The sequence below is a fragment of the Flavobacterium phycosphaerae genome (assembly GCF_010119235.1).
GTDB lineage: Bacteria > Bacteroidota > Bacteroidia > Flavobacteriales > Flavobacteriaceae > Flavobacterium > Flavobacterium phycosphaerae.
Genome location: NZ_JAAATZ010000001.1, coordinates 611543 through 842228, shown reverse-complemented (window position 1 = coordinate 842228; position 230686 = coordinate 611543). Strand labels below are relative to the sequence as shown.

The window sequence follows — 230686 nt, the reverse complement described above, 5'->3', positions numbered from 1 at the left end:
ACATTGAGCGGGATTCGCTGAAAATATACATTATCAAAAAAGACGAAATCAATGCTTTTGCCTTACCCAATAACTATTTGGTAGTATACAGCGGATTGATTGAAGATTGCAAACGACAAGAAGCGTTACAAGGAGTGCTTGGTCACGAAATTGGTCATATCGAAAAGAACCATGTGATGAAAAAGCTGTCTAAAGAAATAGGCTATTCGGTATTGTTAACGGCTGCCGGTGGGAGCAAAGGAGGGCAAATGGCTCGAGAAATACTCAAAACCTTATCCTCTTCTGCCTATGACCGTAAACTGGAAAAAGAAGCCGATATCACTAGTGTAAAGTATATGATGAAAGCGCATATCAACCCCAAGCCGATGGCGGATTTTATGTACCAAATGGCGCAGGATAACAAAATGCCGGAAGGATTTGGTTGGATTGCCGACCATCCGGAATCAGAGGAAAGAGCCCGCTATATTCTGGATTACATCAAAGGCAAAAAACTGGAAAACAAAACCTCTATTACTGAAAAAGACTGGAAAGCGTTTCAGGAACAAGTGGCGAAAGAATAACATAAAAAAGGCAACTCATTGAGTTGCCTTTTTATTATTTATAATGCTTTTCTTTTCGTTCCAGTTCGGCTTGAAATTCCTCCATAACCGGTTTTACGGTGCTTTCGGGCAAATCAGCGATGCGAATGTACATCAACCCGTCAACGGCATTGTTGAACATAGGGTCTACGTTAAACGCCACCACGCGCGCATTTTGCTTGATGTATTTTTTGATTAACACCGGTAAACGCAAATTCCCCGGCTCCACTTCGTCAATAATTTTATCAAACTTATTCAAGTCCGCCTCCGTTTCATTAAAGACAAAATCCTTATCGGCATCTTTAAGTTTTACTTTGAATTCTTTTTTCGGGTGAATGTATTGCGCTACATACGGGTCGTAGTAGTGCGACTTCATAAACTCAATCATCAACGATTTAGAGAACTCCGTAAATTGATTGCTGATGCTCACTCCGCCAATCAAATACTTGTGCTCCGGATAGCGTAAGGTGGTGTGCACTATCCCTTTCCAAAGCAGGAATAACGGCATTGGCTTTTGCTGGTATTCGTTGACAATAAAAGCCCTTCCCATTTCAATAGAGTGCTGCATCATGTCGTACAACTCGGGTTCAAATCGGAATAAATCCTGCAGATAGAAACCTTCGATACCGTATTTCGGGAAAATCTCCGAACCCAATCCCATGCGGTAGGCTCCGGCAATTTGCTCGGCTTCGTCATCCCACAAAAACATATGATGGTAATACGAATCGCAACGGTCTAAGTCGATAGACTCATTGGTGCCTTCCCCAATTTCCCTAAAGGTAATTTCGCGCAAGCGACCGATTTCATGGAGTATGTTAGGGATGTTGTCCGCCGGAACCAGAAAAACCAAGTAGTTTTTGCTTTGCAGCAAGCGGTAATCACTGTCTTTCAAAGCAGCAATTTCCTCCAGTATCTTATCGTGATTGGCCGGTTTTACAATTTGTTTCGGATTCTTATGCGGTTTTAAATTCAGATTCAGGTTTTGAGGATCAAAAATATTGTTGCCCGTATTAAAGGAGTTGGCCAACATATAGGTCTTCTTTCTTAAAAACTCTGAATACTCTTCTATGCTTTTGTGTTCGTTTTGTTCGGCTACCGAAATAGGTTTTCCGATACGCACTTTAATCACACGGTCTTTTTGCGTCAGCAATTCTGAGGGCAATTTAGCCGTGCGCAAAGTTGGATTTATCTTAGACAAAAGATAAAAAAAGCGGCTGTTCTTGGCATGAAAGTAAATAGGAACCACCGGAACCTGAGCTTTTCGAATCACCTTAATCGCTCCTTCTTCCCAGTCTTTGTCTACTACTAATTGGCCGTCTTTATAGGTGGATACTTCGCCGGCAGGAAACATGCCCAGTGGTTTGCCATCGCTCAAATGACGCAATGTTTCTTTGATTCCGATGACACTTGATTTGGCATCTTTATGGTTTTCAAACGGATTGACCGGCATGATGTACGGCTTCATCGGTTCGATGCGGTGCAGTAAGAAGTTGGCAATAATCTTAAAGTTAGGCTCGCGCTCCAACATTAATTTCAACAACAAAATCCCGTCAATACCTCCCAGCGGATGGTTGGAGATGGTAATATAAGCCCCGTCTTTGGGTAATCGTTTGAAATCTTCTTCGGGAATCTCAAATTTAATTTGAAACTCATCCAAGATGGCATTCAGGAACTCTACTTCGCTTAAATGTTTGTTGCGGTCGTAAATTTTGTTTAAGGTTGAAATCTTTAACGCTTTCATTAGTAACCAGCCGCAAAAAGTTCCGAAAACCCCGTATTTATCAGCATTTATTGCTTTTGCAACTTCTTTGGCAGTGACTAAACCCATTTATACTCTTGATTTTTGACTAAGAAACAAAGATAACAATTCTCCTCAAATAGGGTTCAGAAAAAAGCGAATTCCCTGCCTAATTTTAATTTTTTATTATCACTTATGAGTTTCAAATGTTTATGTTTTTACATACTTTTGAACCCAAGGTCTTTTGGGCCCCATCAACAAAGTAAAAAACTAAAGTCCACCCTGCATGAGAATTATTTCTTATAATGTAAACGGTATCCGCGCCGCCATTTCGAAAGGATTTTTGAACTGGTTGCAACAGGCCAACCCCGATGTGATTTGCCTTCAGGAGATAAAAGCCACTCCCGATCAGATTCCGTTAATCGATGTGGAGATATCGGGTTATCCCTATCACTATTGGTTTCCGGCTACCAAAAAAGGCTACAGTGGTGTGGCTATTTTATCTAAAGTAAAACCCAACAATGTAGTTTTCGGTACCGGCATTCCGCACATGGATTTTGAAGGAAGAAACCTGAGAGTCGATTTTGACGACTTCTCGGTGATGAGTTTGTACCTGCCTTCGGGGACCAACATAGAGCGTTTAGACCACAAGTTTATGTATATGGATGACTTTCAGCAATACATCAACGAGTTGAAAAAAGAAATTCCGAACTTGATTATTTGCGGAGATTACAATATTTGTCACGAAGCTATCGATATTCACGACCCCGTCCGCAACAAAACCGTTTCCGGATTTTTACCTCAAGAACGCGCTTGGTTGGATGGCTTTATGAAAAGCGGCTTTATTGATACCTTCCGCTTTTTTAACAAAGAACCTCACCACTACAGTTGGTGGAGTTACCGCGCCAACGCCCGTGCCAACAACAAAGGATGGAGAATTGATTACTGCTTGGCCAGCGAACCGTTAAGAAACCGACTGACCAGAGCCGTGATATTGCCCGAAGCCAAACATTCAGACCATTGCCCGGTCTTGGTAGAAATTGAGTAAACTAGTAGACATGAAAACTATTTGTACCAATTGCCAAGCAGAAAACAATTCGGAGGCAACGCTTTGCTCAGCTTGTGGTTACGCATTGCCTGTGCCGGAAGTCCCGAAGGCGGAAGCTGAACTGTTCAACTATAAGCCTAAGAAAAAGAAGAATCCGATTGTGATACTGCTTTTTGTGGTTTGTTTTTGGGCGGCTTTGTTTGGTATTCGTACCTTGCTGAAGCCAACGGTTGAAGATGAATTGGCCAAAGTTGCTGAAAACACTAACAGAGGATGCCCTATTCAGGTAGATCAATACACCAGGCTGGTGAGAGTGGTTGCCATGCCCAACAAAACCATTCAGTACAATTATGACTTGAACGAGTTCACCAAAGCGGAAGTCAATATAGACACGTTGAAAAAATATGTTTTTCCGAGTCTTTTGAAAAATGTAAAAGAGAATCCGCAAGCAAAAGTATTCCGGGACAATGAAATCACTATTAAGTATAAATATAAAGATAAAAAAGGAGAAGTAATTGCCGAATATGTGATTACGCCCAAAATGTACCAATAAACAAAACAAACAGATTATATGATTAAAAGACTAATTTTTGGGGTAGCTCTACTGGTTTTGATGAGCTCTTGTGTTTCTAAAAAAATCTATAACGATTTAGAAAACAAGTACACCGATTTAAAGAAAGAAAACCGCAGTTTGCAGGATGAAAATGAAGAACTGCACAAAGTCAATGCCCAATACGACTCGATTAACAAGGCGTTGACGGCAGAACTGAGCCAGCTTAAAGCCGAGAAAGACAAACTCCAGGCAGATTGTACCGCTACGGCCAACAACCTTAAAACCCTACAGGATTCTTATGCTGCCTTAGAAAAAAACAGCAGCGATGCTTTAGAAACCAACCTGAACAAAAACCGCGAGTTATTGGCACAGTTAGAAGCCAAAGAAAAAGCCTTGGCGGCAGAGCAAGACCGTTTGAACAAACTGAAAAACGACTTAGCTTCGAGCACCAAAAGACTCAATGAGTTGGAGAGCATGATTGCGGCCAAAGACGCCAGCATGAAGAAATTGAAAGAAACCTTGTCTAAGGCTCTGAATGCTTTTGAAGGCAAAGGACTAACGGTAGAACAAAAGAACGGCAAGGTATACGTGTCAATGGAAAACAAACTGTTATTCCAAACCGGTAGCTGGGCCGTGGGTACCGAAGGAAGAAAAGCAGTGGTCGAAGTAGGCAAGGTATTGGCACAAAACCCCGATATATCCGTGCTTATAGAAGGGCATACCGACAATGATAAAATCTTTGGAGCCATTGGTGGCGGGGTCGAAAACAACTGGGATTTATCCACCAAAAGAGCCACAGCCATTGTCAATATCCTAGGCGAAAATGCAGGCATTCAAAAGAAAAATCTAACGGCTGCCGGTCGCGGTGAGTTTGCGCCTATCATGAGCAACGACACTCCCGAAGGCAAAGCCAAAAACAGAAGAATCGAAATTATATTAACGCCTAAGTTGGATGAAATTTCCAAGATGTTGAATGAGTTTTAGATGACATGGCACGGATTGTAAATCCGCGCCATCCGTATTTGCAACGACGAATAGCGCGATTCGCAACGACGGATAGCGCGGATTTGCAATCCGTGCTAATGATAGCGGATTTGCAATCCGTGTCTCTACTAAAAAGTACACAAAAAGTGTAATCGCCTTTCTACGACATTCATTATTTTAGCAGAAACCCGATAGCGCGGTTTGCAACCTAATAACGAGGTTTGCAATCCGTGCTATTAAGTTTTTATTATTTATAGTAAAGCAAATAATGAATGTCTACCAAGTATAAAGCTACCACTACAGAAGAAGCCTTTTTTATCACAATAACTACAGTAGGTTGGGTTGATGTTTTTACACGATTAAATCAAAAAAACAGCATTATCAATGCTTTGCAATATTGTCAGCAAAACAAAGGTTTAGAGATTTATGCCTACTGTATTATGAGTAACCATATTCATTTGCTTTGCAAAGCAACAGATGGATTTGTGTTATCTGATGTCATCAGAGATTTTAAAAAATTTACTTCCAAGAAAATTATACAAACTATTATCGAGGAGCCGGAAAGCAGAAGAGAATGGTTGTTGACATATTTTCAAAAAGCATGTCAACATCTAAAAAGAGAACAACAGTATAAAGTGTGGCAAGATGGTTATCATGCAGAATTGGCGAAGTCAAACTGGTTTATAAAACAAAAAATTCATTATATACATAACAATCCCGTGAAGGAAAAAATAGTTGCTTCGCCTGAGGACTATTATTTTAGTTCAGCAAGAAATTATGCTGGTTTAGCAAATGACTTGGAGGTTATTTTGCTGGATTTGTTTTAAGTTGAAGATGTGCACTGGCACGGTTGCAAATCCGCGCCATCTCTCTTTAGCGAGGAACGGAACTGATAGCACGACACTGAAGGATAGCGCGGATTTGCAACGACGGATAGCGCGGATTTGCAATCCGTGCTATGGTACAACCATAAAAAAAAGCCACCCCAAAAAGGACGGCTTTCTCTACTAAACACTTTTAAGAACTAAGCAGCGGCAAGTTCTTCTTTCCTTGCTTTAACAGCAGTAATGAAGGCTTCTACTTCTGCTATTTGCTGGTCTATGATTCCTAAATCCATTTCCTGCTCCAGTAAGGCCACAACTCCGTAGCTTTCCAAACGGTGTTCAAGGACCATCTGTTTGTGCTCCAGATTTTTTTTCTTGTAAACGTGCTCTGCTTTAACACTGCTCTCCGGAAGACCATCGATAATGATGGTTTCTGCTGCAATCTCGGCAATAGTTACCTGTAGCGTTGTCTCAATTTCTTCGGAAGTTTCACCATACTTGGTAGTTAAACTTTCTTCTGAATACCGTTTGTGGTTCAGATCCGCTTTTCTTTTTTGAGCTCGACTTAATAACACATCACAGTCCACTGTCTGTGTTAAATTTTGTACTGTGTAAATCATTTTATTAGTATTTAAAATTTATAATGCTATGCCAAAAAACAAATTCAATACCAAAACAGTGCTATATGTAAATAATTATGAAATATTTAACTATTTCATTGCGATAATAATAATTTATTAAACCCCGTCTTCCTTTAGTTTCTCTAGGGTTTTGACCGCTTTATTGAGTGCAGAGCCCAAAATTAATTTTTCAAGCTCAAGGACTTCCTGTTGCATCTGCAAGGCAGTAACTCTGGCCAATCCTGATTTTCTGATGGCGCACTCAGCATCAGTTGTAATAGCTTCTAAAAGCTCCGTGTCAAGCGGTTGCGGTCTGTTGGACAACGAAGAAATATAATCAACAAATCCAACGGCTGTCAGGTTTCGGGTGTATTTTGCCTCGCTAAGTTCGAGCTCTTTAGCAATGGCATAAAGCTGGTGTTCGTTTGCCCTGATTTGTTTTTCGAGTTGCTTTTTCTTGTCTTCTTCCTGTTCTCTTAGGAGCCGCAGTACCTTTGTTCCTTGGTTTTCAAATTTTAAAAATCCAATCATTTCGGCTAAAAGTTGTCTCGATTCGAGCGGTAATCCTCGTTGGCCCGATTCGTACATCGACCACTGCGACCGGTTTACCTGCAATAGCAGCGCCATTTGTTTCTGTGTAAGGCCCAATAAGGAGGTTAGTGTAGTAGTATCCTTCATCGTAAAATTTTTAACATTTATGTGTCAAACTACTCGTAATCAAAAAGTTTGCCACAATTTTTGTGTCAACATTTAATTTTTACACCAAGTTGACACAGAAATGTTAAAATTTTTTAGGAATTGAGTTGAAAATAATGGAATTCAAAACAGTCCCGCCTCATTATCGGCATTACCATTTTTCTCACATAAGTTGCCCTGATATTTTTTTTGTAATCTTTTTACCGATTAAATCAGCGAAAAATCCCCATAGTTGGGGATTTTTTTGTGGTTTGTAAGGAGTAGCTTTACAAAACTAAGTTTACTTTTTTGGGTGATGAGCGGGATGAAGCATAATTCATGAAAACACAAAATATGTCCTATCACAAAAACAACGCTCACTCCATTTCCTTCCGACAATCACATTACGACTTTATTTTTTTTGGCTTCTTAACTAAGAAAGGAGGTGCTATGGCTTAGCGGTAGTATTTATAATTTTTAGAATATAAGGGAGTTATATTTTAAAACAAACCAAAATTATTTAATGAAAACAAAACAAAACAAAATCAATGAAACAAAAATTAATTCAAAAAATACTTTATGCAGTAGTATTTGGAGTACTTCTTTTCAAAGCCCATTCATCGTTTGGTCAAGCTTCGGGTGTTTCTATTAGTTGGGACAGAGAAGTGGGATGTCAAACCTATTTTACACAAGAAGGGGATAGAAAAATATACTTAGAGAATATTGCTGCAGATCAATGCTTGAACGTTTGCGAAAAAAGCGTGGTTACTTATTCACTCTCCGGTGAGTTAGGTCCTGAACCCAATACACAATGGGTGATAACCGGTGGTACAGTAATAACATCAACCAGCACTAATTGTGTTGTACAATGGGGAGCTGCCGGAAACGGTGGAATTACTATAGTGCTGTCTACTCCAAATGGAGTAATTAACAAAACGCTTTGTATTGAAAGGATTATTATACCAAAAGCTAGCTTTAATGTTAATACGGTTACAGGTTATGTTTTTAATCCTGATATTCCTGATGCACCGCAACCACCCAGACCAAGTGAAATTTATGCTTGTGCTAATCAAACTATTTATTTCGAAAATGCATCAACAGTAAATAACGGTAGTGAGCTGGTGAGTTATTTTTGGGATTTTGGTGATGGATCTTCCTCAACTGCTTTTGAACCAAGTCATTTCTACACCGAAGAAGGAGCTTACGAAGTTTCTTTGACGGTATACAACAAATGTAATTGTAGTGCTAAATTTAGAAGAATGGTTTATGTAAAAAGTGGTGGAGGGTTCGATATTCAATGTCCTGGTGTAGTTTGTGAGGGGGAAACCGTAACTTACTCCTTGCCATTTGATGGCAAAACTATATGTAAAGACAAGTATGTGTGGAATTCAGCCGGAACCATTGACCAACCGATAGTAAATGAACAAAATGGGGATGCTACCGTAACTTGGAACAATATTGGTACTGATGGTTTTGGTTATTTGACCTTTGTACCAACCGAATGTGAACTCAAATGTTTACTACCTACTACTATAAAAATACCGGTGATTACTACACGTGGGACCATACATGGCGATACATCAATTTGCGCTAAGTCTCAGGCAATTTACAGTTTACCCCAATGGCCTTCGACTGAATTTCATTGGAGTATATTGGAAGATCCTACAGAAACCAATGTTACTATGATACTTAATGATCAAAGGAATCAGGTGATTCTATTTCCACAACAGCCCGGCATTTATACTTTACTGGTTACTTACGAAAATACATTGTTGCATTGTGGAGGTACAGCTAGGTTAGAAATCAAAGTGAATGAACCTGTAGAGTTTGAAGGTCCAACTTTACTATGCCAAAATAGTACGGCTTCCTATCACACCTCAAACGGTCAACAGACTACTTGGATATTAAAAAACAGCAATGGAGCCACTGTTGGGGTAAGTAATCCAAGCCCGGCAGAATCATTCTCGTATACCTTTACTACCCCGGGAAATTATTCGCTTTCAGTAGGAGCATCTGGAACTTGCCCGGCGCAACAAAAGAATATTTCTGTTTTGCCATTGCCAGCTCCGCCTACTGCTCCCGCGATAACGGTTTTAGACCCGGAGAGCTTAGCTGATGATCCTTATGTGCCGGCAGCTACTTTGGCAGTATGTCCTAATGCGCCTTATAGCTACAAGGCCTCTGATAATCCTTTGATACAGTATCGTTGGACAGTTACTAATGGTACTATTGAAGGCGCTGTGAACGGAGTTGCCTTTGGTAACGAAGTGATAATTAGCTTTAATGGAGCTACTCCGGCAGTGATAAACGTCAGCACTCAAAGCATAACGCCAATTCCATGTACTTCGGCGCCACTTTCAATCACAGTACCTATCAAAGAAATTAATGCTCAAATTAATGATAACCTCCCGGATACAGTTTGTGCCAATACCTATAAAACCTATTGGGCCAATTTTACCAATACAAATTCAACGTATAACCAAGGAGAAAGTTACAGTTGGAGAATTGAAGATCCGGCTTTGGGGAGCATCACCGAAGGGCAAGATGGCAATACCGGAGCTAAAATACTTTGGAATAATGTTACTGTGGCGACAACAACTAATTTGCTTTTAACCATAACTAAATGTACTTTAAGCGTAACAATTTCTATTCCGGTTACTATCACACCTGTTCCGAAAATTATCCTGTCAGCAAGCCCAACAACTGTTTGTAGTGGAGAGGATATCTATTTCACCGTTAAGGATGAGGCTACTAATCAGCCTATAACCACCGGATCGGCTACTTGGAATTATGGTGGCGGAAATACTTCTGCTAGCCTTAGTAACAACCACTATGCTTATTCTAATACCACAGTTGCCAATGTTGGACATGTCGTTAAGGTGTTTATCACCAATCCTAACGGTTGTGTCGGAACAACTAATACGGCTAGTGTAGCTGTTACAGTTTTACCGGGTCCACCGGCAGCAGCATCTTTGAGTACCGAAGCCAATGCCTTTTGTTTGCAATCCGCTATCGCAGCTACTTTAACCGTGGCGTCTTCTATTGACCCAAGTAATACCTACCAGTGGTATAACGGTTCAACATTGTTAACAGGGCAAACGGGTACAACGTTAACAATTACACCGGCAATGGGATTTGGGAATTACTACTTTACAGTTACTAACAGTTTACAGTGTAAGACCAACTCTAACGCTATAATCATCAGACAACATTGCGATGAGGAAGCGTGTATCTATGAAGGAAGTCATGAAATCACAAATTCTTCTGCCTACGATTGTGGTCAAAACGGAGGCTTTATCAACCTGGTAGGAACCGCTTCAGGTAATTCGGATCACATAGACTGGACTATTGTTGGCCCTCCTAATGTGAATTTAACCGGGTATACCGGCACTACTTTTATCCCTTCGAAACCGGGAGAGTTTCATACGTATTGTGTGGGGTACTATCTTAATGCCGAGGGTGAATTTTGCCCTTTTGCAGAGCCTAAAACAGTACTGGTTCCTTATATACCGGATGTGGCATATAATGCGGTTTGTAATGGCAACAATAGCTTTAATGTGACTTTGGTTGATAAAACCAGTTTTTTTGCCTTGGTAACCAGCCCCACCATTACCTACGAATACCGTCTGGGCAATACCGGTAGTTGGACTACCGTAAGCGGTTCTACTATTAATAATCTTGCGGCAGGCACTTACCAAATAAAAGTAATTGCCAACGGAGAATATCCGGCAAACACTGCACAGCCTACTTGCCAAAGAATAATTAACATGGCGCTGACCACCTTACCCGATCAGAATATAACAGTTACCCCCAATCCGGTGAATTGCCATGATACGGCTGTAACGTTTAAACTTGATTTGCCTTCAATTTCAACTAGTAGTTATCTGTGGACCTTTGAACCGGGTGCCCAAAGCACGCTCTATGAAACCCAGCGTGTTTTTAGCAGTGACGGCAACAAAACGGTTACGGTGGCCATTACCAATGCTATCGGTTGCGTTTTGAATAAAAGTGTAACGGTTACCATACCCAAAAAATGTTTTAACGGTACCGTAACCAGTGCTCCGGAAAATCCAAGAGTTTGTACGGGTACTCCTGTAACGCTGAGCTACCAACCCGGTACTACGGCTCCTAATATTGACGATTGTAATCCGTTAACCTATACTTGGATGAACGGACAAACCCCTGTTCCTTTGGTAGGCAACACTCCTACCATAACAGTAACTAAGCCCGGGTTTTATTGGGTTAAGGTGGCTAAAAATGATTGTAAATACGATACCCCCAACCGCATTATGCCGGTGTTTTATCCGTTGCCAAGCGTTAAACTGGATGGCCCAACAGTAGTATGTGACAGCGATGCCTTTACGGTTCATGCTACGGCCAATACTACGCAGCTAAATTGGAGCATACTATACGACCAAGAAAACAGACCACTTCCCACCTATCAAGACAACCCTTATTTGCAACTGAGTGGGTTGGCTGCCGGGAATTATACCGTGATGGCCACGGCTATTTCAAGTCAGGGGTGTAGGGCTTCGGTATCACAAATGGTAACCGTGAAAAGCTCACCACCGGCACCGGTTATTTCGCAAGAAGTGATATGCCCCGGTCAGGTTGAGTCATTACCGTATTATCATATCAACCTGTCGGCCACGTCTGAAGTTGACGGGCAGTTTACTTGGAGCAATGGTGTGAGTGGTGCCACCCAAACCGTTACCGACGGCGGGCCTTATCAGGTGCGTATTACCGTTGACGGGTGCAGTAGTGTTGAACAGATTGATGTGCCTAAAAAACCCGATGATTTTATGTGGGTCTTCCCTTCGGGTTGTCAAACCACCTGCGTCAGAGAAGGGCAGGGTACCCTTATCGGTCCCAGCCAGCCGGTAGACCAATGGACATGGCTGTTTAATAATGAAGTACTGGGAGAGGGGACCGGTTTTACACCACCAATGCCGGTAAGCGCCAGCGGTACTTATAATTTAGTGTTAAATGCCGGCGGATGTGCTTTTACCAGCAAACCACTGGATTATGTGGCTAATCTTTGTGAAAAATGCGATATTAAGTCGGTAGATATCCTCGAAATAGGAAGAATAGATGGCCCAATATGCTCGTTTAATGTTTATATAAAAATAGATTCTGTTTTGGCTGGGGCAGTAACCCTAACCGCTTCTAATAACGATGTGGTGGTGGTGCCTACTAGTTTTATGCTCAATGCAGGGGCGCACATCTACCCTTTTGTAATGATTCCGGTAGGACCCAATTTTTCAGGGGGAATTATTCACTTACTGCTTTCCACTACTGATGATGATAAACCATGCACTTATGACTTTACCCTTGATTTGCCTACTTGCGAGGGGGTAGGGCAGACTAAACTGGTTTCGGCACCAACTCATGGCAGCTTAGTCATAGTGCCTAACCCTGCCAAAACACAGGTTGCTGTGCAGTATAAAGACTTTGGTAGTGCTGTTGCTATTAGTATTTATGATTTAACCGGTAGAATAGTGGCTACTTACCATACTCAGGAAACCGAAGGGGAATGGAATATTGCCACCGACGGTTACCCAAGCGGGGTATACATAGTAGTGGTGCGTTCTAAAGACGGGCTGGTTAGCCAACAGAAATTGGTTATCGAATAAAATTTTTATCTTTAATGCTTTATTCTTCCCCTTCCGATAGGGAGGGGATTGGAATAAAGTTTAAACTCGCTAATGATTATGAAAAAAACAATACTTTATATAGCCTTGTTCTTAGGTTTAGGGTCTACTATATACGCCCAATGCTTTAGCAGTATCTCCAGTGGCTTTGTTCATGTGCTTGGCAAAAAGACGGATGGCAGCTATTGGGGGTGGGGATACAACCAAGGAGGCTATTTTGGCAACGGCACGGGCGAAGATTCTTATGTGCCATTGCAACTGACCAACACCGCCAACTGGCAGAGCTATAAAGCAGGTGATTCTAATAGTTTTGTCATTAAAACTGATGGTACCCTTTGGGCTACCGGTTTAAATAGTTATGGTCAATTGGGGCTGAGCACCAGTGGTAATGAATATCTGACCTTTACAAAGGTTGGCACTGCCACCAACTGGGAAGCCATTTCGGCTGCCAGCTCATTTACCATAGCCCTGAGACAAAACGGCACCCTGTGGGGTAGCGGGCAAAACGTGTACAACCAGTTAGGGCTAGGAAGTGCTGCGGCTAACTACGTTTACTCTTTTGTACAAATTGGCACTGCTAGTAACTGGAAAACCATGGCTACTTCGGGTTGTAACTCTAGTGTAGGGATTAAAACCGACGGGACCCTTTGGGGCTGGGGCAGCAACAGTTGTTATGTGTTTGGCGGTAGCGATGTTTCTACTTTTAATGTGCCTAAACCATTAACCGTCACTACAGATACCGATTGGGACAAAGTAGCAGGAGGAGGGGGGCATTTTTTAGCCCTTAAAACCAACGGTACTCTTTGGTGTTGGGGAGATGGCGGAGCAGGGCAAACCGGTCATGATCCTGTTTTAGGATTTACATCTTCTGAACTCAATCAAATTCCGGGTAGCTGGAAAGCTATGGCAGGTGGCAGTCGCTATTCAATGGGGATAAAAACCGATGGCACCCTATGGCAATGGGGTAATAATAACATTACCGAAATAAACCCCTCAGCTACTAACTACAGCTATATTCCGGTTCAACTGGGCACTGCCACCAATTGGGAGAGTATCAGTTGTGGGAACTATCATGCTGTTGCTTTGCGCAGTGACGGTTCTTTATGGTCGTGGGGCAGAAATGTTTTTGGCGAACTGGGTAACGGTACCACTACGCCACAAGCCGCCCCTACTCAGCTAGTAATAGCAGGCTGTGCTCTGGGTACTGAGGAGTTTACAGCCGAGCCGCGTTTTACCATCAGCCCGAGTCCGGCACAGCAGGATATAGCGGTTACTTACAATGGTACCCAAAGGGTAGACAATATCATTATTTATGATCTAAGCGGCAAGCAAGTCTACACCCTAGAAGCTATGGGCAACACTAATTTCAGTAGCAGTTTCAACATCGGTCAACTGGCGGCAGGCAGTTATATACTGGCGTTGCAACAGGCCGGCAAAACGGTGGTGAGCAAGCGTTTTGTGAAACAGTAATTTATGAAAAAAACAATACTTTATATAGCCTTGCTCTTAGGTTTAGGTTCTACTATATACGCCCAATGCTTTAGCAGTATTTCCAGTGGTTTTGGTCATGTGCTTGGCAAAAAGACAGACGGCAGCTATTGGGCTTGGGGGTACAACCAGGGAGGTAATTTTGGCAACGGCACGGGCGAAGATTCTTATGTGCCACTACAACTGACCAACACCGCTAACTGGCAGAGTTATAAAGCGGGTTATGCCAACAGTTTTGTGATTAAAACCGATGGCACCCTTTGGGCTACCGGTTTAAATAGTTATGGTCAATTGGGGCTGGGTACCAGCGGTAATGAGTACCTGACCTTTACAAAGGTGGGCACCGCTACCAACTGGGAAGCCATTTCTGCGGCCAGTTCATTTACCATAGCCCTGAGACAAAACGGTACTCTATGGGGTAGCGGGCAAAACGTATACAACCAGTTAGGGCTGGGGAGTGCCGCGGCTAACTACGTTTACTCTTTTGTACAAATTGGCACTGCCGGCAACTGGAAAACCATAGCTACTTCGGGTTGTAACTCCAGTGTAGGAATTAAAACCGACGGTACCCTTTGGGGCTGGGGCAGCAACAGTTGTTATGTGTTTGGCGCTAGCGATGTGTCTACCTTTAATGTGCCCATGCCGCTCACTCTAACTTCCGATACTGATTGGGATAAAGTAGCAGGAGGCGGGGCGCATTTTTTAGCCCTTAAAACCAACGGTACGCTTTGGGCGTGGGGAGATGGCGGAGCAGGGCAAACAGGATATGACCATGATGCAATTCATGGCTATGAACTCAATCAAATTCCGGGTAGTTGGAAAGCGATGGGGGGTGGCAGTCGCTATTCAATGGGTATAAAAACAGATGGCACCCTATGGCAATGGGGTAATAATGACATTACCGAAATAAACCCTTCAGCCACTAACTACAGTTATATCCCGGTTCAACTGGGCACTGCCACCAACTGGGAGAGTATCAGTTGTGGGAACTATCATGCTGTTGCTTTGCGCAGTGACGGTTCTTTATGGTCGTGGGGCAGAAATGTTTTTGGCGAACTGGGTAACGGTACCACTTCGCCACAAGCCGCCCCTACTCAGCTAGTAATTGCAGGCTGTGCTCTGGGCACTGAGGAGTTTACAGCCGAGCCGCGTTTTACCATCAGCCCCAGTCCGGCGCAGCAGGATATAGCGGTTACATACAAAGGCGTTTCAACGGTAGATACCATTACCATTTATGATATAAGCGGCAAGCAAGTCTACACCATAGAAGCTATGGGCAACAATGACTTCAGTAGCAGTTTCAACATCGGTCAACTGGCGGCAGGGAGTTATATACTGGCGTTGCAACAGGCCGGTAAAACGGTGGTGAGCAAGAAGTTTGTGAAACAGTAATTTATGAAAAAAACAATACTATTAATACTAATGGGCTGTATGAATGCTACCATAAAAGGACAGTGTTTGAGTACGATGGATTGCGGATATTATCATACCGTTGCACTAAAATCAAACGGAACTTTTTGGGCTTGGGGTTCAGGAGGCTATGGGCAGTTAGGCAATGGTTCGGAAAATGATAATGTAGTGCAAACCCAAGTGGGTACGGCCACGAATTGGCAAAGTGTCAGCTCGGGAGGGTACTTCACTTTAGGGGTTAAAAACAATGGGACTTTATGGGCAGCAGGAGACAACAGTACCGGCCAATTGGGAATTGGTTCAACTGTTATCAATTCGAATGTTTTTGTTCAAGTAGGAACATCAACAAATTGGGAACAGGTGGCTTGTAGCAGTTATTTTACCTTAGCATTGAAGACTAATGGCACTTTGTGGGGATGGGGTCAGAATGATTCTTTTCAGTTGGGTGATGGGACCTGTTGCAGCAATAGACTTAGCCCTGTACAAGCAGGGACAGCTGCGGACTGGGCTAATGTAGCTGCTGCAAGTTATGGCACAGGTCTGGCTATTAAAACCAATGGAACGCTATGGGGTTGGGGATTAAATGCAGGATTAGTAGGCCCCTCCACGGTAAGTGCTCAGCAATATCCTATACAAATAGGAACAGATACCGACTGGCTCAGTATATATACAGGAGTTGGCCATGCCTTAGCGCTAAAAACCAATCATACTTTATGGTCTTGGGGAACCGGTGGTCAAGGGCAAACAGGCGATAATTTATCACCTTCCTATTTTAGGGATACCCCTCGTCAGATAGGTAACGATAGCTGGCTGACTGTTGCTGCAGGTTCTAGAAGTTCTTATGGCATTAAGACCGATGGTACCTTATGGGCTTGGGGCGAGAATGACATGAGCCAACTGGGCGATGGTACCACCACTAACAGAATGCAACCGGTACAAATAGGTACTGATAATGACTGGACTTCGGTATCGGCAGGATGGAAACATGCCATAGCGTTAAAGAGCAATGGTGCTATGTGGGCTTGGGGTAGTAATGACTATGGGCAGCTAGGCAACGGTACTACTACCGCTACTGCCACTCCTGTTTATGTAACGGTGGCGGGCTGCACGCTGGATACACCTGAGTTTGAAAGACAACAGTTGGTACTAAGTCCCAACCCGGCAACAACAGAAATTAGTTTTGCCTATAACGGGCAAGAGGTAGTTGACGGTCTGGTTATTTATGACATGATGGGAAGAGAGGTATATAAAACGCATCCTATAGCCGGAGTTTCTATACAGGCTACACTACCGGTGCATCAATGGCAAGGAGGGGTATACTTGTTAACCCTTAAATCAAAAGGCAAAACGGTGGTGAGCAAGAAGTTTGTGAAACAGTAAATTTCATAATTACAACATAAGGTTCATAGTATACACTTTGAGCCTTTTTTATTCTCAAACGTTTCCAAAAAATGTGTTAATCCAACCGAATTAACCCAAGCAATATTTTACTTTTGCGGGGCAAAAAGGAGCCGTAATGAATTTCGTCTCTACAAAAATTCAAAATGAACTACACTACTTTACCCAATACCGATATAAAGATTAGCAAAATATGCCTGGGGACTATGACCTTTGGCGAACAAAATACCGAAGCTGAGGCCCATGCCCAATTGGACTATGCTTTTGAAAAAGGTATCAACTTTATTGATACGGCCGAGATGTACCCTATTGCCGCTAAACAAGCTACCCTTGGCTTAACCGAAAAGTATATCGGCACTTGGTTGCAAAAGTCGGGCAAAAGAGAAGAGGTAGTCCTGGCCACCAAAATCGCCGGGCCCAACCGTGGGATGGAATACATTCGCAAACCTTTGAATTTTTCCAAACAAAATATCCACGAAGCGGTAAACAACAGCTTAAAAAACCTCCAGACGGAGTATATTGATTTATACCAAATGCACTGGCCGGAACGCGTGATGAACATGTTCGGGCAACGCGGAGTGACCCAAATCGATGCGCAATGGCAGGACAATTTCTTTGAAGTATTGAGCGTTTATGACGACTTAATCAAAGCCGGAAAGATTAAACACATCGGAGTTTCTAACGAGAATCCTTATGGCGTGATGAAGTTTTTAAACGAAAGCGAAAAGCACAACCTACCCAGAATAGCCACGATTCAAAATCCATATTCCTTATTAAACCGCTTGTTTGAAGTGGGCTTGTCCGAAATTTGTATGCGAGAACAAGTAGGGTTGATGGCGTATTCACCCTTAGCCTTCAGTTTCTTAACCGGCAAGCATTTGAACGGAATGCAACCGGATTCGCGATTGGGGTTGTTTCCGCAATTTACCCGATACAACAACGATAATTGTTATAAAGCCACCAGGTTGTACCAAGACTTGGCCCAAGCACACGGATTGACGTTAACCCAAATGGCCTTGGCGTTTGTGCATCAGCAACCGTTTGTAATGAGCACTATTATTGGGGCTACGACTATGGCGCAACTCCAAGAAAACATTGCTGCTTTTGACGTGGTGTTATCGCCGGCACTTTTGGCGGAAATCAATAAAATACAAGCTACTTATCCTGACCCGGCCCCGTAATTATTCTACGATTAACTTAGACTGGTATCGGTTTCCGGCTGTATCTTCTACCGCGAGCAGGTAAAGCCCTTTTGCCAGGGTTGTAATGCCTACAGTAGATAGGTTTTCGGTTTGGGTAAGCACCACTTTACCGGTCAAATCAAAAATAGTGACTTGAGAAAGTGTGGTGGCTGATTCGTTTTTAATAAAAATCTCCGTCTTAGCCGGATTCGGATAAAAACTCAACCCGTTTTGGTTGAAACTATGCACGCCAAGCGAAGTATCGATTACTTTATAAATAGTACTGCCGCCTCCTACATAGAGTTCGCCATCTTTATCTTCTCCGAAAGTGGTTATTAAAAAGGAGGCATCATAACCCCAAGTAAGTGTCCCCGAACTATCCACAGTGCCAATTTCCCCCGAGCAGTAATCGGCAAAAATGTACTTATTGACAAAATTAGGATAAGCCGTTCCGGTATAAAAATATCCCCCGGTAATAGAACAACGGGAAGCCGTTTGGTTGTATTGCGAAAATGGCGCTACGGTTGATGCATACGAAGGGCAAGTGCCCGAAGAAGTGTCATAAACCGCATTGGCTTCATAACAACGCCAGCCAAAATTCAATCCCGTATTAGGCAAAGGGCTGGTTATTTTATCAATTTCTTCAATGGCATCCTGACCTACATCAGCAATCCACAAATCACCATTCAAGCGGTTAAAAGAAAACTTCCAAGGGTTACGCATCCCTATAGACCAAATTTCATCATTACCGGCTATGCCCACATAAGGGTTGGTGGGAGGAATGCCGTAAGGAGAACCCGAATCTACATCGATGCGGAGTATTTTGCCCAAATTTTCATTGATGTTCTGCGCTCTGTTGCCCGGGTCACCGCCACTGCCGCCGTCTCCCATTCCGATGTAAAGATAGCCGTCAGGACCAAACTTTATAGTACCTCCGTTATGATTAGAATAAGGTTGCGCCACAGTCAGTAATACCGTTCCGCTGGTAGCATCGGCTATATTAGGGTCAGCCGAAACCGAATAGCGGGCAATTACCGTGGCACCATCAACGGCACGGGTATAATTGACATAAAAATAACCGTTGGTAGCATAATTAGGATGAAAAGCCAAACCCAACAAACCGCGTTCACCTCCTGAAAGGATAGTGGTTGAAGTGAGCGTTAAAAAGGGAGTGCTGTTGACGGTTCCGTTAGCGTTTACTATTTTGATAATACCGCCTTGTTGTACCGCAAATAAACGGCTGTCATCAGGAGCATGCGTAATCTCGGTTAATGAAGTAAATCCGCTAGCAAAACTCTGTGTACCGATAACTTGCCCGATACTTTTAGAGGCCAAAAACAAGGAAACGAAAAGAATAATTTTTTTCATAGTCAATAGGTTTTGGGTAAAGTTATAAAATTCAGTGAATTAAAACCAAAAATTAAAATTCAAATTCACCGGTGCTGAGGCTGTCGTTCTCTATAGTGTTCATCGGTTTTTGTTTAAGAAACGACTGTGCCGGACCCGAAATGGACAATGGGAAGTTGCCAATAGTATCATTAGCCGTCAATACATTGCGACGCAACATGAGTTTGGTTAAAAAGGTTTCCTGCTGTTTGGCAAACAATTTGAGTTCCCGGTTGGTGTCAAAGCGATACATAAATCCTTTGGGTTTTGGGATGATGGTGGCCAAAAACAAACATTCATTTAAATTCAAATCCTGTGGACTTTTCTGAAAGTAAAAATGCGAAGCTTCACCAATGCCGTAAATATTTGGTCCCCATTCAATGATGTTGAAATACACTTCGAGCATGCGTTCTTTCGAGCTGATGTGGTTGTTTTCCAAAATGTACACTAACAGTATTTCTTCCAGTTTTCGGGATAAAGTTTTCTCTCGGGTCAGGAATACATTTTTGACCAATTGCATGCTGATGGTACTGGCACCGCGCGAGAATTTCTTGGTTTTGATGTTTTTAGCGATGGATTGTTTGAAGGCTTCGTTGATAAAGCCGCGATGCGTAAAAAACGAAGGGTCCTCACTGGTCAGTACACATTTTTGCAGGTAAGGCGAAATAGCGCTCAGCGGAGTAAAATTGTAATTGGAACTGCCCACCGTAATCGGTCGTTGCAGTACTCCGTTATCCATGGCGCGGTAGATAAATTCAGTGTTGATTTTGTTTAAATCGGCTTCACCATATTTGATGATTTTTAAGTTTTCGGGTTTTAGTTTACTTTCAAAAACCACTTCATTGGGTTTGTGATTGTTGTATTCAAAATTCAGGGCATAGCTGAAATTCCCCTGAGCTTCCATCCCCACAAAATGGCGGAAAAGACCATCGGGCAATGAGGAAATAAAATCCTGCGCTTTCATTTTCGGAATCTGTAATTGGAGGGCATACACCTTATCGGTTTCGTTGGTGTATGAAATATAAGGTCGGCATTTGATGCGGTTCAATTGTAGTGTTGAGGTGCTGTCTAAAGCCATAAAACGAGGACCGACAATCCAATGGTAATCAAATCGGGCGTTCTTGATGGTCACATCTTTTCCGGCAATTTTCGGATGGTTGACGAATAAATCTTCAATTGATGAATAGCCGTCAATGTGCAGCTCACCACTATCCATCGAAAGATTATCCATATTAAAATGAATCGATTTAAAACCAGTTTTCAGGTTCCATTTCTTATCCAGGTATGGAATTTTAATGGTGTCATTGGCTACATTGAAAAAGTCTAAATCGGCTTTTCGGTCTCTGGGGTCGGCAAAGCCATTGATACTCCATTGTTGCGAAAAATCGGCCGCCGTAACCTGAATCAGCGTAGTCAACTTTTTATTTTCCAAGGCCAATTGGTTGAAATCAAAAACTACTTTGTTGCCTTTATCATCTATCTTAAATGCAAAGCCTTTGACACTCATATCGGTGGGCACCAAGTTTAAAAGTCTCGAGGTAATTCGGTTAAGGAGCTTGGCATAATTGACATCATCGTTATCTGATTTGTCTTTTTTAGAATGAAGAAAAGCATCAAAATTACTACCGGTTTTGGTTTTCACCAATTGCACATAGCCTTGGTTGATTTCCAGTTTTCCGAGTTGAATGTCGCCCACCAAAAGCTTCCAAAAACTAACGCTGGTTTTCAATTCATCAATGCGAACCAAAGTATCGGCTTGCTTCGGAACCAAATAAATGTGATTTAATTCTAAATTGGTTAAACCGTGAAATTCGGCTTTTTCAATGGTAAGATGGCATTGATACTCCTTGTCGAGTTTAGTGTCAATCCGGTGAATGATTTTTTCTAAAATGGTATTTCGGAAAGCGAAAGCCAAAGCAATTCCAAGCAGTAACAGTATGCCGCATATCTTGAGAATAAGGAATGCTTTTTGCTTTTTGGTTTTCATTTTTACCAATGGATTATCCAAACAACTGCTCGACTACTTCTTCAATTTTGGAAACCAAAACGATTTTGATTAACGGATTTTTGATAGCAATCTTGTTGTACTTAGAAACAAAGATAGTGGCAAATCCTAATTTTTCAGCTTCCTGAATGCGTTGTTCTACCCGATTCACCGGACGGATTTCGCCCGAAAGCCCCACTTCGCCGGCAAAACATACATCTTTACCCACCGCAATATCTTCGTTGGAAGACAAAATAGCGGCCACCACAGCCAAATCAATAGCCGGGTCATCAACGGAGATGCCACCGGTAACGTTCAGAAAAACATCTTTGGTTCCGAGACGGAAGCCGGCACGTTTTTCCAATACAGCCAAAATCATATTTAAGCGTTTGGCATTATAGCCTGTGGTACTGCGTTGCGGCGTTCCGTAAACGGCGGTTGAAACCAAGGCTTGAATTTCTATCATCAACGGACGCATGCCTTCCAGCGTAGAGGCAATAGCGGTTCCGGAAAGTTCTTCTTCTCGGTGGGAAATTAAAATCTCGGAGGGGTTGGACACTTCGCGCAAGCCCGAGCCTTGCATTTCATAAATGCCCAATTCAGCCGTTGAACCAAAACGGTTTTTGAGCGAACGGAGGATACGGTACACATGATTTCGGTCGCCTTCAAATTGCAAAACGGTATCTACCATGTGTTCCAAAATTTTGGGTCCGGCGATGTTGCCGTCTTTGGTAATATGCCCGATAAGAATAACCGGAATATTGGTTTCTTTGGCAAATTTGATCAGTTCAGCCGTAGTTTCCCGAATTTGAGAAATACTGCCGGCAGTCGATTCAATATAATCGGTATGTAGCGTTTGGATGGAGTCGATGATGACAATATCGGGTTCGGTTTCAACAATGTGTCGAAAGATATTTTGCGTTTTGGTTTCAGTCAGGATTAAACAATTTTCACTGTTGGGATTAATCCGTTCCGCGCGCATTTTGATTTGCTTCTGACTTTCCTCGCCCGAAACATACAACGTTTTATATGGTAATTTTAAAGAAATCTGCAACAGCAAGGTACTTTTTCCAATGCCGGGTTCGCCACCTAAAAGGATTAATGACCCCGGAACGATACCACCGCCAAGGACACGATTCAATTCGCCGTCAGTGGTATCCATTCGCACTTCCTGAGTGGAATCAATTTCTTTTATTTTGAGCGGTTTGGATACTCTTTTAGAATCAGTTGCAGTAGGCTTCCAACTGGCTTTTTCTTCTTTTTGTATTATTTCTTCGGCAATGGTATTCCATTCTTTGCACGAATTACATTGCCCTTGCCATTTGGCGTATTGAGCACCACAATTTTGACAAAAAAAAGTAGTTTTAATTTTGGACATTCTTAAGGTTTTTTCTCTTCGGTTGGGGTTTCTGTTGGAGGAGGTGCATCCGTTGGAGGCGTGTCTGTCGGAGGAGCATCAGTTGTTTCTGCCGGAGGCGTTTCTTCTACCACAGGCTCTTCTTTACCTTTCTTCCCTTTTTTAGGCAAGGAGGCTTTTAAAACATCGGCTCTTTCAATCATCATGTCTTTAGTCAAATCGCCAATTTCCTGTTTTTGAAAAGCGGCTAAATAGGACTTAACGGCTCGGGCATTATCGCCTTTCTTTTCATACATCTGAGCCATTTCATAATCGGCCAACATTGATTTCGGATAATCTTTGCGTGCCAACTGAGACAGTTGGTCAAACTCATTGTATGCTTGATTTTTTATAATAGCGGCTTCAATAGCTTTAAAATCATTTAAACGAATTTGCACTTTTAATCCGATTGACTTTTCAAGGATATCGTATTTGTTTACCAAATAATCCACATAACCCGATGGCAATGTGGCGATTTTTTCCTGAAATTCGGTAATGGAAATCGGCTGGTACACGGCAAAAATTTGGTACAAAGCACTCGGAATCGAGTTTAAAACCATCGAGTAATGCGAAGCGCCTTTGAAATCTTCATAGCGGTAATTCAGTTTTGGATTGACTACTTTTTTAATCTCTTCGTCCATAGCCTGAATACGAGTTCGCATTTTTTTAACATCCCCGTCAGCGGTAGAGTGGTAGTAAAAAATTGGTTTTTGAATGGCGGCTAAGCGTTCGGCAATTTGCTCTTCCATTCCGGCCGGAAGTTCGGGACTCATAGAGATATAAGCATCAAAAACAGGATTGTCTTTGTATAAATAGCAGTTTAAAAAGCCGGCAGTGGTGTCTAAACCGGCTACGATTTTAAACGGTGCGGTTCTGAAGTTTTTCTGGATATACGGAATCAATTCCATGCCGATGAATTCAAAGAATTTCTCCCCTTTCTCATCCGGTAGTCCGGTAGTGGCTTCGGTGGCGCAATCGGCTTCGCGTTCGTTGTTTTTATTTTGGCTGATGCCTACTATAATTACTTCCGGTAAATCATCCCAATAGTAGCCATAACTTAAGGCGCCTTGAAACGGATCAAACAAAAAATCGCCGTCAAGTAAGAGTAAAATAGGATAGCTTTGTTTGCTGTTTTTTTCGTAGGAAGGCGGAAGACCAATCGTGATTTCACGGTCTTCATTTAATTTTTGGGAAGTGATGGTATCGGTGATTCTTTTTTGAGAAAAAATACTATTGGAGCCAATTAGTATAACTAATAAAAGAAGCTTTTTCATGAGTAAGGGTTTGGTTAAACAGCAAATTTGCTAAATTGACTAGCAAGATAACAAAATTATTTATTTCTGTTTAAAATAGGCAGGAATAAAAACGATAATCCGCCCAAGGCAACCATTAGGATGGTTTGTGAAGTCCATACCAACCAACCAAAAGCAATACCGGCGGGTTTATCGACATGGTATAAAACGAAGATTTCGGCTATGACCAATGGATAAAATCCGAAACCACTGTTGGTAAAACCAATGGTAAGACTACCAAAGATGAAAGCAATAACCACAGCGCCAAAACCAATGTTGCTGGTTTCATTTAAAGCAAAAATGGTCACATAAAACATCAAGATATAAGTGAACCAAATGAAGAAGGAATGGAATAAAAACGCCCATTTGTTTTTCATTTTCAGGATGCTGGTCATGCCCTCGATTAAGCCTGAAAACTTTTCTTTTAAGGTGCTGATAATTTTCCAGTTGGAGTAAAGCCAAATCAGTATAAAAACGATAAAGCCCACTATGCCTAAAACGATTAGAAGGATTAGTTTTTCGTAGGGAATTTTTTCCAGCACATAAGCTTTCAGTACATTAAACTGAACAATAAAGCCTATGAAAACGAATAAGAAAAAGATAAGCAAATCAACGACTCTCTCGGCAACGATGGTTCCGAAGGCTTTGTCAAAAGGTATCTTTTCGTATTTTTTTAAGACCAAAGCTCTGGAAATTTCACCCGAACGCGGTACGGTTAAGTTCATCAGATAAGCAATGCAAACGGCCATGAAATTGTTGTGAAATTTTGCTTCATAACCCAAATGCTCTAAGGAGAATTTCCAGCGGTAAGCTCTTGACCAAAAGCCAAACAAAGCAATAACAAGTGACAGGTAGATATAAAAGTAATCTGCGTTTTTGAAATAACTTTTAATCTCATTGATTTGGTCTTCGGTGAAGGAGTTGTATTGGTACCAAATAATGCCCACCCCCAGGAGGAGCGGTACCAAAATTGACAACCATTTTCCGATTTGTTTTTTCAAGAGATTAAGTCAGGGAGTTATCTTTTTCATTCGGAAATACCAACCAAGGTTTGAAGGTTTTAGCTTCTTCAAAATCCATCAGCGCATAGGACATGATAATGATGATATCGCCTTTGTGTACTCTTCGTGCGGCCGGACCGTTGAGTGTAATTTCACCTGAATTTTTAGGGCCTTTGATGGCATAAGTGTCAAAACGTTCGCCATTGTTGACATTGACGATAGATACTTTTTCGCCTTCAATAAGATTGGAAGCTTCCATTAGGGTTTCGTCTATGGTGATGCTGCCGATATAATTTAAGTCGGCACCCGTTACTTTTACACGGTGTATTTTAGATTTTACTACTTCAATTTGCATGGGGCAAAGGTAAATTAATTTAGTGAAATGGTGTCAATCAATCTGACATTGTTGACAAAAACGGCTATAAAAGCACGGTATTTTTTGGTGTTGTTTTTTGTGGTACAAGGCAGTAACGTTTCTTCGTCGGCAATGGTAAAATACTCTAATTCAAAGGGGGTTGTTTTTTGAAAAATTTCGGTTACGAATTCGGTTACTTCTTCCGCTGATTGCACATGAAAGCGTATTTTGGCTTCGGATAATGTTTTGAAAATAATGGCGGCTTCGGCTCTTTCTTCGGTAGTTAATCTTTCGTTTCTAGAGCTCATGGCCAAACCGTTGGGTTCTCTGAAAATAGGACAGCCTATGACTTTAACTGGTAGTTTTAATTTGGCCACCATTTTTTTGACGATTTGCAATTGCTGAAAATCTTTTTCCCCAAAATAGGCGTTGGTGGGTTTTACAATTTCAAACAGTCTTTTTACAATGGTACCTACACCATCAAAATGACCGGGACGAAATTGACCTTCCATCTGATGTTCCAATCCGTCAAAGTCAAAATGCTCGGAAACGGTTTTGCCTTCATAAATATCATCTACACTTGGCGCGTAAACCACAATGGTATCGGAAACGGTTTTTATTTTCGCTACATCGGCCTCAAGCGTTCGCGGGTATTTGGCTAAATCATCGGCGTTGTTAAACTGTGTCGGATTAACAAAAATGCTAATCACCACCACGGGGTTGTGAAGCAGGGCTTCTTTGAGCAAAGAAAGATGGCCTTCGTGAAGAGCACCCATCGTGGGCACAAAACCAATGGAAGTTGCTTCGTTTGAAATAGAAGTCAGGTGAGAAACTAATTCATTTTGAGTGTTAAAAATGAGCATTGGCTTTCAGTAAATGAGTTGCAAACTTACTATTTTCATAAATAACTGCATAAATTTTTGTACTTTTGCCTGTTTTTTATTGCCAATAAATAAAGTAAAATAGATTATGGAAGATAAGAGGATATTGTATGTATCATCTGAAGTGGTGCCTTATCTGGCTGAGAATGAGGTTTCTTTAATGTCTTATGATGTTCCGAAAATGATTAATGATCAGGGCGGACAAATAAGAATTTTTATGCCAAGATATGGAAATATCAACGAGAGAAGACACCAATTGCATGAAGTTATCCGATTGTCGGGAATGAATTTAGTAGTAAATGATTTGGATATGCCGCTGATTATTAAAGTGGCTTCTATTCCCAAAGAACGCATACAGGTTTACTTTATTGATAATGACGAATATTTCAAAAGAAAAGCCACCTTTAGTGATGAAGACGGCGTGTTATACCCTGATAACGACGAGAGAGCTATCTTTTTTGCCAAAGGCGTGGTGGAAACGGTTAAGAAATTAAATTGGGTTCCCGATATTATACACGTTCACGGTTGGATGGCCAGTTTATTGCCTATCTACATGAAACATTACTACAAAGATGAGGCATTGTTTTCAGACACTAAAATTGTAACCTCTATTTACGGACAGTCATTTGATGGCACTTTGGATTCGGAAATGATTAATAAAATTAAGTTTGATAATATTCCGCATGACGCTATAAAAGAGTTGGAAGTTCCAAACTATGAAAACCTGATATTGGCTTCTGTAAACCATTCGGATGGGGTGATTATCGCTTCCGAAAATGTGTCTCCAAGTTTAACAAAATATATAGAATCTTCAGGAAAACCTTTTTTACCTTTCGCCTCGAAAGAAAAATTTGCCGAAGCCTACACCGGGTTTTACAAAAATATGCTTCCTTAAAAAAATTGTATTTACATATGTATAAGAATTTATTTTTACGCCCAATTTTAATCATGGGATTTATCACTGTTCTTTTTGCATCGTGCGATAAAGATTATGACGAATTGGGAACTGATATTGTGGGAGATGATCACTTTGTTTTTGAGTATGGTTACCCAGCTATAAAAGCACATAATCAGGATTTGGGGCCGGTAGCCTCAAGCGGTTTGAATACCAATCCGCTCGGAATTTATGAAAATCCGGCTTTTGGTACTACCAAAGCAGACTTTGTTACGCAACTTACGTTGTCTACCACTTCTCCGACTTTCAACAATACCGACCCAACAAAGTTTGTGGCGCTCCCAAGCATGGATAGTGTTGTTTTAAATATTCCTTATTTTAGTCACGTACCTACAAATGCAGTTATAACAGATGGTGTAAAACCGTATGTGTTGGATTCTATTTATGGTAAAGCAGAGTCGAAATTTAAGTTGAATATTTACCGGTCGAATTACTATTTAAGAGATTTAGATCCGGATCAGGGATTTACCGAAGATCAATTGTTTTACACCGACGATAATGTTATTGGAAACAATATTGATTTCGCTTCAGGAGTATTGAATAACGCTGCAAACACGGTTGAAAACTCTGAATTCTTTTTCAATCCAAAGGAACATAAGACCAAAACGTTGGACGAAAATAACGAACCTGTTTATACCAGATCAGCACCATCAATGCGATTGCATTTAGACAATCAGTTCTTTTTGGATAAAATAATTTCCACGCCAACTGCTAATCTTTCCAGTCAATCCACCTTTAAAAATTATTTCAGAGGATTATATTTTCAGGTGGTTAGTACCGGCAACGAAGGCAATATGGCGATGATGAATTTTGGCTCCGGAGAAATTACATTGTATTACAAAGAAGATAAAATTACAGTAGACAATCCGGCAACAACCGATGTAAATGAATATAAAGTAGAACGTGTTGCTAAAACATATGTTTTGAATTTAAAAGGCAACGCAGTCAGTTTACAGGAAAATTCAAATCTGAATCCGGCCTATGCTTCAGGCATTAATCCGGCAAATAACACTAATCCGCTTGGGGCAGAAAAGCTATATTTAAAAGGTGGCCAAGGGTCTATGGCGGTTATTGATATTTTTAGCACTACCGACTTGAAAGGCTTAGCGCTTAATCCTAATTACAATCCAAATCTTGCGGTTAGTGCCAGCAATCAGAAGTATTTGATTAATCCGGACTACAATCCGAATTTAGCCATTAGCGATACCAATCCAAAGTATGTATTTACCGGGCCGAATGGCGTTTCAGATGAGATTGATAATATTAGAGCTAACGATTGGCTAATCAACGAAGCTAACTTAACTTTTAATGTTGACACTCAGTCCATGCAAAATGCTTTTGAGCCCAACCGTATTTTTTTATACGATTTGAATAACAATAAAATGCTGGTGGATTATACTAATGATTATACTACTAACAGTACTTATTCTAAACTTAGCAAGTATATTTATGGAGGGATACTGCTTGATCAAAACGGTAAAAAATTAGTCCAAAAAAATGCTGACGGCACCATAAACAAAGGCAGCAAATACAAGTTGCGAATTACGAGTCATGTCAGAAATCTGATAACCAAAGATTCGACCAATGTCAAATTGGGATTAGTGGTTACAGAAAATATTAATAGTTTTGGTTTTACCAAAAGAAAACCACCGATTGTTGACGGCACTAATATAAAAACATCCCTAGCATGTCGGTTATGAATCCATTGGGAACTATCCTTTACGGGACAAATATTCCGGAAGGAGATATTAATTATGGCAAAAGATTAAAATTAGAAATCATTTATACAAAACCAAAAACTGGTACTAACTAATTAAGTAACATTATGTGTGGAATTGTTGGATATATTGGCTACAGAGAAGCGTACCCAATCATCATAAAAGGACTAAAAAGATTAGAATACAGAGGTTATGACAGTGCCGGTATCATGTTATGTGATGGCAACCAACTTCAAATAGCCAAAACCAAAGGAAAAGTATCTGATCTTGAAGCAAAATCTTCAGATATTGCCGACTCTAAGGCTACTATTGGAATTGGACATACCCGCTGGGCTACCCACGGTGTTCCGAATGATATTAACTCGCATCCTCATGTTTCTAATTCAGGAAACTTAGTAATTATTCACAACGGAATCATCGAAAATTATGAGCCGTTGAAGAAAGAATTGATCAACAGAGGTTATACTTTTTCATCGGATACTGATACCGAAGTATTGATTAACCTTATTGAAGAAGTTAAGAAAAAAGAAAAACTTAAATTAGGGAAAGCCGTTCAGGTGGCATTAAACCAAGTAGTAGGTGCTTACGCCATTTGTGTTTTCGACAAAGAAAACCCGGATGAAATTGTAGTAGCTCGTCTAGGCAGTCCGTTAGCAATTGGTGTTGGTGAAGGAGAATTTTTCATTGCTTCTGATGCTTCGCCTTTTATCGAATATACTTCTAATGCTATTTATTTAGAAGATGAAGAAATGGCCATCGTAAGATTGCACAAGCCGTTAAAAATCAGAAAAATCAAAGATGACTCTTTGGTAGATCCATATATTCAGGAACTTCAAATGAATTTGGAGCAAATTGAAAAAGGAGGCTATGATCATTTCATGCTTAAAGAAATTTATGAGCAGCCTAATGTTATCAAAGATACTTACAGAGGAAGACTTCACGCCAACAGTGGCATCATTCAAATGGCCGGTGTAGAAGATAATCTCGAAAAATTTCTTCATGCCCAACGCATATTGATCGTAGCCTGCGGAACCTCATGGCACGCCGGATTAGTTGCAGAGTACATCATGGAAGAATTTACCCGAATCCCGGTTGAAGTGGAATATGCTTCTGAATTCCGATACAGAAATCCAATTATAAATCCAACTGATGTAGTTATTGCTATCTCGCAATCCGGAGAAACGGCTGATACTTTGGCGGCTATTAAATTAGCTAAAGAAAAAGGCGCTTTCGTATTCGGAGTTTGTAATGTGGTGGGTTCTTCTATTTCAAGAGAAACTCATGCCGGGGCCTACACTCATGCCGGACCAGAAATTGGAGTGGCTTCTACCAAAGCATTTACCACACAAATTACGGTATTAACCATGATCGCCTTGCGTTTGGCAAAAGCTAAAGGAACCCTTTCTAATTCTGATTTCCACAGGTATTTACAAGAGTTGGAAGTCATTCCTGAAAAAGTTCGTGAAGCATTGGAATGTAACGATAAGGCTAAAGAAATTGCCGCTAAATTTAAAGATGCGCCTAACTGTCTTTACTTGGGCAGAGGCTATAATTTCCCGGTAGCTTTAGAAGGTGCTTTGAAATTAAAAGAGATATCATACATCCATGCTGAGGGTTACCCTGCCGCCGAGATGAAACATGGCCCGATTGCTTTAATTGATGAGCAAATGCCGGTGGTAGTCATTGCTCCAAAACAAGGGCATTATGACAAAGTGGTGAGTAACATTCAGGAAATTAAATCAAGAAGCGGAAAGATTATTGCTGTGGTAACCAAAGGCGATGTTCAAGTAAAAGAACTGGCTGACCACGTAATTGAAATCCCTGAAACTTCAGATGCCTTGTCACCATTGATTACAACTATTCCGCTACAATTGTTATCTTATCACATTGCGGTTATGAGAGAATGTAATGTTGACCAACCCAGAAATTTGGCCAAATCGGTTACAGTAGAATAAATAACTTACCAAATTAAATATAGATAAAGCGAGATTCATTCTCGCTTTTTTTATGGTTGTATTTTTGTGATTTATTCAACGGAAATAACGTTTTTGTATGTGCGCATAGTATTTTTTTTAGCAATAGTATTAAAACGTTAATAATAACTTAAAAAAAGCTCACTATGGCTTTGTTAAAAGAAGGTTTGGTTATTGTATAATCGTCAAAAATAAGATTGGTTTTCTGAGAATCAATAAAAAATATTTGTACATTGGTTCCATAAACCAACAAAATTTATAACCAAATGAAAATTTATTTATTTATCGTTTCATTGTTTTTTTGCAGCATAAGTTTTGCGCAAACTTCAGTATCCGGTTCGGTAAAAGACAGTAAAAACCAACCAGTTCCGGGAGCCAATGTCAAAATTGCAGGAGAAAGTGCCGGAACAATTACCGACAGTGATGGAAATTTCAGTTTGTCAACTTCCAAAAAACCACCTTTTACGCTAGAGGTTTCCAGCGTGGGTTATGAGACAACAAAAACCAGTATCACATCCAACAATCAAAAAGTGACCGTTGCCTTAGCTGACGAAGAAACCAAACTGGAAGAAATAGTAGTTTCTGCTTCCAGAACACCGGAACGAATAAAAGAGTCACCGGTAACCATTGAACGATTTGGAATAAAAGACATCAAGAAAACCGCTTCGCCCACTTTTTATGACGGATTGGAAAATCTGAAAGAAGTACAAATGAATACTAGTAGTATGTCATTCAAATCCATCAATACCAGAGGATTTGCTACAGTATCTAATACCCGTTTCATGCAATTGGTAGACGGAATGGATAATTCCTCTCCATTGTTGAATTTCGTTTTGGGGAATTTAATAGGTGTGTCAGAATTAGATGTGGCCAATGTGGAGTTACTTCCGGGAGCATCATCAGCACTATACGGAGCCAATGCCTTTAATGGAATTTTATTCATGAATAGTAAAAACCCATTCAACAGTGAAGGGATTTCTGCCTATGTAAAATATGGACAAACCAGTCAAAAAGCTGCCGGTGTCAACGATTATGTAGATTATGGTATACGCGTGTCGCACAAATTTGATAATTACTTTGCCGCTAAAGCTAATTTCACTTTTCTCAAAGGGACAGATTGGTACGCAACCGATTACAGAGATAAAGATTTAGTAAACAATGTTGGTTTAGACAGAAGTTATTACAACTACAACGGGATAAATGTTTATGGAGATGAGGCTTCAACTAATCTAAAAGGAGTTGGGCAGACATTAGCTTCTATGGGGCTTATTCCTGCATCAGCCGTAAATTTACTACCAAGTGTTAATGTGAGCAGAACAGGATATAATGAAGTTGATTTAACGGATAATAAAATTAGAAATGCTAAAATTGATTTCTCATTACACCTAAGACCTTTTGGCAATGAAAATTTCGAAGTGATTTGGCAATCTAAGTTTGGATTTGGAAACTCTGTTTATACCGGAGCTAACCGTTACTACTTAAACGGATTTTTCATGCAACAACACAAATTGGAATTTAAAGGTAAAAACTTTTTCTTAAGAGGTTATATGACTACTGAAGACGGAGGAAAATCATACGACATGTTGTTTACCGGACTTAATGTAAACAATGCTTGGAAAGATAATAAAACTTGGTTCGGTCAATATACAGGAGCCTACATTCAATCTACGTTAGCCGGTGCCACTCCGGAACAAGCTCATGCTGCTGCAAGAGGAGTTGCTGATACCGGCAGATTCCTTCCGGGGACACCTGAATTTAAAGCCGCTTTTGCCAATGTTATTGCCGGTGAGGATGTAATAACAGGATCAAAATTGGTGGACAATTCAAAAATCTATCATTCAGATGCTAACTACAATTTCAAAGACCTTATTAAGATAGCCGAAATTCAAGTAGGAGGTTCCTACAGAGAATACCAATTAGATTCTCACGGAAGAATCTATACGGATGCTTCAGGTCCAATTCATTATGATGAGTATGGTGTTTATACACAAGTACAAAAGAAAATAATGGAAGACCGCTTGAAATTAACCGGTTCGATTCGTTATGATAAATCGAAAAACTTTGACGGCAACTATTCGCCTAGAATTTCCGCAGTATATTCTGCTGGAGAACAAAAAAATCATACTTTCAGAGGTTCTTTCCAAACCGGTTTCAGAAACCCAACCACTCAAGACCAATACATTGGATTTAATGTAGGAAGTGCTGCTTTAGTGGGTTCAGCTCCTGATAACTTAACTCGTTTTACAGAAACATTTCCGGTAAATACTGCAGCAGGTCAGCTTTTTGCAGGCGGACCAAATGCCATTATGAATGGAGATAATGCCTATAATAATTCGTATACTTCAGAGTCAGCTAGAGCTTTTGCGGCCTTAGCCAGCACAGACCCTGTTAATGCAGCTAAATTGTTAAAAAAATCAACTGCAGGATATGTAAAACCGGAAACTGTTAAAGCCTTCGATTTAGGCTACAGAGGACAGTTCAAAGGATTCTCTTTTGATATCAATGGGTACTTTAATATCTACAATGATTTTTTAGGGAATACTACAGTTGTAGCGCCATATTATGGTAAAGCAGTAGACGCTCCGGATGCATTAGGAAATCCTCTAACTGATTTAGGAACACAAACATTGCATGCTCTTGCCAACGGAAATACCAGAAACTATCAGTTGTACACTAATACGGATATCGAAATTCATTCGTTAGGATTTGGTGTAGGAGTCGTGAAAAAATTGCCAAGAAACTTTGAAGTATCAGCTAATTATAATTATGCTCAGTTTGATTTTGATCAGGCAAAAGACCCAAGTTTTGAAGCCGGATTTAATACACCAAAACACAAAGTGAAATTAGGAATAGGCAATGATAATTTATTCAAAAATTTCGGTTTCAATGTTAGCGGAAGATGGAATAGCGAATACTTATGGCAGTCTACTTTTGTAGATGGTACTATTGATGCGGCTACTGTAATTGATGCTCAAATTAACTACGGCATTCCAAAACTAAAATCAGTACTTAAAATAGGAGCCTCAAATATTGGAAGCCACGAATACCAACAGGTTTTAGGAACCGGTATGATTGGGCAACAATATTTTGCTTCTTTGACTATCAACCCATAAAAAACAACCAATAACACTACAATATTTAAAGTTATGATAAAAAATTTCAAATGGCTATTATTGGTTTCACTAACCTTTGTAGCGTGTGACAGCAGCGATGATGCTGTGTCTGATCCTAATTCAACCGATGGAACTCCGTTAACGGCAGGTTCGGCTGACTTTTCTAAGTATGTAGCTATAGGTGATTCCTTTGCTGCAGGCTATAGTGACGGTGCTTTGTTTGCTGCCGGTCAGCAAAATGCTTACCCTAATATTTTAGCTTCTCAATTTGCTTTAGTGGGCGGAGGTGAATTTACTACTCCGTTTATGGCTGACAATATTGGTGGGTTTTCTTCAGGAGGCGTTCAGGTTCCGGGATTTGGACCTCGTCTTTTCTTTAATACAGTAACCAGTTTGCCAAACCCGGTTTCGGGAATTTCAGGCACCGATATCAGCACCCACTTAACCGGTTCGTTCAACAATATGGGTATTCCGGGAGCCAAGAGTTTTCACCTTTTATTTGATGGCTATGCTGCCGCAAACCCTTATTTTGGCAGAATAGCTTCATCTTCTACAGCAACAGTTTTAGGAGACGCCTTAGCACAATCGCCTACTTTCTTTTCTTTATGGATAGGTGGTAACGATGAATTGGGCTATGCTACTGCAGGAGGTGATGCGAGTTTAAATATATTGACTCCGACTAACATTTTTGATCAATCCTATAACCTGTTAATTTCACAATTAGTTGCCGGTGGAAGAAAAGGAGTAATTGCCAATTTGCCTTCTGTAACCACTTTGCCTTATTTTCATGTGGTACAATACAATCAATTGACTCAGGCCAATTTAACGGTTAACAATGTAAACCAAGTGAATGCTTTAAATGCTCAACTATATGGGCCGTTGCATAATGCGCTTGCGTTTTTAGGTCAGGGAGATAGAATTAATCTACTTTCTACTACTGGCAACAATCCTATGTTAATGGTTGATGAAAATTTAACTAATTTATCAAGTTCATTAACTGCCGTGTTGATAGGTGGTGGACTTGATGTTCCAACGGCAACTGCTTTGGGGCAGATTTTCGGAAAAGCAAGACAAACTTTACCAACAGATTTAATTTGTTTGAGCGCAGCTACCAGAATCGGACAGGTTCCTTCAGTGGCTCTTGACGGTACTGGAACTCCTAGTCCTTTGTTAAGTCAGTTGGGCGTTACCTTCCCGTTACCGGATCGTTATGTTTTAATGCCTACAGAAGTAACAGAAATAGAAACAGCTACCGCAGCTTATAATGCTACAATTGAGGCAGCGGCAGCGGCAAATACGGAGACCATCGCTTTGGTTGATGCTGAATCAATTATGCATGATTTAACAATAGGCGGCATTGTAAGTAACGGATACACTATGACGGCCACTTATGTGACCGGGAATACGTTCTCTTTAGATGGTATTCACCCAAGTCCGAAAGGTTATGCCTTGATTGCTAACAAGTTTTTGGAGGCTATTAATGAAAAGTTTGGTTCCAATTTCAAAGGAGTTAACTTAGGGAATTACAGAGTGCTTTTCCCTCAGGACCCGGCTAATTTTTAAGGATTCAAAATACATTATATTTAAAACCATCTGTGAAAATAGGTGGTTTTTTGTTTATTATCATTTGTAAAATGATTTCAACAACTAATTAATCAAAAAATAAACAAAAAAACTTTGTTTAAGTATTGATTTTTAAAATAGAAAATTTACCTTTGCACTCGGAAAAAAGAGGTGCTTTTTTCAAACCTAAATAGCTATTTAATAAATACATAAACAATGTCAAAAGCAATAGGAAAAGTTTCGCAAATCATTGGTCCCGTAGTAGACGTAGTCTTTGATAATAAAGACGTTGAATTGCCAAAAATTTATGATTCGTTAGAAATCGTTAATGCAAATGGTTCAAAATTAATACTTGAAGTACAATCTCACATTGGAGAGAATACCGTTCGTACCATCTCTATGGAAGCAACTGACGGTTTGAGCAGAGGTACAGCTGTAACAGCTACCGGTGCTCCAATTCAAATGCCAATCGGTGCGGATGTCTACGGTAGATTATTTAATGTAGTAGGAGATGCTATTGATGGTTTGGGAGATTTACCAAAAGAAGGCGCTAACGGGATGCCAATCCACAAACAAGCACCTAAATTCGAAGATTTATCAACATCAACGGAAGTTTTATTTACAGGGATTAAAGTAATCGATTTGATTGAGCCTTACGCAAAAGGAGGTAAAATTGGATTGTTCGGTGGTGCCGGAGTAGGTAAAACAGTATTGATTCAAGAGTTGATTAACAATATTGCCAAAGGTCACGGTGGTCTTTCTGTATTCGCTGGAGTAGGAGAAAGAACTCGTGAAGGAAATGACTTGCTTCGTGAGATGTTAGAGTCAGGCATTATCAAATATGGTGAAGATTTCATGCACTCTATGGAAAATGGAGGATGGGATTTATCCAAAGTAGACAAACCGGGAATGAGAGAGTCAAAAGCTACTTTCGTATTCGGACAAATGAATGAGCCACCTGGAGCTAGAGCACGTGTTGCTTTATCAGGTTTATCTATTGCGGAATATTTCCGTGACGGAGCCGGTTCTGACCAAGGAAAAGACGTATTGTTCTTCGTTGATAACATCTTCCGTTTTACACAAGCGGGTTCTGAGGTATCGGCGTTATTAGGACGTATGCCTTCTGCGGTAGGATACCAACCAACTTTGGCAACAGAGATGGGGGCAATGCAAGAGCGTATTACTTCTACTAAAAAAGGATCTATTACTTCAGTACAAGCGGTATACGTACCTGCGGATGACTTAACCGACCCGGCACCGGCAACTACCTTTGCCCACTTGGATGCTACAACGGTATTGTCTCGTAAAATTGCTGAGTTAGGTATTTATCCTGCAGTAGATCCATTGGATTCTACTTCAAGAATCTTGACTCCACTTATCTTAGGTAACGAGCATTATGATTGTGCTCAAAGAGTAAAAGAGATTCTTCAAAAATACAAACAATTACAAGACATCATCGCCATCTTAGGTATGGAAGAGTTGTCTGAAGAAGATAAATTAGCCGTATCAAGAGCGCGTCGTGTTCAACGTTTCTTGTCTCAACCATTCCACGTAGCGGAGCAATTTACCGGTATTCCTGGAGTTTTGGTTGATATCAAAGACACCATCAAAGGATTCAACATGATTATTGATGGAGAATTAGACCACTTACCTGAAGCAGCCTTCAACCTTAAAGGAACTATTGAAGATGCTATCGAGGCTGGTCAAAAAATGTTAGCTGAAGCTTAATATAGTTATAAGTTATGAGTTATGAGTCATGAGTTTTTACTCTAATTCATAACTCATAATTCATAATTCATAACTCAAAAAATTATGATTTTAGAAATAGTATCACCGGAAGCTACATTATTCAAAGGCGAAGTTACTTCGGTTTCTTTACCGGGTGTAGACGGTTCGTTCCAAATTTTGAACAACCACGCACCTATAGTTTCTATCTTAAAACAAGGTACCGTGAAAATAGCGGCCAACAGTTTTAAATTTGATAAAGAAGTGGCAGAGAAGTTTACCAAAATAAACGACCAAAACTACACTTTGGACATCCAATCAGGAACTATTGAAATGAAAGACAATAGAGTAATTGTGTTAGCCGACTAATACGATTCAAAATAAAAGAGAAAGCCTGACAGTTATGTTGGGCTTTTTTATTTGTATAGATTTTGCTAAAACAAAAGTACCTGACAGCCACTGGCTGTCCTCCTTTTAATTTCAAATGGGCTAGTTTTATTTCACTTTTTTAAGTGCTTTTATGACTAACGAGCCCAACGCATAAGCTTCTGCCGCAAGACCAACAATCAAGACATAGTTAGCAAATTCAGAATGATAAATTTTCAATAGGGCTCCAATAATAACCAGTACCATTCCAAGTACCATAATGGTGAGTTCTTTTTTCATAAGTGTTTTTATTTAGTTTCGTTTACATATTCTAAAATATCTCCGGGCTGACATTCCAGTATCTCGCAAATGGCCTCCAGAGTTGAGAAGCGCACCGCTTTAGCCTTTCCGGTTTTCAGGATAGAAAGATTTGCTGTGGTAATGCCAATCCTTTCCGCCAGCTCATTAGACCGCATTTTGCGCTTGGCCAACATCACATCCAAATTTAAAATGATAGGCATGATTTATATCGTTAATTCGTTTTCTTCTTTCATGTTTTTAGCAATGGTAAATACTTCCGAGAGTACTTTGAAAAACAATCCCAAAGCCAATAAGTATAAAAATGGACCAAAACCAATTTCAATTCCTACTTTGTTATGCATTTTTTTGGTCAGTAAGTCGGCCAACAAATAAAGTGCAGAACCACCAATGATATAGGTGCCTATTTTACTCAACAACAGTATGGTTTGCTCCTCAAAAATTAATCGCTTCGAGAAGTCGGTCAATAGCTTTCGGAAATAATACAAAGCTACCAGCAATACTCCAAAGTTAATCAGGTCAATTACCAATACGGCTTTGCCCATCGGCTGGGTAAGGTCAACTGTATCGCCAATCAAAGTTACCGGTACATCAAACGTGTCTTTGTCAATTACGATCATGCCGGCAAACAGTATGGCTAAGGGATAACAGATAAGAGATAGCACCCAAACATAGTCAACAATAGTTTTTAAAATTTGTAATTTTCTCATGGTTATTAGCGTTTTAGTTTCAGCAAATATAAAAAATTATTGATAAACAATAATAAATAAATAAAAAACAATAATTATTTTAAGAACGAATCCTAAATCGTTCCTTATATTTGTAGTGATGAAACTCCCAAAAACACTTCAGGAAAAACTCCATCAACGCGAAGCCAATAACGCTTTGCGTAAGTTACCGCTTGCCAATACTTGGATCGATTTTGCTTCGAATGATTACATTGGGTTTGCCCATAACACATCAATTTTCGAGGCGACGCATCAGTACCTTTTAGATCAAAATATAAAGATAAACGGCGCCACCGGTTCCCGTTTGATTTCAGGAAACCATGAATTGTATAGCAAAGCTGAATCGTTTATTGCAACATTTCATCAAAGCGAAGAAGCCCTGATTTTCAACTCCGGCTACGATGCTAATGTAGGTTTCTTTAGCTCTGTGCCGCAACGGAAGGATGTGATTTTGTATGACGAACTTTGCCACGCTTCCATTCGTGACGGTATTCAAATGAGCAATGCTAAAGCCTATAAATTTGGACACAATGATTTGGAAGATTTGGAACGCTTGTTACAACGATGTCAAGCCGAGTTTGTTGAAGTTTATATTGTTACCGAGAGTGTTTTTTCAATGGACGGCGATTGCCCCAACTTGGAACAACTCGTTCAATTAACCCAAAAATATAACGTTTACTTAGTGATCGATGAAGCACATGCACTGGGTGTTTTCGGAGCGCAAGGTGAAGGATTAGTGCAAAGTTTAGGGTTGCAAGACCAAGTTTTTGCTCGCATCATGACTTTCGGCAAAGGTTTAGGTTGTCACGGGGCCGCCATTATAGGAAGTAAGGAATTAAAAAATTATTTAATCAACTTCGCCCGAAGTTTTATATACACCACCGGCTTATCACCTCATGCTGTAGCAACAATTTTTACCGCTTACAAGCATTTGGGCAATGAGGTAGAAACCCTTCAATCGTTAAAAGATAACATCGTTTTCTTCAATCAGGAAAAGTTGCGATTGGGATTAAAACCGTTGTTTGTTTACAGCAAATCGGCCATACAATGTGCTATCATTCCCGGAAATGATAAAGTAAAAAGCATCGCCGCTCAACTCCAACATAAAGGGTTTGACGTCAAACCTATCTTATCCCCACAGTGCCCGAAGGACAAGAACGCCTCCGCTTTTGTTTACACAGTTACAATTCCGAAAAAGAAATTAGTGAGGTCTTAGAATTGTTGAGTACTTTTGTTTTTGGAACACAGATGAGGCAGATTTGACGGATTTACACCAATGACCGCAAAGATTTAAATAATCTGTGAAAATCAGTCCAATCAGTGTCATTCGTGTTCAGACTAAACTAACTTTTGACGTCAAACCTATCTTATCCCCCACAGTGCCCGAAGGACAAGAATGCCTCCGCTTTTGCTTACACAGTTACAATTCCGAAAAAGAAATTAGTGAGGTCTTAGAATTGTTGAGTACTTTTGTTTTTGGAACACAGATGAGGCAGATTTGACGGATTTACACCAATTTAAGATGACAAATTTTTTACATAAAAAACTAAGTGATTCAATATTGAAAAGTTATTATGAGGTGTATAATAATTTAGGGTATGGTTTTCTTGAAAAAGTGTATCAAAATGCGATGTATTTGGAGTTGAAGAATCAAGGATATGAGGTTGAAGCGCAAAAGCAAATCAAGGTTTGTTATAAAGAAATAGTGGTTGGGGAATATTATGCAGATTTACTAATAGAGAACAGCATAATTTTAGAACTCAAAGCTTGTGAATGTTTAATGGATGCGCACAAAGCACAACTCATCAATTACTTGAAAGCAACAGATATAGAAGTTGGATTGTTATTAAATTTTGGCGAAACACCTGAATTCAAAAGATTTATTTACACCAATGACCGCAAAAAATTAAAATAATCAGTGAAAATCAGTCTAATCCATGTCGTCTGTGTTCCTGCTTTACGAACTTAACGGTTAAATTAATATCATGAAACTATTCATCACAGGCATAGGCACCGATGTTGGCAAAACAGTCGCCTCAGCCATTGTTACCCAAGCCTTAGAAGCCGATTACTGGAAACCCATACAAGCCGGCGATTTGGACCATTCCGACAGCCATAAAGTTAAAAAGTATATAGCTAATACGAAGTCGGTTTTTCACCCCAACGCCTATGCTTTGAATACTCCCGCAAGTCCTCATTTGGCAGCGGAGATAGACGGTATTAGTATTGATTTAAAAAAAATAGCCGAACCCAAGACCGACAATCATTTAGTCATTGAAGGAGCCGGTGGCGTATTGGTGCCGCTCAATGATAACGATTGTGTTATCGATTTAATCCAAAAAGACTATAAGGTTGTTGTGGTTTCCCGACATTATTTAGGCAGTATCAACCATACGTTGCTGGCTATTGAAGCCCTGCAAAACCGAAAAATAAAAGTAGCCGGCATCATTTTTTCGGGTGACGAAAACCAAGCTACCGAAACCATTATACTTAACAAAACCGGTATCAACTGCATTGGCCGAATTGATAACGAACCTTATTTTGACGCCAATGTGATTGCCTATTACGCTGATAAATTCAGAGACAATCTCTTAAAATTATAAGTATGAATCTATCTGAAAGAGACCAACAATACAACTGGCATCCCTATACACAACACAAAACTATCGGACTGCTTCCGGCCATTGTGAAAGGCGAAGGGGCTTTGCTTTGGGATGAAACCGGTAAAGAATATATTGATGCCATTGCCTCGTGGTGGGTCAACCCCTACGGGCATTCCAACAAAGTGATTGCCGAGGCGATTTATGCTCAGTTAACGACTTTAGAGCACGTGCTTTTTGGCGGCTTTACCCACGATAAAGCGGTGCAGTTGTCAGAAAAGCTGATGACTATTTTGCCCAACAACCAAAAGAAATTATTTTACTCCGATAACGGTTCGACTGCGGTTGAAATTGCACTGAAAGGCGCCTTACAATATTTTTACAACAAAGGGGAAAAACGCACCAAGGTTATCGCTTTTGAAGACGCTTTTCACGGTGATACTTTTGGAGCTATGGCTGCCAGTGGCATATCTTTTTTTACCGAAGCTTTCAAAGGGTCATTGTTAGAAGTTGTGCGTATTCCGGTGCCTACTGTGGGGAATGAAGCCCGTAGTTTGCAGGTTTTACAGGATTTGATTGCTACTCAAGACTTTGCGGCTTTTATTTTTGAGCCTTTGGTACAAGGTGCTGCGGGGATGGTGATGTATGACGCTAAGGTGTTAGACGAAATGATTTCGCTTTGCCAAAAACATCAGGTGTTTACCATAGCCGATGAAGTGATGACAGGCTTCGGGAAAACAGGAAAGACGTTTGCTACCGATTATTTAGTTACTAAACCGGATATGATGTGCTTGTCAAAAGCGCTGACCGGCGGTACCATTCCGATGGCGATTACCACTTTTACTCAGGAACTTTTTGACGGATTTTATAATGATGATGTCAACAAAGCCTTGTTTCACGGTCATACTTTTACAGCCAATCCAACGGGTTGTGCGGCAGCTTTGGCCAGTATAGCACTTTTGGAAACGGCTGAAATGCAAAACAATATCGCTCGAATACACAACCAACATTTGGCCTTTGCAACCAAAATTAAAACGCATCCTAAAGTAAAAACTACTCGCGTTTTGGGCGTTATTTTTGCCTTAGAAATTAAGACCGAAACCAATGAAAGTTACTATGGCTCGATGCGAAATAAACTCTACAACTTCTTTATTGAGCAAGGCGTAATCCTGCGTCCGGTTGGGAATATTGTTTATATTTTGCCGCCTTATGTAATGACCGATAAGCAATTAGAAAAAGTCTATGCGATTGTCGAAAAAGCCATTGATATGGTTTAATTTTGCATCATAAGAACAGTCTGCTTTGAAAACCAAAATTGCCATAACTTCTCTCGCTTCTCTTTCGCCATTGGGACATACTCCCGATGAAATTTGGAACGAATACCTTTCGCCCAAAACCTTGATAGCTGCTAAAGCATTTGATGGGAAAGAGCAATTGGTGGCAACCCTACCGGAGCGTATTAGAACTGAGATTCAAGCGTTGCGAAATGAAGACAGCAAATACAAAGCCTTAGACGAAACGGTCTTGATGGCTATCCTTACTTCGCGCAAAGCTATAGCTGATGCAGGTTGGCAACGGGGCGATGATTTCGGAATTAATATTGGCTCCTCGCGAGGCGCTACCCGGTTGTTTGAAAAGCATCACCTTGAATTTATTGAAACCGGAAAAACGGCCACCTTGTCTTCGCCCACTACTACTTTGGGCAATATATCTTCATGGGTGGCACACGATTTAAAGTCTCAAGGACCCGAAATATCCCATTCGATTACGTGTTCAACGGCGTTGCATGCTGTTTTGAATGCGGCGGCTTGGCTGCAATCGGGTATGGCGAGTAAGTTTTTGGTGGGTGGGAGTGAAGCCCCTTTGACACCTTTTACTTTGGCCCAAATGAATGCTTTAAAAATATACGCCAAAGAAAATCAGGCTTATCCTTGTCGCGCTTTTGATTTGACTAAAACCAAAAATTCAATGGTGCTGGGCGAAGGGGCAGCAATGGCTTGTTTAGAATTGGGCGAAAAGCAAAATGCCCTAGGCTACATCAGCGGAATTGGTTTTGCTACGGATGAATTAGAGCACAATATTTCTATTTCGGAAGAAGCACAATGTTTTCAAAAATCAATGCAGATGGCCTTGAAAGATACACCGTTAGAAACGGTTGATGCCATTGTGATGCACGCACCGGGAACGGTAAAAGGCGATACTTCGGAATATAAAGCCATACAAAAAGTCTTTGGTCAACCACTTCCTATGCTTACCACCAACAAATGGAAAATCGGACACACTTTCGGCGCTTCCGGAATCCTTAGTATGGAGTTGGCGCTTTTGATGATGCAGCACAATACCTTTATTGGCGTGCCTTTTGGCGAAACTCAATTGCCAAGAAAAGACATCAAAAAAGTCCTGATTAATGCCGTAGGGTTTGGGGGCAATGCAGTGAGTGTTTTACTGACTAAATAGTAGTTACCGTTCACCGGCACTTCGACAGGCTCAGTGTGACATTTTCTTTCTTATTGTATTTCGGTTTTAGTTTTAGGCACTTCGACTCCCGATAGTTATTGGGACAGTGTGATATTTTCTTTCTTATTGTATTTGGGTTTGCTTTGAGGCACTTCGACAGGCTCAGTGTGACATTTTCTTTCTTATTGTATTTCGGTTTTAGTTTTAGGCACTTCGACTCCCGATAGTGGGACAGTGTGATATTTTCTTTCTTATTGTATTTGGGTTTGCTTTGAGGTACTTCGACAGGCTCAGTGTGACATTTTCTTTCTTATTGTATTTTGCTTTTAGTTTTAGGCACTTTGACTCCCGATAGTTGGGACAGTGTGATATTTTTATTTCTTACTGCTTCTTTTTCATTCCGGTATTGAATCTAGTTATACGAGTAGCAAGTCAAGTTACACGAGTAGCAGGTACAATAACAAAGTGAGGAGTAGCAATTACATCTTCAGTAGGTGTAGTTACAAGATGATGAGGTACAGTTACGTCTTCAGGAGGTGTAGTTACAAGGTGAGGAGATGCAGTTACAAAGTAAGGAAGCATAGTTACAAAGTGAGGAGGTACAGTTACAAGGTGATGAGGTGCAGTTACAAGGTGAGGAGGTGTAGTTACAAAACAGTGTCTAGCCCTTATAGGTTGAGACTTAAGCTTCTTTTTTAGGTGATATTTATCGCTTAATTTACCAAATGACTTCAAGCTATTAAAAATATAAATTGTGTTACCTTATTTTCTACTAACAGACTTCAAATGGTGTATAGAAATTTAGGCTTCAAATTTTAGAAAAAGTTCTTGAATTATAGAGGGTAAACGCTTGCGCCTAACAAGAAAAGAAGGCTTACATAGCACCTGCAGCCGATTCTAAAGCTTTGACTTTTTCGTATACCCAATCACTTTCCCAGCCTTTGCGCAGTAGGTAGTCACAAAACTTCTTGCGCTTTTTGAGTTGGTTTTTTTCCAAAATACCGTCCCAAGCTCTTTCGGCTAATTTTTCAAAGGTTTCTATGTATTCTTCTTCGGTGATTTCGGTAAGGGCCAGCTTGATATTGGGAGCAGTAATTTGCCGTTGCTTTAATTCGTTTACGATTCGGTTTTTACCCCAACACTTGATGCGGTGTTTCCCTCGGGCAAAGCTGCGGGCAAAGCGCTCTTCGTTAAGAAAATTGTTTTCAATGAGGGACACGATTACTACATCATCGTAGGGTTTTTGAACACCTAACTGTTTTATTTTCAGGGCTACTTCCTGATGACAGCGTTCCTGATAGGCACAGTATTGTTCTAACTTTTTGAGGGCTTCGGCTAAGGATAGTTTTTCGGGCATTTTTATGGGTAGTGCTTGCAGTTACAAATGTACTAAATTAGGATTTATAGGGTTACAGTATAAAAAAGAAATGTAATTCTTATAAAAATAAAAATAAAATCGAAGCCAAAAAGACCAAAAACGTAAATAAAAACCTTATTTTGGTGCTCAGGGGCGAAAATGTTAAAAAACACCCCGATTTATTAATAACTTCTTAACATGAAGCGCTTGTAATTTAGTAATTTAGGTGTAGTTTTGTTGTCCCCTTTTCTACCTATTGTGTCTTGACCTTTTTTTGTGCGCCAAAATTTGGTGCTTTGTCATGGAAATCAACGAAATAAATAATTCATTGTACAATGAAAATAAAGATACTTTTTATAGCGCTTTTAATGAGTGGACTTTCATGGGGGCAGGCTTTTACAGGAACATATGATTTTGCATCAGTAACAACGGGTTCTGGACTTACTGATCCGTCAACGGTGCCTACTGCAACCGGAGTTACCTTTGGGTCTTTTGTTTCCAATGTTGGAACTAATTCTTCCGCTGCAGGACGATTTTCATTTACTGGTTGGGACACAGGTGCAACTAATGGAAACGATGTTACCTTTTCGGGAGCAATAAACACTGGAAAGTATTATCAAGTGACCATCACACCAGCAGCCGGTTATACTCTAGATATTAATACTATTACATTTACTTCGCAAAGATCTGGAACAGGAATAAGACATTATGCGGTTCGTTCTTCTGTAGATACTTATGGAGCCAATTTGCCAGCAAGTATTTCACCTGCAAATGCGGCATTGTCTGTGGTTGCAACCAATGTTTTTAGAATAGTGCAAGATTCCAATACAGGTGCAAATACAGGAAGTACAATAACTCTTGATGCAAGTTATGATGCTCTTTCGAGTGCAACTACCTTTCGTTTTTATGGTTGGGATGCTGAAGGTTCGGGAGGAACGTTTAGTATTGATAACGTAGTTTTTACCGGAGTTGCTAGTTCATGTCCGGCCACAGTAGCTGGTTCTATCACCTTGTTTTCATCAACTTGTGGTTCGTCTACGTTGACTTATGGAGGAGCAGATGCGGCTCAATGTTATTGGCAAACGAGTTCAACAGGAACCACAATGGGTCCGGGCAATATTGCTACGTCTAATTACACCACAGGCACTTCAGGAACATATTATGTGAGAAATTATAATGGAACTTGTTGGTCTTCAACTTATGCTTCATCAACCATTACCATAAGCAATAACCCGTCTCTTACGAGTAGTCCGTCTAATTCATCTATATCCGAAACCAGTAACACCAGTTTTAGTGTAACCAACACCAATTCGGCCACTTACCAATGGCAGGTGGATTATGATGGAGATGGTAATTTTGATGCTACAGTAGTTAATGGTGGCGTTTATACCGGGGCTACAACTGCTACTTTAACCTTGACCAATGTGCCGCTTACCATGAATGGGTATAAATACAAATGCATCATAACGGCTTTGGCGCCTTGTGCCGGGTTTGACATTTCAACTGTAGCCACCTTAACCGTAACGCCTTTATACAGCAGTGCTTCTGATTTGTTGTATGTAGCAGGTTCTTCGGCAGTTACTATTTCGAGTACTATGAATGATGCTGCTCCATTAACTTCAAGCACCGGTGTGCAGGCCATGCAGTTTTTATTGCGTGACGGAGGAGCTACTACTGATTCAGATACTTTACCAACGACTTTGACCGGTTTTACTATAGCACAAGTTTCTAATACCGCTACCGATTGGTCTGCCGCTATTAAAACCATCGCTTTATTTGACGGAACTACCTATGTGGCTGATGGCGTAGTGTCAGCTTCCAACATAGTATTTTCAGGATTAAATATTGTTGCTGCTGATGGCGGTAGCAAAACCTTATCGTTAAGAATGTCATTAAAATGTCCGTTAGGGTCAGTTGTAGACGGTGAATATTTTGGATTCTCAATAAGCAATGTTACCACTACTGTTTTAGCCACGGGTTCTCACATGACTACCTTCACGGCTGTTAAAAATGCACCGGCTACCGGAGGCACACTCAAAATAGATGTGGCGGCTACTAAATTAGCTTTCACTACACAACCTGCGAATACCGGAGTAAATACTGCTATGTCAAACGTAGTGGTTAAAGCTACTGATGCTTGTGGTAATGTAGATAAAGATTTTACGGGTACAGTTTCATTAGCCAGCTCAGGAACGATGACTGCAGTAACGCCGGTGGCCGCAGTGGCCGGGGTGGTTACTTTTTCTAATATTACTCATACGGCTACAGGTACCGGATTGCAACTGACGGCAACAGCTTCGGGGGTAACAGCCGGGACCAGTACTACTTTTGAAATAGGTGTGGTTACCGTTTTACAACCGGGAGATATAGCTATTTTAGCTTTTAACACAGCATTAGCCAGTGGAGATGATGAAATTAGTTTTGTAGCATTTGTTGATATTACACCGGGAACTCGCATTGATATGACGGATAATGCTTATCAGAAATGTGGTACTCCAAACGGATGGGGTATATCAGAAGGTTGGATACGCATTGAAAGAGCTAATACAACCTTAACCAAAGGTACTATTGTTACGGTTAACGTAAACAATTCGGGTGTAGCCTCTGTTGTTTCTCCTGACCCGTCTAATTGGGTATGCAGTAAACCACAACCCGCTTCACAAGGAACATTTAATCTAAACAATACAGGAGAACAAATATTTTTCTTGAGTGGTGGAACGGTTGGAGGTACAAATGCTTCGACTGCTACTTCGGACGGTGGAACTTATTCGGGCAATTTCTTATACGGATTTAATACCAAAGGAAATGTTTGGACACCTATTTGTGGCAATTCAGCTGCCGGAGGAACTCAAAACTCAGATAAGCCAACCAATTTTGATTGTTTTTTAACTTGGCCAACTGCTCAAGCAGATTTAAATAAATATACAGGTCCTATGACAGTGGCAACACAGCGCGACTGGGTTTCAAGAATTAGTAACTCCTCAAACTGGACAGGCTATGCCGACAATACTGCCTATAATGCAGGGCCAAATTTTTATGGTGCTTCAATATCAATTTCAATTGGTGGGTATTCAAATGGTGTTTGGATTGGTGATAATAATACCAATTGGTTTGACTGTTCCAATTGGCAATCACGCAAAGTACCGGATGAGACCGTTAACGTTGTTGTTGGTACGAGTGCTATGCAAGGAGTTGTGATAGATGCTACAGCAGCTAGTGCCAGTTCTTTCAATTATCTTGCCAAATCCAAAGACCTTACGGTTTCAAATTATAACCTTAAATTAGAAGGTAGCACCAGCAATATATTAGAAGTTCATGGTAATGTTCTTATCAATTCTACCGGTGCCATTGATATGGACGACAGCACTTCAGCCGATGACGGTATCATCAAACTATATGGTGACTGGAATAACAGTGTTAGCAATGCCGCCTTTTCGGAAGGAAACGGAACGGTACAATTTGTTGGGACACTACCACAAACTATCAGTAGTGTAGCTGCCGAGGGAACAGAGGTTTTCTATAACGTGGTTTTGGATAATAATTTTGATACAGCTGTATCCAATGATTTAATTGCTTCGGGCGATTTGACCGTAAAAACAGGACGAACAGTGAGTATTGATTCTAATGGGTTTATCAAAGCTTACAAAAAACTAGATCACAGCGGTACATTTACTATTGAAGATAATGGACAGTTTATTCAGGTGGATGATACCGATGCTAATGTGGGAACGTATAACAGTACTACTTTCAAAGTAAAACGAATTGCCAATGTTAATCAAAATGACTATGTGTATTGGTCATCGCCAACCAATGCTTTTGACCAAACCAACATCTTGTCTAACGGGATGCGTTTGATTTGGAATACAACATACGCTAATGCAGATACTCAAGGAAATTGGAATTGGGCTTCAACCGAAATAGGTTATCCGGCTATGACCAAAGGAAAAGGCTATGCGATTGCTGTGCCAAATACTTCACCGGCCAGACCAACGGCTGCTGCGCAACAACTGACTACTTTTACAGGTAAGCCTAATAATGGGTCGTTTACTTTCCCAATAACCAAAGGAACTATCACGGCCGATTTTACCAATGCCGCCGGAGTACCAACTACCAAGTATGATGATAACTGGAATTTAGTTGGAAATCCTTATCCGTCAGCTATTGATGCGGAGAAGTTTTTACAATTAAATACTGCAGCCATTGAAGGAACAGTATGGATTTGGAAACACGGTCAGGCCCCTACTTCGACTACTAATCCGTTCTATCAAAACTTCAGTTATAATTATTATACTTCTGATTATTGCAAGTACAATAAACTGGGAGCTTCAGATACTGATTTTGCCGGAAAAATTGCTTCCGGACAAGGCTTTATGGTTAATATGTTGGAAAGCTTTGTTGGCTCAAATACTACCATAACGTTCAATAACAGTTTACGAAGTGACGCTGCTTCGGTTACCAATCCTTATGCTCCTTACGACAATACGGATTTCTACAGAACAGCCAATAACAATACAGATAATCTAGGCGTTGTTGAAGAGAAAAGCAGAATTTGGATGGATATTTTTAACAACACTTCCAATGAAACCGATACTACGTTGTTAGGTTATTCTACTAATTCAACACTGGAAAAAGATCATTTTTATGATGCTATATTTGTGCCTCGCGGTTCAGTAAGTTTCTACTCGCTTATCAATGATGAAACCTTTATCATACAAGGGCGTCCGCTTCCGTTTGATAAAGAAGATAAGGTGCCAATGGGAGTCAATATTACTACAGCCGGAAATCATACTATTGCCATCAAAAAAACGGACGGTATTTTTGCTGAAGACACTCCTATTTATTTAGAAGATAAATTGCTGAATATCATTCATGATTTAAAACAAGCTCCTTATGTTTTCAATAGCCCGAAAGGAACTTTTAATAATCGTTTCGTAGTGCGTTATACCAATGAATCATTAGGTAACGATGATTTTGATGCTATCGATCACAATGTAGTAGTGTCAACCCGTAACGGTGAATTGACCATCAACTCTTATATAGAGAACTTGGCTGAGGTAACGGTTTACGATATTTTAGGCAGACAACTACTGGAAGCTAAAAACATTGCCAACAATGTGTTTGTTACTTCTAACATATCAGCAAGCCAACAAGCTTTATTGGTAAAAATCAAATTGGCTAACGGAACTGTAGTTACCCGAAAAATTATACTTTAATAAGTAAGGAATGAAATAAAAAAAAGGCTGATTGATTCAGCCTTTTTTTATTGGTATTTGTTGGTGTTTTCTATGGCCTTTTGGTTTTTATATTCAATCCATTGCTGGCCTTTCCATTTTCGCATAACGGTGTCAAAGTGACGCATTATAAAAACATTATAGGCGGCTTTAGATAAATTGGTAATGCTGGTTGGAAAAGCCCTCAAACTCATCGAAAAACCCGGAGTAACATAGTTCATATAATGCCAATATCCTTCGGGCATGTAGAGCATTTCGCCATGCTTTAGTTCGGCAACCAAGCCTTTTGCTTTTTTTAGTGCCGGCCATTTATCAAAGTCGGGATTGTCAAAATCAATATCTTCCCGTGAGATTAAGGCGTGTGGGACTTTATATAAATACGGTGTTTGGTCGGGAGCAAAAAGCATACATCTTTTAGTGCCATGAAAATGAAAATGCAGGATATTGGAGTAATCGATATCGTAGTGCATAAAAACTTTAGCGTTTTCTCCGCCAAAAAACAACATAGGCAACTGCTTTACCAGTTTAAGGCCAATGTCGGGCCATTTAAAATCCTCTTGTAAGGAAGGCACTTCTTTGATTAGATTGTAGAGAAAGATGCGGTAATTGGTAGGTTTTGATTGCAGCAAATCAATATAGTCTGCCATTTTCATTTGAGCATGGGCTTCGTTAAAACCATCTTTGTGCGAAACCGGTCTGTCATCATAGAGTGGCACCATTTTATCGCCGGCCACTGTTTTAATATAGTTCAAATACCACTTGTCATAAGCCGGCCAGTCCGTAGTTAATTGTTCGATAACCACCGGTTTTTGTTTTTTAACATAGTGGTTGTAGAAGTCTTCTTTGCTAATTGTTTTTATGCGTTCAATTTCTGACAGTGCTAACGCCATAGATAGTTGAATAAAGTGAATTACAAAAAAAATGCTCTCAGCTTGAGAGCTAAGAGCAAAGTTAAAAAAGGTTTACCAAAAAGTAAAAAGAGTTATGTTAAAATCCTATTTCCCTTTGGTTGAGGCTTCTAAGTTTCTTTCAATACTATGGCCCGGTCTGGTCCATTTTGGTTTTTCGCCTAATGATTGGAAAGCTGAATCTTCAGCTTCAACGGTTTTAGGCTGCATTATTTTGATGAAAGGTTTTTGTGCTACCAGTCCAAGTGTTTCAAACATTTTCATGTCTTCGTTTACGTCCGGATTTGGCGTAGTCAATAATTTGTCGCCGGCAAAAATAGAGTTGGCTCCGGCAAAGAAGCACATAGCTTGTCCTTCGCGTGACATTTCGGTTCTTCCTGCGGAAAGGCGTACTTGGGTTTCGGGCATTATGATACGGGTAGTGGCTACCATACGAATCATTTCCCAGATTTCAACCGGTTTTTCGCTTTCCATAGGAGTGCCTTCTACAGCCACTAAGGCATTGATAGGCACCGATTCTGGTTGTGGATTTAAAGTTGAAAGTGCTACCAACATTCCGGCGCGGTCTTCAATGCTTTCTCCCATCCCAATGATCCCTCCGCTGCAAACCGTTACATTGGTTTTACGAACGTTTTCAATGGTGTTTAATCGGTCTTCAAAACCGCGGGTAGAAATTACTTCTTTATAATAATCTTCAGAGGTGTCTAAGTTGTGGTTGTAAGCATATAATCCGGCTTCGGCTAAACGTTGCGCTTGATTTTCGGTTAACATACCCAAGGTGCAACATACTTCCATGTCTAGTTTGTTGATGGTTCTTACCATTTCCAAAACTTGATCAAACTCTTCGCCATCTCTAACATTTCGCCAGGCAGCACCCATACAAACACGTGAGGAACCATTTGATTTGGCACGAAGCGCTTGTGCTTTTACCTGACTTACCGTCATCAAATCGTTTCCTTCTATTTTAGTTTGGTAACGGGCTGCTTGTGGGCAATAGCCACAGTCTTCGGGACAGCCGCCGGTTTTTATAGATAATAAAGTAGATACTTGAACTACGTTAGGATCGTGGTGTTCTCTATGGATAGAAGCTGCTTCGTAAAGCAAATCCATTAGCGGTTTGTTGTATATCGCGATGATTTCTTCTTTAGTCCAATTGTGTTTGGTAATACTCATAGTGCCATTTTTGATGCACCAAAAGTAGTTAATTTGTTATTAAGTTACAATATTATGGACTGTTAAAGGGAAGTATTAATTTGCGGTTGACATTTTTTTTCTCCAGAACTGCATGGCAACAAAAACTAGTATCAGTGCCGAGGCTATTCCTTCAAAAAGTACCCCAATACAGTATTCGTTGGCTGTTGGTTTGCCTCCGAATAACATTTCGCCTGATAAGTTGTTGGTGATGTACTGGTCACCCCCTCGGAGGTAAATGTAGGTTAGTAGTCCGCCAATGCTGAGCAATACTCCGATAATGGCTGTTGTTCCGGCAGAAAGTAAATTGGTTACATAGCCTGATTTTCCTTCTTTAATGTTAGAATCTAAAGTTCTGGCAATTCCATAAAAAACAAAAGCCGCATTGAAGGCTCTTAGAAATAGGATGTTTGATAAACCGAAAAACTCCATGATAAAAAAGTAGAGGGCAATTCCGGCGAAGATTATGATTCCGTTTGCAAATTCTTTTGGCAATTTCATCTTAATAGGTTTTTGTGTGAGTAAATAAAAATATCCTGTCAAATTTAAGAAAATATCTTTGATAGTTTGATTACTTTAACAAATAAGAAAGAGATAGTGTAAGTAAAATGGGTGAAAATTGAATTATTTCAATTGGTCAAAATAACTTTGAGCAGTGGCTTTGTCTATACCCAACTGATTTTTGAGTGCGTCAAGGGATTCGAATTTTTGTTCGGCACGCATTCGTTTTAAAAGAGAAACGGTAATTTTTTGGTTGTAAAGATCTTTGTTGAAATCAAAAAAATGAATTTCTATAGTTTGAGTGGTACCGTCTACAGTTGGGCGATTGCCGATATTCATCATTCCAAAAACTGTTTTCCCGTCAATATTGCTTTGGGCAATGTAAACTCCGTTGGAAGGAATCAGTTTATAATCTTCCTCAATTTTTATGTTGGCGGTGGGATAGCCAATGGTTCGGCCCAACTGTTTGCCTTTAGATACTGTTCCTGTCAAAGAGTAGTTGTAGCCTAAATAGTCGTTGGCCAGTTCAACCTCACCTTCTTCCAGTGCTTTTCTGATTTTGGTAGAGCTGACAGAAACTTCATTGATTTCTTTAACCGAAATTTGTTCAACTTCAAAACCATAGGTTTCGCCAAACTGAATTAAGTCGTCAATATTGGCGGTTCGGTTCCGGCCAAAGCGGTGATCGTGGCCAATGATGATTTTCTTTAGTTTGAAGGTTTCTACTAAAACTTCTTTAACAAATTCTTCAGCGGTGAGTCTTGAAAATTCTTTGTCAAAAGGATGCACTACCAGATGGTCTATGCCTAAGTTTTCGAGTAAAGTTATTTTTTCCTCCAGCGTATTGAGCTGTTTCATTTCGGTGCTCTCCTGCAGAATGGTTCTCGGATGCGGAAAAAAGTAAGTACCAAACTCTCACAATCAAGGTCATGTGCATTAGTTATAATTTGGTCCAGTATTTTTTTGTGACCCAAATGCACACCGTCAAAAGTACCGATAGTCACTATGGTAGGTTTTGAACCTTTGAAGGATGATATGGAATGGACTATTTTCAAGGAAACTAAAATTCGTGGCGAAGTTAAACTAATGCATTTACATTTCAAATTAAATGAGCGGGCTTATTCTACACTTGTAGTTTTGATTTTTTGTGGCACACTATCCTGATGAAAATTTATTGCTAAGGTCACTTTCCCTGATTGGCGGGATATGTTCAGGCTTCCGTTTGTTATTTTGAAAACGCCATTTTGTCCTCGGCAATAGCAATAACGGCCAAACAGCATTTTGGTTTTTTGCAGTTCATTATTGGTAAGGTTGAATTCAAAATCACCTTGCGGAATTTCAAAAAGCAGTTCTTCTCTTAAACCACCGTCATAAGCAGCTTGGTCCATATCGATTTCGTAACTGTACTGAATAACATCAGTTGTGGTGTTGGTTTTTAGTTCGTAGGCCAGACTGTTGTTTTTGGTGGTAGTGTCGATGCTTTTGTTTTTTAAAAGCGAGAGGGTTTCGTTTCCGTTTTTAAAAAGAGTGGTTTTTAAAATGATATTTCCATTTGTTGCTTTTTTTTGACTGCAACAAGAAGAAAGACATATGCCTAAAGAAAGGATTAGAATTGATAAAGAAAGTTTCATGAGAGTAAAGTTTAGCGTAATAAGGTAATTTTCTTATCAAGAAAAACAAAGATAAAAAAAGGAAAGTTACGCAAGGTATAGCCGGTAAGTTTATTCTAAAACAATAAATAATTTATAACTGTAATATTGGTTGAAAAGAGTATCAGTGCCCTAAATGACTGAAAGACGACTAGTAGGTAGGGTAATCCTGGTTTGGTTTGTTATCATTTGTCATTGATAGTTTGAACACAGCAAAGGCTTAATGGTTTTCCTAAAAAATTATGAATTTTCGACTATATGTTAAATTTAGTTAGAAACCATTCAAAAAAGTGGGTTACGATTTGTAATATGTTGAAAGATAATTATCTTTGGCTTCTTTTATTAACCAAAAAATACCATGAAAAAACACTACGTATTATTGATTTTTATGTTTTCTCTTAGCCAGGTTTTTGCGCAAAGAAATAACCCTTGGCAAGTTTTAGACAACGAAACTTCAATTACATCAGAAAAGGTTAAGGAAACACCTTACTCCGAAAATCAAAAACTATTACAATTTAATACTGCCGTTTTCCAAACGGTTTTGGCGACAGTAGCTGACAGAGCTTCAGGACAACCCGGAACAGAGTTTTTATTGCCAAATGTAGAGGGTCAATTAGAAAAATTTCTAGTTTGGGAATCTTCTAACTTTGAGCCTGAATTGCAGACAAAATACCCAAATATCAGAGCCTATGTCGGAAGAGGTGTTACTGATCCAACAGCACGATTAAATTTTAGTTTTTCACCGTTAGGTATTCAAACTATGGTGTTCAGAGCTGATTCAGGAGCTGAATATATTGAGCCTTATACAAAAGACAGATCAGTTTATGTGATTTTTGATGCTAAAACCAGAATCAGCAACGGGTCAAAATTTGCCTGTACAACAGATGATGATGCTTTGACACAACAATTGAAAAATAGTGTGTCAGTACAATCAAGTGCCCAAATCTATAAAACAATGCGTTTGGCGTTGTCTTGTACGGCTGAATACACTACTTATTTTGGAGGTACTGTAGCCGGAGCTTTAGCCGGAATGAACAATACCATGACCCGTGTTAATGCTGTAATGGAAAATGATTTGGCTGTGAAATTATTGATTATTGCCAACAATGATTTAGTGATTTATACTAATGCGGCGACTGACCCTTATTCTACAGTGACCGGAAATCAAGCGCCTGCTGCTTGGAATACACAAGTTCAAAATGCACTAACTAATGTGTTAGGAAATGCCGCTTATGATATTGGGCACTTATTTGGAGCCAGTGGTGGTGGTGGAAATGCAGGCTGTGTAGGTTGTGTGTGTGTTGATGATACTGCCAGCACAACCGATAAAAACAAAGGAAGCGGATATACTTCTCCTTATGACGGGATTCCTGCTGGGGATAATTTTGATATTGACTATGTAGCTCATGAAATGGGACACCAACTGGGAGCTAACCATACTTTTTCTTATGGTGGAGTTGGGTGTAGCAGTGGTCAATGTGAAGATTCAAGTGTAAATGTGGAGCCGGGAAGTGGTTCAACTATCATGGGATATGCCGGGATTACGGGGTCTACTGATGTTCAAGCCCATTCCGATGCGTATTATGCTTTCAAGAGTATTTCTCAAATCCAATCTAACTTACAATCAAAAACCTGTCCTATATCTTATAACACTACTACAACACCGGCTTATACCAATACAAAACCTACAGTTAGTAGTGGTGGTAATATAAGCATTCCAATAGGTACAGCTTTTAAATTAGTAGGGTCAGGTACCGGAACTTCAGGAGAAGTTTTGACTTACTGTTGGGAAGATAACAATGATGCTACTATAATTAGTGCAGCGGATTCGATGCCATCACCAACTAAAACGGATGGACCGAACTTCAGATCAAGAGTACCAAGCGCCTCACCGGTAAGATACATGCCTGCTTTAGCCAGTGTATTGGCGGGGACTTTAACAACCACTTGGGAAACCGTTTCTACTGTTGGCAGAACTTTGAGTTTTGGATTAACGGTTAGAGATAACGTCTTGAATGGTGGACAAACAAACAGTATTGCTAAAATAGTAACAGTGAATGCAAATGCAGGACCTTTTGTAGTAACCTCTCAAAGTACTACCGGAGTAAACTGGACACCGGCTACCACAGAAACCATCACTTGGGATGTGGCTAACACTACCATTTTAGCAGGTTCTACCAATGTAAATATTAAATTGTCTACTGACGGAGGTTTAAATTTTGACACTGTTTTAGCTACTGATACACCTAATGACGGTTCAGAAACCATTACTGTTCCTAATGTTAGTGCATTAAATTGTAGAATCATGATTGAACCAACGGCTAATTTCTATTGGGCTGTTAACTCAAAAGCATTTTCTATCGGTGCAACTTGTCATGCTTATTCTATTTCACCTAATGCCGCTATTGCTGATGCTACCGTTGCTAATACAGCCGGTGTAGTTACCACTTCTGTTTTAAATGTACAGGATGATGTGACCATCAGTAATTTGAAAGTAAATCTTAAAATTAATCATACCAAAACAGGAGATTTAGTAGTGAAAATTCTTCACCCAGACGGAACTATAAGAACCTTATGGAACAAGAACTGTAACACCGGAACTTACTCAGGAATTGATATCACTTTCGCAGATGGTTCAGGTGCTATCAGTTGTGCCAGTCCATCCACCGGAACACACAATGCAGCGCAGTCATCACTTGCTTTGGCCGGTTATAATGGTAAATCTTCTTTAGGAAACTGGACATTAACTGTTACCGATAATAATCCTACCAATACCGGAACTTTAGTTTCTTGGGGAATTGATTTGGGATGTACATTGGCAACCAATTCTTATGAAATTTCAGATTTAACAATTTACCCAAATCCTAACAAAGGAAATTTCAATATACAGTTTAGTAATGCTGCTTCGAATGAAATAAAAGTTAATGTATTTGATATGAGCGGAAGAAAAATATTTGAAAATAACTATACCGGACAAGGGACTTTCAACGAAAACATTCAATTAAACCATGCTCAGGCAGGAGTTTATTTGGTTAATGTTTCTGACGGTAACCGAAAAATGGTAAAACGTATAATTATCGAATAATATAATTGATAATTAAATGATTACAAATGATGAGGCTCTATATTGATTTCCTCATTATTTGTAATAAAAATTATGAATTGACAAACAATTGTTTAAATTTGGCTCTTTAAAAAAATAAAAATACCTTAAAAATGAAATTAAAAGTACTTTTCGTGTTACTCGTTTTTCAAATGAGTTTTGCACAGCATAGAACTTGCGGTACGCAAGCCTTAATGCAACAAATCATGGCAAACCCTGTGTCAAGACAAATTCACCTTGATAATCAGGCAAAATTTGAATTAGAGTTGCAAAATGAAACACTAAACAAAAACAGCAATGCTACTAATAGTACAGCGGCTGCACTAATTACAATTCCGGTAGCTGTTCACTTTCCTTCAGCAGGTGCTGCTTCAGCCACGGTTAAAACTTGTTTGAGAAACTTTGCTCAAACTCAAATTAATATTTTAAATGCGGATTATAACGCAGCCAATGCCGACATTTCAAATTGGGCGGCTGATGCTCCTTATTATCCAATGGTTACCAGTGTTGGTAATTTAAATGTTAAGTTTGTTTTAGCTACTGTCAACCACCCGGCAGGATCAGGTATAGCGGAAGGAACCGTTGCGGTAACTTTTGGAACCGATTTCCTTTCTAACGCTGACTCTGATAGTACTTGGGCTGGATATTTGAATTTAGTATGTAGAAATATATCAGGTGGAATTCTTGGTTATTCTCCTCTTGGAGGTTCGCCTTCAGCCGGTGAAACGGTTGTTATTGATAACAATGCGTTTGGTTCAGGAAGTGGTTGTACCGGTTATGTACCAGGTGCTCCATACAATTTAGGAAGAACTCTTACTCACGAATTAGGTCACTTTTTTAATTTAGATCACACCTTTAATGGTTGTGGTACTAACTGTAGCACTCAAGGAGACAAAGTATGTGATACACCAGCTTTAGGAACTGAAAATTATGATTGTCCGGCTGCAGGTGATGTAGCAGGATGTGTGCCTGATCAATATGCCTTAACTATGAACTACATGGATTATGTTAATGATGCTTGTATGTATATGTTCACTCTTGGTCAAGAAAATAGAATGAGAACTTATTATAATGCTATTGCTCTTGAATTTAAAACTGATGTTTTAGCCAACACTAAATTTGTAGAAAACACCTTTAGCTTGTATCCAAATCCAAATAAAGGAAGCTTTACGATTGAATTTAAAGAATTAACAGGAAGCTATTCTGTTGAAGTATTTGATGTTGCCGGTCAAACTATTTATGAAAATAATTATGATCAATCAGCTGGTTTAACTCAGACCATCAATTTACAAAACACTAGTACAGGTGTTTACTTTATCAACATTAAAACAGAGAATGGATTGGTAACTAAAAAATTACTTATTCAGTAATTATTTCACCAACAGTATAAAATAAAAAGCGCCATCTGATTCAGATGGCGCTTTTTTTATGATTAGAAAGCTTGTTGTTATGCTGTCAGTCTTTTGGTTCTTCTGTCTCTTAACCAGTATTTCATTCTTTTCACTAAGTAGAACATTACCGGTACCATTACTAAAGTTAAGATGGTGGCATAAGTTAATCCGAAGATAATTGTCCAAGCCAAAGGCGACCAGAAAATTACGTTATCTCCACCCATGTACAAGTGCGGATTCAAATCGGTTACCAATCCAAAGAAGTCAAAGTTCAACCCTATGGCTAACGGGATTAATCCTAATACGGCTGTCAACGCGGTTAACAATACCGGACGCAAACGTGACTTCCCGCTTTCGATGATTACCTCTTTGATTTCGTTCAGGTCTAAATCGTCGTGACTTTCAACTCCTTTTTCGGCTACTTTTTTATCTAAGAGCAACACGAAGAAGTCCATCAATACAATTCCGTTCTTCACTACAATTCCCGCCAAGGAAATAATACCCATCATCGTCATTAAGACCACAAAGTCCATTCCGGCAATAATATAACCATAGAAAACACCACTGAAACTCAACAATACCGTAAACAAAATGACCATGGTTTTAGAAATCGAGTTAAACTGCAGTACAATAATAATCGTAATACCAGCCAAAGCTAAGAACAACGCATACATTAAGAAACTTTGGTTTTTGCCTTGTTCTTCCTGTACCCCGAGAAGGAGTAGCTAATGCCTTTTGGCAATTCGTATCCTTTTAATTCGGCTGCAATTTGTTTGGTTATTTCATCACCATTATACCCCGTCAGTACGTTAGAATAAATGGTCATGATGCGTTTGTACCCTTTACGTTTGATTTGGTTATAAGTATACGTTTTCTCCGTTTTAGAAACCGCCGATATAGGAACTTGTACAATTTGTCCATTATTCTGGTTGCGGAACGTTAACGACTGATTGAAAAGCACGTTTTCATCTTTACGTTGATCATCCTGCATACGCATTACAATGTTATAATCGTCATCTCCTTCTTTATAAGTCGAAATCTCCTGACCATAAACCGAACGGCGCAAATTATACCCTAATTGTCCTGTTGAAACTCCGGCACTACCGGCATTTACACGGTCAACCATCACTTCTAATTCCGGACTTTCTTTATTCACATCCACACTAAGCTTTTCAATACCGGGAATGTTTTTACTGTCAACAAAAGCAATCATTTTGCTGGCTTCTTTCAACATCACATCATAATCTGCTCCCGCAGCTCCGGTTAATTGAATACTGATAGGATAACCGGCCGGTGGCCCGTTAGCATCTTTTTCAACGGTAACTTTGGCACCTGCAATTCCTTTTACTTTGGCACGAATTTCTTCTAAAACATCCGAAGTGTTAATTCCTCTTCTGAATTTAAACTCTGAGAAATTCACGGTAACCTTACCTTTAAATGGTGTCTCCGAAGCGGAACCGGCATCTACATTAGGGTTTCCGGCACCAACACCTACTTGCGAAACAATACTTTCGGCTAAGAAATTTTTATTGGTTGTCGGATCGATATATTTTTTCAAAATAGAAATCACCTGTTTTTCTACAAAAAGCGTAGCCTTATTGGTTTTTTCAATATCGGTTCCTTGTGGATATTCAATATAAGTAATTACCTGTTTGGGTATATTATCCGGGAAGAACAATACTTTTCTAGGGAAAACTCCTAACAGTATGAACGATAAAAATAACATTCCGATGATACTTCCAAGGGCAATCCAAGCATTTCTTCCGGTTAATATTTTGGCCAAAAAGCGTTTGTATTTTTCTTCCATTCTAGGAAAGAAGCTGTGTTGAAAATCTTGTGTCCATTGGTACAATTTCAATTTATACAACCACATTAATCCCAATGAAATGATAGCCAAGTGACCAATAGCTCTGGCAAATTTTGAATCACCAACATTACCGATTACTACGAAGAGCACCCCAACGATAACAAAAATAATAGTGTACATTTTGGCCGATTTCGAAGTTACGTTTCTGTCTTCAATATCCATCGAACCTCCTGTCATGGCAGCGTTGACAATCATCGCTACAAATAACGAAGCGCCAAGAGTAACCGAAAGAGTCATCGGGAAATAAATCATGAATTTACCCATAGTTCCAGGCCATAAAGCAAAAGGTAAGAACGCCATCAAGGTGGTGGCAGTAGATGAAATTACCGGCCAGGCGATTTCGCCAATACCAATCTTAGAAGCTTGAAGTCGCGGCATCCCTTTTTTCATGTTGGCAAACACATTGTCCACCACTACGATTCCGTCATCCACTAACATCCCCAATCCCATTACCAATCCAAACAATACCATGGTGTTCAAGGTCAATCCAAAAGCGGAAAGGATAGTAAACGCCATCAACATAGACAGCGGAATAGCAGCTCCTACGAATAAAGAGTTTCGCAATCCCATGGTAAACATCAATACAATCATTACCAGCACAATTCCGAAGATAATGTGGTTGGATAATTCATCTACTTGGTGTTCAACACGAGAAGATTGGTCGTTGGTTAATTCTAATTTTAAGTCTTTTGGCAAATAATCAGCTTTCGCCAATTCTATTTTTTCTTTGACTTGCTCAATGGCAGAAATCATGTTTTGACCCGAACGTTTTTTTACGTTCAACATCACCACTTCGGTTCCTTTTTCACGGGCATAAGTTGTTTTTTCTTTTTCCTTAAACGAAACCGTAGCGATGTCTTTTAAGTAGACTGAACCACCATGCGATTTGACAATCACATTTTCCAGTTCTTTCGGATCTTTGATTTCTCCTACGATTCGGATGTTGTTTCGAGAACCTTGTGAGATTAAATTTCCTCCCGAAAGTGTCATGTTTTCATATTTCACGGCATTTTGAATGTCGTCAAACGAAACCTGAGCGGCTGTCATTTTGAAAATATCTACGGCAATTTCAACTTCTTTATCATCTACACCTAAAATGTCGACTTTCTTTACTTCGGGAATTTCTTCAATGTCATCTTGCAGTTTTTCGCCATATTTTTTAAGCTGTTGCGTGGTGTAATTTCCTTGCAGATTAATATTCAAAATAGGCACTTCTTCCGAAATGTTTAATTCAAAAACACTGGGTTCTACTTTACTTCCGTTATCCAGATTGGGCCAATCGGTATCGGCTTTAACCACATCCACTTTGTCTTTGATTTTGGTTTTGGCTTCTTCAATTCCCACTTTATCGCCGAACTCAACGATAATCATTCCGTAATCCTGAAATGAACTGGCGGTTACTTTTTCAACACCACTGATGTTTTTAATTTCTTTTTCGAGTGGTTTGACAATTAATTTTTCTACATCTTCGGCTGAATTCCCAGGGAATACAGAAGAAATGTAAACTTTATTTTCGATGATTTCCGGGAAATCTTCACGTGGCATTGTCACATAGGCAATCAAACCCGTAACGACAATCAAAAAGGTGAAGATGTAAACCGTGACTCTGTTGTCTACGGCCCAGCTCGATATGCTGAATTCTTTACTTTGGTGACTCATATTTTTATTTGGTTAATGGGTTTAGAAATTTAGTTTCATTCCTTCCGAAATGTTGTTAACGCCTTCGGTAACTATGATTTCATTAGCAGTTAAACCGCTTAGGATTTCAGTCACATTGTCTGAAGATTTTCCAACGGTAACAATTACTTTTTTAGCGGTTCCGGTTTTTCCGTTGCTGCCTTCTACGGTGTAAACAAAATGGTCGCCGTTTCCGTCTTCCTGAACTACATTGGTTGGCACTACAATAGCATTTTTATTCACATAATCAGTGATTTTTAGCTTAGCCACTTGGTTAGGACGCAACAAGTTTTCTGGATTGGGAACACTTACTTCAATACCAAAACTTCTGTTGCTTGGATTGATGAAGCTACCCACCTGACGCACTTTGCCTTTATAGGTTTTGTTCAAAGAAGTTAAATACACATCTACTAACGTACCCACTTTTAATTTGCCGATATAGGTTTCTGGAACTGTAGTGGAAACATACATATTGCCCAAATTCACTATACGCATTAAACCCTGAGCACTTGGCGCTACCACTTGTCCTTTTTCTACAAAAACTTCATCAATTGTTCCGGTGAACGGAGCACGAATAACTGTTTTTGTCAATTGTGCTTTGATTTGTGCTACTCCTTTTTGAGCCGAAATCATTTGGGTTTGTGCTTGTAAATACTGAATTTCAGATCCAATTTTTTTGTCCCAAAGATTTTTCTGTCTTTCAAAAGTGGTTTTGGCTAAAGCATATTGGTTTTCAGCATTGGCCAATTGTTGGCTCATACCGCCATCATCCACACGACCTAAAATTTGTCCTTTAGCAACGCGGTCTCCGGCTTTTACCGTTAGCGATGTTAATGTTCCACTAAATTCCGGTTGTACCAAAATATTTTCTTTGGTATTCACGCTTCCCTGAATGTCAAGATAATGATTGAAAACCGTATCTTTTACTGTTGTTACCGAAACCAAAGCTTCTTCTTTTTTAACATCCAATGTTGCTAAAGCCGCTTCAATTTTGGTAATGTCGCCTTGCAAAGCCGTTTTTTTATCCTGCAAAGCTTTTACATTTTTAGCAGAGATTAAATCATCAATGCTATCCTTCTTTACTCCGTTTGAACAGGACAGTAAAAAAATGGAAAATGCCGATAGGTATAGTATTTTTTTCATTTGTAATAGGTTAGTTTTTATTTAATATTTTTTCTAAAGTTGCTTTTTTGTTGATGACATCTACCATTGATTGCAGATAATCTTGCTGTTTGCTGTACAATTGTTGTTGAGCTTCTGTAAAATCAAAACTGGAAGAAAGACCTTCACGAAATTTGATTTGTTGTTTGCCTTCGATTCTTTCGGCTAAGCTTAAATTGTTTTTGGCAGTCGCAAATTGTTCCAAACTGTATTCATAATCGCTTTTGGCTTTTTCAAATTGCAGTTTCAGTTTTTGTTCGGTTTCAATCAATTGTGTTTTTGATTGTTCCAAAGCAATTTTGGCTTGTTGTGTTCGGGCACTTCTACCAAAGCTACTGAAGATTGGCACGTTTAAACCAACTCCTAAGTTGGAATAATTGAACCATTTTTGATCTGTGTTAAACATGGTAAAACGACTTCCAAAAGTATTTGAACCAAAATTTACGGCCGCTCCCAGCGTTGGCAAGGCTTTGCTTTTTTCCAGTTTCACTAGTAAACGGTTACTTTCTTCAACATTTTTGCCAATTTGGTAATCAATGTTGTTTTCCACACTGAATTCTTCTTTCAAAATGGCCAAATCCAGATTGTTTTGTGTAAGCGCCGTAAGATTGTCCGTTAGGATTAATTCTTCGTTCAAGTCGATGCCTAAAACTAACTTCAGCATATTGCTTGCAATAGATTTCATTCTCTTAGAATATTCTAATGAACTTTCAACCGTAGCCAATGTAAGCTGTAATTGCTCTACGTTTTCTTCCTCGATTAATCCGTTTTTGAATACTTCACGGGTGTCGTTGAGGGTTTTGGTCAAAATGGTTTTGTTTTTTTCTAAAATCAAAACACTTTCTTGGGCCAACAATACATTGCCATAGGAATTAACCACAATTTCTCTTAACTCGTTGTTGGTTTTTATTTTGGCATTTTGTGAAATCTTCAAATAGGTTTTTGCCGATTGCAACCCTACTAAATAGGAACCATCAAAAATCAGTTGGCTCAACTTCAACCCGGCATCCATCGAATTATAATTTCCAAATTCTAATGTATTGGTTACGCCATTAACCGTAAATTGATTTTGTTGAATCTTAAAGTTGTTTTGATAATTCACACTCCCGTCTAAATGAGGCAAACCAATGGTGGTGGTTTCCCATTTTTTTTGCTTGGCGGCTTCAATATCTCTATTGGCATTGATGGCTGAATAATTGTGCTCGAGCGCATGAGCAATGGCTTGCTGCAAACTAAACGAATAGTTTTGCTTTTTTTCCTGAGCCTGCATGATGCCTGCCATCAGGAGAAAGAGTAGTATAACTTTGTTTTTCATAGATTGATGATTATTGATTATTGTTTTTAATTATTTCTTCTAAAACGGCGATACCTTTTGCGGTGCTAATCCCTCTTACATGGTATTCTAAATAGGTTTCTTGTACTAATTTTGAACTGAATTGTATTGGATTAAAAAGCTCTGCATCTTTAATGCTGGTCATGCCGGCAAAATAAAAACGACCAATTAATTCCAGATTAATATCGTCACGAAACAAGCCTTGTTCAATTCCTTTTCGAAGGTTTTCGATAACACAATCTCCCATTTTTTCAAACTGACGCGACATTAGTGTCTTGTGAATTTGCGGATAGTATTTTTGCAATTGATAAATTGGCGAGGTGCTTTCGTTTTTTAAATTTTTCAAAACAAAATCCTTAATGGCATAAAGCTCCTCAATTGGATTTTTATCCATAGCTTGAATGTTATCTATCCCGCAAGAAATGGTTTCAAATAAATGCATCGTCACCGCTTCTACTAAATCGGTTTTATTTTCAAAATGTTGGTAAATCGTTTTTTTGGAAATCCCCATTTTCGAAGCAATATCATCCATAGTTACACTCTTAAACCCGAAGGATAGGTACATTTCCGTTGCTTTGTCTATAATTTTAGTATTCATGGTATTTATAAATTATGGTGCAAATGTAATACGGAAACTTTTAACACAAAAATAGTTTCCTAAGTTTTTACATTTTTTTAACATTTACTTCACGCTTTGATAAAAGCATTATTTGGATTACTTTAGCCAAAAAAAGCCATGCACGCGATATCGCAGTATCAGGACATAGTCACAACCCATTTCAATTCCTTATCTTTTCAAAAAGAACCCAATTCTCTTTATGAACCCATACGGTATATCCTTTCGCTTGGGGGCAAAAGATTGCGTCCGGTTTTAACGTTAATGGCCACCGAAGTCTTTGATGCCGATTGTCATGAAGCATTAGCCGCAGCAACGGCGGTTGAGGTTTTTCACAACTTTTCGCTGATACACGATGATATTATGGACGATGCACCACTTAGACGAGGGAAAGAAACGGTACACGAAAAATGGAACGTGAATACCGGAATTTTATCCGGCGATGCGATGCTGATTTTGGCGTATCAATATTTTGAAAGTTATGAGCCGACAGTTTTTCGCGAATTGGCCAAATTATTCAGTAAAACAGCATTAGAGGTTTGTGAAGGTCAGCAATACGATGTTGATTTTGAAACTCGAGACGATGTTACGATTCCCGAATACCTGAAAATGATAGAATACAAAACAGCCGTTTTGGTTGGAGCTGCTATGAAAATGGGGGCTATTGTAGCGCAAACTTCGGATGAAAACGCCTCTGCGATTTATGATTTCGGATTGAATTTGGGCATAGCCTTTCAGTTGCAAGACGATTATTTAGATGCGTTCGGTAACCCGGAAACTTTCGGGAAACAGGTTGGTGGCGACATTATTGAAAATAAAAAGACCTATTTATACCTCAAAGCAATTGAGTTTGCCAAACCCAATGAAAAGGAACAATTACTGCATTTGTTTTCTATTCAACCCAATGATAATACGGATAAAATCAATTCGGTGAAAGAAATTTTCAATCAAACCGGCGCTTCGGAAGCCACACAAAAAGCCATTCAAGATTATACTTTTACCGCTTTTGCCATGTTGGAAAAAATAAATATCAATGCTGATAAAAAAGCAATTTTGAAAGCTTTTGGCGAAAATTTAATGAATCGAAATGTCTAGTTATTTAGCCCCTATAAACACTGATCAATTACTTTCGGAAGCCGAGAAAGAAAACCTGTACGCTAAACTTTTGGAGCAAATCAACAAGGACTTCAATTTTGCCAACGAGCCGATTGACTTTCCGCAAAGCACTTCGCCTTATGAGTTGAAAGTACAGCTACATGAAAAAATTTACCGCTTGATTCAATACAAATACTCAGAACTACTCAATCTGCTTTACATTATTGATGTTCCAGAAGAAAATGTCAAACAATTAGACGGAAGCGATACAGTGGAACTTTCCGAACAAATTGCTTTTTTGGTTTTGAGAAGAGAATGGATGAAAGTTTGGTTTAGAAACCGTCTTTAGGTCCTGAAAGCAGTAAGTTAATTAGCCCGGAAACAATAGTGCCACCTATATCTGAGGTGCCATATGGGTTGAACGAGTCCATTTTAATTCCGTCAAAACCATAATTCGGAAACGACTTGATGTTACTCATATAATAAGTATCATTAACCTTTACAAAAGTATCATTCAACTGTGTTGTAGGATTGTAAACTTCTAAGGCATAGCCGGAAGCGAAATTCTTTTGACTCAGATAATTGGGTTTAAAAGACAGCGGACTGACATTAACATTCAAAAATCCGGACTGGTATTTACTTTTCGGAATTTTATTGTTCCCAAACGAGATGGGGTTTTGCGAAAATCCCACAAAACTCAAAAGCAATGCTGTGGAGTAAAAAATAGTTTTCATACTTAAAAAAATACTCTTACAAACGGCATAAATGCACTGCCGTAGATATCTTTGTTTTTATCAAATAATACGTTGAATCTGGCGCCAATCGTAACATTATCTGCCCGATAACCACCACCTACATACAAACCGGTGTTCCAAAAACTTTTTTTGATGTTGTTGTATAAATCGGAGTAGGTATTGTTTACATGAATTTCTTCCACTTCCAATGAAAACTGTATCTCTTCAATTGGACTAAAAAGACCAATTACACTTCCGCCAACAATATTGGAGTTGTAAAAATTGCGCTGCTTCAAATGACTGTACTGCAATCCGAGACCTAAAGCAAAATTGTCATCAAAATTGTAAATCGCACTGGGCGCTATGGTAATATCAGTATAATCATTTCCGGCACTGATACCAAAACCACCGCCAAATTGAACATGGTCCCAAAACTCACCGGTTTTAGCTTTTGGCAAAGGTTTTTCCTGAGATAAAACCGTCATAGGAATTCCAAATAAAAAATAAAAAGCATTACACGGGTTGCCATTTGAAAGGTATTCTTTTGCATAGCGATATATATATTTAATTAGCGTTATAAATGTACTAAAAACATTGAAAGATTATTACAAATGTCATACTTTTGCAACTGATTTTCTAATACTAAGATTATTTACTTATAAGATCATGGATAGGTTTTCCTTTTTAAACGCAGCACACACCGAATTTTTTGCCGATTTATACGAACAATACCTTCAAAATCCCGATAGCGTAGAACCAAGCTGGAGAGCCTTTTTTCAAGGGTTCGACTTTGGAATGACGACCTACAACGAGGAAAATGCAGGGGAGCAAATAGTGGCCACACTAAACAGCAATCAGGATTGTAGTATTGTTTCCGATAAATTGCAAAAAGAATTTAATGTATTAAGTTTAATTGACGGCTACAGAACACGCGGTCATTTATTTACCCAAACCAATCCGGTGCGTGACCGTAGAGTGTACGAGCCGAACTTAGATATCGAAAATTTCGGTTTATCTGCCGCCGATTTAGATACAGTTTTTGATGCCGCTAAAATTTTAGGAAAACAACCTTTAACTTTAAAACAAATCCTCGAAGTTTTGAAGCGTATGTATTGCCAACATATTGGTATCGAATACATGCACATGGAAAATCCGATTTTTGTGAATTGGGTTCAGGAAAGATTAAATAAAAACGACAACCAACCGAGTTTTGATGCCGAACAAAAAAAGCACATTTTAGGAAAACTGAATGAAGCCGTTTCGTTTGAAAACTTTTTGCATACCAAATATGTAGGTCAAAAACGTTTCTCGTTAGAAGGTGGTGAAAGTATCATCCCGGCTTTAGATGCGTTGATTGAAACCGCAGCCGAAAAAGGCGTAGAACATTTCGTTATGGGAATGGCACACCGTGGTCGTTTAAATACTTTAGCCAATATTTTTGGCAAAGCAACTCAAGACATTTTCTCCGAATTTGACGGAAAAGATTACGACAAAGAATATTTCGATGGTGACGTGAAGTACCACTTAGGGTTAACCTCGGAAAGAAAAACCAAATCGGGTAAAAAAATCAATATCAATTTAGCACCAAACCCTTCGCACTTGGAAACAGTAGGCGCTGTAATTGAAGGAATCACCCGTGCCAAGCAAGACAAATATTTCCCGGAAGATTTCTCTAAAGTATTGCCCATAGCCGTTCACGGGGATGCCGCAGTAGCAGGACAAGGAATCGTATACGAAATCGTGCAAATGGCACAATTAGACGGATACAAAACCGGTGGAACTATTCATATTGTAATTAACAACCAAGTTGGATTTACAACCAATTATTTAGATGCGCGTTCGTCAACGTACTGTACCGATGTGGCCAAAGTAACGTTGTCGCCGATTCTTCACGTGAATTCGGATGATGCCGAAGCGGTAGTGCACGCGATGTTGTTTGCGTTAGATTTCAGAATGGCTTTCGGAAGAGACGTCTTTATTGATTTGTTAGGTTACAGAAAATATGGTCACAACGAAGGTGATGAACCTCGTTTTACCCAACCGCTATTGTACAAATTAATAGCGCGTCATAAAAACCCGAGAGATATTTATTCAGAGCAATTAATTACAGCCGGAATCGTTGATGCGGCCTATGTAACCAAAATAGAAAACGAATACAAAGCGAAGTTGGATGAAAATCTGCAAGCTTCCCGTAAAAAAGATTTGACCATTATTAAGCCTTTTTTACAAGATGCTTGGGAAGGGTTTGTACAGGTTTCGGACGATGAAATGTTGAAAAAAGTAGACACCAAATTCGACCAAAAGAAACTGGATGCTATCCTGGAAACTATTTCGACTTTACCATCCGATAAAAAATTCATCAGCAAGATTTCTAAAATCGTAACCGATAGAAAAACGATGTATGACAATGATGTTATCGATTGGGGAACGGCTGAAACCTTAGCTTACGGTTCGTTATTAACTGAAGGTTACGACGTTCGTTTATCCGGGCAAGACGTAGAAAGAGGAACCTTCTCACACCGTCATGCCGTGGTAAAAGTGGAAGACAGCGAAGAAGAAGTAATCTTGTTGAATGCTGTAAAAGACAAAAAAGGGAAGTTCAATGTGTTTAACTCCTTCCTTTCAGAATATGGCGTTTTGGGATTTGACTACGGGTACGCCTTAGCCAATCCGAATGCCTTAACGATTTGGGAAGCCCAATTCGGGGATTTCTCTAACGGTGCCCAAATCATGATCGACCAATATATTTCGTGTGGCGAAGACAAATGGAACAATCAAAACGGAATCGTTCTATTATTGCCTCACGGATACGAAGGACAAGGAGCAGAGCACTCGTCAGCGCGTATGGAACGTTACTTACAACTGTGTGCTAAACACAATATGTACGTAGCCGATTGTACCACGCCGGCCAACTTCTTCCACTTGTTGCGTCGCCAAATGAAAACCAAATTCCGCAAACCATTAGTGGTATTCTCGCCAAAAAGTTTGTTACGCCACCCGTTGTGCGTTTCGACTCGTGAGGAATTGTACAAAGGCAGCTTCCAGGAGGTAATCAATGACAATTCGGTGGATAAGAAAAAAGTAAAAACTGTTGTTTTCTGTACCGGAAAATTCTATTACGATATCTTAGCCGAAAGAGAAAACTTAGGCAGAAATGATGTAGCTTTGGTACGCATCGAGCAGTTGTTCCCGTTACCGACAGAACAATTGAAAGCCGTGATTGACAGTTATCCGAATGCCGACGATTTCGTTTGGGCACAAGAAGAACCGAAAAACATGGGCGCTTACAGTTATATGCTAATGAATTTCGACTTAGTGCCATGGCGTTTAGCTTCATTAAAAGCGTATGCTGCACCGGCTGCCGGAAGTCACACCAGAGACAGAAGACGTCATGCTGATGCTATTAGAATGGTATTCGACAAGAATTTATTCAGATAAGAATTAGGAGCTATTTCCCGCTTTCCGCGCTACATGGTAGCTTGCTGCAATAGGGGCTAGAAAAATATAAAACAAGAACAACACATAAAATTATAAACCATGATTTTAGAAATGAAAGTCCCTTCACCGGGAGAATCGATTAAAGAAGTAGAAATCGCAACTTGGTTAGTACAAGACGGTGATTATGTAGAAAAAGACCAAGCCATTGCTGAGGTTGATTCTGATAAAGCTACCTTAGAGTTACCGGCAGAAGCCAGCGGAATCATCACCCTAAAAGCCGAAGAAGGCGATGCAGTAGCCGTTGGTGCTGTAGTTTGTTTAATCGATACTAGTGCAGCAAAACCAAGTGGAAGTGCTCCGGCCGCAGAAGTAAAACCTGCAGCAGTGGAAGCACCAAAACCAGAAGCGCCTAAAAAAGAAGAAGTTAAAGCAGCTCCGGCTCCGGTAGCAACATATGCTGCCAAAACGCCTTCACCGGCCGCTAAGAAAATACTAGACGAAAAAAACATCCAACCCTCTGATGTTGTGGGTACTGGTAAAGACAGCAGAATCACCAAAGAAGATGCGGTAAATGCTGTACCATCTATGGGAACACCTACCGGAGGTACTCGTGGTTCAGAAAGAACGAAACTTTCTATGTTGCGTCGTAAAGTTGCGGAAAGACTAGTGTCTGCCAAAAACGAAACGGCCATGTTGACTACATTTAACGAAGTAGACATGACCAATATCTACGCGTTACGTGACCAATACAAAGAAGAATTCAAAGCCAAACACGGTTTAGGATTGGGCTTTATGTCGTTCTTTACCAAAGCCGTAACCCGTGCTTTACAATTATACCCTGACGTAAACTCAATGATCGATGGTCAAGAGAAAATCTCTTATGACTTCTGCGATATTTCCGTAGCGGTTTCAGGGCCAAAAGGCTTAATGGTTCCGGTAATGAGAAATGCAGAAACTTTATCTTTCAGAGGAGTGGAAGCTGAAATTAAAAGATTGGCTTTACGTGCTCGTGACGGTCAAATCACTGTAGATGAAATGACAGGCGGAACTTTTACTATTTCTAATGGTGGTGTTTTCGGAAGTATGTTGTCTACGCCAATTATCAACCCACCACAATCCGGTATTTTAGGAATGCACAATGTAGTGGAAAGAGCTATCGTAAGAAACGGACAAATCGTGATTGCTCCGGTAATGTACGTAGCGTTATCCTATGACCACCGAATTATCGACGGACGTGAGTCGGTTGGATTCTTAGTTGCTGTAAAAGAAGCACTGGAAAATCCGGTAGAAATTTTGATGAATAACAACCCTAAGAAAGCTTTAGAGCTATAGGGTTTATACCTGCCTCGGATGAGGCGCCTATATATTTAAATCCCGTTTGTTTTTCGAGCGGGATTTTTCTTTTCTTTGTGATTCATTTTTAGGATATGAAGCAAACTAAAAAACAAGCGGCGATAGGATTTATTTTTATCACCATGCTGATTGATATTACGGGTTGGGGAATTATCATTCCGGTGATTCCCAAATTAATCAAAGAACTCATTCATGGCGACATTAGTGAAGCCGCCAAATATGGAGGTTGGTTGACCTTTGCTTATGCCATAACACAGTTTGTTTGTGCACCTCTAATTGGTAATCTAAGCGATAAATACGGACGGCGTCCCATTATACTGATTTCGCTTTTTGCTTTTGCTATGGATTATTTGTTATTGGCCTTTTCGCCAACAATTGCTTGGTTGTTTGTGGGAAGAATTATTGCCGGAGTGACCGGTGCCAGCATTACTACGGCATCGGCTTATATTGCGGATGTCAGCACGCCCGAAAATAGAGCCAAAAACTTCGGAATGATTGGTGCTGCTTTTGGTTTAGGCTTTATCATTGGACCTGTTATTGGAGGTTTGTTGGGACAATATGGCTCACGAGTTCCGTTTTATGCCGCGGCCATTTTGTGTATGTTGAATTTCTTATACGGTTACTTTATTTTACCGGAATCCTTATCGAAAATGAACAGCAGAGCCTTTGAATGGAAACGTGCCAATCCTGTTGGAGCCTTACTTAATTTAAAAAAATATCCGTCTTTGATAGGTTTGGTTTTAGCCGTTTTTCTGTTGTATGTTGGTTCCCATGCCGTGCACAGTAATTGGAGTTTTTATACTATGTACCGTTTTCACTGGGATGAAAAAATGGTTGGGATTTCCCTTGGGGTTGTCGGACTCTTAGTAGGGATTGTACAAGGAGGATTAATTCGGTGGACTAATCCTAAATTAGGGAATGAGAAAAGTATCTACATTGGTTTGGCACTTTATACGATAGGGATGTTGCTTTTTGCTGTAGCTACCGAAAGCTGGATGATGTTTACATTTTTAATACCGTACTGTTTGGGCGGTATAGCCGGACCGGCATTGCAGAGCGTCATTTCAGGAAAAGTACCGCCTAATGAGCAAGGAGAGATTCAAGGAACCTTAGCCAGTTTGATGAGTGCTTCGGCTATTGTTGGCCCTCCCATGATGACTAATACTTTTTACTTTTTCACCCACAAGGAAGCCCCTTTTCAATTACCGGGAGCACCATTTATTTTGGGTGGTTTTTTAATGTTGGTGAGCACGTTTATTGCTTACTTCGCTTTACATAAGAGCAAAAAAATCCTGCTGATGGTGACTAGGCAGGACTCTTTAATCATTTCGTTATTTTAATAAGCCTACCAATTACCGTAAAATAATGGCAGGCTTTTAATGGAGAAAAGAAATTTATTTCTTAATGATCTTTACTGTTTTTTCTTGTCCGCCGCTGGTAATTTTTACGAAGTAGATACCATTAGAAAGTTCAGAAATGTTGAGTTCAGTTTGTAATTCATTTACTTTTTTGGACAGGATTTTTTGTCCCAATACTGAGCTGATTTCTATTTCATCAATAGTAGTTGCGTTGGAAAGCATCAACGTGTTTTTAACCGGGTTAGGGTAATAGTTGAAGTTCGTAAATGCAAAATCATCATTTCCTAAAGCAACAACAGTTGTCGAAACGGTATTGGTTTGAATCGGAGCATTGTAATCAAAATAGATATTGGCGGTATTGCTAATTACATTCCCAAGGGCAATAGACGAAATTGGTTTTACTTTATAGCTGATATAACCATGACTTTCCGGTTCGTTTAAATTCCCCGGCAAGTTTATGCCTTCGAACAGAAATTCATTATGCCCGTTTTTATTTTTCACTCGGCAATTATGACTTGTTGATACCAACTGAAATGTACTCCAATCTAATTTGGCATCTAAATCATTTAAGACTCTTATGTTGATGGCATCAGAGTCCCCGATGTTTTGAAAACGAATGGTGTAATGCAGATAATCCTGTTGGGCTTGCGCCAAAGTTATAGTACTTCCTTCATGAACGGCAATGTCATTTGGGTCTTGAGAGTTTACCACCGTTTGAGAGGTACTATTGGTGTTGTTCGTTGGCGTAGCATCAGCAACCGTTGGTGTAACGGAAGCGCTAAAGGCAGCAATATCTCCTGAGTCTACTGTTGGAGGAGTGGCTACCTGAAACTTAACATTTTTAACCAATCGGCTTTCAAAAGGAGTTAGATTTGAAAAGGTATACGTTAAGGTGTTTGTTGCTAAGTTAGTTGGGGAAGGCGAACTGCTTAGAAACGACATTTTAGAATTGTCAAATTGGAAGGTAACCTGACCGCTTAGCGTAGTACTTCCGTTGTTTTTATACCAAATATTGTAGAATACCGGAAGTCCCGGTACGACATTGAATAAGGGAATCAATACGACTTCCAAATCATTCACATTCGAATTGATTGAAACACAAAAATCGCCAAAACTGGCCACTACACCGGCTGTTGCAAAATTGATGGTTTGAGTGGGAGGTGTAACGGTAAAATAGCTGGGTAAGTCAGTTACTGAAACGGTATTGTTTCCAACATCAGCGATTAGATAATAATTACTTGCTCCATCGTAATTGGTATAGCTTGTATATGTACTGGAACCGTTTACATTCTTTACTTTAATGTTGTTTAAATAGGCATCTCCCGGATCACAACCATTACTATTGGCATCAAATTTCACTTTTCCAGTAATCCTATTTTTGAAAACAACAATATAAGCATAGTTTACATAGCAATCGTTGGTGTTACTGATGCTGCAAATCTTATAAGGCAACACATAAGTTCCTTCAATTACCGTTGAGGCAATGGTTATGCTTCCGTTGCTATTTAAGGTAAAACCGGTAGGAGGAGTACTCAAAGGCGAAATGAGAACACTTGAAGAGTCTGTAATTGGGTTTCCATTTAGGGTGTCATTATTAAGAACACTTGCAGTAGTGGTGTTCGGGTAATTGGTATAACTGTCATAATTGGCCACCAGATTTGAAACGCCTACAACGGCAAAATAAGCAGCTGCTTGTGCACAGGAATTGTTAAATTCACAAACGGTGTAGGGTACATAATAGGAACCGGGGGCAGTTCCCGAATCTACGGTGATGGTTCCATCAAAATTTAATGTTACGCCAGGCGATACGGTATATGGTGTAATATAGGAATTTGAAGTATTGAGGTTTCCACCGGAACAAGGAGAAAAATCATTATCAAGGACACTAGGGGTGATTCCACCGGTAGCATTATCAATCTCCATAAAATAATCATCTATGGCATAAGGCGGAGGATAAAAAAGGGTTAGGTTCACATAGCCGGTACTGCAATTGGTTGGATGGGCTATTTCGCATATTTCATAAGTCAAAACATAACTTCCGGTAAAAGATGGATTCATTACAAAAATATCTCCGTTAGATTGAATTAGAATCTCAGGATAGATGGCATTATAGTTTAATGTAACAGTAGCCGGATGATAAACGTTATCAGGTTGACTGTAATAGGAAACGAGTACTGCCGGCTCACCATTTAAAGTGTCAATATAATTTAAATCAGGACCTGAGCCCAAGACGTTTCCAACAAAAAAACCACATACCGGCGCAAAAAAACTATCCGGATTGGCTAAAATTTTGGTGTTAATGGTTACAATGCCGGTGTCGCATACCGAGGCATTTGCGGCATCACATATCTTGTAGGTTAGCGAATAAGTCCCTTGTGGCGTTCCACCTGCTACAATGACATTGCTGCCCGATAATGAAATTCCCGGGTTTGTGGAAGAAACCATTGAAATGATAACGTTGCTGGCTTGCGCTTGGCTCGCGTTTACGGTATCATTAAGCAAACAATTACCTGCGGTCACTTGGCTGGCTCCATATACAACGGCAAAGATGTCATCATTAGCATTAACCTGCCCAAACGAAATAGTGCTGAAGAATCCGAAAACTAATAAAAATAAAGAAAGGTAGTTTTTTATCATGGCTTATTATTTTGATAATCAAATGTAAACAGAAAATGAGTAAAAATAACTATCTCATTTAGTATTAAATGGTTTTCATCGACTATTTGGGCTATTTTAAATACAAACAATGATTGTAATAATCAATAATAGCTTTCCCTTCCAGTAAAACATCAGCACCAATAATACCATGCACCGGTTTGGCTTTGTATTGTAGTAAGGCTTCATTAACATGCACCATATCAAAAATCACTAAGTGAAATTCCGCTGTTTTCCATCGACCAATTTGCAAGGTGTTGTTTTTGGCAATTTGGGTCAACATGCCCGTTGCTCCGGCCCCGGAAGCTTTGGTTTTTGATTTTCCGGCTTTCAGATGAAAAAGTTCGATACCGTCAAAACCAACACAACTGTTGCTGGCTCCGGTATCCAGGATAAAATTTCCGGAAACACCATTAATCGTGGCTTTAACCAACAAATGCTGCGTCTTGGAAACTTTAAAAGCAATCTTTTTATACTTTTCGTGTTTGAGTATGTCGTGTAGGTTTTTCATAATAAGGGAATGAAATTCAAATGTAAACTAAAATCTAACACCATAAAAATCTGTAGAAACTTAGTACCTTTGCGCCTTAGAAACTTAGTTGCTTTTCATCCCAATGATTTTAACAGACACGCATACCCATTTATATTCCGAAGAATTTGAAAACGACAGAACCGAAATGATACAACGGGCAATAGATACCGGAGTTTCTCGTTTTTTTGTCCCGTCAATTGATTCGAATTATACGCAGAAAATGTATGCGCTGGAAGCCCAGTTTCCTGAAAATGTTTTCTTGATGATGGGCTTGCATCCTACCTATGTCAAAGAAAATTATCTGGAAGAACTAGCCCATGTGGAGGCTGAACTGACTAACAAAAGATTCTATGCTGTGGGCGAAATAGGGATTGATTTGTTTTGGGACAAAACGTTTTTGAAACAACAGCAACATGCCTTTCAACATCAAATTCAATTGGCCAAAAAACACCAGCTAGCCATCAACATTCATTGTCGCGATGCCTTTGACGAAGTTTTTGAAGTGTTGGAAAGCGAAAAAGCAACTGATTTGTTCGGCATTTTCCATTGTTTTACCGGTGATTTTGAACAAGCCAAAAGAGCTATCGGCTTAAACATGAAGCTTGGTATTGGCGGTGTGGCGACATTCAAAAACGGAAAGATTGACCAATTTCTAAATGAAATAGATTTGCAACATATCGTGTTAGAAACCGATTCGCCTTATTTAGCACCGGCCCCTTTTCGCGGAAAACGAAATGAAAGCAGTTACACCAAACTCGTTGCCGAAAAGCTGGCGACTATTTACCAACTTCCCATCGAAGAAATTGCCCGAATTACAACCGAAAATTCGAAAGCTGTTTTTGGGATTTAATACAGAAATTACTAGAAATTGACTTTTTTTTTGTTCTTTTGTTCATCTTAAATTGTGAATTAAAATGCAGAAATTTGATTCTATTCGTCCGTTTTATGATGCTGAAGTAAATGAAGCCATTCATACTGCAGTTAATCATCCGATGATGAAAGCTTTAATGAGTTTTACATTCCCCGATGTGGACGAAGAAGTTTGGAAAAACCAACTCAAAAAAACGCACTCCATTCGCGATTTCCAATGTAATTTTATTTATCAGTCGGTTCAAAAGGTGTTGGCCAAAAGTTCAGATGGGTTAACGACTTCGGGGTTTGAAAAACTGGAGCCTAATACGTCTTATCTTTTTATTTCCAACCACAGAGATATTATTCTTGACACTTCCTTGCTCAATGTGGCCTTGTTTGATCATGGCTTAGTGATGACGGCTTCGGCTATCGGAGATAATTTGGTCAAAAAATCTTTCCTGAAAACCTTATCCAAACTCAACAGAAACTTTTTAGTACAACGCGGTTTACCCCCAAGAGAATTGCTGGAAAGTTCTAAAGTAATGTCGGAGTACATTGGTCGTTTATTGCTGCGCGAAAACCGTTCTGTATGGATTGCTCAGCGCGAAGGCAGAACGAAAGACGGCAATGATGCTACCCATTCGGGCGTTTTGAAAATGTTGGCTATGGGTTCTGACGAACCTAAAATGCTCGATTATTTTAAGAAAATAAAGATAGTTCCGGTGTCTATTTCGTATGAATACGATCCTACGGATGCCTTGAAAATGCCACAGCTTATCGCAGAAGCCAAAAACGAAATTTACATCAAAGAAAAGAATGAAGATTTTGTGACCTTATTAAGCGGAATCATTGGGCAAAAGAAACGCATTCACATTCATATCGGTGATGTGCTGAACCAAGAATTGGAGGAAATTGCCGCTGAATTTGACAACAATAACAAACAAATACAAGCTTTGGCGCAAGTTATTGATGATTCTATTTTGCAGAGTTATATGCTTTGGCCTACCAACTATATTGCTTACGATTTGTTGCACAAAACCGATAAATACAAAGGGTGTTATACCGAAAACGAAAAGTCTTTGTTTGAGCGTCGACTTGAAATGAAAATTGACGAAAACAATCCGCAAATGGTGGAGAGTTTCTTAGCCATGTATGCCAATCCGGTGGTCAATAAAACAAAATACCAGCATGTTGTCTAAGCCAAACATACTGCTGCTTTATACCGGCGGAACTATTGGTATGATGAAAGATTTTGAGACTGGTGCGTTGAAAGCTTTCAACTTTAAAAAGCTGTTGCAAAAAATTCCCGAGCTCAAACAATTGGATTGTAATATCGAAACCATTTCGTTTGAAAAGCCCATCGATTCTTCTAATATGAGCCCTGACAAATGGGATTTGATAGCCACCATTATTGAAGATAATTACGCCAAGTTTGATGGTTTTGTAGTGCTTCACGGTTCGGATACGATGTCGTACTCTGCGTCGGCCTTGAGCTTTATGTTAGAACATTTGCATAAGCCGGTAGTATTTACCGGTTCACAATTACCTATAGGCGATTTACGCACAGATGCTAAAGAAAACTTGATTACCGCCATACAAATTGCTTCGTTGCAACATAAAGGAAAACCGGTAATTCACGAAGTTTGTTTGTATTTTGAGTACAAATTATACCGTGGCAACCGCACCACCAAAATTAATGCCGAACATTTTAATGCTTTTGCCTCGCCAAATTATCCGCCTTTGGCTGAGTCGGGCGTGCATTTAAAAATTAATGCCAATGCCACCTTGCAAAAGCAATCCAACAAGAACTTAGTAGTACATAAATCGCTAAACGATAATGTTGTGGTCGTAAAAATATTTCCGGGCATGAATGAAACCGTCTTGTCTTCTATCCTAGCCATTCCAAATCTGAAAGGGATTGTTTTGGAAACTTATGGTTCGGGGAATGCACCTTCTGAAGATTGGTTTATACAGGTTTTGAAGAAAGCCATCAAAAATGGTTTGCACATTGTAAACGTAACCCAATGTTCGGGTGGCAGTGTTAGTATGGGACAATATGAAACCAGTACACAACTTAAGAAAATCGGTGTCATTTCGGGGAAAGATATCACTACAGAAGCGGCCATTACTAAGTTAATGTACCTGCTGGGACAAAATGTGGCACCGGCAGTTTTCAAAACCATTTTTGAAACGTCACTGCGTGGTGAAATGCAGTAATAAATTGCCAAACTAACTTTTTTTACTGAAAAAATTTGTTGTTCTTTGCAACACAAAAAGAGAGGTGTCCGAGTGGTTGAAGGAGCAAGCCTGGAAAGTTTGTATATGGGTAACTGTATCGTGGGTTCGAATCCCATCCTCTCTGCTAAAATAAATGTTATGCGAATCTATTTAGTCTTAATCGCTTTCTTCATGACATTTGGCGTAACGGCTCAAAATGTGGAAACTGATTTTGATGCCCCTGATTCGCTTTATCGGGAAGACCAATTTTACCTCAATATCACTTATAACATTCTTCAAAAAGGTCCTTCCGGCTTGAGACAAAATAAATTTTCTACCGGACTGTCAGGGGGTTCTTGCGCGACATGCCTTTTAGTAAAAAAAGAACATGGTCTGTGGCTGCAGGCTTAGGCTATACTTTAGCCATTTATAACCAGAATATGGGGATTACAGATGTCAACGATGTACTGACCTATCAAATTCTGAATTCAGAGAGCGTTACGTATTCCAAAGACAAACTAGCGTTGCATTTTGTTGACTTGCCAATTGAACTAAGATGGCGTGATTCGACACCGGAAAGTCATAAGTTTTGGCGCGTTCATTTTGGAGTAAAACTCAGTTATCTGTTTTATGACCAATATAAATTGATTGCTTCCAATGGGACTTCTAAGATTACCAATAATAAAGACTTAAACGATTTTCATTATGGCGTGTATCTGACTACCGGTTGGAACACTTGGAATATCTACGCTTACTACGGCTTGAATCCGTTGTTTAAATCTTCTGCCAAAATAGATGGTCAGGCCATTGACATGAATACGGCCAATTTTGGACTCATGTTTTACATTTTATAGCCAAAAATAAAGCAGAACTACTTGTGGTAACACGCCACACAAAACGCCAATCCACAACTCTTTATTAGTATGGGCTTTCATAGCCAATCGCGAGGAAGCGACCAAACCATTCATAATCACTAAAAAGGTCACTAGATTAGTGGTGTTGATTTCGTTTTTAAGACTTAAACCAATGATGAAAACGGTTAAAGCACTTAGTCCAATCATGTGGATGCTGGCTTTTATTTTGGCATACAACAATATAAACGCAAAAAAGGTACTGAACAATCCGCCCAAGAAGAAGAAATACAACGAGGGAAACCGATCAAAGGTGATGCTTTTTTCGATTAAGATGGTGAACAATACCATTTGCAGCAACAACGGAATTTTGCGGTGGGCAAGCTCCGAAAGCATAATGGTATCGGCCTTTCCAAAGGCTCGCAGCAAATAAAAAAAAGCAATCGGCATTAAGAAAGTAATGATGATTATTTGCAGAAAAAGAAGCAAATACTGCGGCATTGAAAAATACGGTCCATCCAACAACACATAAAAAACAGTACCTAATAACGGAATGAAAATGGGGTGGAAGAGATAGGAAAAAAAGGGAAGGATTTTTTTCAAAGTCATAGATTTACAGCAAATATAGTAAATAGGAGGTATTGTTCGGCAAAGTAAAGAAACGGGCGGGACTAGAGTACTTTTTCGTTTGAAGCAAAGGAATTTTTATAGCGGTGCGGTTGATAAAATAAAGACTTCAGTAGCTTTCCTCCAAATGATGTACATGTTTTACCCCAAAGATGTACATCTTTTACCCCAAAGATGTACATCTTTTAAGCAACTGATACGGACAAAAATAATGTATCGTCCTGAAGAACTCAAAAAGAGGATAGGAGTTATTAAATTTTCTTTCTCATTCGGGCCACAGGAATATCCAGTAACTCACGGTATTTGGCGATGGTTCTTCGGGCAATAGGATAGCCTTTTTCTTTTAAGATTTCAGCCAATTGATCATCCGGTAATGGTCTTTGTTTGTCCTCTTCTTCCACAACGGTTTTCAGGATTTTCTTGATTTCCAAAGTCGAAACGTCTTCGCCTTGGTCGTTTTTCATCGCTTCCGAAAAGAACTCTTTGATTAGCTTGGTGCCATAAGGCGTGTCCACATATTTGCTGTTAGCTACGCGCGAAACGGTAGAAATATCCAATCCAACCATATCGGCGATGTCTTTCAAAATCATCGGCTTTAGCTTGGTTTCTTCTCCGTCTAAAAAGTACTCTTGCTGAAAATGCATGATAGCATTCATCGTTACAAAAAGGGTTTCCTGACGTTGTCTGATGGCATCAATAAACCATTTGGCAGAATCTAATTTTTGTTTGATGAACTGCACGGCATCTTTTTGTGAATTCGATTTATCGCGTGAGTCTTTATAGGTTTGCATCATTTCCTGATAATCTTTGGAAACGTGTAAGGTAGGCGCATTTCTGCCGTTTAGGGTCAGCTCTAATTCGCCATCAATAATGCGAATGGCAAAATCGGGCACAATTTGTTCTACCACCCTGTTGCTGCTGTCGTAGGCTCCTCCCGGTTTGGGGTTTAGTTTTTCAATTTCTTCAATGGCTTTTTTAAGGCGATCTTGCGAAATCTCATATCTCAGCAATAGTTTTTCATAGTGCTTTCTGGTGAAAGCATCGAATTGGTTTTCGATGATATCAATAGCCAACTCAATATATTCGGTTGGGGTTTTGTGTTTTAGTTGCAACAACAAACATTCCTGCAAGTCTCTGGCACCAACGCCCGAAGGATCTAATTCGTGTACAATGTGCAGTATTTTTTCGACGGCTTTTTCATCGGTGTAAATCCCTTGCGTAAAAGCCATATCATCAACAATGTCCTGAATGCTTCGGCGCAAATACCCGTCATCATCAATACTGCCGACCAAAAATTCGGCAATACTGCGTTGCTCTTCGGTTAGGATAAAAGTATTGAGCTGATTGATTAAATCCTGATGAAAACTTACCGCTTCCGCAAAAGGCATATCGAGGTCGCTGTCATCATCACTGTAATTATTGGCCTGGAGCTTATAATCGGGAGTTTCGTCGTTGCTTAAGTACTCGTCAATGTTGATTTCGGTATCAATGTTTTCGCTGCCTTCGTAGTCATCAAACTCATCAACGTTGTCAAACTCGTCTTTTTCAAACGACAGTTCTTCTTCCTCTTTACCACTTTCCAAAGCCGGATTTTCCATAATCTCTTCTTTCAGTCGTTGTTCAAAAGCCTGCGTAGGCAATTGAATTAACTTCATCAGCTGAATTTGCTGAGGAGATAATTTTTGTGATAATTTTAGATTTAGGAACTGCTTTAACATGCCGAGGGTTTTTAAAATTCTGCGTTTTGAGGCGTTCTCGGGAACGGAATAACGTCGCGGATGTTAGTCATACCGGTAACAAAAAGGACCAATCTTTCAAAGCCTAATCCGAAACCGGAGTGAACGGCCGAACCAAATCGACGCGTGTCTAAGTACCACCATAGTTCTTCTTCATCAATGCCGATAGCTTTCATTTTTTCTACCAAAACATCATAACGCTCTTCTCTTTGCGAACCGCCTACAATTTCACCAATGCCCGGGAACAGGATGTCCATAGCGCGAACGGTTTCTTTACCTGGTTCGGTGTTGTCATTCAAACGCATGTAGAAGGCCTTGATTTTGGCCGGATAGTCGAATAAGATTACCGGACATTTAAAGTGCTTTTCTACCAAGAAACGTTCATGCTCACTTTGCAAATCAGCACCCCATTCCTCGATTAAATATTGGAACTTCTTCTTTTTATTTGGTGTAGAGTCTCTTAAAATGTCAATAGCTTCAGTGTAAGAAACGCGTTTGAAATCGTTGTTCAGTACAAAGTTTAATTTTTCCAACAAAGCCATTTCGCTGCGTTCGGCTTGTGGTTTTTGTTTTTCTTCGTCTAACAATCTTCCTTCTAAGAACTTTAAATCATCGGCACATTTGTCAACCGTATATTTGATCACATACTTGATAAAGTCTTCGGCCAAGTCCATGTTGTCAATCAAATCATTGAAGGCCACTTCAGGCTCAATCATCCAAAACTCAGCCAAGTGACGGGACGTGTTGGAGTTCTCCGCACGGAAGGTTGGCCCGAAAGTATAAATCTGTCCCAAAGCCATGGCAAAGGTTTCGCCTTCCAATTGTCCGGAAACCGTCAGGTTAGTATGTTTTCCGAAGAAATCTTTTTTGTAATCGATTTGTCCGTCTTCTGTTCTTGGCAAGCTGTCTAATGGTAAAGAGGTCACTTGGAACATTTCTCCGGCGCCTTCAGCATCAGCACCCGTAATTACCGGTGTGTTTACATAAAAAAAGCCTTTTTCCTGAAAATATGAATGCACCGCAAAAGCCAATACCGAACGGACACGCATGATGGCTCCGAAAGCATTGGTTCTGACACGCAAATGCGCATTTTCTCTAAGGAATTCCAACGAGTGTTTCTTAGGTTGCATTGGGAATTTCTCCGCATCGCAATCTCCCAAAATCTCTAATTGGGCTACCTGGATTTCATATTTTTGTCCGGCTCCTTGGCTTTCCACTAACTTTCCTGTCAAGGCCACAGCGGTTCCGGTATTGATTCTTTTCAGGGTTTCTTCGGGTGTGTTTTCAAAATCAACCACACACTGTAAATTATGAATAGTCGAACCATCGTTCAACGCGATAAACTGATTATTTCTAAAAGTTCTTACCCAACCTTTTACGGTTACTTCATAGTTCGTTTGGTCACTGCTTAGTAAGTCTTTAACTTTTGAATGTTTCATTTTAGAATAAGGATTAAAAATTAGGATTTAGGAATGTAAAACTTAGGGTTTTATCTCTTAAATCTCATTGCAAATATAATTTTTTTTATGGTTCGTTTTCTTCGGAATTATCTCTGTAAATATTGAGGCTAGGCTCATCGGTTTCGTCTTTTATTTCCTTCTTGCCGCCCCATTTTTCGGTAGTTAATACCAAAGCCGGAAGAACAACCAAGTTAGCAAACATAGCAAAGGTAAGCGTTACCGAAATCAATCCGCCCAAAGCAATCGTTCCACCAAAGCTTGACAAGGTAAAGATAGCAAATCCGAAAATCAAAACCACCGAAGTATAAAACGTACTAACTCCGGTTTCGTGTAGCGCACTTGTTACTGCTTTCTTAATCTTACCGCCGTTCTGAATCAAGTCATGACGGTATTTGGCCATAAACTGAATAGCATTATCCACCGAGATACCGAAGGCAATACTGAAGACCAAAATAGTAGAAGGTTTCAACGGAATACCAAAGTAACCCATCAATCCTGAAGTAATACAAAGCGGCAGTATGTTGGTAACGACCGAAGCAAAAATCATTTTCCACGAGCGGAACATGTAGGCCATTAATCCGGCAATAAGCAATATGGCAAAGATTAGCGATTCGATGAGGTTGTCAACCAAATAGGCGGTTCCTTTTTGAAACACTAAGGCTTTTCCGGTAACGGTTACTTCGTATCTGTCGCTTGGGAAAATCGCGTCTATTTTGGCGTGCAATTTCTGCTCAATTTTCGCCATTTCTTCGGTGCCGATGTCTTTCATGAACGTAGTGATTCGGGCGTATTGACCGGTTTTATCCACGTAACTTTTCATCAAATTTTCTTTAGACCCTTTGGTAGCGTTTTTGGCATACGACAAAATGAAAGCTTGTTCTTGTGAATTGGGTAAATCGTAATATTCAGGATTGCCGTTGTAAAAAGCCTGCTTGGAGTATTTCACCAAATTAACAATCGAAACCGGTTTGGACAGTTCAGGAATGCTGTCGATGGTGTTTTGCAGTTCCTCCATTTTTCGCAACGTGGAAGCTTTCATCACGCCTTTTTTGCGTTTGGTGTTAATCATAATTTCCAAAGGCATAACTCCGTTAAACTCTTTTTCAAAGAAGACGATGTCTTTGAAGAAGGAAGCCGATTTGGGCATTTCACCAATTAAACTGCCGGACACTTTCATTTGAGAAACCCCAATTACACTTAAAGCCAGCAACAATCCGTAGATGGTGTAAATTAAGGTTCGCTTGTTTCTAACCAAATTTTCTACCGAATTCAGTATCGTCGAAAGATAATTTTTGCTCAAATGGTTCAGGTGTTTTTCTTTAGGCAACGGCATAAAGCTGTATACTATCGGCACCACCATCAGCGTCAATAAATAAACCGTGATTACATTGATGGAAGTGACCAAACCAAATTCATACAACAAATCATTTCCGGTAATCATGAACGTGGCAAAGCCGATGGCTGTAGTCAAATTGGTCATCAAAGTAGAAACCCCGATTTTGGAAATGACCCTTTGCAAAGCCTTGGCCTGATTGCGATGCGTTTTGATTTCCTGTTGGTATTTATTAATCAGGAAAATACAGTTGGTGATCCCGATAACGATGATTAACGGCGGAATAATAGCTGTTAGTATTGTGATTTTGTAATGAAACAATCCTAAGGTTCCGAAGGACCACATCACACCTACGATTAAGATGCAAATAGAGATAAATGTGGCGCGGTGCGAACGGAAAAACAAAAAGAAAATCAAGGAAGTGATAAACAAAGCAGCGCCGATGAACAAACCGATTTCGCCTTTCATGTTCTCGGTATTGATGGTTCGGATATAAGGCATGCCCGATACTTTCAAATCAATTTTGGTGGCTTTTTCAAACTTTTCTACCTCGGGAACCACCACGTTTAAGATGAATTCTTTTCGAATGGGTGAGTTAACCACTTTCTTGTTGATGTAAATGGCTGAACGAATGCTGCCCGATTTTTTATTGAAAAGCAACCCTTCATAAAACGGCAAGTCGTTAAAAAGTTGCCTTTTGATTTCGGTTAAATAAGCCGGGTCAACCGTTCTTTTTTGGTCGATTAACGGAACTAATTCAAATTTTTCTAAAGCGTCGTTTTTCTGCAGTTTCTTCAAGTCATTCAACGACACTACTAACTCAACCTCCTTGTGGGACTTCAAATTGGTCATCATTTCATTCCAAGCTTTATAAGCTTTTGGGGTGAAAAAAGTATTGTCTTTAATGCCGATAACGATGAGGTTTCCTTCTTCGCCAAAAGTATTCAGGAACTGGGTGTAATCTTTATTGGCTTTGTGATTTTTAGGCAATAAGTTGGCTTCGTTGTAGGTCATGCCCACATTTTTCCATTGCATGGCCAGGAAGATGGTTAGTACCACAATTCCGATGCTGATGGCAATTCGGTTTCTCAGAATAATTCCGGCGAGAAATTCCCAAAATCCGGCAGTTAATTTCTTTTTCATTCTCATTTTTAAAACGGTTGCAAAGGTAATGAAAACGGACAAAAATGGGTAAGAATTCTCAAAAGTTTTATTGAATTTAACATGCGACAAAAGGCAAGGATTAAATTATTGTTAACGGCCAAAAAAAATCTAAAAAATTACATTGCTTTTTAGCATCTTTGTAGGCAGAACGTCATAATTAGTTGGATGAGAAATTTAAAAAATACGTTATTCTACTTAACCGTTACCGGAGGGTTTACCGCCTTGATGTACTGGATAGTAGAACAAGGGAAATTGTTAGAAGTAGGCCGAAAAATTATTTCACCTTCCTCATCTGACACGCAATGGGCGCAATTTCTCTCCTCATTATTTCACAACCTGCAACATCCGCTGGCGTTATTGCTTTTTCAAATCATTACCATTGTATTGGTGGCTCGTGTTTTCGGGTGGATCTTCAGAAAGATTGGACAACCTACGGTAATTGGGGAAATCATTGCTGGTATTGTTTTGGGACCTTCGCTTTTTGGCTTGTATTTTCCGGATATGAAAGAAGCCTTGTTCCCGGTTGATTCTTTGGGGAATTTACAATTGTTAAGTCAGGTGGGTTTAATCCTCTTCATGTTTGTCATTGGAATGGAGCTCGACTTGAAAGTACTGAAGAACAAAGCCAATGAAGCGGTCGTTATCAGTCATGCCAGTATTGTAATTCCGTTTGCTTTAGGTATCGGATTATCTTATTATATCTACCATCAGTTTGCTCCGGCCGGCGTTGAGTTTTTGTCGTTCAGTTTGTTTATGGGCATTGCGATGAGCATCACGGCTTTTCCGGTTTTGGCCCGAATAGTGCAGGAGCGAGGTATTCACAAAACCCGTTTGGGAACGATTGTTATTACTTGTGCCGCTGCCGATGATATCACTGCTTGGTGTATACTAGCGGTGGTTATTGCCATTGTAAAAGCCGGAAGTTTTGTGAGTTCGTTATACGTAATCGGATTGGCCATCGTTTATGTTTTGTTGATGTTGTTTGTGGTAAAGCCGTTCTTAAAACGTGTCGGCGATTTGTATGCCAAAAAAGACAATATTAAAAAACCGGTCGTGGCTATTTTTCTTTTGACCTTGATTGTTTCGGCTTATGTGACAGAAGTTATCGGAATCCATGCTTTGTTTGGGGCCTTTATGATGGGCTCGATTATGCCGGATATTTCCCGTTTCAGAAATATTTTCATCGAAAAAGTAGAAGATGTATCGGTGATTTTATTGCTGCCCTTGTTCTTTGTATTCACCGGATTGCGAACTGAAATAGGATTGATTAATGAACCCTATTTATGGAAAGTTACGGGTTGTATTATTGCGGTTGCCGTAGCCGGTAAGTTTTTCGGAAGTGCTTTGGCGGCTAAGTTTGTTGGTCAGAACTGGCGTGATAGTTTGACTATTGGAGCCTTGATGAACACCAGAGGATTGATGGAATTAGTGGTTTTAAACATTGGGTACGAATTAGGCGTGCTTTCCCCAAAAATATTTACTATGATGGTGATTATGGCATTAGTTACCACCTTCATGACGGGGCCGGCACTGGACATCATCAATTTTATATTTAAAACCAAAGACGTTATTATTCCTTCAGAGGTTAAGAAGAAAGCGGAGTTTAAAATTCTGATTTCTTTTGGCAACAATGAAAAAGGAAAATCATTGCTTCGTTTGGCCAACAGTTTGGTAAAGAAACAAACTGAAACCGCCAATGTTACGGCGATGCATTTATCTAACAGCGACGAAATGCATTCGTATAATTTAACGTCTTACGAAGCGGAAGTTTTTGAGCCTATTTATAAAGAATCCAAGAAATTGAATCAGGAAATCACCACTATCTTCAAAGCCACCGGTGATATGGAATCGGATATAGCCGACATTGCCTTAGAAGGAAAGTTTGATTTTGTGCTGGTAGGTTTAGGAAAATCTATTTTCGAGGGAACGTTGTTGGGTAAAGTGCTTGGCTTTACTTCGCGTATCATCAATCCGGACCGATTGTTAGACAAATTCAAAGGAAAAGAAGGCTTGTTTGAAAACTCTCCTTTTGATGACAGAACGCGTTTAATCATCTCCAAAACCAAAACCCCGTTAGGCATTTTAATCGACAAAGATTTGCATAAGGTTGATAAGGTTTTTGTGGGTGTTTATGCCATTGGCGATGTGTTCCTGATTGATTATGCGCAAAAATTAATCTTCAACAATGACTCACATGTCACCATTTTAGAAAATCACGGGCAAACCAAAAACAACTTTATTGTTGAAAATGCGTTGGCGGCTTTAGAGCAAAAATACCCGGATAATATCGAGGTAATCAATCCGGAAAAACTAAACAAACCACTATTGTCGCAACAAGATTTGGTGATTTTCAGTATGGAAACCTGGAAAAAAATGGTAGATGACGAAGTGAGCTGGTTAACAGATATCCCTTCTGTTTTGATTATTAAGCCATAAGTTACAATCCTAAGTCTAAAACAAAACTTAACTTCACAGCTAAGTTATCTTCCAATCGACTTAGCTGATTGGGACCGTAGCGATAGAAACCGGTTAAGCCGAAACCTTTGTAAATTTGGTTAAGCTCAATGCCCGATTCGAATAAACCTTGGTCCAACGTTTTATAATCAAGACCAATATGACGCTCCGGATTTTTGATATTTCCCCACACCATTCGGGTAACTAAAACTAAGGAAGGTTTTACTTTTGAGAATAATTCCACTCGTTTGAACCCGTGTTTGAGTTGCAACATTACAAATTCGCTTGAAAAAAACTCATTGAAATACATGGTTTCAAAACTGTTTTTACCGGCGATGGTAATACGCTGCATGATGTTGTCTTTGGTCAGGTTGTTGGGAGAAGTGTTATATAAATGCGTCAACGGAACAGCGCCCAACGAATACCCGGCTTGTACCAATACTTCCGATTTTTGTCCGTTCAGGTATTTTTTTTCATACTCGATACGGGCATCAATTTTACTGAAATCAAAATCATTGTTTAAGAAATGCGGAATGGATTTGGTGAACTGCAAAGCAAACCTCGGGAACCTTTTTTCATATTCAATCCGACCGTTCGGCGTTTGCATATAATTGCTTAACGGGTTCCATTGTATCGAAAATAGGGCTGTGGTCATAGTAAAATCGCGGTACATCTTTCCGTTATAATCAAATGTGTAATTAAACAACGGACTGATTTCGCTGTAGGTTAGTTGCCAAACGCTTTCTGTTTTCGGAATAATTTTGGTTTCAATATAACCGCGCCAAGTTATGTGACTGTAGAACGTACTGATGTTAATGGGTCTGGGGTCATAGAGTTTGAATACCCGTTTGTCAGTAGCGAAATTAGTACTCGCTATCTCCCGCACATCATCTGTGTATGAACCACCAACCCAAGTGCTGGAAGCATTGCCTATTCTGATGGCAGTGCCTAAATTGTACTTGAATGCTTCATCTTTCAAACCATAAGCCGTGTAGCCTTCGATACGGAAAACCTTCGAAAATTGCTCATTGGTAATTCCGCCAAGACCCAAGCGAAACCCTTCATAATTATTGTAACTCAGCAAGGAACGCAAATCAATATCAAAAGGGCCGAAAAGCAAATAACCATTGATGATTTTCCGACCAAATTTGATTTTCTTTTCAATTTTTTGTTTGGTGACCAAGCTGTCTAATACCACATACGTTCGCTCACTTCGCGTGTCCAGACTGTCGATACGGTTTTGTCGCCAAAAGCTGTTTTCTCTGTTGTTGGCGTTGCTTTTCACATCAATGGTGATGGATGATTTTTTGATTTTCACATCGTTGTTGACCTCTAAATTGACCACTTGCATTTCTGAAGAAAGATAGGTGAAATCAGAAGCGTTTCTTTTATTGGTGCCGGTATCATCGTCCTCGGCGGCAAACTCAATTCTTCCTCCTAAAATGGTTGTGGGCTCTTTGCTTTTTCCTTTTACGATTTTAAAATTTTTACGAATGGGAAACCAAACATTTTCAGTGGGCAAATAACGAAACTCGTGAATTCCGGTAATGTCTAAAACACCACGAATGCGCATCACGGCTTTGGCAACCGCATAGTTTTGGGTGTCAATATACAGTAAGCCTTCCAGTCCTTTGGTGCTGATTTTGTTTTTGAAGTAAATCACCACCACCGGGCGATTATTGATGGAAGTCGTGTCCAAAATTTTATACCGGTATTCCTTCAGGGCTCTATAGGCAATCGGACTTTTATATTTGGTTTCCGACAGCTCATATTTTTCGTCATAAACAGAAAACGACTGCAAACTAAAGCCCAGCAACTCGTAGATGGGCTCTTTGAATCCGGCCATTTTGGTGCCGATTATGGTTTCTTTCAGTAGTGGTTTTTCAAATTGAAACAGCGATACTTTTTCCGTCAGAAACAAATGCTGTTTGGTAATTATTTTTTTGAACTTATAATCGGAGGAATCAATTTTGGCAATCTTATCTTTGGTGACGGCATCGGTATAAAGGGTGTCAATTTTCCCCACGATAGAGTCGGGATGGGCGGTTACCAGTAATTTATTGTACGATTTGAATTGAAAAGTACTTAGCTTTTTTTGTGGATTATTGGCTTCTTTCTGCTGAATCACTTTAGCAATAATGGCGTTGGCCGGATTTTCATTTGTGACCACTACTTCTTTTAGCACATCGGTTTTGGGCGAAAGTAAAACGGTAAAAAATGATTTGGTTTCAAACAGCGAAATGGTTTTTGCTTCATAGCCTACATAGGTAATGGTCAGTGTTTCCGGTTGTGAAGGCAACGAGAAATAAAATTTTCCATCTACATCGGCTACAGTAGAGAAACCAATTTCAGTAGAAATCGTAGCAAAAGGAAGTGGTTTTTTTGAGTCTCCATCCTTTATAATTCCATTGACCTGAATTTGTGCGTGAAGCGACAGCGAGGAGAGTAAAAACCAAAGAAATAGTTGCTTCATTTGAAAGGGATTGGCACAAAATCTTTTGCAAAAATAGGAATAAAAAAATCCGCACAGAGCGGATTTTAATATCGAATTAACAAAGTTACACTTTCATGATTTCAGCTTCTTTGTGAAGCAAATGCTCGTCAATTTTTTTGATGAACGCATCCGTCAGTTTTTGCACGTCATCTTCAGCCGTTTTGCAAATATCTTCCGAAGTGCCCTCTTTTTCCAGTTTTTTGATGTCGGTGTTAGCTTCTTTACGGGCATTTCGAATCCCGATTTTAGCATCTTCCGCTTCTGCTTTGGCTTGTTTTACCAAGTCGCGTCTTCTTTCTTCTGTCAATGCCGGCACATTAATAATAATGTTATCACCGTTATTCATAGGATTAAATCCCAGATTGGCAATCATAATGGCTTTTTCAATAGGATGCAACATCGCTTTTTCCCATGGTGTGATGGTGATGGTTCTGGCATCCGGCACATTGATGTTGGCTACTTGAGACAATGGGGTTTGCGAACCATAATAATCTACGAATACGCCTCCTAACATTTGCGGTGTAGCTTTTCCGGCACGGATGTTTAAAAATTCTTTTTCTAAATGCGCAATCGAACCGTTCATAGATTCTTTGGTGCTGTCTAAAATAAATTCAATTTCTTCCATTTTAATTATTTTCAGAGTAGTAAATTATATTTTAACTACGGTTCCTATATTTTCGCCTTCGCAAATTTTGATTAGATTTCCTTTTTTGTTCATGTCAAAAACTACTATCGGTAATTCATTTTCCTGACTTAAAGTAAAGGCAGTCGAATCCATAACATTTAATCCTTTTTTGATAACATCTTCAAAAGAAATGCTGTCAAATTTCACGGCATTTGGATTTTTCTCCGGATCAGCATCATAAATACCGTCTACACGGGTTCCTTTCAAAATCACATCGGCATCAACTTCTACACCACGCAAAACGGCAGCTGTATCAGTAGTGAAATACGGATTTCCGGTTCCGGCTCCAAAAATAACAATTCTTCCTTTTTCCAAATGACGAACGGCTCTTCTTTTGATATAAGGTTCGGCTATAGCTTCTATTTTTAAAGCGGTTTGCAAGCGCGTCAACATGCCTTTATCTTCCAGGGCTCCTTGTAATGCCATTCCGTTAATCACGGTAGCTAACATTCCCATATAATCCCCTTGCACACGGTCCATACCGTTACTGGCTCCGGCTACTCCTCTAAAAATATTTCCGCCACCAATCACAATGGCAATTTCAACGCCTTTGTCATGAATTTGTTTGATTTCATCAGCGTATTCGGCTAGTATTTTGGGGTCGATTCCATATTGTCTTTCGCCCATCAATGCTTCGCCGCTTAGTTTTAGAAGAATTCTTTTGTATTTCATAAGTTGGTTTGTTTGGGTGCAAATATAAACATATTCTGTTTTTGTACCCTATTCGATAAAAATATTGTTGGGTAACAATTATCATGTTTTTGCGCTTTTTGGTTTTGTACCTTCGCATCCGAAAAAATCATAATTTATGAAAGCTATTATCGAGCAAAGTTTACTCAAAAGCATTACATATACCGAATACAGAAACCGCGTCACTACTTTGTTTGCAGAAGGGAAAGTAACCGGAAATGAGCAATCGGAAGCTTTGTTGCACTATACCGAATTGAATGAAACGCGCATGAACCGTTTAGAGAAAACCATAAAAATTTCTGAAGACATTGCAGCCAAACTGGAGTACTTAAATCGCGACTATATTTGGTTGCTTATCTCCGAAGGTTGGTGTGGCGACTCAGCACAAATTGTTCCGGTTATTCATAAAATGGCGGAGCTTTCGACCCACATCGATTTAAGAATTGTTTTTCGGGATGAAAACGAAGTGCTGATGAATTTATTTTTAACCAACGGCACCAAGTCTGTTCCGAAACTAATTGTTTTAGATAAAAATACTTTGGAAGTTTTGGGTGATTTTGGGCCAAGACCTCAAGGAGCCATACAACTCATTCTAGACTATAAAGCACAACATGGGGTAGTAGATGAAAAAGGAAAATCTGAATTGCACCTATGGTATTTTCACGACAAAGGATTGTCAATCCAACAGGAAATTATGGACTTGATGCTTAGTCTTGAGTAAGTTGTTTTTCAAATTCAGCAGGAGTAGTACCATCAGCAACGGAGTAATCCCGATTTTAGTTCTTCTTAAAACAGATAAGTACCCACCAGAATGCAATGCTTTTCCAAAGTCAAAAGCTAAAGAACGAATATAAGTGCCTTTGCTGCATTTGACTCTGAAGTCAATTTCGGGTAAAGCAATTCGCGTAATTTCAAATTCGTGTATGGTGGTTTTGCGCGCCTGAATTTCAACTTCTTCTCCGGCACGAGCATGTTCGTATAACCGTATGCCGTCTTTCTTTATAGCCGAAAACACGGGCGGTTTTTGATCGATTTCGCCTAAAAACTGCTTGACCGTTTCTAAAAGTAAAGCTTCCGTAATATGTTCCGTTGGGAAGGTGGCATCCACTTCCGTTTCCATATCATAGGAAGGCGTTGTTGCTCCCACCGTAATGGTTCCGGTATATTCTTTGGCTTGGCCCTGAATTTCTGTGATTTTTTTGGTAAACTTTCCGGTGCAAACAATCAGTAAACCGGTAGCCAATGGGTCTAAAGTGCCCGCATGACCAATCTTAAATTTCTTCGGAAGATCGTACTTTCGTTTCAGGATGTATTTCAACTTATTAACCGCCTGAAAGGAAGACCAGGTTAGCGGCTTGTCAATCAAAAGCACTTGCCCTTCTAAGAAATCTTCGGCAGTCATTAGATGGTGGTTAGTTGTAATACGAAGAAATGAATAATAAGAATGGCCAAACCAGCCACAATTCGGTAATACCCAAACATTTTAAAGCCGTGTTTAGACAAGTACCCGATGAACGATTTGATGGCCAACATCGCCACTATAAAAGCCACGACATTACCCACTATCAAAAAGTTGATTTGATCGTGTGACAATACAAAACCGTCTTTGTAGTAATCATAACATTTTTTAACGGTGGCTCCCAACATAGTAGGTACAGCTAAGAAAAATGAAAATTCCGCTGCTGTTGTTCGCGATAGTTTTTGTGACATACCGCCAATGATACTAGCACCACTTCGGGAAACACCGGGAATCATGGCCAAACATTGAAACAATCCAATTTTTAAAGCGGTAGCATAACTTATTTTTTCAGTTTCCTGTGTTTCCTCTTTATCAGTAAACCAATCATCTACTTTAAGTAAAATGATACCGCCCAGCAAAAGCGATACCGCTACTGTTACCGGATTTTCCAACAAAGCGTCAATCTTTTTGCTGAATAGCAACCCGAAAACCACCGCCGGTATAAAAGCGACCAGCAATTTGAAATAAAAATCAAGGGTTTGAAAAAAGCGCTTGAAATACAAAACCACTACCGATAGAATGGCACCCAACTGAATGACCACGGTAAATAATTTGGTAAAATCGTCATGAGCAATCCCAAAAAACGAAGAAGCAATAATCATGTGCCCCGTAGAAGAAATCGGTAAAAACTCGGTGATGCCTTCAATAATAGCCAGTACAACGGCTTGAATGTAATCCATTAGGCTGTTTTAGATTTTTTGAAAATGGCATAAATCGTAATTCCAAACCCAATCAAAACTACGGTTGGAGCCAAGCGAATCCTTCTGAAGTTGAAAACCGCATCGTTCCACACTTTCGGGTCATCACTGCCGCCGCCACTCATCAAAATGAAGCCAACGCCAATCACGGCAATCCCTATTAATAATATTTTGTAGTTTACCTTGTCAAAAAGGAAATCCGGTTTTTGCTCGTTATCTTTCATGGTCTATGGTCTTTCAGTTTAATACAAATCGTCGGTTCTCAAATTCAAAAAGCGTTGGGTGGCAAAATAAGTACTGATCCAAGTAATCACGATACCCAAAACCAAAACGCCCAAAAGCACTGCAGTAATAGCCAGTTGGTTTTCCATTATGCCCAAATTCGGGAAAGTAGCTTGAATATAAATCAGTACGCCAATCAACGCCAAAATCGCCAACACCGCACCTATAAAACCTAGAATAACATTGGTCTTGATAAACGGTTTTCGGATAAACGATTTGGTAGCGCCCACCATTTGCATCGTTTTAATGATAAAGCGGTTGGAATAAATGGATAAACGCAGCGAACTGTTAATCAACAAGACCGAAACCAAAGCGAACACACAACTTACAATCAAAATCCACATACTGATATTTTTGATGTTGTCGTTGACTAAGGTCACCAATTGCTTGTCGTATACAATATCGGCTACCATTTCATTTTTGCGCAAACGATTCTCAATTTTGGCAATTTCAGGATTGGTTACATAATCCGCTTTGAGGTGAATGTCAAACGAATTCTGCAACGGATTCACACCCAAAAACTGCATAAAATCTTCTCCGATTACTTTTTTATGTTGCGCGGCCGCTTTTTCTTTCGAAACGTATTCAAAAGATTTGGCAAATTTGGCCGTTTTCAATTCACTGTTGAAGGCCGTAGTTACCGAGTCGGTCGCTTCGTTTTTAAAGAAAACCGTCATCACAATCTCTTCCTTGAAATTGTCTGATAATCGTTTGGAATTGATGACAAAAAGTCCCAATATCCCAATAAAAACAACACCAAAAAGATACTCAACACTACCGAAAAATAAGAGGTAATTACTCTGCGCTTCTGAAACTTTTCAAATGAGTCTGACATAAACAGTGATTTAAGCCGTAAAAATAATAAAGAAAATTGTTTTTCCCCTTTATAACGTACAAACTTTTAACTTTATTATAATAAACGTAAATTTGCCGCTTAAATTGTGTAGGCTTTCCCAAATTTAGCTTGGGAAGCGAGTGGTTTGGGCAGTTTCAGTAAACCATTTTCCCGCTGTCCGCGCTACACGGTAGCCAGCTCCCATCGGGGCTAAAAAGTAAATGTATTGATGTAAATTAGTAATGACTCGAGCCCGCAGGGCGACAGCATTCGACCAATAAAAACAGTATAAACGACGAATGACTTGAGCGTAAGCAACAGCATTACACCATTGAAAAGCAATAAAAGCGAGTAATGAAATATTTCCACGAACAAATCGAAGCCAAATGGCAACAGTATTGGGCACAAAACCAAACCTTTGCCGCCAGTAATAATTCTGATAAACCTAAGTACTATGTCCTCGACATGTTTCCTTATCCTTCGGGAGCGGGTCTGCACGTTGGGCATCCGCTGGGCTATATCGCTTCCGATATCGTGGCACGTTTCAAACGTCACAAAGGTTTTAATGTGTTGCATCCGCAAGGGTATGATTCTTTCGGTTTACCGGCGGAACAATATGCTATTCAAACGGGGCAACATCCTGAGAAAACCACCCGCGAAAACATTGCCCGCTACCGTGAGCAATTGGATAAAATCGGGTTCTCATTCGATTGGAGCCGTGAAGTACGCACTTCCAACCCCGATTATTACAAACACACGCAATGGATTTTCATTCAACTCTTCAACTCGTGGTACAACTTAGCCACCGATAAAGCGGAAGACATCTCTGAGTTGGTAGCCATTTTTGAAAAAGCCGGTAATGCTACCATTCATGCTGTTTGTGATGACAATACTGAAATCTTTTTCCCTTCCGATTGGAATTCCTATTCCGAAGAGAAAAAACAACAAATACTATTGCAATACCGCTTAACCTATTTGGCCGAAACCGAAGTCAACTGGTGTCCGGCATTAGGAACTGTTTTGGCGAACGACGAAATTGTAAACGGCGTTTCCGAACGCGGCGGGCATCCGGTGATTCGCAAAAAAATGACCCAATGGTCGATGCGCATTTCTGCCTATGCCGAAAGATTATTGCAAGGCTTAGAAACCATCGACTGGAGCGAATCCATCAAAGAATCACAAAGAAACTGGATTGGAAAAAGCATTGGTGCCGAAGTTCGATTCAACATTCAACATTCAACATCCAACATTTCAGTTTTCACCACTCGTCCCGACACGATATTCGGAGTAACGTTTATGACCTTGGCTCCTGAGCACGAATTGGTAGCTGAAATCACTACACCCGAGCAAAAAGAAGCGGTTGATGCCTATATAGAAGCTACCGCCAAACGTTCCGAAAGAGAGCGTATGGCTGATGTGAAAACCATTTCCGGAGTATTCACAGGGGCGTATGCCATACATCCTTTTACTCATGACCTTATTCCGGTTTGGATAGGCGATTATGTATTGGCGGGTTACGGAACCGGAGCCGTTATGGCCGTACCGTGTGGCGACGAAAGAGATTATGCGTTTGCTAATTTCTTTAAAGGACAAAACGGCATGCCTGAAATCAAAAACATTTTCAATCAAGATATTTCACAAGAAGCCTATGCTGCTAAAGACGGATTTGAGTTGGTAAACTCTGATTTCTTAAACGGATTAGGCTATAAAGAAGGCACGAAAAAAATTATAGCCGAATTAGAACGAATTCACCAAGGCAAAGGCAAAACCAACTATCGTTTGCGCGATGCGGTGTTCTCCCGTCAACGCTATTGGGGCGAACCGTTCCCGGTATACTATGTAAACGGCTTGCCACAGATGATTGCCGCAGAACATTTGCCAATTGTTCTTCCTGAAGTAGAAAAATATTTACCTACTGAAGACGGGCAGCCGCCATTAGGAAACTCCACCAAATGGGCTTGGTCAACCGTTGAAAATAAAGTTGTAGAGAATGACACTATTGACCACGAAACGGTATTCCCGTTAGAGCTCAACACCATGCCGGGTTGGGCAGGTAGCTCGTGGTATTGGATGCGTTATATGGATGCGCAAAACGAAGGCGAATTTGCCTCGGCAGATGCCCTGAAATACTGGGAAAACGTAGACTTGTATATTGGTGGAAGCGAACACGCTACCGGGCACTTATTGTACTCCCGTTTTTGGAACAAATTCTTAAAAGACAAAGGCTACGCCCCAACCGAAGAACCATTCAAAAAGTTGATTAACCAAGGGATGATTTTAGGGATGAGTGCGATTGTTTACAGAATATCTGGGACAAATAAATACGTTTCTAAAAATCTTAAAAAAGATTATGAAACAGAAGAATTGAGAGTTGATGTAAATATTGTAAATGCTTCTGATGAGATTGATTTAAATAAATTAAGAGAGTGGTTGCCAGAATTTAAAAATGCAGAATTTATTTTAGAAAATGGTAAATACATTGTAGGTCGTGAAGTTGAGAAGATGTCTAAACGTTGGTACAATGTCGTTAATCCAGATGACATCTGTAACGATTATGGTGCCGATACGTTGCGTTTATACGAAATGTTCTTGGGTCCGTTAGAGCAGGCCAAACCTTGGAACACCGCCGGAATTACCGGAGTGTCGGGCTTCCTGAAAAAGTTATGGCGCTTGTATTTTGACGACAACGGACTAATCGTGACCAACGACGAGCCAACGGCTGATATGTACAAAACCCTACACAAAACCATCAAAAAAGTGACCGAGGATATCGAGAATTTCTCGTTCAATACTTCGGTGTCGCAGTTTATGATTTGTGTAAACGAATTGGCTTCGCAAAAATGCAACCACCGTAAAATCCTTGAACCTTTGGCCGTGGTCATTTCGCCTTATGCCCCGCATATCGCTGAGGAACTTTGGGCACAATTAGGACACCAAGTGTCAATTTCAACCGTGGCGTTCCCTATTTGTGAAGAAAAATACTTGGTCGAATCGGAAAAAGAATACCCGGTTTCGTTTAACGGTAAAATGCGTTTCACCATCAAATTGCCGTTGGATTTAACCGTAGCGCAAATACAGGAAATTGTATTGGCCGACGAGCGCACCATCAAGCAATTGGAAGGCAGAACCCCGAATAAAGTCATCATCGTACCGGGCAAAGTGATTAACTTGGTAGGATAAATAATTTGACCTAAATAACAACAATCCCGAACTTCAAAAGAGTTTGGGATTTTTTATTTCCCACCCCACCGCAACGCCCCCAAAATGGTTTTTTAAAGCAGCAATCGGTTCATTTGAACCGATTAGCCTTTCAGATGCGGTTTCCGTCGCCTAGGACTAAGCTACTGAACGTTTAACTTAAGCTACTGAGGGTTTAGCTGAGGCTTCGGAGCCTTTAGCAGAGGTTACGGACGGTTAAGATTGAGCTTCGGACAATTGATTTTAAGCTTCGGACGGTGCTTTTACGGTTGCTGTCGATGCGTTTAAAATTGCTGAGCGGAAAAATCCCCTTTCCGAATGGTTTTTGGGGCCAAATGACAAGCTGTCACCCGTTTAGGTTTGGCTTGCAATTTGATGCACCCTAAGAAACAAAAAATAAAAAATCATGTTAGGATACTATTTATTAATCGGACTTATAGCTTTGGTAAGCTTTGCGGTTAGCTCAAAACTAAAGAGCAAATTTGAGGAGTACTCACACATTAGCCTGCGCAACGGCCTAAGTGGTGCCGAAATTGCCACTCAAATGTTACACGACAACGGTATTTATGATGTCAAAGTCATCTCGGTTGAAGGCCAATTAACCGATCATTACAACCCTGCCGACAAAACGGTCAACCTTAGTGAAGCGGTATACAATCAACGAAATGCGGCGGCGGCTGCCGTGGCGGCTCACGAATGCGGTCATGCCGTGCAACACGCCCAAGCTTATAATATGCTGCAATTGCGCTCCCAGTTGGTGCCTTTGGTTAACATATCCTCCTCCTTATCGCAATGGTTAATTTTTGGTGGATTGATTTTGGGGGCCGCTGCTCACATTGGTTTTGGGTTTTATATAGCCGTAGCCGGTTTGATTTTGATGGCCATTGCCACCGCTTTCAGTTTCATTACCCTGCCGGTAGAATATGACGCCAGCAACCGGGCTTTGGCTTGGTTAAAAAATAAAAACATGCTGAGCCAACAAGAATATGCCGGTGCCGAGGATGCTTTGAAATGGGCCGCTCGTACTTATGTAGTGGCTGCTATCGGGGCTTTGGCTTCGCTCTTGTATTGGGCGTTGCAAGTGTTTGGCGACCGAAGATAAAAAACAAGAAACCGTTACCAGTGTAGCGGTTTTTTTATAGTTTCAATTGGCTATAAGGGCTGGTTTAGTAAACCTTTTCGTGCTATAAGGTGAATATGGCGTTAAAGCTTGTAAAACTTGAGCTTTTGCAATATTTTTTTTGTAGATTCGAGCATCATAAAATACCACAATAATGATAAGACTTTACGGAAATGAAGAATTTCGGGAAATCGAAACCGATATCGTCATGAAATACAGGTACGCGGTTTCCAACAGAGGAAGACTGATTAGTTTTACCAATGAATTTAGAGACGGGAATGAGTTAAAAGGCTCTTTGGCTGACGGCTACAAGATTTTTCGTTACGGGAAAACGGTAAACAAAAAAAGAGTCTACAAGACGCTTTTTATTTACAAACTGGTAGCGGAATTATTTATTCCGAGAACCTCCGAAGACCAAAAGCATGTGATTCATTTAGACTATGTTCGCAACAACGATACCGTTCAAAACTTGCGATGGGTAACCCGGGAGGAAATGATGGCACACCATAAAAAGAGTCCCCATGTAATTGAATCCAAACGCAAGCTGGTAGAACACAACATCAAAGCTGACGGTAAAAAACTAACTTCTACCAGTGTCATCCGCCTGAAAAAAATGCTGAATAACCCTGAAAGAAAGACTCGCATTAAAATGATAGCCAAGCAATTTGGGATAAGCGAAATGCAGGTACACCGTATTAAGAGCGGCGAGAATTGGGGGCATATTAAGGTATAGTCGCTATAATTGAATTTGTCGTTCTAATTGTTGTTCGAGAGAAATAAAGGTTTCGGTACGCGATACCCCTTCGATAGGCTGTATTTTTTTGTTGAGTAACTGCATTAAGTGCTCGTTATCGCGGCAAATAATTTTGATAAGGATACTCCAATTTCCGGTAGTGTAATGGCATTCCAGCACTTCCGGAATTTTTTTTAATTCTCTTACAGCTTCTGAGTTGCTGGCGGCTTTCTCCAGGTAGATGCCTATGAAAGCCATGGTTCGATACCCCAGGACTTTGTTGTTTACGGTAAACTTAGAGCCCGAAATTACGCCGGCTTCTTCGAGTTTTCGGAGGCGTTGGTGAATGGCTGCTCCTGAAACCCCAATTTTATTGGCAATTTGTAGAATAGGTTTTCGAGCATCTTCCATAAGGTCGCGGAGGATTTCTTTGTCGATACCATCTATCTCTATTTGTAACTGGTTTATTTTCATAATCAGAATATTTGAAAGTAAAAATAGCGATTTACTTCTTATCTATAAACAAAAAACCGAAATCGATTAGGATTTCGGTTTTTTTATAGTCGTTTACTGAAGGGCAAATGGATTTTCTTCTAGCCCCGATGGGAGCGGCACCTTGTAGAGCGGACAGCGGGAAAATGGTTTCCAAACAAGCCCAAGCCTTTCGCTCCTGAAGCAATTAATTGCCCATCAACTTATCAGGGTTATATCCCACATAAGGCATTTCGATTTCATTGAAAACGATACCGTGGGCGGCCAATTCATTTAAAATAGGTTCGTATACTTCTTTTTTGATAGGCAATTGCACACCCGGGGTTTTAATGTCGCCGTTCAGGATGTGTAAGGTAGCCATAGCCACCGGTAATCCTACAGTTTTGGCCATTGCGGTATAAATTTGGTCATCACCAATGCACACCATTTTAGAATCGATTTGCTTGCGCTCGCCATTGAGTTCGTAGCCAAACTTGTGGTACATTACAATCATGTCTTTGTCATCCGGTTGTAAGGTCCAGCTGTCGTTTAAGATGCGTTCTAATATTTGTGCGGGTGTGGCGTTTTTGAGGCCAACTATTTTCTTGGCGTTAAAGATGTCGAGTTCCATTAATTTGTCCCACATGATGTCGTCTTGTTCAATGCCCAAGGCCATACGGGTTTTTAATTCGACCGAGTCAGAGGCGTGAAACGGTAAAAAGGAATTGATGAAATCGCGGTAGCTCATGGTGTCTGAATTCTCCATTACATAAGAATCATCAGTCATGCCCAATTGTACAAACATGTTCCAAGCTTTAGAAAAACCAACTCTTCGGATGGTTCCTCGGTACAACGTCAGGATGTCATCTAAGCCGTAAATGCTTCTGTATTTTAATGAATCGCGGTTGGCATAGCCTTCAAATTTTCCGTAACCTTCAACATGAAAGAACTCCGTTCTGCGGAATAATTTGTGGTAAGGAATATATTTGTATTTGCCTTCTTGTATGAATTTTGCAGCACCGCCTTGACCGGCTAATACCACATTTCGGGGAGCCCAGGTAAATTTGTAATTCCAAAGATTATCATCAGATTCCGGAGCAATCAAACCGCCGCAAAACGACTCGAATAAAATCATTTTACCGCCTTTGGCGTGAATTTCGTCAATCACTTTCATGGCACTCATGTGGTCAATGCCCGGGTCGAGTCCGACTTCATTCATAAAAATAAGTCCGTTTGCTTTTACCGCTTCATCCAAACTTTGCATTTCATCTGAAATATAAGAAGCTGTAACCATATTTTTTTTGAAGGTTATACAGTCTTTGGCCACTTCAATGTGCATGTAGGCCGGCAACATGGAAATTACGATATCCGCTTTTTGAATTTCGGCTTGACGTTGTTCAACATTATTGATGTCTAAAGCAATTGGGGTGGCGTTAGGATGGTTGTATGTTTTTCTTTTGGCTAATTCGATGGACAAATCGCCAATGGTTATGTTTAAGTTCTCTTGAGTTGATTTTCTTAAAAGATGCTTTATTAGGGAAGATGCGGAGCGCCCGGCTCCTATGATTAAAATGTTTCTCATGCGTTTGTTTATTCTAGGCAACAAATGTATGAATTTGAAACAAAAAAGCGCATCGTTTCCGGTGCGCATTTTAGTGAATTATTCTAAACCTTCTATTTCTTCGAGTTCTTTTTTGGCTTCTACCTTGGTCTCGATTTTTTCTTTTTCGAATTGGGTGTCTTGGGCGACTTCGTCTTTTATCAGCAGTGTCTTGCCCAACACAAAAACAGAGCAGAGAACACTAATAGTTAATAGAATTTTAGGGAGTTTTTTTTGTTGGTCATTTGATTTTTTCAACAGCAGCAAACTAAAGGCTATAGCTAAACCAATAGGTAAAAAAGCCAAAGTGTCAAAAGGCAAAACAGTTAGCAGTAGGGCAAAGACCGTTAAAACGCAAGCTAAAATTAAAAACAGTTTTCTCATAATGTACTCAAATTAAATGCCGCTGGCTGAGGTTAGTGCCAGTTGTCCGGTTCCGACAGGAATACTGAATTTTAGTAAAGTCGGGATTTTTTTGTCATCGGCAGTGAGCCAAAACAAATTTTTGTCTTTACCGCGCAAAGCATCGGTTCGGGCACCAATAGAAATTTTGTAGCATTCTTTTTTGCCTAAATTCCCGGCGTTTACCGTTTCTTTTCCCATATATTTTAGAGTTACCGGAATTTGTTTTTCATCAAAAACAATCATTAAGGTTTGTGTTTGTCCTTCTTTGAATTTGCTGAAATCTACGGTTCTTACTTTGTAAAACATGGAAATCACATCTTGAGTAGCGGCTCCAATGGTAAAGGTTTTATGGGTTTCTGGCTTGTTTCTTTTTTTAGCGGTACTGTTTACGGTGTTGCCTTTGAAAGCGTATTTCTCTTTTTTGGTCCAACCGCCTTCGTCTATGCTTCTTTTGTATAAGCTTGGTTTCAGCGTTTGCGGATTTACATACGACTCATAAATGTCTCTTATTTTAAAAAAAGAATCCCATTTGCTGTAGGTTGATAATTCACAACTCAGATGCAGGTAGGAGTTTTTGGCGGTAGACAACGTTTCGGTACTCATGGTTACCTGTGCTAATTGTGTCATCAATCCACTCATATTATAAGAGCCGGCAAAAACCAGTTTTTCTCCTGATTTTATGGCTTGACTATTTGCGGTGAAGGAGTTCACCAAGAAAACAGTACAAAGGATAAAAAGTATTTTTTTCATGTTGCTTATTTGAAGGTGCAAATATAAAATATTTAAAACTGTTAAATTTCTAAAAGAAAAGCGAAATTTTCTTTCGGATGAGTAGATAACGGATAAATTTGTGTTTTAGTATAGAAATAGAACCATGGAAAGAAAAATGACAAGCGTTGCTGCTTTGATGGGAATGACAGCAATAATTTTGGGTGCGTTTGGCGCTCATGCGTTGAAAAAATATTTGACCATTGAGCAGTTGGGTACTTTTGAAACGGGCGTTAAATACCAATTGTATCATGCTTTGTTTTTGCTGTTTTTAGGCGGGAACTCTTTTCTGGCTGACAAAGCCAAAAAAACACTATTTCAACTTGTGGTTTTTGGAGTATTTTTCTTCTCGGGTTCGATTTATTTGTTAGCCACCCAATCGCTAACCCATGTCAACTTTAAACCTATCGGAATTATAACACCTATTGGCGGTGCTTTATTAATAGGGGCTTGGGCGTTTTTGTTTTGGAGTTTTGCCAAAAAGAAGCAATAATATTTTCAACAAAAAAATAGTTTCTATAATTTAATTTTTACCTTTGTAGCCTGATTAATAAAACAACACAAACTAATTTCTATGGAGAACTACGCTCAAATTACGAAATCGATTTCGTTAGAAAAATACGGAATCAAAAACGTTACCGAAATTATCCACAATCCTTCCTTTGAAAAGTTATACAATGATGAATTAACCCCAAGTTTAGTAGGCTATGAAAAAGGCCAGCTTTCTGAATTGGGAGCGGTGAATGTAATGACAGGAGTTTTTACCGGTAGATCACCAAAAGATAAGTATATTGTTAAAGACAACGTTACTGAAAATACTATTTGGTGGACATCGGATAAAGCCGTAAACGACAATAAACCGATTACTCAAAATACTTGGGAAGCCTTAAAAGAAACTACACTTTCTCAATTAACCGGAAAGAAATTATATGTAGTTGATGCTTTTTGCGGAGCTAATGAAAATACGAGATTAAAAGTACGTTTCATTATGGAAGTAGCTTGGCAAGCGCATTTTGTAACCAATATGTTCATTCGTCCAACCGAAGCGGAATTGGAGAATTTTGGAGAACCAGATTTTATTGTAATGAATGGTTCTAAAACTTCTTTCAAAGATTACGAAGCACACGGATTGAATTCGGATGTTTACATTGCTTTTAACTTAACTGAAAAAATGCAGTTGATTGGCGGTACTTGGTACGGTGGCGAAATGAAAAAAGGAATGTTCTCGATGATGAACTACTATTTGCCATTACAAGGAATTGCCTCTATGCACTGTTCGGCCAATAAAGGGAAAGATGGCGATGTTGCCGTGTTCTTTGGTTTGTCAGGAACAGGAAAAACTACTTTATCTACTGATCCTAAACGTGAATTAATCGGTGACGATGAGCACGGTTGGGATGATGAAGGAGTATTCAATTTTGAAGGAGGTTGTTATGCTAAAACCATTGACTTAAGCAAAGAAAACGAACCGGATATTTATGCTGCTATCAAAAGAGATGCGTTATTAGAAAATGTAACGGTTGATGCAGAGGGTGTAATCGATTTTAAAGATGGTTCGGTTACTCAAAACACCCGAGTTTCTTATCCGATTTATCATATTCACAATATTGTAAAGCCGGTTTCCAAAGCGGGACATGCTACTAAAGTAATCTTCTTAACGGCAGATGCTTTTGGAGTAATGCCGCCGGTGTCAAAACTAACTCCGGAGCAAACCAAATATTATTTCCTTTCAGGATTTACGGCAAAATTAGCCGGAACGGAAAGAGGGGTTACACAGCCTGAGCCAACTTTCTCAGCGTGTTTCGGAAAAGCATTTTTGTCATTGCACCCTACAAAATATGGTGAAGAGTTAGTGAAGAAAATGGAACAACACAACGCTACCGCTTATATGGTAAACACAGGTTGGAACGGAACCGGAAAACGTATTTCAATTAAAGATACTCGTGCTATTATTGATGCTATTTTAGATGGTTCGATTGAAAAAGCGGGAACAAAAACAGTTCCGGTATTTAACCTAACCATCCCAACAGCATTACACGATGTCAATTCGGCTATTTTAGACCCAAGAGATACTTATGAAAATGTTGCTGACTGGAATGGCAAAGCAGAAGATTTAGCTTCTCGTTTTATTAAGAATTTTGCACAATATACAGATAATGCCGAAGGTCAAAGCTTAGTAAAAGCAGGACCGCAATTATAATAAATAACCAAGCTAACCAAAGAAAAAAGCCATTCAAATTATGAATGGCTTTTTTTTATTTAGAGTAAAGTAACTGTTTATTTTCCTTTGTTGGCGTCGGCAATGTATCGTTCCAAGGCCATGGTCATAGAGGGTGTTTCCGGTGTTGGAGCCAAAATGTCAATTCGCAATCCGTGTTCCAAAGCTTCTTTTTGTGTAGTGCTTCCAAAAACGGCAATACGAGTATTGTTTTGTTGGAAGTCAGGGAAGTTTTTGAATAACGATTTAATTCCGGTTGGACTGAAGAAAGCCAAAACATCATAATACACATCGGCTAAATCAGACAGGTCGCTCATTACGGTTTTGTAAAAAGTTGCCTGCGTCCAATCCACTTTTAGGTTGTTCAATGTTTGAGGCACGTCATAGTTTAACTGATCCGAAGCCGGTAACAAGAATTTCTCTTCTTTGTATTTTTTAATTAGCGGAGATAAATCAACAAAGTCTTTCTGACCCACATAGATTTTGCGTTTTCGGTAAACTACATACTTCTGCAAGTAAAAAGCAATCGCTTCTGACTGACAAAAATACTTCAAGTCTTCGGGAACCTTATAGCGCATTTCTTCAGCTACTCTGAAAAAATGGTCGACAGAGTTTCTGCTAGTCAAAATAATCGCCGTGAAATTATTCAAGTCAATTTTTTGAGCTCTGACATCTTTTGCGCTTACACCTTCGACATGTATAAATGATCGGAAATCAATTTTTACCTTGTGTTTTTGCTGCAATTCAAAATAAGGTGAATTTTCGACCTTGGGTTCTGGCTGTGACACCAAAATTGTTTTCACTTTCAAATTTGACATTTTAATGTGCTAAATTTTTTGTAATCAAATAATATATAAAATAGTAGGGCGCTATTTCGAGTGCGCAAAGATACAAAATAAAATAAAACAACTTACCGATGAATAAGTTTTGATAAATCTTCAGCGAAATCAAGTAAGTATATAAATTAATTGCCAAAATCACAGCGATTGTGCAAATAATGAAAACATTTGATAGAGAATTGTTATAAAACAAGTAGATGTTTACCGGAAGCAACAATAAGCCGATAAAGGTTCGATAACTTACTTTCTGTAAATTGAATTGCTCGGTAAATTCTTCAATATTAAAGGTAGCGGCAATAATCTTCTCAATCAGGAATTTGGATAAAACAAAGATGCCGAAAAAGGTGAAAATTCTAAGGAAGAGAATCCAGTCTGTTTTAGCAACATAACCAAAATGACTGAGGACTAATTGGATAAAAAAGGAAAAAGAAATGACCTGAACAATAAAGAGCAAAATGGTAAAACCACTCATCAAATGCGACGTGTCTTTGTATACTTTGATGTATTTGTCCGAAACCAAAATCCTGAGAAAATCATTGAACCTCGTTTCAAATGCTGTCTTGGTAATGGCTATCAAAACGAATGAAAAAAGGAATAGATAAGTGGCCCAATCTTTGGGTTCCAAAACTCTCGGCTGTAAAACAGTTTCTATCATAATCCCGACAAAATTACTAATTTTTTATTTGTTAAATTATTATAAAATTATTAAGATAGTAGAGTGATAAAAAGTTTATTTTTGCAACGAAGTTTGACACCATTTTATGAGCGACGGCATTGTAATTATTCCTACCTACAACGAAATTGAAAATATCGAAAGTATCCTTCGGGCTGTTTTTTCATTGCAAAAACCTTTTCATGTTTTAGTAGTTGATGATAATTCTCCTGATAAAACGGCAGAAAAAGTCATAGCATTGCAACGCGAATTTGGGGGACAATTATTTTTATCCGTCAGAAAGAAGAAATCAGGTTTAGGAACTGCCTATGTGCACGGATTTAAATGGGCTTTGAAGCACGGATATCAGTATATTTTTGAAATGGATGCTGATTTCTCTCATAATCCAAACGACTTGGAAAAGCTCTATGATTGTTGTGCCAAAAACGGAGCGGATTTAACTATCGGTTCCCGTTATGTTACCGGAGTAAACGTAGTGAATTGGCCATTGAGCAGGGTTTTGCTGTCTTATTTTGCTTCGGTCTATGTGCGAATGATTACCGGTATGAAAATCATGGATGCCACCGCCGGATTTATTTGTTACCGCCGAGAAGTCTTGGAAAAAATAAATTTAGACCGAATAAAATTCATCGGCTATGCGTTTCAGATAGAGATGAAATACAGAGCTTTTGCCAAAAATTTCAACATACAGGAAGTCCCGGTCATCTTTACCGACAGAACCAAAGGACAATCTAAAATGAGTGGCGCCATAATTAAGGAAGCCGTATTTGGAGTCATCTCCTTGCGGTTCAGAAAGTTTTTAAATCGATTATAAACAGCTACCAATGAATACCGTTTTAATTAAGAATGCCAAAATTGTAAATGAAGGAACTATTTTTGAAGGCGATGTTTTGATTGAAAACGAATTTATAGTCGAAATTGCTGAAAGTATAAGTCCCAAATCACCCAATTGTAAAATTATTGATGCCGAAGGAAGCTACTTAATTCCGGGAGCTATTGATGACCAAGTCCATTTTCGTGAACCCGGTTTAACGCACAAAGGCGATATCGCTTCTGAAAGCAGGGCCGCAGTTGCCGGAGGAATTACTTCTTTTATTGAACAACCCAACACCGTACCAAATGCCGTTACTCAGGAGCTGCTGGAAGAAAAATATCAAATTGCAGCTAAGACGTCGTATGCGAATTACTCGTTTATGATGGGCGGTACCAATGATAATTTGGAGGAAGTGCTGAAAACCAATCCTAAAAATGTAGCCGGAATTAAATTATTTCTCGGTTCGTCAACGGGGAATATGTTGGTGGATAATCAGGAAGTTTTGGAGAAAATATTTTCATCTACCAAAATGCTGATTGCAGTGCATTGTGAAGATGAAGCAACGATAAAAACTAATTTAGAAAAATACAAAGTACAGTTTGGCGATGACATTCCGGTCGAATACCATCCTTTGATTCGAAGTGAAGAAGCCTGTTATTTGTCTTCCTCAAAAGCGATTGCACTGGCCCAAAAAACGGGAGCCCGATTGCATGTTTTTCATCTTTCAACTGCGAAAGAAATGGAATTGTTTACCAATAAAATTCCGTTAGAAGAAAAGCAAATTACGGCCGAAGTTTGTGTACACCATCTTTGGTTTTCGGATGAAGATTATAAAACCAAAGGCAATTTTATTAAATGGAATCCGGCAGTGAAATCAGCCAACGACCGAAATGCTCTTTGGGAAGCTTTACTTGATGACCTAATTGATGTTATTGCTACTGACCATGCTCCACATACATTAGAAGAAAAACAACAATCCTATTTGAAAGCACCATCGGGCGGACCTTTAGTGCAACATGCTGTTGTGGCTATGTTTGAAGCCCATCATCAGGGAAAAATTTCGATTGAGAAGATAGTAGAAAAAATGTGTCACAACCCGGCTAAGATTTTCAAAATTGAAAAACGCGGTTTCATCAAAGAAGGATTTTACGCTGATTTGGTCATTGTTAACACCGGTTTGCCTTGGAATGTGAAGAAAGAAAACATACTGTACAAGTGTGGTTGGTCACCCTTTGAAGGCTATAATTTTAAATCCAGAATTACGCATACTTTTGTTAATGGGGAATTGGTGTATCAAAATTTTAAAGTAAAAGAAACTCCGGTTGGAAAGCGTTTGCTTTTTGACAGATAAAAAATAGAAAGATGAAAAGAAGTCTGGTCATGGTTTGTTTGTTGTTTTCGCTCCTCAGTTGCAGTAATGGGGTTGAGAAGCCTAAAAATCTTATTGATAAAGATAAAATGGTTGACGTATTATATGACTTGTCTTTGTTGGAAGCTATCAAAACGCAGCACATTGGAGGAGGCATCAGCAACAAAAATGCGAATGAGTATATCTACAAAAAATATAAGATTGACAGTGTTCAATTAGCTCAAAGCAATAAATATTATGCTTCTGATGTTGAAGAGTATAAAAAAATATTTGAAAAAGTGAAGGCAAAGTTAGACGAGCAAAATAAAAAACTGGGGAATAGCGCTAACGGTGAAATTATTCCCTCTAATCCGGATATTCCTCAAGTGCAGTAGCTATTTTTCTTGTAACTGAATCACTTCTTTTATAACCGAATCGATGCTTTGAAATTCATAATTCAAGGCATTTTTTATTTTATCGTTGGAGATGGAATTCGATGAACTTAAAGCGTTGGCGCTGTATTTTGATAATTTTCTTTTGGTGTTGAAAAACGTTGAAGTCAGCCAGTCAAAACGCCAGGCAAGGGCCAGCATCCAGGGTTTGGCTTCTCTTTTTGGTTTTTTTACGTTTAAATTTTCGGCTATGGTAAAAATTACTTTTTGAAAGGTAAGGTTTTCGGCCACGACTGTATATCGTTCTCCGGTCACTATACTATTCATTAAGCGCATCATGATTTTTACCACATCGGTAACACTTACAAAGGCTGTGGTTCCTGTAGTGTAGAACGGAAATCCTTTTTTTACTTCAGTAAAGAATTTTCCGCTTCCTTGCTCCCAAAAACCGGCACCAAAAATTACACCCGGGTTTACAATAACCACATCTAAACCTTCCTGTTTGGCACGCCAAATTTCCATTTCGGCACCATATTTTGAAATAGCATAATCACTGTGAGGTGCTTCCGGATTCCATTCGGTTTCCTCGGTAATTTGTTTTTCGTGGGCCGCTAAATCACCCAAGGCCGCTATTGAACTTACATAACAAAGTTTCTCGATGTTGTGTGCTAAACAAAGATTAACAATATTGGCTGTGCCTTCGATGTTTGTTTTTCGCAACTTATGTTCATCTTTGGGGTCATACGAAATCAATGCCGCACAATGGTAAACATAATAGATTTCTTCAAAAGCAATTTCGAGCGAAGGAATGTCGGTGATGTCAGCCTTAATCCATTCAATTTTAGGGAATAAATGGTCTTTTTGATACAATGAAAACAGGTCCATCGTTCTTTTAATCGTATAGGCTTGGCGATAAATGGCACGAACATCTACTTCATTTTCTGCTAAATGTAACAGTAAATGTGCTCCTACTAAACCTGTACCGCCGGTGACTAATATCATAGTGCGAATTTACGAATTACGAATTACGAATTAGGAATTATTTTATGTTTTCAAGTGGGCGAAACGATTCTTTTTTAGCCCTGATAGGAGCGGCTACCGTGTAGCGCGGATAGCAGGAATAGGGATAACTGATAAATCCCAAGCCATTCGCTTCAAAAAATCTTAAATCCTTAAACCTAATTCCTAATTCTGTTTATCTTTGCGCACACCAGAAAACAGATTTCAAAATGAAGAATTTAGTAGCAGAATTGCAATGGCGTGGCTTGGTTCACGATATTATGCCCGGAACGGAGGAGCAACTTTTAAAGGAGATGACCACGACGTATATTGGGTTTGACCCTACGAGTGATTCGTTGCATATTGGGAGTTTGGTGCCGATTATTTTGTTGGTTCATTTAGAAAAGTTTGGTCACAAGCCTATTGCTTTAGTGGGTGGAGCTACCGGTATGATTGGGGATCCTTCGGGGAAATCGGATGAGAGAAATCTTTTGGATGAGGCTACTTTGGAGAAAAATGTGGCGGGAATCAAAGCGGTTCTATCTCGTTTTTTAGACTTTAATTCGACTGCTGCCAATGCTCCGATTTTGGTAAACAATTACGATTGGATGAAGGACTTTTCGTTTATCAATTTTGCTCGTGATGTGGGGAAAAGAATTACTGTAAACTACATGATGGCGAAAGATTCGGTGAAGAAAAGATTGAGTGCAGAAGGCGAAGGAATGAGTTTTACCGAGTTTACATATCAATTAATTCAAGGATACGATTTTCACCATTTGTATAAAGCACACAACTGTTTGTTGCAAATGGGCGGCTCTGATCAGTGGGGGAATATTACCACCGGAACCGAATTGGTGCGAAGAATGAATGGAGAAGGTGCCAAGGCTTTTGCGATGACTTGTCCATTAATTACCAAAGCTGATGGGTCTAAGTTTGGGAAGTCAGAAGGCGGTAATGTTTGGTTGACAGCGGATAAGACTTCGGTTTATAAGTTTTACCAATTTTGGTTGAATACCACGGATGTAGATGCGGAAAAGTACATTAAGATTTTTACGTTCTTGGATCAAAATACGATTGATGCTTTGATAACAGAGCATCAAACGGCACCTCATTTGCGGGTGTTGCAGAAAAGATTAGCCGAAGAAGTAACTACGTTTGTTCATGGAAGAGAAGAATTGGAGAAAGCGGTTTTTGCTTCGGGAGCTTTTTTTAGTCCAACGATGGAGGATTTGAAAAAACTGGATACTAAGACTTTTTTAGAAGTTTTTGAAGGGGTTCCGCAGGCTGAGGTTGCAAAGGCAGATATAGAAAATGGGTTGGATATGATAGCGGCGCTTTCGGCTAAGACTAACTTCCTAGCTTCGAATAGTGATGCGCGTCGAGAGTTGCAGCAAAATTCGATTTCACTTAATAAAGAAAAAGTGACGGCGGATTATTTGATAACAGAAAAAGACTTAATCAACAATCAGTTTGTGATGTTGCAAAAAGGAAAGAAGAATTACTATTTAATCAAAGTAATATAATAGAAAGGAGCCGCAAGGTTCCTTTTTTTATTCGCCCAAATTGAGCTCAACTTTGTTGGAGCTAAACCAGCCTTTGGTGAGGTGTTTGTCTTTCAGTATTTCTTGTATTTCTTCTTTGGTAAAATCCATCAATAGTTCTTCTGTCATTAGATTGATGTGGAGTTCTATATAATGTTTTTCTTTTTCTTCGAGATAGTATTCGATGGTGTCATTTCTGTGGTATCTATTTTTATCCCAAACAAAAACAGCTTCATAATTTTTGGTTTCTTTTGGCTCCATTTTTTGAATGTTGTTCAAGAATGTTTCTTTCTTTTCTTGGTGCAGTTGTTCCAAGGTTTTGTTTTTGATGCTCGCCATTATAGAATCCTGATATCGATTCAGCTCAGCTTCATTTTTGAAATAACTGATTGTTTTGTCACCTGTGAAGAGGGTGCTAATATCAATAGGAGTTTCGTTTTCATATACTTTATAGTATGGAAACGGCCGGAGGGAGCCGCTACCAATAGGGATGATAGTATTATTATTTAAAACAAAGGAAATTGGTTTGTCAGTCAGGTTGGAGATGTTGTAATACAACACAAATTTTCTTCTGCCGTCATCAGTATTTGTAGTTTGAATGGAGTCGATTTTTAATTCGATGGGTTTTGACTGAGCGAAAAAAGTAATCGAGAACAGTAAAAAGAATAAATTTTTCAAAGCAGAGGTTTTAATAGAAACGCAAAAAATGGGATTTTATTATAATACCATCAAGTTGCAGCCGCGTATATCAGAATTATCAAAACGGCCTAATATTTCGAAAGAATTGTTAGAGTGTTTTTTGCCTAAATCTTGCGTAGCAATAAACGAACAGGAATTGATATTTGCTAAATCAATCACGTTTACACCGCCGGTTTTCCCATAGTCAACATAAGTTAAGGCGTCTTCAGGATCACGTATCAAAACTTGCATCCATGCCGGACATTCAAATATACCTTCGCCCAGAGAGTAGGCTTGTGATAACAGTTCGGTCATGCCATATTCTGAATGAATACTAGAGACACCAAAACCTTTACAAAGGATGTTGTGTAATTCTTCGCGGATAATTTCTTTGCGCTTGCCTTTCATTCCGCCGGTTTCCATAATAATGGTATTCTTGAGTTGAAAGTTTTGTTTTTCTAGTAAGTCCAACAAGGCGTAGGTGACCCCAATCAGAATTACATTTTGACCGGAATTATCCAATTCAATAAGTTTCGAAATTAACTCGTCATGGTTGTGCAAATAAAAGCCGCTGTGTTCGTTATTGGAGAGTTCTATTAAATCTTTAACCATATAAATCAAAGAAGAACCGGTGCGCTCTAAATAGGATGGAAGCAAAGCCAAGACCGCGTAGTCTTCTATGTTTCCATAAAATGTTGAAAATGCTATTTGGTAACTTTGCTCATATAAGGAGATATCGGTTACAAGGTGCTTACTGGTAATCATTCCGGTGGTGCCACTACTGGTAAACGTTTCCTGAATTACATCTTGGTTAGCAACCACTTCATGGCTTTTGAAAAACTGAATGGGTAGGAATGGGATTTGTGCTAACGATTTGACCGTATGCTTTTCTACTTTCAGAAAATCGCAAAACTCTCGATACACCGAATTATTTTCGTATTGATAACGAAAAGTTTTCAGAGCAATTTTTTCAAATTGTTTTTGAGAAGAAATGGTAAATATGTCTTGCGAATGAATCAACGAATAGTTTTTGGCAAAAGTAATGAAAATAAAAAAGCCCTAACTTTCGTTAGAGCTTTTTGATATACTAATAAATTGATTATTTGATAACCAATTTTTTGGTAGCTGTTTTACCTTCTTCTGTGATTTTAACCACATAAACACCACCATTCAAAGCGCTAACATTGATAGCGTTGTCAGCAGTAGTTGTGTTTATAACTTGTTTTCCTAATACGTCATAAATAGTAACTGTTTTAGTTGCATTAACGGCAGTCTCGATGAATAAAACTCCATTAGAAACCGGGTTAGGGTATACTTTTAAACCAGAGATGTTGTTTTGAGCCACAGCTAATAATGTAGTAAGTGAATCAGCAACTCTTAATTCGTCGAAAATAATAGTTGGTGTAGTTGTATTACCATCTTGTCTTAAGATAAAACCTCCTAAATCAGTAATTGCAGCAGCAGGAACATTTGTTAATGTAGCAGGAGTTGCTGTTGTTAAAGTAGCTAAGTCAGGGTTAATCCATGCACTTAATGTGTTTGATGTAAAGTCATAGCCCATAACTACAAATACAACATCACCAGGATTTCTCAAAGTAGCATCGTAGTTAGTAGTTGTAGAAGCAGCGTCAAGACCTAATTGATATTGACCAGCAGTTACTTTTGAAAAAAGTCTTGCTTTATATCCTTTAGCAGGGTCTGTTAATCCGGCAAAATAAGTTTCTCCAGTTGGAGAAGTAGTTACATCAGAGATGTTAAGGATGAAAGAAGCATAGATTGCTCCTGAAGTTGTGCTTGTAAATGGAGTAAAACAGTCAATACCTGAACCTACAAATGTAACTGAGTTACCTGATGAAGTAAATCCTGGATAGGTTAAACTTCCAGCAGCACCTACGATATCATCTCCTGAATTTACATTAGTCCATTTTTGTTGTACCCCTAATGAAGCTCCAACTGCATAAGGGAAAGTTTCGCTGTATGGTAATGGATTAACTGATTTACATTCCGGTGAATTGGCACTGGCGTTTAAACTACAAGTTCCTCCTGTTACAGTAGCTGTAAAGTTGGTTGCTTCTGTAACACCAGAAATAGTAATGTTTCCGGCAGCAACAGTAGTAGGGTTGTCTCCACCAACAGTTCCTGATGAAGGAGTTACAGTGTAAGCGGCATTTCCACCACCTGTGTAAGGAATGGTTACTGTATAAGTATCAAGACCGGTAGTAAAAGCATCACACAAAGTTGTTGCTGTTCCTAAAGCTAAAGTACAAGAAGCTGAAACGCTGCTTAACTTAACATCATCTAATCTCATACCACCACTAGTTACAGGACCTGTAAATTTCAAAGAAAGTGTTGCTGAAGCGGGAATAACCCCGCCGGCAATGGTTACTAAAGTCCATGAAGTTGTTGTGTTATTTGTAAATGTTAATGGATTCCAAGTGCTTCCATCAGTAGAATATTCTACAGTCATTTGTGCGGTTGTAGTCGTGGTTAAGTAACCAAAAGACAATTGCAAATTAGCAGCAGAATAAGCAGAAGTATTCAGACCGTCAATTTGAAAATACTTTGCACCGGCTGCAGCGAAAAATACGTTACGACCGCCAGAGGCATTAGCATATCCTGTTGAAACAGTAGTTGCTCTCGTATCTGCATCACCAGTATAAACAATAGGGCTTGAATTCTGAAACGTATTAAGCGCAATAGAAAGTGTTCCAGTTGCGGTTCCCATGTTTTCAGAGTAAAACGTCTGTCCAAAAGTCACAGAAGAGATTACTAAAAGTAATAAAGAGTAGATTTTTTTCATTTTTTTAAATTTAATTAGCCTACAAATATAATCACAAATTTTCTTTGCAGAAAAAAAGAATGTAAAAAAATGATTAAATAAAAGTTAAAAACCGAAACTTTAACTATCTAACTATTAGTTTTCTAGTGGCAGTGGTATCGCCTTCGGTAATTTTGATGATATATACTCCCGGTGGAATGGAAGCAATATTGAGTTCTCTTGAAGAAGTAGTGGTTTGCCACACTTTTTTGCCTAATACATCAAAAATTATAATTTCTTTGTCTAAACTGGTTTTTGAGGTAATGTATATTTTACCATTAGTAACCGGATTTGGATAAAAACCTAACGCATCATTCCCTTGTTGTTTTCCGTCTTGGGCAAAGCCGGCAAGAGAAAACAAACAGAAAAGGAAAGTGATATAAAAGTATTTTTTAGCCATGATGTATATTTGGTTATTACAAATGTATAAAATTATTTCAAATACTGTACCAAAAAAATCCCTCAATTGTGGTTGAGGGATTAATTTAACATTTTTTAAAAAATCTAAGGTACTAAGTTAGTTCCGCTTACGGTTGCCCAAGCACCCGGAGAAAGGGTTGCCCCAGTGGCAGTAGTGTTTGCGGAATATTTCCCTTCTGGAAAAGTCACGATTATAGATGAAGTTGCTCCGGCAATATTTTGTGATGTATTGGTGATTTTTAGGTTTGTCAGTTTTATTTTTCCACCGGTTACTTGGTTTGTATTGGTGTCAACATCCTGAATTTTTACTGCTGCTCCAAGAAAAGTAGTTGCGCCTTCAGTATACGATCCATAGCCATCAATAACTACATTGTTGAAATCGCCGTTACCATTCTTCTTAAATTGAATAGCATCTACTTGTACGTCTCCTGCTGCTTCTGGTGTACAACCTGCCGCTCTTTTTAAAGTAATATTAGTGAATTTAGGATAGAAATCGTTGTTGTTGGCAGAAGCTTCAATTTCAATTCCAAAATTTCCTTTAGTTTCCTGATAAGCATACCAGTTCGTGTTGTTTTGACCTTGCCAACCATCTTGCCAGTCAAAAGCATCGTCATAATTTCCATAAGAAATAGCATTGGTTAAACTTACGGTCCCTCCATAAAATTCAAATCCGTCATCAGCTCCTTTATAAGAAACCAAATGATCTAAAACTGTTCCTGAACCTACAGAATAAAATGAAAATCCGTTTAGTTCTTTGGTTCCGTCAGCCAATTTTTTCCGGCATATTCCACTCGAACATAGTTCAAACTTCCTCCGTTGTGTGTCGCGTTGGTTCCGCCATAGGGTAATGACATACCGTCTTCAGAAGTAGCTGTTGATACTCCGCCTAAAGCTTTGATAGGAGCATCACCATACATGATGATACCTCCCCAAGAGCCGGGAATTTTAGAAACTTCAGTAAATACTACCGGAGCAGATTCTGTTCCGTTAATGATTAATTTTCCGCCGTTTTCTACCAATAAAGCATTATCGCCGTTTATTTTATCACATGTAATGGTACTTCCGGCATCAAAAGTTAAAGTAACTCCGGCTTTTACTTTCACAATTCCTTTTAAAGTATAGTTACCGTACTCGAAAGTTTTGTTTGCGGTAATGTCTCCCGAAATTTCTCCCGTTTGTGGTATGATTACAGTGTCACTTTCATTATCACTTGAACATCCTGTGAAAATCGTGCTTAGAATGGCTAAGCTTAAGATTAATTTTTTCATTGTTTTTTGTTTTAAGTTGTACTTAGTTATATTGTTGAGCAAATATCTTTTTTAATCTTTTTTTTGGGGTTAAATGAACGTCATCAAATGGTTATTCCAAATTCATTTTTAGGTAAAGAAAAAGTAATCAAAGTAACTTCTAGTGTTAACAAAAAAGCAACGAATACCGCTGCTTTTACTTATAATCTGATTAGAAGGTATAACCCAAGCTAAACGAAAATCCTACTCCTTTTTTATAATCCTGTATGATTCTTGAGTTTTCAATAAAAGTGTCTTTACTGTTCTTGCCCAATTCTAATTTTGTAGCTGGATTTAAGATATTATCTGCAGATAGTTTCAAATCAAAATGTTCCGAAATTTTACTGGTCCAAACAATATCCAGTTTGCTTACCGGTAATTCGTAAATGTGGTCAATTCGGGCTGTTCCGACACTGTAAATTCGTTTGCCGAAAACGGAATACACTGCTGATATAGTATTCGACCAGTTTTTATTGAGATCAAATTGGTATTTCAAATCCGAGTTAATTAACCATTTTGAGGCTCCCTGCAATTCTCGGTTCTTATGCGTTTCCAAACTTTGACTTGGTCCCGAAGGTCCCACAGCTATATCCGGAACACTTACCTTAGTTTGCATAATCGAAGTGTTGAAGCCCCATGAAAAATCTTTTAAGGATGATGAAACTCTCGATAAATCTAAAATCACTTCGGCCTCAACTCCATATAAAGTAGCTTTATCCGAATTCAAAAAAGATAAAATTGTCGCTCCCGGATTGGCAATAAAAGTACGTTCAATAGGTTTGTCAATACTTTTTCCGAATAAACCAACGGCAAACATTTCCTTAGCCGTCGGGAACACTTCATATTTAACATCCACATTGATGTTTTTACTGTTTTCCAAATTTTGATTTCCTTGGTAAACAGTGCCGTCAGGATTTACAATTGAAATCGGGAAAGCTTCCATCACTACAGGCTTAGTATAGGTTAAGGACGAGGCAAAACGAAGATTAGATTTGTCGTTCAGGCTGTATTTCGCATTAACTGATGGCAAAAAGTAAGTTTCTTTGCTTTTTACTTTCTTATAGTTTTGATCCCAACTGCCAATTCCTTTAAACTTGGTCAAACGGTCGTAGTTTTCAAAACGGATTCCGGCATTGATGTCAAACTTCTCAGAAAATTTATAAAACAAATTAGCATATCCGGCATTAATGGTTTCTTCTAATTTGGCCTTCCAGTTGGCATTACTCGATTCCTGAAAAGAAATTTCATAATCCAATAAATCAGCTGTGATTTGGCTGTCAACCTCAAACGGATTAATGACAATATTCGAATTGCCACTGAAGTTTTTAATGGTTTGTATAAAGCGATATTTAGACACCGTAAAATTGTGATTGCCATTATACCCAACCGACACTTTATGGTCTTTTCCAAATTTGAAATTGTATTCTAAAAAGGCCGAAGTAAATATTTTGCTGTTGATGTCAAGGTATTGTCTCAAGAAGTTATTCCCGCCGTAACTGGTGTTGATTTCGGTTTCAGAAACTTGTGAACCGGTATAAGAATTTCTATCGGGTTGGTTGTACGCTGTTTTGGCCAAAGATACTCCGCCTTTTACACTGTGGTTTTTGTCAGAAGTCAATTGATACTCCCCAAACAATTGTCCGTTCAAATAATCTGATTCGTCTAACTGATTGGTTCGGATTAAGAAATTAGTAACATCCTTTTGATTGTTCTGATAACCCAATTGATCCTGAATCTGACTATCAGTCGATTTCAAATACAATAAAGTTGAGGATAAGTTCAATCGGTCCGTGCTATAATTTAAACCAATGATAGTGGAAATATTGGTCTTATAATCGTAAGTGGTTTTCTGAAAATTATTGGAGTATTCAATAGAGTTTCCGGGTTGCAGGGTTCTGTCTGCTCCGGTTCTGAACTGATAGGAATTGTCAAAATTCAATGAAAGCAAATAACTGAATTTAGCGTCTTTGATAGTGAACTTCTCGGCATGCAAAAATCCAATGCTGGTATTCAACGGACTTGTACTTTTCTCAATTTCAAAACCATTTTTAAAAGCATTAACCGCAGCGTTAGTACTCAAAGTTACCGGCGGATAAGGTTTAGTGCCAAAAGCCGAGGGCAAATCACGGTCGCTACCATTAAATCCAAAGAACCCTTTGGTAGTGTTGGTACTGGTTGACGAATAAAAATCGCTTAGGTTGTTGTTGGTGGTAAAACCTGCGCCAATAGTTACTTTAGTAATGCTCTTCGTTGGTTTAGTCAAAGTCACTAAGTTGAAAGTAGCTCCGGCAAAGTCGCCATAAATGTTGGGATTAAATGTTTTGTAGGTTTCAATAATACTCACCACATCGGTCGGTATCAAATCCAACGGAATGATCTTCTTAAACGGATTGTTGGAAGGTACCGCCAAATTGTTAATCAATAAATTATTATAACGGTCTTCCAAACCTCGGACGAATAAACCACGTGAACCTACTTTGGTAATACCGGTAATTTTGGTCAATCCTTCTTCCACATCGCTAACCCCTTTTCGCGACATTTCCTGAGCCCCAATGCTTTGTTTCATTTCTACTGCTTTTTTCTGGTCCAAAAGCAAGGCGGTTTCTTTTTCGCGGCTGGTGGTGTTTTGAATCACTACATCTTGTAACTGATAGCTTCCCGAACCCAATGCTTTATTTAGCGTAATGGTTTCTCCGGCTTTTACTTCTATTTTTTCTTCGATATTTTCATAACCCAAAAAACTGAATTGGATAGTATAGGTTCCGGCTTCAACGCTTATCGAATACTTTCCGGTTTCATTGGTCACAACTGCTATCGGCGTTCCTTTTATAACCACATTGGCAAACGGCAACGGTTCATTATTGAGTTCTTTATCGGTTAATGTTCCGGTAACAGTGCCTTTACTTTGGGCAAAACCAATAACATTCAGGAATAAAAAAGTAACAATTAATTTAAATTTCATTTCAGTGTTGTTTAATTTTGGTGCAAAGAAACCACCACTGTGTAAAGGTCATGTTACTCCATTATTACCATTTTGTTCGATAACTATTACCAAATTGTTAACATATTAAATTACCGTTAACTCGGGTTTCGTTTTGTACAAGCATTTTGTATTATCTTTACATTTACATCCACAAAAACAAGTGTGTCCGTTATGAAAAAAAAAGACATTAAGATTTTATTGGTAGATGATGAACAGGATATCCTGGAAATTGTGGGGTATAATCTTTCCCAAGAAGGCTATCAGATTGTGACCGCCACCAATGGTAAAGAAGCCATTGTCAAAGCCAAAAAAGAACTGCCACAACTCATTATTATGGATGTAATGATGCCCGAAATGGACGGCATGGAAGCCTGCGAAAACATTAGAAAATTACCCGAATTGAGTAATGTTATCATAACGTTTCTAACGGCAAGAAGCGAAGACTATTCCCAAGTGGCCGGTTTTGACGCCGGTGCTGATGATTATATCACAAAACCCATCAAACCCAAATTATTGGTAAGCAAAGTAAAAGCCTTATTGCGTCGTTTAAAGAGTGACGAAAGTACTTCAGAAACACTAAACGTGGGGGGCATAGAAATCAACAGAGAAGAATATAAAATCATCAAGGAAGGCGTAGAAATTGTACTTCCGAGAAAAGAATTTGAGTTGTTCTATCTCTTGGCTTCCAAACCGGGAAAAGTATTCAAACGCGAAGAAATTTTAGATAAAGTCTGGGGCAACGAAGTTATCGTTGGCGGAAGAACGATTGATGTACATATTCGTAAATTGCGCGAAAAAATAGGCGAAGATTTATTTAAAACCATCAAAGGTGTTGGTTACAAACTGGAAGTATAAATGAAAATTAAATTCAAGAAAACATATACGTTTGCGGTAGTTTCGACTTCTTATATTACCCTTTTTGCTACCGGTTTTCTTGGATTATTGCTTTGGTTTTTTCATGAATTTTCATGGCCAATCCTATTGGTTTTCGCCCTATCCATGGCAGTATTTTCTTTTTTTGTGATTCAATACCGGGTAGAACGATTCATTTACCGTAGGGTGAAAAAGATTTATGATGACGTTTCTCTCCTGGAATCTACTTCTTTCAGAAACCAACCCATAACCACTGACATGGCAACGTTAACCAAACAAGTTAAAAAGTTTGCTACGGATAAGAAAATGGAAATCGAAACCCTCAAAGTGCGTGAAGAATACCGCCGGGAGTTTTTGGGCAATGTTTCCCACGAATTGAAAACCCCTTTGTTTACGGTTCAAGGTTACCTTTCTACTTTGCTTGATGGGGCGATGAATGATAAAAATGTCCGCAAAAAGTATTTAGAGCGTGCCGAAAAAGGCGTAGAACGATTAATCTACATAGTGGAAGATTTGGACATGATTTCAAAATTGGAAATCGGCGACGTAAACCTCGAATTGTCTAAGTTCAATATCGTGGAATTGATTCAGAATGTCTTTGATTTATTGGAAATGAAAGCCGATAAAAAGAATATCATTCTTATGTTCGACCGTAAGTATAACAAACCGATAAAGGTATTTGCCGATCAGGAAAAGATTCAGCAGGTACTGACCAATTTGGTGATGAACTCCATCAAATACGGCAAAGAAAACGGCACGACCGAAGTGACGATTGAAGATTTAGTTAACGACAAAATTATCGTCCGATTCCGCGATAACGGCGAAGGCATCGAGAAGCAATACATTCCTCGTTTGTTTGAACGCTTTTTCAGAGTGGATAAAAGCGGGGCGCGAAGTGAAGGAGGGTCAGGTTTAGGATTGTCCATTGTTAAGCACATCATAGAGGCGCACGGCGAAAAAATTTATGTAGAAAGTGAATTCGGGAAAGGGTCTGAGTTTTCATTCACGCTCGAAAAGTATAAATAACTCCTCCCAGTTTACATCTTTTCGGAGTTGCGGTAAACCATTAAACAGTTCTACCTGAAGCAAGTTTTCAATTTTAAAATCATCTTGTTTGGCATAAGGCACAAACCCATCTTGCTTTAATTTTTTAGCCAAATATTCTTGTTCAAATTGTCCCGGCGTTGGGATAAAAAAGGCTTTTTTCTTTAGTTTAGCCAAATCCATCACGGTAGTATAACCCGAGCGGCACAGTACCACTTTACTTTTGTTAAAAGTTCTTTCCACTTCTTCAGAAGTCATAAAATTGTAGTAAACCACATTGCGCTTTCGTTCCTTTTTTTGATTCGCTTCAATAATCCCCTGAATGAAAACTACTTTGCCTTTGAACGTTTTGATCTCGGTCTTTAATTTTTGTTCCAAAATGGTACGCTGAGGTTCGGGCCCCGAAAGGATAATCATCAAATCATAGATTTCTTTCAGTTCTTTTTTCTCCAAGCGACTCAAAGGACCTATGTACTTTACGGTTTGTTTTTTGTTTTTCCAATGCCCCATTTTGCCAGTTAAGTTAGGCTCTTCTTCAATGTCAGGAACCCAACATTCTTTGAATTTCTTGATAAAGTGTTGGTGCAGTTTACTCGAAATCCAAGTAGTATCTCCCGAAAGCACATTCAATTGATGGGTAATAATTACGCTTGGAATTTTTTTGTTGTGAACCCCCAACCGATTATCCGAAATGATGCCTTGGAGGTTGTGTTCGCCAATCAAATTTTTGACTACCTTTTTTTCGGTGAAGATGGCCGTAATCATTTTGGGACTGTTTTTAATCAGTTTCCATTTAAAGTCATCTTCGTTCTGGGCATATTCAATATCGTAAGACGGTAATTCTAAAGAAAGCAAATGAGGAAACTCTTTTTGCAGCATTCGCAACGCACCGCCATCGGAAGCAATTATCGGAGTAAAACCATTTTTTTCCAACTCCCTTATAATAGGAATACAACGGGTGGCATGGCCTAACCCCCAGTTCAAAGGCGCAACGAGTATGTTTCTGTTTACAGTTTCCAAGTGTTGAAGTTACTCATTATTTGTTCAGCAAGATAAAAAAGATTTCTGATAGTTTATAATTCGTTAATTTTGCCACAAAAATTAAGTTTGTGGGAAGTAAGAATAAATTAAAACGATTTAAGGAAAACGAGACTTTTGAAAACGTTTTCCAACCAACAAGAGAAGAAGTAGTAGGTGGGCAGTTTCCGCTTAAAGGCAAATGGAGCAGTGATTTTTTTAAGAACAACAATCCCATCATTATTGAGCTGGGTTGCGGTAAAGGCGAATATTCAGTAGGTTTGGCCGAACGCTATCCGGATAAAAACTTTGTGGGTATCGATATCAAAGGAGCCCGTTTTTGGCGTGGTGCTAAGACCGCGGTCGATTCAGGAATGCACAATGTGGCGTTTGTTCGTACCCAAATCGAATTGATTCACTTCATTTTTGCCGAAAACGAAGTGGATGAAATCTGGATTACGTTTCCCGACCCGCAAATCAAATACAAACGCACCAAACACCGCATGACCAACTCAGAGTTCCTGCAGTTGTACAAAAAAATCCTAAAACCGGACGGCGTGGTCAACCTAAAAACCGACAGCGAATTCATGCACGGCTATACCTTAGGTTTATTACACGGCGAAGGACACGAAGTGCTCTATGCCAATCACAATGTCTACAAAAACGAAGGCGCTCCGGAGGTGGTAACCGCTATCCAAACCTTCTACGAAAAACAATATTTGGAAATCAACAAAGCAATTACGTATATTCGTTTCAAAATCAAATAGATGACCTACTTTTTGCCACTTGTACTGGGCTTTTGCATTGCTTTTTTGGCGGTTATCCTTCCGGGGTTAATCAACATGACAGCAGCCAAAATCAGTTTGCAGGAAGGCAAAAGCCAGGCGTTGAGTTTTGCCATAGGCGCTTCGGTAGTCGTGTTTTTTCAAACGTTTATTGCTGTACTTTTTGCTCGGTTTATCAGCAACCATCAGGAAATCGTAACCACCCTGCAAGAAATTGGCATCTTAGTTTTTTCGTTGCTCAGTGTTTACTTCTTCTGGGTAGCCAAAAAGCCCAAAAAGCCCAAAACCAACTTAAAGATAAAAGGAAAATCCAATCGTTTCTTTTTCGGAATGCTATTGTCAACACTCAACTTGCTGCCCATTCCATTCTACGTTTTTGCCAGCATGGGATTATCGGCGGCAGGGTACTTCAGTTTTGACACTCTTCCCGTTTCTTTTTTTGTTACCGGAGTGGTACTGGGCTCGTTTACTGTTTTCTACATCTACATCGTGGCCTTTAAAAAGATTGAAAAGAAAACCGAATTCATGATGAAAAACATCAACACCATTATCGGTTCGGTAACAACTTTTATGGCGGTGGTGACTTTACTCAAATTGCTTTACAAGTAAATACCATGGAAGCTAATTTCTTTGAAAGAGTCTACGCCATAGCCCGACAAATTCCCGAAGGCAAAGTAACTTCCTACGGCGCTATTGCCAAAGCACTCGGCACGGCTCGTTCTGCCCGAATGGTCGGTTGGGCCATGAATGCCTGTCACGGTAGGGATGATGTTCCGGCTCACCGAGTAGTCAATCGCATTGGCGTGCTTTCCGGGAAACATCATTTTGACGGCACCAACTTAATGCAGCAATTACTCGAAAACGAAGGCATTGAAGTGGTCGATAATCAAATCGTCAATTTCGATAAACACTTTTGGACTCCTGAGGTGAGCCAATAGCAACCTTTTTTGGGGTTGTCCTTATCTTTTTTTAAATACTTCCTGCTCACTTTTTGTACTGATGCTGATGAGTTTCTCAAAAGATGTACATCTTTTGTGTAAAACATGTACATCTTTTAGGCGAAACATGTACATCTTTTGCCAAGGTCGTCCTGACAATTTTTTTTAAGCAACAGGATGACTTCTTTTTTCGATATGGAGAAACCGTTTTTACACTCAAGAAAACCCCTTATTTGATTATCAATATTTTCAATCCAATATCGATTATTTCTTTGTAAATCGTATTATCTTTGCAATCTAAAATCAGTTTAAATAAACATAACAAAATAACCACAGTTAGTTAGTGGTCAACCCATAAGATGAAATTAGATAGAAAAGAAATCCTTTCCGCTCTGGAAACGATTACCATAGCCGGCGAAGGAAAAAATATGGTAGAAAGCGGTGCCGTGAAAAACGTACTGACTTTTGGCAACGAAGTAGTAGTAGATTTACTCATCTCTACTCCGGCCATGCACATTAAAAAACGTGCCGAAGACGATATCAAAAAGTTAATCCACGAAAAATTCTCCCCAGATGCTGTGGTGAAAGTAAATATCAAAGTGGAAGCTCCGGCTAATAATCCAAACGAAATTAAAGGCAAAGCCATTCCGGGCATCAGCAATATTATTGCCGTAGCTTCAGGAAAAGGAGGGGTTGGAAAGTCAACCGTTACGGCTAATTTAGCAGTGACTTTGGCCAAAATGGGATTTAAAGTAGGGGTGCTTGATGCCGATATTTACGGTCCTTCGATGCCGATTATGTTTGATGTAGAAAATGAAAAACCCATCTCGATTGAAGTAGACGGCAAGTCAAAGATGAAGCCTATCGAAAGCTACGAAATCAAATTGCTTTCCATCGGGTTCTTTACTTCTCCGAGTCAGGCTGTGATTTGGCGTGGTCCTATGGCTTCCAAAGCGTTAAACCAAATGATATTTGATGCCGATTGGGGTCAGTTAGATTTTATGTTAATCGACTTACCTCCGGGAACTGGGGATATTCATCTTTCTATCATGCAGTCGTTACCTATCACGGGAGCGGTAGTGGTAAGTACACCACAAGCTGTAGCCTTGGCCGATGCTAAAAAAGGAGTATCCATGTTTATGTCGGATAGCATCAATGTTCCGGTATTAGGAATCATCGAAAATATGGCTTACTTCACCCCTGAAGAATTGCCTAACAATAAATATTACATCTTCGGAAAAGAAGGAGCTAAGAACCTGGCAGCCGATTTACAAGTGCCGTTTTTGGGCGAAGTACCTTTAGTACAAAGCATTCGTGAAGCTGGTGATTACGGTCGCCCGGCAGCCTTACAAACCGCCTCAGTCATTGAAACGGTTTTTGAAGAAATCACCCGAAACGTTGTACAGGAAACGGTAAACCGAAACGAAAGTTTACCCCCAACCGAAGCTATCAAAATAACCACCATGGCAGGATGTTCTGCTGTTAAAGGTAAATAATCATGACAAACGAAGAATTGACTTTAAATATCGAAAGAGCCTTAGACGAAATCAGACCCTTTCTGAATTCAGACGGCGGTGATATCAGTTTGGTTGCCATTGAAGATGCAAAGCATGTCAAAGTACGCCTTCAGGGAGCTTGTACATCGTGCAGTTTGAGTATCAGTACCATGAAAGCCGGAGTGGAGACTACTATTAAAAAGTATGCACCACAAATAGAAACTGTAGAGAACATCGCTTAGTTTTAATGATAAAAATCATATTATTTGATTCGAGGTTTGCCAATCTTTGCGGCTTAGAAACTTCGATATTATGCCACGAAAAAAGATGATTGAAACAGATATACTGATAATAGGTGCCGGACCTACAGGGCTTTTTGCCGTTTTCGAAGCCGGATTATTAAAGTTAAAATGCCACCTTATTGATGCTTTGCCACAAATTGGCGGACAATTGGCAGAGTTGTATCCTAAGAAACCTATTTACGATATACCGGGCTATCCCGAAGTATTGGCCGGTGATTTGGTAACCAACTTAATGGAGCAAATCAAACAATTCCAACCCGGATTTACCTTAGGAGAAACCGCTGAAACCATTGAAAAGTTGGAAGACGGTACTTTTATAGTAACGACCAATGAAGGTACAAAACACCATGCTAAGGCCATTGCCATTGCAGGAGGATTAGGCACGTTTGAACCCAGAAAACCTATACTAAAAGACTTAGAGTTTTACGAAAAAGAAGACCGAGGCGTTGACTATTTTATCAAAGACCCTGAAAAGTACCGAGGTAAAAATGTAGTGATATCAGGCGGGGGAGACTCAGCCTTAGACTGGAGCGTATTCCTGACAGATGTAGCCGCTTCAGTAACGTTGGTACACCGACGTAATGAATTCCGTGGCGCTTTAGACTCTGTTGAAAAAGTACAGGAACTAAAATCCTTAGGGAAAATAAAACTAATCACACCGGGAGAAGTTGTAGGCTTCAAAGGGTCAGAACGAATCGAATCGGTAGACATTGAAGTTAACGGTGCTCGCATGAATGTGGTGACGGATTACTTCATTCCGCTTTTCGGACTGACGCCAAAACTGGGAGCTATCGCCAATTGGGGACTAGAAATAGAAAAGAATGCTATCAAAGTGAATAACGCGCTAGATTATCAAACTAATATTGACGGGATTTATGCCATAGGTGACGTGAATATTTATCCTGGTAAATTGAAATTAATTCTGTGCGGTTTCCACGAAGCTACTTTAATGTGTCAGAGTGTCTATAACCGAATCAACCCGGGTAAAAAGTATGTGTTAAAGTACACCACGGTTTCCGGTATTGATGGTTTTGACGGCACGCGCAAAGAAGCCGAGAAAGCTGTTGTAAAATCAATCGACTAACTATGGCACAGGATATTACAATAACGATTACCGACCGAGAAGGAGTTACGCACGAAGTACAAGCACCAACGGATATGAACATGAGCATCATGGAACTGGTTCGGGCTTATGAACTGGCTCCCGAAGGAACTATAGGCATTTGTGGCGGCATGGCCATGTGCGCGTCTTGCCAATGCTATGTTTTAAATGAGGTACCACTTCCTGAAAAAGGTCCCGATGAGGAAGCCATGCTTTGGGAAGCTTTTAATGTAAAAGAGAACAGCCGCTTGGGTTGTCAAATCCATATCACCGAAGCCATAGATGGCTTAGCCATTGAACTGGCCCCGGAAGCATAACAAAAAAGGCGAGATTACTTCTCGCTTTTTTTATGTTTTCAAAATTGTAACAATTTGAAGTATTATTCGTAAAATTGTAACAATATTCTTTTCGCCATAAATGACTACAGCTATCAATCCTTTAGGATTACACAAATTATTGACTTTAAAAGTTGATGATTTAGTGCTTTTAACCCACCAAGAACTATTTCGGAAATTTACGGACAATTTGCTCTTGCAATATGACTTGGAGCAGGTTGGGTTTTCCTCTTTTGAATTTGAAAACAATAGTTATACTGCTGCTTACTGTCTGAAAGAATCTCACATTTGTATTCATACCTGGCCCGAAAGTAACCAACTTACTTTAGATGTCTATTTGTGTAATTATTCACAAGATAATTCCGGAAAGGTTAAAGCCATTGCCAAGGAGTACATTGCTTTTTTTAAAGCCGAAATTATAAATGAGTTCGAAATTAATCGATAATAGGCTATGAGTTTTTCTTGTTTTAATTGTGATACGGTTACCGATTTTGAAGTCGCTTTTGAAGTAAAAACATTCACTTGTCCTTCTTGTCAAACGGTTTACCTGCAAAATGAAGGACAGTTTAAGTTTGCGAATCGATATCAAGAAGCATTTCGTTCCACTATCCTTGCGTTGGGTAGTAAGGCTACTCTAAAAGGAAAAGAATACACTTTGAGCGGCATCATTCAGAAAAAGGCTTATGGTAGTTTTTATTGGAGGGAATATATTTTGCACAATGAGGCGCTGGAGTTTTTGTTTTTGTCGGAAGCGGATGGGCATTGGATACTTTTAGAAGAAATAGAGGAGGAGTTTGAAGTTGACCATCATCCAATGACCGTTACTTACAACGGGACATATTTTGATATTTATGATTATACTACCACAGAGATTGTCTCTGCTTCGGGTTATTTTGATTTCGATGTAACCCAAAAAAAGATATTTACAACCGAGTTTATTAATCCTCCTTTTATGATTTCTGTTGAAAAAGTAGACGGAGTGCAAACCGCTTTTTATGGGGAACACATAACCAAGAGGGAGATCAAGAAGGCTTTTAAGGTAACTAATTTGCCCTATAAAAATGGGGTTGGACTGGTACAGCCGTTTATTTTTAATTTAAAATACCTGGCACTGACATTTTGTGCCGTAGCCATGTTGATTTTGCTTTCCGATTGGGCATTAAATAGTGAAAGAGTGGAAAAGGAAGTGCTCGATGTTACGATTCCTTTTGATAGTTACAACAACAAAGATTTTATTTCGCCGGCATTTGAATTGAAAGGGAGTTCTGCCCCAATGAACATTACGGTCTCCTCTAATGTTGATAATTCTTGGGCCAATCTTCAAATAGCATTAGTAAACGAAAAAACCGGGGAAGAGACTTATGCGAATAAAGATGTAGAGTATTACCACGGCTATACCGATGGCGAAAACTGGACGGAAGGATCAACCTCCGAAGACTTTAACCTGTGTGGAGTAAGCCAAGGAAAGTATCATTTGGTATTGACCCCAATGAAAGCCCCCGAAGATGTGACCAATACTGATATTTATGTTAAAGCGTCGTGGAATAAACCTTCCTCCAGAAATGTTTGGATGACCATTATTTTCATGGGTGCTTTTATGGCTTTGATGTATTTTATAAATAAATATTTTGAAACCAGTCGTTGGGAAGACAGTAATTATTCACCGTATAACGAATAAGAAAGAAATGCAAAACGTTAGCTCTTTTTTTAAAAACAATTATTTATCACTTTTAGTAGGTTTGTTTTTTTACTTGCTTTTTATGTACTACAATAGTGCAGGAAACAGCTTGTGTGATTGTGAACGAACCGAAAATTACAAACCGACACAATCAGGAAGATACCATTCCGTGAATCATTTTTATCACAAATAATTAAACAAAATCAATATGGATACACTATCAATGACACCAATTCTGAATTCGGTTATTTTTTCAATTCTGGGGATTATTATCCTTTTGTTGACGTATTTTTTAATCGAAAAAATCACACCCGAGAACACTTGGAAGGAAATTGTACAAAAGAACAATCTGGCTGTAGCCGTTGTTTTTGCAGCATTTATTATCGGGATTTCCATGATTATTAGTGCTGCCATTCATGGGTAAAAAACTTTTAAAATTCGAGTTTTTACTGCTTTTTGCCGTTTTCACTATCGCTACCTGCGGCTTAGTTTACGAGTTGGTAGCGGGTACTTTGGCGAGTTATTTATTGGGCGATTCGGTTAAGCAGTTTTCATTTATCATCGGGGTGTATCTCTTTTCGATGGGTGTTGGCTCGTATTTTTCAAAGTTCATTACTAAAAACCTACTCAATACTTTTGTTGAAATCGAGATTCTGGTCGGACTCATTGGCGGCTTGAGTTCGGTGGTGCTTTTCTTGTTGTTTGAAAGCGTTTATTCGTTTCAGTTGATACTCTATTTTTTGGTTTTCATCACAGGCTGCCTGGTTGGTCTAGAAATCCCGTTACTGATGAACATTCTCAAAGACCGAATCGAATTCAGGGATTTGGTTTCCAATGTGTTTACTTTTGACTATATCGGTGCTTTATTGGCTTCCATACTTTTTCCGCTTATTTTAGTGCCTAAGCTCGGGATTATGGGAACCTCATTATTCTTTGGCATGATTAATATCAGTATTGCCATCGCCTTGTGTTTTATACTTAAAAAAGAACTTAAAAAAAGTTTTGTATTGCGGTTCAAAGCTATTTTTTCTTTTCTGTTATTACTGATAGTGTTCTTGTTTTCGGATACTATTCTGTCTTACTCAGAAGGTAAAATGTATGGCGAAAATATAATTTATACCAATTCAACTCAATACCAACGCATTGTATTAACACACAATAAAAGTGACTACCGTTTGTATTTAAATAATAACCTGCAATTCAGTTCTTCGGATGAATACCGTTATCATGAAGCCCTGATTCATCCGGCCATGTCAATTGCCAAAAAGATTGACAACATACTGGTGCTTGGCGGGGGTGATGGTTTGGCTGTTAGAGAAATATTGAAGTATAAAGCGGTAAAAAAAATCACTTTGGTTGACTTAGATGAAGGCATGACAAAGATGTTCAAAACCAATGCTGTTTTAACCGGTTTCAATCAAAATTCGCTAAACAATCCTAAAGTTACGGTCTATAATAAAGACGCTTATATTTGGGCCAAGGCAGCTAAAGAAAAGTACGATGTAGTTATCATTGATTTTCCCGATCCGTCTAATTATAGTTTGGGCAAATTGTACTCCCTTAATTTTTATGCAACGGTTCAAAAGGTACTAACCAAAGATGCTGTTGTGGTAATTCAAACCACCTCACCTTATTTTGCGCCAAAATCGTTTTGGTGTATTAACAAAACGGTGATGCAGGTTTTTCCTCAGGTAGATGCCTATCATGCTTACGTTCCTTCGTTTGGTGAATGGGGCTACACCATTGCTATTAATGGTTTTGGTACCAATTTCAATCAGGTGAATCGTCAAGTACCCGGTTTGCGCTTTTACAATTATCAGTTTGATAAATTCAATTATTTTTCCCAGGACATGATTTCAAAAGACATTGAAATTAATCGATTGGACAATCAAATTTTAGTACGCTATTTCGATGAAGAATGGGGAAAATTACAATAATTCCAGGCGCACATTTCTAAAAGGGATATTGGCAACCACTGTGCTGATTTCTGTTGGTGCTTTGTTGCATTCCTGCAAAGAAAAAACGATTGCCTTACTGATACGCCTATCGGGAACAAATCATATTTTGGGACATCGATTGCGTGTTCAAAATTTTCCGAAACCAACCCAGCAAATTCATATTCCTTACTTAATTGTGGGCGGAGGGATAACCGGCCTAAGTGCAGCACGTCAATTGGTCAGAAAAGGTGTTTCTGATTTTTTAATGGTAGAATTGGAAAATCATTTAGGAGGTAATTCATCCCATGGAGAAAACCAATATTCCAAGTATCCGTTAGGAGCTCATTATTTACCGTTGCCCAATTTTGAGGATAAGGAACTATTGTACTTTTTAGAAGAAACCAAAATAATTTTAGGGTATGATAACAAAGGGTTTCCTGTTTTTGATGAAGAACAACTAACGATAGCCCGGATGAACGATTGTTTTATAAAAATAATTGGCAAGAAGGCGTAGTGCCCAAAACAGGAAATACACCGGATGACGATGCTGAGTTTAACTTGTTTTTCAAGAAGATGGATTATTACAGAGTAGCAAAAGACGCCACGGGGAAATTCTGGTTTAACATCCCGCTAAGCCTTTCTTCTCAGGAGGAAGAAGTCAAAAAACTCGACAATATAACGATGAAACAATGGTTGGTGAGTCATAATTTTAAATCAAAACCGCTTTATGATTATTTGGATTATTGTTGTCGGGATGATTTTGGTTTAGGCATTGAGTATGTTTCTGCTTGGGCAGGTATTCATTATTTTGCCGGAAGAAAACAAGATGCTACGGCAGACAAGAGAGATAGTGTAATAACTTGGCCCGAAGGAAATGCACGTCTGGCTCATCATTTGGAACCTTTTACAAAAGGGAAAACACTGAAAAATCATTTGGTTTTTGAAATTACCACCACCTCAGACAAGGTAATAGCCAAAGCTTTTGATGCTGCTACTAAAACGACAATTGAAATTATAGCCAACAAAGTCATTATGGCCACTCCACAATTTGTCAATCAATATATCATCAAAAACAGAAAAGAGATAGCCGCTCAATTTCATTACACCCCCTGGCTTTTAGCAACTTTGGTGGTTACTGATTTGACCGATAATTTCAGTTTTCCACTGTGTTGGGATAATGTTATTTATGGTTCTAAAGGATTGGGTTATGTATATGACCAACACCAATCACTGCAACAAATTCAAGATAAAAAGGTAATTACTTATTATTATAGTTTTTCGTCATCCGATTTAGGAAAAACAAGAAGAAGTATCTATAAAAAGAATAAAGAGTATTGGAAACAATTGGTTTTTGAAGATTTAAAAATAGCGCATCCAACTATTGAAGAAGCCACAGAAACTATTGATATCCATCTTTTAGGTCACGGAATGATAAGTCCTGTGCCCGGTTTTATTTTTGGAGAAGCCAAACAAAATGCAGCTGAAAGTCTTGAAAATAAAATCTTTTTTGCCCATAGCGACTTGTCAGGAATTTCTATTTTTGAAGAAGCTTTTCATCAAGGAATTAATGTGGTAAACGATATGTTGAAATGACACAATCTTGGATACATAAACCCAAAACCGACAGCCTTTTTATCTTATTGCCATCATTCTTAGTGTTGGCCATTGTGCTCTTGTTTCAAAAACAATTATTGCAAATTGAAACAGAGTATTCCTTTTATACCTGGCTTTTTTTGATTGTTTTTATAGATGTTGCGCATGTGTATGCCACGCTGTTTAAAACCTATTTTGTCACTTCCGAATTCCGGAAGAAAAAGAAACTTTTGATTCGTTTACCTATAGTCTGTTTTCTGATTGGACTGGTTTTATTTGCTTTTGGCAGTGCTGTTTTTTGGTCGGTTTTGGCTTATGTGGCGGTGTTTCATTTCATACGGCAACAGTATGGATTTATGCGATTGTATGCCCGAAATGAGCCTAAGACTAGGGCCAATGTATGGATGGATAATCTTGTGATTTATAGCGCTACGGGTTATCCTATGGTCTATTGGTTTTTATCCTCGCCAAGAAAGTTTAACTGGTTTGTGGAACATGAGTTTTTCAGCTATGAAAACCAATCCGTATTGACTTTTTTGGGATGGGTTTACTGGGGTGTTATGATTATTTATGTTTTGCGAACCTTTTATAAAGCCTATAAAGAGCAATTTTTTAATATTCCAAAAAATGCCATTATAGTTGGGACGGCTTTGTCTTGGTATTTTGGGATTGTTTATTTTAATGATGATTTGATTTTTACGATGCTTAATGTTGTTTCGCACGGAATCCCCTATATGGCTTTAATATATTTAAAAGAAATAGAGAAAAAACCAAAAGAAGAATTAGGCTATTTATATCGTTTCAAAGCAAATGGCGGTTTATTCATTTTCATTGCTTTTTTATTAATTGTTGCTTTCTCTGAAGAATATTTATGGGAAATACTGGTTTGGAAGGAGCAATTTTCTTTTTCCGCTTTGGACTTTTCTTCGTGGCAATTTTTAGTAGTACCATTACTTACGGTGCCCCAATTTACTCATTATCTTTTAGATGGATTTATTTGGAAAACAGATAAAAAAACATAAAAGGCGGAAATAATTTTCCGCCTTTCTTTCAATTAATCACAACAATTACAATAAACACTCGTACTATTTTTTGATGAACGGCAACGTCTTCGTCGCAGTTTCTTTATTTATTTTTATAAAGTAAACGCCTTTGGATAAACCGGAAGTGTTTGCTGTTAAATCAGTTGAACTTCCTACTTTAGTATGGTTTACCAACTGCCCCATAGCATTGTAGATGTCAAAAGAATCCGGTAACTCTAATCCTTCTGAAATATTAATCGTTACAAAATCGTTGGCCGGGTTAGGGTATAGTTTAACATTGTCAAACAAATCAAATCGCTGCGCTAACAAAGGAGCCTGAAGCGCTGGAGATGTTGGCAGTGTATTTCTTCTCGGTGAGTTTTGAATAACGGCTAAAACCCTTCCTTTTTGATTTAGCGTGAACGTGTTCATACAGATGTCATTGGTGTAATCCATATAATTTTCGGTCATATCGTTTCCGGCTGCAGCTGAGCAGGAGTCATAAGTGGCATTACAATCATAATTTTCATTGGCGGCTGCCGGAGTATCCGGACAATAATCCTTATAACTGTCCGTGGCATTTACAGTGCAAGATGAAGTGTCTCCCCAAATATGACGCAATCCGAAGCAGTGACCAATTTCGTGTGTGGCTGTTCTTCCCTGATCATAATCGGTAAAATAGGTACCGGTATTAGCAATAGCTTTTGACCCAAAGCAACGGTAATCAATGATTACGCCATCCGTGTTAGCAGCTCCGCCCACAGCATCTAATCCACCTAGTCCTGAGCTGTCCGGAAATTGCGCATAGCCCAAAACCCCATTCAATTCGGCACTGGAGCTGGTACTAAAGGCACAAACCCAAATATTAAAGTATTGTGTTGGATCCCAGCTGGTATTCGGTTTCAAGTTGGTTTCTACGCTACTTTCGGTAGCCCAACTGGCAACATTAAGATTAACGCGATCAATTCCGGTGGTGGCCGTTCCATCCGGTTTTCTTTTGGCCAATACAAATTCAACTTCCATATCTGCACCAACCGGATTCTCATTGTAACCATTAGTATTCAGCATTCTTCTGAAATCTTGGTTTAAAACTGTAATTTGAGAAATCACTCGAGCATCTGAAATATTTTCATTGCTGCCAAGTGCATCGCCATTGTGAATCACGTGTACTACCACCGGAATGGATATAACCGTATTCACGCTTTTTTGGGTTAGCATGTTGTTTTTTATAGCGGCTACTTTGGGTGCAATCCATTGTTCAAATGCTTCAGTAGTAGCTCTTGAGGGGTTTTTCTCTTGTAAAGATTGTTCGTATTCGGTTGAAATACATTTAATTAATCCATTATGCGGATTAATACTTTGAATCGATTTTCCGAATACTTTTCGCCCTGTGTCATTTTGGGCCTGACCAGTAGTCGCCACCAAAGACATCAAAAGCAAGGTAAAGGCTTTTAAAATAGAATTTGTTTTCATTATTGATTTTCAATTGTTTAAAATAGAACGCTAAATTACTATTTGTAAAAAATGAAAATAATTAATGAGATAAACCGATAAAAAACTGCGGTGAATATTTTAGTTTGTGCTACTTTTCATAATAGCAAATGGCCAAGTTGGGTTGTTGTGCAAATTCAAGAATGCTAAATCCATTGTCTTTTTCGAGTTCTGTGGAAACCAAATAGCGGTTGTTAATTATGTCTAAAAGCAATAGCATTGGAGAATAAAAAGTAATACCGATTTTGTGTTTCTTACTATCAGTGATATCAGTATTTATGATGTCTAATTCATAATTGGTAAATGGGAAAAAGTGATTTCCTAATACATCAGTTACTCTATGAAAATGACCTTTTAATTGTGCTACATAATCGTTAGCAGCCATACCGGTCAGAAAGTGTAATTGATAGGCCTTTTCGTTTTCGCTCAGCAATTCTCGAAATGTTGTTTTTGGGTTTTCTTTCGAATTGAAAAGTTGTTGTTGTATCAAGTACTCTTTATAAGTGTCTTCAAAAACATATTTATCCCACACAAAAGTAGAAGAGTTGTCTATTACGATTCGATATGCCAATCTGATTTTTGTCATAAGAGTAGGGCTTAACCATAACAAAAATAGAGAGAATTATACAATGTCTCTCTATTTTAAAAACACAAAACAGGTATTATTTATTCTACTAAAAACTTTTTACTTTGTTCAAAAGTACCTTTTTCATTAACCACTTTTACCTTGTAAATATAATGACCACTACTCAAACCGTTTCGGTCTAATACTAGTGAATTAGCGCCATAAGAAAAGTTTTTGTCAATGGGAGTGGCAATTAATCTTCCCGTCAGATCAAATAGTTGAACGGTAACTTTTGAATCCGTATTTAAAGACAGCGGAATTGTGGTGCTGCTTTTCATTGGGTTTGGATAATTTTGACCTAACCCAAATGCTTGTTGACTATTTTCATTTATACCCAATGTTGGTCCGGCCACATATATAGTATGATTTAAAACAAAGCCATCCGCTACACTACCGGTTACGGATGATAGTTCATTGGTAACACCATCTGAAAACACATTGTCAGACGAGTTATAAGTATAGCCGGTCATCCCTTTGGTATAGCCATAAGCTGTGGCATTATTGGCTTGAACTACCGCACTGGTTGCTCCTTCCGGGAATGCAATTTGGGTAATCAACAAAGAAGTTCCGGAAGCATTATAAATGTGTACATGAATATGAGTCGCTCGGCTGGTATACCATCCCGGGAAGATAGAGGTGAAACTCACTAATCCATTAGCATCGGTAGTTTGTCTTCCTCTTAGGAAAGTATTGGTAGTATAATTGACAGTTTGCATAGCCGTTCCGCCGTATTGCGAGTAATAACCATCCTTGTCACAATGCCAAATATCTACTATGGCTCCTTGTAAAGCGGCACAATTGGCGTTAATGTTATTGATGTTGATATTAATGGTAAAAGGAATTCCGGTTCGGTCGCCGATCATATTGGTTCTTATTAAAGAAGCCGGAGTGATGGTAGGAAAGGGTCCTGCGGTTTCACTGTTAGTAACCGAACAAGCTAAAGCGTTTTCAGAATTTGCCTCTTTGGCTTTTAGCATACTTGGAGCAGCCACTGCCAATCCAAGAAATCCGATACTGTTTTTTAAAAAGTCTTTTCTTTCCATAGTTTTATTATTTTACCAAATCAAAGTTAGGGTAATTGGCTGAAGGTCAAAATAAATGAGGTGAACGCGTTTTAATTTGCGGTAAATTTTTACTCTTGTAAGGCGGTTTCCAATAGTAATAAAATAGCATTTTCAGTTAAGGATTCATATTCAATTTCCGCAATTTCCCATAATGTTAAACTGTCGCGCGATTCTAACAACCGGTTTTGAAATTCGAAAGCCCCGTGAATAACAAACACAAAAGCCCCTTTTGTATTTTTGTCTAAATGATACAAACCTTCACTTCGGGAGTCAAAAATTCCAATAGAAACCTTGGTAGTTTCATTTTCATGAATTATAAATAGTTCATTCCGAATTGAAAAAGAGAAGTGTTTTTTGACAACGTCATTTTTAATTACTTTGGAAGATTGTAACCGGATTTGAAGGTAATTAATCAATTCGGTTTCAAACGGGTTTTGGAGTTGAAACACAGTGTCTTTTTCTGCAGAAAAGAGTAGCATTTCTTCCGTATTGATATAGTTTTTGTTGTCAAAATCAATTGTTCCTACCAACGGAATAAGGAGTACTTCCGAGGCATAGTCTACTGAAAATGTTTTTACTTTTTTGGGTGCTAATGTTTCATCATTAAATACGGTTATCGCTCCGAATGGTCTTCGGCTTTCTTCAAAATAAGCGCCAAAATTTAAAGTGGATAAACAGCGATAGGTTTCATCCTCTTCGTGTCCTCTGGATTGCGCTTTGTATATTTGTGCCGGACTTTGAGATAACATTTTATTGCAAGATTTTCAGAATTTCTTCTTTATAGGTTTCTCCAATAGGTACCGAAAATTCATCCACCTGAATGACTTTGTTTTGAACGGTTTTAACTTTGTTTATAGGAATGATAAACGAACGATGTACCCTTATGAATTTGGTCTCGGGTAGTTTCCCTAAAATATTTTTCATCGAAAGCCGGGCTACGATTTTGGTTTTGTTTTTTAAATGAATCTGAATATAATCATCCAACCCTTCAATGAGCAAAATATCTTCAAACTCGATGCGGTTCAGTTTATAATCGGCCCGAATCATCAAATGGGTTTGTACCGAAGTGTTGTTTCGGAATTGAAATTCGTTCCGCACTTTTTGTACTGCTATTTCAAATCGTTCAAACGAAAAAGGTTTTAGTAAATAATCGGTGGCATTGACATTAAAACCTTCTACGGCATATTCGCTAAAGGCGGTAGTAAAGATTACCATCACATCATTCTCAAGTAATTTATAAAAATCAATACCATTTTTGTTGGGCATTTGAATGTCAAGAAAAATCAAATCTACCGGAAATTTTTTCAAATGCTTCAAGGCTTCACTTTGCACAGTAAAGGTTTTGTCGAGCGTGATAAAATCGATTTGCTCACAAAAATGAGCAATAACTTGTAAAGCCAAAGGCTCATCATCTATAGCAATAGCATGAATCATTGGAGTTCGATTTTTAAATTTACTTCATAAGTTTTGCTGTCTTCGGTCACTTTCAAAGTATGCTTGTCAGGATAAATGAAATCTAATCGCTTAATCGTGTTTTTGAGACCTTCTTCTGTTTTCAGTTCTTCCGAAATCTCAGTAGCCACAATAGCATTTTTTACCGTCATCTGCAGTGTTTGCCCCTCAATTAGGATGTCTATTTTGATAAACGAATTCTCATCAGGATTGATGCCGTATTTGAAAGCATTTTCGATAAACGGAATCAAAATAAGTGGTGTAATTACTTTTCCTAAAACATCGCCATTGATGTCAAACGAAAGCGGGAAGTTCTTATCTATCCTCAATTTTTGTAAATCGATGTAGTCTTTGATGTAATTGAGTTCTTTCTCTAGCGATACATAATCCTGAGCACTTTCGGTTACTACATAACGCATAATGCCTGATAATTTTAAAACCGCATTGGGTGCTTCGTTTGATTTTTGCAGCGTTAAAGCATATAAGCTATTGAGCGTATTAAATAAGAAATGCGGATTGATTTGCGCTTTTAAATAAGACACTTCAGCATTGAGTTTTTCGTCATGAATTTCAAGTAGGCGATTGTTTAGTTTGATAAGAAAGGCTAAAGCAACTACCAAGAAAAACGGTATCAGTATTTGTGAATCAAAAAACTCGGAATGTTCAGGAGGCTCACGGAAATTAGAAGGGAAATGGTGTTTTTGGAAATGATGTCTCTGACCGAAAACAACTTCAGTCAAGCCAATTAAGATAGAGTATGAAGCCACCACCGCAATGGTAAAAAGTATTTTTTTATTGTTGAAATACAACTTAGGGATTAAGTAATAATAAGAAGCATAAAACAATCCCAATAGTAAAACAAAACGAACAAAATTCTTTTGAAATGGGGTAATGTAAACCAAGTTCCATCCTTCCCCAAAATCGGGCGAAGAGAAGACCGGGAGACTCAAAAAGGCCAAGCATCCCAAAAAATGAATCAAAAAAGTGCGCGTTGAATAGCTCATGAGCTTTTACTACTGTTCAAAAGTAAAAGTACTCAGAATATTTTTTAATTGAATAGGAAATGCGATGAATGCTAGTTATTTGTAGGTCAATAAAGTTGAAACAAATTAAACCAACTCGGGAGTATGCGTTATTTTTTCTTCAATGGCATTCCATAGACCGATTCGTTTTTCTAAAGCCATGATAGAAACATCTTCCACATCTTTCCATTTTTGGGCATCGTCCTGACACAATTCGGTTATCATTTGCATCGCCATCGGACCGTGTTCATCGGCATCCAATTCGATATGTCTTTCGAAATAATAAATCAGTTTAGCTAAGTCAACATCAGGGAAATGCTGTTGGAAATTTTTCAGGATTTCGGTAAACATAGTCGGAATCAAATCTTCTCTGCCAAAAGTAAAAGCAGCGGCAATTTTATGAGTTTTGCCTTCATCAATGATTCGGAAAGTAAAATCGAGGAAGTCTTTAATTTTAGGATGTAAACTACTTTGTTTGATGGCCACAAAAATATTGTTGGTAGCAATAACATTTTGCAAAAACTGATTCAACTCAGTAATATCGGCTCCACAACTTTGCATGGCTTCCACATACATTTCAAAATGACTTAGTCTTTTACCGTCTAAGGTCAAATCACTTTCTTCGGCTAAAACAATTTCATTAATTAAATACCGAGTCTCCGCGTTAGCACTCGCAAACCAAGGCGTTGTGGTGCAAGTCAGTTTGCTTTGCAAGGCTTTTAACAAAGACATAAAATCCCAAACGGCATATACATGACTTTCGAGAAATTGCTGCAAATCGTCAATGGTTTTTACTTTTTCATACAACGAATGTTGCAATAAAATAGCTTTTTGCGGAGTGATTTTGGTATTGATGGCTGAGATAGTCATAGCTTTTTTTAAATATATACGTAGGACAATTTGATTGCGGTTTTACCCTAGGCACAAATGTAAAAATGCTTCCCAAAACAGAGAAGCATTTTATATCAATTTTATTTATTGTTTAATCTTATTTAAACGCAGCAATTCCGGTAATGTCCATTCCGGTGATTAGTAAATGGATATCGTGCGTACCTTCGTAAGTGATTACACTTTCTAAGTTCATCATATGACGCATGATCGAATATTCACCGGTGATTCCCATTCCGCCTAAAATTTGACGGGCTTCACGGGCAATTTCGATAGCCATGTTTACGTTGTTTCTTTTCGCCATAGAGATTTGTGCCGAAGTTGCTCTGCCTTCATTTCTCAAAACGCCTAATCGCCAAGTTAATAATTGAGCTTTGGTGATTTCGGTAATCATTTCGGCCAATTTCTTTTGTTGTAATTGTGTTCCGGCAATAGGTTTGTCAAACTGAATTCTCTCTTTTGCATAACGCAAAGCGGTATCGTAACAATCCATAGCAGCACCAATAGCACCCCAAGCAATTCCGTAACGAGCCGAATCTAAACAACCCAGCGGAGCACCTAAGCCTGATTTGTTAGGTAATAAATTTTCTTTCGGAACTTTAACATTGTCAAAAATCAATTCCCCAGTTGCCGAAGCACGAAGTGACCATTTGTTGTGTGTTTCCGGAGTAGTAAATCCTTCCATACCACGTTCCACAATCAAACCATGAATTCTGCCGCTTTCGTCTTTGGCCCAAACCACAGCAATATCTGCAAACGGGGCATTCGAAATCCACATTTTGGCACCATTCAACAAATAATGGTCACCCATATCTTTGAAGTTGGTCGTCATCCCGCCCGGATTGGAACCGTGATCAGGTTCTGTCAAACCAAAACAACCGATGAATTCTCCGGTAGCCAGTTTTGGCAAATATTTCATGCGTTGTTCTTCGTTTCCGTATTTCCAAATCGGATACATAACCAAGGATGATTGTACCGATGAGGTAGAACGCACACCCGAGTCGCCTCTTTCAATTTCTTGCATGATTAAACCATATGAAATTTGGTCTAAACCGGCACCACCATATTCTTCAGGAATATAAGGACCAAAACCGCCAATTTCGCCCAAACCTTTAATGATTTGCTTTGGAAATTCAGCACGTTGTGCATAGTCTTCTATAATGGGAGAAACTTCGCGTTTTACCCACGCACGGGCCGAATCACGAACTAATTTGTGTTCTTCCGTTAATAAATCATCTAACAAATAGTAATCGGGAGCTTGAAATAAATCTGGTTTCATATGTCGCTTCTGTTGTTTTTTTATAATCGTGTGAATGGCCTTTGGCTCTTTCTTTTTTCGGTTTACGAAAACGTTTGCAAATTTAGACAAACTATATTTAGAAACAAATGAACAAATGTTATTTATTCCTATGAGAGGTTAGAATAAACCGGTTTCCTACTAAAGTATTTTTGGCACTCCGAAGTCCTTACTTTATACTCCGAAGCCCTTTTGAGGCATTCCGCAAATCGTGGATTGCTATACGAAGTTTGTTTTTTCAGTCCGAAGATTTCCCCATGCATTCCGAAAACAGTTCTATGCATTCCGAAGCCTGTTTCAGTCACTCCGAAGACCGTTTCACGCGCTCCGAAGACCGTTTCACGGCAATGTTCAAGGCTCAGGAAGGCCCTGTTTTGTTGAGAAAACACGATTTTCGAAGGGAGGAGGGTTAGAGCTTTTTAAAAGCGTCTTTTTTAGTGAGTAAAAAATCCAGCAGCGCCAATTCATTCTGTTGTTCTACCAGTGTGATGGCTTTTGGATCGGCTTCGCAAAAAGAAATAAACAGATTGATTTCTTCGGGTTTAAGGTTGAGCTTTTTGGTGTAAAAATCGGTGTCATAATTCGCCGCGAGATACTCTTTAAAAGTGATGGCCGGAATTATTTTTTTAGGTTCCTTGTCTTTGTTTTTGAACAAACGGATAAGTCTTTGGCCCAAATTTATGAAATCAACTCCGTTTACAATAGTGCCGTCATACACTCCCAAAACCTTAGGGGCTCTTGATTGCCGGTTGATTTTTATTTCATCTATTTCATCCTGCGTCAGTTTTAGTTTTATGTTTTGAACCCTGACAACGTCTACATTATCCAATTCAATTGGTTTCTTTTCTAAAAGAATGAGCAGATTTTTTTGGTCAAAATCAACTTGAGTTAGCGTGATTTTTTGATCGACATAGTCTTTTGAAATGATGAAAAGCACATCACCCACTTGGGCCAAAATACTGAAGTTTCCCTGGCTGTCAGTAGTGACATTTTTTTTCGAATTCAGGTTTACAAGGTCAACCTCATTTACGGGTGTGGTGCCCGATTTGACTATACCATGCAACCATTTTTCATTTTGTGAAAAGCCAAAAAAGAAACTGAAAAAGAAGGATAAAAAGAGTAGTGTTTGTTTCAAAAGTGTCGACGATTAAGATATAATGTTCTAAATTATAGCTTTCGTTTACCTTTAGTAATAAAGAATTGTTAATTGTGATTTTTTTAAATCAAGGAAGATTACATCTTTAAGTAGAAATCTTTTGTCAGCGCAATGTAGTCTTCGGTGTACTGGTGGCGAGCGGTTTCGATGATGAGCTCGTCTGTATTTACAGTCTCGTTTTGCGCAAACGAAAAGGCCAGCAAACTTCTTTTGATTTCGGTAGAGGGTGTTCCTTTTACACGGGTAATTTTGAAAGGATACAAAAGACATTCTTTGGCCAAGCCAATAAATTTTTCTTCCTCTTTATACGGAATGATGACAGCCAAGATGCCGTTTTCTGAAAGCAATAAAGAAGCCGCTTCGATTAAATCCTCAAAAGGCAAAGCGTCCTGAAAGCGGGCTAAATCGCGTTGATCATTTTCAGTTTTATAATCTTCGGAATAAAAGGGCGGATTGGAAACAATTAAATCATATTCGTCTTCGGGCTCTTCCATGAATTCATCTAAACCGGCGTGGTAGCAATACAAGCGGTCTGACCAAGGTGAATTTTCGAAGTTTTCTACACATTGTTCAAAAGCTTCTTCGTCAATTTCAAGGGCATCAATTTGTTCGGCTGCGCTTCTTTGGGCTATCATTAATGACAAGATTCCGGTTCCGGCACCAATATCTAAAACCGAAAAAGGAGTATTGGTAATGGGAGTCCAAGCGCCAAGCAAAACACCATCGGTGCCTACTTTCATAGCGCAACGGTCTTGGTTTACGGAGAATTTTTTGAATTTAAACATGTAAGATGAAAGTCAAAAGTTAGAGATACCCCTAGCCCCGATTGGAGCAAGCTACCATGTAGCGCGGAAAGCGGGAATAGCTCCTAAAGATACATTTCGATTAAGCCTTCCGGTAAATCCATTACCACTTTTTTGTTCTTGCGGTCAATTTCAACTAAAAAATGGTCAATCATCGGAATTAGGATTTCCACTTCGCCATTCAATACTTCAAAAAGAGGCTGAGCGGAAGTATCATTAATGGATTGGATTACACCAACAACACCAAGGCGCTTGTCTTCGACTTCAAAACCAACAACTTCGTGGAAATAAAATTTATTGCCTTCGAGTTTGGGCAACATGGATAAAGGAAGGTAGATATCACAACCGATAAGTTTGTCGGCTTCATCTTCGGAGTCAACATCTTCAAATTGAACTCGGAGGAAATCATTTTTGTGCAGGGCACTGTTTTCAATAAAATATGGAATCAGATTTTTGTTGAATTCAACAAATACTGATTCCATATCTTCATATAATTCGGGCTCGTCTGTATCTAAATAGATAAGAACTTCCCCTTTGAAACTAAATTTTTTTGCAATTTTACCTAAATAGAAACAATCGTCTTTACGCATAATTGCTCTAAAATATTAAGCTTCTGTTTCTTCGCTGGTTTCTTCAGCAGCAGGAGCCTCTTCAACAGCCGGTGCTTCTTCAGCAGCAGGTGTTTCTTCAACAGCTACTTCAGCTACAACTTCTGCAGTTTCTTCAGCTACAGTTTCTTCAACGGCAACTTCTTCAGCAACTTCTTCAGCTTTTGCAGCTTCAACAGCGGCAGCAGCACGTTTTTCGTTAGCTACTTTTTCAGCTTTTAAAGCTTTTGCTTTTTCAGCTTCTTGCGCTTTAGTTAAACCTTCTTTTTTAGCGGTTACTTTACCTGCTTTTTCTTCTAACCATTTAGCCAATTTAGCATCAGCTTGCTCTTGCGTTAAAGCTCCTTTACGAACTCCACCGTCAAGGTGATGTTTCATTAAGGCACCTTTGTAAGAAAGGATAGCTCTTGCTGTATCAGTTGGTTGAGCTCCATTGTGTAACCATTGAACCGCTTGATCCAAGTTTAAATCAATAGTAGCAGGATTGGTGTTTGGATTGTAGATTCCTAATTTTTCTAAGAATTTACCATCTCTTTTTGAACGAGCATCAGCGGCTACGATCCAATAAAAAGGTTTCCCTTTTTTTCCGTGTCTTTGTAATCTAATTTTTACTGACATAATCTTTTTGATTAATTTGAGGTACTCGACCTCGGTTATTTAAGGGCGCAAAGATAGTTTTTTTTCGTAAACAAACTAATTGATTTTTATATTTTTAATGCTAAGTTCTTGTGTTGTCTAATTTTAACGATATTTTTTTAAAATTTAATTAGCATTTTTGCATTAAAAAACTATTTTTGTGGAGTAATACTATGAAAGTTATGAAAAGATTTTTGTCCCTATTTATTGTGGCTATAGCCTTTGTTTCTTGTCAAGAAGACTTGAAAACAAATGACCCAGGATTTCAAGCACTGAAAGATGATGTAATGTGGAGAGCCACTGATGCAAGAGCTTACCTTTCAGCAAGTGGAAACCTTAGAATTGAAGCCTATACTCAGTATGAATTAGTTACTTTAAATACCAGCAGTGCTACCGAAGGAACTTATATTTTAGGTTCTACTAACACTAGTAATTCAGCTAATTACTCTGCTACTTACAACGATGTTGATCTTGAATATGAGACGGCAGTTGCAGCAGGACCGGTTTATACTCTTGCCTTGGTAGCCGGCGGAAGCGGTTATCTTTCAGATTGCGATCTTCAAACGGATGGTGATTATGTTTGCGATTCATCACATAATACCACAGGTGGTTCAGGTTCAGGATTAACAGTAGCCATTGCAGCAAATGCAGTTGGAGTTGTTACTTCGGTACCAAGAATAACAGCCAGAGGTAATGGGTACATGCCGGGTGATATTATTACGGTTTCGCAAGGAAATGTAAACTGTAAACTGAGAGTGGTGAATGTACAAAACAGCAATGGTGAAATTATAATTTCGGATTATGACAATATTAATATGACTGTTACCGGTGAATTTAAATTCAATGCTATTAGTATTGATACTAATCCATTTGGCGGTCCGGTTATCAATTTCCAATACGGAGACTTTTATAAAATCCCGGTATATCCCGATACTTTATAATACCTCAAAATAGAAAACCTATCAAACCATCTTCGGATGGTTTTTTTGTTAATGTAATAATAAAGTCCAAATTAATAACGGTTTACACTTTATTTAAATTACCTTTGTCTCTGAATTTTAAATATAAAATATGAACATTTTTGTTGGGAGTCTTCCGTTTAGTATAGACGAAGCAGATTTAAAAGAATCTTTCGGGGTTTATGGTACGGTTAATTCCGTAAAAATTATTACTGATAAATTTACCGGTAGAAGTAAAGGATTCGGTTTCGTTGAAATGGAAAATGACACAGAAGCTGAAAAAGCAATTCAAGAATTGAATGGTGCTACAGTAGAAGGTCGTACGATTGTGGTTAATAAATCAGAACCAAAACCGGAAGGCGAAAGAAGAACGTTTAACAACAACCGTTCAGGTGGTGGTTATAACGGTGGTGGAAATAGAGGAAGATACTAGTTTACATCTAAATAGATAGTATAAAAGCCGGCTCAATTGAGTTGGCTTTTTTGTTTTTTGTTGATAACTAAAATTGATTTCCTAATGGCTAAAATGTATTTTTGTTTTTATCATGAAAGTGCTTTTAACTAATGCCTTTTAGCTAATGCCTTTTACCTAATTCCTAACTAAATGTATTTAATTTTCGATACCGAAACCACCGGATTACCAAAACGTTGGGCTGCTCCCGTTTCCGATACGGACAACTGGCCAAGATGTATTCAAATTGCCTGGCAGTTGCACGATGCGATGGGGAATCTTATCGAACACCAGGATTATTTGGTTAAACCCGAAGGATTTAATATTCCGTATGATGCCGAAAGAATTCATGGTATTTCGACCGAATTGGCGCAAGAACAAGGAATTTCGTTAGCCGAAGTTTTAGAAAAATTCAACACCGCTTTGGCCAAGGCTAAATTTATAGTTGGTCAAAACGTTGGGTTTGATGTCAATATTATGGGCTGTGAGTTTTACCGTCTTGGTGTAAACTCTCCCATGGCTACGATGCCGGTTTTAGATACCTGTACCGAAGTAACGGCAGAATTGCTAAAGTTGCCCGGAGGTCGCGGCGGAAAATTTAAATTACCAACCCTAACCGAATTACACAGCTATCTTTTCCAAGTTCCATTTGCCGAAGCCCACAATGCCACGGCCGACGTGGAAGCTACAACTCGTTGTTTCTTAGAATTAATTCGAAGAGCCATTTTTACCAAGGAGGAACTTGATGTTCCTGCCGATTATTTCAGAGAGTTTGGAGAGCATAATCCAAAGGAAATACAACTTATCGGATTAAAGCACATCAATCTAAAGCAAGCTTCGGACGAAATCAGAAAACAATTTCAACAAAAAGAAGCAATTGTTATTCCGTCTGAGGAAAACCAACAAATTCACCATAGTTTAGCCGAAGTCGATTTCGTGCATTTACACAATCACACGCAGTTTTCAGTGTTGCAATCGACTATCAGTGTCAAAGATTTGGTGGCGGCTGCAGTACAACATAAAATGCCGGCTGTTGCTATGACGGATCATGCTAATTTGATGGGTGCTTTCCATTTTGTTAGAGATATTTTATACCACAATAAAACGGCGCAAGCCAAAAACAAACAAGCCGAAGAAAACGGAGAAACTCCAACAGAAACTATCGTAAAACCTATTGTAGGTTGCGAGTTTTATGTATGCGATGATTTAAAAGATAAGTCCAGAAAAGACAACGGTTACCAAATCGTTTTCTTGGCCAAAACCAAAAAAGGATATCATAATTTGGCTAAATTATCCTCTATTGCTTATACCGAAGGCTTTTACTATGTGCCCAGAATTGACAGAAAAGCAATTCAACAATACAAAGAAGACCTCATTGTTTTATCCGGAAACCTTTATGGAGAAATTCCGAGTAAAGTACTGAATATTGGTGAAAACCAAGCGGAAGAAGCCCTAGTTTGGTGGAAACAGGAATTTGGTGAAGATTTCTACATCGAGTTAATGCGTCACAATCAGGAAGATGAAAATCGGGTGAATGCTTCGTTGCTTACGTTGGCCAAAAAACACAATGTAAAAACGGTAGCCACCAATAACGTTTTCTACATCAATAAAGAAGATGCTAATGCCCACGACATTTTGTTGTGTGTGCGTGATGGCGAAAAACAATCAACCCCAATTGGCCGAGGTCGAGGGTATCGTTACGGGTTTAACAATCAGGAATACTATTTCAAATCGGGTGACGAAATGAAAAAGTTATTTCACGATTTGCCCGAAGCCATTATTACTACCGAAGAAATTGTCAATAAAATAGAAATTTTCGATTTGTCGCGCGAAGTGTTGCTTCCTAAATTCGATATTCCGGAAGAGTTTTTAGTCGCCGAAGATGAGCTTGACGGAGGGAAACGAGGTGAAAATAAATACTTGGCCTATCTTACCATTGAAGGGGCAAAAAAACGTTACGGGGAAATCACTCCGGAGATTCAAGAGCGATTGGATTTCGAATTAAAAACCATCGAAAATACAGGTTATCCCGGTTATTTCTTGATTGTGCAGGATTTTATTGCTGCCGCCCGACAAATGGATGTGTCTGTTGGTCCGGGTCGTGGTTCGGCTGCCGGTTCCGTGGTGGCCTATTGTCTCGGAATTACCAATATTGACCCATTACTGTACGATTTGCTTTTTGAGCGTTTCCTAAATCCTGATCGTGTGTCGATGCCCGATATTGATATCGATTTTGATGACGAAGGAAGAAGCCGGGTCATGGATTATGTAATCAACAAATACGGTTCCAAACAAGTAGCACAAATTATTACTTATGGAACGATGGCCGCCAAGTCATCCGTTCGTGATACCGCTCGCGTACTAGATTTGCCGTTGTTTGAAGCTGATAAAATTGCCAAGTTGATTCCGACAACCTTAAATTTGGCCAAAATTTTTACTTTAGATAATGATAAATTAAAAGCCGCTTTAAGAGCTGAAGAATTTGATAAAGTCAAAGAACTTATTGAGTTAGCCAATGCCAATGATTTAGGCGGAGAAACGATTCAACAAGCCAAAATATTAGAAGGAAATCTCAGAAATACGGGTATTCACGCTTGTGGTGTGATTATTACGCCAAGCGATATTACCAATTTCGTTCCGGTGGCTACTGCCAAAGATTCGGATTTATATGTAACCCAATTTGACAACTCGGTGGTTGAAAGTGCCGGACTGTTGAAAATGGACTTCTTGGGTTTGAAGACCCTAACCCTGATAAAAGACACGGTTAAATTAGTGAAATACAGAACCGGTGTTGAGCTCGATCCGGATACTTTTCCTATTGATGATGTGAAAACGTATGAGTTGTTCCAAAGAGGCGAAACGGTTGGGATTTTCCAATACGAGTCGCCCGGAATGCAGAAGTATTTAAAGGATTTGAAACCAACTGTTTTTGGAGATTTAATCGCTATGAATGCGTTATATCGTCCGGGACCATTGGAATATATTCCGTCTTTCGTTCGCAGAAAAAATGGGGAAGAAGAAATCACTTATGACCTTGAAGCGAACGAAGAATATCTAAAAGAAACCTACGGAATCACCGTTTATCAAGAGCAGGTAATGCTATTGTCGCAAAAGTTGGCTAACTTCTCTAAAGGGGATGCCGATGTCTTGCGTAAAGCGATGGGGAAAAAGCAAAAAGATGTATTGGATAAAATGAAGTCCAAATTCATTGAACAAGCCGTTGCTAATGGTCATGCCGAAGATAAACTGGAAAAAATCTGGAAAGACTGGGAAGCATTTGCTCAATATGCCTTCAATAAATCACACTCCACTTGTTATGCCTGGATTGCCTATCAAACAGCCTATTTAAAAGCACATTATCCGGCAGAATATATGGCGGCAGTGTTATCCAATAATATGAACGACATTAAACAGGTTTCGTTCTTTATGGAAGAATGTAAGCGAATGGGCTTGCAGGTTCTCGGGCCTGATGTAAATGAAAGTTATTATAAATTTACAGTAAATGAAAACTACGCCGTTCGTTTCGGAATGGGTGCTGTTAAAGGTGTTGGTATGGGCGCAGTAGAAACCATAGTTGCGAATAGAAAAGAAGGAAATTACAAATCGATTTTTGATTTAGCCAAGCGAATTGATTTGCGAGCCGCTAATAAAAAAGCTTTTGAAAACCTGGCGTTAGCAGGAGGATTTGATTGTTTTACCGATACCCATCGAGCCCAATATTTCCATACTGATGGCGATAATATCACGTTTTATGAAAAAGCGATTCGTTATGGAGCTAAATTTCAGGAAAATGAAAACTCATCACAGGTAAGTTTGTTCGGTGAAGCCAGTGATGTTCAAATTGCCGAACCCACAGTGCCTCCCTGTGAAGATTGGAGTACAATGGAGAAATTAGCCAAAGAAAAAGAGGTGGTTGGAATTTACATTTCCGGACACCCTTTGGATGATTATCGCTTTGAGATGAAATATTTTTGCAACAGCAAATTGGAGAGTTTAAAGAATCTTACTAGTTATGTTGGTAAGACCTTAACCTTTGCCGGTATAGTAACCAATGTGCAGTATAAAACCGCTAAAAACGGGAAAGACTGGGCCATGTTTACTTTGGAAGGCTACGACGAAAGTCATGATTTCAGAATTTTTGACGAAGAGTATTTGAAGTTCCGTCATTTTTTGGTCAACAACCAATTTGTGTATTTTAAAGTTACTGTCAAAGATGGATGGGTAAACCGAGAAACCGGAAAAAAATCAGAACCGAGATTGCAGTTTGTGGATGTAAAACAATTGCAGGATGTATTGCCGCAATTTGCTAAAAAACTGAGCATACAAATGGATATTAATGATTTGCATCAAAATTTTATTCAGCAATTAAATGATATCTTCAGCTCCAACAAAGGCGATAATACGGTTACATTTGAAATTGTCGAATTAGAAAAAGTGAAGATAGCCATACCCGCTGTCCCCAAACTTATAGTGGAAGACACGGCTAATTTCGATACCGATAATTTGGAAGAAATTGAAATTGAAATCCCGGTTGAAGAGGAACAGATCCAAGTGGCTACTAAGATATCTTTACCCAGTCGGAAATTAAAAATCAAAATTTCGAATGAATTATTAGTAGAGTTGGAAAAAATGAACATCAAATTCAGCTTGAATTAGGTATCAGTTCTGCCAATGAATTAATAGCCAAAACTGATTTTTTTAGCACTGAAAACTGAAATAAAATGCCTAATTTTGGCATCAAATAAGTACAATAATTTAAAAGTAAAAAAATATGGCTTTAGCAATTACCGATGCTACTTTTGACGAGGTAGTATTAAAATCAAATAAACCGGTAGTAGTAGATTTTTGGGCAGCTTGGTGTGGTCCATGTAGAATGGTGGGTCCGGTTATCGATGAAATTTCATCAGAATACGAAGGAAAAGCTGTTGTGGGAAAAGTAGATGTAGATGCGAATCAAGAGTTTGCTGCAAAATACGGAGTGCGTAACATCCCGACAGTATTGGTTTTCCAAAACGGAGAAGTAGTAGGTCGTCAAGTAGGCGTAGCTCCTAAAAAGACTTATACAGACGCTATCGACGCTTTGTTATAATCGAAAAATAAACAACATCAAAAGGTTTGGCGAAAGTCAAGCCTTTTTTTATACTTTTAAATTCAAATATTCACTCAAGGCGTAGCCAAATTGTATGAAATAAAATTATCTTTGAGACATGAAGATAGAAGAACAAAAAGAAATAGTCTCCGGTTTTAAACATTTGGAATTGCTTGCCAATCAAGTGGTAGAAGGCTTTATTTCAGGAATGCATAAAAGTCCGTTTCATGGTTTTTCGGCTGAATTTGCCGAACATAAAGTGTATAATGCTGGCGAAAGCACTAAGCATATCGACTGGAAATTATTTGCGAAAACCGACCGACTATACACCAAAAAATTTGAAGAAGAAACCAATCTTCGTTGTCATATTATTATTGACAATTCTTCTTCCATGCATTATCCCAAGTTGAAAAATGACGAACTCTTTTTCCATAATAAAATTGGATTTTCTGTTTTAGCTTCTGCTGTGTTGATGAATTTATTAAAAAAGCAACGTGATGCTGTCGGACTGAGTGTGTATTCGGATACTTATGAGTATTATGCGCCTGAGAAGGGCAGCGATCGTCACCACCGAATGATTTTAAACAAACTGGAGGATTTGTTAGAAAACCCGAAAGAGTCTAAGAGTACAGATACAATTACTTTTTTGCATCAAATTGCCGAAAAAATTCACCGCCGTTCCATGATTATATTGTTTACGGATATGTTTCAGACCGGAAATCAGGAGGCACTTTTTAATGCGTTACAACATTTAAAACACAATAAACATAAGGTAGTCGTTTTTCATGTGATTGATAAAAAGACGGAAATCAACTTTAATTTCGACAATGCGCCACGTAAATTCATCGACTTGGAGACCGGAGAACAGATTAATGTTTTTGCCGACACCATAAAAGAAGCTTACGAAGAAAAGGTAAATGCCTATTTCAAAACGCTTGCTATGACTTGTGCTCAAAACAAAATCAAGTATGTTCCCGTAGCTGTAGAGGAAAGTTTTGAAAAGATTTTGACGACATATTTGGTTGAGAAACAAATGTTTGGTTAATCAACCTAAAAAGACTTGTTATTTTTATTAAAAAAAAGTTGCAGATATCAAAAACGGTTGTATATTTGCAACCGCAATTAAGCGATGGTTTGGTAGTTCAGTTGGTTAGAATACATGCCTGTCACGCATGGGGTCGCGGGTTCGAGTCCCGTCCAGACCGCTAAAATTGGGAAAGGTTTTCAGCAATGAAAACCTTTTTTGCCCAAAATAATAATCTGATGAAGATTGTGTTTTAGGCTTCCAAGAAAGTATCTAAGATTAGTTGTGTTGTTTCGCTACGACTTTGTAACTCGTAGCAGGTTTAGTAGTTAGACCAATGAAAAGCTTTCCCTTCACAGGGATGGCTTTTTTGCTTTTAGGAACATTGGTTTTTTTTCTCTATTTTTGAAACCATCATGAAAAAAATTATACAACTTGCTTTTATTACGGTTTTAATGACTTGCTCCTCAAGTGCCGCTTTTGGGCAAGCGATAGCAGCAAAAGACGGTGATGGTCAAATAAAGGAAGCGTTGTATAAAAAATATAAAAGAGAAGCGCAGGGCTACGATAAAAAAGAGTTTGATGCTTTGTTTTTTGAGTTTTTTCAAAAGCAAAAGGAACAGAAGCTGGTGCTTTCTAAAGAAGAATTTTATACTTATACGGTTAAGATTGCTGCTTATTCTGAAAAACTGGGAATGCTTTATAAAGACCAGAAAGCTGAGGCCCAAAAGACCAAACAAGAGTGGTTGGATAAAAGTTACACCGAGTATTTACAATCTAAAAAACAACAACCTTGAGAAGGTTTTCAGCCATACTATTCCTTTTTTTGTTGCAGTCTTGTCAGTATTTTGAGAAGCAAGTGCCTTCTGAACAAGAATTGCTTGACAAGCAAATGAAAGAAATCAATTGGCAGGAAGTAGATGAATATCCATCGGTTTCCGATTGCGAGAAACTGACTGATGCGGTGCAACGCAAACAATGTTTTTTCGATTTCATGCAGGCTACTATTGAACAAAAGCTGGCTGTAGATACTTTGGCAACGTTATTTCCCAAATTAGATACCATTGAAGTTAAAGTGACTGTATTACCCAATGCCAGCCTAACGTTTGAACCTCAATTCCCGAAAGATTCTGTGGCTTATGATACTATTAAAATTGATAGTATTCTTCGTGCCCGTTTGGTTGATTTCCCTAAAGTTAATCCCGCTATTAAAAGAGGCATTCCTGTTAAGACGCAGTTTGTCTTGCCGGTGATTATTAAGCAGGAATAATTTTGATCTACTTCTTTTACCCTTACTTTATTTCGATTTCGGCTTAGCCGGTTTTGATTTGTGTTTAAACTATTTCGATTTTAGTTTAAATGATTCCGTTTTGAGTTTATCCTATTTCGTATTGTGTTTAGCTGGTTTCGATTTGTGTTTAAACTATTTCAATTTTAGTTTAACGGATTTCGTATTGTGTTTATTCTATTTCGTATTGTGTTCAGCAGGTCTCGATTTGTGTTCAACCCTTTTTGATTATTGCAAAGTAGGGATGTGTTTTTTCGAAGGGTTTCTTTTTTATATTTTAACCGAAAAGAGGTTTGATTAGTTTTTAAAGGTTCTTCCTTTCCAGGTGAAACTTCCGAAAAGGGAATATACGCCTACTAAACTCGAATAAAGAGGATAAAGCAGGCTACTGGCCAATGGGAGCAGGAACTTGCCTTTTAGCAGGTAATTATTCGTTTTATAAAGCAAGATATAATCAATAATATATTTGATTACAAAAACGGTGAGAAGTAGTTTAAAATCAAAATAATCTGCCCACCACAGCCCGAAACCAATAACCAAACTCAGGTTCATCAGCAATACCGTAACGGCTAAGAATTTTGCATAACCGCTTTGATATCCTGTCGTTTTACCGGCCCAGCGCACGCGTTGCATAAAGAATTTAAACAAGTCGTTTTCGGGTTTGGTTTTGACAATGGTTTGGGTGTTTTTTAAGTAATGCACTTTATTGGCATTGTGTTGAACCGCTTTTTGTAATAAAAACACATCATCACCACTAGCTATTTTGTTATTGCCATTGAAACCATCCAGTTCGTGAAAGAGTTTTTTGGTGTAGGCAAAATTGGCGCCATTGCACATAAAGGGTTTACCTATGCCAAAACTGCCTATAGTGGTGCCTTGTAAGCTCAACAAATCGAGTTGTTGAAAGTGATGGAACCAGTTGTTTTTGGTTTTATACACCACAGCACTCGCAATCATTTCGGGATGGTGATGTTGAATGTAATTATCTATCGTGAGCAACCAATTTTTTGGCACAGTACAATCGCCATCGGTGGTAATAATCCAATCGTGTTTGGCTATAGGCATGGCTCTGGCTATAGCATCTTTTTTGGGAGAAGGGGATAAACGAAGATTTTCCAGAAGGGTAGTATCAATATCGTCATGTTGCATGCGCCATTGTATGCAAATGCGTTCTGATTTGTCAGTCGAAAAATCATCCACCATAATAATTTCGATTAAATGGTGAGGATAGTTCAGTTTGGAAATCGACTGTAATAATTTAGGCAAATTCTTTTCTTCATTGCGAAAAGGAACTATAATAGTGAAGGCTGTTTTTGGAGTTAAGGGTTGATTTTCAAACGTTTTTACTTTGTCAAATCCTAATACTAATTGCATGATGCTTATGGCATAAACGAGCAACATCAAAAATAACCCTATAGTAACTATTTCCATTTTGGTTTGAATTTAAGTACATAATAACTTCCTATAACGACCGGCAAGACCACATTTAAAAACCACATTAAGGTGGAAATGAAAACGACTATCCACTCATTGACGCCCAATTTTCCGAAGAAAAAAACCGCTACACTTCCTTTGACGGCAAAGTCTAAAAACTGGAAACTCGGTAACGATGAAGCCAAAAAATAGACTGTGGCGATGGTGGCCATCATGGTTATATAAGGTAAATCTACATCAAAAGCCAGAAATAAAAAATAGTATTGATGTGAAAAAACCAAATAGCGCAGCGTGCCCAATACTATATTTTTTTGGTGAATTCGTTTGGGGATTTCATTGATTTTGTGTGTCAGTTTTTGAATAGAGTAGCCTTTTATTTTGATGTTTTTAGAGACAATCGCTAACAGATAAAAGAGAGCCGAAAGGACGATTAGCGCTGAAGACCATTGCCAATATCCCAAAATAAACAAGCCTATAGTTCCGAAAATAATCGTTAGCAACATTTGAATACCGTTGCAGATGAGGTTTAGGAAAATGATTTTTTTGGTTTTTATTTTTTCGAAATAAAGGGCTTTTCCGGCGTATTCTCCGAGTCCGTTTGGGGTGAAAATTCCGGCGGTTAAGGCACCTAAAACTTGTTTAGTTGATTCGCCCACAGTAATCGGTTTGAAGAAAGATACCAAGTTTTGCCATTTCAGGATTTCGAGATAGCGATTGGCAACACTAAACGAAAGCAAGAATAGAATTCCGCCCACCGACTGCTTTTCTTTGAGTAAAGTGGTGTATTTGGGCCAGTCTAATTGGTCATTATGTACAAGTTGGTTATAAATGAAATAAAATGCCGCAGTTACAATCAAAACTTTGACGATAAAAACGGCGAATTGCTTAGCTTTGTGAGGAATTGAAATCATTGGCACAAAAGTAGTCAATTTGAAAATGTGGTATTTTGAAAATTTGAAAATGAAGGTATCATTTTTTGGCAACCTATAATTTAAACATGGCGAACGAACGCATCATATTAGGAATTGACCCGGGAACCACCATCATGGGATTTGGGTTGATTAAAGTGGTAAACAAAAAAATGGAGTTCCTTCAATTGAACGAATTGATTTTGGGCAAGTATGATGACCATTATACCAAGTTGAAAGTTATTTTTGAACGCACCATTGAACTCATCGAAACCCATCATCCTGACGAAATTGCTATTGAAGCCCCTTTCTTTGGTAAGAATGTACAATCGATGCTGAAGTTGGGAAGAGCGCAAGGAGTTGCTATGGCAGCAGGTCTATCGCGTCAAATTCCGATTACCGAATACGAACCCAAGAAAATAAAAATGGCGATTACCGGTAACGGAAATGCCAGTAAAGAGCAAGTGGCCAAAATGCTCCAACAACTATTAGGTTTAAAAGAATTACCCAAAAATCTCGATTCTACGGATGGTTTGGCCGCGGCGGTTTGTCATTTTTTTAATTCGGGGAAAGTCACGGGAAGCAAGAGTTATTCCGGTTGGGATGCTTTTGTGAAACAGAATGAAGAACGCGTAAAGAAATAATTTTGTCCGGTATCTACATCCATATTCCTTTCTGTAAACAAGCATGTCATTATTGCGATTTTCATTTTTCGACTTCCTTGAAGAAAAAAGAGGAGATGGTTTTGGCTTTGGTCAAAGAAATACAATTGCGCAAAGAGGAATTCAAGGATGAAATGGTGGAAACCATTTACTTTGGCGGCGGAACACCCAGCATACTAGAAGTTTCAGAGCTAAAGTTGTTGATTGATACGGTATTTGCTAATTACAAGGTTATTGAGAATCCTGAAATCACGGTAGAAGCCAATCCGGATGACTTAACCGAAGAACGCATCATCACATTATCCAATAACCGAATTAACCGCTTGAGTATTGGTATTCAATCGTTTTTTGAAGACGATTTGATATTGATGAACCGCGCGCACAATGTGGAAGAAGCTAAAAATTGCCTTGAATTAGCAACAAAATATTTTGATAACATCACTATCGATTTGATTTACGGCATGCCTCATATGAGTAATGAAAAATGGCTTCAGAATATAGAAACCGCGTTGTCGTATAACATTCCGCATGTTTCCAGTTATGCTTTGACAGTCGAGCCTAAAACGGCTTTGCATAATTTTATTCAAAAAGGAGTTATTCCACAACTTGATGATGAATTGGCACAGGAACATTTTCATTTGCTCGTTGATACCTTAGAAGATAAAGGATTCATCCATTATGAATTGTCCAATTTTGGGAAAGAAGGTTATTTTTCTAAAAACAATTCGAGTTATTGGTTGGGGAAAAAATACATTGGCATTGGCCCTTCGGCGCACAGTTATGACGGCGAAAAGCGCGGTTGGAATGTGTCGAATAATTCTCTTTATTTAAAATCAATTCAAGAAAATAAACTGCCAATGGAAACGGAAGCACTAACCGTTACCGATCGTTATAACGAATACATCATGACCGGGTTGCGTACTATTTGGGGCGTTTCTCTGGAGAGAATTGAGAATGAATTTGGCTCAAAATATTTGGATTATCTAAACCAACAAGCCGCGAAATACATAGAAGATCATTTGCTATATGTTGATGACAACATTTTACGCACCACCAAAAGCGGGAAGTTTTTGGGCGATGGGATTGCGAGTGATTTGTTTTTGCTAAATTTGGAGTAAAATCATTCCATTGAAAGCATTTATCAACAACACTTTCGAAATTGACTTGTCAAAACCTATTGATATTTCGATTCCTTTATCTAATACCGATGAAAATCCGATTGCTTGGTATATTGAAAAACCGCAGATTGAGCCTGTGAAGTTTGGCGATTGGGTGGGTAAAGTTTCGGAAGGCAGCTCAACGAATTTTAATAATATTTTTTTTAATCCGCACGGACATGGTACGCACACAGAATGTCTGGGGCATATCACCCGCGAGTTTTACAGTATTAATAAGTCTTTGAAACAGTTTTTCTTTTTGGCCGAATTGATTTCGATTGAACCAAAGAAAACAGATGAGGATTTGGTCATTACTAAAGAGCAAATTCAAGTTGCCTTAAACGGAAAAACTCCTGAAGCTATTGTTATAAGAACTCTTCCTAATGCAGTAATAAAACAACATAAAAACTATTCGCATAGCAATCCGCCTTATTTATTAGAAGAAGCTGCGGCCTTCATTCGCGAAAGCGGTATCAAGCATATGCTGATTGATTTGCCGAGTGTAGACAGGGAAGAAGATGAAGGGAAATTGTTGGCACACAAAGCGTTTTGGAATGTGAAAGATGTCAATAATCTCAATCAAGATGCACGATTGGATTGTACGATAACGGAAATGATTTTTGTGAAAGATGAAATAAAAGATGGGAGCTATGTTTTGAATTTGCAAATAGCTTCTTTTGAAAACGATGCCTCACCCAGTAAACCTATTTTATATAAAATATGATTATTGTTTCAACTGATAAAAGCAAATTGAATGTACCGTTTATTCAAAATTTCTTAAAAGATATTTATTGGGCGGCGGGTAGAACCATAGAAGAAGTACAAACCACTATTGATGCTTCGGTTTGCTTTGGTATTTATTTGGATGATCAACAGTTAGGCTTTGCCCGTGTGATTACGGATTATGTGTTTTTTGCTTATTTGATGGATGTTTTTATTGATGAAAACCATAGAGGTAAAGGCTATTCTTCGATTTTAATTGATGCTATGATGAAGGAGCCTCAATTACAGCAAGTAAAAATTTGGCGTTTGGCCACTTCGGATGCTCATTTTTTATATGAAAAATTTGGATTTACAGCATTGGCACATCCCGAGAAAATGATGGAAAAAGTAATTAAATAAGACTATGAACATTCAACAACTATATGAATTTTGTTTGTCAAAAAAGGCAGTGACCGAGCACTTTCCGTTTGACGAAGATACTTTGGTGTTTAAAGTGGGTGGGAAAATGTTTTGTTTAACCTCTTTAAAAGAATGGGAGAAAGGAACTCCTTCTTTAAACTTAAAAGGAGAACCGGATAAAAATGCAGAGCTCAATGCTCAATATGAAGGCATAAATCCGGGCTATCATATGAGTAAAATTCATTGGGTAACGGTTGATTTTAATAGCGATGTTACAGATAAAATGATACGTCAACTAATTAATGAATCTTACGAATTGGTTTATAAAGGGTTGACTAGAAAGGTTCGGGAAGAAATAGAAAAGGAAGCTGATTAGCTTCCTTTATTTTTACATCGATTTCTTTTGTTTTGCTACGAAACCATCTGCCTGCAGTTTGAGTAATTCGGTGGCTCCTTTTTTCTTGTATTGGTATAATTCTTTGTCTTGCTTGATGTCGGCATAAACTTTATCATAAATGGCAGCATCGGTTTGTTTTTGCAGTTCGCTTTGGTAGCGGTTTTGGGCTATCACATTTTTAATGCCCATTTCTTTGTCTTCCTGTTTGAAATCGTATTCGCCTTTTGGTGACAATAATTTGGCAATAATAGGTGAAGTTTCAATAGCTAAAAATAACAACATAATGAAGAAAGAAGGCAGCCAAGGTAATTTTCCTAAGGCGTTGATGCGTGCCATGAGTCCGTCAAAACTGTCAATGATAGGTTGGGTCTCCGTTACTTTTTTATCTAAATCGGTTTGTAGTGATTTGGCTCTCGTTTCTTTTTCGGCTATGATTTTGGCATTGGTAATTTTTAAGGAATCCAATTGTTTTGCAGCTAAATCATGAGCTTCACGTTTCTCTTTATAGATGGGACCTTTTCCTATTTTCTTGGTTCCGGCGCTTCCTTCGGCTTCGGTAATGTAGGATTGATACAAATCGGAGACTTCTTTTTCTTTTTTTGCAATCCCTGATTTTAAGCTGTCTATTTCGGCTTTGTTTTTGTCTACATCCGTTTTGAAGTAATTGGTCACTTGCGTTTTATTGGCAGCAGCCAATTCATTTTTTTCTTTTAATAAAACGGTATTGATTTCTTTTTCAAAAATTTTGATTTCCAATGGTTTTGAAATCACTATGGCAATGATAACGGCCAAGACAATTCGTGGTGAGGCTTGAATGAGTTCATCAAGAAAACTATCTCTTTTTTTGATAGTGGAAACAATAAACCGGTCTAGATTAAAGATTAAGAAGCCCCAAATTAATCCGAAAAAGACAGCTGTATAGCTGTTGTCAAAAACGGTAAAGAGTGCATAACTGCTGGCGATAAAGGCCATGATGGCTGTGAAGAAAACGGTGGCGCCAATCCCGGCATATTTGTTTTGCTCACCGTTAGAGCAGGAGTTCACGATGTCACTATCGACACCGGAACAAAGGAGGAAAAAACGTTTTAACATGATGATTGATTTTGATTGATAATTGTTAGTACCAATTTGATGCCAAAAGTTTCAAGAAGCGGTTTTTAGACTAATTTTTTTAAAAAAGCTGTAGTAAACTAGTTATTTTATAAATTATTCTCATAGAAACGTAAATAATTTATTATTAACGAGATAGATGTTTTAAAAAACCTTAAATTAGTAGTCCTCAAATAAATAGTTCCCCTCAAGTCATTTTCGCCTCAGATTTCAAATTTGTAATTAATAACCAATTATAACCAACTTTGAAATTATGAAAACAATGAAAGTATGTTTAGTAGTGGCACTTTTTAGTGTACTACTAATGAGCAACAAGAGTTTTGCTCAGGACGACAAAAGTTACATAGTTACGGTAACCAAACTCCATTGGAATATGGATTTAGACAATTTTTCAATGGACGAATGGAAAGCTGTTGAAAAGGAGTATTTAGATAAAGTGGTTAAGAAGAACGATTTTATTTTAGGACAGGAAATTTTACTGCACAGTTTTACGGACGACAACACTGAAATTTTATTGGTAACCACTTATGATAATTGGGGAGCTATTGAAAAAGCCGGTGACAAAGACGATGAACTGATAAAAGCAGCTTGGCCGGACGAGAAAGCCCGAAAAGCTTATTTTGAAAAAAAAGGAGCTTATTATGCTCGTAATCATTCGGATGAAATTTATGCAACCGTGCCGGGAGGTAAAATTCCAAAAGGTAATTTTGACAAAGACATGTTGTATTATGTAAGAGTCAGTCATTTGACTTTCCCTAAAGACGGAACGGAGAAAGAGTATAAAGACTTAAGCAAACAATACTTTGATGCCGTTACGAATAAGAATGATTTTATCAAAGCCTATTACCCTAACCGTCATGCCTGGGGCGCTGATAATACCCAGTTTACGGAAGTGTACTTGGTAGATTCTTTAGCTGATTTGGATAATGCTTTAAATAAAAACAGAGAATTATTCAGAGCCACTTGGAACGATGATGCTAAGCGAAAAGCCTTTAATGATAAAATGGATAAATATTTTACCGGGAAACACAGTGATTATATTTATAAATCGGTACACGAACTGACGAAATAGAAAAATAAAAGGAGGCTCATCGGTCTCCTTTTTTATTCTATTGCTACTTCAGAAATCAGCTCCCCTTTTTCATATTTTTTAATAGCAATTAATTCCTGTTTTTCATTAAAGAATTTCCATTCGCCAAAATAATACCAATGGGTTTCATTGTTTTCATCAACCATTTTTGATTGACCTACAGCAGTGATTTTGCCTTGCTTATTATAGGTGGTGATGTAGCAAATGCCATTTTGATATTTCTCCTTTTTAATCCGCTTGTGATTTTCAAAATAGTTCCAAGTTTTAATTTCGGTGCTCTTTTTATACCTTCCTTTTGATGTGTAAAGAGTACCGTTAACAGTGTCTTTGTAGACCCATTTTCCAACACGCTCATGATTGACCGTTCTGTTTATTCGACATCCGAATAAAAGCAAAAACAGAATCGATAGTGAAAGTGAGAAGAGTAATCGTTGATTCATAGCTGTTTAATAAATAAATCCGTCTATTGCTAAACGGATTTATTTGAACTTTATTATTTGATTATTTTGATAATTCTACAAAATACTTGTAAAACAATGGGATTGTCTCAATTCCTTTCAAGTAATTAAAAATCCCGAAATGCTCGTTGGGCGAGTGAATGGCATCGCTGTCCAACCCGAATCCCATCATGATAGTTTTAGATTTCAATTCTTTTTCAAATAAAGCCACGATTGGAATACTTCCTCCGGAACGCACCGGAATGGCAGGAACACCAAAGGTTTCGGTATAAGCTTTAGATGCGGCTTGATACCCGATACTGTCGATAGGGGTTACATAGCCTTGTCCGCCATGATGTGGCGTTACTTTTACTTTTACAGCTTTGGGGGCAATGCTTTCAAAATGTTTGGTAAAAAATTCGGTGATTTCTTCCCAATCCTGATGCGGAACTAAACGCATTGATATTTTAGCATAAGCCTTACTGGCAATAACCGTTTTAGCCCCTTCGCCGGTATAACCGCCCCATATTCCGTTTACGTCTAAAGTAGGACGAATCGAGTTTCTTTCATTGGTTACATAACCGGTTTCCCCATAAACTTCTTCAATGTCTAAGGCTTTTTTATAATTTTCTAAGGAAAAAGGCGCTTTGGCCATTTCGGCTCTTTCGGCAGCAGTCAGTTCTTCTACTTTGTCATAAAACCCGGGAATAGTAATGTGATTGTTTTCATCGTGAAGCGAAGCAATCATTTTGGTCAAAATATTAATCGGATTAGCCACAGCTCCTCCATACAATCCGGAATGTAAATCACGATTAGGTCCGGTAACTTCTACTTCTACATAACTTAAACCTCGTAACCCGGTAGTAATACTAGGTTGCTGGTTGGAAATCATTCCGGTGTCAGAAATCAAAATCACGTCGTTAGCCAGTTTTTCTTGGTTTCTTTCAACAAACCACCCCAAACTTTTAGAGCCTACTTCTTCTTCACCTTCAATCATGAATTTTACGTTACAAGGCAGGCAATTGTTTTGAATCATATATTCAAAAGCTTTCACATGCATGTACATTTGACCTTTGTCGTCACAAGCGCCACGAGCAAAAATGGCTCCTTCGGGATGGATTTCTGTGGTTTTGATTACCGGTTCAAACGGAGGTGACGTCCACAATTCCATTGGGTCGGGTGGTTGTACATCATAATGACCGTATACTAAAACTGTTGGTAAGTTCTTGTCAATCGTTTTTTCGCCATATACAATTGGGTAACCCGGTGTTTCACAAATTTCAACAAAATCGCAACCGGCTTTTTCTAAAGAAGCTTTCACGGCATTGGCAGTGTCAATAACATCCTGAGCATAAGCACTGTCAGCACTTACAGAAGGAATTTTCAATAGTTCAATTAATTCATTGATAAAACGTTCCTTATTTTGTTGAACGTAATTTTTTATATTGTCCATTATATTGGTAAGATTAGTTGAATCAAAATTACTAAAAAAGAGTTTCAAAAAAATTCATAATTCATAATTTATAATTCATAATTATATTTATATTTGCATTCACAATTTTGCGGGTATGGCGAAATTGGTAGACGTGCCAGACTTAGGATCTGGTGCCGCAAGGCGTGTAGGTTCGAGTCCTATTACCCGCACGAAAAGCTCCAGCGAAAGTTGGAGCTTTTTCATTTTCAACAATTTGGTTAATAAAATGTTTAAAGTTTCTTTTTATTAAACTTCACAACCTCGTGAAATGCTGTTATTTTTACAACATCAATACTATTTGAGGAAAAATCTTTTATTCTAATGAAAGGGAAAAAGCTTATGATGACTGCGTTACTTGCAATTTTTGGATTTGTTTTATTGGCATTATCAGTGTATTTGCTTTATAGAAACAGTCCGGGTTTTGGTACGGCGGAAAAACAAAGGCAATTGGATGAAGCCATCAAGCAAATTGAAGTGCTAAATGCCGAGATTGTTGAAAAGGATAAATATGTAGAAGAAACAGAGCAAAAGCTAAAGAGCCACAAATTCGATGCTTTTACGTTAGCAGAAGGACAAAACATTCCCATCGTAGAAATTGTCGACAATGATTTAAGTGAAGGTGTAACTACTGAAGAAGGCGACAAAAAAGTGCACAAGTTGATGTATAATCATCAATTGAGATTTTCTTTAGTCAATGCCGGTAAGAGTGCGTTGAAGGATGTTATTTTTTCTATAAAAGATGTCTACAACAAAGGGAAGGATAAAAGCAAAATGGTCAAAGCGGCCGCAGGTCTTGATTATTTAGGCAAAAAAGTAGACAATGAAGAAATGGGTCAATATGAAAATTTTGAGATCAATACACTGAACTTAAAATCGAAAAAATTGTTGTACACCAGTAATCTTCCGGCCAGTTTTGGTCTTGGGGATTATGAATACCATTTGATTGTAGAATGGAACCAGGGCTTTTACCAAATGTTACTCAAGATTGATGAAGTTGAGGGCAAGCTAAAATACAATTATGAATTTTTTGATGTCGATGGAAAAACAATCGACTTTAGCAATCTCGAAAAGAGCATAGCAAACTAATAAAAAAGCCTCCCATTATGAGAGGCTTTTTCTTTTAATTATTTACTGGCAATCCAGTTGTTGATTTTCTTTTCTAAAAGGGCTAATGGCATTACACCCGATTCCAGCACTTTTTGGTGGTAGACTTTGATGTCAAATTTGTCTTTGAGTTGGTCTTGTGCTTTATGACGCAATTCCAGTATTTTCATTTGCCCGATTTTATACGACAACGCTTGTCCGGGAATAGCCATATAACGCTCGATTTCAGCTATGATGCTGGCCTCACTTTCGGCTTCATTTTCCAAAGAATATTTGATGGCTTGTTCGCGCGTCCAACCTTTAGAGTGTAAACCGGTGTCAACAACTAAACGAATGGCGCGGTGCATTTCATTGCCCAACATCCCGAAATATTGGTACGGGTCAGTATATAATCCCAGTTCTTTTCCTAAGCTTTCGGTATACAAAGCCCAACCTTCACCATAGGCGCCAAACCAATTGAACTTTCTGAAATCAGGTAAATCTTTGTTCTCTTGTTGGAGTGAAATTTGGAAATGATGTCCCGGAATGGCTTCGTGCAAAAACAAATCCTCATCGCCATAATAATTATAATTGGCAACATCAGGAATAGGTACATAAAAAGTGCCCGGTCTTGTGCCATCGGCTGAACCTTGCATGTATTCTGCACTGGCGGTTTTTTCTCTAAACGCTTCCGTTCTTTTGATTTGGAAAGGTGTTTTTGGTTGTAAGGAGAAAAATTTATCCACATTAGGTTTAATGATTTGATGAATTCTTTCAAAATTAGCCAGCACTTCTTCCGGTTTTTTGAACGGTTTTAGTTTTGGATTGCTTCTGACATGATCAAAGAATTCGATAATAGTTCCTTTGAAACCGGTCTGTTCTTTTACTTTTTCCATTTCGGCTTTGATGCGCGCTACTTCTTTTAATCCTAATTCGTGAATTTCTTCCGGAGTTTTATCGGTAGTGGTCCATTGTTTTACATATACTTTGTATAGTTCGTTTCCGCCTTTTATGCTTCCAATACCGCTTGTCGTACGACAGGCCGGAACGTATTCCGTTTTCATAAAAGCAATTAGTTTCTGAAACTGTGGGGTCAATTTTTCATTGATAATGGTAGCGTACTGTTTGGCTAAATCGCTTTTTTGGGCTTCCGTAAAATCGGCCGGGAATTTTTTACAGCTCGAGTAAAATAAATTGTCTTCTACTTTTGGTGTTATGATGGTTTCAAATTGCGGAATCACTTTCTCAGCCAATGCTTTCGGTAAAGTTACTTTTTGTTGCATTCCTTTTTTCATATAGACCATCGCAGAGTCAATCCAAACCGAATATAAATCGATTCTCTTCAAAAAGTTTTTATAATCTTTTTCGGTTTTGAAAGGTTGAGCACTTTCAGCACTGGCAAATTGTCCCATCGCTAAATGTGTCCCATCAAACTGCTCTATCGGAACCAAGTTGGAATTTTGGTTCAAAAAATCAATCCCGATTTCCGATTCCCATTTGATAATATCATAACTATTCTGTTCTTCAGCAGAAAGTTGGGTCGTATCTATCTGTTTTAATTCTTCTAAGTATTTTTGATAGAACGCTTTTTTCTTACTTCTGTAAGAATCAGTCATTTCAAAAACCAGTTGGTCGTTGTAGTCACTTTGTCCGTTTAGAGTGGCCTCTAACGGATTCAACTCATTTTTTTCTTTGAAGTAGGCATCCGTAATGGCTTTAAAGTCTTGTGTTTTTTGTTCAGACTTACAGTTTACAAATAGCAATGACAAAAAAAGCATCGCCGAAAAGGAATATAAGTTTTTCATATAGAATGGTTTAGTTGGATAAAACTATTGGTTTTTGGGTAATGGATTTGTTAATGAAATGATAAATTATCCGTGATACACTCGCGAAGCAATGATTCTGCCTTCTTTAACTTCAAGGACTTCAGCCACTAACATATCGTCTTCATTCGCCACCGTTCGGATGTATTCCATAAAAACACGGTCGGAGTTTGAAGTTAGCGAAGTCACTTTGTAATGCAAGGTTGGTAAACGGTCAAAAGCATCCTGCCACCAAGTGCGCAAGGCCTCTTTCCCGGTGACTAAGCCTTTGGTTTCGGGATGACGGATTTTAAGTTTCGGACTGAAATGTTCCGCTTCGTCATCATATAACGACAATAATTTTTCTAAGTTGTGATCGTTAAAGGCCTCAAACCAAAGATGTGCAATCGATAAATTTTTTTCTGCTGACATAAGTTCTAAATAAAAAATCCCAAACAATTGGGATTTTTAGGTTTGTAAAAGTATACTTTTTTAAACGTTTTTCAAATTGATAATTTCCTGTTCGGTAAGGAAACGCCAATTGCCACGCGGTAAATTCTTTTTGGTCAATCCGGCAAAAGAAACTCTGTCGATTTTCAACACATCGTATTTGAAACTTTCAAAAATAGCACGAACGACTTTTACGTTTGGCGTTCTTAGTTTCAAACCAATTTCAGTTTTGGGCTCATTTTCAATATAGGAGATTTCATCCACATACAATTTGTGCCCGTCAAGTGTAACACCACCGGCAATTTTTTCTAAGTCTTCAAACTTTAAATTTCTATCCAACGACACTTGATATATCTTGGTTGATTTCTGATTTGGTAAGCTGAATTTACGCACCATGTCGGTATCGTTTGTAAACAACAATAAACCGGTAGTGTTTTTGTCCATACGGCCAACCGGCTGAATATTAGCTCTGGTAGCACTACGCACCAATTCCAATACATTTCGGTGATCAGCATCATCTTCGTTAGAAGTAGTGAAGTTTTTCGGTTTGTTCAGCACTATATATTCCTTACGTTCCGGAGTCAAAACGGCACCATCAAAGTTAACCACATCGCCCGGTTTTACTTTGTATCCCATTTCGGTAATCACAACATTATTCACTTTCACATTCCCCGATTGGATGTAAATATCGGCATCACGACGCGAGCAAACACCCGAGTTTGAGATGTATTTATTCAAACGAATATCGTCTGATTTCAAAGGTTTTGGGATGTTGTTGACCGGTTTTGCTGCTTTTTTTGGGGCAGCACCCTCAGTACTAGGTTTTGCTTTTTTGGGCCCTTGGGCTCTCTTAGCCATGGCAGGTTTTGGCTTGTTCGAACTTGGTCGCGAACTGTTAGGACGTGAACCACCTCTCTTATTATTGCCTTCCTTCTTATTCATAAATTCTGTAATTTGTGCAAAGATAAGCATTTAAGCTACTTTTTCAGGAGCTATTTCCAGCTATCCGTTATATCTTTTGCTTTTTAAAGAAAAAAGCAAAAGGATGCCACTCCTATCTGGGCTAAAGAAATTATAATTTCAGCAACCTTTTTCCGTGAATGAGCACCTCAGGATTTATCAGCATGATACTGAAAACACCGGAAACCACAAGGAATTTCAGCATGTTGTGAAGTCTTAAATAATCGGGTTTCGCATTCGATTTCCAAAGCTTTTGCAGAAAGAAAATCAATATTATTAAACTAATGTAAAAGTAGATGTCCATATACCCCACATCGTAAATTTCGATTAAAAAATAAACAGGAATCACCGAACAAAACGTTAACAGTGTAATTATTTTTTTGGAAAAAGCCTCTCCAAAAAGCACCGGAATCGTTTGGTAATCGTTGGCAATGTCGCCTTTAATGTTCTCCAAATCCTTTATCATTTCCCGAATTAAAATCAACAGAAACAAAAAAGTAGCATGAGCAAAAATTTGCGGATATAGGTTTTTATAATACAATAGTATCGCAAAAAAAGGCAGTACAGCCAAGAAAGAGGCCGTCAAGTTACCAATAACCACTATTTTTTTAAGTTTATGCGAGTAGAACCAAATCAGGAAAATGTATACCGAGAAGAACAAAACGGCACGAAAAGAAACAAAGCAAGCCAACAAGGCTACAATGAAATTCACCGTAAAATAAACCTGCAGCTTTGTTTTTTGACTAACGAGTCGGTCGAGCTGTGATTTGTTAGGACGGTTGATTAAGTCCTTTTTACTGTCGTAAAAATTATTAATGATATAGCCCGAAGCAATGGTCAAACCGGAGACTAAAACGATAATAAATAAATTGAAATCAAGTAAAATGCTTAACGCCCGTTTGTTTTCGGGAGCCAAAATAAAGATAGCCGAAAGGTATTGTGCCAGTGCTATGACCGGAATGTTGTAGCCACGCACCACAGAAAACAAACTGATAATTTTCATTACAAGAAGTTTGTTTTTTCGGCTAAGCATTGTGTGTTTTGGGGTAAATTAAAACTGATAAACGACTTCCAGTTTATAGTCTTTCAGGGATTGTTTAGCTTTTTCTAAATCTTGCGTAAATCCTAAGATGTAACCACCACCACCGGAACCGCAAAGTTTTAAGTAGTAATCATTGGTGTCAATGCCTTTTTGCCAAACTCCGTGAAAAGCTTCAGGAATCATAGGTTTGAAATGGTTCAACACCACTTTTGACAATTGTTTGGTATTTTCAAAAAGCGATTTCATATCGCCTCCCAAGAAGTTTTCCACACAGGCATCGGTGTATTTTACGAATTGGTTTTTCAGCATTTTACGGAAACCTTCTTCTTTTAAGTTTTCCATAAAAATATTAACCATAGGAGCCGTTTCACCGACTATGCCCGAGTCTAACAAAAATACAGCCCCTTTGCCGGTAGCACTTTGTGACGGAATTCCCGTGGCTTCAATATTGTCTTTAGAATTGATCAAAATCGGAATACTCAAATAGCTGTTTAACGGGTCAAGACCGGAACTTTTTCCGTGGAAAAAAGATTCCATTTGCGAAAAAATAGTTTTCAACTGCAGCAATTTTTCACGCGTTAGATTTTCTAACACTGTGATTTTAGCATGGGCATATTTGTCATAAATAGCCGCTACCAAAGCCCCGCTACTCCCCACGCCATACCCTTGCGGAATACTCGAATCAAAGTACATCCCGCGCTCTACACCTGCTTTTAAAGAGTCAATATTGAACGTTACCAATTCAGGTTGGTCTTTTTGCAATTGCTCCAAATAAGTTACAAATCGTCTCAAACTTGCATTGGAGGCTATGGCTTCTTGTGATGGATTTTCATCCACTTTCAAGGCACCGTTGTAAAAGTTATAAGGAATGGATAAACCTTTAGAATCTTTGATGATTCCGTATTCGCCGAAGAGCAGAATTTTTGAGTAAAATAAGGGTCCTTTCATAGATTTTAATTGATAGTTTCTATTGCACCAATTCCAATTGCATCACAAATATAGTTACCATTTTGACAAAAGCCAACTAATTCACTGGTAATAAATTGCAAAACGCTTACTCTAACGTTTTCGGGATACAAAACATGCACATTAGCTCCAGCATCCAGTGTGAAACATATAGGAATTTTCGTTTCGTTTCTGAAAGCCCAAATTTTGTTGATGATTTCGAGTGTGTTAGGTTTCATCAAAATAAAATAGGGTAACGAAGTCATCATCATGGCATGCAACGTCAGGGCTTCACTTTCGGTAATTTGAATAAATTGTTCTAAATCACCGGTTTCCAATACCTTTTTCATGGCAGACAAATTAGTATGCGCTTGTGCAAAACGCTGCTCCGCAAAAGGATGATTGTGCATCAAATCGTGTCCGACAGTGCTGGAAACTTGTTTTTCTCCTTTGTCAACCAACAGAATTGTATCCTGATAATTCTTAAAATTAGCGTGAACTTTTGACGGAAATGCTACGCCAAACAAATCTGAACTTCCTTCAATCTCGTCATGATTGCCCCAAACTACTACACTTCCTTTTACACTACGGCAGGCACTTCCTGAACCTAATCGGGCTAAGAAAGAGGCTTTTTGGTAAAAGAAATCTTCAGTCATTTCAGGATTTAATTGTTTTTCTAAACTCATAATATTCATCGCCAAAGCTGCCATGCCCGAAGCGGAAGATGCTATACCGGAGCTGTGAGGAAAAGTGTTCAGCGTATCGATAGTAAAATGATAGTTTTTTAAATAGGGACAGTAGGGTTCAATACGTTCCAAAAATTTTTTAATTTTGGGTTTGAAATCTTCCTTTGGTTTTCCTTCAAACAACAAATCAAAAGAAAAGTCTCCGTCGTTTTCTTTATGAGAAAAGGCTAACTGCGTTATGGTCTTGCAATTATTTAAAGTAAAACTTATGGAGGGATTGGCCGGGATTTGATTGGTTTTCTTTCCCCAGTATTTCACTAATGCAATGTTACTCGGAGCACTCCACCGGAAACTTCCGTTTTCAACAGTGTTAGTAAAATTTGGAGTAACAAAATCCTTTTCAGTTGTCATAGATTTGAATTTGAGGCAAAGATACTTTTTTTAAAAATAGTAAAAAATTGTGTGGTATCTTTGGATAAAATAATTTGAAATGCAAAAAATACTTCGAATAGCCACTGTAATCATGACTTGTTTGGCGGTGGGTTATTTTTCAAGCTTAGTAACCAGAGAAAATATTCCTACTTGGTATGCCATGATTAATAAACCAAGTTTCAATCCACCGAATTGGGTTTTTGCCCCGGTTTGGACCTTATTATACATCCTGATGGGGTATGCTGCCGGTAGAATTTGGAACAAAATTGACACTGACGAAGCCAATGTGAAAAAAGCTTTTATATTTTTCTTGGTGCAATTGGGGTTGAATACCTTGTGGTCCTTTTTGTTTTTTGGCCTGCACAATCCTATGTTGGCTTTCTTCGAAATATTGCTTTTGTGGGCGATGATTTTTGAAACCTATACTCAGTTTAAAAATATTGATAAAGTTGCAGGTTACCTTTTAGTACCTTATTTAGCATGGGTAAGTTTTGCTACTGTTTTAAACGGAAGTATTTGGTATTTGAACTAATAAAAAAGTCCCGATTTTCTCGGGACTTTTTTATTGTTGTTTATTGAATGATGAGCTTTTTGATTTGTTTTGATTTGTTCTCTGTCTTTATTTCAACAAAGTAAATCCCTTTTTCTAATCCTGAAACATCAATGTCTGACGATAAGGCATCAATAGTTGTCACTCTCTTAGTCAGTTTGCCTGAAATATCATAGAATCGGATTTCATCGATTTTGTCATTTGTATTCAAACTGATTTTTACATTGTGATGAGCCGGATTCGGATATAAATGGAAGGATTCCGATGCTGCAAAAGATGAATTCCCCAAACTGCTGAAAAACTCCGTGTTAAAAGTGTTAGTCACAATTGCCGGATTATAGTCAAAATAAATGGCAGCGGTATTCGGGATGATGTCTCCTGCTGCATAACCCGTTTTAGGTTTTATTTTAAAGAACACATAGCCGTGACTTTGGTCAGGTTGACTTATGGTAGGAGGTAAGTTGATGTTATAAAAATGCCAGGTCAGTTGATTTCCGGAAAGTGAGGTATTTACCGTATGACTGGCACGAATCATTTCAAAAGTGGTTTCGTCTATACGGGCGTCCAACACATCCTCAATTCGTATGAATTCAGCATTGGCAGTACCAGTGTTTTCAAATTGAATCATGTAATACAAGTAATCATTATCGGTAAAAGTATCGAGTCCTATTTTACCGCCGTGGGATTCGCTTTTATCATTAGGGTCGTAGGAACCCACTACAATTTGAGATAAACTGTAATTGTTATTTAAAGGAAACGCATCGGTGTTTAATGAGGCAACAGTTGCTGTATTGGTAAGCATATCTCCTAAGTTTACTGTAGGTATGGTGGGTACCTGCATATTTACCGAAATAAGGAGTTCTTGATTAGGAGCCAGGTTGCTAAACGTATAAGTAAAACCTGTTGGTGTTGTAGTAACGCTACTTTCAGAAACACTTATAATTGAAACTGCTGAGGCTTTCGTGAAAGTTAAAGTGCCCGTACTTACAGTAACTGGCCCATTGTTTTTTATTCTTATGTAATTATAATAGGAGAACCCCAGTCGTGGACTGTTACTTGGGAGTATTGTTACTTCTAAATCGTCATAAGACTGAAGTGGTGTTATCGGGAAATATAAGATTTGAGAACCGCCACCGGATATTATAATATTGTTATAATTTGACGAGGAACTGAAATAAGAAGCATAAGCAGATGCCACATCAAAATGAATAGAATAGCTATTAGTTGGGTTGTCATCAAAAACAAAATAAGTCCCATTATTGGGATAACCGTAAGTTGGTACTCCTGAATTATTAATTTCATACGTAAAATAACCATAATTGAAGTCGATTTCATTCGTGTCTTTAACTCCATTATTATTGCTGTCAACGAAAGCAATTAGATTTAGATTATCATTGCAATTTCCGTTATTGGTGCAATCATAAGTACAAAAGTTACCAGATTCTGACCAATTACTTTTTTCAGTAGAAGAGCATAATGAACGTACATAGTAGGAGTAACAAGTATTAGGCATTAAACCTGTTACAACAAAAGGGTTTGTTGTCGTAATCCAACCACTATTTGAAGGTAATGGAGTTGGATCGCCTTGCGGAATTAATAAAACTTCCCATGAGGTGGCATTTCCTGTTTCAATCCAATTTAATACCGCTGAGGTGGGTGTGATTGAACTTGATACTAATTGGGTAGGCTTTGGACAATTTGAAGTTTCTATCGAAACATTATCCAGTAACCAACGATCCCCGCCCAAAGCTACGGTTGGCTGTGTAAAAACACGAACAAATGCAATATATATAGCTTGTCCGGCAAAGGCAGATAGATTTATAGTTTTTTCTTCATAAGTGTCAAATGTGGTGCTTAATTGATTCTCGGTGTATTGTGCCAAAATACTGTATGAAGCTACATTAGTTTGAGCAGTCGTCATCGGTGCGACTCTTATTTGATATAAAGTTCCTTGATCACCGTTAGTAAAAGTTCTGCTCCAAAATTTTAATTGACCGTTTATCGGGATGTTTACAAGTGGAGTAATAAGATAATCTTCTTCTGTGTTGCCAACTCCTATATTTTCTCTTGAAATATAGGCCGAATTGGTACCTTGATATGGGATGGTATTGTTTGTTTTCCATTGTTCCATTATTCCAAATTCATTGGATAAAAAGGCCCAGTTGCCGCTGGATAGTGTCCAGGCGGAGGTAGGAAGCGGTTCAGGTCCGTTGGTGTTTTCGAAGCCTTCAAAAAATTGTGAAAATCCGGTGATGGAATACAATCCAAGACAGAGTGAAAGTAGCAGCTTCTTCATGTTTTTATCTTAAGGTTTATTGTATAATCAGTTTCTTGATTTGTTTGAGTTTATTTTCAGTGACAATTTCCACAAAATAAATTCCTTTTGCCAATGCTGAAACATCTACGGTGTATTGTGTATTAGTTATGCCATCAACTTGTTTTACAATTTTACCTGAGATATCATAAAGATGAATGCTTTCGAGTTGAGTAGTATCACTTTGGATGTGCACACTAGTCTTTGCGGGGTTTGGATACAATACAATAGTGTTGTTACTAAAGGTAGGATTGCTTAAACTTTGTACAAATTTAGTGTTGAATGTATTCGTAATGATGGCAGGATTGGTGTCAAAATAAATCGAAGCTGTATTCGGAATGATGTCTCCAACGGTAAAGCCAGGTTTAGGTTTGATTTTGAATTTGATATATCCTTTTCCCGTATCAGTATTAGCAATGGCTACTGGCAACATAATGTTTTGAAAATTCCAGATAAGGGTGTTTCCTAATCGGTCAAGAATGTAATTGGCACTTGCATCAAGCATAACCAAAGTATTGGCATCTAACTGACTGTCTAAAACGTCATGTACAGCAACATTCAAGGCCATAGCATTTCCATTGTTTTCAAATCGAATGGTATATTCTAAATAGTCATTAGCCGTAAATGATGAAAAAAGAATTTGTTCTCCATGGGATTCTATTTTATCATTTGGATCATAAGCTCCTATGACAGCTTGTGTTGAGTTGCTGGTATTATTGTTGGCTACAACATCGTCTACAGGTGGGACTATTGAAGCGGTATTGGTGATAAGTTGTCCTAGTGCAACAGTTGGTATCGGTGGTACAGTAATAGTAACTATAATGCTTCTGCTTTCAAATGGCAATAAATTGGTAAAGGCATAAGAGAAACCATTGGATATAGCTGTAGTTCCAGATTGCGATATGCTACTAATGGTAGTAACAGGATCAACAGTAAAAGTTAAATTTCCTGAAGCTATACTTTGCGTTCCATTGTTAGTGTATACAATTTTATTTTTATATGTCGAACCAGCTCTCGGATTACTCATAGGCACAATGGTTATTCCTAAATCATTATAGTTTTGTATAAGAGTAACCGGAAAGTAATTAAATGGGAGCCCTGAATTAGTAATGTTAATATTAGTGTAATTTGCTGTAACATTATAAAGCGAGGTATAGTCAGCATTTATAGTATAGGACAAATTATAGTTGTTTGCCGAGTTGTAATCGTAGATAGTATGAATCCCACTTGGTGAGATTACGCTGTGACTATTTCCATCATTGTTCTTTTCATAATGAAATTGTCCCAGCCCAAAATCAGGTTCACCAACATCTTTTGCTCCATTAGCATTATTGTCCAAAAAGGCATTTAGTTTTATACTGCTACAATCTATGGCACCAGCTCCCGGCTGATTTGAATTGGATTGGCTTACAGTAATATATCCATGGTCATCACTATAATTTGTAATTAGAATGATATAATATTGTCCTACTACCGCATTTTCAATGTTTAGATTTTCAACAGAATTAGGAGAAAAACTACAACCTGTTTGTTGCGTAACCGGTACTCCAATTCCCGGATCTTGTCCTGAGCTGATAGCATCACAGGCAACACTTTGGGATGGGAAAGGCCCCCATGCGGCATAATCCACATCTAAATTTCCAGTGGTTGAGCTACTGAAGGATGATTGTGTTAAGAGTAAGTGTATTGGTCCGGTGCTGCCAACTCTTAATGAAAAGAAACTAGGATTAGGTGTTGTCGTTAAACATCCTTTAGCTCCAATGCTACTTACACCAGTCATGTTTTGATAATTTGTAAGGCCACAAAGCGGTATTGCGCTGGAACAATTTGGAATAGTAGCGACACAAAGATTAAATGTTACATTTTGAGGAGTGCTGGCATTTGAGTAAACCCTCAAGTAATAAGTGTTTCCAATGGTTAAGTTATAGAGACTAATGGATAGAGTATTACTCATACTGCAGGCATATTGCGTTAAAGCTCCACATTGACCGGCATAAACAGCCATATTCAAATTAGTGGTCGTTCCAACAATGTCATGTAAAGAGGCTCTTATTTCCGTATTGCTGGCTACAAATTTAAACCAAACGTCATCATCGGCTACACCAATACATGGGGTTGCCAAATTTGGACCTGACGATGTAGCTCCTGTCAATGCTCCTGAAACAACCTGAGTACAAGTAAACAAATTATTAACTGGGGCTACAACGGCATTAATACAATCATCATTTGAGAGGGTAGTGGTAAAATCTATTTTTAAGGACCAATTACTCAAATCGCTGGCAGAACATATTGATCTTACATAGCAACTGTATGTCGTTTGAGGATTCAATCCTGATATTACCGCAGGATTGGTTGTTACGACCTGGCCGGAATCAGTAGCTAAAGGAGCTGTTGAATTAGATGGTACCACAAATACTTCCCATGAAGTAGCTGTGCCAAGTTCTGTCCAACCCAAAGTTACAGAAGTTTGTGTCACGGCTGTACTTGTTATATTTGTTGGCGCCGGGCAAGTTGGTATATCTTCAATGATAACATTGTCTATAAATATTCTCCAGCCATCTATGCTGCTCGGTGGAACATTCCAAGCAATATTTACAGGTCCTGAATAACCTGCCAGCGAAACAACCTGTTCATTATAGGTTGCATTACTATAAGTTGTCAACGGGACTAATGTAGTTGTGAACCCTGATAGGTTAGGACCGTTAGTAGAAAGCATAACTCTAAAATTATTAGGTTCTGCAGAACTTTGCACTTTATATTGGTATTTCAAAACCTGGTTCCCGGTTAACGTTATTGTTGGTGATACTAACCAATCATTATTGTTACCATTATTATAATCTGTTAATAGTATGGCACATTGGTTTCCTTCAAACGGAGCGGTTGTATAATTCATATTCCAAAGATCTACATCACCATTAAAATTCCATACTCGCCAACACGATTCAGTTGCAGATGTGCTGTTAAAGCCTTCCTGAAAAGGTACCGAAAACGGAAGACAGGGAGTGGTGAATGCAGGAGAGATTCCCCAAGAGCTTTTGTCTGTTGAAGAACAAAGCGATCTAACATAAGCTATGTACGAAGTACTCGGAGTTAAATTATTTGTGGTAGTATAGGAATTTGTTGCCACAATTACCCCTGAACTATCGGCTGTAGGAGCAGGAGATGTTGTAGGCAAAACAAGCACTTCCCAACTCGTTGCAGTTCCCATTTCATACCAACTCAGATTTACCGAATTTGTAAAAATGTCTCCGTAAGTTACTTCTATTGGAGTTAGACAAGATAAGGGCTGAATCTCTAAAGTATATCCTATGGTTTGAGGAGAAGCAAAAGTCGAAATAACGATAATATATTGATGACCGGATTGAACGGTTAAGTTATTAATAGTTCTTAAACCGCTGGTACTATTTGCCACTCCGGCTAAACACGCTACTCCTACATTGCTACAGCCATCATAAACAAAGATACCTGACCAACTTGCAGAAGGTGTCATATTTATTGAAATGACTCCATCAGTCGTTGGCGTATACGCATAAAACACATCGTTACCCGTCATATAGTTTGCTGTTGTGTTGGCACAAATACTCGGTTGACTTACATCGGTCGAATCGGAATAATTGGCTGTGTCGTCAGTTGTGGTGTAGGGCAGCGTTGTAATTTGTATTGGGTCAGCACAAGTTAAACCTTGCGCATAGGTTGAAAAGAATGGTAATACAAAGAGAATTAAAACGAAAAGGAGTAGAGTTTTCTTCATTTTTTTGTTTTTAGAAAAACCAAATTTAACTGATTTCTAATTACCTGCAACAAAAAATATAAGAATTATTTGAATATAGCATTGGCAACAATAAATCCACTCGTCCAGGCATTTTGAAAATTAAATCCGCCCGTTATAGCGTCAATATTTACAATTTCGCCGGCAAAAAATAAGTCGGTATGAAGTTTACTTTCCATCGTTTTGAAGTTGATTTCTTTTAAATCAATGCCGCCTGCCGTGACAAATTCTTCCTTGAAAGTGCTTTTGCCATTTACCTGAAATTGGCCGTTGGTCAGTTGGTTTGCCAAATCGGTTAGTTGTTTTTTAGATACATCGGCCCATTTGGTTTCGATGTCAATAGAAGCAGCAAGCACTAAACTTTCCCATAAACGATTGGGAAAATCAAAAGGCGATTTTTTGCTTACCGCTTTCTTGGCATGTACTTGTTTTAGTTCTTTCAAAGTTGCTACTGCTTCTTCAAAAGAAACTTCGTTAAGCCAATTCACTTCTATGGTAAATTGATAATTTTTGTCAAAAAGTTCTCGAGCACCCCAAGCCGAAAGTCTTAAAATCCCGGGGCCACTCATTCCCCAATGAGTTATTAATAAAGGGCCGACAGCTTCCAGTTTTGTTCCTTTAACCTTTACTTGTGCCCAGGCCGAAACTCCCATCAAATCTTTAATACGAGTATCTTTTATATTAAAAGTAAACAAGGAAGGCACCGGCGGTACTATAGTATGTCCGATTTCTTGCAGCATTTCCCAAATTTTAGGATTGCTGCCTGTGGTCATAATTAGTTTTTGACAGGAAAAGGTTTCGTGATTGGTTTCTACTTTCCAATAGCCCTCTCCTTTAAAGAGTGATTGTACACTTTGACCGGTCAGGACTTCTATTTTCAGTTTTTTGGCAGCCGTTAAAAAGCAATCAATTATGGTTTGCGAGCTGTCAGAAATGGGAAACATGCGACCGTCATCTTCAATTTTTAAAGCTACGCCATGACGTTCAAACCATTCAATAGTATCGCCTGAGCAGAACTGATGAAACGGTCCGCGCAATTCCTTTTCGCCACGCGGATAAAATTTGGCCAAATCATTCGGAACAAAACAAGCATGGGTTACATTACAACGGCCACCACCTGATATACGAACTTTTTCCAGAACGGTTTTGCCGCGTTCCAAGATGGCCACTTTCAGTTGCGGATTGTTTTCCGCGATATTGATAGACGTGAAAAAGCCGGCTGCACCACCGCCTACAATTAGAATGTCATAATTTGTGTTCATAGCCTATTCGGAAAATCAGTAATGATGCCGTCAACGTTTAACGATTGGACAAAGATAATATCTTCGGGTTCATTTACCGTCCAGGGGAAAACTTTAAAATTCTTGGCTTGTATTTGTTTGACATTTTCAGCCGTCAACAAGTGATAATAAGGATGAATTGAATGGGCTTTTATAAATTTGGCAAATGCCATAGCCAAGTCAATATCAGTTTCAGTTAAAACACCAATTCGAACAGTATCGTCATGAAAACGCACTTCCTGCAGCGCATTCCAATCAAAACTGGAAAGGAGGATTTTTTCTTTTATAAAAAGACTAGAATCCAGTAACTTCAGGACGCTTTCAGTGGTAGCAAATGTTTTGATTTCGATATTAATTTCGCATTGATTGTTTACCAAATGAAATACGTCTTCGAGAGTAGGAATGCCAAAATTTTGCAATTCAGAAGCTAAATAATCAGCAACCAAACCGGAACCCGAAGTTGTTCGGTCGATAGTTTTATCATGAATTACTACCGGAATATGATCTTTACTTTGGTACACATCCAACTCAATCATGTCAACGTTTAACGCGATAGCTTTTTGAAAAGAAGCCAAAGTATTTTCGGCTGCATGTCCTTTCGCACCGCGATGACCGATTTTGAGCATGATTATAATTTTTCCAATAATACAATAGGGAAATCTGATTCAATAGTAACTTTTCCATCAATAACAACACCAGTATTGTCTGAATAAGCATCTTTTACCTTTGTTCCATTGGCGAAAATAGTACCCACCGGAATCTCTTTTTTGTCTTTTGGTAAGTTCAAAGCCACCACCACTTTATCACTGTAGTTTCCATTTGAATAAGTTCTGCTGAAGGTATAAGGTGTACCGGCAATTTGTTGGTGAACTCCGGCTCCGACAGCAGGATGATTTTTTCTGAAATTACCCAGTTTTTGCCAATGCGCCAGAGTTTCTTTTGACTTTGGATTATCAATAAGGTCATTCCAATTCATATTAGAACGCAAAGTAGCATCGCCTTGAGCGCCTTCAATAGTTAATGAACGAGCACTTTCATCACCATAATATACTTGCGAAATGCCTGGAGCTAAGAGTAGTTTAGTACCGCTTTCTATTGTTTTTTCTCTTTTTTTATCAAAAGGGTAACTGTCATCATGTGAGGAAACATAGTTCATTACCGTGTTGCCTTTTAAGTTGTTGTTCAAAATATCTGAATATTTAGAGAAGAGTGGTTCATAGTCCATTTTGGCTTCGTTTCTGAAATCAAAATTGATTAAACCATTAAAACCGTTTTCAAAATAATTTACTTGCTTATCGCCAAAATCATAGAATTTTTTGTTGCCGATGTTGTAACCATACACTTCACCAATCATAAAGAAAGGATTGTTATCTAGTACTTTTGTTGGATTGTTTTTTTTGTATTCGACAAAAGCCGTGGTACATACTTTTTTAAAATCGGCCCAAACATCTTCGGTAGTATGCTTAGCAGTATCTACTCGATAGCCATCAATGCCAAACTCTGTAATGTAATCCGACAGCCATTTCATGATGTAATATTTGGGTGCTTTCGGATACCCGGTTTTTTTGAAAAATGCCTCCAGCGAAGCCATTTCTTTTTCGTAACGTCCTTCTTTTTCCCATTTGTAAGCCAGATATTCCGGTACTTGTACTTCGGCAGTGCTTTCGGTTTTTACATCCGGAAGATTGTCCACAAGGGTGCAGTTAATATAAGTATCATACGATTTGTAAGTGCATTTTGGTGTAGTGCGAACCCAGTCTGAAGGGAAAGCAGGGTCTTGTGAAGTCACAGGACCGGTGTGGTTTATCACCGCATCCAGCATGATACGAATACCTCGAGCATGAGCCTTTTGTACCAATTCAGCTAATTCTTTTTTAGTGCCAAAACTTGGGTCAAGAGCACTCCAGTCCTTGGTCCAATAGCCATGAAAGCCGTAGGTGAATCCGGTTCCTTCGTCAACGCCTTCGTGAATTTGCTCCACGATTGGTGTCATCCAAATCACATTGATACCTAATTTATCAAAGTAACCTTCATCGAGTTTTTGAATGATACCGCGTAAATCGCCACCATTAAACCCTCTTAGTACTCCTGTTGGTTTTCTTCTGTCGATGATACGATCGTTGGCTTCGTCGCCGTTTTTAAATCGGTCAGTTACTATAAAATATACGTTGGCAGCCTCCCAAATAAAAGGAGTTTTTGCAGTTACGGGTTTGCTTTTTTGGGCAAAAGTGTTTCCGCTCAAGGTTAGAGCTGCCAATAATAATAAGGTTATTTTTTTCATAGTAATTAATATTCGATTTTTAGTTCCTGAATGGTTCCTTTTTTGCAATCAACGGCAATCTTTAGCGGTTCGCTGAATGTTTTATAAAAACGTTCTTGATTGTTTACAAAGATACGCTTGGCTTTGATATTGTGAATCAAAACGGTAATGGTTTTATCGGTAGCCTCAAAATTTTTCCCGGTTTCGGTGTTTAATTTTAGAATCAAAGTGTCGCTTTTATTGGTGCTGTTGAAATTCAGGATTTCATAAGCTTCTTTTTCAAAATCATTGGGCGTCAGTCCATCATCATGGTATACTTTCCCGGTTGAATTGGCAACAGTTTTATCAAAATAAAAATGCAAATCAAAGTTAGCTAAAGAATATTTTGTTGTGTTCTGAATGGTTGGAATCATCGGAATAAAACTCCCGCCACGTACAAAAACTGGGATGTGGTCTTCGGCTACAACTACTTTTGCAATACTTCCTGCTTCGTGTTTTTCATCGGAATAAAAATCAAACCAATTGCTGCTCTTCGGGAAATAAATTTCAGTTGAAGTAACCCCCGATTTGGTAATAGGTGTTACTAAAAAATCGTTCCCCCAAAGATAAGTTTGACTGACGGTTTGAAGCTTTTCATTCTCGGGTTCTTCAAAAAATAACGGACGCATTAGCGGAGTTCCTTTTTGGTTGTTGTCGAATGCCAAAGTGTAATTATAGGGCATCAATTGGTAACGCAGTTCCACTTGTTTTTTGGCTTTGGCCATAGTAACAATATCTTTTCGGGCTACTTCGGAAGCCACATCTTCCTGAGCATGTGGACGAAATATCGGTTGGAAAACACCGTATTGTAACCAGCGTAAATAGAGTTCGTTATCAAAATAATCGCCGGCAAATCCACCTAAATCCGAGTGCATATAAGCCAGACCTTGCATTCCCATTTGTAAAGAAATTTCCATTTGACTTTGCAATCCGCCCCAAGAACGGCTTACATCGCCACTCCACGGAATCATGCCATAGCGTTGAGAGCCCGAATACCCGGAGCGCATCAGGATAAATGGACGCTGAGTTGGGAAATCTTTTTTGTAACCGTCCGCTACTAATTTGGCCCAATGGTGTCCGTAAATGTTATGCACTTCATCCGCTTTGCCACCAGCCGTAATGGCTTTTGACGGAAAAACTTCCGGTTCGCCCAAATCACCCCAAAGACCTCCAACGCCTTGGTTAATTAATCTTTTATAAACATTCCAAAACCAATCCTTGCCTTCAGGTTTGAAGATATCAACGACACTGGTATTGCCAAAATAAAAATCCCAAGTAGCCGGTTTTCCGGTTTTATCGGTGACCAATATATTTTTGTTAACGGCTTCCTGCCATTTTGATGAGGTGGTCAGAATGAAAGGTTCAGTAATCAAAATTGTTTTGACGCCTTTAGCATTCAAATCGGCTATCATTTTATCCGGATTAGGCCAGTTGTCTTTGTCCCAATCCAAATTACCCATAGTGCCTTTTATGGTTTTTCCGAACCAGTATAAATCGAGAATAATGGCATCAACCGGAATATTGTTTTCTTCAAATTTGCGAATGGTTCCTTCCAGTGACTCTTGCGAACGGTAGCCAAAACGGCTGGAGAAATTTCCGAAAGCCCAACGTGGTGGTAAGGGTTGTTTTCCGGTCAAATCAGTATAATTGGAAACCAAATCAGTCCAGGTGTCGCCAACGATAACTTGGTATGTTTTTCTTCCCGATATAGTTTCGTAACTGAGCGTATTGTCTTTTTTGCTGTCTAAATCCAAATAGCCAATAGCTGAATTGTCAAAATGCACGGCATACATTTTAGAAGAAAGCACCATTGGAATACAGAAATTCATCAATTCAGCCCGGGTTTCGTACCCATAGTGTGCCCGATTGTATAACTGCAAACGATTGCCGCGACGGTTCATGCCAAGCGCTCTGGCTCCACCACCATAAAGCGCTTCTGTTTTATCTAAGTTGAAAGTCAGGACTTCGGTTGAATCTTTTTTGGTGTAGCCTGTTTTTTCAGAAAAGATCGGGTTGCTGTTTTTTAAATACTGTATGCGAAATGGCTTTTTATCAATATGAACGGTCAATGATTTTGTGCCTATTTCAAGGTACTTATCGCTTTCTGTTTTGGAAATTTTGCCCGAAGGTTTGTCAAGTACCACAGCTTCCGAAACCGGATTGTAACTTTGTCCGTTAGGAATAAATGAGGTTTCAGTAATCTTATCCGATAGAACTTTGAATCGGTATTCTCCATCGGTAACTACTACTTTTAAAAAGCCGTTTTCCCATTTATGTGATTTGTATTTTCGATTTACATTTTGAGCCAATGAAACCGAAGTAATGAATAAGAGAAGAAGTAGTTTTTTACCCATGCTTAAATAATTGTTTTTTCTGTATTCGTGAATCTTCGATTTCATGTCGTTATTTTAATTCCAATATCAAAGTAGATTTTCCGTCAATGGTCATCTCATTTTTTAAATCAAACGATTTATCGGTTAGGATGTCTTTCCCTGAAGTGTAATTTTCGATTCTTTCCGTAAAACGATTGGTTTTGAAGGTTTGTTTCTCCGGATTATTATTAATGACCACCATTACAGTTTCCTGTTCGTAATAGCGAAAGTAAACATACACGTTATTTTCCGGAACATAATGCATCATTTTTCCGGTATGGATGACTGATTTTGTTTTTCTCCAATTGAATAACTTGGCTGTGAAATCATAGAATTTGTTTTGTTCTTCGGTTCTTCCGGTTTTCGTATAAGCATTGTTAGTATCGCCATTCCAACCACCAGGAAAATCTCTGCGAATATCCCCGTCACCTTTACCTTTGTCCCCTGCCATACCGATTTCGGAACCATAATACAATTGCGGAATTCCACGAATGGTTGCAATCAAGGTCATAACCATTTGGTATTTTTTAAAATCATTTTTATAGGCTTGATTGAAACGATTCGTATCATGGTTTTCGGCAAAAACCAATATATTGTTGCTATTCGGATACAGAAAATCGTTGGCAAAATTGTCATAAATTTTAATCATCCCTTTATCCCATTCCGCTTTGTCTTCATTGAAAACTTTTTCTAAAGCATCGTGCAAAGTAAAGTCCATCACGCTTGGCAAATGCGAATTGTAACTTTCGATGGCCCCTATTTTACTATCTTTTTGCCAATAGGCCATTTGTGCTTGGCTGTGCATCCACACTTCACCAACGATGTTGAAATTCGGGTATTCATCGGTGATGGCTTTCGTCCACTTGGCGATACCTTCTTTGTCATTATAGGAATAAGTATCCACGCGGAAACCGTCTAAATCAGCATATTCAATCCACCAAATGGCATTTTGCGTCAGGTAATTTAGGACCAATGGATTGGATTGATTTAGGTCGGGCATCGATTTTACAAACCAACCATCAACACAATTTTTATGGTCTATTGCTGAAGCATTGGTGTCAAATTGTGTGGTCATGCGGTAGTTGGATTGCGAATAACCCGGAAATTGATGAATCCAATCATAGGTTGGTAAATCTTTAATCATCCAATGTTGCCAGCCCCAGTGATTGGTCACATAGTCTAATATGTTTTTCATGCCGCGTTGGTGTAGTTCAGCACTTAGTTTGAGGTATTCTTCATTGGTTCCGAAGCGCGGGTCTATTTTATAGACATCGGATTGGCCGTAAGTATGATACGAACCTCTTTCGTCATTATCTTCACAAAGCGGTGTGGGCCAAACGGCTGTTGCACCAAGGGATTGGATATAGTCTAAATTTTTAATGATGCCCTGAATATCGCCGCCATGTCTCCCGTTGGGATTGTTTCGATCGGCTTTTTCGGTTACTGAGGCATCGCTGTCGTTGTTAGGATTTCCATTGGCAAAACGGTCTGACATGATTAAATAAATCATATCGGAACTATCGTATCCTTTGCGGAATTTGGAATCGGCTTTTCTGGCTTTCAGGGAGTACTTTTGAGTAAATGACTTTTTACCGTTTTTAAAGGTAAAATCGAAATCCTGAGCCGGTAAATTTTTAGTGTCGATGGTTACGAAAATGTAGTTAGGATTTTCGGTTTTTTGAATGCCTGTGATGACGATACTATTGGAAACGGTTACCTCATTTTGGGCAATATTTTTCCCGTAGAACATTATTTGAACATTGGAAAGATTCATGTCACTCCACCAAAATGGCGGTTCTGTTTTTTGAACCTGCGCGAATGAAACCGCAGTGACTAAAAGTGATAACAGGGCAATTTTTTTCATAGGATACTAAAATTAAAAACCCGACACATTTTGAAAAACGGTCGGGTTTAAGTGTTATGATTTAAACGGTAACCAAGCTGTTAGGCTCTACCAGAATTGCTTTTCCGTTCACATAAACGGTCAGTTCTTTGTCGCCTTCGAGTGAAAATTTGGTTTCTTTTTGATGTACCGAAACTTTCAGGATTTGGTTTCTGAAATTGATTTTAAACGAGTAGCCATTCCACTCTGCCGGAATTCTCGGTTCGAAATGTAAAGTATCGTTTTTGACACGCATGCCGCCAAAACCTTCCACAATACTCATCCAAGTTCCTGCCATTGACGTGATGTGCAGCCCTTCTTCGACTTCTTTGTTGTAATCGTCTAAGTCTAAGCGGGAAGTTCTTAAATAGAAGGTATAGGCTTGTTCCATTCGGCCAAGAGTTGCTGCTTGTATTGAATGAACGCATGGCGAAAGCGAACTTTCATGCACCGTAAATGGTTCGTAAAAATCGAAATGTTTTTCCAGTTGTTCTTTGGTAAAATGATCTTCGAAGAAATAAAATCCTTGTAAAGTATCGGCCTGTTTGATGTAAGGCGAACGCAGGATTCGGTCCCAAGACCATTTTTGATTGATAGGACGTTGACTTTTATCCAAATCATGCACTTTGACTAAATCTTTATCTAAGAAACCGTCTTGCTGTAAATACACATCGTGTTCTTCGGAATAGGGGAAATACATATTATCGGCAACGGCTTTCCAATGCCCGATTTCTGATTCCGATAATTTGACTTTGTTCATGATGCGAACATAATCTGTGGTGTATTCTGTTTGTACTTTGTTGATTTGTTCGATGGCATAATCGATACACCATTTGGCCAAATAATTAGTATAGAAATTATTATTGACGTTGTTTTCGTATTCGTTTGGACCGGTCACTCCCAGAATCACATACTGATTTCTGTGGGTAGAGTAAGTGGCTCTTTGGTGCCAAAAACGCGCAATACCGATTAACACTTCTAATCCTTTTTCGGGAATGTAACTGTAATCACCGGTAAATCTGTAGTAATTGAAAATAGCAAAAGCAATGGCACCGTTTCGGTGGATTTCTTCAAAAGTGATTTCCCATTCGTTATGACATTCTTCGCCATTCATGGTTACCATTGGATATAAAGCGGCTCCGTTTTTGAATCCCAAGTTTTTCTCCGCATTTTCTATGGCTTTGTCCAATTGATTGTAACGATAAGTCAAAAGGTTTCGGGCCACTTGCTGGTCTTTCGTTGCCATGTAAAACGGAATACAATAGGCTTCGGTATCCCAATAAGTTGACCCACCGTATTTTTCTCCGGTGAATCCTTTCGGTCCGATATTTAATCGGGAATCTTTTCCTAAGTAAGTTTGGTTTAATTGGAAAATATTGAAGCGAATACCCTGTTGTGCTTTCACATCGCCCTCAATGGTAATGTCGCTCATCTCCCAGATTTTGGCCCAAGCGTCGATTTGATTTTGCAGCAATTTGTCATAGCCTAAAGCCAAAGCTTTTTGAATTACGTTTTGCGCTGCCGGAACCAACTGATTGGCTTCATGATTCATGGATACGGTATACCCACCCAGCTTTTGCAAGGTTATGGTTTGCCCTTTAGCCACTAATGTTTCATAAGTAAAGACTACTTTGTCCGAAGTTGTGTCTACAAATATGGGTTTGAAGTTTTGATTTACATTGTTGATTAATATGGTATTGTGCATATAGGTCGTTACCTCGAAATGGGTTTTGAAGGTGCGCGCTACTACATAGGCTTCATTGTCGGTATGTTCGGTTGCTAATGGTTCCCAAAATTTTTCTTCCCAATTGGCATCTTCGTTGTGAACGCCTGCGTCTAAAAACGGTTTAAAAACTACAGTTGCTTCTTGGTTTTTTGGAGTCACTTCATAATTGATTACTCCTAATTCATCCAAATCTAAAGAAAGAAAGCGGCGCACATTGACTGAAACCTCGGTACCGTTTTTTAATGTGGCATCAAACGAGCGGTGATACCAACCTTCTTTCATGTTAAGCTCTCTTTTGAAGTTGCCGACTTTGCAAGTGGCTAAATCTAACAATTCTCCATTGATTTCAACTTGAATTCCAATCCAGCTTGGGGCATTAAGTACTTTGGCGAAATACTCCGGATAACCGTTTTTCCACCAGCCCACTTTGGTTTTGTCCGGATAATAAATACCCGCAATATAACTTCCCTGAAAAGTTGCTCCGGAATAGTGTTCTTCAAAATTGGCGCGTTGCCCCATGGCACCGTTTCCAATACTGAAAAGGCTTTCGGATGATTTTACTTGTTCGGCATCAAATCCTTCTTCAATAATTGACCAATTGTCTGGTTTTATATAATCTTGGTTCATTGTATTTTTTATTTTCCTTTTATCATTCAATTTTAGTTCATCAGCGCTTCAATAAAGGAAGTGTCCATGAAGGTAAAATCTTTAAAATTATATTTTGCTTCGTGCAGTATGTTGGCGTCTCCAATTCCTACACTTATCATATTGGCTATGTTGGCTGCCTGAATTCCTGCAACTGAATCTTCAAATACAATAGCATTGGCGTTTTTGGCTTTTACCAATTTGGCGGCTCTGAGGAAAACCTCCGGATCCGGTTTGGCATTCGTTACATCGTTACCATCAACAATGGCATCAAACAAATGCAGAATTTTGACTTTTTCTAATATGGGACGGGCATTTTTGCTTGCCGATCCCAAGGCTATTAGCTGTTTTTTTTCTTTAATGAATTCTAATATATTGACTACTCCGGGCAAAATTTCAGTTTCATCCATGTGCTCAATGTAGGAGAGGTAATCTTCGTTTTTTTGGGTCAGCCATTTGTTTTTTTCTTCTTGACCGATTTCGATATTGCCTAAGGCTAAAATGATGTCAAGCGAACGAACGCGGCTAACACCCTTTAGTTCTTCGTTGTGTTCGGGGGTAAATTCGATGCCAAGTTGGCTCGCTATTTTTTGCCAGGCTAAAAAGTGGTATTTAGCGGTGTCAACAATAACGCCGTCCAGATCGAAAATGAATGCTTTTTTACTCATTTAATTTTGTATTACGTCATCAACATCTTTTACTTTTACGACAAGAGCCGCGGCTATAAGAAAACTAACGCCACTGGTCATTAAGGCATAAATAGCGTGGTCTCCGTATAAATATTTTACTAACGGACCACCAATAAGAGCATTGATGATTTGTGGGATTACGATAAAGAAATTGAATATGCCCATATAAACACCCATTTTCTTTGGTGATATGGCACCGGCCAGAATAGCATAAGGCATAGATAAGATGCTGGCCCAAGCTATACCAACCCCTATCATTGACAGAATCAGCATTTCTTTATTGGGCATAAAATACATCGACAGTAAGCCTAAACCACCTGCAATTAGGGAAATAGAGTGTGTCTTTTTTCTTCCGAAGTTTTTGGCCAAAATTGGCAATAGAAACAAAGCTACCAAGGCAGAAACCAAGTTGTATACTCCGAAGATAACGCCAACCCAGTCACCCGCTTCTTGAAAGGCCCGGCTGGTATGGTCTTCTACCGACAAACCATAAATGTGTTGGGCAATAGCCGGAGTGGTAAATACCCACATGCCAAACAAAGCAAACCAAGAAAAGAACTGTACCCAGCTCAACTGTTTCATGGTGGTAGGCATTTTTCGAAAATCTTCGAAAATGTCCATTAAGCTGGATTTGGGTTCTACACCTTCAGTTTCAATAGCTTTTAAATGGGCTTGTTCGTCTTCAAATTGAGCTAATTCTTCGGGAGAATATTCTTTGGTGGAAAATAATGTAACCAGTATTGATGCCACTAAAACTAATGCTCCAATGATAAAAGAAACTATTAAGTGGTGTGGGATTTTGCAGTTTTCGGCACTATTATCAACGCCGAACCAGTTGGTTAAAACATAAGGTAACCAAGAGCCAATTACGGCTCCGAAACCAATAAGCGCTGTTTGAATACTGAATCCGAGGGTTCTTTGGTCTGAGCGCAAATTGTCTCCTACTAAGGCTCTGAACGGCTCCATGGCGACATTGAACGAAGCATCCATGATCATTAACATTCCGGCTCCAACCCAAAGGGCGGGCATAAAGGCAATAAAAATATCGGCTTGCGGCATTAAAATTAAGCCTACTGAGGCCAAAAGTGCACCTACTAAAAAGAAAGGTTTTCTTCTTCCGAATCTTCCCCAAGTGTTGTCGCTGTAATGCCCGATGATGGGTTGAACTATCAACCCCATAAGCGGCGCTATTATCCAAAACCAGGATAACTCGTGAACATCGGCACCAAAAGTTTGAAGAATTCTGCTGGCATTAGCATTTTGAAGGGCAAAACCCATCTGAATTCCTAAGAAACCGAAACTCATGTTCCAAATTTCCCAGAATCCTAATTTACGCTTTTTCATTATCGTAATTTATTGATTAATAATACGATAAGCGAACTGCTTATCAAAACTTATTATTTGTTTTCGAAGTAAATGTATAAGCTTTGATTGTGGGGTAAAGATAATAAAGAATTTATACGGTTTTGTTTTTAGAGAAAAAAAATAGAGATATATTGTTACGAAAACGTTTTTTGTTGATAAATAGAGTTGATTAAAAATTATTTAGTTGATTCTCTTTCAACTAAATCGGTTTCGATGACTTCTGTTCTGTATTGTTCTTCTTCATCTTCTTCGGTTTCTAATCTTTCAATCAGCATTTTAGCGGCTTTGCCTCCCATTTTTATGCCATTTTGACTAACTGTGGTAATGCTTGGGGATGAATATTTTGATATGATTCCGTCTGTAAAACCAATAACAGAAAGGTCTTCGGGAACTTTTTTGCCTATTTTGTTAGCTGTTTTTATGGCTGTAACCGCAAACAGTTCGTTTACCGCAAAAATAGCTTCTAAATCAGGGTTGTTGTCTAATAATTCAGCTATTGATGCTTCGAAGTTTTCGGTGTCTTCAATTTTCAAAATTAAACTCTCGTCTACTTTTATTTCATTGTTTTTAAGGGCTTTGATATAGCCTTCGGTTCTGAGTTTGCCAACACTTACATAATCTATGGTTGTAATTAAGGCAATTTTTTTAAAGCCTTTATCAATTAAATGTTGGGTAGCGTTGAAAGCGGCGAGGTTGTCGTCAATAATGACTTTGTCGCATAAAATGTCATTGGTTACTCGGTCAAACATTACTACCGGCATTCCTTGATTGATTACTTCAACAATATGGTGAAAATCTTTCTTTTGTTGGGTTTCTTTGGAGAGCGACATGATGAAGCCATCGATGCTGCCGTTGGCCAACATTTCCATGTTAATTACTTCTTTGTCAAACGATTCGTCGGAAAGGCAAACGAGCACGTTATACCCGTTTTCATTAGCCACATTTTCCACTCCGCTGATGACTGTGGCGAAGAAATGGTGAATAATTTCAGGAATAATAATACAAATTGTCTTGGTTTTTTTATTCTTTAAACTTAAGGCAATATTGTTGGGCTTGTAGTTGTATAATTTGGCAAAAGCCTGCACTTTTTGTCGGGTGTCTTCACTGATTTCCATGCTGTTGCGAAGGGATTTGGAGACCGTTGATATGGATACATCAAGCTCTTTGGCGATTTGCTTTAAAGTGACTTTTCTTTTCATGAGGATAATTAACTGAAAATTGATTTCTGAATAAAGATATACGATATTTTTAATTCTGTCAATTTTACTACTGATTTATTGAAAAAAGTAAAAAGTTTTCAACACGAAAACGTTTTCGATGGGCTTTTAACAATCGTTTATTCTGTGGGTTGAAATTTTACATAAATTTAACATTCGAAGTATAATGTACAAGCACAAAATTAAAATTTTAACCTAAACAAAATGTATGAAAACAATTTATAAAAAGTTGTTATTTTTATTACTGTTACTGCCTTTCGGTGCTCTGGCTCAGAATGTTTTGAGTGGCGTTGTTGTTGATAAAAAATCAAATCAACCTTTGCCCGGAGTAAATGTAACTGTACAAGGTACCACCAAGGGTACTTCCACAGATTTTGACGGAAAATTTCAATTAGGAGGCCTTAAAAATGGAGATGTAATTGTCTTTACTTTTATTGGTTACACTAATGAAACTTTGAAATATTCCGGACAAAAATCGGTATCAATCAGCTTAGATGAAGGAGCAAATCAACTTCAGGAAGTGGTGGTTCAAGTGGGGTATGGTACTGTAAAGAAAAAAGACGCAACAGGATCACTAACTACTGTAACTTCAAAAGATTTCAACAGAGGGGCCATTGTATCTGCGGATCAATTGTTAGTTGGTAAAGCTGCAGGTGTTAGAATTACCAACGATGGAGGTCAACCTGATACCCCGCCCAACATAAGAATTAGAGGAGGAGCCTCTTTGAGTGCACAAACGAGTCCGTTGATTATTATAGATAATGTTCAGATTGATAATAAACTGGCCGCTGGTCAATCGAATCCGTTGTCTTTGGTTAACCCGAATGACATCGAATCTTTTACCATTTTAAAAGATGCCTCTGCTACCGCAATTTACGGTTCAAGAGCTTCCAATGGGGTTATCATCATAACCACCAAAAGAGGGTCTAAGGGCAAACCACAATTCACTTATTCCAATGTGTTCTCTGTGTCGAAAGTTGGTAAAACAGTCAATACAATGAACAGTAAAGAGTTTACTACTTTCATTGAACAGAATTACCCACAATATACCAACAGATTGGGTATTCCTGATCTTAATGCACCAGTCGGAACTGTTGATGATCCGGCAACAGCAGGCATTATTGAAGGAAGAATATTGTCAGATACGGATTGGCAGAATGAAGTTTTTAGAACATCATTCAGTCAGGATCATAATTTTAGTGTAAGAGCCGCTATATTTGGTGATGTGCCTTTCAGAGCTTCTATTGGTTATAACAAAACAGAAGGTTTGATTAAAACTAATGATTATTCCAGAATTTCAGCAAGTTTTAATGTGTCACCTACTTATTTTGACAATCATTTGAAAGTAACTGTAAATGCGAAAGGATTTAGTTCGAAGAAAAATGCTATTGATGTAGGTTCAGTTACGTACGCCTCATTAAATATGGATCCAACGAAACCTGTTTATGGTAGTAGTCCGGATAACCGATTTGGCGGGTATTACCAAGAGACTAATAATCCCGGTGATGCCTCTTGGGACGGAAGATATTTGACACAAGGCGCTTATAATCCTGTTGCAAGGTTGAACCAGAGAACGCGACCTGAGACTATTGATAAATTTTTAGGGAATGCAGAGTTTGATTATAAAATGCATTTCTTACCCGAATTGAGAGCGGTTGTTAATTTAGGTGTCGAAGCCTCGCAATCTAATATTGAAGAATCATTTAGTGATAATTCATTGGAAACCTATCAGACTAAAGCAACTATAGGTAACACGCCGTCGACTAATTATATTTTTAATCCGGGATTAAATTACAAGGAAAATCAAACGATAATGAATAAAACGGTTGATGCTTACTTAGTTTATTCAAAAAAATTAAATGGTTTTGTTTCTAAATTTGAGGCTCAAGGAGGGCATAACTATCAGAGTTTTATATTGGATGGAAATAAAAAACAATTCCGATATAACACCGTCTCTGGTTTAAGAGAAGATGATCCCGCATCAGTAAACAACCCAAACAGAAGATATTATGGTCAAATGGTTTTGGAGTCTTATTTTGGAAGAACTAACATTGACATATTGGATAAATACCTTTTTAGTTTTACCCTAAGAGGTGATGCGTCTTCATTATTTCCTAAAGATAGTAGATGGGGTTATTTTCCATCAGCCGCTTTTGCATGGAAAATGAAAGAAGAGAGTTTCTTAAAAAATTCGTCTACAATCAATGATTTAAAATTGAGATTGGGGTATGGTTATACTGGGAACAGTGATTTCAGAGATGTTACTTTTGCTGGGTATTATTCGTATATTCCTACCTATACTATTGGTAGTGCTCAAGGGCAATATTTACCGGGAATTGGTACTTTTTCTATAGATCCTTACAATCCAAATTTAACTTGGGAAAAAACAGTTACATACAATGTTGGATTGGATTTTGACATCCTTAAAAACAGTTTGTTGACAGGAACTATTGATGCTTATTACAGTAAAACTACCGATTTATTAGCATTGGTTAATTTCCCATCAGGGCAGTTTTTAACTAATAGTTTTGTTGATAATGCAGGAACTCTTTCCAGAAAAGGAGTTGAGGTTAGTGTTACCGGTAAAATAGTATCAACGGATAAGGTTAACTGGACTGTAAATGCCAACGCAGCCTATAATATCGGGAATGTTGATGCATTAAATGGAACATCAAGAATTGAATTAAATAAAATACCGGGAATTGGTAGAACATTAACCTATCATGCAGTAGGGGAACAACCTAATTCTGCATGGGTTTATGAGCAAGTATATGATAGTGCCGGCAAACCAGTTCCTGAGGCCTTTGTGGATAGAAATGGAGATGGACAAATTAATGAAGATGACCGTTATTATTTGGCTATGGCACCTAATTGGACTTTTGGTTTTGGTACTACGTTTAATTACAAAAATTTTGATTTTAATGCCAGCTTCAGAGGTCAGTTTGGAGGGAACGTATACAACAGTCCGGAGTACCAGTTTGGTTATAAAGAAAAGGTGTTGCCGGGTCAAAGCACCAATCTTAACAATGCTTTAAGTGGTTATTTGCCTTTCACAACCATTCAGGACAAGTCAGCAGTTTCAGATTACTTTATTCATGATGCAACTTTTTTACGTTGTGAAAGTATTTCTTTGGGATATAAATTTGATAAAATTTACAAAGAAACTACCATGCGTTTATCTGTTGGTGTAAATAATTTATTCATTTTAACCAAATATAAAGGCCAAGATCCGGAAAGCTTTTCAGGAATACAGACTGATTTTTATCCGAGACCTAGAGTATTTAATATGGGTTTAAGTATTGATTTTTAAAAAAAATATAAAATATGAAAACAACTTTAAAAAGAGTATCCCTTGTTGCAGCAATCTTGCTAATGGTGTCTTGTTCCCAAGAATTGGATCAAAAACCATTAATTGGAGACACTTTGGAAAATTTACTTCAAAACAATCCGGAAGCAGTGAAAGGGTTAGTGTCAAAAATGTATGGCACCTTTGCTCTAACTGGTCCGTCAGGTCCCGGAAGTTCAGATATCGTTGCCAATGATGCCGGAGAGACCGGTTTCTTAAGAGGAATTATCAACTTACAGGATTTTACCGCAGACGATATGAAAAATCGTTGGGGTGATGACGGTTTGGATCAGTTGACTACAACTTCAAACTGGACACAAAACAATAAATTTTTCAGGTATTTATTTGACAGAGTTTATTATACTGTTCCTCAAACAACCAACCTGATAAATGCACTAAGTAACACTAATGGTCCTGATAAAGAATTGTATGTGAGTGAATTGCGTTTTTTGCGTGCGTTAGCTTATTACTATATGATTGACTGTTTTGGTAAAGGTATTTTGATTACGACAGAGAATTATGGAACAGCAGATCCGTTACCTGAAGCCTCCAGAACACAGTTATTTAATTATGTGGAGTCTGAATTGTTAGCCATTGAAGACAAATTACCTCAAACCAATCAATATGGAAGAGCCAATAAAGCCACGGCACGAATGCTGTTGGCTAAATTGTACTTAAATGCTGAAGTATATACCGGAGCAGCCCGCTACGATGATGCGCTTATTTATGTAGACAAAGTTATTACTGAAGGTGGCTATTCCTTGGCTACAAACTTCACACAGAACTTTTCAGGAGATAACAATACTTCACCTGAAATTATTTTCCCATTAATTGCTGATGCCATTTCAAGTCAAAGTTATGGAAACACCACGTACTTAGTAAATGGGAGTTTAAATTCAGAAACTATGACACTTAGTGCTTATGGAGCCACTGAAGGATGGGGAGGGCACAGAGCTACTAAAGCATGGTATAGTTTGTTTGGAGATCTTGCTACTTCGCCAGATGCCAGAGCACAACTTTTTTGGACCACAGGGCATAGTTATGAAATGACTAATTACAAAACATGGACGGATGGTTACCCTTGTACAAAATTCAGAAACTCGAATTTTACAGGACCTACTACACCAACCAGTTTTTCAAGTACTGATTTTCCGTTGTTCCGTTTGGCTGATGCTTACTTAATGTATGCAGAATGTGTGCTTAGAGGCGGTGGCGGAAGTATGACTCAGGCCTTTGATTATGTAAAAGCTGTTAGAAACCGCTCTAATGCTCCAGCGATTACTATGGCCGACTTAACACTTGACTTTATTTTAGATGAGAGAGGAAGAGAGTTGAATTTTGAAGGACACAGAAGAAGTGATTTGATTCGTTTTGGCAAATTTACAGGAGGATCTTATTTATGGCCATGGAAAGGAAATGCAGTAAACGGGACTTCTATTCCGGATACCTACAAACTTTTTCCTATACCGTTAACGGCTTTGGATGCTAATCCTAATTTAACCCAAAATCCAGGTTACAATTAATATTTTAAAAAGAAATATAAATGAAAAATATAGTAAAAACGATAATTTTCGCGGCATTGGTTACCGGATTTTTTTCCTGTGAGGATGATAATGACCCCGTAGTTGCTGCCAACGGTTTTGAACTAAGAAAAGATGCTACAGTTACTCCACCCACAGTTTTGACCGATGCAACGGCTACCGATGTTTTTGGAAAATTTGAATGGGATAAAGCAAATAATGGTCCAGCTACGGTTTCAACATACACGTTGCAGGTTTTTGATCATAATGATACCTCTTTGTCTAATCCGGTTGAATATACCGGAGATGGTTTGGAAGTAACCACTACATCAAGAAAAGCCAGTTTAACAGTGGCTGAATTTAATAACTTAATTAATAGCTTGCCTACTTATAAATGTAGTGAAATGGATATTGATATAAGAATAAAATCAACTTTAGGAACTAATCCTAATCCGTTTATTCAATACTCTAATCCAATTAATGTAAAAGTTACGGGCTATTCATTAAAATTACCTGTAATTGCTTTGGTAAAGGATGGAAATACGCCTTCAACAGAACCAAGAATAGCGGCGTCAACTCCTGCTTCCAATTCGGATTATGAGGGCTATATGTATTTAGAAGCCGGTAATTATAAATTTTACCAACCGGATGCTTGTCAAGATTTTGCATCGGCATTAGTTTACGGAGGTTCAGCAGGGACATTAGATTCCAGTGCCAGTGCCGCAAGTATAGCTGTAGCAACTGCCGGACATTATTTGGTAAAAGTTAATTTGGCTACAAATACTTATACTCTTTCTCGATTTACCACTTTTGGAATTTTTGGTAGAGCCACCAGATCCGGTCTTGGTTTTGATAATCAGGTTCCCTTTGACTACGATGCAACCACCAAAATTTGGTCATATGAATTGGATTTATTGAAAGGCAAAAAATTTAAGTTCAAATCTAATCTTTGGACAGGTACCATAGTTGTTCCTACACTTCCAAACCCGCCATATGCACCGGGAACTGCAACCACTTCGGTATCTATATTAGGAAAAACGGCAACACCATTCACTTTACAGGAAAACAACCTTGCCGGTTCAGGTGAGATAACCGTTCCGGGAGCAGATGATGGCACCAGAGAGAAATATAGAATAGAATTAGATGTAAGTAATCCGAGAAAGTATACCTATAAAATGACTAAAATATAGTTTAACAAAAAAGTAATAATTCCATGAAGAGCAACTTTTATTAGTTGCTCTTTGTGAAATAAAAAAACAAGCTATGAAAAAAATTGCTATATTATTTTCTCTTTTTACCACTATTGTTTTTGGACAACAGGTGACCATTTCGCCCTCAACATTTAATGTTACCGACCAAATAACCATTACGGTTTCTTTTGCCAGCGCTACCTGTAACACTATGGGTACTAATCCTGCAAAAGTTTATATCCATTCCGGAATAGGTCCTACTAGTAATCCATGGACAACCGTAGTTGGGAATTGGGGATTAGATAACGGTGTGGGTTTGATGACTAATAATGGTAATGGGACTTGGAGTATTACAATGACTCCTAGTGTTTATTTTAATCTTAACAGTACCCAGCAGGCCAGTGCGGCAAAAATGGGGATGGTTTTCAGAAATGCAACGGGTTCTCAAACATTAAAATTGGCTCCAAGTTGTGGCGATTTCTTTTTTAATGTGGGTTATTTTCAAACCTCATTACTCACCCCTACCGAAGGAAGTACCACAATTATAGCCTCAGGAGGAAGTAGAAGTATTTCAGCATCCAATACGAACGGGAATGCTACTTATGACTTGAAAGCAAACGGGGTAAGTTTGGATGTTGTATCCAATGTATCTTCTTATACCTATACTCATAACAACATTACATCTAATCAAAATTATGAGTTGGTGATTACACAAGGAACTTCAACACAAACCAAAAAGTTCTCAGTTATTGTTACGCCCGCCACTGTTTCTCAGGCTATACCTTCAGGAAAAGTAGACGGAATAAACTATGATGCGACTGATCCCACCAAAGCCATATTGATTTTAGATGCTCCGGGAAAAGATTATGTATATGTTGCAGGAAGTTTTAATAATTGGCAGCCGGACACCAGTTATTCGATGAAAAAAGATGTTTCTTCATCCAAATTTTGGATAGAACTAATCGGTTTAACACCGGGTGTAGATTACACTTATCAGTATTGGGTTGTAGATCAAACACCAGTTGCCAACTCTCCGGTTTTGGTTAAAACTGCCGATCCCTATTCTACTTTGGTTTTGTCATCTTATGATGATCCGTGGATTTCGCCTACAGTTTATCCTAATTTACCGCCTTTTCCAACAGCCTCAGGACAGGAAAGAGAAGTTACAGTATTGAAGACAGGACAGACGCCTTATCCTTGGAGTGATGCTACAGTAAATTTTGTAAAACCTGAAAAAGATAATTTGGTTGTATACGAAGTTTTAGTACGTGACTTTGATGCAGACAGAAGTTATCAAAGTTTGATTAACAAAATAGATTATTTTAAAAATTTAAAAATAAACGCCATAGAGTTAATGCCGGTGATGGAGTTTGAAGGAAATGAAAGCTGGGGATATAATACTTGTTTTCACCTTGCTAACGATAAAGCTTATGGACCGGCTGATAAATTAAAAGAGTTTATTGACCTGTGTCATCAAAATGGTATAGCGGTTATTCTTGATGTTGCTTTAAATCATGCTTTCGGAAGAAATCCATTAGACAGAATGTGGATGAACGATCCTGATGGTGACGGCTGGGGCTCACCTTCCTCAGACAGTCCTTATTTTAATATGGTAGCTACACACAGTTACAGTGTTGGAAATGATTTTAATCACCAACAAACAAGAACTAAAACTTATGTGAAAAGAGTTATCAAACAGTGGATTCAAGAATACAAGATTGACGGATTTCGTTGGGATTTAACCAAAGGGTTTACGCAAAACTGTACCGGAAGTGACGCTTGTACCAACAGCTACCAACAGGACAGAGTGGATGTGCTTAAAGAATATGCCGATTACTCTTGGAATTTAGACCCAACACATTATGTTATTTTTGAACACCTTGGGGCCGATAATGAAGAACAACAGTGGGCTAATTACCGAATCAATGAAACGCCAAGTAAAGGAGTAATGTTGTGGGGAGAAATGACAACGGCTTATAATCAGTTGTCAATGGGATACAATTCGAGCAATGACATTTCCAGAATGGGTAATACGGCGCATGGCTTTACGGCTAAAAGATTGTTGGGTTATCCGGAAAGTCATGATAAAGAACGGTTAATGTATAAAAACTTAATTTACGGAAACAATACCAATGCAGCCCATAACGTTAGAACATTAAATACTGCTTTGTCAAGAATGTCTGCTATTGGCGCGGTTTCTTTGTTGATTCCGGGACCAAAAATGATATGGCACTTTGCGGAGTTAGGCTATAATGATTCTATTTTTACTTGTAATAACGGAACGGTTAATACCGATTCGGATGTCACTTCTGGCGATTGTAAATTAGATACCAAGCCTCAACCACAATGGGTAAATAATTGGATGGATGATCCGAACAGAAATACCATTTACAACGATTATGCTAAAATGATTGATTTGAAAAAAATAATACGGTATTCAGTAAAGATTTTTCAATTAATTCAGGCACAACGTTAGAACCGAAGATTTACATTTATGATAATGCTGCCTCAGCGTCTACCTTAAAAAATGTAGTGGTTTTGTCCAACTTTAATGTTACTTCAATAAACGTAACGCCAAACTTTCCTTATACAGGAACTTGGTATAATTTGATGGATAACAGCACGCTTAACGTAACCAGTACCACAGACCCTATTACAATAGAAGCCGGTGGGTTCAGGGTTTACGGAAATCAACCATCTGCTTTAAATACAGAGAGTTTCAATGCCTTGCGTTTTGTAAACCTGTCGCCAAATCCGGCAACAGATTATTTTACTATTAATAATGCTATGTCTAAAGTGTTAGTTTATTCAATGACCGGACAGTTAGTAAAATCATATCATGATAAAGTTAAGGGCGATGTTTATTCAACCTCCGATTTGAAAAGCGGGGTGTATTTAGTCAAAGTATTTGATGCAGATCATAACGAAAAGACATTGAAATTAATCAAACAATAATCACAACAAGTATTCATACAATCAAGCGAAGTAAAAAGATGTTGGTTAAGACCAATTAATTTATTAACACTATAACGTTTTCGTTGAGCTTTTTACTTCGTTTTGAGATGAATAACACAAATAAATTGTAAATTAGCAAGAGTTAGTAATCACAATAAAATAAAAAAACAAATTTATGAAGACAAAATTACTTTTAGTACTCGCGATTATTTTAACCGCGTTTAATGTTAACGGTCAAAACCCTACGGTAGTTTCTATTACCGGAGAAGCTGTAGGTGGCTGGGGAGACGGTCATGATTTTGATATGGTGTCCTCAGATGGAGAAAATTGGACCATAACAATTACAGTGGCTTCAGCAAATTCACCAACTCCAAATGCAGGAGGTATAAAATTCAGAGCTGATCACGCTTGGACTGTAAACTGGGGTAGCTCAGCGTTCCCTTCAGGTACCGGAGTTCAGAATGGTGATAATATTCAATGTATTGCCGGAACGTATGATGTTACCTTCAATAGTACAACTGGGGAATATAATTTTTCAGGAGGAGCTCCAATTCCTGTTGTTAAATTAGTAGGTTCTGCAGTAACAACTCCGGGAGGATTAGTGTTGTCAACATTGGATTTAACAAATTTTACTGTATCAAATGCTACATTAGTGGATGGTACAGCTCAATTTGAAGTAGATGGCGTTTTGGTTGGAGGATTAGATTTTCCGGTTGGAACGGTTACCGGTGAAACAGATCTTATTCCGGTTACTGCCGGTTCATACACAACAATTAGTGTAAATATTGCTTCAGGAGATTATGTATTTACACCTGCACCATTATTCCAATTAATTAGTTTGACCGGTGATGCCGTTGGCGGCTGGGGAGATGGTCATGATTTTGATTTAACTCCGGTTGATGCTGACAATTACCGTTTAAATGATATTGCTCTAATTGCGGCTGATTGTAAGTTCCGTAAAGATCACGATTGGGCTACTACATGGGGAAGTGCTGCTTTTCCATCAGGGGTTTCAACCGGAGATAACATTACTGTAACTACAGCAGGAACGTATGATGCAAAATTAAATATTGCTACAGGTGCTTACAGTTTTTCTTTCCCTTTAATCAGTTTAACTGGAGATGCTGTTGGTGGATGGGGTGACGGTCATGATTTTGACTTAAACACAACGGATGGTGTTACTTACACCCTTGATAATGTAGTTATGACTTCTGCAGGATGTAAATTCAGAAGAGATCATGCATGGGATACTTCATGGGGTGGAGATGGATTCCCAACCGGTACACCTGGTAATGGAGACATTATTGCTGTGGCAGGAACTTACAATATTACGTTCAGTAACTTAACAAAAGAATATTCATTTGCTGACGTATTATCAGTTAATCAATTTGGAAAAGATTCATTCGCACTTTACCCAAATCCTGCTTCCAATAGTTTTTCTGTAAAAGGAAATTTTGAAAAAGCAGAAGTATATACTATCTCAGGTCAATTAGTTAAAACGTTTGTTGCTTCTGAAAGCAATCAGTTTTCTATCTCTGATTTAAGTACAGGTTTATACTTAGTTAAAGTTTCTGATGCAAATAGCAATTCAAAAACATTAAAGTTAATCAAAGAGTAAGTTAATATTGTTATATGATTATTTTAAAAGCCACGTTATTATAGCGTGGCTTTTTGTATTTTTATAAAAATAATTGACTTAAATTTTTTTGTCAGTTCTTGGAAGTGTAATTTTGTCGTATGAAAAAACCATCCAAATCAATAGTAGTCAAAATCCTGAAAATTACTGGATTTACCTTGGGCACTATACTATTAGCCTTGTTTTTAATCCCCATTCTTTTCCCTGGAAAGATTGCCGAAGAAGTAAAAGCTTTTGCTAATAAAAAATTAGATGGGGAACTCAATTTCAAAGAAGCCAACCTCTCTTTCTTTAATCACTTTCCGTCGTTAACTTTAACATTGACCGACTTTTCGTTGAAAGGCTCAGCGCCCTATAAAAAAGAAACGTTGATTGCTGCTAACGAGGTTTCTTTCGGGATCGATTTAAGCTCATTGGTATTTGACAAAAAAGTAAACATTGATAAGATTTATGTCTCCGATGCTTTTATCAATGTCAAAGTCAATGAAAAAGGAGAAGCCAATTACAATGTTTATATTTCGGATGAGAAGGCTACTGAAAAAGATACCACGAGTAATACAGCCTTGAGATTGGAGAAAATTGCCATCCTGAATACGCATTTGGTATACGATGACAAATCAACCAAGATGCTGATTGATGCCCGAGGATTTGAATACATCGGCAACGGTGATTTAGACAAAGCCATTTTCGATTTATATACCGAAGCCAAAATAGATTCGTTTGATTTTACCTATAACGGAGAACAATACCTCAAAAATAAAAAGGTAAACGCCGATTTAATTACCAAAATCAATACCAATTCCCTTGCGTTTATCTTTGAACAAAACAATTTAAAAATCAATAAGCTGCCGGTGGAGTTCAAAGGAAAGTTTGACTTCCTGAGCAATGGCTATGATATGGATTTTACAATCAAATCCGAAGATAGCAAACTTAATGATTTCTTTACAGCACTGCCACCACACTATGTGACTTGGCTCGATAAGTCAAAGGTCAAAGGAAGTACCGATTTGTTGCTGACTTTAAAAGGACAATACATCGCTTCCAAAAATCAAAAGCCCGATTTGGCATTCAATATGAAAATACGTGACGGCTATATCAACTACAACAAGGCTCCGTTTCCGGCTTCGAATATCTTCTTGAATTTTGACACCAAATTACCATCGTTAGATATTGAGCAGCTAAGAGTCAACCTTGATTCTGTTTTCTTTAATGTAGATAAAGATTACTTCAAGGCGATCATTAAAACAGAAGGATTATCAAAACCTAAAATCGCAGCGCGCATCAATGCTAAAATGGATTTAGCCAAAATGGACCAAGCTTTTGGGTTGCAGAATGTGGATTTAAAAGGGCTCTTAAACTTGGACATACAATCCAAGGGAATTTATGATAAAAAAAGCGGTAGGATTCCGGTTACCAACGCTAAAATTTATTTGTTTGATGCTGAGGTTAAAAGTATTTATTATCAAAACCCGATTAAAAAAATCAATCTTTTTGCCACCGTTTCGGATAAGAAGGGATTGATGAATGACTTGAATGTCACTATTACTCCGGCCTCTTTTGAGTTTGAAGGCAGTCCCATTTATGTTAATGCCAGGTTGCGCAATTTTGATAATATCAGATATGATATTAAAGCCAAAGGGCAATTGAATGTGAACCGAATTTACAAAGTGTTTTCTCGTAAAGGAATGGATTTGGAAGGGTATATTGATGCCGATGTGGCTTTCAAAGGTTCTCAGGAAGACGCTATGAACGGCCGCTACAACAATCTTAAAAACAGCGGTACCTTAAAATTAAGGAATATCAAAACCACTACAGAGTATTTACCCAAGCCGTTTATTATCAAACAAGGTACTTTTATCTTTAATCAGGACAAAATGAATTTCAACTATTTTGTGGCTAATTATGGGCAGACTGATTTTAAAATGCATGGTTATTTACAAAATGTTATCGACTATGCCTTAACGGACAGTGCTATCTTGAAAGGAAATTTCACCCTTTCTTCGGATTATATTAATGTGGATGAATTTATGTCGCAGACTACATCATCGGTTACAGTTTCCGATTCAACAAAAACAACAGCGACAGCTCCTACTGGAGTTGTGGTAATTCCGCCCAATTTTAATTTGCAATTCAATGCCTCCGCCAATAAAGTTAACTTTCAAGATTTGAAATTAGACAACTTGAAAGGCCGTATGAATATCAACAAAGGCAAGTTGGAACTTCAAAATTCAGGTTTCGATTTGATTGGCAGTACAGTGAATATGGATGTGGTTTACGGAAGTCAATCGTCCCAAAAAGCCTTCTTTGATTTTAAAGTTTTGGCCAAAGATTTTGATGTAAAACGAGCTTATAATGAGGTTAAGTTGTTCCGAGAAATGGCTACTGCTGCCGAAAGTGCCGAAGGAATTATCTCGTTAGATTATAATGTGGCCGGTATACTGGATAACAATATGCAGCCTATTTATCCGTCGTTAACCGGTGGAGGAACTCTATCGGTCAAAAAGGTGAAGATGAAAGGGTTTAAACTCTTTGGCACCGTGAGTCAGAAAACAGGGAAAGATGCGATAAAAAATCCGGATTTGTCGGAAGTAAAAATCAAAACGACCATTAAGAATAACATCATCAATATTGAACGGTTCAAGTTTAAAGTGGCCGGTTTCCGTCCCAGAATAGAAGGACAAACAAGTTTTGACGGCAATCTTAATATTAAAATGCGTTTGGGGTTACCTCCCTTGGGGATTATTGGAATTCCGATAAAAGTGACCGGAACCCAAGACCATCCGATAGTGAGATTGGGCAAGAAGACTGAAGACCTTAAAGAAACCGAATATCAAGGCGAAGTACCAACACCGTTGTCAACTGAGCCAAAAAATAACTAATGAATATGAATAATGCCGTTGCCGGATTTTCAAAATTATCCAAAGAAGCAAAAATAGATTGGATTGCCAATACCTATTTTTCTAATCCGACCGAAGCGGTCAAAACCATAAAGCAGTATTGGAACAGTGATGTTCAACTGCAACAACTTCACGACGAGTTTATAGAAAACACCATTACCAATTTCTATCTGCCGATGGGTATTGCTCCCAATTTTTTGATTAACGGCAAATACTATTCGGTACCGATGGTCATTGAAGAGAGTTCGGTGGTGGCTGCAGCAGCTAAATCGGCTAAGTTTTGGAGCACGCGTGGCGGATTTAAGGCTACTGTTTTAAATACCGAAAAGATTGGTCAGGTTCATTTTATCTTCAAAGGCGACCGTGACAAATTACAATCGTTTTTCAATGCTATAAAAGCAACATTATTGGCTTCAACCGAAAGCATTACCAAAAACATGCAAAAGCGCGGTGGCGGTATTCTTTCGTTGGAACTTAGAGATAAAACCGCCGAGTTAGAAAACTATTACCAGCTTCATGCTACGTTTGAAACCAAAGACAGCATGGGGGCGAATTTCATCAATTCGTGCTTAGAGCAATTGGCCAAATCGTTGAAAGAAGCAGCACAAAATTACGTTGCCTTTACTGAAGCAGAAAAGGACATTACGATAGTGATGAGCATTTTGTCTAACTATGTGCCCAATTGTATTGTGCGTGCCGAAGTGTCGTGCAGGGTAGAGGAGTTGGCCGAAAAGAAAATAGAGAACCCCACCTTGTTTGCTGAGAAATTGGTGCAGGCGGTTCGTATTGCTGAGATTGAACCCTATCGTGCCGTGACGCATAATAAAGGCATAATGAATGGAGTAGATGCAGTAGTCTTAGCCACCGGAAATGATTTTCGTGCCGTAGAAGCCGGAGTGCATGCGTATGCTTCCCGTAGTGGTCAATACTCCAGTTTATCTCATGCTAAAATTGAAAACGGTATCTTCACTTTTTGGATGGAAATTCCGTTAGCATTAGGAACAGTGGGCGGATTGACTTCTTTGCATCCGCTGGTTAAACTGGCTTTGGAAATTTTGGGCAAACCTTCTGCACAAGAATTAATGCAAGTGGTAGCCGTTACCGGATTGGCCCAAAACTTTGCTGCTTTACGTTCGTTAACCACTACCGGAATTCAGGAAGGCCACATGAAAATGCACTTGAATAATATTTTAAACCAATACCAAGCTACAGCTGAAGAAAGAAAAGCCATTGCTCGGTATTTTGAAGACCATACGGTTTCACACGCTTCTGTGGTGGAGTTGATAGAAAACCTTAGAAAATAGGTGCAGAATCAGAAGCCATGAAAAAAACCTTTTACAGCAACGGCAAATTATTAATTACGGGAGAATACGTGGTGCTTGACGGCGCCAAAGCGTTTGCCTTACCCACCAAATACGGTCAAAATTTAACAGTTGAACCAACAGAAGGAGAAGTTATTCATTGGACGAGTTACGACAGCGACGGCAGTGTTTGGTTTGAAGCAGTCATTCCGTTTGCCTCTATCGTTAGGAAGGAACGCTTTGACGATGCCCATACTATTAAAAACACCCTGATAGAAATTTTGCACGAAGCCTATTTAATCCATTCTGATTTTATTACTACTGCCAAAGGCTATCGTATTATTACCGAATTAACTTTTCCTAAAAAATGGGGTTTAGGGACTTCTTCTACCTTGATTAATAACATAGCGCAATGGTTGCAAATAGATGCTTATGTACTGCTGAAAAGAAGTTTTGGCGGTAGTGGCTATGATATTGCCTGCGCTCAAAATAATACCGGAATTATTTACCAGTTGGTGGATGATCAACCGGTGGTGGAGTTGGTACACTTCAAACCCGATTTTACAGACAAACTCTTTTTTGTTTATTTGAATAAAAAGCAAAACAGCCGCAATGCCATTACCTCTTATTTTGGCAAACACAACAACATTGAAAAAACCATTCCAATCATTGACAGTATTACTAAAACCGTGGTGGAAGCTACAGAGCCCAAAACATTTGCCTTAGCCCTACAGCGTCACGAAATTGAATTGAGCAACATCTTAGAATTGGCCACCGTAAAAGAATCACTCTTTGAGGATTTTCAGGGAGTTATAAAAAGTCTTGGTGCTTGGGGAGGCGATTTTGTACTCAGCATTTCTAAAGAAAACCCCACCGACTATTTCAGACAAAAAGGATACGAAACGGTTATCCCTTATCAACAGATGATAGTCGAACAATAAAATTATGCCTTACAAATAAAAAATTTATGCAGCATAAATAAAAAATTTAGGCTGCATAAATTTTAAAAATACGCACTACAAACATTTTGATTGTAGTGCCTAATTACTTTAATTATGCGGCCTAATTTGTTATATACATATTCTAATACCATTAAAAAAGGCTGCCTCATTACTGAAACAGCCTTTTTTATTAGCTTATTAGCTTATTAGTAGAAATCAGCTCTGTTATCCTGAATGTCTGCATCGTTTTTCAATGCCGGCATTACTCTACCCGAATAGTTTACAGCTTGTTGTTGTACTTTAGCAGTATACTCGTCGTGTTTTTTCAAGGCTGGCGCTTTGGTAACCGCTTTCGTAGCAATTACATATACACCTGAATTACCATCAATTGGTTTTGAAACTTGTCCAACTTTAGAAGAAAAGGCAGTTCCAATTACTTTTGGCTCATAACCTGCGCTTGGAATAGCTGGGTTTTCGATACTTAAATCCATTGCGTTTTGAACCGTTACTTTATTAGCTGCTGCAATAGCGGCTAAAGTAGTACCATTCATTTTGGCTTTGATTTTTTCTGCTTTCTTTTTGTTTTTCAACACCAATTCCACTTGCGGTCTGGCTTCTTCTACTGACATTAATCCTTTTTCAGTGATTGATTTTAATTTGGCAATTACATGTCCGACATTCACCACTTCAAAACGTTTTACATCACCAATGCTGGTGTTGTCATCAAAGGCCCATTTCACAATTTGTCTTTGGTTGCTAACTGAACCAAAACTTTCGTCAATGGCTTTTACTCTTACAGCTGGATTTACCGTTAATTTCATTTGCTTAGCTAATGCTGTAAAGTCTTTACCGGCTGCATCCATTTCAAACTTGGTAGCCTGAGTATAGATTTTATCATTAGTAGCTTCTGAAGGCTCAATTTTTTGAGCAATGGTTGCTAATCTTACAGCATCTTGCTTGTCGGTAACATTGATGATGTGGTATCCAAATTCAGTTTCAACTAAACCAATTTTACCGATAGGATTATTGAATACAAAATCATTAAAAGGTTTTACCATTTGACCCGGTGCAAAAAATCCTAAATCACCACCACTTTGCGCTGATGAATCATCAGAGTTGGTCATGGCTAATATAGCAAACATAGCCGGGTTGGCTGTAGCTTGTGCTAACAAACCTTCTGCTTTAGCTTTAGCTTGTTCTTTGGTTCTTTTTTCTTTTTTGTTTGGTACTTGTGTGCCTTCCCAGCTGATCAAGATGTGGCTGGCTTTTGCTTTAGCACCGGCTTTTCTTCCTAAGGCTTTTGAAATGCAATAGTAGTTGTTGTACATATAAGGACCGTAAACATCACCGTTAGCTAATGCAAATAAAGCATCTGCATGTTCTGCAGGTAAATCTTGTTTAGCTACATAAGAAGAATCAAACGGAATATCTGAATTAGCATTTACAAACTCTGCATTATCTGTAACTGATCTGAACCCAGGAATGGTATCGTTTTTAGACGTTTCTTTGTTGTAACGAACACTTGGCATCAATAAAGCATCAACATTTTTCTTGATTTCAGCTTCGTCAGCAGCTGATGGTTTGTCTTGAATTAAGACATAATCCAATTCGCGGCTTTCTTCTGATTTGAATTTTTTCTCTTTCGTTTTCATGTAAGCAATGATTTCCTCATCGGTTACTTTCACATCGCTGTCTTTTACAGTAGAGTATGGTACAGAAACAAAGTCAAAAGTTACTTTGTTCATTTCAGCTTCGTATTTGAATTTTCCTTCGGCTTCAGTAGTAAACATGGCGCCTTTTACTAATGAATTATAGATTTGATACTTGGCGTTAAGCTCAGCATCTTTTTCTCTGTCTTTCAACATTTGCAATCCTTCCGGATTGGTTTTGAAATAATCCTTGAATTTGTTAAGATCAAATTTGCCGGCTGCATTCAAAAACAATTTGTTTTGACCAATGTTCGGATCTGATTTTAATACTTCAATAATATGTTTTTCGCCTACGCGTAATCCTAATTTTTCGAATTCAGCCGAAAGTAAAGCGATGTTTACTTCTTGGTTCCAAACCTGATTAGATGCTTGCATTGACGTCATGTTTTGACCGTTTTGCGCATTTTTTTCAGTGTTTGCCACTTTTACTCTAAACTCATCAAAAGAAATATCTTTTCCGTTTACGGATCCTACGTCAGTAGATAAACTTTTGAAGCCTTTGGTAAATAAATCCTGTACTACAAATGATAATAAGGCAAAACCGATAGCTAGTAAAAGTAAACCTGAGCGTTTTCTAATTTTTGATAAAACTGCCATTTCTATTTATGTTAATTTTTAATTCAGTTTGCGAAAATACAATTATCTGTGAAATAATAATACTCACCTAGTTATAATTTCAAATAATTTTTTGATTTTTTTAAAGAATTTAATCGATTATAGTCATTTTAACCAATTCAATCTTTTTGTTAGAGGCTTCTTCAATGCTAAATTGGAAGCTGCCGATGGTAATTTGGTCTCCTTTTTGGGGAATTTCTTTAGAAAAGTCTACAATAAATCCGCCCAAAGTACTATAAGAATCACTTTCGGGAATGTCAAGATTATACGTTTCGTTTAAATATTCCACATCAAGACGAGTAGAAAATAAATAGCTTTTGTCGTCCAGTGGGTTTTCTATTAAAGCTTCGTCTGAATCGTGTTCGTCTTCAATTTCGCCAAAAAGTTCTTCTACAATATCTTCCATAGTGACTATGCCCGAGGTGCCGCCGTATTCATCCAAAATCACCGCTACACTTTTACGCTTTTTGGTCAGCAAGTTCATGACGTCTTTGATAAAAATAGTTTCCGGGACAAACTCTACCGGTATCATGACCGATTTGATGCTTCGTGGTTTTTTAAACAGTTCAAACGAATGAACATAGCCAACAATATCATCCAACGAATTAAAATAGACCAGTATTTTGGAGTAGCCAGTTTCAATGAAAAGCGACCTTAAATCAACAATCGAGCTGTGCAATTCTACAGCCACCAGTTCGGTTCTAGGCGTCATGATGTCTCTGGCTTTAACTCCCGAAAACTCTAAGGCATTTTGAAAAATCTGAATTTCAGAGTCCACACTTTCATGGTCTTCAACCGAATTCATTTGTTCACTAATATAATTCCCCAACTCTACTTTGCTGAAGGAAAGGTTGATTTGATCGCCTTCGGTTTTGAAAAATCTCTTCAGGATAAAATCGGATATCCAAATCATAAACGAAGAAATATAGTAGAACAACCGGTAAAAGAAATAGGCGGGAAGCGCAAAAATTTTAATAGCACTGTTGGCATAAATCTGAAAAAACACTTTAGGCAAAAATTCAGATGTCATTAAAACAATTAAAGTAGAAAGGGTAGTCTGCAGCAATAAATTAGACAAATCAGAAAAGCGGTAGCCAAAAGTTTCAAACCAATGCATCAACAAATCGCCCATGAAGAAGCCGTAAACCACCATAGAAACGTTATTGCCCACGAGCATGGTAGCAATAAACTTGGAGGGCTTTTGGGTGAGTTTGGTTAAGATTTTGGAAATGAAATCGTCTTGTTTTTTTTCAATTTCCAAATAGATTTTATTGGACGAAACAAAAGCAATTTCCATCCCGGAGAAGAAAGCGGAAAGTATCAAACAAACAATGATTATTCCGATTTCCATAGATTAAGGTTTTTTATTCTGGTCTTGGAATCTTTTGCTGTAATTTCTTCTGAAGAAAAACATAAAAACCCCAACAACCGCAAATCCTGCACTGATGTAGGCTTTGTTAGTGTCACCTTCTTGGTATTTTTGAAAAGCATCAAAGGCAAATATAAATCCGGCGAGCAGGTAAGCGTATTGGGTAAATTTTAAATAGTTCATAGTTATTCTGATTGGACTTGTCCTGATATTTTTTGTGAGTTTACTTTTTTGAAGTCTTTACTGAAATCAATTCCCTCGCCATAAGAAACGCCTTTGGTTGAAGTAAATTTAAACTTTTTTTCGGTAAAAAACCATTCGTTTTTTTGGTCGTAATACAATTGCTCGGTTTCCAGTAAATCGCCACTTTGACTGGATATTTTTACATGGCCTTGCAAATCAATCAAATTGGTGGCTTTGTGAGAAACGGCATAATCGGCAACGACCAGGGTTTGCTTTCCGTTTTTGTCAAACAAAGTTAAACGAATGCCTTTCGGAAACTCGGTAAACGGGAATTCCACGGTGGCATAATCCAGCATTTTCGGACTGATTAAATTAGCGGTTATTCTCCCCGAGTCGGTATATTTTAAATTGATGGAATCGGCGTCACCGCTAGGGGCAAATTCTGATACGCCCATTTTTTGTACATCGCGGAAGTTGCTTTCACAAGCGATTACCAACAAACAAAACGGGATGGCCAAAAGAAGCGGAATACTATTTTTGGATAGAAAAGTCATTTATTTTTTTGGGAACGTGATGGTTTCATTTATCCAACAGTCAATCTTAAAGGATTTTCCGTTCATTTTTTTATCACTAATGTCTTTGTCTGTCAATGCTTTTGCTGCAAATTTTTCGATTGTTCTATCAACAGTTGGTTTTAGTCTTGGTTCTGCAATGCTGGCTTTTTTAGCAGTTTCTATGGCCAAATAATAAATGGCTTTTTTATCAAAGTCAGTTTTCCCGCACTCTTCAGCACCATTGCCATATTGTTCAGCTAAAAACAAATAGGCTTTTCCCATTTTAGGATCATAAGTATAGGCTTTTACCAATAAAGCTTTTGATTTCTCTTTTTCTTTGCTGAGTAATCCTGAGGCCAGGGAGTAATCTAGTTTTGCTTTTTCCAACGGATTGGTTTCTAAGGCTTCTGATTCGGTGAAATATTGAATGGCTTCCGGAAATCTTCGTTGTTTTATACAGGTAACCGCCATATAATAGGCAGATTTAGAAGTTGGTTTTAATTTATAATTGGCATCGGCAATAGCGTTATAAATGGGTTCTCCGCCACATTTTATAGTCAAATTATTCAACGCCGCCGTCAACCATTCTCCTTTTTCTTTATTAGCTTCAAAGTTTTTCTCATAATAAGTCGCCAAATTATCACAAGTAGTTAGTTCTTTAACCAAAGAGCGGATGCCTTTCAGAGCCGTTTTGTATTCGGTGCTTTTTTCAGGTTTGGTAGTTTCTAATTTCAAAAGCATAGTGTTAGCCTCCATGTATTTGTCTAAAACCATATCCGAAGTCACCTTGGTTTTATCGGCGGTGTATTTTGCACGATACAAACTGAAATACGTATAAATAGTATTGGCATCAGTAATACTGTTGGTGGCTTTGGCAAAACCACTGTCCAGTAAACGGTAAATCTCGTCGTCAGTGCCAACTTTATTGTCAAACAAAACCATGGCTTTCTTTACTTCATAATCAGCGGTGGTTAGGGGATAGTTTTGGTTGTATTGGTCGTATAATTTTAAAACATCGCGAACCAATTTTTCTTTCTCTTCCGGCGAGGCTGCATTGTCAATTTTGTATTGCAGCATTTCAAGTCCTTCGGTGTAAATGGTTTCACTTTGCTTTGGACAATTTTTGCTTACCTCATGCCATACCACTAGAGCTTCGGTGGCTTTTTTGGCTTGAAACAGTTCTTTGTATTCTTGTACTTTTGAAGAACAATCAAACTTTTGAGCATGGCTGTTTATAAAGAATAAAACACCAATAAGAGAAAAAAGTGCTTTCATATTTTTGAAGTTTAGTCGTATTTACGTTTCACAAACCATTTATCACTAAACGATAAACCGATGCTTAAATTTACATAATTTTCTTCAACTAAGTTGTAGTATTTTGTACCGCGTTTTCCTACTTCCAATCCTATATTAATGTTTGAGAAACTTCCGCCTAGAGGTAGCCCTAAACCAATATTTACAGCAGCATCGTTGATGGATTTACCTTGTAGAACTAATCCGGTATTCTCGTAACGCAATCCGGCACGATAAGTTATTTTTTTCAAATAGCTGGAGTAGGAGTTGTAGTTCGGAATAAAATAACCACCAATGGTGTATCGCATAGCATCTTTATAGGAAACCGTATAGCGATTGTCATTTGCGTCGGTAGGGCCGTAAATATCATTAAATCTATTTGAAGTCACACTAGTGTTTAAGTAAGTTATTTCGCCGCCAATTAACCATTTTTTCACTTCACCAAAACCTGAGCCGAAGGCAATCTTACTAGGAAGCTTTATTTTGGTGTCTTCCACCAAAACATCTATACTTTCTTGTGGGGTAATAGTTGAAGTAATCCTAACGGTTTCTATGGAGCGGGAATTGTCCAGCAATAAATTGACCTGAGGACTATAGGTCAAAGCACTGAAAAAAGATAATTTTTTATTCAATTTGGTTTGATAAGTCAGACCCAAATCGAAATTGACTCCGTGCATGTCAGAGGTGTTGTTTTCTCTGGTTCCTAGTTCAATAAAGTCAAAACCATCCTGATAACGTAAATTAGTGGTTTCAATTTTTCCGAAATTATACTGAACATCAGCCCCAAAACTAAATTGCTTATTTAATTTGAAACCTAAGCCCAAAAAGACTTTGCTCAAACCACCAATTCCGTTGTATCTTGAATATATAGGATTAGTGTCATTAGATAATTTTTCAATTTTGTATCCAACAGAAGAATAAGGGATAAGACCAAATCCGATACCTACTTTGCCAACCGGAATACCAACGGCCAAATAGTCGATAGCGGTTCTTCGTGCTTTTTCTGTTTGTTGTTCTGATTTAGAGCTGGTATTCAAATAAGTACCTCCCAAATTCAAATTAATCAATTTCAAACTTGCCAATTGTGCCGGATTTTGCAGGTTGATGTGAATACTGTCCGGGAAAACTGAAAGTCCACCCATCGCTCTGTTTTCGGCTGTTCCTTTAAATTTTATGTCACCTATTCCGTAATAAGAATAAGGAGAAGAGGTTCCTTCTTGTGCTAAGGCATTTAATGAAATAAGTAAACAGAAGCTTACTATAATTTTTTTAATCATTTTTGATTGTATTGAAAAGTTTGATTCAAACTCTCCAGCAGAAAATTTGAATTGGCAAATATGGTATTTTTTAATCGTTTAGCCAAAAATTCTGCGTCTCCCCCGTTAAAATTATGATAAATTTAGCGTATTGGGCTTTATACTCTTCGATAAACCCATCAATTTCATGAATAACACCGTTAACCACTCCGGAATGTATAGATTCTTGTGTAGAATTTCCAATAGTCTTTTCAGGATAACTTTTGGTTAGTAAGGGTAATTTTGCGGTAAACTGATGCAGCGATTCATAGCGCAATCGAAGTCCGGGAGAAATGGCACCTCCCCAATAAGTATTATCAGCATCAATAAAATCATAAGTAATGCAAGTGCCCGCATCAATTACCAACCGATTTTGATTCGGAAATCGGATAACAGCTCCGGCTGCCAAAACCATGCGGTCAATACCAAGAGTGGTAGGAGTAGCATATAAATTTTGAAAAGGAAACTTACTCTCGTGGGAAAGGAATTGAATTTGGACTCTGTTTTCAAAGGCCAAAAAACTCTTTTTATCCAAATTTCCGACACTAGCCACCACAATAGTTTTGATTTTGGGATGCAGTTGTAAAATAAAATCAACTTTAGAAGCCAATTCTTCTTTAGTAAAAAGCAGCACCTCAAAAAGTGTATCAACTTCAAAGACAGCAGCTTTAATTCGGGTATTTCCAACATCAATGGCTAAAAGCATAGCAGAGTTTTTGATGGGGCTAAGGTAAGAATAGTTTTTTTTTATTATTTGTTTTGGATAAATTAAAAATCGTTCTATATTTGCACCCGCAACAAAGCAAGGTATCTTAGCTCAGTTGGTAGAGCAATGGACTGAAAATCCATGTGTCCCTGGTTCGATTCCTGGAGATACCACAAAAAAACCCGAACAACTCGTTCGGGTTTTTTGTTTTTACTTCATTCTGATTTTTGTCACAATGCCACGTATCGAAGTCATGTTGAGCGGAAACTCCAAAAACACATGAATAAGACTCAAAAATAGCAACGCAATAAAGCCAACTTTGTATTCATATAAATACAACGCAACACTGATTCCCCAAATAATAAGAATGGTAATGGTTTTTGATTTAGACAAGTTTTTGTTCCATCCGATGATTGAGGTTTTCGAAAACCAATTCAGATAATGATAGGTGTAGGCAAAAGCAATAAAAATTTGTGTTTTAATAGCTAAAACCGACATAAAATTAAACGTTCCCTCTTGTTGAGACACGAATAAATGCGATAAATTAAAAGTCAAAACCCCAAAATTACTGCCGTTAAATGAAGCCACTACACTTTCTTTCAATGGAAAATATTCGCTAGTACTTACGTTGCTTGCCATAATGATAAAAGGAACGAGAATCAGCAAAACAATGGCAATAACACCCGGAGTACTTTTAGAATTCACCGTACCATAAATCATAAACAGCAAGGTAAAAAGATATACATGTATGATGGTCGGCACAAAAATAGCCATAACCAAAGCCATGCCGGGGAAATAGTATAAAGCGGTAATCGTTACTACCGATGCTAAAAGTAAAAATAAAATAAGGTGCTTTTGTTTCTTGAAATAAATCAGCCCAATGGCCAGCAATAGGCTCCCCATGATGATCTCGTCAGTTGATTTGTTCATGAAGGCGGCAACCTCTTTGTAACCCGGAAACGAAGCCAAACTTGTGCCGGATAAAAGATTCAAAAATAAAGGGGTGCTGACTAAAAAGGCCATGACTACAAACAGCCAAATCCATTTCGTTTCTTTCAAAAAATAATTCTTCTCTTTAAGCCAATTTATCTCGGTCAGATAATGCAACGGCCCAAGAAAAGCATACGAAAAAAGAAACAACTCAAAAGGCAAATGAAAAGCCAAAGCCAGCGAAAGTATAATCAGAATTACATTAAGTATGTCGGTTTCTTTAGAATTCATAAAGTGTTAGGGTAAGGGTTTGCATAACAAGTATACAACAATAAATTAAATTCAAAAACAACCTCTTAGGATAAAACCTTTTTTCATCCCGATAAAACCGATAAAACCAGTTGTTAATCCCCATTCCTGTTGGGGTAAAGACCATTTCCTTCACGCGCCTCCTCACTTTACTTTTGCCCTTCCTCATTTTACTTTTGCAGCTCCTCATCTTACTTTTAGACTTCCTCATCTTACAATCGCCCTTCCTCACTTTACTTTTTCATCTCCTGCTTTTACCTTTACCCTTCCTCATTTTACCATTGCCTTTCCTCAAAAGGTATTTTGCCACAACTTATCCCACAAAAATGGCATTTAACACAAAAATAGGATGGTAATTGTAAAATTTTCACTAAAATTGACGGCTTTTTATAATCAATCAAAAAAATGAAATCTACCTCATTAGTTGTACTGTTTCTGGTATCGTGCTTTTCTGTTGTAGCACAGCAAAAATTAAGTATCGAAGAAATTTATACCGGCACTTTCCGGGCACAAGGCATGGACGAACTTCAGGCCATGAAAAACACCAACCAATACACGGTGCTCAATTTCGACAGAACCTCGCGAACCCAGCAAATCGATTTGTATGATTACGCCACACTCAAAAAAGTAAACACGTTAATTGATACCAAAAACTTCAGTGAGCTGGCCGAGGGTATCGACAGTTACACCTTCAGTCGCGACGAAAAACAAATACTGTTGGCTAACAACACCAATCAAATTTACCGTCATTCCTTCACGGCCGATTTCTTTTTATACACTATTGACACCAAGCAATTAACCAAAATACTGACACAAGTACAAGAGCCAACCTTCTCTCCCGACGGAACTAAAATTGGTTTTGTAAAAGAAAACAACCTCTTTATTTACGATATCGCTACTAAAAAAACCACTCAAGTCACCACTGACGGAAAGAAAAACAGCATCATCAACGGAATTACTGACTGGGTTTACGAAGAAGAATTTGCTTTCGTAAGAGCCTTTGATTGGAGTGCCGACAGCAAAAAACTAGCCTACATCCGCTTCGATGAAAGCGAAGTGCCCGAGTTCTCAATGAACATTTACAAAAAAGATTTGTACCCAACAGTAGAAACTTTCAAATACCCAAAAGCCGGAGAGAAAAATGCACAGGTTTCCTTGTTTCTGTACGATGTAAATGCCAACTCAGCCAAAGCCATAAATCTGGGGAACTACAATGATTTCTATATCGCCCGAATGAAATGGACCAATGATGCCAATGTGCTGTGCGCTCAAATACTGAACCGCCATCAAGATAATTTAGACTTGCTTTTTATTGACGGAACAACCGCCGCGACCAAAGTAGTGTTAAACGAAAAAGACAATGCCTACGTGGATGTAACGGATAACCTGACTTTCCTAAAAGACAACAGTTTCATCTGGACCAGCGAAAAAGACGGCTTCAACCATATTTATTGGTACGACAAAACCGGAAAACTGAAAAGTCAAATCACCAAAGGCAATTGGGAAGTGACTGCCTATTATGGTTTAGACGAAAAAACAAAAACGGTTTTTTACCAGTCTACCGAAAAAGGGTCTACCGTTAGAGATGTATACAAAATCAACTTAGACGGAAAAAGCAAAGTAAAATTATCCGAGAAAACCGGAACTAACGAAGCAACTTTCAGCCCGAATTTCCAATACTTTATCAATACGTTTTCAAACGCCACTACACCGCCAACTTATACGCTAAACACTGCTTCAAACGGTAAAGTGGCCCAATCGATTGTGGATAATACGGCACTAACCGAAAAACTAAAAAAATACGATTTACCAACCAAAGAGTTCTTTGAATTAACCACCGAAAAAGGCAACAAACTAAACGCTTGGATGATTAAACCCAAAGATTTTGATGCCAACAAAAAATACCCGGTGTTTATGTACCAATATTCAGGACCGGGATCACAACAAGTCGCTAATGATTGGTTAGATACTAATGATTATTGGTTTATGATGTTAGCACAACAAGGCTACATCACGGTTTGTGTTGACGGAAGAGGAACCGGTTTTAAAGGCGCAGCTTTCAAAAAATGCACTCAAAAACAATTAGGTAAATACGAAGTGGAAGACCAAATTGATGCGGCCAAAGTCATCGGTAATTATTCTTATGTAGATAAAACTAGAATCGGTATATTTGGCTGGTCGTATGGAGGATTCATGTCGAGCAATTGTATCCTGAAAGGAGCCGATGTTTTCAAAATGGCTATTGCAGTAGCTCCGGTGACCAATTGGCGTTTTTATGACAGCATTTATACCGAGCGTTATTTGCAGACACCACAAGAAAATGCCGGGGGCTATGATGACAATTCGCCTATAAATTTTGTATCAAAACTAAAAGGAAATTTCCTTTTAATACACGGAAGCGCTGATGATAACGTGCATGTACAAAACAGCATGCAAATGATTGAAGCCTTGGTGCAAGCCAACAAACAATTTGATTGGGCCATTTATCCCGACAAAAATCACGGTATTTACGGCGGTAAAACCCGAATTCAGTTGTTCAATAAAATGACAACTTTTATTAAAGAGAAACTATAAAACCAAAATAAACTAAAACAATAATTATGAGTGAAACTACAGCAAAAACTGGACATCCAAAAGGACTTTGGGTATTATTCGGAACCGAGATGTGGGAAAGGTTCAACTTCTACGGAATGCGCGCCATCCTGACATTGTTCTTAGTAAATTCGTTGATGATGAAAGAAGAAGATGCTTCTTTAATCTACGGTGGATTTTTAGGACTTTGTTATTTAACCCCAATGTTGGGCGGATTTATTTCTGACCGTTTCTTTGGAAACAGAAACTGTATCATGCTCGGCGGATTGATGATGGCTTTGGGACAGCTTTTGTTGTTCTTTAGTGCCAGTATCTTCGGGACAAACATCAGTTTAGCCAATACCTTAATGTGGTCCGCTTTAGGAATTATCATTTTTGGTAACGGATTCTTCAAACCAAACATTTCCTCCATGGTAGGAAGTTTGTATCCAAAACAAGAGAAAAGCAAATTGGATACTGCCTTCACCATCTTCTACATGGGGATCAACTTAGGAGCTTTCTTAGGCCAATTAATTTGTCCAATCGTTGGTGACGTTAAAGACGCTAATGGTATTCGTGATATCCACGCTTTCAAATGGGGATTCTTAGCCGCATCAACTGCGATGTTGATTGGTACTGCCGTATTCTATTTCTTAAAAAATAAATATGTGGTAACTCCGGAAGGAAGACCTTTAGGTGGTTTACCAAAACACAATACTGCCGATGATTTCGAAGAAGGAGAATCGCAAAAAGCGGTATTCTCTCAAAAAGCTTTAATGGGTGCTGTTGTAGCTTTCTTTGTTTTAGGGATTATTTTTCACTATGTAGTGGATCAAAACTGGATTTATACCGTTATTTATTCAAGTGGTTTAACTTTAGCCGGATTAATTGTTTCGGATTCTTCATTAACAAAAGTAGAGCGTGATAGAATTTTTGTAATTTATATCGTAGCGTTCTTTATTATATTTTTCTGGGCCGCTTTCGAACAAGCCGGTTCATCTTTAACGTTTATCGCGGATAACCAAACCGACAGAAACTTCTTTGGCTATAACATGCCACCATCGATGGTACAAATCTTCAACGGATTGTTTGTGGTTGCTTTTGCCGTTCCGTTCAGTATGTTGTGGGATTACTTAAGAAGTAAAGGAAAAGAGCCAATTTCGCCAATGAAGCAAGCGTTTGGTTTAGCATTGATTGCGTTAAGTTATTTCATTATCGCTCACAATGTAAAAGACTTAGGAAACAATGGTTTATTAGCCATCAAATGGTTAATCCTTTTATACTTAATTCAAACTTGTGCCGAGTTGTGTTTGTCACCAATCGGTTTGTCATTGGTAGGTAAATTATCGCCAAAACGTTTCTCTTCTTTACTGTACGGAGTATTCTTTTTATCAAATGCTTCAGGGTATGCTTTAGCCGGAACTTTAGGTTCTATCTTACCGGCAACTGGGGATAAATTTAATAAAGCCAAAGAATTAGGAATCGATTTACAAGGGGTGTTAGACAAAAAAGTAACCTTGACCGCAGACCAGGTAAAACTATTGGCAGATAACCAAATTTCTGATCATAACCCTATTTTTGCCGGATTTGAAATTCACAATTTATTTGAATTCTTTATGGTGTTCGTAGTCTTAACCGGATTGGCAGCTGTTATCCTTTTCGCTTTGACACCGGTATTGAAAAAAATGATGCACGGCGTGAGATAATCTCATATTCAAAAATATTTTTATATCTTTCAAACCTCCAAGTTTCTTGGGGGTTTGTTTTTTAAAATCTAAAGCCTATGTGGAAAAGCCATCCTAAAGCACTGCCTTATTTATTTCTTTCCGAAATGTGGGAACGATTTGGTTATTATTTAATGATTGGAATTTTTACCCTTTATTTAAAAGATGTAGAAGCCGGATTTGCCATGACCGAAAAAGAAGCCTCCGATTTGTACGGTACTTTTATCGCGTTGGTTTTCTTAACTCCCTTCGTAGGAGGATTGGTGGCCGACCGCTATTTAGGCTACAAAAAATCAATCGTGCTTGGGGGATTGATGATGGGAGCAGGGTATCTCATGATTGGGATTCACAATTTAACCATGCTCTATGTTGCCATGACCTTGGTTATAGTTGGTAACGGATTTTTCAAACCTAACATTTCCACCTTACTCGGAAATTTCTACAACGACGATCAATACAAAGACAAGAAAGATGAAGGCTATAACATTTTCTATATGGGAATTAATGTCGGGGCTTTCATTTGTAATTTCTTTGGTGCAGCATTGAAAATTCTTTTCGGATGGCAGGAAGCCTTTATGGCCGCAGGTGTCGGAATGTTTATTGGTGTAATTGTATTCCTTTTGGGTAGCAAACATTATGGCGATAAAACAGAGAAAAAAGGAGTCCAGGAAGGCGATATGCCCTTTTATAAAATTGTATTATTCATCCTTTTGCCATCCATGATTTTCGGAGTAATCGGTTGGTTTTTGAAAGGCGTACAATCGGATGCTAATCCTGATTGCGCGGTGTTTGGGTCTGATAGTACCGATGCTTTTATCTTTGCCTGCATACCGGTGATTTTTTTCTACGGAAGTTTATATTTCAAAGCTAAAGTTGAAGACAAAAGACCCATTGGTGCATTGTTGGCCATTTTTGGGGTGGTGATTTTGTTTTGGGCTGTATTTAAATTAAACGGTTCAGCACTCAATAACTGGGGTGATAAGTACACAGATAGAGAATTAACTGGCACCTCACAAACCATAGCTTCTAAACTGGTGCTTGCCGATACTTTGACGTATAAGAAAGATTCAGTAGCACTATACGACTCGGCCTTCCGCATTCAAAAAAAGGATGGCGAGGTGGTGAAAACAGTTGATTATCCTTTGTATTTCAGAAACGTGCATAAAGAAAAATTACCTAAAGAAGGTAGCGATATTTATACTTGGTCGGCCAATTTGAGCCAATCCATAAATCCCGGCTGGGTAATTATTTTGACACCGCTGGTAGTAGCTTTTTTCACTTTTTTAAGAGCCAGAAAAAAAGAACCAAGCACGCCAACCAAGATTGCTTTCGGGTTATTAATCTCAGCTTTATCGGTTTTAGTTATGGTAGCCGCAGTACATATTGGAAACAACGGAACAGAGAAGGTTTCCGTTTGGTGGCTAGTAGCCAATTATGGTGTTATTACTATCGGAGAGCTATTCCTGAGTCCGATGGGATTGTCGGTGGTATCTAAATTATCGCCCAAAAATATCACAGCACTTATGATGGGAGGTTGGTTTTTATCCACTTCTATCGGAAACAAATTAAGCGGTGTTTTGGCCAGTATGTGGGACACTTATGATGACAAGGCCAACTTCTTTTGGGTCAATTTCGGATTGCTGCTATTTGCCACGCTGTTAATGTTTGTGTTGGTGAAAAATTTAAATAAAGTAATGAAAGAAAAAGGAATAAATTAAACTATGGAAAAGAATCAAACATTAGAACAAATTAGAAATTTTAAAGGGAATTATCCAAAACAGCTTTGGTATTTATTTTTCTCCGAAATGTGGGAACGTTTCAGTTTCTACGGAATGAGAGGAATGTTGGTGGTCTTCATGGTGTCGCAATTAGGCATGGATGATAAGACTTCTCAATTGCAATATGGTGCTACGCAGGCTTGGGTTTATGCTTTTACTTTTATTGGCGGTTTGTTTGCTGATAAAATTTTAGGTTTCAGAAAATCACTTTTTTGGGGTGGAATTTTAATGATCATCGGTAGTGTGATTTTGGCAGTTGATCCGAAGAACTTTTTCTTTTTAGGAATTAGTTTTACTATAGTTGGTACAGGATTTTTCAAACCTAATATTTCCTCAATTGTAGGTCAGTTATATCATGACAATGATAGCCGTCGTGATGCCGGATTTTCGTTGTTTTATGCCGGAGTTAACCTTGGTGCTTTGATTGGAGGTTATATTTGTATTGCGGTTGCTAACGGAAATCTATGGTCATCTTTTGTTCCTGAACACTTGCGCTGGAATTATGCATTCGGATTTGCTTCTGTCGTAATGATTGTTAGTTTGCTGACGTTTACCCAAACCCAAAAAAGTTTAGGAGAAATAGGATTGTCACCATTGGCCGATCTTGAAAAGTCTAAAAGAAAGACGTTCGAAATCATTACATACATAGGCTCTTTGGCTTTGGTTCCAATAATTATTTTAATGGTGGCTAATACCGTTTATACCGATTACTTTATGATGATTATCGGACCGGTTTCGATTTTGTATCTGTTTTATGAAATGCGTAATTTTTCTGTTGTCGAGAATAAAAAGTTATTAGCGGCTTTGGTGTTTATTATCTTCTCTATATTTTTCTGGGCTTTCTTTGAGCAGAGCGGTGGTTCACTAAGTTTATTTGCTTTGAATAATTTAAAGAACACGGTTTTAGGGGTACAGCTTGATCCTAACGGAGTCAACAATTCAGCCAATTCATTATTCGTAATTATTTTTGCTGCTTTGGTTGGAATTGTTTGGGTATGGATGTCAAAAAAGAAAATAGAGCCCAACACCGTAGTAAAGTTTGGATTAGGCTTTTTGTTCCTGGCTGGTGGTTTCTATGTGTTTTATTGTACTAAATTCCTAGCCGGTCCTGATGGCAGAACTTCTTTAGATTTATTCACCTTTGGTTGGTTTGTTATCACTTTCGGTGAGTTATGTTTGTCACCCATCGGGATGAGTGCTATGACCAAATTATCCCCACAAAAAACACAAGCAGTGATTATGGGGATGTGGTTTTTGGCCAGTGCTTACGGGCAATATTTTGCAGGATTGCTGGGGGCCAATATTGCCGAGGCTTCCGAAAACGCATCCAACCTTGACAAGCTTATCGTATATGCTGATGGCTATAAACAATTGGCACTCTATGCCCTTATCGCCGGATTAATTTTAATCCTGATTTCACCTTTTGTGAAAAAATTGATGCAGGATGTAAAATAAAATACTTAAATTTCGGCACTATTTTTGAGTATTTGGATAGACACAATTAAACACAATTATATTAAAATGAAAAAATTAGCTATTACTTTATTTTTAATCTTGGGTTCGTTAACCATACAAGCACAAGAGTTGACATGGCAAACAGATATGAACAAAGCCATGGAGATTTCTAAGAAATCTAAAAAACCATTATTGTTATTCTTCACCGGAAGCGATTGGTGCGGTTGGTGTATTCGCTTGCAGAAAGAAGTGTTGAAAACACCTGAATTTGCTAAATGGGCGAACGACAATGTTGTTTTAGTCGAATTGGATTACCCAAGAAGAACTCCACAACAGCCGGAGATTCAAAAACAAAATCAGGAATTGCAACAAACGTTTGCTATACAAGGATTTCCAACGGTATGGTTTGTTAATGCTTCTAAAAAAGATGGAAAGATTAACCTGGAAAAATTAGGCAGTACCGGTTATGTTGCCGGTGGACCAAGCGCTTGGTTAGCAGGAGCTGATCAAATCTTAGGAAAAAAGAAATCGTAATTCCAAACTTATAATTTATAAAATCCCTTTTCATTAGTATAGTGAAAAGGGATTTTTGCTTCACGGCATGTGACTTCCCAAAGTTTGGCATAACTTTTAAAATTTGAACCGTCCACCACAATTTGTTTGGGATGATAAGTTTTTAGTACTCGTTGCAAATTCAGTTTAGGGGATTGTATGAGGAGTATAATATCTGGACTCATGTTTTTTTGATAAACACAAGAACTATCAATAATCAGAATTTTTTGCTGCTTGAAATACATCACATTCGACAATAGCTTTTGGTCTCTGATTTTACAAAAATTAGCAACCAAATAGGATTGAACCGTTTGGTCGTTGTCAAGATTATTTAGTATGCTGTCATTACTGAGAATACAGGCAGAATTACCAATACGTTCTGCCAGTATGGTATTTTTTTTACTGTTGAAAACAATAAATTCGGATTTACTCAGTGTTTGCTTTTTTTGAAAAATGAAACAACTTTGCAATAGTACAATACTCCCGAAAGCTAAAACAAGTCGCTTAAACGTTGGAATTTTAATCCAAATAATCACCAAAATAATTACCAAATAGGAGCACCACAACATTTCTTTGGAAAACGAGATATTGCGAATAACAAAGTCTTCAAACGAAGCTACCCAATGTATGATGGCATTGAGCAAAACAATCATAAATTCTAAAGGCTTAGCAATCCAAAAAGGAACGGTGTGAAAAGTAGCAATTAGAATAGCAAAAACTCCAACAGCCATGATAACACCAAGTAAAGGAAGTATGAGCAAATTAGTCACAAAGAATAATCCCGGAAACTGGTGAAAGTAGTATATGCTTAAGGGCATCGCGCCGATTTGTGCCGCAAATGAAACAGTAATAATGCTCCAAAAGTAACGGATGATTTTGTTTTTGGGTTGCCATAGTTGTGACAAAACGGGTTGCAACCAAAGGATAAAAAACAGCGCCAAATAACTTAATTGAAATCCAACATCAAACAAAAAAGAAGGTTTGAATAACAGGATTAGCAACATTGATACAAGTAATGTATGGTAAATATTGACGGTTCTTCGCAGATGCATCCCAATCGCAACAAACGAAAACATGGTTACCGAGCGCACTATTGACGGAGATAAACCAGCCAAAATGGCAAATGACCATAGCGATAGGATTATGATTCCTAATTTCAGTAAGGAGCCTTTCCTAGAGTTGCGAATGGGTTTTAGCAAAAAGGTAATAAACAGCAATATAAAGCCCACGTGCAAACCAGAAACCGATAGTACATGAACTGCCCCGGCATATTGGTAATCTTTCAAAACTTCGGATGAAATATCTTGTTGTTGCCCTAAAATTAAGGCATTGAGCACATATAGTTCTTCTTTTGAAATAGCAGAATGACTAAGATTGGTAATGATGGTTTCTCTAAAATTAGAAAAGTCAGCCCAAAGACCCGACTCATATTTTCCAATTTGTATTTGGTTACTTTTGGTATAGACTTGAGCATAAATCCCTTGGTTTTCAAGATAACTGCTGTAATCAAACAAACCGAGATTGAAGGATTTTCGGTTTTTTAAAATCATGCCGGTAACCTTTATGTTGCTACCGATTTTTAAATTTGTAAAAGTGTCTTTCTTGGAGACATTGAGAATGACTTTTCCAATACTTGTTCTTCCGTCTAACGCTTTGACAAAACAAATAAAACGATGGTTTTTGAAAGTGCTTTTGAGTTTTTCATTCACCAATACATCAAGCTGATGAGGCTTTTCATAATTGGTTATTTGGTGAGTGTAATGATTTTGATGAAAAGTTTCTTTGTGGATGAGAGACGTCGAAAGGCCAATCATTAGAGAAGTCAGCAAAACAAAACAACCAAATAGTTTTTTAAAGGGAGTGTTTTTTGAAATGAAAAAATGAGTCGTTACTAAACCCAGAATACCAAATCCTAAACTTCCAAACACAAAAACAAAGCTCAAATCTACTGTTCGGAACAAAAGAAGGCCAAACAGAAATCCGATAAAAATGGAAATTAATGGAAATTGTAAGATTTTCATGTAACTAAATTACATAAAAAATCTTTACTATTGAAAGAAAATTATTCTAAAATTCGATTAATTTGAACGAAAGTTCTTTTGTAATAAGGTTCGTTGATAGAAGAAATGACAACGCCACTTTGTGTTGAGGAATGAATAAATTTAACTTCATCACCATTCACTTCTACAACCATACCCACGTGGTTAATTCGGCGCTGACCCCTGTTGATGAAGAAAATCAAATCGCCTTTTTTAGCATTACCTAATTCTATTTTAGTGCCAATTTCGGCCATTTCATGGGAAGAGCGAGGTAAGGTAATGTCAAATTTTTTGAAAGTAGAAAACATTAAACCTGAACAATCAAATCCTTCTTTGGTGGTGCCGCCACTTCTGTAACGGGTACCCAAATTGTCTGAGGCACTATTAATGAGTTGCTCTACTAAATAGCTGGCATCTTCTTTTTCAATAATGATGTCAGTATCGTTACTGTCATTGATTCCGGGTAAATTTTTTGGAGCGGCCGGTTGTTTTTTTGGTCTAACCGATGCCATAGTGTTAGTATTAACTTTCTTTGGACGATTAATTCTTTCTTCCGGTTTTGCAGCAGCTATCGGCTCACTGTAAACTCCTTTTTTCATAGCTTCATCCTTAGAAGTTATGATGTTGGAAGTTGGTTTACAGGCAGTAAACAAAAAGAATAAAAAAGATATGTATGCTAGTTTTTTCAAAAAAATAATTTTGGCAAAGGTAAAAATTTCAATTGGTTATCAAAGCTGCCTCAAGTCATTTAAGATTAATTTAGCAGTTTTTTCACTGGCGCCTTCACCTCCAAGCAGTCTTTCAAGGGTGTCGTATTTTTCTAATAAAGCCTTTCTGTAATTGGGTTCAAGGAGTTTTGAAAGCTCTGTTTTTAAGTTCTTGGTGTTGAATTTATCCTGAATCAATTCAGTTACCACTTCCTCATCCATAATCAAATTTACCAAAGAAATATATTTCAGGGTAATAATGCGTTTTGCAATTTGGTAGGAAGCCCAACTTCCTTTATAGCAAACTACTTCCGGCACTTTAAACAAAGCAGTTTCCAATGTAGCCGTTCCCGAAGTTACCAATGCAGCACTGGCTACACTCAATAAATCGTAGGTTTGGTTTGAAATGAATTTGACATTTTTATTGGTTAAAAATTGCTCGTAAAAATGATAATCCTGACTAGGTGCTCCGGCAATTACAAATTGATACTCACTAAAATCATCAACAATGCTTAGCATCACGCTGAGTATTTTGGCAATTTCTTGTTTCCGGCTTCCGGGCAAAATGGCAATGATGGGTTTCTCGTTTAAATGATTTTCTTTTCTAAACGATATTGCATCCGTTTTCTCTCGGTTATGAATGGCATCAATGAGTGGATGTCCAACAAAATCTACCGGAAAATGATGCTTCACTTCAAAAAAATCTTTCTCAAACGGAAGTATCACAAACAGTTTATCGAAATCTCTTTTAACTGCCTTAATACGATTTTCTTTCCAGGCCCAAATTTGCGGTGCCACGTAGTAATGTGTCTTGATACCACGAAGTTTGGTCCATTTTGCAATACGCATATTGAAGCCGGGATAGTCAATAAAAATGATAACATCAGGGTTGAACTTTTCAATATCTCTTTTACAAATTTTAATATTGTTTAAGATGGTTTTCAAGTTCATTACTACTTCAGCAAATCCCATAAAAGCCAATTCACGGTAATGTTTTACCAAAGTTCCTCCAACGTTTTGCATCAAATCTCCACCCCAAAATCGAATATCAGCAGCAGTATCTTCTTTGTAAAGCGCTTTCATCAAATTAGACCCGTGTAAATCGCCCGATGCTTCGCCGGCAATAATGTAATATTTCATAAGTTATAAATTCCAAGAATTAAGTTGGGCTATCGCATGATGGGCTGTCAAATCAAACTGCACCGGAACGATAGAGATATAGCCGTTAGCTAATGCCCATTCATCAGTATCTTCCCCTTTGTCTAAATTAACGAACTCACCGCTCAACCAATAATAATCTTTACCATAAGGCGTTTGTCGTTTGTCAAATTTTTCCATCCAAATGGCTTTTGCTTGTCTGCAAATTTTGATGCCTTTGATTTCGTTTTCTTTCAGTTTCGGGAAATTGACATTCAAAACCGTGCCTTCGGTCATTTTTTTGGCCAAAACTTCCAAAGCAATTTTTTTGATAAAAGGTTTGATGCTTTCAAAATCAGCATTCCAATCATAATCCAAAAGAGAAAAACC

187 protein-coding genes, 4 tRNA genes and 5 pseudogenes (2 of these 196 cut by a window edge) are annotated in these 230686 nt (G+C 38.5%); 97 read left to right on the top strand and 99 right to left on the bottom strand.

Annotated elements, in window-relative coordinates:
- Positions 1-560 carry the 3' portion of a M48 family metallopeptidase gene (locus GUU89_RS03640; protein ID WP_162126650.1) on the top strand. 241 nt of this gene lie to the left of the window's left edge, so the window shows 560 of its 801 coding nt (coding positions 242-801); the start codon falls outside the window, past its left edge; it ends in the stop codon at positions 558-560.
- 34 nt (positions 561-594) lie between these two features.
- Here the strand turns inward: GUU89_RS03640 and GUU89_RS03635 are convergent, their stop codons facing one another.
- Positions 595-2406: a GNAT family N-acyltransferase gene (locus GUU89_RS03635; protein WP_162126649.1), complete on the bottom strand. Its 1812-nt coding sequence runs from the start codon at positions 2404-2406 to the stop codon at positions 595-597.
- A gap of 196 nt (positions 2407-2602) precedes the next feature.
- Between GUU89_RS03635 and GUU89_RS03630 the strand changes: the two genes are divergently transcribed.
- The 4 genes from GUU89_RS03630 (at position 2603) to GUU89_RS03615 (ending at position 5728) form a co-directional block, all read left to right on the top strand.
- Positions 2603-3364 carry an exodeoxyribonuclease III gene (locus GUU89_RS03630; protein WP_162126648.1) on the top strand — a complete coding sequence of 254 codons (762 nt, stop codon included), beginning with the start codon at positions 2603-2605 and terminating at the stop codon, positions 3362-3364.
- Between the two features lie 10 nt (positions 3365-3374).
- On the top strand, positions 3375-3917 hold the full coding sequence (locus GUU89_RS03625; protein ID WP_162126647.1) for a zinc-ribbon domain-containing protein: 543 nt from the start codon (positions 3375-3377) through the stop codon (positions 3915-3917).
- Positions 3918-3935: 18 nt separating this feature from the next.
- Positions 3936-4901: an OmpA family protein gene (locus GUU89_RS03620; protein ID WP_162126646.1), complete on the top strand. Its 966-nt coding sequence runs from the start codon at positions 3936-3938 to the stop codon at positions 4899-4901.
- Between the two features lie 272 nt (positions 4902-5173).
- Positions 5174-5728: an REP-associated tyrosine transposase gene (locus GUU89_RS03615; protein WP_162126645.1), complete on the top strand. Its 555-nt coding sequence runs from the start codon at positions 5174-5176 to the stop codon at positions 5726-5728.
- Positions 5729-5925: 197 nt separating this feature from the next.
- Here the strand turns inward: GUU89_RS03615 and GUU89_RS03610 are convergent, their stop codons facing one another.
- Both GUU89_RS03610 and GUU89_RS03605 read right to left on the bottom strand, forming a co-directional pair.
- Positions 5926-6345, bottom strand: a complete 420-nt coding sequence (locus GUU89_RS03610; RefSeq protein WP_162126644.1) for a hypothetical protein — start codon at positions 6343-6345, stop codon at positions 5926-5928.
- A gap of 117 nt (positions 6346-6462) precedes the next feature.
- Positions 6463-7023, bottom strand: coding sequence for a hypothetical protein (locus GUU89_RS03605; RefSeq protein ID WP_162126643.1), 561 nt, complete (start codon positions 7021-7023; stop codon positions 6463-6465).
- 545 nt (positions 7024-7568) lie between these two features.
- Between GUU89_RS03605 and GUU89_RS03600 the strand changes: the two genes are divergently transcribed.
- The 5 genes from GUU89_RS03600 to GUU89_RS03580 all read left to right on the top strand — a co-directional run bounded on the left by GUU89_RS03600 (position 7569) and on the right by GUU89_RS03580 (position 18148).
- Entirely contained in the window at positions 7569-12653 is a 5085-nt protein-coding gene (locus GUU89_RS03600) for a T9SS type A sorting domain-containing protein (protein WP_162126642.1), read from the top strand.
- 78 nt (positions 12654-12731) lie between these two features.
- Positions 12732-14141 (top strand): T9SS type A sorting domain-containing protein, encoded by a 1410-nt coding sequence (locus tag GUU89_RS03595; protein ID WP_162126641.1) that lies wholly within the window; start codon positions 12732-12734, stop codon positions 14139-14141.
- 3 nt (positions 14142-14144) lie between these two features.
- Positions 14145-15551: a T9SS type A sorting domain-containing protein gene (locus GUU89_RS03590; protein ID WP_162126640.1), complete on the top strand. Its 1407-nt coding sequence runs from the start codon at positions 14145-14147 to the stop codon at positions 15549-15551.
- A 3-nt stretch (positions 15552-15554) separates the two neighbouring features.
- On the top strand, positions 15555-16949 hold the full coding sequence (locus tag GUU89_RS03585; protein WP_162126639.1) for a T9SS type A sorting domain-containing protein: 1395 nt from the start codon (positions 15555-15557) through the stop codon (positions 16947-16949).
- Positions 16950-17113: 164 nt separating this feature from the next.
- Positions 17114-18148 carry an NADP(H)-dependent aldo-keto reductase gene (locus tag GUU89_RS03580; RefSeq protein WP_162126638.1) on the top strand — a complete coding sequence of 345 codons (1035 nt, stop codon included), beginning with the start codon at positions 17114-17116 and terminating at the stop codon, positions 18146-18148.
- On the opposite strand, the gene GUU89_RS03575 is transcribed toward GUU89_RS03580, so the two are convergent.
- From GUU89_RS03575 to panC, 7 genes are read right to left on the bottom strand one after another with little or no spacing between them, the layout of a single operon-like run.
- Positions 18149-19516 carry a PQQ-dependent sugar dehydrogenase gene (locus GUU89_RS03575; protein ID WP_162126637.1) on the bottom strand — a complete coding sequence of 456 codons (1368 nt, stop codon included), beginning with the start codon at positions 19514-19516 and terminating at the stop codon, positions 18149-18151. It lies immediately after the preceding gene.
- A gap of 52 nt (positions 19517-19568) precedes the next feature.
- A complete protein-coding gene (locus GUU89_RS03570; RefSeq protein ID WP_162126636.1) occupies positions 19569-21521 on the bottom strand; it encodes a transglycosylase domain-containing protein in 1953 nt (650 codons plus the stop codon).
- Positions 21522-21534: 13 nt separating this feature from the next.
- A complete protein-coding gene (radA, locus tag GUU89_RS03565) occupies positions 21535-22896 on the bottom strand; it encodes a DNA repair protein RadA (RefSeq protein WP_162126635.1) in 1362 nt (453 codons plus the stop codon).
- A 2-nt stretch (positions 22897-22898) separates the two neighbouring features.
- Complete coding sequence (locus GUU89_RS03560) at positions 22899-24188, bottom strand: alpha/beta hydrolase (RefSeq protein WP_162126634.1); 1290 nt, start codon at positions 24186-24188, stop codon at positions 22899-22901.
- Positions 24189-24244: 56 nt separating this feature from the next.
- Positions 24245-25207, bottom strand: a complete 963-nt coding sequence (locus GUU89_RS03555) for a lysylphosphatidylglycerol synthase transmembrane domain-containing protein (RefSeq protein ID WP_162126633.1) — start codon at positions 25205-25207, stop codon at positions 24245-24247.
- 4 nt (positions 25208-25211) lie between these two features.
- Positions 25212-25562, bottom strand: coding sequence for an aspartate 1-decarboxylase (gene panD / locus GUU89_RS03550; RefSeq protein WP_162126632.1), 351 nt, complete (start codon positions 25560-25562; stop codon positions 25212-25214).
- Between the two features lie 14 nt (positions 25563-25576).
- Complete coding sequence (panC, locus tag GUU89_RS03545) at positions 25577-26425, bottom strand: pantoate--beta-alanine ligase (protein ID WP_162126631.1); 849 nt, start codon at positions 26423-26425, stop codon at positions 25577-25579.
- Between the two features lie 106 nt (positions 26426-26531).
- On the opposite strand from panC, the gene GUU89_RS03540 reads away from it, so the two are divergent.
- The 8 genes from GUU89_RS03540 (at position 26532) to GUU89_RS03510 (ending at position 37859) form a co-directional block, all read left to right on the top strand.
- A complete protein-coding gene (locus GUU89_RS03540; protein WP_162126630.1) occupies positions 26532-27338 on the top strand; it encodes a glycogen/starch synthase in 807 nt (268 codons plus the stop codon).
- Positions 27339-27355: 17 nt separating this feature from the next.
- Complete coding sequence (locus GUU89_RS03535; RefSeq protein WP_162126629.1) at positions 27356-29098, top strand: DUF4270 domain-containing protein; 1743 nt, start codon at positions 27356-27358, stop codon at positions 29096-29098.
- Positions 29086-29211 carry a hypothetical protein gene (locus GUU89_RS15115; protein ID WP_262886104.1) on the top strand — a complete coding sequence of 42 codons (126 nt, stop codon included), beginning with the start codon at positions 29086-29088 and terminating at the stop codon, positions 29209-29211. The genes GUU89_RS03535 and GUU89_RS15115 overlap by 13 nt, the downstream gene beginning before the upstream one ends.
- 12 nt (positions 29212-29223) lie before the next feature.
- Positions 29224-31071 (top strand): glutamine--fructose-6-phosphate transaminase (isomerizing), encoded by a 1848-nt coding sequence (glmS, locus tag GUU89_RS03530; RefSeq protein WP_162126628.1) that lies wholly within the window; start codon positions 29224-29226, stop codon positions 31069-31071.
- Between the two features lie 284 nt (positions 31072-31355).
- A complete protein-coding gene (locus GUU89_RS03525) occupies positions 31356-34202 on the top strand; it encodes a TonB-dependent receptor (protein ID WP_162126627.1) in 2847 nt (948 codons plus the stop codon).
- A 33-nt stretch (positions 34203-34235) separates the two neighbouring features.
- Entirely contained in the window at positions 34236-35765 is a 1530-nt protein-coding gene (locus tag GUU89_RS03520) for an SGNH/GDSL hydrolase family protein (protein WP_162126626.1), read from the top strand.
- Positions 35766-35981: 216 nt separating this feature from the next.
- Positions 35982-37493, top strand: a complete 1512-nt coding sequence (atpD, locus tag GUU89_RS03515; protein ID WP_162126625.1) for a F0F1 ATP synthase subunit beta — start codon at positions 35982-35984, stop codon at positions 37491-37493.
- 84 nt (positions 37494-37577) lie between these two features.
- Positions 37578-37859, top strand: a complete 282-nt coding sequence (locus GUU89_RS03510) for a F0F1 ATP synthase subunit epsilon (protein WP_162126624.1) — start codon at positions 37578-37580, stop codon at positions 37857-37859.
- 126 nt (positions 37860-37985) lie between these two features.
- Here the strand turns inward: GUU89_RS03510 and GUU89_RS03505 are convergent, their stop codons facing one another.
- The 3 genes from GUU89_RS03505 to GUU89_RS03495 are packed head-to-tail and all read right to left on the bottom strand — an operon-like array spanning position 37986 to position 38884.
- Positions 37986-38156: a GldL-related protein gene (locus GUU89_RS03505; protein ID WP_162126623.1), complete on the bottom strand. Its 171-nt coding sequence runs from the start codon at positions 38154-38156 to the stop codon at positions 37986-37988.
- A gap of 8 nt (positions 38157-38164) precedes the next feature.
- Positions 38165-38377, bottom strand: a complete 213-nt coding sequence (locus GUU89_RS03500) for a helix-turn-helix domain-containing protein (RefSeq protein WP_162126622.1) — start codon at positions 38375-38377, stop codon at positions 38165-38167.
- Positions 38378-38380: 3 nt separating this feature from the next.
- The gene (locus GUU89_RS03495) at positions 38381-38884 is read right to left on the bottom strand and encodes a DUF2975 domain-containing protein (RefSeq protein WP_162126621.1); all 504 of its coding nucleotides are present in this window, start codon (positions 38882-38884) and stop codon (positions 38381-38383) included.
- Positions 38885-39002: 118 nt separating this feature from the next.
- Between GUU89_RS03495 and GUU89_RS03490 the strand changes: the two are divergent.
- The 6 genes and pseudogenes from GUU89_RS03490 to GUU89_RS03470 all read left to right on the top strand — a co-directional run bounded on the left by GUU89_RS03490 (position 39003) and on the right by GUU89_RS03470 (position 43959).
- Positions 39003-40165: pseudogene (locus GUU89_RS03490) on the top strand (aminotransferase class I/II-fold pyridoxal phosphate-dependent enzyme).
- An 86-nt stretch (positions 40166-40251) separates the two neighbouring features.
- Positions 40252-40404, top strand: a pseudogene (locus tag GUU89_RS14940) (aminotransferase class I/II-fold pyridoxal phosphate-dependent enzyme); the annotation flags it as partial.
- Positions 40405-40424: 20 nt separating this feature from the next.
- Positions 40425-40817 carry a GxxExxY protein gene (locus GUU89_RS03485; protein WP_162126620.1) on the top strand — a complete coding sequence of 131 codons (393 nt, stop codon included), beginning with the start codon at positions 40425-40427 and terminating at the stop codon, positions 40815-40817.
- A gap of 70 nt (positions 40818-40887) precedes the next feature.
- Complete coding sequence (bioD, locus tag GUU89_RS03480) at positions 40888-41505, top strand: dethiobiotin synthase (RefSeq protein WP_162126619.1); 618 nt, start codon at positions 40888-40890, stop codon at positions 41503-41505.
- A 2-nt stretch (positions 41506-41507) separates the two neighbouring features.
- Positions 41508-42779 (top strand): adenosylmethionine--8-amino-7-oxononanoate transaminase, encoded by a 1272-nt coding sequence (gene bioA / locus GUU89_RS03475; protein WP_162126618.1) that lies wholly within the window; start codon positions 41508-41510, stop codon positions 42777-42779.
- A 25-nt stretch (positions 42780-42804) separates the two neighbouring features.
- The gene (locus tag GUU89_RS03470; RefSeq protein ID WP_162126617.1) at positions 42805-43959 is read left to right on the top strand and encodes a beta-ketoacyl synthase N-terminal-like domain-containing protein; all 1155 of its coding nucleotides are present in this window, start codon (positions 42805-42807) and stop codon (positions 43957-43959) included.
- 874 nt (positions 43960-44833) lie between these two features.
- Here GUU89_RS03470 and GUU89_RS03465 read toward each other — a convergent pair.
- Entirely contained in the window at positions 44834-45316 is a 483-nt protein-coding gene (locus GUU89_RS03465; RefSeq protein ID WP_162126616.1) for a regulatory protein RecX, read from the bottom strand.
- Positions 45317-45684: 368 nt separating this feature from the next.
- On the opposite strand from GUU89_RS03465, the gene GUU89_RS03460 reads away from it, so the two are divergent.
- Entirely contained in the window at positions 45685-50529 is a 4845-nt protein-coding gene (locus tag GUU89_RS03460) for a T9SS sorting signal type C domain-containing protein (RefSeq protein WP_162126615.1), read from the top strand.
- A gap of 47 nt (positions 50530-50576) precedes the next feature.
- On the opposite strand, the gene GUU89_RS03455 is transcribed toward GUU89_RS03460, so the two are convergent.
- The 5 genes and pseudogenes from GUU89_RS03455 to GUU89_RS03435 form a co-directional block, all read right to left on the bottom strand.
- Positions 50577-51437, bottom strand: coding sequence for a cupin-like domain-containing protein (locus GUU89_RS03455; protein ID WP_162126614.1), 861 nt, complete (start codon positions 51435-51437; stop codon positions 50577-50579).
- Positions 51438-51542: 105 nt separating this feature from the next.
- Positions 51543-52628: a biotin synthase BioB gene (bioB, locus tag GUU89_RS03450; RefSeq protein ID WP_162126613.1), complete on the bottom strand. Its 1086-nt coding sequence runs from the start codon at positions 52626-52628 to the stop codon at positions 51543-51545.
- Positions 52629-52703: 75 nt separating this feature from the next.
- Positions 52704-53147, bottom strand: coding sequence for a hypothetical protein (locus GUU89_RS03445; protein WP_162126612.1), 444 nt, complete (start codon positions 53145-53147; stop codon positions 52704-52706).
- Between the two features lie 123 nt (positions 53148-53270).
- Positions 53271-54202: pseudogene (locus GUU89_RS03440) on the bottom strand (bifunctional riboflavin kinase/FAD synthetase).
- A 63-nt stretch (positions 54203-54265) separates the two neighbouring features.
- Positions 54266-54778, bottom strand: a complete 513-nt coding sequence (locus tag GUU89_RS03435) for a hypothetical protein (protein WP_162126611.1) — start codon at positions 54776-54778, stop codon at positions 54266-54268.
- 376 nt (positions 54779-55154) lie between these two features.
- On the opposite strand from GUU89_RS03435, the gene GUU89_RS03430 reads away from it, so the two are divergent.
- Together GUU89_RS03430 and GUU89_RS03425 are read left to right on the top strand one after the other, a co-directional pair.
- The gene (locus GUU89_RS03430; RefSeq protein WP_162126610.1) at positions 55155-57881 is read left to right on the top strand and encodes a zinc-dependent metalloprotease; all 2727 of its coding nucleotides are present in this window, start codon (positions 55155-55157) and stop codon (positions 57879-57881) included.
- A gap of 131 nt (positions 57882-58012) precedes the next feature.
- Entirely contained in the window at positions 58013-59269 is a 1257-nt protein-coding gene (locus tag GUU89_RS03425; protein ID WP_162126609.1) for a zinc-dependent metalloprotease, read from the top strand.
- A gap of 77 nt (positions 59270-59346) precedes the next feature.
- On the opposite strand, the pseudogene GUU89_RS03420 reads toward GUU89_RS03425, so the two are convergent.
- The 4 genes and pseudogenes from GUU89_RS03420 to GUU89_RS03405 all read right to left on the bottom strand — a co-directional run bounded on the left by GUU89_RS03420 (position 59347) and on the right by GUU89_RS03405 (position 65926).
- A pseudogene (locus tag GUU89_RS03420) lies at positions 59347-62816 on the bottom strand (efflux RND transporter permease subunit).
- A gap of 21 nt (positions 62817-62837) precedes the next feature.
- Positions 62838-63977 (bottom strand): efflux RND transporter periplasmic adaptor subunit, encoded by a 1140-nt coding sequence (locus tag GUU89_RS03415; RefSeq protein ID WP_162126608.1) that lies wholly within the window; start codon positions 63975-63977, stop codon positions 62838-62840.
- A 10-nt stretch (positions 63978-63987) separates the two neighbouring features.
- On the bottom strand, positions 63988-65310 hold the full coding sequence (locus tag GUU89_RS03410; protein WP_162126607.1) for a TolC family protein: 1323 nt from the start codon (positions 65308-65310) through the stop codon (positions 63988-63990).
- 10 nt (positions 65311-65320) lie between these two features.
- A complete protein-coding gene (locus GUU89_RS03405) occupies positions 65321-65926 on the bottom strand; it encodes a TetR/AcrR family transcriptional regulator (RefSeq protein ID WP_162126606.1) in 606 nt (201 codons plus the stop codon).
- 138 nt (positions 65927-66064) lie between these two features.
- On the opposite strand from GUU89_RS03405, the gene GUU89_RS03400 reads away from it, so the two are divergent.
- Both GUU89_RS03400 and GUU89_RS03395 read left to right on the top strand, forming a co-directional pair.
- Positions 66065-67039: a polyprenyl synthetase family protein gene (locus GUU89_RS03400; protein WP_162126605.1), complete on the top strand. Its 975-nt coding sequence runs from the start codon at positions 66065-66067 to the stop codon at positions 67037-67039.
- Positions 67032-67388, top strand: a complete 357-nt coding sequence (locus tag GUU89_RS03395) for a hypothetical protein (protein ID WP_162126604.1) — start codon at positions 67032-67034, stop codon at positions 67386-67388. The genes GUU89_RS03400 and GUU89_RS03395 overlap by 8 nt, the downstream gene beginning before the upstream one ends.
- On the opposite strand, the gene GUU89_RS03390 is transcribed toward GUU89_RS03395, so the two are convergent.
- Together GUU89_RS03390 and GUU89_RS03385 are read right to left on the bottom strand one after the other, a co-directional pair.
- Positions 67372-67773: a hypothetical protein gene (locus GUU89_RS03390; RefSeq protein WP_162126603.1), complete on the bottom strand. Its 402-nt coding sequence runs from the start codon at positions 67771-67773 to the stop codon at positions 67372-67374. The genes GUU89_RS03395 and GUU89_RS03390 overlap by 17 nt on opposite strands.
- Positions 67774-67775: 2 nt before the next feature.
- Positions 67776-68258, bottom strand: coding sequence for a hypothetical protein (locus GUU89_RS03385; RefSeq protein WP_162126602.1), 483 nt, complete (start codon positions 68256-68258; stop codon positions 67776-67778).
- A gap of 181 nt (positions 68259-68439) precedes the next feature.
- On the opposite strand from GUU89_RS03385, the gene GUU89_RS03380 reads away from it, so the two are divergent.
- The 3 genes from GUU89_RS03380 (at position 68440) to GUU89_RS03370 (ending at position 73904) form a co-directional block, all read left to right on the top strand.
- Positions 68440-71211: a 2-oxoglutarate dehydrogenase E1 component gene (locus GUU89_RS03380; RefSeq protein ID WP_162126601.1), complete on the top strand. Its 2772-nt coding sequence runs from the start codon at positions 68440-68442 to the stop codon at positions 71209-71211.
- A gap of 99 nt (positions 71212-71310) precedes the next feature.
- Complete coding sequence (odhB, locus tag GUU89_RS03375) at positions 71311-72543, top strand: 2-oxoglutarate dehydrogenase complex dihydrolipoyllysine-residue succinyltransferase (RefSeq protein WP_162126600.1); 1233 nt, start codon at positions 71311-71313, stop codon at positions 72541-72543.
- 95 nt (positions 72544-72638) lie between these two features.
- Entirely contained in the window at positions 72639-73904 is a 1266-nt protein-coding gene (locus GUU89_RS03370) for a TCR/Tet family MFS transporter (protein ID WP_162126599.1), read from the top strand.
- 54 nt (positions 73905-73958) lie between these two features.
- On the opposite strand, the gene GUU89_RS03365 is transcribed toward GUU89_RS03370, so the two are convergent.
- Positions 73959-76559, bottom strand: a complete 2601-nt coding sequence (locus GUU89_RS03365; RefSeq protein WP_162126598.1) for a T9SS type A sorting domain-containing protein — start codon at positions 76557-76559, stop codon at positions 73959-73961.
- A gap of 91 nt (positions 76560-76650) precedes the next feature.
- Positions 76651-77088, bottom strand: a complete 438-nt coding sequence (locus GUU89_RS03360; RefSeq protein ID WP_162126597.1) for a retropepsin-like aspartic protease — start codon at positions 77086-77088, stop codon at positions 76651-76653.
- Between the two features lie 103 nt (positions 77089-77191).
- Between GUU89_RS03360 and GUU89_RS03355 the strand changes: the two genes are divergently transcribed.
- The 6 genes from GUU89_RS03355 to GUU89_RS03335 all read left to right on the top strand — a co-directional run bounded on the left by GUU89_RS03355 (position 77192) and on the right by GUU89_RS03335 (position 81032).
- Entirely contained in the window at positions 77192-77959 is a 768-nt protein-coding gene (locus GUU89_RS03355; protein ID WP_162126596.1) for a TatD family hydrolase, read from the top strand.
- A gap of 64 nt (positions 77960-78023) precedes the next feature.
- Positions 78024-79160, top strand: a complete 1137-nt coding sequence (locus GUU89_RS03350; RefSeq protein WP_162126595.1) for a 1-acyl-sn-glycerol-3-phosphate acyltransferase — start codon at positions 78024-78026, stop codon at positions 79158-79160.
- On the top strand, positions 79150-80178 hold the full coding sequence (locus GUU89_RS03345; RefSeq protein ID WP_162126594.1) for an asparaginase: 1029 nt from the start codon (positions 79150-79152) through the stop codon (positions 80176-80178). Before GUU89_RS03350 ends, GUU89_RS03345 begins: the two co-directional genes overlap by 11 nt.
- Before the next feature lie 58 nt (positions 80179-80236).
- Positions 80237-80323 (top strand) — tRNA-Ser (locus tag GUU89_RS03340).
- Positions 80324-80337: 14 nt separating this feature from the next.
- Positions 80338-80589 carry a hypothetical protein gene (locus GUU89_RS14935; RefSeq protein ID WP_235921962.1) on the top strand — a complete coding sequence of 84 codons (252 nt, stop codon included), beginning with the start codon at positions 80338-80340 and terminating at the stop codon, positions 80587-80589.
- Positions 80574-81032 carry an outer membrane beta-barrel protein gene (locus tag GUU89_RS03335; protein WP_235921960.1) on the top strand — a complete coding sequence of 153 codons (459 nt, stop codon included), beginning with the start codon at positions 80574-80576 and terminating at the stop codon, positions 81030-81032. Before GUU89_RS14935 ends, GUU89_RS03335 begins: the two co-directional genes overlap by 16 nt.
- Here the strand turns inward: GUU89_RS03335 and GUU89_RS03330 are convergent.
- The 4 genes from GUU89_RS03330 to GUU89_RS03315 form a co-directional block, all read right to left on the bottom strand.
- Positions 81027-81638 (bottom strand): hypothetical protein, encoded by a 612-nt coding sequence (locus GUU89_RS03330; RefSeq protein WP_235921958.1) that lies wholly within the window; start codon positions 81636-81638, stop codon positions 81027-81029. The genes GUU89_RS03335 and GUU89_RS03330 overlap by 6 nt on opposite strands.
- A gap of 269 nt (positions 81639-81907) precedes the next feature.
- The gene (gene rpoN, locus GUU89_RS03325) at positions 81908-83374 is read right to left on the bottom strand and encodes an RNA polymerase factor sigma-54 (RefSeq protein WP_162126592.1); all 1467 of its coding nucleotides are present in this window, start codon (positions 83372-83374) and stop codon (positions 81908-81910) included.
- 11 nt (positions 83375-83385) lie between these two features.
- Entirely contained in the window at positions 83386-84831 is a 1446-nt protein-coding gene (asnS, locus tag GUU89_RS03320) for an asparagine--tRNA ligase (RefSeq protein ID WP_162126591.1), read from the bottom strand.
- 85 nt (positions 84832-84916) lie between these two features.
- Positions 84917-87328, bottom strand: a complete 2412-nt coding sequence (locus GUU89_RS03315) for an efflux RND transporter permease subunit (protein WP_162126590.1) — start codon at positions 87326-87328, stop codon at positions 84917-84919.
- A 186-nt stretch (positions 87329-87514) separates the two neighbouring features.
- Here GUU89_RS03315 and GUU89_RS03310 point away from each other — a divergent pair, with 186 nt between their 5' ends.
- A complete protein-coding gene (locus GUU89_RS03310) occupies positions 87515-89785 on the top strand; it encodes a cation:proton antiporter (RefSeq protein WP_162126589.1) in 2271 nt (756 codons plus the stop codon).
- A gap of 1 nt (position 89786) precedes the next feature.
- Here the strand turns inward: GUU89_RS03310 and GUU89_RS03305 are convergent, their stop codons facing one another.
- The 3 genes from GUU89_RS03305 to pyrH form a co-directional block, all read right to left on the bottom strand.
- A complete protein-coding gene (locus GUU89_RS03305; RefSeq protein ID WP_162126588.1) occupies positions 89787-92276 on the bottom strand; it encodes a DUF5686 family protein in 2490 nt (829 codons plus the stop codon).
- A gap of 85 nt (positions 92277-92361) precedes the next feature.
- On the bottom strand, positions 92362-92922 hold the full coding sequence (frr, locus tag GUU89_RS03300) for a ribosome recycling factor (RefSeq protein ID WP_162126587.1): 561 nt from the start codon (positions 92920-92922) through the stop codon (positions 92362-92364).
- Positions 92923-92946: 24 nt separating this feature from the next.
- Positions 92947-93654 carry a UMP kinase gene (gene pyrH / locus GUU89_RS03295; RefSeq protein ID WP_162126586.1) on the bottom strand — a complete coding sequence of 236 codons (708 nt, stop codon included), beginning with the start codon at positions 93652-93654 and terminating at the stop codon, positions 92947-92949.
- Between the two features lie 136 nt (positions 93655-93790).
- On the opposite strand from pyrH, the gene GUU89_RS03290 reads away from it, so the two are divergent.
- Positions 93791-94393, top strand: coding sequence for a thioredoxin family protein (locus GUU89_RS03290; protein WP_162126585.1), 603 nt, complete (start codon positions 93791-93793; stop codon positions 94391-94393).
- Here GUU89_RS03290 and truB read toward each other — a convergent pair.
- From truB to GUU89_RS03270, 4 genes and pseudogenes are all read right to left on the bottom strand, one after another.
- Entirely contained in the window at positions 94349-95074 is a 726-nt protein-coding gene (truB, locus tag GUU89_RS03285; RefSeq protein ID WP_162126584.1) for a tRNA pseudouridine(55) synthase TruB, read from the bottom strand. The two genes, GUU89_RS03290 and truB, sit on opposite strands and share 45 nt — an antisense overlap.
- Positions 95074-95871 carry an undecaprenyl-diphosphate phosphatase gene (locus GUU89_RS03280; RefSeq protein ID WP_162126583.1) on the bottom strand — a complete coding sequence of 266 codons (798 nt, stop codon included), beginning with the start codon at positions 95869-95871 and terminating at the stop codon, positions 95074-95076. The genes truB and GUU89_RS03280 overlap by 1 nt, the downstream gene beginning before the upstream one ends.
- Positions 95871-96113: a DUF3098 domain-containing protein gene (locus tag GUU89_RS03275; protein WP_162126582.1), complete on the bottom strand. Its 243-nt coding sequence runs from the start codon at positions 96111-96113 to the stop codon at positions 95871-95873. The genes GUU89_RS03280 and GUU89_RS03275 overlap by 1 nt, the downstream gene beginning before the upstream one ends.
- A gap of 18 nt (positions 96114-96131) precedes the next feature.
- Positions 96132-97006 (bottom strand): annotated as a pseudogene (locus GUU89_RS03270) (cell division protein FtsX).
- Between the two features lie 354 nt (positions 97007-97360).
- Here GUU89_RS03270 and leuS point away from each other — a divergent pair.
- The 3 genes from leuS to GUU89_RS03255 all read left to right on the top strand — a co-directional run bounded on the left by leuS (position 97361) and on the right by GUU89_RS03255 (position 102057).
- Positions 97361-100186 (top strand): leucine--tRNA ligase, encoded by a 2826-nt coding sequence (gene leuS / locus GUU89_RS03265; protein ID WP_162126581.1) that lies wholly within the window; start codon positions 97361-97363, stop codon positions 100184-100186.
- A gap of 424 nt (positions 100187-100610) precedes the next feature.
- A complete protein-coding gene (locus tag GUU89_RS03260; RefSeq protein ID WP_162126580.1) occupies positions 100611-101306 on the top strand; it encodes a zinc metallopeptidase in 696 nt (231 codons plus the stop codon).
- A gap of 172 nt (positions 101307-101478) precedes the next feature.
- Positions 101479-102057: an HNH endonuclease gene (locus GUU89_RS03255; protein ID WP_162126579.1), complete on the top strand. Its 579-nt coding sequence runs from the start codon at positions 101479-101481 to the stop codon at positions 102055-102057.
- A gap of 3 nt (positions 102058-102060) precedes the next feature.
- On the opposite strand, the gene GUU89_RS03250 is transcribed toward GUU89_RS03255, so the two are convergent.
- The 4 genes from GUU89_RS03250 to GUU89_RS03235 all read right to left on the bottom strand — a co-directional run bounded on the left by GUU89_RS03250 (position 102061) and on the right by GUU89_RS03235 (position 105283).
- A complete protein-coding gene (locus GUU89_RS03250; protein ID WP_162126578.1) occupies positions 102061-102531 on the bottom strand; it encodes an Lrp/AsnC family transcriptional regulator in 471 nt (156 codons plus the stop codon).
- Positions 102532-102736: 205 nt separating this feature from the next.
- Positions 102737-104110 carry a saccharopine dehydrogenase family protein gene (locus GUU89_RS03245; RefSeq protein ID WP_162126577.1) on the bottom strand — a complete coding sequence of 458 codons (1374 nt, stop codon included), beginning with the start codon at positions 104108-104110 and terminating at the stop codon, positions 102737-102739.
- 78 nt (positions 104111-104188) lie between these two features.
- Positions 104189-104512 (bottom strand): hypothetical protein, encoded by a 324-nt coding sequence (locus GUU89_RS03240; protein ID WP_162126576.1) that lies wholly within the window; start codon positions 104510-104512, stop codon positions 104189-104191.
- Between the two features lie 12 nt (positions 104513-104524).
- The gene (locus GUU89_RS03235) at positions 104525-105283 is read right to left on the bottom strand and encodes a DUF3108 domain-containing protein (protein ID WP_162126575.1); all 759 of its coding nucleotides are present in this window, start codon (positions 105281-105283) and stop codon (positions 104525-104527) included.
- Positions 105284-105407: 124 nt separating this feature from the next.
- Here GUU89_RS03235 and GUU89_RS03230 point away from each other — a divergent pair, with 124 nt between their 5' ends.
- Together GUU89_RS03230 and pckA are read left to right on the top strand one after the other, a co-directional pair.
- Positions 105408-105794 (top strand): DUF423 domain-containing protein, encoded by a 387-nt coding sequence (locus GUU89_RS03230; protein ID WP_162126574.1) that lies wholly within the window; start codon positions 105408-105410, stop codon positions 105792-105794.
- Between the two features lie 81 nt (positions 105795-105875).
- Positions 105876-107501 carry a phosphoenolpyruvate carboxykinase (ATP) gene (pckA, locus tag GUU89_RS03225; RefSeq protein WP_162126573.1) on the top strand — a complete coding sequence of 542 codons (1626 nt, stop codon included), beginning with the start codon at positions 105876-105878 and terminating at the stop codon, positions 107499-107501.
- A 77-nt stretch (positions 107502-107578) separates the two neighbouring features.
- On the opposite strand, the gene GUU89_RS03220 is transcribed toward pckA, so the two are convergent.
- Entirely contained in the window at positions 107579-108328 is a 750-nt protein-coding gene (locus GUU89_RS03220; protein ID WP_162128615.1) for a uroporphyrinogen-III synthase, read from the bottom strand.
- Positions 108329-108338: 10 nt separating this feature from the next.
- Positions 108339-109013, bottom strand: coding sequence for a DUF4271 domain-containing protein (locus tag GUU89_RS03215; protein WP_162126572.1), 675 nt, complete (start codon positions 109011-109013; stop codon positions 108339-108341).
- Between the two features lie 106 nt (positions 109014-109119).
- On the opposite strand from GUU89_RS03215, the gene GUU89_RS03210 reads away from it, so the two are divergent.
- From GUU89_RS03210 to GUU89_RS03200, 3 genes are read left to right on the top strand one after another with little or no spacing between them, the layout of a single operon-like run.
- Positions 109120-109845 (top strand): polyprenol monophosphomannose synthase, encoded by a 726-nt coding sequence (locus GUU89_RS03210; RefSeq protein WP_162126571.1) that lies wholly within the window; start codon positions 109120-109122, stop codon positions 109843-109845.
- A gap of 10 nt (positions 109846-109855) precedes the next feature.
- Positions 109856-111196 carry a dihydroorotase gene (locus tag GUU89_RS03205; RefSeq protein WP_162126570.1) on the top strand — a complete coding sequence of 447 codons (1341 nt, stop codon included), beginning with the start codon at positions 109856-109858 and terminating at the stop codon, positions 111194-111196.
- Between the two features lie 11 nt (positions 111197-111207).
- Positions 111208-111588, top strand: coding sequence for a DUF4296 domain-containing protein (locus tag GUU89_RS03200; protein ID WP_162126569.1), 381 nt, complete (start codon positions 111208-111210; stop codon positions 111586-111588).
- Here GUU89_RS03200 and GUU89_RS03195 read toward each other — a convergent pair whose 3' ends face one another.
- Entirely contained in the window at positions 111589-112587 is a 999-nt protein-coding gene (locus GUU89_RS03195; RefSeq protein WP_162126568.1) for an NAD-dependent epimerase/dehydratase family protein, read from the bottom strand.
- 227 nt (positions 112588-112814) lie between these two features.
- On the opposite strand from GUU89_RS03195, the gene tyrS reads away from it, so the two are divergent.
- Positions 112815-114107 (top strand): tyrosine--tRNA ligase, encoded by a 1293-nt coding sequence (tyrS, locus tag GUU89_RS03190; RefSeq protein ID WP_162126567.1) that lies wholly within the window; start codon positions 112815-112817, stop codon positions 114105-114107.
- Between the two features lie 27 nt (positions 114108-114134).
- Here the strand turns inward: tyrS and GUU89_RS03185 are convergent, their stop codons facing one another.
- From GUU89_RS03185 to GUU89_RS03160, 7 genes are all read right to left on the bottom strand, one after another.
- Positions 114135-114803 (bottom strand): hypothetical protein, encoded by a 669-nt coding sequence (locus GUU89_RS03185; protein WP_162126566.1) that lies wholly within the window; start codon positions 114801-114803, stop codon positions 114135-114137.
- 39 nt (positions 114804-114842) lie between these two features.
- Positions 114843-115823, bottom strand: a complete 981-nt coding sequence (locus tag GUU89_RS03180; protein ID WP_162126565.1) for a LuxE/PaaK family acyltransferase — start codon at positions 115821-115823, stop codon at positions 114843-114845.
- 79 nt (positions 115824-115902) lie between these two features.
- The gene (locus tag GUU89_RS03175; protein ID WP_162126564.1) at positions 115903-117603 is read right to left on the bottom strand and encodes a T9SS type A sorting domain-containing protein; all 1701 of its coding nucleotides are present in this window, start codon (positions 117601-117603) and stop codon (positions 115903-115905) included.
- 103 nt (positions 117604-117706) lie between these two features.
- Positions 117707-118021 (bottom strand): T9SS type A sorting domain-containing protein, encoded by a 315-nt coding sequence (locus GUU89_RS03170; RefSeq protein WP_162126563.1) that lies wholly within the window; start codon positions 118019-118021, stop codon positions 117707-117709.
- 104 nt (positions 118022-118125) lie between these two features.
- Positions 118126-118812 (bottom strand): hypothetical protein, encoded by a 687-nt coding sequence (locus tag GUU89_RS14930; protein WP_235921955.1) that lies wholly within the window; start codon positions 118810-118812, stop codon positions 118126-118128.
- Positions 118788-119309 carry a hypothetical protein gene (locus GUU89_RS14925; RefSeq protein ID WP_235921953.1) on the bottom strand — a complete coding sequence of 174 codons (522 nt, stop codon included), beginning with the start codon at positions 119307-119309 and terminating at the stop codon, positions 118788-118790. Before GUU89_RS14925 ends, GUU89_RS14930 begins: the two co-directional genes overlap by 25 nt.
- A 190-nt stretch (positions 119310-119499) precedes the next feature.
- Positions 119500-122289, bottom strand: a complete 2790-nt coding sequence (locus tag GUU89_RS03160) for a TonB-dependent receptor (protein ID WP_162126562.1) — start codon at positions 122287-122289, stop codon at positions 119500-119502.
- A gap of 192 nt (positions 122290-122481) precedes the next feature.
- Between GUU89_RS03160 and GUU89_RS03155 the strand changes: the two genes are divergently transcribed.
- Complete coding sequence (locus GUU89_RS03155; protein WP_162126561.1) at positions 122482-123165, top strand: response regulator transcription factor; 684 nt, start codon at positions 122482-122484, stop codon at positions 123163-123165.
- A complete protein-coding gene (locus GUU89_RS03150; protein ID WP_162126560.1) occupies positions 123166-124209 on the top strand; it encodes a sensor histidine kinase in 1044 nt (347 codons plus the stop codon).
- Here the strand turns inward: GUU89_RS03150 and GUU89_RS03145 are convergent.
- Positions 124183-125247, bottom strand: a complete 1065-nt coding sequence (locus GUU89_RS03145; RefSeq protein ID WP_162126559.1) for a glycosyltransferase — start codon at positions 125245-125247, stop codon at positions 124183-124185. The genes GUU89_RS03150 and GUU89_RS03145 overlap by 27 nt on opposite strands.
- A gap of 89 nt (positions 125248-125336) precedes the next feature.
- Between GUU89_RS03145 and trmB the strand changes: the two genes are divergently transcribed.
- From trmB to GUU89_RS03080, 14 genes are all read left to right on the top strand, one after another.
- Positions 125337-126011: a tRNA (guanosine(46)-N7)-methyltransferase TrmB gene (gene trmB, locus GUU89_RS03140; RefSeq protein ID WP_162126558.1), complete on the top strand. Its 675-nt coding sequence runs from the start codon at positions 125337-125339 to the stop codon at positions 126009-126011.
- Positions 126012-126638 (top strand): lysine transporter LysE, encoded by a 627-nt coding sequence (locus GUU89_RS03135; RefSeq protein WP_162126557.1) that lies wholly within the window; start codon positions 126012-126014, stop codon positions 126636-126638.
- Between the two features lie 5 nt (positions 126639-126643).
- Positions 126644-126967 carry an MGMT family protein gene (locus GUU89_RS03130; protein ID WP_162126556.1) on the top strand — a complete coding sequence of 108 codons (324 nt, stop codon included), beginning with the start codon at positions 126644-126646 and terminating at the stop codon, positions 126965-126967.
- 359 nt (positions 126968-127326) lie between these two features.
- Positions 127327-128463, top strand: a complete 1137-nt coding sequence (locus GUU89_RS03125; RefSeq protein ID WP_162126555.1) for an Mrp/NBP35 family ATP-binding protein — start codon at positions 127327-127329, stop codon at positions 128461-128463.
- A 2-nt stretch (positions 128464-128465) separates the two neighbouring features.
- Positions 128466-128705 (top strand): NifU family protein, encoded by a 240-nt coding sequence (locus tag GUU89_RS03120; RefSeq protein WP_162126554.1) that lies wholly within the window; start codon positions 128466-128468, stop codon positions 128703-128705.
- 85 nt (positions 128706-128790) lie between these two features.
- Complete coding sequence (locus GUU89_RS03115; protein ID WP_162128614.1) at positions 128791-129849, top strand: NAD(P)/FAD-dependent oxidoreductase; 1059 nt, start codon at positions 128791-128793, stop codon at positions 129847-129849.
- A 2-nt stretch (positions 129850-129851) separates the two neighbouring features.
- Complete coding sequence (locus tag GUU89_RS03110) at positions 129852-130184, top strand: 2Fe-2S iron-sulfur cluster-binding family protein (RefSeq protein WP_162126553.1); 333 nt, start codon at positions 129852-129854, stop codon at positions 130182-130184.
- A 100-nt stretch (positions 130185-130284) separates the two neighbouring features.
- Positions 130285-130647 carry an S-adenosylmethionine decarboxylase family protein gene (locus tag GUU89_RS03105; RefSeq protein WP_162126552.1) on the top strand — a complete coding sequence of 121 codons (363 nt, stop codon included), beginning with the start codon at positions 130285-130287 and terminating at the stop codon, positions 130645-130647.
- A gap of 6 nt (positions 130648-130653) precedes the next feature.
- Positions 130654-131880 (top strand): DUF4178 domain-containing protein, encoded by a 1227-nt coding sequence (locus tag GUU89_RS03100; RefSeq protein WP_162126551.1) that lies wholly within the window; start codon positions 130654-130656, stop codon positions 131878-131880.
- A 208-nt stretch (positions 131881-132088) separates the two neighbouring features.
- Positions 132089-132304 carry a DUF350 domain-containing protein gene (locus GUU89_RS03095; RefSeq protein ID WP_162126550.1) on the top strand — a complete coding sequence of 72 codons (216 nt, stop codon included), beginning with the start codon at positions 132089-132091 and terminating at the stop codon, positions 132302-132304.
- On the top strand, positions 132297-133817 hold the full coding sequence (locus GUU89_RS03090) for a polyamine aminopropyltransferase (RefSeq protein ID WP_162126549.1): 1521 nt from the start codon (positions 132297-132299) through the stop codon (positions 133815-133817). The genes GUU89_RS03095 and GUU89_RS03090 overlap by 8 nt, the downstream gene beginning before the upstream one ends.
- 28 nt (positions 133818-133845) lie before the next feature.
- The gene (locus GUU89_RS14920) at positions 133846-134331 is read left to right on the top strand and encodes an NAD(P)-binding protein (RefSeq protein ID WP_235921952.1); all 486 of its coding nucleotides are present in this window, start codon (positions 133846-133848) and stop codon (positions 134329-134331) included.
- A complete protein-coding gene (locus GUU89_RS03085; protein ID WP_235921951.1) occupies positions 134298-135410 on the top strand; it encodes a twin-arginine translocation pathway signal protein in 1113 nt (370 codons plus the stop codon). The genes GUU89_RS14920 and GUU89_RS03085 overlap by 34 nt, the downstream gene beginning before the upstream one ends.
- Positions 135407-136432 carry a hypothetical protein gene (locus GUU89_RS03080; RefSeq protein WP_162126548.1) on the top strand — a complete coding sequence of 342 codons (1026 nt, stop codon included), beginning with the start codon at positions 135407-135409 and terminating at the stop codon, positions 136430-136432. The genes GUU89_RS03085 and GUU89_RS03080 overlap by 4 nt, the downstream gene beginning before the upstream one ends.
- Positions 136433-136495: 63 nt before the next feature.
- On the opposite strand, the gene GUU89_RS03075 is transcribed toward GUU89_RS03080, so the two are convergent.
- The 12 genes from GUU89_RS03075 to GUU89_RS03020 all read right to left on the bottom strand — a co-directional run bounded on the left by GUU89_RS03075 (position 136496) and on the right by GUU89_RS03020 (position 147456).
- Positions 136496-137905 carry a T9SS type A sorting domain-containing protein gene (locus GUU89_RS03075; RefSeq protein WP_162126547.1) on the bottom strand — a complete coding sequence of 470 codons (1410 nt, stop codon included), beginning with the start codon at positions 137903-137905 and terminating at the stop codon, positions 136496-136498.
- 109 nt (positions 137906-138014) lie between these two features.
- A complete protein-coding gene (locus tag GUU89_RS03070) occupies positions 138015-138509 on the bottom strand; it encodes a hypothetical protein (protein ID WP_162126546.1) in 495 nt (164 codons plus the stop codon).
- Positions 138510-138589: 80 nt separating this feature from the next.
- Complete coding sequence (locus tag GUU89_RS03065) at positions 138590-139591, bottom strand: T9SS type A sorting domain-containing protein (protein ID WP_162126545.1); 1002 nt, start codon at positions 139589-139591, stop codon at positions 138590-138592.
- Positions 139592-139680: 89 nt separating this feature from the next.
- Positions 139681-140361: a pirin family protein gene (locus GUU89_RS03060; protein WP_162126544.1), complete on the bottom strand. Its 681-nt coding sequence runs from the start codon at positions 140359-140361 to the stop codon at positions 139681-139683.
- 1 nt (position 140362) lies between these two features.
- Entirely contained in the window at positions 140363-141046 is a 684-nt protein-coding gene (locus GUU89_RS03055) for a LytR/AlgR family response regulator transcription factor (protein ID WP_162126543.1), read from the bottom strand.
- Complete coding sequence (locus tag GUU89_RS03050) at positions 141043-142068, bottom strand: sensor histidine kinase (protein WP_162126542.1); 1026 nt, start codon at positions 142066-142068, stop codon at positions 141043-141045. Before GUU89_RS03050 ends, GUU89_RS03055 begins: the two co-directional genes overlap by 4 nt.
- Positions 142069-142173: 105 nt before the next feature.
- Entirely contained in the window at positions 142174-142956 is a 783-nt protein-coding gene (locus GUU89_RS03045) for a DUF3050 domain-containing protein (RefSeq protein WP_162126541.1), read from the bottom strand.
- Between the two features lie 118 nt (positions 142957-143074).
- A complete protein-coding gene (locus tag GUU89_RS03040) occupies positions 143075-144253 on the bottom strand; it encodes an acyl-CoA dehydrogenase family protein (protein ID WP_162126540.1) in 1179 nt (392 codons plus the stop codon).
- A 427-nt stretch (positions 144254-144680) separates the two neighbouring features.
- The gene (locus GUU89_RS03035; RefSeq protein WP_162126539.1) at positions 144681-145406 is read right to left on the bottom strand and encodes a hypothetical protein; all 726 of its coding nucleotides are present in this window, start codon (positions 145404-145406) and stop codon (positions 144681-144683) included.
- 98 nt (positions 145407-145504) lie between these two features.
- Positions 145505-146212 (bottom strand): tRNA1(Val) (adenine(37)-N6)-methyltransferase, encoded by a 708-nt coding sequence (locus GUU89_RS03030; protein ID WP_162126538.1) that lies wholly within the window; start codon positions 146210-146212, stop codon positions 145505-145507.
- Between the two features lie 83 nt (positions 146213-146295).
- The gene (gene rimM, locus GUU89_RS03025) at positions 146296-146820 is read right to left on the bottom strand and encodes a ribosome maturation factor RimM (protein ID WP_162126537.1); all 525 of its coding nucleotides are present in this window, start codon (positions 146818-146820) and stop codon (positions 146296-146298) included.
- Between the two features lie 15 nt (positions 146821-146835).
- Entirely contained in the window at positions 146836-147456 is a 621-nt protein-coding gene (locus GUU89_RS03020) for a 30S ribosomal protein S16 (protein WP_162126536.1), read from the bottom strand.
- Between the two features lie 200 nt (positions 147457-147656).
- On the opposite strand from GUU89_RS03020, the gene GUU89_RS03015 reads away from it, so the two are divergent.
- The 8 genes from GUU89_RS03015 to GUU89_RS02980 all read left to right on the top strand — a co-directional run bounded on the left by GUU89_RS03015 (position 147657) and on the right by GUU89_RS02980 (position 156267).
- Positions 147657-148415, top strand: coding sequence for a DUF6252 family protein (locus tag GUU89_RS03015; RefSeq protein ID WP_162126535.1), 759 nt, complete (start codon positions 147657-147659; stop codon positions 148413-148415).
- A 130-nt stretch (positions 148416-148545) separates the two neighbouring features.
- The gene (locus GUU89_RS03010) at positions 148546-148866 is read left to right on the top strand and encodes an RNA recognition motif domain-containing protein (RefSeq protein WP_162126534.1); all 321 of its coding nucleotides are present in this window, start codon (positions 148546-148548) and stop codon (positions 148864-148866) included.
- A 171-nt stretch (positions 148867-149037) separates the two neighbouring features.
- Positions 149038-153540 carry a DNA polymerase III subunit alpha gene (dnaE, locus tag GUU89_RS03005; protein ID WP_162126533.1) on the top strand — a complete coding sequence of 1501 codons (4503 nt, stop codon included), beginning with the start codon at positions 149038-149040 and terminating at the stop codon, positions 153538-153540.
- A gap of 115 nt (positions 153541-153655) precedes the next feature.
- Positions 153656-153973 (top strand): thioredoxin, encoded by a 318-nt coding sequence (gene trxA / locus GUU89_RS03000; protein WP_162126532.1) that lies wholly within the window; start codon positions 153656-153658, stop codon positions 153971-153973.
- A gap of 118 nt (positions 153974-154091) precedes the next feature.
- Positions 154092-155018: a DUF58 domain-containing protein gene (locus GUU89_RS02995; RefSeq protein WP_162126531.1), complete on the top strand. Its 927-nt coding sequence runs from the start codon at positions 154092-154094 to the stop codon at positions 155016-155018.
- 86 nt (positions 155019-155104) lie between these two features.
- Positions 155105-155178 (top strand) — tRNA-Asp (locus tag GUU89_RS02990).
- Positions 155179-155413: 235 nt separating this feature from the next.
- Entirely contained in the window at positions 155414-155794 is a 381-nt protein-coding gene (locus GUU89_RS02985) for a hypothetical protein (protein ID WP_162126530.1), read from the top strand.
- Positions 155791-156267, top strand: a complete 477-nt coding sequence (locus GUU89_RS02980) for a hypothetical protein (protein ID WP_162126529.1) — start codon at positions 155791-155793, stop codon at positions 156265-156267. The genes GUU89_RS02985 and GUU89_RS02980 overlap by 4 nt, the downstream gene beginning before the upstream one ends.
- 315 nt (positions 156268-156582) lie before the next feature.
- On the opposite strand, the gene GUU89_RS02975 is transcribed toward GUU89_RS02980, so the two are convergent.
- Together GUU89_RS02975 and GUU89_RS02970 are read right to left on the bottom strand one after the other, a co-directional pair.
- Positions 156583-157716, bottom strand: a complete 1134-nt coding sequence (locus GUU89_RS02975) for a glycosyltransferase family 2 protein (RefSeq protein ID WP_162126528.1) — start codon at positions 157714-157716, stop codon at positions 156583-156585.
- Positions 157707-158630: a hypothetical protein gene (locus GUU89_RS02970; RefSeq protein WP_162126527.1), complete on the bottom strand. Its 924-nt coding sequence runs from the start codon at positions 158628-158630 to the stop codon at positions 157707-157709. The genes GUU89_RS02975 and GUU89_RS02970 overlap by 10 nt, the downstream gene beginning before the upstream one ends.
- A gap of 86 nt (positions 158631-158716) precedes the next feature.
- On the opposite strand from GUU89_RS02970, the gene ruvC reads away from it, so the two are divergent.
- From ruvC to GUU89_RS02945, 5 genes are read left to right on the top strand one after another with little or no spacing between them, the layout of a single operon-like run.
- Positions 158717-159271, top strand: coding sequence for a crossover junction endodeoxyribonuclease RuvC (gene ruvC, locus GUU89_RS02965; protein WP_162126526.1), 555 nt, complete (start codon positions 158717-158719; stop codon positions 159269-159271).
- Positions 159272-159273: 2 nt separating this feature from the next.
- On the top strand, positions 159274-160407 hold the full coding sequence (gene hemW, locus GUU89_RS02960) for a radical SAM family heme chaperone HemW (protein WP_162126525.1): 1134 nt from the start codon (positions 159274-159276) through the stop codon (positions 160405-160407).
- 10 nt (positions 160408-160417) lie between these two features.
- Complete coding sequence (locus GUU89_RS02955) at positions 160418-161170, top strand: cyclase family protein (RefSeq protein WP_162126524.1); 753 nt, start codon at positions 160418-160420, stop codon at positions 161168-161170.
- Positions 161167-161568 carry a GNAT family N-acetyltransferase gene (locus tag GUU89_RS02950; RefSeq protein ID WP_162126523.1) on the top strand — a complete coding sequence of 134 codons (402 nt, stop codon included), beginning with the start codon at positions 161167-161169 and terminating at the stop codon, positions 161566-161568. The genes GUU89_RS02955 and GUU89_RS02950 overlap by 4 nt, the downstream gene beginning before the upstream one ends.
- A gap of 4 nt (positions 161569-161572) precedes the next feature.
- Complete coding sequence (locus GUU89_RS02945; protein WP_162126522.1) at positions 161573-161944, top strand: MmcQ/YjbR family DNA-binding protein; 372 nt, start codon at positions 161573-161575, stop codon at positions 161942-161944.
- A gap of 12 nt (positions 161945-161956) precedes the next feature.
- Here the strand turns inward: GUU89_RS02945 and GUU89_RS02940 are convergent, their stop codons facing one another.
- The gene (locus GUU89_RS02940) at positions 161957-163057 is read right to left on the bottom strand and encodes a DUF4407 domain-containing protein (RefSeq protein WP_162126521.1); all 1101 of its coding nucleotides are present in this window, start codon (positions 163055-163057) and stop codon (positions 161957-161959) included.
- A gap of 271 nt (positions 163058-163328) precedes the next feature.
- On the opposite strand from GUU89_RS02940, the gene GUU89_RS02935 reads away from it, so the two are divergent.
- Complete coding sequence (locus GUU89_RS02935) at positions 163329-164147, top strand: hypothetical protein (RefSeq protein WP_162126520.1); 819 nt, start codon at positions 163329-163331, stop codon at positions 164145-164147.
- Between the two features lie 32 nt (positions 164148-164179).
- Here GUU89_RS02935 and GUU89_RS02930 read toward each other — a convergent pair whose 3' ends face one another.
- Positions 164180-164605: a hypothetical protein gene (locus GUU89_RS02930; protein ID WP_162126519.1), complete on the bottom strand. Its 426-nt coding sequence runs from the start codon at positions 164603-164605 to the stop codon at positions 164180-164182.
- 61 nt (positions 164606-164666) lie between these two features.
- The gene (locus GUU89_RS02925) at positions 164667-166055 is read right to left on the bottom strand and encodes a dipeptidase (protein WP_162126518.1); all 1389 of its coding nucleotides are present in this window, start codon (positions 166053-166055) and stop codon (positions 164667-164669) included.
- 109 nt (positions 166056-166164) lie between these two features.
- On the opposite strand from GUU89_RS02925, the gene GUU89_RS02920 reads away from it, so the two are divergent.
- Both GUU89_RS02920 and GUU89_RS02915 read left to right on the top strand, forming a co-directional pair.
- Positions 166165-166246 (top strand) — tRNA-Leu (locus GUU89_RS02920).
- A 151-nt stretch (positions 166247-166397) separates the two neighbouring features.
- The gene (locus GUU89_RS02915; protein WP_162126517.1) at positions 166398-167162 is read left to right on the top strand and encodes a hypothetical protein; all 765 of its coding nucleotides are present in this window, start codon (positions 166398-166400) and stop codon (positions 167160-167162) included.
- 38 nt (positions 167163-167200) lie between these two features.
- Here the strand turns inward: GUU89_RS02915 and GUU89_RS02910 are convergent, their stop codons facing one another.
- The 6 genes from GUU89_RS02910 to GUU89_RS02885 all read right to left on the bottom strand — a co-directional run bounded on the left by GUU89_RS02910 (position 167201) and on the right by GUU89_RS02885 (position 173455).
- Entirely contained in the window at positions 167201-168964 is a 1764-nt protein-coding gene (locus GUU89_RS02910) for a DUF885 domain-containing protein (protein WP_162126516.1), read from the bottom strand.
- Positions 168965-169030: 66 nt separating this feature from the next.
- Complete coding sequence (locus GUU89_RS02905) at positions 169031-169393, bottom strand: nuclear transport factor 2 family protein (RefSeq protein WP_162126515.1); 363 nt, start codon at positions 169391-169393, stop codon at positions 169031-169033.
- A 60-nt stretch (positions 169394-169453) separates the two neighbouring features.
- Complete coding sequence (locus GUU89_RS02900; RefSeq protein ID WP_162126514.1) at positions 169454-170353, bottom strand: pseudouridine synthase; 900 nt, start codon at positions 170351-170353, stop codon at positions 169454-169456.
- Positions 170354-170483: 130 nt separating this feature from the next.
- The gene (locus GUU89_RS02895) at positions 170484-171404 is read right to left on the bottom strand and encodes a geranylgeranylglycerol-phosphate geranylgeranyltransferase (protein WP_162126513.1); all 921 of its coding nucleotides are present in this window, start codon (positions 171402-171404) and stop codon (positions 170484-170486) included.
- An 18-nt stretch (positions 171405-171422) separates the two neighbouring features.
- Entirely contained in the window at positions 171423-172361 is a 939-nt protein-coding gene (locus GUU89_RS02890; RefSeq protein WP_162126512.1) for a mevalonate kinase family protein, read from the bottom strand.
- A 5-nt stretch (positions 172362-172366) separates the two neighbouring features.
- Positions 172367-173455: a diphosphomevalonate/mevalonate 3,5-bisphosphate decarboxylase family protein gene (locus GUU89_RS02885; protein WP_162126511.1), complete on the bottom strand. Its 1089-nt coding sequence runs from the start codon at positions 173453-173455 to the stop codon at positions 172367-172369.
- Between the two features lie 79 nt (positions 173456-173534).
- Here GUU89_RS02885 and GUU89_RS02880 point away from each other — a divergent pair, with 79 nt between their 5' ends.
- A complete protein-coding gene (locus GUU89_RS02880) occupies positions 173535-174008 on the top strand; it encodes a TspO/MBR family protein (RefSeq protein ID WP_162126510.1) in 474 nt (157 codons plus the stop codon).
- Between the two features lie 40 nt (positions 174009-174048).
- Here GUU89_RS02880 and GUU89_RS02875 read toward each other — a convergent pair whose 3' ends face one another.
- The 11 genes from GUU89_RS02875 to GUU89_RS02825 all read right to left on the bottom strand — a co-directional run bounded on the left by GUU89_RS02875 (position 174049) and on the right by GUU89_RS02825 (position 193566).
- The gene (locus GUU89_RS02875; protein ID WP_162126509.1) at positions 174049-176322 is read right to left on the bottom strand and encodes a T9SS-dependent choice-of-anchor J family protein; all 2274 of its coding nucleotides are present in this window, start codon (positions 176320-176322) and stop codon (positions 174049-174051) included.
- Between the two features lie 16 nt (positions 176323-176338).
- Positions 176339-180091 carry a T9SS-dependent choice-of-anchor J family protein gene (locus tag GUU89_RS02870; RefSeq protein ID WP_162126508.1) on the bottom strand — a complete coding sequence of 1251 codons (3753 nt, stop codon included), beginning with the start codon at positions 180089-180091 and terminating at the stop codon, positions 176339-176341.
- Between the two features lie 65 nt (positions 180092-180156).
- Positions 180157-181371, bottom strand: coding sequence for a BaiN/RdsA family NAD(P)/FAD-dependent oxidoreductase (locus tag GUU89_RS02865; protein ID WP_162126507.1), 1215 nt, complete (start codon positions 181369-181371; stop codon positions 180157-180159).
- Positions 181368-182015, bottom strand: coding sequence for a glycerophosphodiester phosphodiesterase (locus GUU89_RS02860; protein ID WP_162126506.1), 648 nt, complete (start codon positions 182013-182015; stop codon positions 181368-181370). Before GUU89_RS02860 ends, GUU89_RS02865 begins: the two co-directional genes overlap by 4 nt.
- A 2-nt stretch (positions 182016-182017) precedes the next feature.
- Positions 182018-183670: an alpha-amylase family glycosyl hydrolase gene (locus tag GUU89_RS02855; RefSeq protein ID WP_162126505.1), complete on the bottom strand. Its 1653-nt coding sequence runs from the start codon at positions 183668-183670 to the stop codon at positions 182018-182020.
- A gap of 5 nt (positions 183671-183675) precedes the next feature.
- On the bottom strand, positions 183676-186087 hold the full coding sequence (locus GUU89_RS02850; RefSeq protein ID WP_235921948.1) for a glycoside hydrolase family 31 protein: 2412 nt from the start codon (positions 186085-186087) through the stop codon (positions 183676-183678).
- Positions 186088-186091: 4 nt separating this feature from the next.
- Entirely contained in the window at positions 186092-187924 is a 1833-nt protein-coding gene (locus GUU89_RS02845; RefSeq protein WP_162126504.1) for a glycoside hydrolase family 13 protein, read from the bottom strand.
- A 61-nt stretch (positions 187925-187985) separates the two neighbouring features.
- Positions 187986-190295, bottom strand: a complete 2310-nt coding sequence (locus tag GUU89_RS02840) for a glycoside hydrolase family 65 protein (RefSeq protein WP_162126503.1) — start codon at positions 190293-190295, stop codon at positions 187986-187988.
- A 32-nt stretch (positions 190296-190327) separates the two neighbouring features.
- Positions 190328-190981, bottom strand: a complete 654-nt coding sequence (gene pgmB / locus GUU89_RS02835) for a beta-phosphoglucomutase (protein ID WP_162126502.1) — start codon at positions 190979-190981, stop codon at positions 190328-190330.
- Positions 190982-192346, bottom strand: a complete 1365-nt coding sequence (locus GUU89_RS02830) for an MFS transporter (protein WP_162126501.1) — start codon at positions 192344-192346, stop codon at positions 190982-190984.
- Positions 192347-192543: 197 nt separating this feature from the next.
- Positions 192544-193566 carry a LacI family DNA-binding transcriptional regulator gene (locus GUU89_RS02825; protein ID WP_162126500.1) on the bottom strand — a complete coding sequence of 341 codons (1023 nt, stop codon included), beginning with the start codon at positions 193564-193566 and terminating at the stop codon, positions 192544-192546.
- 226 nt (positions 193567-193792) lie between these two features.
- Between GUU89_RS02825 and GUU89_RS02820 the strand changes: the two genes are divergently transcribed.
- The 9 genes from GUU89_RS02820 (at position 193793) to GUU89_RS02785 (ending at position 209370) form a co-directional block, all read left to right on the top strand.
- On the top strand, positions 193793-196894 hold the full coding sequence (locus GUU89_RS02820; protein WP_162126499.1) for a SusC/RagA family TonB-linked outer membrane protein: 3102 nt from the start codon (positions 193793-193795) through the stop codon (positions 196892-196894).
- Positions 196895-196908: 14 nt separating this feature from the next.
- Positions 196909-198453: a RagB/SusD family nutrient uptake outer membrane protein gene (locus tag GUU89_RS02815; protein ID WP_162126498.1), complete on the top strand. Its 1545-nt coding sequence runs from the start codon at positions 196909-196911 to the stop codon at positions 198451-198453.
- A gap of 20 nt (positions 198454-198473) precedes the next feature.
- Positions 198474-199640, top strand: coding sequence for a SusE domain-containing protein (locus tag GUU89_RS02810; protein ID WP_162126497.1), 1167 nt, complete (start codon positions 198474-198476; stop codon positions 199638-199640).
- Positions 199641-199713: 73 nt separating this feature from the next.
- Positions 199714-202116, top strand: a complete 2403-nt coding sequence (locus GUU89_RS02805) for an alpha-amylase family glycosyl hydrolase (RefSeq protein WP_317163848.1) — start codon at positions 199714-199716, stop codon at positions 202114-202116.
- A gap of 62 nt (positions 202117-202178) precedes the next feature.
- Complete coding sequence (locus GUU89_RS15240) at positions 202179-202595, top strand: T9SS type A sorting domain-containing protein (RefSeq protein ID WP_317163847.1); 417 nt, start codon at positions 202179-202181, stop codon at positions 202593-202595.
- A gap of 175 nt (positions 202596-202770) precedes the next feature.
- Positions 202771-204213: a T9SS type A sorting domain-containing protein gene (locus tag GUU89_RS02800; protein ID WP_162126496.1), complete on the top strand. Its 1443-nt coding sequence runs from the start codon at positions 202771-202773 to the stop codon at positions 204211-204213.
- A 119-nt stretch (positions 204214-204332) separates the two neighbouring features.
- A complete protein-coding gene (locus GUU89_RS02795) occupies positions 204333-207110 on the top strand; it encodes an AsmA family protein (RefSeq protein WP_162126495.1) in 2778 nt (925 codons plus the stop codon).
- Positions 207111-207115: 5 nt separating this feature from the next.
- On the top strand, positions 207116-208432 hold the full coding sequence (locus GUU89_RS02790) for a hydroxymethylglutaryl-CoA reductase, degradative (protein WP_162128612.1): 1317 nt from the start codon (positions 207116-207118) through the stop codon (positions 208430-208432).
- A 17-nt stretch (positions 208433-208449) separates the two neighbouring features.
- Positions 208450-209370 carry a GYDIA family GHMP kinase gene (locus GUU89_RS02785; protein WP_162126494.1) on the top strand — a complete coding sequence of 307 codons (921 nt, stop codon included), beginning with the start codon at positions 208450-208452 and terminating at the stop codon, positions 209368-209370.
- Positions 209371-209576: 206 nt separating this feature from the next.
- On the opposite strand, the gene GUU89_RS02780 is transcribed toward GUU89_RS02785, so the two are convergent.
- From GUU89_RS02780 to GUU89_RS02750, 7 genes are all read right to left on the bottom strand, one after another.
- The gene (locus tag GUU89_RS02780) at positions 209577-211676 is read right to left on the bottom strand and encodes a peptidylprolyl isomerase (protein WP_162126493.1); all 2100 of its coding nucleotides are present in this window, start codon (positions 211674-211676) and stop codon (positions 209577-209579) included.
- 109 nt (positions 211677-211785) lie between these two features.
- Complete coding sequence (locus tag GUU89_RS02775; RefSeq protein ID WP_162126492.1) at positions 211786-213045, bottom strand: hemolysin family protein; 1260 nt, start codon at positions 213043-213045, stop codon at positions 211786-211788.
- Between the two features lie 3 nt (positions 213046-213048).
- Positions 213049-213246 (bottom strand): hypothetical protein, encoded by a 198-nt coding sequence (locus tag GUU89_RS02770; protein ID WP_162126491.1) that lies wholly within the window; start codon positions 213244-213246, stop codon positions 213049-213051.
- 2 nt (positions 213247-213248) lie between these two features.
- On the bottom strand, positions 213249-213800 hold the full coding sequence (lptC, locus tag GUU89_RS02765; RefSeq protein WP_162126490.1) for an LPS export ABC transporter periplasmic protein LptC: 552 nt from the start codon (positions 213798-213800) through the stop codon (positions 213249-213251).
- Positions 213801-215075 (bottom strand): hypothetical protein, encoded by a 1275-nt coding sequence (locus GUU89_RS02760; RefSeq protein WP_162126489.1) that lies wholly within the window; start codon positions 215073-215075, stop codon positions 213801-213803. It abuts the gene before it with no gap.
- Between the two features lie 11 nt (positions 215076-215086).
- A complete protein-coding gene (locus tag GUU89_RS02755) occupies positions 215087-216370 on the bottom strand; it encodes an outer membrane protein transport protein (RefSeq protein ID WP_162126488.1) in 1284 nt (427 codons plus the stop codon).
- 70 nt (positions 216371-216440) lie between these two features.
- On the bottom strand, positions 216441-217094 hold the full coding sequence (locus GUU89_RS02750; RefSeq protein WP_317163846.1) for a type III pantothenate kinase: 654 nt from the start codon (positions 217092-217094) through the stop codon (positions 216441-216443).
- Between the two features lie 100 nt (positions 217095-217194).
- Here GUU89_RS02750 and GUU89_RS02745 point away from each other — a divergent pair.
- Positions 217195-217267 (top strand) — tRNA-Phe (locus GUU89_RS02745).
- 37 nt (positions 217268-217304) lie between these two features.
- Here the strand turns inward: GUU89_RS02745 and GUU89_RS02740 are convergent.
- The gene (locus GUU89_RS02740) at positions 217305-218315 is read right to left on the bottom strand and encodes a hypothetical protein (RefSeq protein WP_162126487.1); all 1011 of its coding nucleotides are present in this window, start codon (positions 218313-218315) and stop codon (positions 217305-217307) included.
- Positions 218316-218738: 423 nt separating this feature from the next.
- Between GUU89_RS02740 and GUU89_RS02735 the strand changes: the two genes are divergently transcribed.
- The 5 genes from GUU89_RS02735 (at position 218739) to GUU89_RS02715 (ending at position 226395) form a co-directional block, all read left to right on the top strand.
- Positions 218739-220907 carry a S9 family peptidase gene (locus GUU89_RS02735; RefSeq protein ID WP_162126486.1) on the top strand — a complete coding sequence of 723 codons (2169 nt, stop codon included), beginning with the start codon at positions 218739-218741 and terminating at the stop codon, positions 220905-220907.
- A 26-nt stretch (positions 220908-220933) separates the two neighbouring features.
- The gene (locus GUU89_RS02730; RefSeq protein ID WP_162126485.1) at positions 220934-222610 is read left to right on the top strand and encodes a peptide MFS transporter; all 1677 of its coding nucleotides are present in this window, start codon (positions 220934-220936) and stop codon (positions 222608-222610) included.
- A 77-nt stretch (positions 222611-222687) separates the two neighbouring features.
- On the top strand, positions 222688-224346 hold the full coding sequence (locus GUU89_RS02725; protein ID WP_162126484.1) for a peptide MFS transporter: 1659 nt from the start codon (positions 222688-222690) through the stop codon (positions 224344-224346).
- Positions 224347-224349: 3 nt separating this feature from the next.
- Positions 224350-225861, top strand: a complete 1512-nt coding sequence (locus GUU89_RS02720) for a peptide MFS transporter (protein ID WP_162126483.1) — start codon at positions 224350-224352, stop codon at positions 225859-225861.
- Between the two features lie 66 nt (positions 225862-225927).
- Positions 225928-226395: a thioredoxin family protein gene (locus tag GUU89_RS02715; protein WP_162126482.1), complete on the top strand. Its 468-nt coding sequence runs from the start codon at positions 225928-225930 to the stop codon at positions 226393-226395.
- An 8-nt stretch (positions 226396-226403) separates the two neighbouring features.
- Here the strand turns inward: GUU89_RS02715 and GUU89_RS02710 are convergent, their stop codons facing one another.
- The 4 genes in view from GUU89_RS02710 to surE are tightly spaced (at most 41 nt apart) and all read right to left on the bottom strand, a layout consistent with a single transcriptional unit that may run on beyond the window.
- Positions 226404-228434, bottom strand: a complete 2031-nt coding sequence (locus GUU89_RS02710; RefSeq protein WP_162126481.1) for a ComEC/Rec2 family competence protein — start codon at positions 228432-228434, stop codon at positions 226404-226406.
- A gap of 41 nt (positions 228435-228475) precedes the next feature.
- Complete coding sequence (locus GUU89_RS02705) at positions 228476-229141, bottom strand: C40 family peptidase (RefSeq protein ID WP_235921946.1); 666 nt, start codon at positions 229139-229141, stop codon at positions 228476-228478.
- A 39-nt stretch (positions 229142-229180) separates the two neighbouring features.
- On the bottom strand, positions 229181-230299 hold the full coding sequence (gene lpxB, locus GUU89_RS02700; protein WP_162126480.1) for a lipid-A-disaccharide synthase: 1119 nt from the start codon (positions 230297-230299) through the stop codon (positions 229181-229183).
- A 3-nt stretch (positions 230300-230302) separates the two neighbouring features.
- A protein-coding gene (gene surE, locus GUU89_RS02695; protein ID WP_162126479.1) for a 5'/3'-nucleotidase SurE crosses the window boundary here: on the bottom strand, positions 230303-230686 show its 3' portion. It continues 387 nt past the right edge of the window; only the last 384 of its 771 coding nucleotides appear in the window; its start codon lies beyond the right edge, outside the window; it ends in the stop codon at positions 230303-230305.

What these genes read in the sequence shown, in the direction of transcription:
- GUU89_RS03635 (WP_162126649.1), bottom strand. Translation starts at nt 2,406, where the DNA reads ATGGGTTTAGTCACTGCCAAAGAAGTTGCAAAAGCAATAAATGCTGAT.
- GUU89_RS03630 (WP_162126648.1), top strand. Translation starts at nt 2,603, where the DNA reads ATGAGAATTATTTCTTATAATGTAAACGGTATCCGCGCCGCCATTTCG.
- GUU89_RS03625 (WP_162126647.1), top strand. Translation starts at nt 3,375, where the DNA reads ATGAAAACTATTTGTACCAATTGCCAAGCAGAAAACAATTCGGAGGCA.
- GUU89_RS03620 (WP_162126646.1), top strand. Translation starts at nt 3,936, where the DNA reads ATGATTAAAAGACTAATTTTTGGGGTAGCTCTACTGGTTTTGATGAGC.
- GUU89_RS03615 (WP_162126645.1), top strand. Translation starts at nt 5,174, where the DNA reads ATGTCTACCAAGTATAAAGCTACCACTACAGAAGAAGCCTTTTTTATC.
- GUU89_RS03610 (WP_162126644.1), bottom strand. Translation starts at nt 6,345, where the DNA reads ATGATTTACACAGTACAAAATTTAACACAGACAGTGGACTGTGATGTG.
- GUU89_RS03605 (WP_162126643.1), bottom strand. Translation starts at nt 7,023, where the DNA reads ATGAAGGATACTACTACACTAACCTCCTTATTGGGCCTTACACAGAAA.
- GUU89_RS03600 (WP_162126642.1), top strand. Translation starts at nt 7,569, where the DNA reads ATGAAACAAAAATTAATTCAAAAAATACTTTATGCAGTAGTATTTGGA.
- GUU89_RS03595 (WP_162126641.1), top strand. Translation starts at nt 12,732, where the DNA reads ATGAAAAAAACAATACTTTATATAGCCTTGTTCTTAGGTTTAGGGTCT.
- GUU89_RS03590 (WP_162126640.1), top strand. Translation starts at nt 14,145, where the DNA reads ATGAAAAAAACAATACTTTATATAGCCTTGCTCTTAGGTTTAGGTTCT.
- GUU89_RS03585 (WP_162126639.1), top strand. Translation starts at nt 15,555, where the DNA reads ATGAAAAAAACAATACTATTAATACTAATGGGCTGTATGAATGCTACC.
- GUU89_RS03580 (WP_162126638.1), top strand. Translation starts at nt 17,114, where the DNA reads ATGAACTACACTACTTTACCCAATACCGATATAAAGATTAGCAAAATA.
- GUU89_RS03575 (WP_162126637.1), bottom strand. Translation starts at nt 19,516, where the DNA reads ATGAAAAAAATTATTCTTTTCGTTTCCTTGTTTTTGGCCTCTAAAAGT.
- GUU89_RS03570 (WP_162126636.1), bottom strand. Translation starts at nt 21,521, where the DNA reads ATGAAAACCAAAAAGCAAAAAGCATTCCTTATTCTCAAGATATGCGGC.
- radA (WP_162126635.1), bottom strand. Translation starts at nt 22,896, where the DNA reads ATGTCCAAAATTAAAACTACTTTTTTTTGTCAAAATTGTGGTGCTCAA.
- GUU89_RS03560 (WP_162126634.1), bottom strand. Translation starts at nt 24,188, where the DNA reads ATGAAAAAGCTTCTTTTATTAGTTATACTAATTGGCTCCAATAGTATT.
- panD (WP_162126632.1), bottom strand. Translation starts at nt 25,562, where the DNA reads ATGCAAATTGAAGTAGTAAAATCTAAAATACACCGTGTAAAAGTAACG.
- panC (WP_162126631.1), bottom strand. Translation starts at nt 26,425, where the DNA reads ATGCTCATTTTTAACACTCAAAATGAATTAGTTTCTCACCTGACTTCT.
- GUU89_RS03540 (WP_162126630.1), top strand. Translation starts at nt 26,532, where the DNA reads ATGGAAGATAAGAGGATATTGTATGTATCATCTGAAGTGGTGCCTTAT.
- GUU89_RS03535 (WP_162126629.1), top strand. Translation starts at nt 27,356, where the DNA reads ATGTATAAGAATTTATTTTTACGCCCAATTTTAATCATGGGATTTATC.
- GUU89_RS15115 (WP_262886104.1), top strand. Translation starts at nt 29,086, where the DNA reads ATGTCGGTTATGAATCCATTGGGAACTATCCTTTACGGGACAAATATT.
- glmS (WP_162126628.1), top strand. Translation starts at nt 29,224, where the DNA reads ATGTGTGGAATTGTTGGATATATTGGCTACAGAGAAGCGTACCCAATC.
- GUU89_RS03525 (WP_162126627.1), top strand. Translation starts at nt 31,356, where the DNA reads ATGAAAATTTATTTATTTATCGTTTCATTGTTTTTTTGCAGCATAAGT.
- GUU89_RS03520 (WP_162126626.1), top strand. Translation starts at nt 34,236, where the DNA reads ATGATAAAAAATTTCAAATGGCTATTATTGGTTTCACTAACCTTTGTA.
- atpD (WP_162126625.1), top strand. Translation starts at nt 35,982, where the DNA reads ATGTCAAAAGCAATAGGAAAAGTTTCGCAAATCATTGGTCCCGTAGTA.
- GUU89_RS03510 (WP_162126624.1), top strand. Translation starts at nt 37,578, where the DNA reads ATGATTTTAGAAATAGTATCACCGGAAGCTACATTATTCAAAGGCGAA.
- GUU89_RS03505 (WP_162126623.1), bottom strand. Translation starts at nt 38,156, where the DNA reads ATGAAAAAAGAACTCACCATTATGGTACTTGGAATGGTACTGGTTATT.
- GUU89_RS03500 (WP_162126622.1), bottom strand. Translation starts at nt 38,377, where the DNA reads ATGCCTATCATTTTAAATTTGGATGTGATGTTGGCCAAGCGCAAAATG.
- GUU89_RS03495 (WP_162126621.1), bottom strand. Translation starts at nt 38,884, where the DNA reads ATGAGAAAATTACAAATTTTAAAAACTATTGTTGACTATGTTTGGGTG.
- GUU89_RS03485 (WP_162126620.1), top strand. Translation starts at nt 40,425, where the DNA reads ATGACAAATTTTTTACATAAAAAACTAAGTGATTCAATATTGAAAAGT.
- bioD (WP_162126619.1), top strand. Translation starts at nt 40,888, where the DNA reads ATGAAACTATTCATCACAGGCATAGGCACCGATGTTGGCAAAACAGTC.
- bioA (WP_162126618.1), top strand. Translation starts at nt 41,508, where the DNA reads ATGAATCTATCTGAAAGAGACCAACAATACAACTGGCATCCCTATACA.
- GUU89_RS03465 (WP_162126616.1), bottom strand. Translation starts at nt 45,316, where the DNA reads ATGCCCGAAAAACTATCCTTAGCCGAAGCCCTCAAAAAGTTAGAACAA.
- GUU89_RS03460 (WP_162126615.1), top strand. Translation starts at nt 45,685, where the DNA reads ATGAGTGGACTTTCATGGGGGCAGGCTTTTACAGGAACATATGATTTT.
- GUU89_RS03455 (WP_162126614.1), bottom strand. Translation starts at nt 51,437, where the DNA reads ATGGCGTTAGCACTGTCAGAAATTGAACGCATAAAAACAATTAGCAAA.
- bioB (WP_162126613.1), bottom strand. Translation starts at nt 52,628, where the DNA reads ATGAGTATTACCAAACACAATTGGACTAAAGAAGAAATCATCGCGATA.
- GUU89_RS03445 (WP_162126612.1), bottom strand. Translation starts at nt 53,147, where the DNA reads ATGAAATTGCCAAAAGAATTTGCAAACGGAATCATAATCTTCGCCGGA.
- GUU89_RS03435 (WP_162126611.1), bottom strand. Translation starts at nt 54,778, where the DNA reads ATGAAACTTTCTTTATCAATTCTAATCCTTTCTTTAGGCATATGTCTT.
- GUU89_RS03430 (WP_162126610.1), top strand. Translation starts at nt 55,155, where the DNA reads ATGAAAAAACACTACGTATTATTGATTTTTATGTTTTCTCTTAGCCAG.
- GUU89_RS03425 (WP_162126609.1), top strand. Translation starts at nt 58,013, where the DNA reads ATGAAATTAAAAGTACTTTTCGTGTTACTCGTTTTTCAAATGAGTTTT.
- GUU89_RS03415 (WP_162126608.1), bottom strand. Translation starts at nt 63,977, where the DNA reads ATGAAAAAAATACTATACCTATCGGCATTTTCCATTTTTTTACTGTCC.
- GUU89_RS03410 (WP_162126607.1), bottom strand. Translation starts at nt 65,310, where the DNA reads ATGAAAAACAAAGTTATACTACTCTTTCTCCTGATGGCAGGCATCATG.
- GUU89_RS03405 (WP_162126606.1), bottom strand. Translation starts at nt 65,926, where the DNA reads ATGAATACTAAAATTATAGACAAAGCAACGGAAATGTACCTATCCTTC.
- GUU89_RS03400 (WP_162126605.1), top strand. Translation starts at nt 66,065, where the DNA reads ATGCACGCGATATCGCAGTATCAGGACATAGTCACAACCCATTTCAAT.
- GUU89_RS03395 (WP_162126604.1), top strand. Translation starts at nt 67,032, where the DNA reads ATGTCTAGTTATTTAGCCCCTATAAACACTGATCAATTACTTTCGGAA.
- GUU89_RS03390 (WP_162126603.1), bottom strand. Translation starts at nt 67,773, where the DNA reads ATGAAAACTATTTTTTACTCCACAGCATTGCTTTTGAGTTTTGTGGGA.
- GUU89_RS03385 (WP_162126602.1), bottom strand. Translation starts at nt 68,258, where the DNA reads ATGACGGTTTTATCTCAGGAAAAACCTTTGCCAAAAGCTAAAACCGGT.
- GUU89_RS03380 (WP_162126601.1), top strand. Translation starts at nt 68,440, where the DNA reads ATGGATAGGTTTTCCTTTTTAAACGCAGCACACACCGAATTTTTTGCC.
- odhB (WP_162126600.1), top strand. Translation starts at nt 71,311, where the DNA reads ATGATTTTAGAAATGAAAGTCCCTTCACCGGGAGAATCGATTAAAGAA.
- GUU89_RS03370 (WP_162126599.1), top strand. Translation starts at nt 72,639, where the DNA reads ATGAAGCAAACTAAAAAACAAGCGGCGATAGGATTTATTTTTATCACC.
- GUU89_RS03365 (WP_162126598.1), bottom strand. Translation starts at nt 76,559, where the DNA reads ATGATAAAAAACTACCTTTCTTTATTTTTATTAGTTTTCGGATTCTTC.
- GUU89_RS03360 (WP_162126597.1), bottom strand. Translation starts at nt 77,088, where the DNA reads ATGAAAAACCTACACGACATACTCAAACACGAAAAGTATAAAAAGATT.
- GUU89_RS03355 (WP_162126596.1), top strand. Translation starts at nt 77,192, where the DNA reads ATGATTTTAACAGACACGCATACCCATTTATATTCCGAAGAATTTGAA.
- GUU89_RS03350 (WP_162126595.1), top strand. Translation starts at nt 78,024, where the DNA reads ATGCAGAAATTTGATTCTATTCGTCCGTTTTATGATGCTGAAGTAAAT.
- GUU89_RS03345 (WP_162126594.1), top strand. Translation starts at nt 79,150, where the DNA reads ATGTTGTCTAAGCCAAACATACTGCTGCTTTATACCGGCGGAACTATT.
- GUU89_RS14935 (WP_235921962.1), top strand. Translation starts at nt 80,338, where the DNA reads ATGCGAATCTATTTAGTCTTAATCGCTTTCTTCATGACATTTGGCGTA.
- GUU89_RS03330 (WP_235921958.1), bottom strand. Translation starts at nt 81,638, where the DNA reads ATGACTTTGAAAAAAATCCTTCCCTTTTTTTCCTATCTCTTCCACCCC.
- rpoN (WP_162126592.1), bottom strand. Translation starts at nt 83,374, where the DNA reads ATGTTAAAGCAGTTCCTAAATCTAAAATTATCACAAAAATTATCTCCT.
- asnS (WP_162126591.1), bottom strand. Translation starts at nt 84,831, where the DNA reads ATGAAACATTCAAAAGTTAAAGACTTACTAAGCAGTGACCAAACGAAC.
- GUU89_RS03315 (WP_162126590.1), bottom strand. Translation starts at nt 87,328, where the DNA reads ATGAAAAAGAAATTAACTGCCGGATTTTGGGAATTTCTCGCCGGAATT.
- GUU89_RS03310 (WP_162126589.1), top strand. Translation starts at nt 87,515, where the DNA reads ATGAGAAATTTAAAAAATACGTTATTCTACTTAACCGTTACCGGAGGG.
- GUU89_RS03305 (WP_162126588.1), bottom strand. Translation starts at nt 92,276, where the DNA reads ATGAAGCAACTATTTCTTTGGTTTTTACTCTCCTCGCTGTCGCTTCAC.
- frr (WP_162126587.1), bottom strand. Translation starts at nt 92,922, where the DNA reads ATGGAAGAAATTGAATTTATTTTAGACAGCACCAAAGAATCTATGAAC.
- pyrH (WP_162126586.1), bottom strand. Translation starts at nt 93,654, where the DNA reads ATGAAATACAAAAGAATTCTTCTAAAACTAAGCGGCGAAGCATTGATG.
- GUU89_RS03290 (WP_162126585.1), top strand. Translation starts at nt 93,791, where the DNA reads ATGAAAGCTATTATCGAGCAAAGTTTACTCAAAAGCATTACATATACC.
- truB (WP_162126584.1), bottom strand. Translation starts at nt 95,074, where the DNA reads ATGACTGCCGAAGATTTCTTAGAAGGGCAAGTGCTTTTGATTGACAAG.
- GUU89_RS03280 (WP_162126583.1), bottom strand. Translation starts at nt 95,871, where the DNA reads ATGGATTACATTCAAGCCGTTGTACTGGCTATTATTGAAGGCATCACC.
- GUU89_RS03275 (WP_162126582.1), bottom strand. Translation starts at nt 96,113, where the DNA reads ATGAAAGATAACGAGCAAAAACCGGATTTCCTTTTTGACAAGGTAAAC.
- leuS (WP_162126581.1), top strand. Translation starts at nt 97,361, where the DNA reads ATGAAATATTTCCACGAACAAATCGAAGCCAAATGGCAACAGTATTGG.
- GUU89_RS03260 (WP_162126580.1), top strand. Translation starts at nt 100,611, where the DNA reads ATGTTAGGATACTATTTATTAATCGGACTTATAGCTTTGGTAAGCTTT.
- GUU89_RS03255 (WP_162126579.1), top strand. Translation starts at nt 101,479, where the DNA reads ATGATAAGACTTTACGGAAATGAAGAATTTCGGGAAATCGAAACCGAT.
- GUU89_RS03250 (WP_162126578.1), bottom strand. Translation starts at nt 102,531, where the DNA reads ATGAAAATAAACCAGTTACAAATAGAGATAGATGGTATCGACAAAGAA.
- GUU89_RS03245 (WP_162126577.1), bottom strand. Translation starts at nt 104,110, where the DNA reads ATGAGAAACATTTTAATCATAGGAGCCGGGCGCTCCGCATCTTCCCTA.
- GUU89_RS03240 (WP_162126576.1), bottom strand. Translation starts at nt 104,512, where the DNA reads ATGAGAAAACTGTTTTTAATTTTAGCTTGCGTTTTAACGGTCTTTGCC.
- GUU89_RS03235 (WP_162126575.1), bottom strand. Translation starts at nt 105,283, where the DNA reads ATGAAAAAAATACTTTTTATCCTTTGTACTGTTTTCTTGGTGAACTCC.
- GUU89_RS03230 (WP_162126574.1), top strand. Translation starts at nt 105,408, where the DNA reads ATGGAAAGAAAAATGACAAGCGTTGCTGCTTTGATGGGAATGACAGCA.
- pckA (WP_162126573.1), top strand. Translation starts at nt 105,876, where the DNA reads ATGGAGAACTACGCTCAAATTACGAAATCGATTTCGTTAGAAAAATAC.
- GUU89_RS03215 (WP_162126572.1), bottom strand. Translation starts at nt 109,013, where the DNA reads ATGATAGAAACTGTTTTACAGCCGAGAGTTTTGGAACCCAAAGATTGG.
- GUU89_RS03210 (WP_162126571.1), top strand. Translation starts at nt 109,120, where the DNA reads ATGAGCGACGGCATTGTAATTATTCCTACCTACAACGAAATTGAAAAT.
- GUU89_RS03205 (WP_162126570.1), top strand. Translation starts at nt 109,856, where the DNA reads ATGAATACCGTTTTAATTAAGAATGCCAAAATTGTAAATGAAGGAACT.
- GUU89_RS03200 (WP_162126569.1), top strand. Translation starts at nt 111,208, where the DNA reads ATGAAAAGAAGTCTGGTCATGGTTTGTTTGTTGTTTTCGCTCCTCAGT.
- GUU89_RS03195 (WP_162126568.1), bottom strand. Translation starts at nt 112,587, where the DNA reads ATGATATTAGTCACCGGCGGTACAGGTTTAGTAGGAGCACATTTACTG.
- tyrS (WP_162126567.1), top strand. Translation starts at nt 112,815, where the DNA reads ATGAAGAATTTAGTAGCAGAATTGCAATGGCGTGGCTTGGTTCACGAT.
- GUU89_RS03175 (WP_162126564.1), bottom strand. Translation starts at nt 117,603, where the DNA reads ATGAAAAAAATCTACTCTTTATTACTTTTAGTAATCTCTTCTGTGACT.
- GUU89_RS03170 (WP_162126563.1), bottom strand. Translation starts at nt 118,021, where the DNA reads ATGGCTAAAAAATACTTTTATATCACTTTCCTTTTCTGTTTGTTTTCT.
- GUU89_RS14925 (WP_235921953.1), bottom strand. Translation starts at nt 119,309, where the DNA reads ATGAAAAAATTAATCTTAAGCTTAGCCATTCTAAGCACGATTTTCACA.
- GUU89_RS03160 (WP_162126562.1), bottom strand. Translation starts at nt 122,289, where the DNA reads ATGAAATTTAAATTAATTGTTACTTTTTTATTCCTGAATGTTATTGGT.
- GUU89_RS03155 (WP_162126561.1), top strand. Translation starts at nt 122,482, where the DNA reads ATGAAAAAAAAAGACATTAAGATTTTATTGGTAGATGATGAACAGGAT.
- GUU89_RS03150 (WP_162126560.1), top strand. Translation starts at nt 123,166, where the DNA reads ATGAAAATTAAATTCAAGAAAACATATACGTTTGCGGTAGTTTCGACT.
- GUU89_RS03135 (WP_162126557.1), top strand. Translation starts at nt 126,012, where the DNA reads ATGACCTACTTTTTGCCACTTGTACTGGGCTTTTGCATTGCTTTTTTG.
- GUU89_RS03130 (WP_162126556.1), top strand. Translation starts at nt 126,644, where the DNA reads ATGGAAGCTAATTTCTTTGAAAGAGTCTACGCCATAGCCCGACAAATT.
- GUU89_RS03125 (WP_162126555.1), top strand. Translation starts at nt 127,327, where the DNA reads ATGAAATTAGATAGAAAAGAAATCCTTTCCGCTCTGGAAACGATTACC.
- GUU89_RS03120 (WP_162126554.1), top strand. Translation starts at nt 128,466, where the DNA reads ATGACAAACGAAGAATTGACTTTAAATATCGAAAGAGCCTTAGACGAA.
- GUU89_RS03115 (WP_162128614.1), top strand. Translation starts at nt 128,791, where the DNA reads ATGATTGAAACAGATATACTGATAATAGGTGCCGGACCTACAGGGCTT.
- GUU89_RS03110 (WP_162126553.1), top strand. Translation starts at nt 129,852, where the DNA reads ATGGCACAGGATATTACAATAACGATTACCGACCGAGAAGGAGTTACG.
- GUU89_RS03105 (WP_162126552.1), top strand. Translation starts at nt 130,285, where the DNA reads ATGACTACAGCTATCAATCCTTTAGGATTACACAAATTATTGACTTTA.
- GUU89_RS03100 (WP_162126551.1), top strand. Translation starts at nt 130,654, where the DNA reads ATGAGTTTTTCTTGTTTTAATTGTGATACGGTTACCGATTTTGAAGTC.
- GUU89_RS03095 (WP_162126550.1), top strand. Translation starts at nt 132,089, where the DNA reads ATGGATACACTATCAATGACACCAATTCTGAATTCGGTTATTTTTTCA.
- GUU89_RS03090 (WP_162126549.1), top strand. Translation starts at nt 132,297, where the DNA reads ATGGGTAAAAAACTTTTAAAATTCGAGTTTTTACTGCTTTTTGCCGTT.
- GUU89_RS03080 (WP_162126548.1), top strand. Translation starts at nt 135,407, where the DNA reads ATGACACAATCTTGGATACATAAACCCAAAACCGACAGCCTTTTTATC.
- GUU89_RS03075 (WP_162126547.1), bottom strand. Translation starts at nt 137,905, where the DNA reads ATGAAAACAAATTCTATTTTAAAAGCCTTTACCTTGCTTTTGATGTCT.
- GUU89_RS03070 (WP_162126546.1), bottom strand. Translation starts at nt 138,509, where the DNA reads ATGACAAAAATCAGATTGGCATATCGAATCGTAATAGACAACTCTTCT.
- GUU89_RS03065 (WP_162126545.1), bottom strand. Translation starts at nt 139,591, where the DNA reads ATGGAAAGAAAAGACTTTTTAAAAAACAGTATCGGATTTCTTGGATTG.
- GUU89_RS03060 (WP_162126544.1), bottom strand. Translation starts at nt 140,361, where the DNA reads ATGTTATCTCAAAGTCCGGCACAAATATACAAAGCGCAATCCAGAGGA.
- GUU89_RS03055 (WP_162126543.1), bottom strand. Translation starts at nt 141,046, where the DNA reads ATGATTCATGCTATTGCTATAGATGATGAGCCTTTGGCTTTACAAGTT.
- GUU89_RS03050 (WP_162126542.1), bottom strand. Translation starts at nt 142,068, where the DNA reads ATGAGCTATTCAACGCGCACTTTTTTGATTCATTTTTTGGGATGCTTG.
- GUU89_RS03045 (WP_162126541.1), bottom strand. Translation starts at nt 142,956, where the DNA reads ATGACTATCTCAGCCATCAATACCAAAATCACTCCGCAAAAAGCTATT.
- GUU89_RS03040 (WP_162126540.1), bottom strand. Translation starts at nt 144,253, where the DNA reads ATGAAACCAGATTTATTTCAAGCTCCCGATTACTATTTGTTAGATGAT.
- GUU89_RS03030 (WP_162126538.1), bottom strand. Translation starts at nt 146,212, where the DNA reads ATGTTTAAATTCAAAAAATTCTCCGTAAACCAAGACCGTTGCGCTATG.
- rimM (WP_162126537.1), bottom strand. Translation starts at nt 146,820, where the DNA reads ATGCGTAAAGACGATTGTTTCTATTTAGGTAAAATTGCAAAAAAATTT.
- GUU89_RS03020 (WP_162126536.1), bottom strand. Translation starts at nt 147,456, where the DNA reads ATGTCAGTAAAAATTAGATTACAAAGACACGGAAAAAAAGGGAAACCT.
- GUU89_RS03015 (WP_162126535.1), top strand. Translation starts at nt 147,657, where the DNA reads ATGAAAAGATTTTTGTCCCTATTTATTGTGGCTATAGCCTTTGTTTCT.
- GUU89_RS03010 (WP_162126534.1), top strand. Translation starts at nt 148,546, where the DNA reads ATGAACATTTTTGTTGGGAGTCTTCCGTTTAGTATAGACGAAGCAGAT.
- dnaE (WP_162126533.1), top strand. Translation starts at nt 149,038, where the DNA reads ATGTATTTAATTTTCGATACCGAAACCACCGGATTACCAAAACGTTGG.
- trxA (WP_162126532.1), top strand. Translation starts at nt 153,656, where the DNA reads ATGGCTTTAGCAATTACCGATGCTACTTTTGACGAGGTAGTATTAAAA.
- GUU89_RS02995 (WP_162126531.1), top strand. Translation starts at nt 154,092, where the DNA reads ATGAAGATAGAAGAACAAAAAGAAATAGTCTCCGGTTTTAAACATTTG.
- GUU89_RS02985 (WP_162126530.1), top strand. Translation starts at nt 155,414, where the DNA reads ATGAAAAAAATTATACAACTTGCTTTTATTACGGTTTTAATGACTTGC.
- GUU89_RS02975 (WP_162126528.1), bottom strand. Translation starts at nt 157,716, where the DNA reads ATGGAAATAGTTACTATAGGGTTATTTTTGATGTTGCTCGTTTATGCC.
- GUU89_RS02970 (WP_162126527.1), bottom strand. Translation starts at nt 158,630, where the DNA reads ATGATTTCAATTCCTCACAAAGCTAAGCAATTCGCCGTTTTTATCGTC.
- ruvC (WP_162126526.1), top strand. Translation starts at nt 158,717, where the DNA reads ATGGCGAACGAACGCATCATATTAGGAATTGACCCGGGAACCACCATC.
- GUU89_RS02950 (WP_162126523.1), top strand. Translation starts at nt 161,167, where the DNA reads ATGATTATTGTTTCAACTGATAAAAGCAAATTGAATGTACCGTTTATT.
- GUU89_RS02945 (WP_162126522.1), top strand. Translation starts at nt 161,573, where the DNA reads ATGAACATTCAACAACTATATGAATTTTGTTTGTCAAAAAAGGCAGTG.
- GUU89_RS02940 (WP_162126521.1), bottom strand. Translation starts at nt 163,057, where the DNA reads ATGTTAAAACGTTTTTTCCTCCTTTGTTCCGGTGTCGATAGTGACATC.
- GUU89_RS02935 (WP_162126520.1), top strand. Translation starts at nt 163,329, where the DNA reads ATGAAAACAATGAAAGTATGTTTAGTAGTGGCACTTTTTAGTGTACTA.
- GUU89_RS02930 (WP_162126519.1), bottom strand. Translation starts at nt 164,605, where the DNA reads ATGAATCAACGATTACTCTTCTCACTTTCACTATCGATTCTGTTTTTG.
- GUU89_RS02925 (WP_162126518.1), bottom strand. Translation starts at nt 166,055, where the DNA reads ATGGACAATATAAAAAATTACGTTCAACAAAATAAGGAACGTTTTATC.
- GUU89_RS02915 (WP_162126517.1), top strand. Translation starts at nt 166,398, where the DNA reads ATGAAAGGGAAAAAGCTTATGATGACTGCGTTACTTGCAATTTTTGGA.
- GUU89_RS02910 (WP_162126516.1), bottom strand. Translation starts at nt 168,964, where the DNA reads ATGAAAAACTTATATTCCTTTTCGGCGATGCTTTTTTTGTCATTGCTA.
- GUU89_RS02905 (WP_162126515.1), bottom strand. Translation starts at nt 169,393, where the DNA reads ATGTCAGCAGAAAAAAATTTATCGATTGCACATCTTTGGTTTGAGGCC.
- GUU89_RS02900 (WP_162126514.1), bottom strand. Translation starts at nt 170,353, where the DNA reads ATGAATAAGAAGGAAGGCAATAATAAGAGAGGTGGTTCACGTCCTAAC.
- GUU89_RS02895 (WP_162126513.1), bottom strand. Translation starts at nt 171,404, where the DNA reads ATGCTTAGCCGAAAAAACAAACTTCTTGTAATGAAAATTATCAGTTTG.
- GUU89_RS02890 (WP_162126512.1), bottom strand. Translation starts at nt 172,361, where the DNA reads ATGAAAGGACCCTTATTTTACTCAAAAATTCTGCTCTTCGGCGAATAC.
- GUU89_RS02885 (WP_162126511.1), bottom strand. Translation starts at nt 173,455, where the DNA reads ATGACAACTGAAAAGGATTTTGTTACTCCAAATTTTACTAACACTGTT.
- GUU89_RS02880 (WP_162126510.1), top strand. Translation starts at nt 173,535, where the DNA reads ATGCAAAAAATACTTCGAATAGCCACTGTAATCATGACTTGTTTGGCG.
- GUU89_RS02875 (WP_162126509.1), bottom strand. Translation starts at nt 176,322, where the DNA reads ATGAAGAAGCTGCTACTTTCACTCTGTCTTGGATTGTATTCCATCACC.
- GUU89_RS02870 (WP_162126508.1), bottom strand. Translation starts at nt 180,091, where the DNA reads ATGAAGAAAACTCTACTCCTTTTCGTTTTAATTCTCTTTGTATTACCA.
- GUU89_RS02865 (WP_162126507.1), bottom strand. Translation starts at nt 181,371, where the DNA reads ATGAACACAAATTATGACATTCTAATTGTAGGCGGTGGTGCAGCCGGC.
- GUU89_RS02860 (WP_162126506.1), bottom strand. Translation starts at nt 182,015, where the DNA reads ATGCTCAAAATCGGTCATCGCGGTGCGAAAGGACATGCAGCCGAAAAT.
- GUU89_RS02855 (WP_162126505.1), bottom strand. Translation starts at nt 183,670, where the DNA reads ATGAAAAAAATAACCTTATTATTATTGGCAGCTCTAACCTTGAGCGGA.
- GUU89_RS02850 (WP_235921948.1), bottom strand. Translation starts at nt 186,087, where the DNA reads ATGAAATCGAAGATTCACGAATACAGAAAAAACAATTATTTAAGCATG.
- GUU89_RS02845 (WP_162126504.1), bottom strand. Translation starts at nt 187,924, where the DNA reads ATGAAAAAAATTGCCCTGTTATCACTTTTAGTCACTGCGGTTTCATTC.
- GUU89_RS02840 (WP_162126503.1), bottom strand. Translation starts at nt 190,295, where the DNA reads ATGAACCAAGATTATATAAAACCAGACAATTGGTCAATTATTGAAGAA.
- pgmB (WP_162126502.1), bottom strand. Translation starts at nt 190,981, where the DNA reads ATGAGTAAAAAAGCATTCATTTTCGATCTGGACGGCGTTATTGTTGAC.
- GUU89_RS02830 (WP_162126501.1), bottom strand. Translation starts at nt 192,346, where the DNA reads ATGAAAAAGCGTAAATTAGGATTCTGGGAAATTTGGAACATGAGTTTC.
- GUU89_RS02825 (WP_162126500.1), bottom strand. Translation starts at nt 193,566, where the DNA reads ATGAAAAGAAAAGTCACTTTAAAGCAAATCGCCAAAGAGCTTGATGTA.
- GUU89_RS02820 (WP_162126499.1), top strand. Translation starts at nt 193,793, where the DNA reads ATGAAAACAATTTATAAAAAGTTGTTATTTTTATTACTGTTACTGCCT.
- GUU89_RS02815 (WP_162126498.1), top strand. Translation starts at nt 196,909, where the DNA reads ATGAAAACAACTTTAAAAAGAGTATCCCTTGTTGCAGCAATCTTGCTA.
- GUU89_RS02810 (WP_162126497.1), top strand. Translation starts at nt 198,474, where the DNA reads ATGAAAAATATAGTAAAAACGATAATTTTCGCGGCATTGGTTACCGGA.
- GUU89_RS02805 (WP_317163848.1), top strand. Translation starts at nt 199,714, where the DNA reads ATGAAAAAAATTGCTATATTATTTTCTCTTTTTACCACTATTGTTTTT.
- GUU89_RS02800 (WP_162126496.1), top strand. Translation starts at nt 202,771, where the DNA reads ATGAAGACAAAATTACTTTTAGTACTCGCGATTATTTTAACCGCGTTT.
- GUU89_RS02795 (WP_162126495.1), top strand. Translation starts at nt 204,333, where the DNA reads ATGAAAAAACCATCCAAATCAATAGTAGTCAAAATCCTGAAAATTACT.
- GUU89_RS02790 (WP_162128612.1), top strand. Translation starts at nt 207,116, where the DNA reads ATGAATAATGCCGTTGCCGGATTTTCAAAATTATCCAAAGAAGCAAAA.
- GUU89_RS02785 (WP_162126494.1), top strand. Translation starts at nt 208,450, where the DNA reads ATGAAAAAAACCTTTTACAGCAACGGCAAATTATTAATTACGGGAGAA.
- GUU89_RS02780 (WP_162126493.1), bottom strand. Translation starts at nt 211,676, where the DNA reads ATGGCAGTTTTATCAAAAATTAGAAAACGCTCAGGTTTACTTTTACTA.
- GUU89_RS02775 (WP_162126492.1), bottom strand. Translation starts at nt 213,045, where the DNA reads ATGGAAATCGGAATAATCATTGTTTGTTTGATACTTTCCGCTTTCTTC.
- GUU89_RS02770 (WP_162126491.1), bottom strand. Translation starts at nt 213,246, where the DNA reads ATGAACTATTTAAAATTTACCCAATACGCTTACCTGCTCGCCGGATTT.
- lptC (WP_162126490.1), bottom strand. Translation starts at nt 213,800, where the DNA reads ATGACTTTTCTATCCAAAAATAGTATTCCGCTTCTTTTGGCCATCCCG.
- GUU89_RS02760 (WP_162126489.1), bottom strand. Translation starts at nt 215,075, where the DNA reads ATGAAAGCACTTTTTTCTCTTATTGGTGTTTTATTCTTTATAAACAGC.
- GUU89_RS02755 (WP_162126488.1), bottom strand. Translation starts at nt 216,370, where the DNA reads ATGATTAAAAAAATTATAGTAAGCTTCTGTTTACTTATTTCATTAAAT.
- GUU89_RS02750 (WP_317163846.1), bottom strand. Translation starts at nt 217,094, where the DNA reads ATGCTTTTAGCCATTGATGTTGGAAATACCCGAATTAAAGCTGCTGTC.
- GUU89_RS02740 (WP_162126487.1), bottom strand. Translation starts at nt 218,315, where the DNA reads ATGAATTCTAAAGAAACCGACATACTTAATGTAATTCTGATTATACTT.
- GUU89_RS02735 (WP_162126486.1), top strand. Translation starts at nt 218,739, where the DNA reads ATGAAATCTACCTCATTAGTTGTACTGTTTCTGGTATCGTGCTTTTCT.
- GUU89_RS02730 (WP_162126485.1), top strand. Translation starts at nt 220,934, where the DNA reads ATGAGTGAAACTACAGCAAAAACTGGACATCCAAAAGGACTTTGGGTA.
- GUU89_RS02725 (WP_162126484.1), top strand. Translation starts at nt 222,688, where the DNA reads ATGTGGAAAAGCCATCCTAAAGCACTGCCTTATTTATTTCTTTCCGAA.
- GUU89_RS02720 (WP_162126483.1), top strand. Translation starts at nt 224,350, where the DNA reads ATGGAAAAGAATCAAACATTAGAACAAATTAGAAATTTTAAAGGGAAT.
- GUU89_RS02715 (WP_162126482.1), top strand. Translation starts at nt 225,928, where the DNA reads ATGAAAAAATTAGCTATTACTTTATTTTTAATCTTGGGTTCGTTAACC.
- GUU89_RS02710 (WP_162126481.1), bottom strand. Translation starts at nt 228,434, where the DNA reads ATGAAAATCTTACAATTTCCATTAATTTCCATTTTTATCGGATTTCTG.
- lpxB (WP_162126480.1), bottom strand. Translation starts at nt 230,299, where the DNA reads ATGAAATATTACATTATTGCCGGCGAAGCATCGGGCGATTTACACGGG.